The organism is Paraburkholderia sp. BL18I3N2, assembly GCF_003001875.1.
Classification (GTDB): domain Bacteria; phylum Pseudomonadota; class Gammaproteobacteria; order Burkholderiales; family Burkholderiaceae; genus Paraburkholderia; species Paraburkholderia phytofirmans.
This window is the reverse complement of sequence record NZ_PVNC01000001.1, coordinates 513,978-741,673: the sequence shown is the minus strand read 5'-3', so window position 1 is coordinate 741,673 and position 227,696 is coordinate 513,978. Positions and strand designations below refer to the sequence as shown.

Annotated in this window: 213 protein-coding genes and 4 pseudogenes (2 of these 217 cut by a window edge); 103 read left to right on the top strand and 114 right to left on the bottom strand. The window is 62.0% G+C overall.

Features of this window, described 5'->3' with window-relative positions:
* On the bottom strand, positions 1-1,468 hold the 5' portion of the coding sequence (locus B0G75_RS03400; RefSeq protein ID WP_106300612.1) for a 6-hydroxynicotinate reductase. Its footprint begins 137 nt before the window's first position; 1,468 of the gene's 1,605 nt are visible here — the first part of the coding sequence; its start codon is at positions 1,466-1,468; the stop codon falls past the left edge of the window.
* A 385-nt stretch (positions 1,469-1,853) separates the two neighbouring features.
* Between B0G75_RS03400 and B0G75_RS03395 the strand changes: the two genes are divergently transcribed.
* Complete coding sequence (locus tag B0G75_RS03395) at positions 1,854-2,552, top strand: TetR family transcriptional regulator (protein WP_106300610.1); 699 nt, start codon at positions 1,854-1,856, stop codon at positions 2,550-2,552.
* A 50-nt stretch (positions 2,553-2,602) separates the two neighbouring features.
* On the opposite strand, the gene wecB is transcribed toward B0G75_RS03395, so the two are convergent.
* The 10 genes from wecB to B0G75_RS03345 all read right to left on the bottom strand — a co-directional run bounded on the left by wecB (position 2,603) and on the right by B0G75_RS03345 (position 14,577).
* The gene (wecB, locus tag B0G75_RS03390; RefSeq protein ID WP_106300608.1) at positions 2,603-3,706 is read right to left on the bottom strand and encodes a non-hydrolyzing UDP-N-acetylglucosamine 2-epimerase; all 1,104 of its coding nucleotides are present in this window, start codon (positions 3,704-3,706) and stop codon (positions 2,603-2,605) included.
* Positions 3,707-3,772: 66 nt separating this feature from the next.
* Positions 3,773-4,960, bottom strand: a complete 1,188-nt coding sequence (locus B0G75_RS03385) for a class I SAM-dependent methyltransferase (RefSeq protein ID WP_106300606.1) — start codon at positions 4,958-4,960, stop codon at positions 3,773-3,775.
* A 64-nt stretch (positions 4,961-5,024) separates the two neighbouring features.
* Positions 5,025-7,718 carry a glycosyltransferase gene (locus B0G75_RS03380; protein ID WP_258194211.1) on the bottom strand — a complete coding sequence of 898 codons (2,694 nt, stop codon included), beginning with the start codon at positions 7,716-7,718 and terminating at the stop codon, positions 5,025-5,027.
* A gap of 66 nt (positions 7,719-7,784) precedes the next feature.
* A complete protein-coding gene (locus tag B0G75_RS03375) occupies positions 7,785-9,143 on the bottom strand; it encodes an ABC transporter ATP-binding protein (RefSeq protein ID WP_258194210.1) in 1,359 nt (452 codons plus the stop codon).
* A gap of 12 nt (positions 9,144-9,155) precedes the next feature.
* Entirely contained in the window at positions 9,156-10,004 is an 849-nt protein-coding gene (locus B0G75_RS03370) for an ABC transporter permease (protein WP_106300600.1), read from the bottom strand.
* 522 nt (positions 10,005-10,526) lie between these two features.
* Positions 10,527-10,922 carry a 4-carboxymuconolactone decarboxylase gene (gene pcaC / locus B0G75_RS03365; RefSeq protein ID WP_012426209.1) on the bottom strand — a complete coding sequence of 132 codons (396 nt, stop codon included), beginning with the start codon at positions 10,920-10,922 and terminating at the stop codon, positions 10,527-10,529.
* The gene (pcaD, locus tag B0G75_RS03360; RefSeq protein WP_106300598.1) at positions 10,919-11,710 is read right to left on the bottom strand and encodes a 3-oxoadipate enol-lactonase; all 792 of its coding nucleotides are present in this window, start codon (positions 11,708-11,710) and stop codon (positions 10,919-10,921) included. Before pcaD ends, pcaC begins: the two co-directional genes overlap by 4 nt.
* A gap of 5 nt (positions 11,711-11,715) precedes the next feature.
* Entirely contained in the window at positions 11,716-13,095 is a 1,380-nt protein-coding gene (locus tag B0G75_RS03355) for a 3-carboxy-cis,cis-muconate cycloisomerase (protein WP_106300596.1), read from the bottom strand.
* Between the two features lie 101 nt (positions 13,096-13,196).
* Positions 13,197-13,856: a 3-oxoacid CoA-transferase subunit B gene (locus B0G75_RS03350; RefSeq protein WP_106300594.1), complete on the bottom strand. Its 660-nt coding sequence runs from the start codon at positions 13,854-13,856 to the stop codon at positions 13,197-13,199.
* 13 nt (positions 13,857-13,869) lie between these two features.
* Entirely contained in the window at positions 13,870-14,577 is a 708-nt protein-coding gene (locus B0G75_RS03345; protein WP_106300592.1) for a 3-oxoacid CoA-transferase subunit A, read from the bottom strand.
* Positions 14,578-14,959: 382 nt separating this feature from the next.
* Here B0G75_RS03345 and B0G75_RS03340 point away from each other — a divergent pair, with 382 nt between their 5' ends.
* Positions 14,960-15,889 (top strand): LysR family transcriptional regulator, encoded by a 930-nt coding sequence (locus tag B0G75_RS03340; protein WP_106300590.1) that lies wholly within the window; start codon positions 14,960-14,962, stop codon positions 15,887-15,889.
* Between the two features lie 123 nt (positions 15,890-16,012).
* Positions 16,013-16,651, top strand: coding sequence for a GTP cyclohydrolase I FolE (folE, locus tag B0G75_RS03335; RefSeq protein ID WP_106300588.1), 639 nt, complete (start codon positions 16,013-16,015; stop codon positions 16,649-16,651).
* 33 nt (positions 16,652-16,684) lie between these two features.
* Here the strand turns inward: folE and B0G75_RS03330 are convergent, their stop codons facing one another.
* Positions 16,685-17,590 carry a DMT family transporter gene (locus tag B0G75_RS03330; RefSeq protein WP_106300586.1) on the bottom strand — a complete coding sequence of 302 codons (906 nt, stop codon included), beginning with the start codon at positions 17,588-17,590 and terminating at the stop codon, positions 16,685-16,687.
* A 295-nt stretch (positions 17,591-17,885) separates the two neighbouring features.
* Here B0G75_RS03330 and B0G75_RS03325 point away from each other — a divergent pair, with 295 nt between their 5' ends.
* Positions 17,886-18,926, top strand: coding sequence for a VTT domain-containing protein (locus B0G75_RS03325; protein WP_106300584.1), 1,041 nt, complete (start codon positions 17,886-17,888; stop codon positions 18,924-18,926).
* Between the two features lie 164 nt (positions 18,927-19,090).
* Here B0G75_RS03325 and B0G75_RS03320 read toward each other — a convergent pair whose 3' ends face one another.
* Positions 19,091-19,972, bottom strand: coding sequence for a CHAD domain-containing protein (locus B0G75_RS03320; RefSeq protein ID WP_106300582.1), 882 nt, complete (start codon positions 19,970-19,972; stop codon positions 19,091-19,093).
* A gap of 267 nt (positions 19,973-20,239) precedes the next feature.
* On the opposite strand from B0G75_RS03320, the gene B0G75_RS03315 reads away from it, so the two are divergent.
* Complete coding sequence (locus B0G75_RS03315) at positions 20,240-20,833, top strand: short chain dehydrogenase (protein ID WP_106300580.1); 594 nt, start codon at positions 20,240-20,242, stop codon at positions 20,831-20,833.
* Between the two features lie 206 nt (positions 20,834-21,039).
* Positions 21,040-22,626, top strand: coding sequence for an inorganic phosphate transporter (locus B0G75_RS03310; RefSeq protein WP_106300578.1), 1,587 nt, complete (start codon positions 21,040-21,042; stop codon positions 22,624-22,626).
* A 109-nt stretch (positions 22,627-22,735) separates the two neighbouring features.
* On the opposite strand, the gene ppk2 is transcribed toward B0G75_RS03310, so the two are convergent.
* Both ppk2 and B0G75_RS03300 read right to left on the bottom strand, forming a co-directional pair.
* Complete coding sequence (gene ppk2, locus B0G75_RS03305) at positions 22,736-23,662, bottom strand: polyphosphate kinase 2 (RefSeq protein ID WP_106300576.1); 927 nt, start codon at positions 23,660-23,662, stop codon at positions 22,736-22,738.
* 156 nt (positions 23,663-23,818) lie between these two features.
* Positions 23,819-24,217, bottom strand: coding sequence for a VOC family protein (locus B0G75_RS03300; protein WP_012426196.1), 399 nt, complete (start codon positions 24,215-24,217; stop codon positions 23,819-23,821).
* A 263-nt stretch (positions 24,218-24,480) separates the two neighbouring features.
* On the opposite strand from B0G75_RS03300, the gene B0G75_RS03295 reads away from it, so the two are divergent.
* On the top strand, positions 24,481-25,524 hold the full coding sequence (locus B0G75_RS03295) for a S1C family serine protease (RefSeq protein ID WP_106300574.1): 1,044 nt from the start codon (positions 24,481-24,483) through the stop codon (positions 25,522-25,524).
* Between the two features lie 127 nt (positions 25,525-25,651).
* Here the strand turns inward: B0G75_RS03295 and ggt are convergent, their stop codons facing one another.
* The 6 genes from ggt to B0G75_RS03265 all read right to left on the bottom strand — a co-directional run bounded on the left by ggt (position 25,652) and on the right by B0G75_RS03265 (position 32,544).
* A complete protein-coding gene (ggt, locus tag B0G75_RS03290; RefSeq protein WP_106300572.1) occupies positions 25,652-27,385 on the bottom strand; it encodes a gamma-glutamyltransferase in 1,734 nt (577 codons plus the stop codon).
* 219 nt (positions 27,386-27,604) lie between these two features.
* A complete protein-coding gene (locus B0G75_RS03285) occupies positions 27,605-29,008 on the bottom strand; it encodes an MFS transporter (protein ID WP_106300570.1) in 1,404 nt (467 codons plus the stop codon).
* A 218-nt stretch (positions 29,009-29,226) separates the two neighbouring features.
* Positions 29,227-29,991, bottom strand: a complete 765-nt coding sequence (locus B0G75_RS03280) for an NTP transferase domain-containing protein (protein WP_106300568.1) — start codon at positions 29,989-29,991, stop codon at positions 29,227-29,229.
* 26 nt (positions 29,992-30,017) lie between these two features.
* On the bottom strand, positions 30,018-31,037 hold the full coding sequence (locus B0G75_RS03275) for a lysylphosphatidylglycerol synthase domain-containing protein (RefSeq protein WP_106300566.1): 1,020 nt from the start codon (positions 31,035-31,037) through the stop codon (positions 30,018-30,020).
* Positions 31,034-31,846, bottom strand: coding sequence for a 2OG-Fe(II) oxygenase (locus tag B0G75_RS03270; protein WP_106300564.1), 813 nt, complete (start codon positions 31,844-31,846; stop codon positions 31,034-31,036). The genes B0G75_RS03275 and B0G75_RS03270 overlap by 4 nt, the downstream gene beginning before the upstream one ends.
* Entirely contained in the window at positions 31,843-32,544 is a 702-nt protein-coding gene (locus B0G75_RS03265) for a CDP-alcohol phosphatidyltransferase family protein (RefSeq protein WP_106300562.1), read from the bottom strand. Before B0G75_RS03265 ends, B0G75_RS03270 begins: the two co-directional genes overlap by 4 nt.
* 238 nt (positions 32,545-32,782) lie before the next feature.
* Here B0G75_RS03265 and B0G75_RS03260 point away from each other — a divergent pair, with 238 nt between their 5' ends.
* On the top strand, positions 32,783-33,217 hold the full coding sequence (locus B0G75_RS03260; RefSeq protein ID WP_106301837.1) for a hypothetical protein: 435 nt from the start codon (positions 32,783-32,785) through the stop codon (positions 33,215-33,217).
* 54 nt (positions 33,218-33,271) lie between these two features.
* Here the strand turns inward: B0G75_RS03260 and B0G75_RS03255 are convergent, their stop codons facing one another.
* Entirely contained in the window at positions 33,272-35,224 is a 1,953-nt protein-coding gene (locus B0G75_RS03255; RefSeq protein WP_106300560.1) for a PhoX family phosphatase, read from the bottom strand.
* Between the two features lie 218 nt (positions 35,225-35,442).
* Entirely contained in the window at positions 35,443-35,979 is a 537-nt protein-coding gene (locus B0G75_RS03250) for a hypothetical protein (protein WP_012426185.1), read from the bottom strand.
* Positions 35,980-36,609: 630 nt separating this feature from the next.
* On the opposite strand from B0G75_RS03250, the gene B0G75_RS03245 reads away from it, so the two are divergent.
* The 3 genes from B0G75_RS03245 to B0G75_RS03235 all read left to right on the top strand — a co-directional run bounded on the left by B0G75_RS03245 (position 36,610) and on the right by B0G75_RS03235 (position 39,083).
* Entirely contained in the window at positions 36,610-37,761 is a 1,152-nt protein-coding gene (locus B0G75_RS03245) for a porin (protein WP_106300558.1), read from the top strand.
* 196 nt (positions 37,762-37,957) lie between these two features.
* On the top strand, positions 37,958-38,428 hold the full coding sequence (locus B0G75_RS03240; RefSeq protein WP_106301834.1) for a hypothetical protein: 471 nt from the start codon (positions 37,958-37,960) through the stop codon (positions 38,426-38,428).
* A gap of 139 nt (positions 38,429-38,567) precedes the next feature.
* Positions 38,568-39,083, top strand: a complete 516-nt coding sequence (locus B0G75_RS03235) for a metal-dependent hydrolase (RefSeq protein ID WP_106300556.1) — start codon at positions 38,568-38,570, stop codon at positions 39,081-39,083.
* 21 nt (positions 39,084-39,104) lie between these two features.
* Here B0G75_RS03235 and B0G75_RS03230 read toward each other — a convergent pair whose 3' ends face one another.
* The 3 genes from B0G75_RS03230 to B0G75_RS03220 form a co-directional block, all read right to left on the bottom strand.
* The gene (locus tag B0G75_RS03230; RefSeq protein ID WP_106301831.1) at positions 39,105-39,926 is read right to left on the bottom strand and encodes an AraC family transcriptional regulator; all 822 of its coding nucleotides are present in this window, start codon (positions 39,924-39,926) and stop codon (positions 39,105-39,107) included.
* A 143-nt stretch (positions 39,927-40,069) separates the two neighbouring features.
* On the bottom strand, positions 40,070-40,996 hold the full coding sequence (epsC, locus tag B0G75_RS03225; protein WP_012426180.1) for a serine O-acetyltransferase EpsC: 927 nt from the start codon (positions 40,994-40,996) through the stop codon (positions 40,070-40,072).
* Positions 40,997-41,124: 128 nt separating this feature from the next.
* On the bottom strand, positions 41,125-41,358 hold the full coding sequence (locus B0G75_RS03220) for a hypothetical protein (RefSeq protein ID WP_012426179.1): 234 nt from the start codon (positions 41,356-41,358) through the stop codon (positions 41,125-41,127).
* Positions 41,359-41,681: 323 nt separating this feature from the next.
* On the opposite strand from B0G75_RS03220, the gene B0G75_RS03215 reads away from it, so the two are divergent.
* Both B0G75_RS03215 and B0G75_RS03210 read left to right on the top strand, forming a co-directional pair.
* A complete protein-coding gene (locus tag B0G75_RS03215) occupies positions 41,682-42,134 on the top strand; it encodes a DUF3005 domain-containing protein (protein WP_106301828.1) in 453 nt (150 codons plus the stop codon).
* 216 nt (positions 42,135-42,350) lie between these two features.
* Complete coding sequence (locus tag B0G75_RS03210; RefSeq protein WP_106300554.1) at positions 42,351-42,956, top strand: short chain dehydrogenase; 606 nt, start codon at positions 42,351-42,353, stop codon at positions 42,954-42,956.
* Between the two features lie 84 nt (positions 42,957-43,040).
* On the opposite strand, the gene araD is transcribed toward B0G75_RS03210, so the two are convergent.
* The 7 genes and pseudogenes from araD to B0G75_RS03175 form a co-directional block, all read right to left on the bottom strand.
* Complete coding sequence (gene araD, locus B0G75_RS03205; protein ID WP_181309146.1) at positions 43,041-44,828, bottom strand: L-arabinonate dehydratase; 1,788 nt, start codon at positions 44,826-44,828, stop codon at positions 43,041-43,043.
* A 30-nt stretch (positions 44,829-44,858) separates the two neighbouring features.
* Positions 44,859-45,797 (bottom strand): ABC transporter permease, encoded by a 939-nt coding sequence (locus B0G75_RS03200; protein WP_106300552.1) that lies wholly within the window; start codon positions 45,795-45,797, stop codon positions 44,859-44,861.
* A complete protein-coding gene (locus B0G75_RS03195) occupies positions 45,797-46,675 on the bottom strand; it encodes an ABC transporter permease (RefSeq protein ID WP_106300550.1) in 879 nt (292 codons plus the stop codon). Before B0G75_RS03195 ends, B0G75_RS03200 begins: the two co-directional genes overlap by 1 nt.
* Entirely contained in the window at positions 46,672-47,751 is a 1,080-nt protein-coding gene (locus B0G75_RS03190) for an ABC transporter ATP-binding protein (RefSeq protein WP_106300548.1), read from the bottom strand. The genes B0G75_RS03195 and B0G75_RS03190 overlap by 4 nt, the downstream gene beginning before the upstream one ends.
* Positions 47,752-47,840: 89 nt before the next feature.
* Entirely contained in the window at positions 47,841-49,010 is a 1,170-nt protein-coding gene (locus tag B0G75_RS03185) for an ABC transporter substrate-binding protein (protein WP_106300546.1), read from the bottom strand.
* Between the two features lie 239 nt (positions 49,011-49,249).
* The gene (locus B0G75_RS03180; RefSeq protein ID WP_106300544.1) at positions 49,250-50,191 is read right to left on the bottom strand and encodes an SMP-30/gluconolactonase/LRE family protein; all 942 of its coding nucleotides are present in this window, start codon (positions 50,189-50,191) and stop codon (positions 49,250-49,252) included.
* An 8-nt stretch (positions 50,192-50,199) separates the two neighbouring features.
* Positions 50,200-50,481: pseudogene (locus tag B0G75_RS03175) on the bottom strand (dihydrodipicolinate synthase family protein); the annotation flags it as partial.
* A gap of 670 nt (positions 50,482-51,151) precedes the next feature.
* Here B0G75_RS03175 and B0G75_RS03170 point away from each other — a divergent pair.
* A complete protein-coding gene (locus tag B0G75_RS03170; RefSeq protein ID WP_106300542.1) occupies positions 51,152-51,856 on the top strand; it encodes a LuxR family transcriptional regulator in 705 nt (234 codons plus the stop codon).
* On the opposite strand, the gene B0G75_RS03165 is transcribed toward B0G75_RS03170, so the two are convergent.
* Entirely contained in the window at positions 51,840-52,157 is a 318-nt protein-coding gene (locus tag B0G75_RS03165; RefSeq protein ID WP_106276804.1) for a hypothetical protein, read from the bottom strand. The two genes, B0G75_RS03170 and B0G75_RS03165, sit on opposite strands and share 17 nt — an antisense overlap.
* Before the next feature lie 153 nt (positions 52,158-52,310).
* Here B0G75_RS03165 and B0G75_RS03160 point away from each other — a divergent pair, with 153 nt between their 5' ends.
* On the top strand, positions 52,311-52,904 hold the full coding sequence (locus tag B0G75_RS03160) for an acyl-homoserine-lactone synthase (RefSeq protein WP_106300540.1): 594 nt from the start codon (positions 52,311-52,313) through the stop codon (positions 52,902-52,904).
* A 173-nt stretch (positions 52,905-53,077) separates the two neighbouring features.
* Here the strand turns inward: B0G75_RS03160 and B0G75_RS03155 are convergent, their stop codons facing one another.
* Positions 53,078-53,767, bottom strand: a complete 690-nt coding sequence (locus B0G75_RS03155) for a FadR/GntR family transcriptional regulator (RefSeq protein ID WP_106300538.1) — start codon at positions 53,765-53,767, stop codon at positions 53,078-53,080.
* Positions 53,768-54,057: 290 nt separating this feature from the next.
* On the opposite strand from B0G75_RS03155, the gene B0G75_RS03150 reads away from it, so the two are divergent.
* The 4 genes from B0G75_RS03150 (at position 54,058) to B0G75_RS03140 (ending at position 57,026) form a co-directional block, all read left to right on the top strand.
* Complete coding sequence (locus B0G75_RS03150; RefSeq protein WP_106300535.1) at positions 54,058-54,528, top strand: universal stress protein; 471 nt, start codon at positions 54,058-54,060, stop codon at positions 54,526-54,528.
* The gene (locus B0G75_RS40465) at positions 54,525-54,698 is read left to right on the top strand and encodes a hypothetical protein (RefSeq protein ID WP_181309145.1); all 174 of its coding nucleotides are present in this window, start codon (positions 54,525-54,527) and stop codon (positions 54,696-54,698) included. The genes B0G75_RS03150 and B0G75_RS40465 overlap by 4 nt, the downstream gene beginning before the upstream one ends.
* Positions 54,699-54,780: 82 nt before the next feature.
* The gene (gene fnr, locus B0G75_RS03145; RefSeq protein ID WP_146142470.1) at positions 54,781-55,584 is read left to right on the top strand and encodes a fumarate/nitrate reduction transcriptional regulator Fnr; all 804 of its coding nucleotides are present in this window, start codon (positions 54,781-54,783) and stop codon (positions 55,582-55,584) included.
* Positions 55,585-55,715: 131 nt separating this feature from the next.
* Positions 55,716-57,026, top strand: coding sequence for an SUMF1/EgtB/PvdO family nonheme iron enzyme (locus tag B0G75_RS03140; protein ID WP_106300531.1), 1,311 nt, complete (start codon positions 55,716-55,718; stop codon positions 57,024-57,026).
* A gap of 138 nt (positions 57,027-57,164) precedes the next feature.
* On the opposite strand, the gene B0G75_RS03135 is transcribed toward B0G75_RS03140, so the two are convergent.
* From B0G75_RS03135 to B0G75_RS03110, 6 genes are all read right to left on the bottom strand, one after another.
* Positions 57,165-58,028: a 4Fe-4S dicluster domain-containing protein gene (locus B0G75_RS03135; protein WP_106300529.1), complete on the bottom strand. Its 864-nt coding sequence runs from the start codon at positions 58,026-58,028 to the stop codon at positions 57,165-57,167.
* 10 nt (positions 58,029-58,038) lie between these two features.
* Positions 58,039-61,017 carry a molybdopterin-dependent oxidoreductase gene (locus B0G75_RS03130; protein ID WP_106300527.1) on the bottom strand — a complete coding sequence of 993 codons (2,979 nt, stop codon included), beginning with the start codon at positions 61,015-61,017 and terminating at the stop codon, positions 58,039-58,041.
* Between the two features lie 126 nt (positions 61,018-61,143).
* Positions 61,144-61,884 carry an OmpW family protein gene (locus tag B0G75_RS03125; protein ID WP_106300525.1) on the bottom strand — a complete coding sequence of 247 codons (741 nt, stop codon included), beginning with the start codon at positions 61,882-61,884 and terminating at the stop codon, positions 61,144-61,146.
* A 202-nt stretch (positions 61,885-62,086) separates the two neighbouring features.
* Positions 62,087-64,045: an acyl-CoA synthetase gene (locus B0G75_RS03120; RefSeq protein ID WP_106300523.1), complete on the bottom strand. Its 1,959-nt coding sequence runs from the start codon at positions 64,043-64,045 to the stop codon at positions 62,087-62,089.
* Positions 64,042-64,998: a fumarylacetoacetate hydrolase family protein gene (locus B0G75_RS03115; RefSeq protein WP_106300521.1), complete on the bottom strand. Its 957-nt coding sequence runs from the start codon at positions 64,996-64,998 to the stop codon at positions 64,042-64,044. Before B0G75_RS03115 ends, B0G75_RS03120 begins: the two co-directional genes overlap by 4 nt.
* Positions 64,999-65,032: 34 nt before the next feature.
* Entirely contained in the window at positions 65,033-66,103 is a 1,071-nt protein-coding gene (locus B0G75_RS03110; RefSeq protein WP_106301822.1) for a VOC family protein, read from the bottom strand.
* A 349-nt stretch (positions 66,104-66,452) separates the two neighbouring features.
* Here B0G75_RS03110 and B0G75_RS03105 point away from each other — a divergent pair, with 349 nt between their 5' ends.
* Complete coding sequence (locus B0G75_RS03105; RefSeq protein WP_106300519.1) at positions 66,453-67,223, top strand: TetR/AcrR family transcriptional regulator; 771 nt, start codon at positions 66,453-66,455, stop codon at positions 67,221-67,223.
* 20 nt (positions 67,224-67,243) lie between these two features.
* On the opposite strand, the gene B0G75_RS03100 is transcribed toward B0G75_RS03105, so the two are convergent.
* From B0G75_RS03100 to B0G75_RS03075, 6 genes are read right to left on the bottom strand one after another with little or no spacing between them, the layout of a single operon-like run.
* Positions 67,244-67,948, bottom strand: a complete 705-nt coding sequence (locus B0G75_RS03100) for a membrane integrity-associated transporter subunit PqiC (RefSeq protein ID WP_181309144.1) — start codon at positions 67,946-67,948, stop codon at positions 67,244-67,246.
* Positions 67,945-69,540 carry an intermembrane transport protein PqiB gene (locus B0G75_RS03095; RefSeq protein ID WP_106300515.1) on the bottom strand — a complete coding sequence of 532 codons (1,596 nt, stop codon included), beginning with the start codon at positions 69,538-69,540 and terminating at the stop codon, positions 67,945-67,947. The genes B0G75_RS03100 and B0G75_RS03095 overlap by 4 nt, the downstream gene beginning before the upstream one ends.
* Before the next feature lie 25 nt (positions 69,541-69,565).
* Complete coding sequence (locus B0G75_RS03090) at positions 69,566-70,945, bottom strand: paraquat-inducible protein A (protein WP_106300513.1); 1,380 nt, start codon at positions 70,943-70,945, stop codon at positions 69,566-69,568.
* Between the two features lie 11 nt (positions 70,946-70,956).
* Positions 70,957-72,420, bottom strand: a complete 1,464-nt coding sequence (locus B0G75_RS03085) for an efflux transporter outer membrane subunit (protein ID WP_106300511.1) — start codon at positions 72,418-72,420, stop codon at positions 70,957-70,959.
* Between the two features lie 2 nt (positions 72,421-72,422).
* Positions 72,423-75,593 carry an efflux RND transporter permease subunit gene (locus tag B0G75_RS03080; protein ID WP_106300509.1) on the bottom strand — a complete coding sequence of 1,057 codons (3,171 nt, stop codon included), beginning with the start codon at positions 75,591-75,593 and terminating at the stop codon, positions 72,423-72,425.
* On the bottom strand, positions 75,590-76,705 hold the full coding sequence (locus tag B0G75_RS03075; RefSeq protein WP_258194239.1) for an efflux RND transporter periplasmic adaptor subunit: 1,116 nt from the start codon (positions 76,703-76,705) through the stop codon (positions 75,590-75,592). The genes B0G75_RS03080 and B0G75_RS03075 overlap by 4 nt, the downstream gene beginning before the upstream one ends.
* 381 nt (positions 76,706-77,086) lie before the next feature.
* Here B0G75_RS03075 and B0G75_RS03070 point away from each other — a divergent pair, with 381 nt between their 5' ends.
* The gene (locus B0G75_RS03070; protein ID WP_106300505.1) at positions 77,087-77,860 is read left to right on the top strand and encodes a TetR/AcrR family transcriptional regulator; all 774 of its coding nucleotides are present in this window, start codon (positions 77,087-77,089) and stop codon (positions 77,858-77,860) included.
* On the opposite strand, the gene B0G75_RS03065 is transcribed toward B0G75_RS03070, so the two are convergent.
* On the bottom strand, positions 77,861-78,925 hold the full coding sequence (locus B0G75_RS03065) for an AI-2E family transporter (RefSeq protein WP_106300503.1): 1,065 nt from the start codon (positions 78,923-78,925) through the stop codon (positions 77,861-77,863). It lies immediately after the preceding gene.
* Positions 78,926-79,231: 306 nt separating this feature from the next.
* Here B0G75_RS03065 and B0G75_RS03060 point away from each other — a divergent pair, with 306 nt between their 5' ends.
* Both B0G75_RS03060 and B0G75_RS03055 read left to right on the top strand, forming a co-directional pair.
* Positions 79,232-79,414: a hypothetical protein gene (locus B0G75_RS03060; RefSeq protein ID WP_106300501.1), complete on the top strand. Its 183-nt coding sequence runs from the start codon at positions 79,232-79,234 to the stop codon at positions 79,412-79,414.
* Between the two features lie 29 nt (positions 79,415-79,443).
* Positions 79,444-79,891 (top strand): annotated as a pseudogene (locus B0G75_RS03055) (LysR family transcriptional regulator).
* Positions 79,892-79,979: 88 nt separating this feature from the next.
* On the opposite strand, the gene B0G75_RS03050 reads toward B0G75_RS03055, so the two are convergent.
* The 3 genes from B0G75_RS03050 to B0G75_RS03040 form a co-directional block, all read right to left on the bottom strand.
* Entirely contained in the window at positions 79,980-81,332 is a 1,353-nt protein-coding gene (locus B0G75_RS03050; protein WP_106300499.1) for an epoxide hydrolase family protein, read from the bottom strand.
* 108 nt (positions 81,333-81,440) lie between these two features.
* Entirely contained in the window at positions 81,441-82,415 is a 975-nt protein-coding gene (locus B0G75_RS03045) for an NAD(P)H-binding protein (RefSeq protein WP_258194238.1), read from the bottom strand.
* Positions 82,416-82,462: 47 nt separating this feature from the next.
* Positions 82,463-82,774 carry a hypothetical protein gene (locus tag B0G75_RS03040; protein WP_258194208.1) on the bottom strand — a complete coding sequence of 104 codons (312 nt, stop codon included), beginning with the start codon at positions 82,772-82,774 and terminating at the stop codon, positions 82,463-82,465.
* Between the two features lie 403 nt (positions 82,775-83,177).
* On the opposite strand from B0G75_RS03040, the gene B0G75_RS41135 reads away from it, so the two are divergent.
* From B0G75_RS41135 to pqqE, 7 genes are all read left to right on the top strand, one after another.
* On the top strand, positions 83,178-83,579 hold the full coding sequence (locus tag B0G75_RS41135) for an AraC family transcriptional regulator (RefSeq protein ID WP_308705701.1): 402 nt from the start codon (positions 83,178-83,180) through the stop codon (positions 83,577-83,579).
* A 16-nt stretch (positions 83,580-83,595) separates the two neighbouring features.
* A complete protein-coding gene (locus B0G75_RS03030) occupies positions 83,596-85,569 on the top strand; it encodes a sigma-54-dependent Fis family transcriptional regulator (protein ID WP_106300495.1) in 1,974 nt (657 codons plus the stop codon).
* A 274-nt stretch (positions 85,570-85,843) separates the two neighbouring features.
* On the top strand, positions 85,844-85,918 hold the full coding sequence (gene pqqA, locus B0G75_RS03025) for a pyrroloquinoline quinone precursor peptide PqqA (RefSeq protein WP_106301818.1): 75 nt from the start codon (positions 85,844-85,846) through the stop codon (positions 85,916-85,918).
* A gap of 68 nt (positions 85,919-85,986) precedes the next feature.
* Positions 85,987-86,910 (top strand): pyrroloquinoline quinone biosynthesis protein PqqB, encoded by a 924-nt coding sequence (gene pqqB / locus B0G75_RS03020; protein WP_106300493.1) that lies wholly within the window; start codon positions 85,987-85,989, stop codon positions 86,908-86,910.
* A 2-nt stretch (positions 86,911-86,912) separates the two neighbouring features.
* Positions 86,913-87,632, top strand: a complete 720-nt coding sequence (pqqC, locus tag B0G75_RS03015; protein ID WP_106300491.1) for a pyrroloquinoline-quinone synthase PqqC — start codon at positions 86,913-86,915, stop codon at positions 87,630-87,632.
* Positions 87,629-87,910: a pyrroloquinoline quinone biosynthesis peptide chaperone PqqD gene (gene pqqD / locus B0G75_RS03010; protein WP_106300489.1), complete on the top strand. Its 282-nt coding sequence runs from the start codon at positions 87,629-87,631 to the stop codon at positions 87,908-87,910. Before pqqC ends, pqqD begins: the two co-directional genes overlap by 4 nt.
* A 1-nt stretch (position 87,911) precedes the next feature.
* The gene (gene pqqE, locus B0G75_RS03005) at positions 87,912-89,048 is read left to right on the top strand and encodes a pyrroloquinoline quinone biosynthesis protein PqqE (RefSeq protein ID WP_258194207.1); all 1,137 of its coding nucleotides are present in this window, start codon (positions 87,912-87,914) and stop codon (positions 89,046-89,048) included.
* 105 nt (positions 89,049-89,153) lie between these two features.
* On the opposite strand, the gene B0G75_RS03000 is transcribed toward pqqE, so the two are convergent.
* Positions 89,154-90,392, bottom strand: a complete 1,239-nt coding sequence (locus B0G75_RS03000) for a c-type cytochrome (protein WP_106300485.1) — start codon at positions 90,390-90,392, stop codon at positions 89,154-89,156.
* Positions 90,393-90,482: 90 nt separating this feature from the next.
* Positions 90,483-92,210, bottom strand: coding sequence for a methanol/ethanol family PQQ-dependent dehydrogenase (locus tag B0G75_RS02995; protein ID WP_106300483.1), 1,728 nt, complete (start codon positions 92,208-92,210; stop codon positions 90,483-90,485).
* Positions 92,211-92,677: 467 nt separating this feature from the next.
* Between B0G75_RS02995 and adh the strand changes: the two genes are divergently transcribed.
* Entirely contained in the window at positions 92,678-94,198 is a 1,521-nt protein-coding gene (adh, locus tag B0G75_RS02990) for an aldehyde dehydrogenase (protein ID WP_106300481.1), read from the top strand.
* Between the two features lie 226 nt (positions 94,199-94,424).
* Here the strand turns inward: adh and B0G75_RS02985 are convergent, their stop codons facing one another.
* Together B0G75_RS02985 and B0G75_RS02975 are read right to left on the bottom strand one after the other, a co-directional pair.
* The gene (locus tag B0G75_RS02985) at positions 94,425-94,961 is read right to left on the bottom strand and encodes a hemerythrin domain-containing protein (RefSeq protein ID WP_106301815.1); all 537 of its coding nucleotides are present in this window, start codon (positions 94,959-94,961) and stop codon (positions 94,425-94,427) included.
* A 449-nt stretch (positions 94,962-95,410) separates the two neighbouring features.
* Positions 95,411-96,535 (bottom strand): branched-chain amino acid ABC transporter substrate-binding protein, encoded by a 1,125-nt coding sequence (locus tag B0G75_RS02975; protein ID WP_106300477.1) that lies wholly within the window; start codon positions 96,533-96,535, stop codon positions 95,411-95,413.
* Positions 96,536-96,809: 274 nt separating this feature from the next.
* Here B0G75_RS02975 and B0G75_RS02970 point away from each other — a divergent pair, with 274 nt between their 5' ends.
* From B0G75_RS02970 to B0G75_RS02955, 4 genes are all read left to right on the top strand, one after another.
* Entirely contained in the window at positions 96,810-97,901 is a 1,092-nt protein-coding gene (locus tag B0G75_RS02970; protein ID WP_106301812.1) for a GlxA family transcriptional regulator, read from the top strand.
* A gap of 202 nt (positions 97,902-98,103) precedes the next feature.
* Positions 98,104-99,351 (top strand): D-amino acid dehydrogenase, encoded by a 1,248-nt coding sequence (locus B0G75_RS02965; RefSeq protein WP_106300475.1) that lies wholly within the window; start codon positions 98,104-98,106, stop codon positions 99,349-99,351.
* A 59-nt stretch (positions 99,352-99,410) separates the two neighbouring features.
* Entirely contained in the window at positions 99,411-100,403 is a 993-nt protein-coding gene (locus tag B0G75_RS02960) for an asparaginase (RefSeq protein WP_106300473.1), read from the top strand.
* Between the two features lie 48 nt (positions 100,404-100,451).
* A complete protein-coding gene (locus B0G75_RS02955; protein ID WP_106300471.1) occupies positions 100,452-101,366 on the top strand; it encodes an ornithine cyclodeaminase family protein in 915 nt (304 codons plus the stop codon).
* Positions 101,367-101,531: 165 nt separating this feature from the next.
* Here B0G75_RS02955 and B0G75_RS02950 read toward each other — a convergent pair whose 3' ends face one another.
* On the bottom strand, positions 101,532-102,020 hold the full coding sequence (locus B0G75_RS02950; protein ID WP_106300469.1) for an NUDIX domain-containing protein: 489 nt from the start codon (positions 102,018-102,020) through the stop codon (positions 101,532-101,534).
* A 369-nt stretch (positions 102,021-102,389) separates the two neighbouring features.
* On the opposite strand from B0G75_RS02950, the gene phaP reads away from it, so the two are divergent.
* A complete protein-coding gene (gene phaP, locus B0G75_RS02945) occupies positions 102,390-102,884 on the top strand; it encodes a TIGR01841 family phasin (protein ID WP_106300467.1) in 495 nt (164 codons plus the stop codon).
* 172 nt (positions 102,885-103,056) lie between these two features.
* On the top strand, positions 103,057-103,578 hold the full coding sequence (locus B0G75_RS02940; protein WP_106300465.1) for a hypothetical protein: 522 nt from the start codon (positions 103,057-103,059) through the stop codon (positions 103,576-103,578).
* 503 nt (positions 103,579-104,081) lie between these two features.
* Here B0G75_RS02940 and B0G75_RS40065 read toward each other — a convergent pair.
* On the bottom strand, positions 104,082-104,522 hold the full coding sequence (locus tag B0G75_RS40065) for a hypothetical protein (protein WP_146142468.1): 441 nt from the start codon (positions 104,520-104,522) through the stop codon (positions 104,082-104,084).
* A gap of 99 nt (positions 104,523-104,621) precedes the next feature.
* Between B0G75_RS40065 and B0G75_RS02930 the strand changes: the two genes are divergently transcribed.
* Complete coding sequence (locus B0G75_RS02930; protein WP_106300461.1) at positions 104,622-104,948, top strand: H-NS family nucleoid-associated regulatory protein; 327 nt, start codon at positions 104,622-104,624, stop codon at positions 104,946-104,948.
* Between the two features lie 27 nt (positions 104,949-104,975).
* On the opposite strand, the gene B0G75_RS02925 is transcribed toward B0G75_RS02930, so the two are convergent.
* On the bottom strand, positions 104,976-105,488 hold the full coding sequence (locus B0G75_RS02925) for a hypothetical protein (protein WP_106300459.1): 513 nt from the start codon (positions 105,486-105,488) through the stop codon (positions 104,976-104,978).
* 148 nt (positions 105,489-105,636) lie between these two features.
* On the opposite strand from B0G75_RS02925, the gene B0G75_RS02920 reads away from it, so the two are divergent.
* The 3 genes from B0G75_RS02920 to B0G75_RS02910 all read left to right on the top strand — a co-directional run bounded on the left by B0G75_RS02920 (position 105,637) and on the right by B0G75_RS02910 (position 107,279).
* On the top strand, positions 105,637-106,365 hold the full coding sequence (locus B0G75_RS02920) for a haloacid dehalogenase type II (protein ID WP_106300457.1): 729 nt from the start codon (positions 105,637-105,639) through the stop codon (positions 106,363-106,365).
* A gap of 139 nt (positions 106,366-106,504) precedes the next feature.
* On the top strand, positions 106,505-106,735 hold the full coding sequence (locus tag B0G75_RS02915) for a hypothetical protein (RefSeq protein WP_106300455.1): 231 nt from the start codon (positions 106,505-106,507) through the stop codon (positions 106,733-106,735).
* Between the two features lie 70 nt (positions 106,736-106,805).
* A complete protein-coding gene (locus tag B0G75_RS02910; protein ID WP_106300453.1) occupies positions 106,806-107,279 on the top strand; it encodes a PRC-barrel domain-containing protein in 474 nt (157 codons plus the stop codon).
* A 222-nt stretch (positions 107,280-107,501) separates the two neighbouring features.
* Here the strand turns inward: B0G75_RS02910 and B0G75_RS02905 are convergent, their stop codons facing one another.
* The gene (locus B0G75_RS02905) at positions 107,502-108,464 is read right to left on the bottom strand and encodes a D-glycerate dehydrogenase (RefSeq protein WP_106300451.1); all 963 of its coding nucleotides are present in this window, start codon (positions 108,462-108,464) and stop codon (positions 107,502-107,504) included.
* A gap of 314 nt (positions 108,465-108,778) precedes the next feature.
* Here B0G75_RS02905 and B0G75_RS02900 point away from each other — a divergent pair, with 314 nt between their 5' ends.
* The 5 genes from B0G75_RS02900 (at position 108,779) to B0G75_RS02880 (ending at position 113,256) form a co-directional block, all read left to right on the top strand.
* Positions 108,779-109,537 carry an SDR family oxidoreductase gene (locus B0G75_RS02900; protein ID WP_106300449.1) on the top strand — a complete coding sequence of 253 codons (759 nt, stop codon included), beginning with the start codon at positions 108,779-108,781 and terminating at the stop codon, positions 109,535-109,537.
* A 53-nt stretch (positions 109,538-109,590) separates the two neighbouring features.
* Complete coding sequence (locus tag B0G75_RS02895) at positions 109,591-110,907, top strand: MFS transporter (protein ID WP_106300447.1); 1,317 nt, start codon at positions 109,591-109,593, stop codon at positions 110,905-110,907.
* Positions 110,908-110,933: 26 nt separating this feature from the next.
* Positions 110,934-111,323: a VOC family protein gene (locus tag B0G75_RS02890; protein WP_106300445.1), complete on the top strand. Its 390-nt coding sequence runs from the start codon at positions 110,934-110,936 to the stop codon at positions 111,321-111,323.
* A gap of 107 nt (positions 111,324-111,430) precedes the next feature.
* Positions 111,431-112,675 carry a citrate synthase gene (locus B0G75_RS02885; RefSeq protein WP_106301809.1) on the top strand — a complete coding sequence of 415 codons (1,245 nt, stop codon included), beginning with the start codon at positions 111,431-111,433 and terminating at the stop codon, positions 112,673-112,675.
* A 146-nt stretch (positions 112,676-112,821) separates the two neighbouring features.
* Positions 112,822-113,256: a YciI family protein gene (locus B0G75_RS02880; RefSeq protein ID WP_012426109.1), complete on the top strand. Its 435-nt coding sequence runs from the start codon at positions 112,822-112,824 to the stop codon at positions 113,254-113,256.
* 36 nt (positions 113,257-113,292) lie between these two features.
* Here the strand turns inward: B0G75_RS02880 and B0G75_RS02875 are convergent, their stop codons facing one another.
* Positions 113,293-113,580 (bottom strand): DUF1330 domain-containing protein, encoded by a 288-nt coding sequence (locus B0G75_RS02875; protein ID WP_106300443.1) that lies wholly within the window; start codon positions 113,578-113,580, stop codon positions 113,293-113,295.
* A 583-nt stretch (positions 113,581-114,163) separates the two neighbouring features.
* Here B0G75_RS02875 and B0G75_RS02870 point away from each other — a divergent pair.
* From B0G75_RS02870 to B0G75_RS02840, 7 genes are all read left to right on the top strand, one after another.
* Positions 114,164-114,841: a type 1 glutamine amidotransferase domain-containing protein gene (locus tag B0G75_RS02870; RefSeq protein ID WP_106300441.1), complete on the top strand. Its 678-nt coding sequence runs from the start codon at positions 114,164-114,166 to the stop codon at positions 114,839-114,841.
* Positions 114,842-115,257: 416 nt separating this feature from the next.
* Positions 115,258-115,806, top strand: coding sequence for a (2Fe-2S)-binding protein (locus B0G75_RS02865; RefSeq protein WP_106300439.1), 549 nt, complete (start codon positions 115,258-115,260; stop codon positions 115,804-115,806).
* 11 nt (positions 115,807-115,817) lie between these two features.
* The gene (locus B0G75_RS02860) at positions 115,818-116,825 is read left to right on the top strand and encodes a xanthine dehydrogenase family protein subunit M (RefSeq protein WP_106300437.1); all 1,008 of its coding nucleotides are present in this window, start codon (positions 115,818-115,820) and stop codon (positions 116,823-116,825) included.
* A gap of 24 nt (positions 116,826-116,849) precedes the next feature.
* On the top strand, positions 116,850-119,087 hold the full coding sequence (locus B0G75_RS02855; RefSeq protein ID WP_106300435.1) for a xanthine dehydrogenase family protein molybdopterin-binding subunit: 2,238 nt from the start codon (positions 116,850-116,852) through the stop codon (positions 119,085-119,087).
* Between the two features lie 22 nt (positions 119,088-119,109).
* Complete coding sequence (locus B0G75_RS02850; RefSeq protein WP_258194235.1) at positions 119,110-119,727, top strand: lipocalin-like domain-containing protein; 618 nt, start codon at positions 119,110-119,112, stop codon at positions 119,725-119,727.
* A gap of 290 nt (positions 119,728-120,017) precedes the next feature.
* On the top strand, positions 120,018-121,307 hold the full coding sequence (locus B0G75_RS02845) for an MFS transporter (protein WP_258194206.1): 1,290 nt from the start codon (positions 120,018-120,020) through the stop codon (positions 121,305-121,307).
* Positions 121,304-123,064, top strand: coding sequence for a winged helix-turn-helix domain-containing protein (locus B0G75_RS02840; protein ID WP_106301805.1), 1,761 nt, complete (start codon positions 121,304-121,306; stop codon positions 123,062-123,064). Before B0G75_RS02845 ends, B0G75_RS02840 begins: the two co-directional genes overlap by 4 nt.
* A gap of 135 nt (positions 123,065-123,199) precedes the next feature.
* Here B0G75_RS02840 and B0G75_RS02835 read toward each other — a convergent pair whose 3' ends face one another.
* From B0G75_RS02835 to B0G75_RS02815, 4 genes are all read right to left on the bottom strand, one after another.
* A complete protein-coding gene (locus B0G75_RS02835; protein ID WP_106300429.1) occupies positions 123,200-123,445 on the bottom strand; it encodes a hypothetical protein in 246 nt (81 codons plus the stop codon).
* A 161-nt stretch (positions 123,446-123,606) separates the two neighbouring features.
* The gene (locus B0G75_RS02830) at positions 123,607-124,821 is read right to left on the bottom strand and encodes a phytanoyl-CoA dioxygenase family protein (RefSeq protein WP_106300427.1); all 1,215 of its coding nucleotides are present in this window, start codon (positions 124,819-124,821) and stop codon (positions 123,607-123,609) included.
* 298 nt (positions 124,822-125,119) lie between these two features.
* Positions 125,120-126,463, bottom strand: coding sequence for a C4-dicarboxylate transporter DctA (dctA, locus tag B0G75_RS02820; RefSeq protein ID WP_181309172.1), 1,344 nt, complete (start codon positions 126,461-126,463; stop codon positions 125,120-125,122).
* Between the two features lie 196 nt (positions 126,464-126,659).
* Positions 126,660-127,826, bottom strand: coding sequence for a mandelate racemase/muconate lactonizing enzyme family protein (locus B0G75_RS02815; protein ID WP_106300425.1), 1,167 nt, complete (start codon positions 127,824-127,826; stop codon positions 126,660-126,662).
* Between the two features lie 130 nt (positions 127,827-127,956).
* Between B0G75_RS02815 and B0G75_RS02810 the strand changes: the two genes are divergently transcribed.
* The gene (locus tag B0G75_RS02810) at positions 127,957-128,916 is read left to right on the top strand and encodes a LysR family transcriptional regulator (protein ID WP_106300423.1); all 960 of its coding nucleotides are present in this window, start codon (positions 127,957-127,959) and stop codon (positions 128,914-128,916) included.
* A gap of 11 nt (positions 128,917-128,927) precedes the next feature.
* On the opposite strand, the gene B0G75_RS02805 is transcribed toward B0G75_RS02810, so the two are convergent.
* Positions 128,928-130,721 (bottom strand): ABC transporter transmembrane domain-containing protein, encoded by a 1,794-nt coding sequence (locus B0G75_RS02805; RefSeq protein WP_181309143.1) that lies wholly within the window; start codon positions 130,719-130,721, stop codon positions 128,928-128,930.
* Positions 130,722-131,061: 340 nt separating this feature from the next.
* On the opposite strand from B0G75_RS02805, the gene B0G75_RS02800 reads away from it, so the two are divergent.
* Entirely contained in the window at positions 131,062-131,313 is a 252-nt protein-coding gene (locus tag B0G75_RS02800) for a GlsB/YeaQ/YmgE family stress response membrane protein (RefSeq protein WP_106300418.1), read from the top strand.
* 91 nt (positions 131,314-131,404) lie between these two features.
* On the opposite strand, the gene B0G75_RS02795 is transcribed toward B0G75_RS02800, so the two are convergent.
* The 3 genes from B0G75_RS02795 to B0G75_RS02785 all read right to left on the bottom strand — a co-directional run bounded on the left by B0G75_RS02795 (position 131,405) and on the right by B0G75_RS02785 (position 133,092).
* Positions 131,405-131,845, bottom strand: a complete 441-nt coding sequence (locus B0G75_RS02795) for an SET domain-containing protein (protein WP_106300416.1) — start codon at positions 131,843-131,845, stop codon at positions 131,405-131,407.
* 195 nt (positions 131,846-132,040) lie between these two features.
* A complete protein-coding gene (locus B0G75_RS02790) occupies positions 132,041-132,586 on the bottom strand; it encodes an SRPBCC family protein (RefSeq protein ID WP_106300414.1) in 546 nt (181 codons plus the stop codon).
* Between the two features lie 197 nt (positions 132,587-132,783).
* Positions 132,784-133,092, bottom strand: coding sequence for a hypothetical protein (locus B0G75_RS02785; RefSeq protein ID WP_258194205.1), 309 nt, complete (start codon positions 133,090-133,092; stop codon positions 132,784-132,786).
* Between the two features lie 440 nt (positions 133,093-133,532).
* On the opposite strand from B0G75_RS02785, the gene B0G75_RS02780 reads away from it, so the two are divergent.
* The gene (locus B0G75_RS02780; protein ID WP_106301793.1) at positions 133,533-134,102 is read left to right on the top strand and encodes an isochorismatase family cysteine hydrolase; all 570 of its coding nucleotides are present in this window, start codon (positions 133,533-133,535) and stop codon (positions 134,100-134,102) included.
* A 680-nt stretch (positions 134,103-134,782) separates the two neighbouring features.
* A complete protein-coding gene (locus B0G75_RS02770; RefSeq protein WP_106300410.1) occupies positions 134,783-135,748 on the top strand; it encodes a D-2-hydroxyacid dehydrogenase family protein in 966 nt (321 codons plus the stop codon).
* Between the two features lie 33 nt (positions 135,749-135,781).
* Here the strand turns inward: B0G75_RS02770 and B0G75_RS02765 are convergent, their stop codons facing one another.
* Together B0G75_RS02765 and gcvA are read right to left on the bottom strand one after the other, a co-directional pair.
* Positions 135,782-136,126, bottom strand: coding sequence for a hypothetical protein (locus B0G75_RS02765; protein ID WP_258194204.1), 345 nt, complete (start codon positions 136,124-136,126; stop codon positions 135,782-135,784).
* A gap of 180 nt (positions 136,127-136,306) precedes the next feature.
* Complete coding sequence (gene gcvA, locus B0G75_RS02760; RefSeq protein WP_106300406.1) at positions 136,307-137,215, bottom strand: transcriptional regulator GcvA; 909 nt, start codon at positions 137,213-137,215, stop codon at positions 136,307-136,309.
* A 124-nt stretch (positions 137,216-137,339) separates the two neighbouring features.
* On the opposite strand from gcvA, the gene B0G75_RS02755 reads away from it, so the two are divergent.
* The 3 genes from B0G75_RS02755 (at position 137,340) to B0G75_RS02745 (ending at position 140,462) form a co-directional block, all read left to right on the top strand.
* The gene (locus tag B0G75_RS02755) at positions 137,340-138,182 is read left to right on the top strand and encodes a DMT family transporter (protein WP_106300404.1); all 843 of its coding nucleotides are present in this window, start codon (positions 137,340-137,342) and stop codon (positions 138,180-138,182) included.
* 359 nt (positions 138,183-138,541) lie between these two features.
* The gene (locus tag B0G75_RS02750) at positions 138,542-139,198 is read left to right on the top strand and encodes a peroxiredoxin (RefSeq protein WP_106300402.1); all 657 of its coding nucleotides are present in this window, start codon (positions 138,542-138,544) and stop codon (positions 139,196-139,198) included.
* A gap of 193 nt (positions 139,199-139,391) precedes the next feature.
* Positions 139,392-140,462, top strand: a complete 1,071-nt coding sequence (locus tag B0G75_RS02745) for a rhodanese-like domain-containing protein (RefSeq protein WP_106301789.1) — start codon at positions 139,392-139,394, stop codon at positions 140,460-140,462.
* Positions 140,463-140,611: 149 nt separating this feature from the next.
* Here the strand turns inward: B0G75_RS02745 and B0G75_RS02740 are convergent, their stop codons facing one another.
* The 4 genes from B0G75_RS02740 to B0G75_RS02725 all read right to left on the bottom strand — a co-directional run bounded on the left by B0G75_RS02740 (position 140,612) and on the right by B0G75_RS02725 (position 145,598).
* Positions 140,612-141,910: an L-fuconate dehydratase gene (locus B0G75_RS02740; protein WP_106300400.1), complete on the bottom strand. Its 1,299-nt coding sequence runs from the start codon at positions 141,908-141,910 to the stop codon at positions 140,612-140,614.
* Positions 141,911-142,019: 109 nt separating this feature from the next.
* On the bottom strand, positions 142,020-142,958 hold the full coding sequence (locus B0G75_RS02735) for an ABC transporter substrate-binding protein (protein WP_106300398.1): 939 nt from the start codon (positions 142,956-142,958) through the stop codon (positions 142,020-142,022).
* A gap of 85 nt (positions 142,959-143,043) precedes the next feature.
* Positions 143,044-144,069, bottom strand: a complete 1,026-nt coding sequence (locus B0G75_RS02730) for an ABC transporter permease (protein WP_106300396.1) — start codon at positions 144,067-144,069, stop codon at positions 143,044-143,046.
* Positions 144,070-144,086: 17 nt separating this feature from the next.
* On the bottom strand, positions 144,087-145,598 hold the full coding sequence (locus B0G75_RS02725; RefSeq protein WP_106300394.1) for a sugar ABC transporter ATP-binding protein: 1,512 nt from the start codon (positions 145,596-145,598) through the stop codon (positions 144,087-144,089).
* Between B0G75_RS02725 and B0G75_RS40460 the strand changes: the two genes are divergently transcribed.
* A complete protein-coding gene (locus B0G75_RS40460) occupies positions 145,597-145,734 on the top strand; it encodes a hypothetical protein (RefSeq protein ID WP_181309142.1) in 138 nt (45 codons plus the stop codon). The two genes, B0G75_RS02725 and B0G75_RS40460, sit on opposite strands and share 2 nt — an antisense overlap.
* A 184-nt stretch (positions 145,735-145,918) precedes the next feature.
* Here the strand turns inward: B0G75_RS40460 and B0G75_RS02720 are convergent, their stop codons facing one another.
* Positions 145,919-146,125, bottom strand: a complete 207-nt coding sequence (locus B0G75_RS02720) for a hypothetical protein (RefSeq protein WP_012426068.1) — start codon at positions 146,123-146,125, stop codon at positions 145,919-145,921.
* Between the two features lie 234 nt (positions 146,126-146,359).
* Between B0G75_RS02720 and B0G75_RS40455 the strand changes: the two genes are divergently transcribed.
* The 3 genes from B0G75_RS40455 to B0G75_RS02710 all read left to right on the top strand — a co-directional run bounded on the left by B0G75_RS40455 (position 146,360) and on the right by B0G75_RS02710 (position 148,828).
* Complete coding sequence (locus B0G75_RS40455; protein WP_181309141.1) at positions 146,360-146,515, top strand: hypothetical protein; 156 nt, start codon at positions 146,360-146,362, stop codon at positions 146,513-146,515.
* A gap of 133 nt (positions 146,516-146,648) precedes the next feature.
* Entirely contained in the window at positions 146,649-147,383 is a 735-nt protein-coding gene (locus B0G75_RS02715; RefSeq protein ID WP_106300393.1) for a TetR/AcrR family transcriptional regulator, read from the top strand.
* Positions 147,384-147,490: 107 nt separating this feature from the next.
* A complete protein-coding gene (locus B0G75_RS02710; RefSeq protein WP_106300391.1) occupies positions 147,491-148,828 on the top strand; it encodes a HAMP domain-containing sensor histidine kinase in 1,338 nt (445 codons plus the stop codon).
* Between the two features lie 18 nt (positions 148,829-148,846).
* Here B0G75_RS02710 and B0G75_RS02705 read toward each other — a convergent pair whose 3' ends face one another.
* The 9 genes from B0G75_RS02705 to B0G75_RS02665 form a co-directional block, all read right to left on the bottom strand.
* The gene (locus B0G75_RS02705; protein WP_106300389.1) at positions 148,847-149,107 is read right to left on the bottom strand and encodes a hypothetical protein; all 261 of its coding nucleotides are present in this window, start codon (positions 149,105-149,107) and stop codon (positions 148,847-148,849) included.
* 497 nt (positions 149,108-149,604) lie between these two features.
* Positions 149,605-151,239: a M48 family metalloprotease gene (locus tag B0G75_RS02700; RefSeq protein WP_258194203.1), complete on the bottom strand. Its 1,635-nt coding sequence runs from the start codon at positions 151,237-151,239 to the stop codon at positions 149,605-149,607.
* Between the two features lie 74 nt (positions 151,240-151,313).
* Positions 151,314-151,694 carry a hypothetical protein gene (locus B0G75_RS02695; protein WP_106301786.1) on the bottom strand — a complete coding sequence of 127 codons (381 nt, stop codon included), beginning with the start codon at positions 151,692-151,694 and terminating at the stop codon, positions 151,314-151,316.
* A 2-nt stretch (positions 151,695-151,696) separates the two neighbouring features.
* Positions 151,697-153,406 (bottom strand): CHASE2 domain-containing protein, encoded by a 1,710-nt coding sequence (locus B0G75_RS02690; RefSeq protein ID WP_106300385.1) that lies wholly within the window; start codon positions 153,404-153,406, stop codon positions 151,697-151,699.
* Positions 153,407-153,871: 465 nt separating this feature from the next.
* A complete protein-coding gene (locus B0G75_RS02685) occupies positions 153,872-154,975 on the bottom strand; it encodes a nucleoside hydrolase (protein ID WP_106300383.1) in 1,104 nt (367 codons plus the stop codon).
* Between the two features lie 122 nt (positions 154,976-155,097).
* Positions 155,098-156,030 carry a ribokinase gene (rbsK, locus tag B0G75_RS02680; protein ID WP_374956873.1) on the bottom strand — a complete coding sequence of 311 codons (933 nt, stop codon included), beginning with the start codon at positions 156,028-156,030 and terminating at the stop codon, positions 155,098-155,100.
* A gap of 187 nt (positions 156,031-156,217) precedes the next feature.
* Positions 156,218-157,219: an ABC transporter permease gene (locus B0G75_RS02675; RefSeq protein ID WP_106300379.1), complete on the bottom strand. Its 1,002-nt coding sequence runs from the start codon at positions 157,217-157,219 to the stop codon at positions 156,218-156,220.
* A gap of 2 nt (positions 157,220-157,221) precedes the next feature.
* Positions 157,222-158,835: a sugar ABC transporter ATP-binding protein gene (locus B0G75_RS02670; RefSeq protein ID WP_106300377.1), complete on the bottom strand. Its 1,614-nt coding sequence runs from the start codon at positions 158,833-158,835 to the stop codon at positions 157,222-157,224.
* 72 nt (positions 158,836-158,907) lie between these two features.
* On the bottom strand, positions 158,908-159,873 hold the full coding sequence (locus tag B0G75_RS02665) for a sugar ABC transporter substrate-binding protein (protein WP_012426056.1): 966 nt from the start codon (positions 159,871-159,873) through the stop codon (positions 158,908-158,910).
* A 191-nt stretch (positions 159,874-160,064) separates the two neighbouring features.
* Here B0G75_RS02665 and B0G75_RS02660 point away from each other — a divergent pair, with 191 nt between their 5' ends.
* Complete coding sequence (locus B0G75_RS02660; RefSeq protein WP_106278522.1) at positions 160,065-160,937, top strand: LysR family transcriptional regulator; 873 nt, start codon at positions 160,065-160,067, stop codon at positions 160,935-160,937.
* A gap of 21 nt (positions 160,938-160,958) precedes the next feature.
* Here the strand turns inward: B0G75_RS02660 and B0G75_RS02655 are convergent, their stop codons facing one another.
* A complete protein-coding gene (locus tag B0G75_RS02655) occupies positions 160,959-161,876 on the bottom strand; it encodes a nitrilase-related carbon-nitrogen hydrolase (RefSeq protein WP_258194202.1) in 918 nt (305 codons plus the stop codon).
* Between the two features lie 131 nt (positions 161,877-162,007).
* Here B0G75_RS02655 and B0G75_RS02650 point away from each other — a divergent pair, with 131 nt between their 5' ends.
* The 4 genes from B0G75_RS02650 to B0G75_RS02635 all read left to right on the top strand — a co-directional run bounded on the left by B0G75_RS02650 (position 162,008) and on the right by B0G75_RS02635 (position 165,133).
* On the top strand, positions 162,008-162,907 hold the full coding sequence (locus B0G75_RS02650) for a LysR substrate-binding domain-containing protein (RefSeq protein ID WP_106300373.1): 900 nt from the start codon (positions 162,008-162,010) through the stop codon (positions 162,905-162,907).
* 329 nt (positions 162,908-163,236) lie between these two features.
* Positions 163,237-164,061 (top strand): oxaloacetate decarboxylase, encoded by an 825-nt coding sequence (locus B0G75_RS02645; protein WP_106300371.1) that lies wholly within the window; start codon positions 163,237-163,239, stop codon positions 164,059-164,061.
* 171 nt (positions 164,062-164,232) lie between these two features.
* Positions 164,233-164,676 (top strand): hypothetical protein, encoded by a 444-nt coding sequence (locus tag B0G75_RS02640; RefSeq protein ID WP_106300369.1) that lies wholly within the window; start codon positions 164,233-164,235, stop codon positions 164,674-164,676.
* Between the two features lie 73 nt (positions 164,677-164,749).
* Positions 164,750-165,133: a hypothetical protein gene (locus B0G75_RS02635; protein WP_106301783.1), complete on the top strand. Its 384-nt coding sequence runs from the start codon at positions 164,750-164,752 to the stop codon at positions 165,131-165,133.
* Positions 165,134-165,197: 64 nt separating this feature from the next.
* Here the strand turns inward: B0G75_RS02635 and B0G75_RS02630 are convergent, their stop codons facing one another.
* On the bottom strand, positions 165,198-165,356 hold the full coding sequence (locus B0G75_RS02630) for a TolC family protein (RefSeq protein WP_374956869.1): 159 nt from the start codon (positions 165,354-165,356) through the stop codon (positions 165,198-165,200).
* Positions 165,357-165,381: 25 nt separating this feature from the next.
* Between B0G75_RS02630 and B0G75_RS41960 the strand changes: the two genes are divergently transcribed.
* The 4 genes from B0G75_RS41960 (at position 165,382) to B0G75_RS02610 (ending at position 168,348) form a co-directional block, all read left to right on the top strand.
* Positions 165,382-165,669 (top strand): hypothetical protein, encoded by a 288-nt coding sequence (locus tag B0G75_RS41960; RefSeq protein WP_181309140.1) that lies wholly within the window; start codon positions 165,382-165,384, stop codon positions 165,667-165,669.
* A gap of 275 nt (positions 165,670-165,944) precedes the next feature.
* Positions 165,945-167,108: a patatin-like phospholipase family protein gene (locus B0G75_RS02620; RefSeq protein ID WP_106300367.1), complete on the top strand. Its 1,164-nt coding sequence runs from the start codon at positions 165,945-165,947 to the stop codon at positions 167,106-167,108.
* Between the two features lie 231 nt (positions 167,109-167,339).
* Positions 167,340-168,050, top strand: coding sequence for an SDR family NAD(P)-dependent oxidoreductase (locus B0G75_RS02615; protein ID WP_106300365.1), 711 nt, complete (start codon positions 167,340-167,342; stop codon positions 168,048-168,050).
* 61 nt (positions 168,051-168,111) lie between these two features.
* A complete protein-coding gene (locus B0G75_RS02610) occupies positions 168,112-168,348 on the top strand; it encodes a 4-oxalocrotonate tautomerase family protein (RefSeq protein ID WP_106300363.1) in 237 nt (78 codons plus the stop codon).
* 39 nt (positions 168,349-168,387) lie between these two features.
* Here the strand turns inward: B0G75_RS02610 and B0G75_RS02605 are convergent, their stop codons facing one another.
* Positions 168,388-169,488 carry a nitronate monooxygenase family protein gene (locus tag B0G75_RS02605; protein ID WP_106300361.1) on the bottom strand — a complete coding sequence of 367 codons (1,101 nt, stop codon included), beginning with the start codon at positions 169,486-169,488 and terminating at the stop codon, positions 168,388-168,390.
* 167 nt (positions 169,489-169,655) lie between these two features.
* Here B0G75_RS02605 and B0G75_RS02600 point away from each other — a divergent pair, with 167 nt between their 5' ends.
* Entirely contained in the window at positions 169,656-170,567 is a 912-nt protein-coding gene (locus B0G75_RS02600; RefSeq protein ID WP_012426042.1) for a LysR family transcriptional regulator, read from the top strand.
* Positions 170,568-170,606: 39 nt separating this feature from the next.
* On the opposite strand, the gene B0G75_RS02595 is transcribed toward B0G75_RS02600, so the two are convergent.
* Positions 170,607-171,746 (bottom strand): FUSC family protein, encoded by a 1,140-nt coding sequence (locus tag B0G75_RS02595; protein ID WP_106300359.1) that lies wholly within the window; start codon positions 171,744-171,746, stop codon positions 170,607-170,609.
* Between the two features lie 279 nt (positions 171,747-172,025).
* Here B0G75_RS02595 and B0G75_RS02590 point away from each other — a divergent pair, with 279 nt between their 5' ends.
* From B0G75_RS02590 to msrA, 3 genes are all read left to right on the top strand, one after another.
* Complete coding sequence (locus B0G75_RS02590) at positions 172,026-172,451, top strand: Ohr family peroxiredoxin (RefSeq protein ID WP_106300357.1); 426 nt, start codon at positions 172,026-172,028, stop codon at positions 172,449-172,451.
* Positions 172,452-172,536: 85 nt separating this feature from the next.
* Positions 172,537-172,809, top strand: coding sequence for a hypothetical protein (locus B0G75_RS02585; RefSeq protein WP_106300355.1), 273 nt, complete (start codon positions 172,537-172,539; stop codon positions 172,807-172,809).
* Positions 172,810-172,972: 163 nt separating this feature from the next.
* On the top strand, positions 172,973-173,479 hold the full coding sequence (msrA, locus tag B0G75_RS02580) for a peptide-methionine (S)-S-oxide reductase MsrA (protein WP_106301780.1): 507 nt from the start codon (positions 172,973-172,975) through the stop codon (positions 173,477-173,479).
* Positions 173,480-173,633: 154 nt separating this feature from the next.
* On the opposite strand, the gene B0G75_RS02575 is transcribed toward msrA, so the two are convergent.
* Complete coding sequence (locus B0G75_RS02575; protein WP_106300353.1) at positions 173,634-174,095, bottom strand: MarR family winged helix-turn-helix transcriptional regulator; 462 nt, start codon at positions 174,093-174,095, stop codon at positions 173,634-173,636.
* Between the two features lie 230 nt (positions 174,096-174,325).
* Between B0G75_RS02575 and B0G75_RS02570 the strand changes: the two genes are divergently transcribed.
* Positions 174,326-175,552 carry an NAD(P)/FAD-dependent oxidoreductase gene (locus tag B0G75_RS02570; protein WP_106300351.1) on the top strand — a complete coding sequence of 409 codons (1,227 nt, stop codon included), beginning with the start codon at positions 174,326-174,328 and terminating at the stop codon, positions 175,550-175,552.
* A gap of 81 nt (positions 175,553-175,633) precedes the next feature.
* Here the strand turns inward: B0G75_RS02570 and B0G75_RS02565 are convergent, their stop codons facing one another.
* Positions 175,634-176,038, bottom strand: coding sequence for an ester cyclase (locus tag B0G75_RS02565; RefSeq protein WP_106300349.1), 405 nt, complete (start codon positions 176,036-176,038; stop codon positions 175,634-175,636).
* 102 nt (positions 176,039-176,140) lie between these two features.
* Positions 176,141-177,316 carry a glycosyltransferase family 9 protein gene (locus B0G75_RS02560; protein ID WP_106300347.1) on the bottom strand — a complete coding sequence of 392 codons (1,176 nt, stop codon included), beginning with the start codon at positions 177,314-177,316 and terminating at the stop codon, positions 176,141-176,143.
* Positions 177,317-177,556: 240 nt separating this feature from the next.
* Between B0G75_RS02560 and B0G75_RS02555 the strand changes: the two genes are divergently transcribed.
* A complete protein-coding gene (locus tag B0G75_RS02555; protein ID WP_106300345.1) occupies positions 177,557-177,988 on the top strand; it encodes a PRC-barrel domain-containing protein in 432 nt (143 codons plus the stop codon).
* Positions 177,989-178,058: 70 nt separating this feature from the next.
* Here B0G75_RS02555 and B0G75_RS02550 read toward each other — a convergent pair whose 3' ends face one another.
* Positions 178,059-179,048 (bottom strand): substrate-binding domain-containing protein, encoded by a 990-nt coding sequence (locus B0G75_RS02550; protein WP_106300343.1) that lies wholly within the window; start codon positions 179,046-179,048, stop codon positions 178,059-178,061.
* A 79-nt stretch (positions 179,049-179,127) separates the two neighbouring features.
* Positions 179,128-180,465 (bottom strand): leucine-rich repeat-containing protein kinase family protein, encoded by a 1,338-nt coding sequence (locus tag B0G75_RS02545; RefSeq protein WP_106300341.1) that lies wholly within the window; start codon positions 180,463-180,465, stop codon positions 179,128-179,130.
* A gap of 267 nt (positions 180,466-180,732) precedes the next feature.
* On the opposite strand from B0G75_RS02545, the gene B0G75_RS02540 reads away from it, so the two are divergent.
* The gene (locus B0G75_RS02540) at positions 180,733-181,365 is read left to right on the top strand and encodes a methylated-DNA--[protein]-cysteine S-methyltransferase (RefSeq protein ID WP_106301777.1); all 633 of its coding nucleotides are present in this window, start codon (positions 180,733-180,735) and stop codon (positions 181,363-181,365) included.
* 128 nt (positions 181,366-181,493) lie between these two features.
* Positions 181,494-181,799 (top strand): panthothenate synthetase, encoded by a 306-nt coding sequence (locus B0G75_RS02535; RefSeq protein WP_106300339.1) that lies wholly within the window; start codon positions 181,494-181,496, stop codon positions 181,797-181,799.
* A gap of 75 nt (positions 181,800-181,874) precedes the next feature.
* Here the strand turns inward: B0G75_RS02535 and B0G75_RS02530 are convergent, their stop codons facing one another.
* Both B0G75_RS02530 and B0G75_RS02525 read right to left on the bottom strand, forming a co-directional pair.
* Entirely contained in the window at positions 181,875-182,747 is an 873-nt protein-coding gene (locus B0G75_RS02530) for a GNAT family N-acetyltransferase (protein WP_106300337.1), read from the bottom strand.
* Positions 182,729-183,970, bottom strand: a complete 1,242-nt coding sequence (locus tag B0G75_RS02525) for a Zn-dependent hydrolase (RefSeq protein WP_106300335.1) — start codon at positions 183,968-183,970, stop codon at positions 182,729-182,731. The genes B0G75_RS02530 and B0G75_RS02525 overlap by 19 nt, the downstream gene beginning before the upstream one ends.
* Positions 183,971-184,114: 144 nt before the next feature.
* On the opposite strand from B0G75_RS02525, the gene B0G75_RS02520 reads away from it, so the two are divergent.
* Positions 184,115-184,717, top strand: coding sequence for a phosphatase PAP2 family protein (locus B0G75_RS02520; protein WP_106300333.1), 603 nt, complete (start codon positions 184,115-184,117; stop codon positions 184,715-184,717).
* Between the two features lie 127 nt (positions 184,718-184,844).
* On the opposite strand, the gene B0G75_RS02515 is transcribed toward B0G75_RS02520, so the two are convergent.
* Both B0G75_RS02515 and B0G75_RS02510 read right to left on the bottom strand, forming a co-directional pair.
* Positions 184,845-186,431, bottom strand: coding sequence for a S9 family peptidase (locus B0G75_RS02515; protein WP_106300331.1), 1,587 nt, complete (start codon positions 186,429-186,431; stop codon positions 184,845-184,847).
* A gap of 76 nt (positions 186,432-186,507) precedes the next feature.
* Positions 186,508-187,407: a LysR substrate-binding domain-containing protein gene (locus tag B0G75_RS02510; RefSeq protein ID WP_106300329.1), complete on the bottom strand. Its 900-nt coding sequence runs from the start codon at positions 187,405-187,407 to the stop codon at positions 186,508-186,510.
* A gap of 200 nt (positions 187,408-187,607) precedes the next feature.
* Here B0G75_RS02510 and B0G75_RS02505 point away from each other — a divergent pair, with 200 nt between their 5' ends.
* The gene (locus B0G75_RS02505; protein ID WP_106301773.1) at positions 187,608-188,504 is read left to right on the top strand and encodes an alpha/beta fold hydrolase; all 897 of its coding nucleotides are present in this window, start codon (positions 187,608-187,610) and stop codon (positions 188,502-188,504) included.
* 65 nt (positions 188,505-188,569) lie between these two features.
* Positions 188,570-189,316, top strand: coding sequence for an SDR family NAD(P)-dependent oxidoreductase (locus B0G75_RS02500; RefSeq protein ID WP_106300327.1), 747 nt, complete (start codon positions 188,570-188,572; stop codon positions 189,314-189,316).
* Positions 189,317-189,444: 128 nt separating this feature from the next.
* Here the strand turns inward: B0G75_RS02500 and B0G75_RS02495 are convergent, their stop codons facing one another.
* A complete protein-coding gene (locus B0G75_RS02495) occupies positions 189,445-190,152 on the bottom strand; it encodes a dienelactone hydrolase family protein (RefSeq protein WP_106301770.1) in 708 nt (235 codons plus the stop codon).
* Positions 190,153-190,377: 225 nt separating this feature from the next.
* Entirely contained in the window at positions 190,378-191,271 is an 894-nt protein-coding gene (locus tag B0G75_RS02490) for an SDR family oxidoreductase (protein WP_106300325.1), read from the bottom strand.
* Between the two features lie 175 nt (positions 191,272-191,446).
* Here B0G75_RS02490 and B0G75_RS02485 point away from each other — a divergent pair, with 175 nt between their 5' ends.
* Positions 191,447-192,793, top strand: a complete 1,347-nt coding sequence (locus tag B0G75_RS02485; RefSeq protein ID WP_106300323.1) for a sorbosone dehydrogenase family protein — start codon at positions 191,447-191,449, stop codon at positions 192,791-192,793.
* Positions 192,794-192,851: 58 nt separating this feature from the next.
* Here the strand turns inward: B0G75_RS02485 and B0G75_RS02480 are convergent, their stop codons facing one another.
* The 3 genes from B0G75_RS02480 to B0G75_RS02470 form a co-directional block, all read right to left on the bottom strand.
* A complete protein-coding gene (locus B0G75_RS02480) occupies positions 192,852-193,910 on the bottom strand; it encodes a porin (protein WP_106300321.1) in 1,059 nt (352 codons plus the stop codon).
* Positions 193,911-194,146: 236 nt separating this feature from the next.
* Positions 194,147-195,784, bottom strand: coding sequence for a methyl-accepting chemotaxis protein (locus B0G75_RS02475; protein ID WP_106300319.1), 1,638 nt, complete (start codon positions 195,782-195,784; stop codon positions 194,147-194,149).
* Between the two features lie 200 nt (positions 195,785-195,984).
* Entirely contained in the window at positions 195,985-196,752 is a 768-nt protein-coding gene (locus B0G75_RS02470; RefSeq protein ID WP_106300317.1) for a DUF899 domain-containing protein, read from the bottom strand.
* A gap of 107 nt (positions 196,753-196,859) precedes the next feature.
* Between B0G75_RS02470 and B0G75_RS02465 the strand changes: the two genes are divergently transcribed.
* Together B0G75_RS02465 and B0G75_RS02460 are read left to right on the top strand one after the other, a co-directional pair.
* Positions 196,860-198,080, top strand: a complete 1,221-nt coding sequence (locus B0G75_RS02465; RefSeq protein WP_106300315.1) for a helix-turn-helix domain-containing protein — start codon at positions 196,860-196,862, stop codon at positions 198,078-198,080.
* Positions 198,081-198,112: 32 nt separating this feature from the next.
* Positions 198,113-198,745 (top strand): PQQ-binding-like beta-propeller repeat protein, encoded by a 633-nt coding sequence (locus B0G75_RS02460; protein WP_106300313.1) that lies wholly within the window; start codon positions 198,113-198,115, stop codon positions 198,743-198,745.
* Between the two features lie 64 nt (positions 198,746-198,809).
* Here the strand turns inward: B0G75_RS02460 and B0G75_RS02455 are convergent, their stop codons facing one another.
* A complete protein-coding gene (locus tag B0G75_RS02455) occupies positions 198,810-199,694 on the bottom strand; it encodes a LysR family transcriptional regulator (protein WP_106300311.1) in 885 nt (294 codons plus the stop codon).
* Between the two features lie 116 nt (positions 199,695-199,810).
* Between B0G75_RS02455 and B0G75_RS02450 the strand changes: the two genes are divergently transcribed.
* On the top strand, positions 199,811-200,692 hold the full coding sequence (locus B0G75_RS02450; protein WP_106300309.1) for an NmrA/HSCARG family protein: 882 nt from the start codon (positions 199,811-199,813) through the stop codon (positions 200,690-200,692).
* Positions 200,693-200,918: 226 nt separating this feature from the next.
* Positions 200,919-201,596, top strand: a complete 678-nt coding sequence (locus B0G75_RS02445) for a hypothetical protein (RefSeq protein ID WP_106300307.1) — start codon at positions 200,919-200,921, stop codon at positions 201,594-201,596.
* Between the two features lie 2 nt (positions 201,597-201,598).
* On the opposite strand, the gene B0G75_RS40445 is transcribed toward B0G75_RS02445, so the two are convergent.
* Positions 201,599-201,754 carry a hypothetical protein gene (locus B0G75_RS40445; RefSeq protein WP_181309180.1) on the bottom strand — a complete coding sequence of 52 codons (156 nt, stop codon included), beginning with the start codon at positions 201,752-201,754 and terminating at the stop codon, positions 201,599-201,601.
* On the opposite strand from B0G75_RS40445, the pseudogene B0G75_RS02440 reads away from it, so the two are divergent.
* Together B0G75_RS02440 and B0G75_RS02435 are read left to right on the top strand one after the other, a co-directional pair.
* A pseudogene (locus tag B0G75_RS02440) lies at positions 201,704-202,565 on the top strand (intradiol ring-cleavage dioxygenase). The gene B0G75_RS40445 and the pseudogene B0G75_RS02440 overlap by 51 nt on opposite strands.
* A 51-nt stretch (positions 202,566-202,616) precedes the next feature.
* Positions 202,617-203,490: pseudogene (locus B0G75_RS02435) on the top strand (NAD-dependent epimerase/dehydratase family protein).
* Here the strand turns inward: B0G75_RS02435 and B0G75_RS02430 are convergent.
* The gene (locus B0G75_RS02430) at positions 203,464-204,246 is read right to left on the bottom strand and encodes an IclR family transcriptional regulator (RefSeq protein WP_106300305.1); all 783 of its coding nucleotides are present in this window, start codon (positions 204,244-204,246) and stop codon (positions 203,464-203,466) included. The pseudogene B0G75_RS02435 and the gene B0G75_RS02430 sit on opposite strands and share 27 nt — an antisense overlap.
* 238 nt (positions 204,247-204,484) lie before the next feature.
* On the opposite strand from B0G75_RS02430, the gene B0G75_RS02425 reads away from it, so the two are divergent.
* On the top strand, positions 204,485-205,861 hold the full coding sequence (locus tag B0G75_RS02425; protein WP_106300303.1) for an MFS transporter: 1,377 nt from the start codon (positions 204,485-204,487) through the stop codon (positions 205,859-205,861).
* Between the two features lie 61 nt (positions 205,862-205,922).
* The gene (locus B0G75_RS02420; RefSeq protein ID WP_106300301.1) at positions 205,923-206,378 is read left to right on the top strand and encodes a type II 3-dehydroquinate dehydratase; all 456 of its coding nucleotides are present in this window, start codon (positions 205,923-205,925) and stop codon (positions 206,376-206,378) included.
* Positions 206,379-206,657: 279 nt separating this feature from the next.
* Here the strand turns inward: B0G75_RS02420 and B0G75_RS02415 are convergent, their stop codons facing one another.
* On the bottom strand, positions 206,658-206,966 hold the full coding sequence (locus tag B0G75_RS02415) for a DUF4148 domain-containing protein (protein ID WP_106300299.1): 309 nt from the start codon (positions 206,964-206,966) through the stop codon (positions 206,658-206,660).
* Between the two features lie 440 nt (positions 206,967-207,406).
* Between B0G75_RS02415 and B0G75_RS02410 the strand changes: the two genes are divergently transcribed.
* Positions 207,407-208,915 carry an MFS transporter gene (locus B0G75_RS02410; RefSeq protein ID WP_106301767.1) on the top strand — a complete coding sequence of 503 codons (1,509 nt, stop codon included), beginning with the start codon at positions 207,407-207,409 and terminating at the stop codon, positions 208,913-208,915.
* 147 nt (positions 208,916-209,062) lie between these two features.
* On the opposite strand, the gene kdgD is transcribed toward B0G75_RS02410, so the two are convergent.
* From kdgD to B0G75_RS02395, 3 genes are all read right to left on the bottom strand, one after another.
* Positions 209,063-209,980, bottom strand: coding sequence for a 5-dehydro-4-deoxyglucarate dehydratase (gene kdgD, locus B0G75_RS02405; protein WP_106300297.1), 918 nt, complete (start codon positions 209,978-209,980; stop codon positions 209,063-209,065).
* A 78-nt stretch (positions 209,981-210,058) separates the two neighbouring features.
* Positions 210,059-211,408, bottom strand: coding sequence for a glucarate dehydratase (gene gudD, locus B0G75_RS02400; RefSeq protein WP_106300295.1), 1,350 nt, complete (start codon positions 211,406-211,408; stop codon positions 210,059-210,061).
* A 132-nt stretch (positions 211,409-211,540) separates the two neighbouring features.
* Complete coding sequence (locus B0G75_RS02395; RefSeq protein ID WP_106300293.1) at positions 211,541-212,872, bottom strand: MFS transporter; 1,332 nt, start codon at positions 212,870-212,872, stop codon at positions 211,541-211,543.
* Between the two features lie 419 nt (positions 212,873-213,291).
* Here B0G75_RS02395 and B0G75_RS02390 point away from each other — a divergent pair, with 419 nt between their 5' ends.
* The 5 genes from B0G75_RS02390 (at position 213,292) to B0G75_RS02370 (ending at position 217,907) form a co-directional block, all read left to right on the top strand.
* Positions 213,292-214,002 carry a FadR/GntR family transcriptional regulator gene (locus B0G75_RS02390; protein ID WP_012426000.1) on the top strand — a complete coding sequence of 237 codons (711 nt, stop codon included), beginning with the start codon at positions 213,292-213,294 and terminating at the stop codon, positions 214,000-214,002.
* A gap of 257 nt (positions 214,003-214,259) precedes the next feature.
* Positions 214,260-215,006 (top strand): SDR family oxidoreductase, encoded by a 747-nt coding sequence (locus tag B0G75_RS02385; protein ID WP_106300291.1) that lies wholly within the window; start codon positions 214,260-214,262, stop codon positions 215,004-215,006.
* Positions 215,007-215,086: 80 nt separating this feature from the next.
* Complete coding sequence (locus B0G75_RS02380; protein ID WP_106300289.1) at positions 215,087-216,208, top strand: Gfo/Idh/MocA family protein; 1,122 nt, start codon at positions 215,087-215,089, stop codon at positions 216,206-216,208.
* A gap of 78 nt (positions 216,209-216,286) precedes the next feature.
* Positions 216,287-216,871: a TetR/AcrR family transcriptional regulator gene (locus tag B0G75_RS02375; RefSeq protein ID WP_106300287.1), complete on the top strand. Its 585-nt coding sequence runs from the start codon at positions 216,287-216,289 to the stop codon at positions 216,869-216,871.
* Positions 216,872-216,884: 13 nt separating this feature from the next.
* Positions 216,885-217,907 carry a LysR family transcriptional regulator gene (locus tag B0G75_RS02370; protein ID WP_106300285.1) on the top strand — a complete coding sequence of 341 codons (1,023 nt, stop codon included), beginning with the start codon at positions 216,885-216,887 and terminating at the stop codon, positions 217,905-217,907.
* A 127-nt stretch (positions 217,908-218,034) separates the two neighbouring features.
* Here the strand turns inward: B0G75_RS02370 and B0G75_RS02365 are convergent, their stop codons facing one another.
* Both B0G75_RS02365 and B0G75_RS02360 read right to left on the bottom strand, forming a co-directional pair.
* On the bottom strand, positions 218,035-219,144 hold the full coding sequence (locus B0G75_RS02365) for an alkene reductase (protein ID WP_106300283.1): 1,110 nt from the start codon (positions 219,142-219,144) through the stop codon (positions 218,035-218,037).
* A 231-nt stretch (positions 219,145-219,375) separates the two neighbouring features.
* On the bottom strand, positions 219,376-220,644 hold the full coding sequence (locus B0G75_RS02360) for an MFS transporter (protein ID WP_106300281.1): 1,269 nt from the start codon (positions 220,642-220,644) through the stop codon (positions 219,376-219,378).
* Between the two features lie 183 nt (positions 220,645-220,827).
* Between B0G75_RS02360 and B0G75_RS02355 the strand changes: the two genes are divergently transcribed.
* The gene (locus B0G75_RS02355) at positions 220,828-221,745 is read left to right on the top strand and encodes a LysR family transcriptional regulator (protein WP_106300279.1); all 918 of its coding nucleotides are present in this window, start codon (positions 220,828-220,830) and stop codon (positions 221,743-221,745) included.
* A gap of 26 nt (positions 221,746-221,771) precedes the next feature.
* On the opposite strand, the gene B0G75_RS02350 is transcribed toward B0G75_RS02355, so the two are convergent.
* The 3 genes from B0G75_RS02350 to B0G75_RS02340 are packed head-to-tail and all read right to left on the bottom strand — an operon-like array spanning position 221,772 to position 224,780.
* Positions 221,772-222,086: a hypothetical protein gene (locus B0G75_RS02350; protein ID WP_106300277.1), complete on the bottom strand. Its 315-nt coding sequence runs from the start codon at positions 222,084-222,086 to the stop codon at positions 221,772-221,774.
* Position 222,087: 1 nt separating this feature from the next.
* A complete protein-coding gene (locus tag B0G75_RS02345; RefSeq protein ID WP_106300275.1) occupies positions 222,088-223,446 on the bottom strand; it encodes an acyclic terpene utilization AtuA family protein in 1,359 nt (452 codons plus the stop codon).
* A 29-nt stretch (positions 223,447-223,475) separates the two neighbouring features.
* Positions 223,476-224,780: a CitMHS family transporter gene (locus B0G75_RS02340; protein WP_106300273.1), complete on the bottom strand. Its 1,305-nt coding sequence runs from the start codon at positions 224,778-224,780 to the stop codon at positions 223,476-223,478.
* A 99-nt stretch (positions 224,781-224,879) separates the two neighbouring features.
* On the opposite strand from B0G75_RS02340, the gene B0G75_RS02335 reads away from it, so the two are divergent.
* The 3 genes from B0G75_RS02335 to B0G75_RS02325 form a co-directional block, all read left to right on the top strand.
* Positions 224,880-225,773, top strand: coding sequence for a LysR family transcriptional regulator (locus tag B0G75_RS02335; RefSeq protein WP_106300271.1), 894 nt, complete (start codon positions 224,880-224,882; stop codon positions 225,771-225,773).
* A 156-nt stretch (positions 225,774-225,929) separates the two neighbouring features.
* The gene (locus B0G75_RS02330; RefSeq protein WP_106300269.1) at positions 225,930-226,436 is read left to right on the top strand and encodes a DUF2844 domain-containing protein; all 507 of its coding nucleotides are present in this window, start codon (positions 225,930-225,932) and stop codon (positions 226,434-226,436) included.
* 30 nt (positions 226,437-226,466) lie between these two features.
* Positions 226,467-227,696: the 5' portion of a DUF3443 domain-containing protein gene (locus B0G75_RS02325; protein WP_106300266.1), read on the top strand. 123 nt of this gene lie beyond the right edge of the window; the window shows 1,230 of its 1,353 coding nt (coding positions 1-1,230); its start codon is at positions 226,467-226,469; the stop codon falls past the right edge of the window.

Sequence of the window (227,696 nt, the reverse complement as noted above, 5' to 3'; positions counted from 1 at the left end):
GATGACCGCCGAGATCGCGATACGCGTCGTAAGTCATGGTGAATTCGATCGGCGCGACGATCGCCGGCGTCGGCACCGTGCCGAACGAACGGTCCGGCATGCGCGCAACGTCGACCATCACCGTGATCCCGCCGCCCGGCCACACATAAGCCGGCGCGCCGCCGCAGGTCACGTTGACCAGTTTCTGTTTGATCGCCCGCGTGAGCAGCACGGGGTTCTCCGTGGCGCCCGCTCGCAGACTGCCGCCCGCGCCGCCGAGAAACAGCACGGTGGCGAGCGACGGCTCGCAGTTCTCGCCGATCCGCTCGACCGTGCGGCGCACCGTATCCGGCATCGCCGCGATGCGCGGCACGAGGCTCTGATCCAGTTCGTACCACTGCGCGTGTTCGCCGGTGGTCGACACCATCAATAAGCGCATGCCGGGTTTGGCGACGGCGGGATCGAAGCCCTCGACAATCGCCAGCGGGTCCTGAATGTCGGTGCCGCCCCAGCCGGTGCCCGGATTCGCCACCTGGAAGTAGCGGCCCGGCGTCGACTTGCGTCCGCGAATCTTCACGCCTGAGCGCGTCATGCCGAGGCAGCGCCCGGCCTGATGTTCGGTGAGCACGCCGGTAATGTGGTCGTCGACGACCACCACTTCGTCGGCGTGACCGAACCATTGCTTCGCGAAGATGCCGATGGTCGCCGAGCCGCAGCCCACCCGCATACGCTGCTCCTCGACGCCGTCGACGATCGGCGCCGCGCCCGCGCGAATCACGAGACTCGCGCCGCCGTCGATGCTCAACTCCACCGCTTCCTTGTTGCCGAGCGCGAGCATCATGTCGCAGGTCACGCGGCCTTCCTTCTTGCTGCCGCCGGTGAGATGGTGCACGCCGCCGAGGCTCAGCATCTGCGAGCCGTATTCCGCCGTCGTCACATGGCCGACAATTTCGCCGTGGCAGCGCACGTTCGATTGCTCCGGCCCGAGGAAGCGGTCGGTGTCGATCTTCACCTTGAAACTGCAATAGCTGAAAATGCCTTCGGTGACGACCGTAATCATGTCGACATCGTCGAGTTTCGACGCGACGATAAAAGGCGCGGGCTTGTAGTCGGGATAGGTAGAGGAAGCGCCGACGCCGGTCACGAACAACGCCTGCCCGGCAACGGAGTCGTGCACTTCAGATTCAGAAGATGCACCGAATTCGATCGCGGCATTCGCCTCGGACGTTGAAGATGAAGACGCGCGCGACAGGAACACCACCGGGTCGACGCGAATCAGCCGCCCATCCGCGTTCGCATAACGATCGCACGCGCCGGTGCGCCCCTCGGATATCTGACACAGCACCGGGCAGGCATTGCATTCGATCTTGTTCGACGCCATCCGCTCGCTGCGTGGCGCGGCCTTCTCGAGCACGGTCGGTCCCGGCGTCGAGGCGGTTTCGCCGTCGACGCTGTCCGCACCGAAATCGACCTTCGTATGTTCTGTCATGGTGGGGTTCCCATACGACGACATTACAATCGGTCCCGCTCCGGCTGGCGAATAGTGCCTGTTCGCAGGCACTTTCGCGTGATCCGCCGATTTCCATGTTGCGGTCACTCACCGTTCGTGTAGTATCCGCTACACCAAACTCCTTAGAAATCTACTCGATCAATTTAGTCTGTGCAACGTATTTACTGGCGTGCGCGCGATTGGTGCAATGCCACATCGGCGCTTTGTTGCTAGCTTGGTGACGCTTCAATCTACGCCGAAGTGAATGATCGTGCAGTGCATGCCGCAGCAGTCCGTGCGGGCTGTATGATGAAGGCGCGCGCCCGCCTGGCCGGCCGCGGCGCATGCCGTTCAACCTGACGCTAACAAGAGATCCGAGACCGCCATGAGTCCCACCGCCGCCCGCAAGCCGGGCGCTACAGGCATCCGTGCGAAACAGGCGCAGGACACGCGCGCCAAGATTCTGAAAGCGGCCATCAAGGTCTTTGCCAAGCAGGGCTATGCGAGCGGACGCGTGGAAAGTATTTCGAAGGCCGCGCGATCGCACGACCGCATGATCTACTACTACTTCGGCAGCAAGGAACAGCTGTTCGTCGAAGTTCTCGAAACGATCTATACGCAATTCAACGAGGCGGAAAGCAAGCTCGATCTCGATCTGGACGATCCCGTGCACGGACTCGAACAGATGGTCGAATTCGTCTGGCAGTATTACCTCGATCATCCCGAGTTCGTCACGCTGCTCTCCAGCGAGAATCTTCACCAGGGCAAGCACGCGAAGAAATCGCTGAAGCTGAAGGAGATTTCCGGCTACGCGATTTCGGTAGTGCAAAAGTTACTGGACGCGGGTCAGGCACAGCACGTCTTTCGTGCCGACGTCAAAGCGCGCGACGTCTATCTGATGATCGCGTCGCTCGGCTATTTCTATAACGCCAATCAGTACACGTTGGGTGCTTTTCTCGGCGAGCCTTTGATGGACAAGGCGTCGCTCGACCATTGGCGCGAAGTTATCAAGGACACGGTGTTGCGCGCGGTGCGCTCGAGCTTGCCGGTGCAGCCGGATGCAACGGCGCTCACCGTGCCTTGAACGAGGCAAGCCGGAATAGCAAGGTATGAGCGCTCCGTCGCAAGATGACGCTACGCCTGAAAATGATCTCTCAATACGCTTACGATTCGTTCGGACGCGTGGCCGTCACCGTACGGCGACACGCCTCGCGCCATACGCCTGTATTCGGCCGGGTCGTCGAGCAGCCGTTGCGTGTTCGAGACGATGTCGGCGTATTCGGTGCCCACGAGCTTGACGACCTCGTGCGCGACGGCCTCCGGACGCTCTGTCTCGCGCCGCAGCACGAGCACCGGTTTGCCGAGCGCCGGCGCCTCTTCCTGTACGCCACCGGAGTCGGTCAGGATCAGATAGGCGCGCTTCATCGCCGCAACGAACGGCAGGTAATCCAGGGGTTCGCACAACGTGATCCGGGGATGGTTGTCGAGATGGGCATATGCCGTCTCACGCACGTTCGGATTAGGGTGAACAGGATAGAGGACGTGAACGTCGGGATTGTTATCGGCGATCGTCTTGATTACTCGAAGGATGTTCCGAAACGCCTCGCCGAAATTCTCGCGACGGTGCGAGGTCACCAGAATCAGCCGGCTATCGCCCTTGAAAGGCGTTGCGCCGTCGGACCGCGCGGCCACGTCCAGCAACGCGTCGATGACCGTGTTGCCGGTGACGAACACGCTCGCTGCATCGATGCCTTCTGTGAGGAGATTCTGTTTCGCGGTCTCCGTCGGTGCGAAATGCCAGCGCGCCAGCCGGCTCGCGACCACACGATTCATTTCTTCCGGAAACGGATTTGAAAGATCACCCGTTCTCAATCCCGCTTCGACATGTCCGACCGGCACGCGCCGGTAAAACGATGCGAGCGCCGCCGTCAGCACGGTAGTCGTGTCGCCTTGCGCGAGCAGCACGTCGGGCTGTTCGGCGGCAAGCACATCGTCGAGCCTAACCATGAGCCGCGAGGTCAGCATGGGTAGAGACTGATTGGGTTGCATGATATCGAGGTCGATATCGGCTTTAATCTCGAACAGCCGCAACACCTGGTCGAGCATGCCGCGATGCTGCGCCGTTGCCAGCACGCGGCAGTCCGCCCATTCTTCGCGCTGCAGCCGCTTGACGAGCGGCGCCATTTTCACCGCTTCAGGACGCGTTCCGATGGTGACGATAATCTTACGTTTTTTCACGGCGTTTTCCGGTATTGGACTTGATAAAGGATAGGCGGCTATATCCGGTGGCAGCCCTTTGCATGGTCACGCTCTACCGACCAACCGGCAGATCGCGCTTCTGAGCCGCCAGGTCTTCGAGCGCAGCATCGTGTTCAATTGCCTTTCGACGGCGTCCGCATGCGCTCGGGCTTCGGTCAGCAACGCCGCACAATGTTCGCCTTCGATCTCGTATCTTTCGATGCAGGCATGAAGCGAAGCAACCTCCGCAGACAGCGCGCGGCATTCCTGGCTCGCTTCGCCCATTGTCTGGTCGCGTTCGGTGATTGCTCGTGTTAGTTCGCGGACTGTCTGCTCCCGCTCGCTGATTGCTTGCTTCAATTCGTCGAGTGCTTGATCCCGTTCGGCGAGCGTCTCTTGCGAGCGCTTCAGCTCTGCTTTCTCCGTATCGAGTTCCGCGCATACTTGCTGCAGCGTCTTCTCCGTCGATTCGAGTCGCGCGGTCGTTGCGGCGTACTCGCTATGACTTTGAGCAAGCTGCGCCGCGAACTGCTCTCTCTCTGACGCGTGCTGTCGAGCGATGCTTTGACTGCGCTCTAGCGCGAACGCCTCGTAGGTATCGTCGCCAGTAAAAAAGTTGCGCAGATCGGGCTGGGTGTGTCCGAGCGCCGAGAGCCGTGCGTAGACAACCAATATCTGCTTGCCGTTCCAGTAGTTGATATTGATTTTTGCCGCATCGACGACGCGACAGGCCACCGCGGCGAAACCGGGCACCGGAGAGACCGGAATGTTGTCCAGGTCGAACGTGAAGAAATGCTCGGGAATCCGGTCATATTCCTGAAACGGCAGAAGCAGAACCAGAAAACGCTTCGTATGGTCGGCGAGGCGTGCGACGACATCAAACGGGCTGTCGAAATGTTCAAGCGTATTCGACGAAAAAATGACGTCGTAGTCGTCCAGGTTGTCGAGAGACTGAGCTTTGAAACGCCTATGCGGAAAAGAGTTCTTGGCCTTCTCGATCGCCACTTCCGAAATATCGACGCCGGTGATGGAGTTCACGCCGAGCCATTTGCTCAGTTCGTCTACGCCCTGCCCCTCCGCACAACCCCAGTCGCAAATCTTCCATTGCTCACGCAACACCAGGTCCTTGAACCAGTCCGGCATCAGCTTGGCCGCAAGCGTCGCGAAAAATCGCGTTTGCCCATGTCCGCCGGCAGACACCCAGTCCGTCGAGAAACGATGGTCCCAGTATTGCTTCGAGTTGATGTCGGTCATACAAGGCCTGTTGGTCTGCGCATTCCATTGAATGCGCGGGCGTTCGCGATGGGGTCGAAAATGCCTAGTCGACGGTCAGCGTGCTTTCGATGACTTCGCGCCAGCGGTTTTCCCATTCCTTCTTCGCGAACGCGGCCGAGGACTCGAGTCCGTGCGCTGCAAGTCTGGCGAGCCTCATTCGATCGTCGGCCAGTTCTTCGATAGCGGTCGCAAGCTCGATATAGTCCGCACGGATCAGCTTGCCGTTGTAGCCGTCGACGATCAGATTCGGCAATCCGCCGACGTTGGTCGCGATGACCGCGTTATTGGTCGCCAGAGCCTCGATGCAGGACAGTGACGTTCCTTCCGAATACATGGTCGGCACCAGCACGATATGGCTGTCGACGTAGGCTTTGTACATCTCCTCCATGTCGTATTCGGTCCACGCCACCCTCTGCGGATGACGCGCCATGAACGCTTTCACCGCTTCCGCATCCCGATCGATCGCCTGTCCGCACAGGACCAGACGGATGTCCGAGCGCCGCGAAAACAGAAGGTCGAACGCGTTAATGGTCAGATAAAGACCCCGCGCCTCATACAGCCGGCGCGGCAGGAGAACGCACAGCTCCTCCGCTTCGAAGTTCTTCGGATGGCTCCTGAAAGACTCCAGATCGACGTAGTTCGGGACGTACGTCAGCGTGTTGGCGAGCGCCCAGTCATAGGTCCGCACCCAGTTAATAAAGTTCGTATCGACACAAACGCATTGATCGCTGTTGCGCAGCGCGCGGAACAGCGTTTCATAACGTCCCCGGTCAAATGTTGCGAGGTTATTGGACGCTCCGTCCCAATGAATGCCGTGGTTGATCGAGATGACGCGCCTGTTTTTTCCAAGCGAGGCGGCAAGTTCAGTCGGCGACGCAATAATCAGATCGACATCCGCGCAAAATTCGGCGTATTTGCTCGACATCATGTCGAAATCAAAGTTGTCCGCGGCCTTGACGCCGACAACCTTGACGCCTCGAAAATCGCGCTCGAACGGCTCACGGGCGTTCTGCAACAGACGAACCTCGCACCCCATGCCACGGAGCACGACTGCGAGGTCGTAGACATAGCGTTCGGCCCCGCCCTTATAGACAGTTTCACCGTTCCAGTCGTAGAAGTTGACATTGACGATGTCCACCTTCATCGTGCGCCGCACGGAAGGGGCCGTCAGCCTTGTCACGTTCCTGGCGTTGACCTGTCTGAGCAACGGCGCGTGAAGCACCGGCCAGGCATGCGCGCCCGCAACCTCTGCGGACGCCTCCGTGTACGCCGTCGACCAATCTCCGCTCGCCACCGCATCGACGAAGTCGATTCCCGAGGCGACGATAATGGCGTGTTCGTATTCCCTGATGGTGCGGGTCGGCGTGCCGATCACCGGCTTCCCCGCGGCCAGATACTCGAACAGCTTCAGCGGCGAAACGGGGTCGGTTTTCTCGCTGACAACGAACGGCACGACACCGACATCGATCCAGGCGAGATAGTGCTTCAGTTCGGCATACGGCTTCGGGCCGAGGTGAATGAAATTGTCGAACGTCTTCAGACGCGCCATGCGCTCCTGAACCTCGACGCTGTATTGCGGCTCGAAAGCGACGACCGGACCGACGAACAGCAGCACGATATCGTTGAGCCGCACGATTTCGTCGAGCAGATCGAAATCGATCAGCTCGGAGATTGCGCCGTGGTAGCCGACAACCTTCCGGTTCGCCACCATCTCGTACAGCTTCGCCGGCACGTCGCATCGCTCGCGCTCGCCGTGAATGAAATCTTCGGGATAAACGCCGTTTTCCAGCAGCAGCGCATTCGTGACCTTCGCGCGGTTCGCCTCATACAGCCGATTCGACGAGAACAGGCAAACATTCGCGATCTGCAGCAAGACCTCATGGTCGCAACGCATGACGTCGGAATAGTTCGCGAAGATGGTCAGGTCATCCAGAACATCGTAGATCGTCAATGCGGCACGGCAGATTTCGGCGACGTACTTGAAACCCGGCCAGTGGAGATAGAGCGTGACCGGTTCGTCCTGGAAATAGCCGAGGAAATCCTCGACCATGTTGGACACGTACAGGTTTTTTGTCTTGGGCTGGATAACGGGGTAAAGGCCGCCGAACTCCAGCATCACGCAAAGATAACCCGCCTTCGCAAACTCGGCCATGATGTGGTCGGGACGCTGCTTGAGCGAAAGATCGTAGGCAACCGGGCACAGCACCACACCGCGGCGGTCCGGATGCGCCGTAAGCAGGCGGCTGATCTGGTGCCTTCTTTGCTTCGAGGGATCCTTTGCGTAGTTGCCAAAGTATGCCGCCTGGGCGCGCGTGTGGGTTTCGTAGTCTCCGCCGGCTATGGGCAGGACGTCATGCATGGGAACACCGGCAACGGGCGGCGCCTGCGTCTTGCCGCGCGCCGCCAACGCGTAAACCGCGCTCGCAATCCGTCGCATTGGCGCAGTCAACTTCCACGAACTGCTTTCGAAGACTTCGCTAAGAGCGCCCTGCACCCGCTCGCGCTCGCGAACCTCGAGCACAAGCTCGCTCGATACGTCGTTCAGCGAGCGCTTGAGACTATGGATTTCCGACAGCGCGTCCGACAACCGCTTCGCCAGTGTGTACCGGTCTCTGCGCGCGAGCCGCTGCTCCTCTGCAATCTGCTCGTGTTGCGTGATGAGAGCATCCGCGTCGGAGATCGAAGCGCTCCGCTTCGTGACCGATGCGAGGGTTTGTCTCCGCGTTACGTTTGGCATTGCTTCCTGTCCGTCCATGGCCAACCTCTCGAGTCGCCGTTATTCCAATTGCTCTTTCTGATGCCGTCAGCGCCTGAGTAGAGGCGCCTCGTCCATGCGTATTTTTTCTGTGATGTCCGGCAGGAACAGCCCGTACCTATCGCTTTCAACGTAGGAAGAGAAATAGCAGGCGCCCTCGATGTACTCGTAGTACTGCGGCACTGCGGCGGACCGGTCTTCGAGGGCCGCCACGAGCAGATACCGGCCTGTGTTGAGCTGGTTTCTCAGGCGAAACTCGATTTCGAACTCGCTGCCGTCGAACTCGAAGTCGATGCCTTTCTCGTCGTGAGTGGTTCGGACGATCAGGTCCGTGCCTTTTGTATCCTTGATGGAGAAAGCCACACTCAGCGCGCGGCGATCGATGCCTGCAGGAATCCGGATCGCCAGGCGGACGATCATGGGCTCGGATGCCGTGAACACGCTCTGACGCCGACCGGCTGAGTCCAGGACCTGAGACGACACGATTGATCCGATATGTGTGCCCCAATGGTTGATCGGTTCGTCACTGGCAGTTGAGGCAGGGCGCCCCACGTTCTCCGCGGTCTGATCGTTTTGCTTCGCTTGTTCGTCAAGACCGGCCGCGCTGTCTGCCGACTGACTGGACATTCCGATCGCTTCGCTTTCGCCGAGTCCTTCGGACATGAACTGCGTGTATTGCGCGGTAACGGCGAACGCGCCACCCTCCATCCGAACCCGGCCACCATCGAGCCAGACGGCGCGCTCACACAAAGTTCGCACCGAGCCGACGTCATGCGACACGAAAAGAATTGTGACGCCTGCTTCCTTGAGCTCCTTGAGCTTGTTGAAGCATTTGGCCTGGAAACGCGCGTCGCCCACGGCAAGGGCTTCGTCGATGATCAAGACCGCCGGGTCGACGTGAATGGCCACGGCAAACGCGAGACGCACATACATGCCGCTCGAATAAGTTTTGACCGGCTGATCGATGAAATCGCCAATTTCCGCGAACTGCTCGATGCTGGCGAATTTCCGTTCGATCTGGTCAGACGTCATTCCCAGCATGGCGGCGTTCAGATAGACGTTTTCCCGACCGGAAAACTCCAGATTGAAACCCGCTCCCAATTCGAGCAATGCCGCCACGCGACCGCTGATCGCGATGTCACCCTGCGTGGGGCGAAGGGTTCCGCAAATTATCTGCAAAAGCGTGGACTTGCCGGAGCCATTGCGCCCGATGATGCCGACCGTTTCGCCGCGTGTGACCGAGAGCGATACGTCGCGAAGCGCCCAGAATTCCCGCGAATAGCCGGTGCGTTTTGGGAAGACGATATGCTTGAGACGGTCGAGCGGCGTTTCGTAGATGTCGAAACGCTTCGAGGCGCCTGTCACCTGAATCGTGGTTTCAGGCTTGCCGACTTGATTCATTTCCATGAGCACCGGCATTTACAGAACGTCCGCGAATCCTTCGCGTGTCTTCTGGAACCAGGCCAGACAGATCCACGCGAAACCGATGCTGCATGGCAGATAGATCGCTATCCCCACGAAGTCAGGCAACTCGCCCGCAATCATGACCGCTCGTGCCTGCTCGATGATGAACGTCAGCGGATTGGCCAGAATGAGCGCCCTGAAAGCGGGTGTCAAAGTATCGAGCGCGTAGAAAACCGGCGACAGGAACATCAACAGCGATGAAAGCAGCGTGGTGACATACGTCAGGTCACGCACGTAGACACCGGTGGCGGCGAACAGCCAACCCACACCCACCCCGACAAAAGCGAGCGGAATGAAGAGCGCCGGCAAAAAGACGATCGTCCATTGAAGCTTTCCGTATACGCACAGCGCGAAGACAACCCAGACGGCCAAACTCGTCAGGAAGTGAAATGCAGCCGAGGCGACTGTAATCCACGGCAGGATCGCGAGAGGAAAGACAACCTTCGTCACGTAGTTCGCGTTGGCCGTGATAATGGTCGGCGCTCTATTCAGGCACTCGGCGAAGAAATTGAAAAGAATCAGGCCCACGAACAGGATCACCGCGAACTGAAAACTATTGTCCGTTCCTGGCCAGCGCGATTTCAACAGTGTGCCGAAAACAACCGTGTACATAGCGAGCATGATCAACGGCTGAACGATGGACCAGGCCAGTCCCATTACTGACCCGCGATACCGGCTCAATATGTCCCGCCTGGTTAGCGCGACGATAAGCTGGCGTTGCTGCCAGGGCAGTAAAAATAGATCACGAAAATGAGCACGGGGATGAGATTCCTCGCGACCATCGTGCTTATAGGTAAAGCTCATATTGGCAGATCGCCTTGAACGGCGCCGGCTAGTTTAACGGTCAAGGATGAGGCAAACCATGCGGCGTCAAATGAACCTGCCGGGATTCCGCCAGCCGGAGGATGCTCCATTGCTCTTGAAAAATCCTACGGACCAGCCGGACTCACGCGAATGAATATCACTATCTTGAGGTGGTCAAATTCACGTCTAAAACGTGCAAAACGATTAATAGCAGAGAGCTCGCCGGCATTCGTATTGTCAACGAATTGGGCCCACTAAAATCTTAGAAAATGACGATGCGCAAACAAGAAAAGTCAGAAATGTTTGCAGGAAAATTCAATTTCAGTGTGCGAATTTTCTGCAAAAATCGAGAGGAGTGGAATGCGACCAAATCCCGCAGTGCGCGGCGTCCAGGTCGAACGCCGCCGGATATCAGGTATCCGTATCACAACCCATTGCAGGCTGGAGGAAATCGAACATCGTCGATGTTTAGAAGCAGCGTGCATTCGCACGCTGCACGGCACGTCATCCCGATTGCATTGCTTACGGCTGAGCTGCCGCTGCGTCGTCTTCGCGGAACAGTTTGTCCGCAAGGTGGAACGCCGAATTGGCCGCCGGCACGCCGCAATAGATCGCGGTTTGCAGCAGCACTTCCTTGATCTGCTCGCGCGTCACGCCGTTGTTCTTCGCGGCGCGCAGATGCAGTGCGAGCTCCTCGCTGCGATTGAGCGCGACCATCATCGCGATGGTCAGCAGGCTGCGCGTGTGGCGCGGCAAGCCGTCGCGCGTCCAGATTTCGCCCCACGCATAGCGGGTGATGAAATTCTGAAACTCTTCCGTCAACTCATTGCGGTTCGCAAGCGAGCGGTCGACGTGCGCACTGCCCAGCACCGCGCGGCGCACATCGAGGCCGGCTTCATAGCGATCTTCGTCGTTCATTTTTGCTCCGTGAGGAAATCGATCACCGTCTTCGTGAAAGCGTCGGCTTTCTCGATATTGGAAATGTGCGAGGCGTCCAGTTCCACGTAGCGCGCGCCGGGAATCGACTGCGCCAGATCGCGGCCTTGCGCCGGCGTCGCCGCCAGATCGTGCGTGCCGCTGATTACCAGCGCCGGCAGTTTGATGCCGGGCGCTTCGGGGCGCAGGTCGGCCGCGTCGATGGCGTCGCAATTCGACGCGTAGCCTTCCTTGTCGGTATGCACGAACACGTCGCGAATCAGGGCCAGCACCACCGGCTCGCGTTCGACATAGTCGGCCGTGAACCAGCGCAGCAGCACGGCATCGGCGAGCGCGAGCATGCCTTCGGTGCGCGCTCTCGCGGCGCGCGGGATCCACACTTCCGGCGAACCGATGCGCGCCGCCGTATTGCACAGCACGACGCGTTCGAACCGGTTGCCGTGACGCGCTGCCAACGCGACGCCGGTCAGGCCGCCCATCGAAATTCCGCAGAAATTCGCGCGGGCGATCTTCAGCGTATCCATCAGGCCGAGCACGTCGCCGGTCAGCTGTTCGATCGTGTAGGGGCCCTTCGGCGCTTCCGAATGGCCATGCCCGCGCGTGTCGTAGCGCAGCACGCGAAAGTGTTTCGACAGCGCCGCGACTTGCGGCGCCCACATAGACAGATCCGTGCCGAGCGAATTCGACAACACGATCCACGGCGCGTTGCCGTGACGGTCGCCGTCGATTCTATAGTGAAGCTCGGTACCGTTGACTGCGGCGTAAGGCATGCCGGTTACTCCCTGGAATGGTCGCGCTGCGAGCGCGTGGTGTGAAGTGCCAGCGCAGCGTCCACATAAGCGTGCGCCTGGCCGACGTATTGTGCCGGATCGAGCAGTTGCTTCAGGCGCTCGAGCGGAAGATGTGCGGTGACGGCCGGGTCCGCGGCGAGCACGTCGAACAGCGTCTGGCCATCGCGGATCGCGGCTTTCGACGCGCGCTCCACCAGATGATGCGCGTCGAGACGGCCGATGCTGTCGCCGAGCGCGAGCATCACCGCTTCACCGAGAATCAGGCCGTGCGTGACGTCGAGATTGGCGGCAAGGCGCGGCACGTTGACGTTCAGTCCCGCGGCGATCTGTTCGATGTTGGCGAGCGCGCCGCCCGCGAGACGCGCGAGATCCGGCAGCGCGTCCCACTCGGCTTGCCAGCCGCCGAGCGCGCGTTCGTGTTCCTGCACCATGCCGGCGAACACCGTGGCGACCAGTCCCGGCGCACGCGTGGCGGCCGTCAGCACCGCCGCGCAGCCAACCGGATTGCGCTTGTGCGGCATGGTCGACGAGCCGCCCTTGCCGGCCGCGGCCGGCTCAGCGAGTTCGTCGATTTCGGTTTGCATCTGCAGCGAGATGTCGCGCGCGATTTTGCCGAGCGTACCGATCAGCATGCCGAACAGCGCCGCCGTTTCGGCAATGCGATCGCGTTGCGTATGCCACGGCAGCGTCGGCACGGTAAGGCCGAGTTCTTTTGCAAGCGATTGCGTGACTTGCGGCGCGGCATCGCGCAGGCTCGCCAGCGTGCCCGCCGCGCCGCCGAATTGCAGCACCAGCACGCGAGCGCGCAACGCATCGAGCCGCTCGCGATGGCGCAGCAGCGCGTCGAGCCATTGCGCGAATTTCAGGCCGAGCGTGATGGGCAGCGCCTGCTGCAACCAGGTGCGGCCGATCATCGGCGTGGCGCGATGCGTGGCCGCGAGTTTCGCCACGGCGTCGCAGGTTGATTGCAGGCTGCCGTCTAGCAGATCGAAGGTGTCGCGCAGCTGCAGCACCGTCGCGGTGTCGATGATGTCCTGACTCGTGGCGCCCCAATGCACGTATTTCGACGCTTCGGCGTCGGCCGCCTTGACGCGCGCGGTGAGTTGCTTGACGAGCGGAATCGCGAGATTGCCGCCGAGCGCGGCGTCGCGTGCGAGTGCGTCGGCGTCGAGTTGGTCGGCGTGGCAAGCGGCTTCGATCGCGGGCACCGCCGTTTGAGGAATCACTCGATGCGCGGCCGAAGCGCGCGCAAGCGCCGCTTCCACGTCGAGCATCCGTTGCAGCGTGGCGCGCGGCGCCCAGATGTCGTTCATCGGCTGCGTGCCGCAAAGAAGTCCGGTGAGACGGGCGCTGGAGTCGAGCATGGTGACGTCGATGATCGAGGGTATCCGTGTAAGTTTACGCCGCGAGGCGCCGGCATGCGGGCCAGCGTCGCGCGGCGCGTTGCGAGCGCGTTGCGAGCGCGTTATGCCGCGTGCGCCGCCTGCGTGCCGTCGATCAGCGGCACACCGGTCAGCTTGTGCAATGCGTCGAAATCGATGTCCGAGAAAATCTCGCGCACCACGAGGCCCTGATCGGTCACATCGATCATCGCCAGATCCGTATAGATGCGGTCGACGCAACCCACGCCCGTCACCGGGTATGAGCATTCAGCGGCGATCTTGCTCTCGCCCTGCTTGGTCAGGTGCTCCATCATCACATAGACCTGCTTCGCGCCGATCGCCAGATCCATCGCGCCGCCGACGGCCGGGATAGCATCGGGCGCGCCGGTGTGCCAGTTTGCCAGATCGCCCTTGGCCGACACCTGGAAGGCGCCGAGCACGCAGAAATCCAGATGGCCGCCGCGCATCATCGCGAACGAATCCGCGTGGTGGAAGTACGCGCCGCCCGTGAGCAGCGTGACGTGCTGCTTGCCGGCGTTGATCAGTTCGTCGTCTTCCTCGCCTTTGGCGGGCGCCGGGCCCATGCCGAGCAGGCCGTTTTCGCTATGCAGGAAGATTTCCTTGTCGGCGCCAAGGTGGTTGGCCACCAGCGTCGGCACGCCGATGCCGAGGTTCACATACGCGCCTTCGGGGATATCCAGCGCAACGCGCTTGGCCATTTCATCGCGGGTCAGTTTTTTCATGTCGGTCTCCGAATCAGGCGGCAGCGTCGTGAGGATTGGGCATCGGGGCATGTGCCGCTTGCGGCACTTCGATCACGCGCTGCACGAAAATGCCGGGCGTCACGATGTTTTCCGGATCGAGTTCGCCGAGCGGCACGACTTGCGATACCTGCACGATCGCGGTTTTCGCCGCGCTGGCCATAATCGGTCCAAAATTCCGAGCCGTCTTGCGATACGTGAGATTGCCCCAGCGATCGCCCTTGTACGCCTTAATCAGCGCGAAGTCCGCATGCAGCGGCGCTTCCAGCACGTAGTGCCGGCCGTCGATCAGACGGGTTTCCTTGCCTTCGGCGAGCTTGGTGCCGTAGCCGGTCGGCGTGAAGAAGCCGCCAATGCCCGCACCCGCCGCCCGAATGCGCTCCGCCAGATTTCCTTGCGGCACCAGTTCGAGTTCGAGTTCGCCGGCGCGATACAACGCGTCGAACACATACGAATCGCTTTGGCGCGGAAACGAGCAGATGATCTTGCGCACGCGCTTGGCTTTGAGCAGCGCAGCAAGGCCGATGTCGCCGTTACCGGCATTGTTGTTGACGATGGTGAGCTCGCGCGCGCCCTGTTCGATCAGCGCGTCGATCAGCTCCGACGGCATGCCGGCCGTGCCGAAGCCGCCGATCATGACGGTCGCGCCGTCGTTGACATCGGCGACCGCCGATTGAAGTGACTCGAAAATCTTGTTGATCATGTCGAATTTCCTTTGAGGGCGCTGCGTGCCGTCAGACTTGCTGCCATGCGGGCAGGGCTTGAGCGGGACGGTCTCCGGCCAATGCTGGCGGCGGCTCGCCGAGTGCGATGCGGGCTGGCGCCGTTGGTTTGCTCGCTTCAAATTTGTTCGTTACATGAACATGGATTCGTTTAGCGAACGCTGAGGCGATTATCGTAGTCCTTCGTGCACGTTGTCAAGGCAGGGAATTCCCCTTAATCATAGGTTCTCGCTGCATGACATGCCGGTTTGTTGTTCGCCGCTGGCCGGCCAGAGCGGAGAATCGCACTATCCAGACGTTAGATTAATGGGCTAACCTCTATCTACATATCAAATACGCAATCCGCGCCGCAGGTCGTCGAGCATGTCTGAAACAAATCTGGATCTGAACCTGATCCCCTACCTCGTCGCGATGGAAGACACGCGCAACGTCAGTCGCGCGGCGGAGCAGCTCGGCGTCAGCCAGCCACGCGTGAGCACCGCGCTGGGCAAGTTGCGGGAGTACTTCGACGATCCGCTGTTCGTGCGTACGTCCAAAGGCATGGAGCCGACGCCGCGCGCGCTCGCCATCCTGCCCGCCGCGCGCGACGCGCTCCTGCGCATCGAGAAAGGCATGCTCGACGTGCAGGAATTCGACCCGGCCACCAGCACCCATACGTTCTCGATCGCGCTCTCCGACGTCGGCGAGATCGTGTTTCTGCCGCGGCTTCTGCAACTGTTCGCCGAACGCGCGCCATTTGCGAATCTGCGCTCGGTGACGGTCTCGCCGTCACAGGTGGAACGCGGGCTCGAATCGGGCGACGTCGATCTGGCCATCGGCTATTTCCCCGATCTGGCGGGCAATAACTTCTTCCAGCAACGGCTCTTCAGCCATCGCTTCATCTGCCTGATGCGCACGGGCCATCCATTGTCGAAGGCGCCGCTCACGCTGGCTCAGTATGTGGCGTCCGGTCACGCCGTCGTGCGTTCTGAAGGACGCAGTCAGGAAATCCTCGAGCAATATCTGGAGAAGAAACGCATCAAGCGCCGCGCCGTGCTCGAAACGCCTCACTTCATGAGCCTGCCGTTCATCCTCGCGCGCACCGATCTGTTGGCGACCGTGCCGCATGCGATCGGCTTCGCGTACGTATCGGAGCATGCGTCGATCACGCTGGTCGAGCCGCCGCTGCCGTTGCCGCATTTCGATCTGCGCCAGCATTGGCATCGCAAGTTTCATAACGATCCGCGCGGGAGCTGGCTGCGCAGCGTGGTCGCCGAACTGTTCAACGACGCGATGGACGAATGGCCCAAATGAGCGGCGCCCTGACAGCACAAAGGGACATCGACACGGCTCGTTGCAAAACATGGAACAATGACCGCACTCATTGAACCCGCGCGCTCCGTACAGCGTCGACGCGCGATCCCGTAGGAGCGACGGATGACCAGTAGCAAGGCGAAGAAAACCAAACCCATAACCGCAACGGAACGCCCGAGCCGCGAGGAAGCTGAAGCAGCGGTTCGCGTGCTGCTGCGTTGGGCCGGCGACGATCCCGCGCGTGAAGGCCTGATCGATACACCGGCGCGCGTGGTGCGCTCATACGAGGAGTTTTACGCGGGCTATCAGGTCGACCCGCGCGAGATCCTCGCCCGCACCTTCTCCGAAGTGGACGGCTACGACGAAATGATCGTGCTGAAAGACATCCGCTTCGAAAGCTACTGCGAACATCACATGGTGCCGATCATCGGACGCGCGCACGTGGCGTATCTGCCGGGGCATCGCGTGGTCGGCATCTCCAAGCTGGCACGTCTGGTCGATGCGTTCGCCAAACGCCTGCAGATCCAGGAAAAGATGACGGTGCAGATCGCCGACACCTTGAACGAAGTGCTGCAACCCTCGGGCGTCGGCGTGATTCTCGAAGCCGCGCATCAATGCATGTCGACGCGCGGCGTGCACAAGGCCGGCGTGACGATGGTCACCTCGCGCATGCTCGGCACGTTCCGCACGGATCCGTCGACACGTCGCGAGTTTCTGTCGATCGTCGGCAATCCGGGCGTGGTGGCGGTCGCCAATACCTAGACGTAGGTTGAGTGCAAGCGGGGCATGCCTGCCTCATGCCGCGCTCCGCCTCATGCGCAACTGGCCGAACGTGGCCAGCAACACCGCGCCCAGCACGCACGCGACACCGGCGAGTTGCGCCGCGCTGACCGGCTCGCCCAACACCATCGCAGCTAACGCCACCGCGCTCACCGGCACGAGCGCGGTCAACAATCCCGCTTCCGCGCCGCTAATTCGAGCGGCGCCCGCATACCAGAGCACGAAGCCCACTACGGTCGGCACCAGCGCGTAATACAGCACGCCGCCGAGTGCGCTCGCATCGGCCGGCAAGGCCCACGGCTTTTCGAAGCAGGCCGGCACGAGCGCCACCGCGAAACCGATGCCGCACATCAACGCCGACAGCGGCAACGGCGCCACGGCCGTGCGCAGCTTGCGATTGAGCAGAATGAACAACGCCTCGCAGACGATCGCGAGGAACACCAGCGCGTTGCCCACCAGCGAACTCGCCGCGTGCGGCGCGCTGAGTTCACCGGGATGCACGGTGCACACGAGCACGCCCGCCGTCGCCAGCAGGATCGCGCCGACCAACGCGGGCGCGGGGCGCTCGCCGAGCGCCAGCATGGCGACGCCGGCCGACACGGCGGGCAAGGTGCCGGCAATCACGCCGGCATTGGCAGCCGAGGCGAGTTTCATCCCACTGATCAGCAACACGGTGTAGCCGACGCTGCCCGCGCCCGCCTGGGCGATCACGAGCAGCGTATCGCGCCGGTCCAGACGCGGCCAGCGCACGCCTCGCCAGCGCATCGCCAGCACGAAGAGCGGAAAGGCAATCGCGAAGCGCAACGCGGTCGCGCTGAACGGCGGCAGTCCGGCCGCGATCGATTTGCTGACGACCACCGTGCTGCCCACGCCGATCATCGCCAGCGCGCAATACAAATATCCGGCATACCGCGAGTTCATGGTGCTGTCCTGTTGGTTGGATCGAGCACGCAGAGTAAAGGCATGACGAGCGGCGGTCTTGAACGAAATTGCAAAGCCCGAGCAAGTCAATAAGCGAGTCGATGAACCAGGTCAGCCCGCTCACGATGACGCCGTCAATGCTGGCCCGGCGCCGAATCCATCGAGTATCCTGAGCGAACGGAACGCGGCTCGCATGAAAACCAGCCGGCAGGCCGCTCGGGAACACGCTTTGCAACCGCCTGAAGAAAAGCCCTCGAAGCACGGCGACTCAACCGCAAAAACAGGAGCTTCTCAATTGGTAGAATTTCCGTCTTCGGCGGTGTCGAGCTGGGGTGGCGCGGTCGTATTCCTCAACGTCCTGTTGACGCGCCTCGGCGTTCCAATTCCCGCAGTGCCTGTGCTGCTGTTCGCGGGCTCCGCGGTTGCCGCCGGCACGCTGTCGTTCTGGCCTGTCCTCGGCGCCGCCGTGCTCGGCGCGCTGCTGGGCGACGGCGCATGGTTCACGGCTGGCCGCCTGTACGGCCGCAAGCTGATCGCCGCGCTAGGTCGGCTCTCGCCCGCCGTCGATTCCAGAGTGGACAAAGCGCGCACGCTGTTCGAGCGCTTCGGCGTGCCGCTCGTGTCGATCTCGAAGTTCGTCCCCGGACTCGCGCTCATCACCCCGCCGTTGATGGGCACGACCGCCGTCGACGCACGCATCTACGCGGCCTGGGATTTTGCCGGTGCCCTCGCGTGGGCGGCCTTCTGGCTGCTCGGCGGCGCTGCGGCGGAACGGCAACTGCATATGCTGCTCGAATTCGTCAAAGCCCGTGGCGGCACTGTCATCGACATTTTGCTGGCCACCGCGCTCCTCTATCTGGCCTTCCGTCTGCAGCAACGACGCCGCGAACGCCGCCGTTTCAGGGAAGCCGCGGCGGCACGGGCGACCGCCGGCGGCTGGCGCCGCCTCGCGCCGCCGCCCAAGGTGCTCGATGCCCGTCCGCAAGCGCCCTCGCCCGAAGCGCCATGCCGCATTCCCGGCGCGCTCGCCCTCGATCCGCACTCGCCGGAGCAGATCGACGGGGCGCTGCGGGCGCACGACATGGTGATCTACTGCATTTGCCCGGACAGCGCGACCGCGGTCGAAATCACGCAACGCATGCGTTACAACGGCTACACGCGGATTCGCGCGCTACGGGGCGGCCTCGATGCCTGGCAGCGGCGCGGCTTTCCCGTCGAACCCCTTGCTTTAACCGACGAGCCGGGCACCGGCAGCCGCGCGGCGGCATCGCGCGGCGAAGCGCGCGGGGCGATCACGTTGCGGGGCTTCGCGCCGCGCAGCACGCAAGGCACTTGAGGCGCGCTAGTGGGGGGTCGGCCTAGGCAACGCTTACGTCGGCGAATGCTGGATCATTGGACGTTCGGCCCACGTGGCCGAACTGACGCGATTGCGGCCGGCCGCGTTATCCGGATGTTATTCGTGACGTCCGTTCGCGGCTGCGCCACAAGATGCGCGCCGTATTACAGTTTGCGCAGCAGTCCGGCCGCCGAACGCATCCGGCGTTTGCGCTCCTTGCCGAGCCAGTGAAGTGCCGCTTCGGGGTCGCCGGTGCCCGCAAGCAAGGCCGCATTGTCGCGCAGCAACATCTCACTTGCGACCACATCGTTCAGCGTACCGAAACGTTTCTGGATCTGCTTCAAACGTTTGAGGGTGCGTTTGCGGCCGCCGCTCAGGATGGGTCCGAAAAACTCCAACAGATAGCGCAGCTTCTTGCCCGCCTTCCTCACATTGTGAAAGGCAACGTAGTTGGAGCGCTTCGCGCGGCGCGCGCGTTTCATCCGCTTCTTCAACGAACGTTCGGAAGCGGCCACGCGTTGCTCGGCGAATTTCCGCAGCGGCATGCGTTCATGTGCCGTATTCAGTTCTTTGGACGCACTGGACAAAGCTTCGCGCAGAAGATGCTTGACGTCGGCGTTCGAGAGCGTTTCGCGGCTTGTCGTCAAAGCGGCGCCGCGAGCGTCCTGCAGTTTGGGCGCGATTTCGCCGGTGCCGCTGCGTGCGCCGTTATCGTCGCGTGTCAGCAATTCGATCAGGATGTCCCAATCGCGCGTTTTGCCGGCGGCCGTGGCCAGATACTTGTATAGCGCACGTTGCCGAGTGTTCTCGCCTTTTTCGAGCAACGGCTCGAAGGCCCACCACAACGAGCGCAAACGCCGTAGCGAGACGCGCAATTTGTGCAGCGCTTCCGGCGACGGGTCTTCGCGCACCGCGTTCGCGTATTCGATCGCGTGATCGACGAGGGGGGCCGCATACGACGAGAAGGCCTCTTGCGCGGAGTGCGCCTTGACCACCGGTTCACTGTCGGCGGATCGACTTTCGCCCTTCGGATTATCGCGCTTCATGGAAGCCCCTTGAGAACACCCTATGGACAGACTAGCAAAAAAAGCGCCCAACCAAAATCGACGCGTGGTCTTTGTGTCGCTTTGACGGCCCGCACGCATGATCTAACGCAAGCTTTGCCGCCTCACGGCGAGCGTGCTGCTTTTTTCTGCGTTCGGCGACATCGCGTCCATGGAGCGACTATCTTTAACAGACGCGGCAGCACTTAACCGCGCATCGGCGCCGCAATCCGGTTCGGCGCGAAACACGAACAGCTTTCAGGAGCTTGTATGCGAATACTGATTGTCGGCGCAACAGGTCTGATCGGCGGCGAGGTGGTCAAGCTGCTCGCCGCCGAACACGATATCGTCACCGCGAGCCGCAAGGGTTCCGATCTCCACGTCGATCTGTCGAACAAAGCCAGCATCGAATCGATGTACCAGCAAGCCGGCACGCTCGACGCGGTCATCTGCACCGCCGGCGCAGCGAAGTTCGCCCCGCTCGCCTCGCTCTCCGACGACGATTTCTCGTTCAGTCTTGCCAACAAATTGATGGGCCAGGTCAATCTGGTGCGCTGCGGCGCGGCACACGTGTCGCAAGGCGGGTGCTTCACGCTGACGAGCGGCACGCTCGCACAGCAGCCGATGGAAGGCAGCGCGGCAGTCAGCATCGTGAATGCCGGCGTGGAAGCGTTCGCGCGCTCGGCGGCACTCGAACTGCGCGGCAAAGCCCGCGTAAACGTGGTCAGCCCCGGCTGGGTCGCCGAGACGCTCGAGTCGATGGGCCGCGATCCGTCGCAAGGTGTACCGGTTGCCGTGGTCGCGCAGGCCTACAAGCGCAGCCTCGGTGGCAGCGCAAGCGGCGAGGTGATCTCCGCCTCGTGACGGATCGCGTTCGCCAGTCCTTTTCGGACATCTGGGCATCCGTATCCGACAACCTGTAAGCCGTACTCCGAAGCGACGCGCCGCCCGTGGCCGCGCGCGTCCTCGCGCGCCACGACGGCACGCCGCAGCGTCACGCCACTGTCATCATTGCGACACACACGCCCCGCAGGATCGGAAACTCGCGACCAACTTTTGGGGCCCACGTCATGCCGGAACTTTCGTATCCACAGCCAGGTACTGCTGCCGGAAAGGGGCGCAACATCAGCCTCATCATCTTCCTCGCAGTGATCCTGGTGGGCGCGGTGTATTGCGCCGTGCACTTAATGGACGATCTGCAACCCGTTCGCGAAAGCTCGGTTCTGCCTTACCTGCTACTCGGCATTGCATTGTTGATCGCGCTGGGCTTTGAGTTCGTCAACGGCTTTCACGACACCGCCAATGCAGTCGCGACCGTGATCTACACGCATTCGCTCGCACCGAACTTTGCGGTGGTGTGGTCCGGCAGCTGGAATTTTCTCGGCGTGCTGACGTCGAGCGGCGCGGTCGCTTTCGGTGTGCTGCAACTGCTACCCGTCGAACTGATCTTGCAGGTGGGCAGCAGCGCCGGTTTCGCGATGGTCTTCGCCTTGCTGATCGCCGCGATCATCTGGAATCTCGGCACGTGGTGGTTTGGCCTCCCGTCCTCGAGTTCGCACACGCTGATCGGCTCGATCATCGGCGTCGGCCTGATGAACCAGTTGATGCACGGCACCGACGGCACGAGCGGCGTGGACTGGAATCAGGCGCTCGGCGTGGGCAAATCGTTGCTGCTTTCGCCGCTGGTGGGTTTTCTCGCGGCGGGTTTGCTGTTGCTGATCCTGAAAGCCATGGTGCGCATTCCCGCGCTGTATGCCGAACCGAAGGGCAAGGAGCCGCCGCCGTTCTGGATCCGCTGCCTGCTGATCCTGACCTGCACGGGCGTCTCGTTCGCGCACGGCTCGAACGACGGCCAGAAAGGCATGGGCCTCATCATGCTGATCCTGATCGGCACGGTGCCGACGGCCTATGCGCTGAACAAGGCGGTCACGCCGGCGGAAACGCAAACCTTCCTCGCCGTCGCGCATGAAACTTCGGCGACGCTCGCCAAGTACACCCAGGGTGCCACGCGCTCGGCCGATCCGCGCGCCGATGTCGAAGCGTATGTGCGCACGCACCAGTTGACGCCCGCTACCGTGCCGGCCTTGCAGCAACTGACGGACATCATCGCCGGCCAGGTCGGCACGTCGGGCTCGATGGCGGCGGTGCCGCAAGGTATCGTCGATAACGTGCGCAACAACATGTACGTGGCCTCCGAAGCGATTCGCCTGATGGCCAAAAACAAGCAGCCGGCATTCTCGCCGGAGGACGCCAAAACGATCGGCAACTTCAAGACGCAAACCGATCACGCCACCAAATTCATTCCGACGTGGGTCAAGGTCGCGGTGGCGATCGCGCTCGGTCTCGGCACGATGGTGGGCTGGAAACGCATCGTCGTGACGGTCGGCGAGAAGATCGGCAAGCAGCATCTGACATACGGACAGGGTGCATCAGCTGAATTGGTGGCGATGCTCACGATCGGCGCCGCCGACATGTACGGCCTGCCGGTCTCCACGACGCACGTGCTGTCCTCGGGTGTGGCGGGCACGATGGCGGCCAACGGTTCCGGCCTGCAATGGGGCACGGTGCGCAGCCTGATCCTTGCCTGGGTGCTGACGTTGCCGGTTTCGATCGCGCTGGCAGCCGGTTTGTACTGGGTGTTCCGGGCGGTGTTTTAAGCCTGTGCGGCGGCCGGTTCCTCAACCGGTCGCCGCTCTGAAAAAGGCATGAAAAAAGCGCGGAACGAGCCGCGCTTTTTTCATTTCACCACCCCGCACTTCTCGCCGATCAGTACACCTCAGGCACGATCATCGAGGCCGGCACAGGCTGACGGCTGTACTCGTCGTGATAAACGCGCGAAGGCAATTCGATCTGCGAATGCTCGATCTCGTGATACGGCACCTGGCTCAGCAAATGGTGAATGCAGTTCAGGCGCGCGCGCTTCTTGTCGACCGCCTGCACGACCCACCACGGCGCTTCGGGAATGTGCGAGCGCTGCAGCATCACTTCCTTGGCCTGCGTATAGGCTTCCCAGCGACGTCGGCTTTCAAGGTCCATGGGACTCAGTTTCCACTGCTTCAGCGGGTCGTGAATGCGGTTCTGAAAGCGGATCTCCTGCTCTTCGTCGGTAATCGAAAACCAGTACTTGAGAATCTGCACGCCGCTGCGTGCCAGCATCTTTTCGAATTCCGGCACCGACCGGAAAAACTCTTCGTACTCTTCGTCGCTGCAAAAATTCATCACACGCTCGACGCCCGCGCGGTTGTACCAGCTGCGATCGAACAGCACCATTTCGCCGCCGGCCGGCAAATGCGACACGTAGCGCTGAAAATACCATTGCGTGCGTTCGCGGTTATTCGGCGCCGGCAGCGCCGCCACGCGGCACACCCGCGGATTGAGCCGTTGCGTAATGCGTTTGATCGCGCCGCCCTTGCCGGCCGCATCGCGCCCCTCGAAAATCACCACGAGGCGATGGCCGGTCTGCACGATCCAGTCCTGCAGTTTCACGAGTTCACCTTGCAACCGGAACAGCTCGCGGAAGTACATCTTGCGCGCCTCCCGATGCTCAGGCGTGAAGCCCTCCGCGCCGTCGATGATGCGGTCGTCGACCTCCATTTCGAGTTCCTCGTCGTAGGCGTCGATCAGGTCCTCTTCGAAACGGCGCTGCCGCTCTGCCATCAATTCAGCCTCGGGTCTCGGATCCTGCTCTTTCATTGCGGCTCTCCTGGCAACGGAAATGGTTAAGCGCGCGGCGGCAAACGCGACGCGGACGCGTTCGATTATCGAAGCGTCAGGTGTCAGCCGTGTTACCACCGCGGCTGCGCGCCCTGTCGACGCCCATGATAGCGAGTTTCGCCCGGCCGCCCGGCGCTAGCGCAACGGTTTCGCGAAACTGAGTTCGTGGCCGTCCGGATCGGTAATGTGGAAATAGCGCTCGCCCCAAGGCGCATCGGACGGTTCCAGCGACGGTTTTAGCCCTGCCGCCAGCGCTTTGCGATAAAGCGCGTCGACGTCGGAGACATAAATGATCACGCGGCCCCACCAGGCGACCGGCGCGCGCGTATCGACGATCAGGTTCAGATACGAACCGCCGAACGCAAACGAAGTAAAAGCCTCCTGCGGACCGCCGAATTTCATCGGAAAGCCGAGCGCTTCATAAAACAGCACGGCGCGTGGCATGTCGCGGGTGGCAAGCGTGATGGCGCTGATCGATTCGATTTGCGGTTCCGTCGGCCCGCTCGACGAAGGTGATGTGGCGGCTGGGTTCATGGCGGCTCTCTCCTTGGCATGGCGGACGTGTTGTGTGCGCAGCACGGTGCGTGCCGTGGCTGTGGCGCCCGCTCTGGCTTGCTGGCTAGTAGCTTGCCAGCGGCTTGGCTTGGCTGGCTCGCTGGCTCGCTGGCTCGCTGGCTCGCTGGCTCGCTGGCTTCGCAAAGTGTCTCACAGCGCACCCCGCCGCGGCGCGCCTCGCGGCCACTTGAAAACCTTCGCGACGCCCCGCATCTCGCATTCCGTTTATCCGGAGCATCGCCATGGGAAGCCGCCCACGCTTCGTCGATGACCTGTCGCGCGCCGCATCCGACGCCCCCGGGCCCGAGACACTCAATCCTTTTTCCGACGACGCCCTGCTCGACGCCTATTCCCGCACCGTCATCGGCGCGCTGGAACGCGTTCAGCAAGCAGTCGCCTTCATTGCCGTCGAACGGCGCCTGCCCGGCGAGCCGTCCGGCCGCGGCCGCGGTTCGCGCGGCGGCACCGGCTCGGGCTTTCTGTTCACGCCCGACGGCTATCTGCTCACCAATAGTCACGTCGTGCACGGCGCCACCCACATTACCGTGACGCTCGCCGACGGCGCGAAATTCGACGCCGATCTGGTCGGCGACGACCCCGGCAGCGATCTGGCTGTCCTGCGGATCGGCTCGCCGGAGCCGCTGCCGCATGTCGAACTCGGCGAGTCGTCGAAGCTGCGCGTCGGACAGATTGCGATTGCGGTCGGCAATCCGCTCGGCCTCGCGCAAACGGTCACGACCGGTGTGGTGTCGGCGCTCGGCCGCTCGCTGCGTTCGAATTCGGGCCGCATGATCTACGACGTGATCCAGACCGACGCCGCGCTCAATCCCGGCAATTCGGGTGGTCCGCTAATCAATTCGGCGGGCCAGGTGATCGGCGTGAATACCGCGATCATTCCCGGCGCGCAGGCCATCTGCTTTGCCACCGCAATCGACACCGCCAAGTGGGTCATCATGCAGATCTTCGCGCATGGCCGCGTGCGGCGCGCTTATATCGGCGTGGCGGGCACGACCAGGCCGCTGTCGCGCCGCGTGCAGCGTTATTTCGGCTTAAGCTCGGAAAGCGGCGTACATGTCATGGAGATCGTCAAAGGCAGCCCGGCCGCGCTCGGCGGTCTGCGCACCGACGATACGATCATCGCGATCGATACGCAGGCCGTGCAGGACGTGGACAGTTTGCAGCGCACGCTTGACGCATCGCGAATCGATAGACCGGTCAATGTGACGGTGTTGCGCGGCGCACAGCGGCTCGAATTGACGTTGACGCCAGTCGAGCAGGCTAGCTGAGACGCAAGCGGCATGCATTTTCGTGGAGCACAAAAAAGCCTCGCGTTCGGACGAACGCGAGGCTTTCTGTCAGGAAGCAGCGCATCTCATCGCTAGATGCACTGCCCGATGGCCAGCAATAAAACACTTACTGGATCACGCGCGTCACACCCCGGCCACGCGGATCCGCAGCGGCTTCCGGCGTATTGCCATCGATCTTGATCGCCTGGATATCGCCGCTGAAATCCTGTCCCTTCAGCGTGTAGCCCTTGGCTTCGATCTGCTTGGCGAGTTCACCGTCGATCGGCTTGTACGGCTCCCAGAAGATCGTGTTCGGCGGCAACAACTGATGATGGAAACGCATCGCGGCAACAGCCTGCTGCAGCGGCATGTTGTAGTCGTAGACGTTGTTGATCACCTGGAAGATCGACGTGAAGATGCGCGAGCCACCCGGCGTGCCGATTACGAGCGATACTTTGCCGTCCTTCGTCAGGATCGTCGGGCTCATCGAGGAGAGCGGCCGCTTCTTCGGCTCGATCGCGTTCGCGTCGCTGCCCACCACGCCGAACATATTCGCGACACCCGGCTTCGCGGAGAAGTCGTCCATCTCGTCGTTCAGCACGATGCCCGTGCGATCCGCCACCACGCCCGACCCGAAATAGCCGTTGATGGTGTACGTGTTCGAGACGGCATTACCCCACTTGTCGATCACGGAGAAGTGCGTGGTTTCCGCTTTTTCCGGCATCGATGTGCCGAGGCCGGCCTGAATGCTCTTCGTGTCCGACGGCGCATTCGGATTCACTTCGCCGGAGCGCCTGGCGATATACGCGTCGTCGGTCAATTGCGCGACCGGCACCTTATAGAAGTCAGGATCGCCGAGGTACTGCGCGCGGTCGGCGAACACGCGCTTTTCGATTTCCGCGATCAAATGCACGTATTGCGCGGAATTGAGCGCGACGTCCTTGAAGTCGGGCGCAATGTCGGCCTTCATTTTCAGCAGCTGCACGAGACCGATACCGCCCGAGCTAGGAGGCGGCGCCGTGTAGACGCGATAGCCGTTCCAGTCCGCCTGGATCGGTTCACGCCACACTGCCTTGTACTGTTGCAGATCGGCCTTCGTGATCAGACCGTGACCGCGCATGGATGCCGCGATCAGATCGGCCGTCTTGCCCTGATAGAAGTCTTTGGCGCCCTGATCCGAAATGCGCTGCAACACGGCGGCCAGATCCGGTTGCTTGAAGTTGACGCCCTGCTTCAGATTGCCGAAGTAGGTATCGAAGTTGGTTTTTCCGGCGAAGTCTTTCGCGGCGTCGTCGCGGCGTTCCTGCAACTGTTGGCTGACCTCGAAACCATCGCGCGCGTAGTGGATGGCCGGTGCAAGCACCTGCTTCCACTTGAGCTTGCCGAAGCGGCGCTGCGCCTGCCACATGCCGTCGACGGTGCCTGGCACGCCCACTGCGCGGTAACCGAACAGGCTCATGCCTTTGATGACCTCGCCCTTGTCGTCGAGATACATGTTCCTGGTTGCGGCCAGCGGAGCGCGTTCGCGGTAGTCGAGGAAGTATGGCTTGCCGTCGACATAGAGCGTCATGAAACCGCCGCCGCCGATGTTGCCCGCTTCCGGATAGGTCACGGCAAGCGTGAAGGCGATCGCCACGGCTGCGTCGACGGCGTTGCCGCCTTCCTTGAAGATCTGCTCGGCGGCGTCGGCGCTGAATTTGTCAGCGACCGCGATCGCGGAGGCAGTGAGGACAGCCGGTTGAGCTTTCGCGGGCGGCTTCGCAATCGCCGGCGTGGCTTCGAGAAAGCCGGTGGAAACAGAGACGAGCGCGACCAGCGCGAATCCGCTGGCCGACGATTTAACGTTGCGGAACAACTTCATTACGTATCCCCCAAGACGACTTTCATCCGATGATTACAGATGCCTTGGGTTTATAACATGCGACCGATCGCTTGCGAAGCCGCTATATATCGTAGTGTCCATGGTGCGGCACACAAAAAGACCGGTCTGGCGACGCGCAAAAGCACCCGTCAAAAAACCCAAGACAAAAGCGCTCAGCAAGCCATATGCCGAGCCGCTCCATGCCACCGCGCGTTGCGCTTATGCGCTGCCGCGACTGCCGCGCGCAATCTCGTCGCCGGCGCCGTGCGGCAGTCGAGCGGTGATCGGAATCGACATGAACGAGAACAGACCGACCACGAGAAAAGCCGGCCAGAAATCGGAGAACACGATGGCCGAATGACCCTGCACGTTATGCGAAATCTGCAGCACGATACCCGCGATCGTCACACCGAGGCCCAACGAAATCTGCTGGATCACGCTTGCGACGCTCGTCGCGCGACCCACGTCACGGCTCGGAATATCGGCGTATGCCAAGGTATTCAACGACGTGAACTGCAGCGACGGAAAGAAGCCACCGAACAGCACCACACACCAGATCAGCCAATGCGGCGTGCCCGGAAAGAACAAACCGTAGACCGCGATGGCGAGGCCCGCGCAGCCCGCGTTGAACATCAGCACGGTGCGAAAACCAAAGCGCTCCAGAATGCGCGACGCGGCCGCCTTCATGAAGATCGAGCCGAACGCGGACGCACAGGTAATCGACCCCGACTTGAAGGCAGTCATGCCGAGGCCTTCCTGCAAGGCAAGCGGTAACAGAAACGGCACCGCCCCGAGACCGATGCGAAACAGCGAGCCACCCACCACGCTCGCGTGAAAACTCGGAATACGCAGCAGCCGCAAATCGAGCACAGGCAATTCGACGCGCCTCGCGTACAGCACATACAGCGTCAGCAATACCACGCCGATTACGCACATGCCGACCGACACCGTGTTCGACACCAACTCGCCGCCCACTAGCGAAAGCCCGAGCATGAATAGCGACGCCCCGCTCGCGGACAAAAAGAACCCTGTCCAGTCGAGCCGGCCCGGATGCGCTTCGCGCACGTTGGCGATGTGTTTGTTCGCGAGCCAGATGCCCAGCAGGCCAATTGGAATGTTGATGAAAAAGATCAGACGCCAATGCAGATAAGTGGTGATGAAACCACCCAGCGGCGGCCCGACCACCGGCCCGAGCAGAGCCGGCACCGTCAGATAGTTGACCGCGCGAATGAAGTCGGACTTCGGCACCGAACGGAAAATGATGATGCGGCCCACCGGCACCATCATCGCGCCGCCAATGCCCTGCACGAAGCGCGCAACCACGAACGTGCCGAGCGATGTGGAAGCCGCGCACATCAGCGAGCCGGCCATGAACACGCCGATGGCCGTGCGAAACACCGTGCGCGAACCGAAGCGATCAGCAACCCAGCCGCAGATTGGGATGAAGACGCCGAGGCCGATGACATACGCCGTCACGGCAAGCTTGAGGGTGATGGGATCCTGACCGAGATCGCGCGCCAGAACCGGCAGCGACGTCACGATGACCGTGCCGTCCACGTTTTCCATGAACATCGCACACGCGACGATCAGCGGAACAATGAAAGTGCCTAAAGCGAGAGGCATTGGCATGGCGGCGGGTGGCAAGGCCGTCGGTGTAAAGCGTCGATTATGGCATCGCATCGGCAACAGATGTTGTTGCGCGAGGTCTTTTCGTGCCCGATGGTTGAGCGCGCAACCAGGCAGCAGTCGCGGCGAGTGCGCGAGCCGTAAACGAAAAAAGGTTGAGCCGGCATTCAGCCGGCTCAACCTTCAATACGTCAGCGAACGGGCAGACGGATGACTTAGCGCGATGCGCTGACCAGCGGCTGCAACTGCGGCAGAATCTCGGTGCTTGCGCGAGCCACGTCGTTCGGGAAGTCGATCTCGATCCACGGTGCGCCGGTCACGTCGGCGGTATCGAACACCTGGCTACGTTCCAGCAGCAGATCACGTACCGCTTCTTCGTGCGGCAGGTTGGCGCGGCCGCTGTCCACATAGCCGGCCACGATCTGCGCAAAGCGTTGCGCGGTTTCCTGGCGGAAGCGGAAGAACCCGACCGATTCGCCGATGGTGTCGTACTCGAGATTGACGGCGAGCTGCTTGCGCAACTCGACCGGCACGCCGTCTTTCAGACACAGCTTGACGGGTTCGTCGCCGGCTTCGAAATCTCGGTCGATCAACAGGCGGTTGACCGTCTCGCCCGCCACCAAAGCAGCCAGGATGCGCTCGTCGTAGAGCACGTCAGCGTCCATCAACAGCACGTCGCCGCCGCGCGTCAGCGCCTCGGCCACCGTGTGCACCGTCAGCACGCTGCCCAGGTCGTAACGCGTGTTCAACACCGTTTCCACCTGATGCGGCCAGTTGATGCGCTCCAGTTCCGCCTGCACCGATTCCGGCTGAAAGCCGAGCGCCAGCACGACTTCAGTCACGCCGGCGGTTTCGAGCATTTGCAGATGCCGTTCGAGCAGGCTCATGCCGTCGAATTGCAACAGACACTTCGGGAACTGAGCTTCCGGCGGTTGCTGGAGACGCAGGCCGAGGCCCGCAGCGAGAATGATGGCACGCATGCGCGGTCCTTTTAAAAATGCGGAGTTTAATCGACAACCGGCACGCGCCCAAGAGCGCGGCGCCGTTGCCAGCTTCGTTCACTGAAGTGCAAAACCAGCAGACCCGGCAAGCCTAGCAGGATTTCGCGGGCGCGCTTGGCGAGCGACAACGCCAGGGCCGCGTCCGGCGGCAAACCGACCAGCGGCGCGAGCAGCAGATAGCCGCCTTCCTGCACGCCGAGCGAACCGGGAATCATGAAGGCCGCACCCCGAATGGCCTGGCCCAGGCTTTCGAGCAACAACGCGTCGACCCAGTCGACGGGATGTCCGAGAAAGCGCAGCGCGAGCCACACTTCCACCGTGCCGACGATCCAGCCTAGCAGGCTCATCGCGAAGCTCGCCGCCACGCGGCCGCGTTCGCGGTACATCGCCTGCACGGCGGCGTCGACGGCTTCGGCGCGCGTCATCAGCGAAGACCAGTCGCGCTTGCCGAAAACCCGAGAGACCACGCCGAGCAGGCGGCCGAACAGACCGCGCCGTTGCGCGTAATAAAACCCGACGATCATCGCGCCCAGCACGCCGGTCGCGATCAGCGTGGCGGTTTGCAGATCGTGCAGCGCGCCGTGCGCAGCGTAAGCGCCGAACAGCAGCAGGCCGCCCAGCGCGAAGATGATTTGCGCGAGCGCCTGCGCGGTCGTGCTCACCGTGATCGCAGCGGCCGCATCGCGCATGCGCATGCCACGCTGGGACAGTTGCCGCACCATGACCACCGGTCCGCCGATCTGGCCGGCCGGCAACAGGCTATTCACCGACTCGCCGATCCAGCGCGCGAACAGCGCGTCGCGCCACGTCAGATCGTGATGGATGCCGTCACGCCGAGGATGGAACAACACCGAGATCGCGCCGGCATCGAGAAGCACTGGCACGAGGTGAAACGCCGCGACGAGCGCGAGTCCCCAGCCTGCCGTGAGCAGCGTCGAGGCGACCGAGCCGAAACCCTGCCACGCGAGCAGGCCGACAAACAGCGCCGTCCCGATCGACAGCAGAATCAGGGCCGCGCGGCTCATGCGTGGTCCTTCCCGCGGCGGGTCATCTGGCGAAAGACCTGGCGGAAGCCGAAGTACGCAATCGCGTCCTTCATGTTCGAGATGAAGCGACGCCAGGGCCGCATGTTCGGGTCAGTGACGTATTCGAACGTGAGCGACACGCGCATTTCGCTCGCGCCGGCGGGCGTGATGCGATGGCGCAGCTTGTCGCCGTCGAAAAACACCAGACCGCCCGGCGGAATCTGCACCGAGCCCGGTTGATCCGCGACATCCGGATTACGCGTATGGAGCTCGTAGTCGAGGCGGCACGACGATTCGTCGATCACGCCGAGCAGCAGCGTATAACGGCGGCCGTCATAGTACGAAGTGTCGTAGTGCCAGCCGATGTGGTCGCCCGGCCGCGTGTAGTAGTACAGCGCGTACGCATGCGGATCGTCGGCGGGCGAAAGCTGCAGTTTGTCGCCGCTCAGTTGCTCCAGCCAGCCGATCAATTCCTTCGAGCGGTACAGCTCGGCGATGAACGGCGCCAGGCGATCGATCGTATGACGGCTCACGCTGCCGCCCTGCTTGTGGCCCGGAAGATAGTTGCGGTTCACCTCGTCGAGCAGCGAACGCGCGCTGTGAACGAGCTGCGCCGTGACTTCAGGCGCGAGAAAGTCTTCCAGAAAAAGAAACGCGCCCTGCTCCGCGAAGTCCTTGCGCAGACGTGAGTTGTCGAACCCGCGCGTGCGGCTTGCGACCGCGCGGTCGGCATTCGGTGCGGGCGATGCAGCCGGCGAGCGTTCTACCGCATCGCGCGCGATCAAGTCGTGTTCGGCCTGCGTACTCATTCGCTGGCCCACATTTGACGGGTTTCGGACGTGCCGGCGGCAACAGGCGCCGGGCTGGCGGCACGGCGCTTAACGCGCCAGTAGTCGACCATCACCCAGACAGCGAAGAGCGGCGCGCCGATCGAGGCGACCACGACGAAGGGCAGGACGACGCTCGTCAGCGTGACGATCGGCAGCAGATACAAGACGTCTTCCGTTTCGAAACCGCCGACTGACGCCTGCTTCGTGCCCGCCTTGCCGGCCATTTCCTCGATGCGCATGCGCAGGAAGAAAATCAGCGCGATCGCCACGCCGGCCACGGCGCCGAGCACACCCGGCGCGATTTTCAAGCCGCCGATGTGCGTGGCACCAGCTCCCACGCCCATGCCGACGAACAACATGACGGTCACGAGGGCGTCGCTAGCGAGGTCGTAAAAATGACCGATCCGGCTCGACTTTCCGCCGATGCGCGCGAGCTCACCGTCCGTATGGTCGACGAAGTTCGATAGCACGATCAGGAGGGCACCGGCATTAGCCCAGGCGAATTCACCGTGAGCGAGGCAGAGCGCGCCTGCCAGCCCGATCAAGAGGCGCAGCGTGGTCAGATGGTTCGGGGTGACCCACGTGTTCACGAGCGGAGTCACGAGCCGGCGGGCGAGCCGCGCGTCCCATGTTCTGGGCGCCGGAACGTTAATTGGAGTCTGGGGTTGCGAATTCATAACCCGGAAATATATACGGGATCGCAAAAGATTGCTTTCTTCGCGCGAGTTTCTTTGAGCGCTGCCGGTCCCCGATCTGTGCTGGCCGCGAAGCAAGATTTGCCGAATCGCGATAAAGTACAAACCAGTTGCGCCTGTCAAGGGCATGACTTCGATGCGCAACGTCTTTTCGGGTCTCGAGTTCACGCCACCGCCCGTTGCGAACAAACTACATCGATTCAGGTGGCCGTCCACGCTTATGAAACGCTTTCTTTCGTCTGTACTCCTTGCTCTGGTAGCCGCCGCGTTGCCGCTCGCCAGTTACGCCACCGCGCTCGACGCGCCGCTCGCCTGCAATGAAAGCGGCCATCAGTTCGTTGCCGACCTCGCGGAACAACAGTTGATCGACCCGAAGCCCACGCGTGTGGAGAGCAACTCGATCAACGCCTTCTCGCCGACCTCCGGCGCGAATCTGACGGCATACGGCTTTCGGGTGTTTGCGGTGGTCGGCTACGAAAAAGACGACCCGATGTTCCGTGTCGGCGACGGCGAGCCGGTCGCGCGTTCGGCCTACGGCGTCGTGGTGTTCGGTAGCGAGGCCAAAGTGCGGAACGCGATTGCCGGCACCGGCAGCACGGCGATCGTGCACCACGTGGCGCCGCTGATTACGGCGATTTTTTGCAAGCGGAGTTGAGGTAGCGGGTGGCCGCAGGGCCTGTGGGAATGATCACCCGCCCCCGCTTTCGCCTTATAACTTGATCCCCGCCGGCTCCGCCGTCAGATACCCCACCGTCGCCCCGAAGCGGTCCTTGTAGTTCGCCCGCACAAGCGGATCGAGCGTCGATTTGACCTTGTCGTGCAACGGACTTTCCCAATCGCCGACGTGCTGAAAGTTGCTCATCACGTAAGTCCAGCCGTTGATTTCATCGACCGCGTGCAGGCCCGTCGATTCGGCTCCGGCCGGGCACGAGAGCACGCGCGCGAGCGTCTTCGTGTCGACGTTGTACGCCCACAGAAAGTTGTTCACGTGCATGCCGCTGTCCTCGCCGATAAAGAGCGTGCGCAGTTTCTCCGAGAACTTGAGGTTGTCCGGGTTGGCAATGCGCTCGGGATTCGCCGTGTTGCCGAGAGCGTCGGCCGTCGACAGATCCTCGCCGACCAGCGCCGCGGGCGCGGCCATGTCCACCGGCACCCATTCGCTGTCGATCGCGGCGCCGCTGCGGTCGCGCTGGCCGCCCTTCATGCTCAGCGCGTACACCGCGCCGGCGCTGATCGTCTTGTCGACGGCCACGTCGGTGGATGCAGCGTTGCCGCGCACCATCGACTTCTCGATACGCGACATCGCCGAATACAGCACCTTGTCCTTGATATTGACCGTCGTGCCTTCGAGTTTCGTGAAGCCCATGCTGCCGCCGGCCAGCGCCGCATAGCGATGCGTCTCGAGGAACGTTGCCGCCTGCGTCATGCCGGGCTTGACGCGCACCCAGTTGAACGTGCCGTTGTAGTTGATCTTCGTGTAGGTCGGATCGAGCGGGTCTTTGGTCGCGACGTCCATGATGTCGCTGGCGCGCAGCTGATTGGCGAGCGCCTCGATTTCGTCGCTGCTCGCGTGGCCCAGCTTGATCCACGACAGCGTTGCCGCGCCCGCGCCGCTCGCCGACACCTGCGTCCACTTCGCGACGTACAGCGTACCCGCCGACAGATCGGCTTCGCGATCCGCGATGAACATGAACAGGCCGCCGTTGGTCGCGTCGTCGCCCATCAGGACGGTGCGCTTGTCCGGCATCACCTGAATCAGTTCGTGCGAGATGCGGCCGAGGCAGTAGTGTTTTTTGATCGTGCCGGTACCGTCCGGATTCACGGTGACTTCCGGCAGATGCCCGTAATGATACGGGTTCGCGGTGGTTTCATCGCCATACAAGCTGCGGCTGAAGCCCTTGAACTGGCTGTTGCCGGCGATCGTCGTTGCATCCGGTTCGTACTCTTCACTCGACAGATGCGTGTTCCACGGCGAAAGGCTCGCGCCGCAGGTGATCCACAAACCATGGGCCTTCGACGTATCGACGTTCGAATAGCCCGCCAGCGTGAGCTTGCCGGTGGCCGGGTCCTGGTCGAGCGTGAGCACGGCGATCGGCGACGGCAGTTGGCCGTACATCGAAACCAGACTCTGATCGCGCGTGGTGTATTCGAACTGCACGACAGCGAACACCGCGTTGCCTTTGAGGCCCTTCACCGTGGGATTGTCGAGGCGGATCAGCGAACTGCCGTCCGGGCAATCCGAGTAGAACTGACGCTCCTTGCCCGCCACCGATTTATCGACGATCGGCTGATTGTTGATGTCGAAGTAGCCGCCGGCAAGAATCGTCCCGCCCTTCACGTTCGGCACGCTGTCGCCGGTGATGAAGAACGGCTGATACGCCAGCTTGAACGCGCGGCTGCTGCCGTCGCTCAGTTGCACCGTCAAGGTCGAGCCGACCGTGGTCTTCGCCATGGCCGCCGGGTCGGCCAGCGTCGGCGCGGCCATGCTGGCGAACGCCGCGGAGACAAAGTTGGCGACCGGTTTGACTGGCGTCGCCAGCTCGTCGCTGCCTCCGCAAGCGGTCAGCATCGAGGCTGTGGCGAGTCCGCCAAGCGGCAGCATCGGCGCGCCCACGAGAAGTTTCAGGGCCTTGCGGCGGGAAAGGTCGAGCGGCTCTGCCATGTTGTCGTGATCCAGTGTTTGGGTAGCGTGGGTGAATGCACAGCCGGCACGCACTCAGACCCAAACCACGTGGTTCACGCTCGCGCCGCTATGACGCGAGGATTCTATGAAGTGAATATGAAAGTATATTGACAGGCATTAGTAATTTAAGCCGGAGCCTCTGAGAGACAACGCCGGTCGGGCCCCGAGCCTGTCGCAGGCCGCAGCGGCACGGGCTTTTAACCCGGACGACGAAACTCGTTCTCGACCCACGCCGCCGCGCTTGCCTTGCTGAGCTTGAAGTTAGGCGCGACCTGCACTTGCGCGAGTTGCTCGCCAAATGTATCGAGCGCGGTCAGCAATGCATATGGCTCATCTTCGTCGGGAACGATGTCGAGCGTGATGTCGAGTTCGTCGTTGCCGTCCGCGCTCGCCACCCGCACTTCCTTATGCAGTTGCGCGCGCAGTTGCTGCTCATGGCGCCGCAGCACTTCCGACGCCGTCTTCACCAGCGTGTTGAACGCCGACGTGTCCAGCGGCTTCGGATCCTTCTTGTTGCGGCCCATTGTCCACGGACCGACGAGCGCGGGTTCCGCTTCGCCGTCCTTGATCATTGCGACGGCCCAGCCTTCGTCGTCTTCATTCTTGATGACGCGCGCGGTCCAGCCGTCGTCGCGCCACAGACGCGCTTCATGCACGGTTTCGCCCAGTTCGGACGCGCCTTCCGTCGTGAGATCTTCAGCGGTGTCGGACGATGGAAGGGGTAGATCGGTCATTGCAGGTTCACTCACGTTCGCAGGGGCGGAAACACATCTCAAGCGCGCAATTCTACCCGCCCCGCACACAGCGGATACGGCCCTCTGACGAACGGACAAGGCGTGGAAAGCGCATCGACAATCGAAATAATCTATTTCCTCATTTGCGGGAACTTATAAACCGGCTATTAAAAATCGCATAAAAAAACGCGGCCCGAAGGCCGCGTATAAAGATGAAAAAGACACCCTTGGTCAAGGGGGCAAGTCGAATTGTAAAACCGTAATTCATTGAGATAAAACCAATGAATTGAAAGAGTACATTGCGTGAAACAGAATAAATGGGTGAAATATCTCGAAATAACGCCGTCCCTTACCGATCATGGCTTGCGGCGAGTCGTCGCGATCAAGCAACATCATCAGGTTGAAATGACATCCATGAATCCATAGCGGCATGGATTTTTTCTTTGTTTATCCGCACTTAGACAACTCCCCATTCGCCATTACGGAATTGAAAATTCATTGTTGTGCCATCCGCGATTAAAGATACGAATAGCAGGACTACACTGCGCAGCGGATCGTCAGCCCCGCCAGCGCAATTGGCGGTGATCACTGGAATGCGATTCCCCATGCACGTTTCGGAGTTATCCAACCATGAAAAAAACCCTCATCGCAGCAGGCCTCTTTAGCGCGGTTGCCATCAGCGCCCATGCCCAGAGCAGCGTCACCTTGTACGGCACGCTGGACGCCGGCCTCGTCTACTCGAACAACCAGGGCGGCCATAGCAACTGGCAACAAGGCAGCGGCTCGGTGTCGAACACCTACTTCGGCCTGCGCGGCAGTGAAGACCTCGGCGGCGGCCTGCATGCGATCTTCACGTTGGAGAACGGCTTCAACCTGAATAACGGGCAGGACACGGAAAGCAACACGATGTTCAACCGTCAGGCCTTCGTCGGTCTGAAGAGCGATCAGTACGGTGCGCTGACGCTCGGCCGCCAATACGACTCGGTGGTCGACTACCTGGCGCCGCTGTCCGAAGCAGGCGCGGGCTACGGCAACAACCTGGCGGCTCACCCGCTCGACAACGACAATCTCGACAACTCGTTCTCGATCAAGAACGCCGTCAAGTACACGAGCGCGAATTACGCGGGCCTGAAGTTCGGCGGTCTGTATGGCTTCAGCAACTCGGCCGGCGATTTCTCCAACAACCGCGCATGGAGCGTCGGCGCTTCGTACGACAACGGTCCGTTGAGCGTCGCCGCCGCTTACCTGCAACTGAACCAGTCGGGCAGTTCGAACCTGAGCGGCGCGGTGTCGCAAGGCGACGGCACCGCGGCGGTCGCGGCCAATCTGCAACGCACGTACGGCGCGGGCATCAATTACACGTACGGCCCGGCAACGGTCGGCTTCGTCTATACGCATACGCAGCTCGACGGCATCACCGGCGTGGACGTCGGCGGCACGACGCTGCCTGGCGTCGCCGGCACCAACCTGCACCTGGACAACTACGAAGTGAACGGCCGCTATGCGCTGACGCCGGCCCTCAGCCTCGCGGCGTCGTACACGTTCACCGACGGCAAGATGTCCGGCTCGAACGGCTCGGGCGATCCGAAATGGCACACGGTATCGCTGCAAGGCGACTACTCGCTGAGCAAGCGCACCGACGTGTACGTGGAAGGCGTGTATCAGCATGCCTCGGGCGAACTCGGCAACTTCGGTTCGAACGTCGCGGCGATCAACACGCTCGCGCCGTCGTCGACCGGCAATCAGGTGGCAGCGGCAGTTGGCCTGCGCCATCGCTTCTAAGTGTTCAGTTGATACCCGCGAAGCGAATGGTTCGATTCGCTTCGCGGACAACCCGCGCGTGACACGATCGGGTCGCGGGTTCTCGTGGCCTTTACGTTTCGACACAATGCCGACGGCCGCGGATAGTGACTACGCGTGCACCCGGTGGGTATACTGAGCCCGGCTGCCTTCCTTGCCGCAACGTGGCAACGTTGCGATGTCGTTGCGGTTGAACGGCGGCTTCGTCGCGAAGCATGACGCTGCGCTCTATCGCGTTGCGCTTCGCCCGCGCCCCAAGTTCCCGCGTACGACCGGGGACGCCGACGACCGGACCATGAAAAGACTTCTCCTGCTTGCTCCCGCAGCCGCCGCGCTCGCTGCCCTCGCCGGCTGCGGCTCTTCCAGCGGCCCCGCCCGCGACGCGTCCCTGCCGATGATATACGTGTCCTCGCAACACGCCCCCGCCTATATCGCCGATTGCCTCGAAAGCCGTTTGTCACGTGTGCGTACGTCACACGTCGGCAGCGCGACGGAGATCGCCGTCGGCGCCGATTCGAACAACTCGTATTTCGTAACGCTGACGCCGTCGAACGCCGGCTCCGTCATCAAGGTCATGCATCCCGCGAACGCGCCGGACGATCCGCCGGAACCGGAAATGCGCTTCGATATTGCACGCTGCGCGACCTGAGCTTCGGTCACACGCTTGCGATCCGAAAGCTACGCCGGCACGCGAATTTTTTAACTCGCGTGCCGGCTATTTTTTTATCCGCGCATCTGCGAACATAGCCGCCCCTTGTTCCTGAAGCGGCGCTGTGCCGCGAGTTTCGATGGCATCCAGCAAAGCACATCACGCTACCGGTTTTGCGGCCGGCGTCATCGCGGCGGCGATCGTCGCGCGCATCGGTGGCGGCGGTTCGTTTCATGTCGGCGTGTTGTTGAGTTTCATCGCTGGGGTGATTGGGAGCACGGCGCCGGACTGGCTGGAAGTCGCGTGGTGGTCGCGCGCGCGGCGTCTGTGGATCACGCATCGCACGCTGACGCATTGGGGTGTGGGATGGCTCGCGTTGCTCGCGGTGTCGTATCACTGGCTCGGGCATTCGGTCTATGCCGCGCCGGCTTTCGGATTCGCCTGCGGCGGCCTGATACATCTGCTCGCCGATTGGCCGAATCCATTAGGCGTGCCATGGATTGCCGGCCGGCACTCGTTGAACCTTTGGAATAGCGGGCACTGCGATCTGATCGTGGTGGCGGCTTCGTGGGCGGCGGCGTGGTTTATCGGGCAGCATGTCTGGTTGCACGGCGTGCACGGCGCGGCCTTGCTCCAGCATTTGCGGATCGGCTGATGCTGAGACTGAGGCTGAAGCTCAGCGCAGCGCGGCCGCGTAGTTCGCGGGCGTCACGCCGAGCAGGCGCACGAACGCGCGCGTCATGTGACTCTGATCGGCAAAACCCGCTGCGGCAGCCGCATCGGCAAGCGTCGCGCCCCGCGCGATCCATTGTCTCGCGAGCACCACGCGACGCTGCATTCTGTATGCATGCGGCGGCAGTCCAATTTCATGCGCGAAACCGCGCAACAACTGGAAACGACTCATGCCGGAGTCGGCGGCGAGATCGGCCAGCGTGAGCGGAGAAGAAGGGTCGTCGTCGATGCGTGCCTTCGCTCGTGCAATGGGACCCAATGCATCGGCCGACCATGAGCGGGTTGGCCGCGTCGCATGAACGCGCACGACATGCCCGAGCAATTCGAGCAACGCCTCCTCGCGCGCCAGATCGTCCGGTACGGAAGGCGCCTCCACCGCGACGGCGAACAGCCGCTCGAACAAACGCTTCAGCAAAAGATCGTGCGCCACCGGCTGCGTGAGTTCGATCTCGTGCGCCGCCGCGCCGGTCAGCTCACTCGCGGCGGTGACGAGCATCAACGGCTCGAAATACAGCATGCGCCACGCGCGCCCGCGCTCGTCCAACGGACTGCCGTCGTGGACTTCGCCGGGATTGACCATGATCGCATCGTCGGCCCGCGCTTCGACGAGCCCACGTCCGCTCGCCGACCGATGCCCGCCGCTGACGATCACGCCGACGCCGAAGCGGTCGTGCGAATGGCGCGGAAACGCATGCGCCGTTTCAGCCACCGTCGCTTCGACGCCGCCAATCGCGCAGCGAGGCATGTGGACGCGGCCGCGCGGCATGCTCATCGCTCAGCAGCTAAAGGGACGTTCGCGCATTGATACACGCGACGGTTCACAAACCGGGCCGTGCATCACTGCTGCCGGTTGTCGGTACGCTCGCCTTCGCATGAAGACACACGAGCACGCGCGTACGAAGCCGCGTATCACTGCCGCCCCTCGTCGGACCGCTCGCCTTCGCGGATCTTGCCTTGCGACACGCTGCTGCCCGGCGGCACGCTGTGCGTGAGCCACACATTTCCGCCAATCACCGAGCCGCGCCCGATCGTCACGCGCCCGAGAATCGTCGCGCCGGCATAGATCACGACATCGTCCTCGACGATCGGATGACGCGCGTTGCCCTTGACCAACGTGCCGTCCAGATCCGCGGCGAAACTCTTCGCGCCGAGCGTCACGGCCTGATACACGCGCACGCGTTCGCCGATGATCGCCGTCTCGCCGATCACGACCCCCGTGCCGTGGTCGATAAAGAAGCTCGGCCCGATCGTCGCGCCCGGGTGAATGTCGATGCCGGTTGCCGAGTGCGCGATCTCGTTGATGAAACGCGCCAGCAACGGCACACCCAGGCGATGCAGCGCATGCGCGAGACGATGATGCGTCATCGCCCACACGCCCGGATAGCAAAGCAGAATTTCGGTGATATGCTGCGCGGCCGGATCGCCGGTGAAAGCCGCCTGAATGTCGCTGACCAGCAATGCGCGGATGCCCGGCAATTGCGTGCCGAATTCACGCGCGATGTCGAATGCGCGCGCCTGCAGATCGACGTCCGGTGTTTCGCCGAACTCGGGCAAAAAGCGCAGGGCGCGGCGAATCTGTTCCGCCAGCAGCCGTAGCGTGCTTTCAAGCGTATGGCCGACGTAATAATCGACGGTCTCGTCAGTCAGATCGGGCGCACCGTAGTGCGTGGGAAACAGCGCGGCGCGCAGGCCGGCGACGATGTTGACTACCGCTTCGCGCGACGGCAGTTCGCGAATGCCGAGCGGGTGCCGCGTGCGATGCAGTTGCTCACGCGACGCGCGCAAGTCGGCGACGATCTGTTCGAGGCCCCAGTTCTGGGTAGGCACGTTAGGCATAAAAGGACAGCGCCGCGCGGGAGCACGGTTCGAAGTGATTATGTCGAGAGATTACCGCGTTTTGCCGCGGCTCGCGCAGCCCCACTCCACGGCGGAGCTTGGGCGGTATGACATGCCGCCGGAGGCGCTCAGATGGTCACGCTGCTCGCATCGATCCAGCGCACCGCCCAGTCGCGCGCATGGGCAATGGCGGCCGCTTCCTCACGAAAGCGCAAGTCGGTGGGAAAAAAACGGTTGGCGACCAGTTCGCCGTCGCTCGAGCGGGAGATGACTACGTAAGGTTGCCAGGTGCCATCGACCGCGCGCGCGGGCGCGCAATTTAACAAATAGCCGCGATGTGTGAATGCAGCATCGAAGTGCATGTGTCACCCGCCCTGACGGCCCCGTAAAATGTTTTGAGTGGCGCGCAGACGGTGCTACCGGCCATCAAGAAATAGCCGGACCGAATGTCTTCCAATTTAACCGCGCTTCGCTCGTCGGAGTAAGATCATACTCTGTAGAAAATACGCGTCCATTAAAAAAATCGAAAAGAATCGCGGACGCAATCGCCAGCCGAATACCTCACTCGCAACTGCGCGTGCAACTGCGGACAAAGCGCAGCAACAACAGGTGAATCAGGGTTCGTGCGAGGCGGAACGGGTTTTGCTGCATGTCACACCATGTCCTCTTCAAAGGAGAATGCATGATGAACAGCAATATCAACAAACCAGCAGACGCGACGCAACCGGCGGCCAAGAGCGGCGCGCACACTGCGGAATTGCACAACGACCGCACCCACGACAGCACCGTCGACACCGACGGCAAAAACCTCGAAGCCGCACGCATAGCGGGCCACAGCCCCATCTCGCCCGACGAAATCACCACCAGCAATGCAACGCTCACGAATAGCGTGCCCGAGTCGCTCGACGGCATGGCCGGCTTCGACAGCCGGGTGGGCGGCAATCATCTGCTGCTCGCGCTGGAACCGGGCTACACCGTGATCGACAAAGGCATGGTCGCGCCGCAGGGCGCGTATTCGGCGGATCATCAGTACGACGATCCACGGCCGGTCGGCAACCGTCAGGACCGCGGCCGCATTCATTACGCCCTTAATCATTTGCGCCCTACCAGGCTGATCGAATTACATCGGGTGAAATAAACATTCGCGCGATGTTCGCATTTGCATGCGCGTTTGAATTCTCGCGCGAGCCCTAATTAATCCGTCTATTGCGAAGCGCGCACCGTTTGATTCGCGGTGCGCGCTTTCACTTCGATTAGAAACTCACAGTTGCAGGACCTGCACGTCGACGTGGCTATTTCCCTCTGACAAACATCGGCAGAATCGACTGCACGTCAACCTTCAACGGAGCAGTAGATGAAAAAGATCGTCGTGATCGGCGCCACCGGCACGCTGGGCCAAGCGGTGAGCGCGGAACTGAAGGCGCGCCATGAAGTCATCGAAGTGGGCGCGACGCGCGGGCAATACCGCGTCGACAGCACCGACCCGGCGAGCGTCGAGCGGCTCTTTCGAGAGATCGGCAAAGTGGATGGCGTCGTCACCGCGACCGGCAAGGTGCATTTCGGTCCGCTGCCCGAGATGAGCATCGAGCAGTTCTGGGTCGGCCTGCGCGACAAGCTGATGGGCCAGATCAACGTGGTGCTCGCGGGTCAGCAATATGTGAACGACGGCGGCTCGTTCACGTTGACGAGCGGCATCCTCGCTGACGAACCGATTCTGCAAGGCGCGAGCGCGACCACCGTCAATCTGGCACTCGAAGGTTTCGTGCGCGGCGCGGCGATCGAATTGCCGCGCGGCATCCGCATCAACCTGGTGAGCCCGACCGTGCTCACCGAAGCGATGGACGCTTACGCGCCCTACTTCCGCGGCTTCGAGCCGGTGACGGCGCACCGCGCGGCGATGGCTTATCTGCGCAGCGTGGAAGGCGCGCAGACTGGCCGCGTGTATCGCGTCGGCTATTGAAGTGAAGGATTCACGCGATGCGGTTATTGAGCCGCATCGCGCCCTGTTCCCGCGTTGCCGGCGCGCTGCAGTGGCCGCGTCAACTCAGTGAATCTCAGGCTCGCCCGTATCGTCGGCGACGTCCGCATCCGGTGTGGCATGCGCGCCGCCGCGTTGCAGGAAATCGAAATCGCAACCTTGATTCGCCTGCATCACATGCACCTGATGCATCGCGCCGTAGCCGCGCGTGAAACGCGGCGCCGGCCTGACCCACGCAGCTTTACGGCGCGCGAGTTCATCATCCGTCACCAGCAGGTTGAGTTTGCGTCGCGGCACGTCGAGTTCGATCATGTCGCCACTCTCGACCAACGCAAACGGCCCGCCGATGAACGACTCCGGCGCGACATGCAGCACGCACGCGCCGTAACTCGTCCCGCTCATCCGCGCATCCGATATGCGCACCATGTCGCGCACGCCTTTCTGCAGCAATTTCCGCGGGATGGGTAATTGCCCCCATTCAGGCATCCCCGGCGCGCCGACCGGTCCCGCATGCTGAAGCACGATCACACTGTTCTCGTCGATGTCGAGCGCGTCGTCGTCGATGCGCGCGGCCATGTCGTTGTAGTCCTTGAACACCACCGCGCGGCCGGTATGCACGAGCAGATGCGGTTCGGCGGCGCCGGGTTTGATCACAGCGCCGTCGGGCGCGATATTGCCGCGTAGCACCGCGAGCCCGCTGTTGGGCAGCAGCGGCTTGTCACGCCGGCGGATCACGTCGTCGTTGAAAATCTCCGCGCCTTCGAGATTCTCACCGAGCGTGCGGCCGTTGACGGTTTTCTGCGAGCGGTCGATCAGCTCGCCCAATTCGGCGAGCAAGGCGCGCAAACCACCCGCATAGAAAAAGTCCTCCATCAGATACGCGCCGGTCGGACGAACGTTCGCCAACACCGGCGTGTGGCGCGAGATGTCGTCGTAGCGATCGAGCGTCAACTCGATGCCGGCACGCCGCGCAAGCGCGATCATGTGCACGATCGCGTTGGTCGAACCGGACAGCGCGAGGCAGGTGGTCACGGCGTTATCGACGGAACCTGCCGTGAGCAGGTCGGACGGTTTGAGGTCCTCCCACACCATCTCGACGATACGCATGCCGGTTTTCGCCGCCATCTGCGCATGGCGGGAATCCGCTGCGGGAATCGACGCGAAACCGGGCAGCGTAAAGCCGAGCGCTTCGGCCGCGCTCGTCATGGTCGACGCGGTGCCCATGGTCATGCAGTGCCCCGGCGAGCGCGCAATGCCGCCCTCGATGCCTTGCCAGTCGTCCTGCGTGATCGTGCCCGCGCGCAATTCGGCCCAGTATTTCCAGACGTCGGAACCGGAGCCGAGCGTCACGCCGTTCCAGTTCCCGCGCAGCATCGGGCCGGCGGGCAGGAAGATCGCCGGCAAGTCCATCGAGATCGCGCCCATCAGCAAAGCGGGCGTGGTCTTGTCGCAACCGCCCATCAGCACGACGCCGTCGGCGGGATAAGAGCGCAGTGTTTCCTCGGCTTCCATGGCGAGGAAGTTGCGATACAGCATCGTGGTGGGTTTCTGGAACGGCTCGGAGAGCGTCTGCACCGGAAGTTCGACCGGAAAGCCGCCGGCCTGCCAGATACCGCGCTTGACTTCCTCGACACGCTGCTTGAAGTGCGTGTGACAAGCATTGATCTCGCTCCACGTGTTGAGAATCGCAATGACCGGTTTGCCGGCGTATTCCTCGCGGTCATAGCCCATTTGCGCGGTGCGCGAACGGTGGCCAAACGAGCGCAAATCGTTCACGCCGTACCAGCGGTGGCTGCGCAGTTCTGCGGGTTCCTTTCGCTTCGTCAACGTCTGCTCCACGATGTCTTTCGCCATGCCGCAAGCGCGGCTTATGTCCGGGCGTGTTCAGCGCTTCTGTTCCTTCACGCGCGACACGATCTGCGTCGGGCTCACGAATTGCAGTGCGATCAGCACCCAGATCAGGGTGATCGCCATGTAAATCATCGCCATCGCATCGATCGATTGCGGCGCGCGTACGCCGGTTGAAAATACAGCGTAGTACAGCGCGACCACGAGCGTTTGCGTCGCGGGGCCCGCAGTGAAAAAAGTCAGCTCAAACATGCCGATGGTGCGCACCAGCACCAGCAAGCCCGCCGCCAGCATGCCTGGCACGAGCAGCGGCAGCAGCACATAGCGGAAATAGCGAAACGTGTTAGCGCCGAAAATACGCGCCGCCGCTTCGAGATTCGGATCGATCTGCTCGATGAAGGGCGTCATCACGAGAATCACGAACGGCAACGCCGGCACGAGGTTGGCCAGAATCACGCCGCTCAGCGTGCCGGCGAGGCCGACCTTGTACATGACCGTCGCCATGGGAATGCCGTACGTGACGGGCGGCACCATCAGCGGCAACAGGAAGATCAGCATCGCGATGCGCTTGCCGGGAAATTGCACTCGCGCGAGCGCATAAGCCGCGGGCACGCCGAGCAGGACCGACAGCAGCACGACCGCGCCGACCACTTCGACGGTCACCCACAACACGCTCGCCAACTGGAAGTCGCTCCACGCCTGCGCATACCAATGCAGCGTGAAGCCTTGCGGCAGCAAGGTGCCGAACCAGCGCGTCGCGATGGAATTGACCGCGACGGTCGCGATCAGCAGCACCACGTTGACGAGGAAGAACACCATCGCGCCCCACACGAGCACGCGCCAGATGCGGCCGGGCACGCTGGTTCGCTGTCGGGTGTGACCGATGCGCTTTTCCGGCTCGCGCGCGCCGTCGTCGTGATCGCTCGATGTGGACGCAGACCACGAACGCTGCGCCGCGCCATGATCGGTTGTCATCAGCCTTTGCCTCCGGTTGCCGGACCGCTGTAGAAGAAGCGGCGCGCGCCGAGCAACGCGGCAACCACCAGCAACTGCACGAAGCCCATCACCATCGCGATCGCGGACGCAAGCGAATAGTCGTAGCTTTCGAACGCGGCCTCGGCGGCGGCGATCGACATCACGCGCGTCGGCCCGGCGGGCGCGCCGAGCAGCACCGCGGATGGAAACACCGAAAACGCCTGCACGAACGACAGACACGCCGCCATGGTCAGCCCCGGCACCAGCAGCGGCAGATAGATGCGGCGAAACTGCTGCCACGGACTCGCGCCGAGCGTCGCTGCCGCGGCGGCGAGCGTCGGGTCGATGCCGGTCACGTACGAGAGCGTCAACAGAAACGCAAACGGAAAGCCCGACACGATCAGCGAAATCAGCACGCCCCAAAAGTTATGCGTGAGGCGCACTTCGCGCGTATAGAGATGCAGACCCTGCAACGCTTGCGGAAACCAGCCGTTCGGGCCGAAGTACGTGAGCATGCCGTCGGCGATCAACACGGTGCCGAGGGTTACGGGAATCACCAGCAGCGTCGTCACGAACTTCTGATAGCGCGAGTAGCGGCGCAGCGCGAACGCCACCGGCACAGAGACACCGACGTTGATCAGCGTGGCCGGCACCGAGAGCTTGAGCGTGACGAAAATCGTCGGCCACATCGACGTATCGGTGAAGAAGGCCAGATAGTTGGCCCAGAGGCCGCCGCCGTTCATCGGCCGGAACGACAGCACCAGACCGTACGCGAAAGGATAGATGAACAATGCGACGATGAAGAGCAACGCCGGCGCGACGAGCCACGCCTTGGCATCACGCGGCACGAGCGGCGGCGAGAGCGTGGGCGTATTCATGCCGCCTCTGCGTCGTACACGAGCGTGCGCGACGGCGGCACGCGCAGGCTGATGCGCTCGCCTTCTTCGAATTCTCCGCCGACGCGCGCCCAGATATCGCCGAAGGCGGTCTTCACGCGCAGCAACGAATCGCGGCCGCCATATTCGACAGTCGTCACCAACGCATCGAAGGCATTCTCCGCGCCGGGCGCGGCGCGCTCCATATCCTCGGGACGCAGCGCGACGCTCACGCGCTTACTGTTGAAGCCGGCCATCGGCGTGCCGAGCAGACGCACACCGTTCGCGCTCACCATCACGCCTTCGCCTTGCGTGCCTTCGAGTTCGAACTCGGCCACATTGCGATAGCCCATAAAGCGCGCGACATGCAGATTCTGTGGTCGCGTATAGACCTGTTTCGGCGTGGCGACCTGCTGCACCACGCCCTCCCTCATCACGACGATGCGATCGGCCATGGACAGCGCTTCGTCCTGATCGTGCGTCACGTAGAGCGTCGCGCGCTCGAGCTGGCTGTGGATGCGGCGAATCTCCGCGCGCATTTCGATGCGCAGCTTGGTGTCGAGATTCGATAGCGGTTCGTCCATCAGAATCAGCGGCGGCTCGATCACGATCGCGCGCGCAATCGCGACGCGTTGCTGCTGGCCGCCGGAGAGTTGGCCGGGCAGTTTGCGCTCGTGGCCGACGAGTTGCACGAGCTGCAGCGCTTCGCGCACCCGGCGCACGGCTTCGCTCTTGCCGATGCCGCGCATTTTCAAACCGAAGCCGACGTTATCGAGCACGCTCATGTGCGGAAACAGCGCGTAGTTCTGAAACACCATGCCGAAACCGCGCTTCTCCGGCGGCAGTACGTCGATGCGTTTGTCGTCGAGCCAGATGCCACCGCTGCTCAACGGCTGCAATCCGGCGATGCAATTGAGCGCCGTCGACTTGCCGCAACCGGACGGCCCCAGCAATGCGATGAACTCGCCACGCTGGATGGTTAGATCGAGTCCACGCAGTGCCGCGATCGCCTGGCCTTCCGCATTCGTGAAACTGCGGCTCACCGAATCGAGCCGCAACTGCTCAAAATGATGCTTCATGGCGATTTCCTGATACGCGCGATGCGTGCGCCGTCATGGATCACGTGGGGATCGAGACGGCTTGCGTGCGTGCATGGCCGGTGCGGAGGCTACTTGGTCTTTTGCGCGCCGATCTCGGTGTCCCATTTCTTGAAAGCCGCAACCATCGCCGCGGCATTCAGCGGCAATACGTGCGGACGCTCGGCCAGCAGCTTCACGTACTCAGGCCGGCCGTATTTCTTCAGCACGTCCTGGCTGTGCGCAGGCGCTTGCTCAACGCTCACGCCCTTGATCGCCGGACCGGGATAGAAATAACCGTCGTCATAGGTCATGGCCTGCTGCGCCGGCTCGAGCATGAAGTTCATCAGCTTGTAGAGCACGTCGAGTTTTTCCTTCGGCACGCCTTTCGGAATCACCATGTAGTGCGCGTCGTTCACCCACGTCATGTTGTCGAAGGCCTGCACGCGGAATTCGGCCGGCACAATACCGAGCGCGCGCGGATTGATGTCCCAGCCCGTTACGGTCACGGTCATGTCGCGCGTGCCTTCGCCGAGTTCCTTCATTACCGCCGACGTGCCGCCCGGATAGTAAGGAATGCAATCGTTCAGTTGCTTGAGAAAGGCCCACGTCTTGTCCCAGCCGTGAATCGGATCCTGTGGATCCTTGTCGCCGAGCACGTACGGCAGGCCCATCAGGAACGTGCGGCCTGGACCGGAATTCGCCGGCCGTGCATAGATCAGTTTGTCCGGATGCGCCTTGCACCATTGCAGCAATTGTTCAGGCGTCTTCGGCGGGTCGCTGACTTTGGCCGGGTTGTATTCGAGCAGCGGGCCTGCAGGCATATACGCGACTTCGAGCCCGTAGCCTTGCGCGAGATCCTGCATCTTGCGCGGACCCGGCGCGTATTTGTCGAGCACGCCGGGGAACGCCGCCGCGTTCTCGGGCAGCAGCTTCATCCATAAACCCTGTTCGATGCCCGCGGCGAGCGCGTCGGTGCCGGTCAGCACGAGATCGATATCGGAGCGGCCCGCGGCCTGCATCGCCTTGATCTTGCCGGGCAACTGCGGCGCGGGCGCATTCGTGAAGGTGAGATTGGCGACGAGGTTCGGGTACTTCGCCTTGAAAGCCTCGAAGCCCTTTTGCGTGAGTTGAAGGTCGCCGGCCACGTCGACGATATTGAGCGTGACCGGGTCGGCCGCGTGCGCGGCGGATGCGAACGCGGCGCTCGCCGCGAGACATACGGACACCAGCCTGAGCGCCAACCTGTCTGAAACAGTCATTGCGTCTCCTCGCTTCTTGGTATGGAAATCCGCCGGTCGAATGTGCTGCGGGCGGTGTCTTTCTACCAAGGGAACATAGCGAAGCGGGACAGCTGATGTCAAGCAAATACTCGTGGCGGCAACGGGCTCGCGAAAACCACGGTTTTCGGGGTGAATGCTTGCCGCTCAAAGGCTTGCGCGCTGCATCCAAGGGCAAACCCGAAGCTGCGTATGACCTCGGACGACAACTTGTCAGGCAACTAGCCGCCTTGTACGCCTTGAGTATTCACGTAGAGCGAATAAAGTCCGTGGCTCGCCGCCATGAACAGCCGGTTGCGATGCCGCCCGCCGAAGCACACGTTCGCGCAGCGCTCCGGTAACGCAATGTGGCCGAGCGGCTCGCCTTGCGACGAGAAGACGCGCACGCCGTCGAGTTCGTCGGTGCCCATGCCCCAGCCGCACCACAGATTGCCGTGGATGTCGACGCGAAAGCCGTCCGGCGTGCCCGGACCCGCGTCGATCAGCACGCGGTTGTTCGACAGCGCGCCACCGGTGCCCTCTACGTCGAATGCACGGATCTTGCGGCGTGGCTCGCCGCGCGATTCGACGATGTACAACACCGACTCGTCTGGCGAGAACGCCAGACCGTTGGGGCCGAGCACGTCGTCGGCGACGACGGTGACTTCGCCGGATTGGCCGTCGATGCGGTACACGCACGCCGGCAATTCCGACTCCTGGCGCTCGCCCTCATAGAAGCTGTCGATGCCGAAGGTCGGATCGCTGAACCAGATCGAGCCGTCGGATTTCACGACCACGTCGTTCGGCGAATTGAAGCGCTTGCCGCGATAGCGGTCGGCGAGCACGGTGATCGAGCCGTCGTATTCGGTGCGCGTGACGCGGCGCGTCAGATGCTCGCAGCTGACGAGGCGGCCCTGACGGTCGCGCGTATGGCCGTTGGCATTGTTCGACGACTGGCGAAACGTCGACACCGTGCCGGTTGGTTCGTCCCAGCGCAGGATGCGGTCGTTCGGAATGTCGCTCCACAGCAGATAGCGGCCGTCGCCGAACCAGACCGGGCCCTCGGACCAGCGCGCGCCCTGATACAGGCACTCGACCGACGCGGAAGCCAGGATCAACGGTTTGAAGCGCGGGTCGAGCACGCGGATGGAGGGGTCGGGATAGCGTCGAGTGTTTTCGGTCATGCTGGCGTTCAAGGCTCGAGGTAGGGGTTGGCTTGCGCGAATTCATGCTCCAACGCGAGCAGCACCCGCGCGGCGTGCTCGATCTTCGCACGATGCTCGGGCGGCGTCGAACTGAGCAACGGCAAAATCGGCCCCATGTCGGCGATCCTGGAAAACGTCACGGCGTCGTGAAGCACGCGAATCAGCGAGATGTCGTCGCGCAGGGTTTCGAGCGGCAGGAAGGCGTCGTAAAGACGTTGCGCCGTCTCGCGATCACCGGTTCTGACCGCTTGCAGCAAGGCGGTGACCATGCGCGCCTGATCCAACATTTGTCCGTAGTCCGGGCCGATTGCCGGAATCACGCACGTGCCATGACCGAAGAGGCCAACTCGTGGCCGCGGATCGGGGACTCGTTCATGATGGCTCGCCCCATGAGCGGAGCGCTCGCGGCAGCACTGGGGCTGAGAATGTCGTCAAACAACCTGGCACAGAGTCCGGCTTGACGAATTCTTCGCGTGGATCGCAAACGGCGCAAACTACCCGACGTCGCTTTTGTATGACAATAGCGCTTTGGGCGCTGACATTTATCTCACCATCGCCGTGCTGCATGCGAACAGATATATCGGCAATCAGTGCGATTTTGACTGAAATTTTGGCAGCAACCGCTAATTAGAACGCTTTCGCGATAATGTTGCCAATGAATGGCATCAAAACGGCTACTACGAGAAAATTACCCACATAAACGATCGATGAATGTTAATTCGATCAGAAAATCAGTTACAAAGAGCGTTTCATTCGCATTCTCACCGAAACACCGTCGCTGGCATTTTGTTAGAAACCAGTTCTCGCTCTGCGAAATAAATTTTGGTGATAGATTATGAAAGTAAAAACCACCCGACGGAATGCCGTACCGCAATTCACCGCAACGGGATGTCTGCGAGCCTGAGAGAGTAAAAATTGTCGCTACATTTTATCGAGCAGATGGCACCGCTACTGAACGCCGCCGACGAAGCGGAATGGTTCGGTGCAATCGCGGGCCTTGCCGAGACGTGGGGCTTCGACAAGCTTTTGATTGCCATGCTGCCGCGCCCGACCATTCGCCTGGAAGACGCTTACGTGCGCAGCACGTACTCACCCACCTGGCGTCGTACCTATGACGAGCAGGGACTGGTTCACATCGATCCGACCGTTGCGCATTGCGCTACCCGCGCCACGCCGCTGATCTGGTCGCCCGATATTTTCAAGACCGCGCCGCAGCTTTCCATGTACGAGGAAGCTCGCGCGCACGGGTTGCGCTCCGGCATAACATTGCCGATTCACGGGCCGAACCAGGAAGCCGGCATGATGTGCTTCGTCAATGACAACAATCCCAACGACGAATTCTGGCGTCATATCAACGTGGCATTGCCGAACCTGGTGCTATTGCGCGATCTGGTAATCGATACCAGTCAGCGTCATTTGAATACGCACGCTCAGACCTTATTGCCCAAGCTAACGCCGCGGGAACGCGAATGCCTGAAATGGACCGCACGCGGCAAATCCACGTGGGAAATCTCCCACATCCTGAACTGTTCGGAAGCCGTGGTGAACTTCCACATGAAGAACATCAGGACGAAATTCGGCGTGAATTCGCGGCGTGCGGCGGCCGTGATTGCAGCGCAACTCGGGCTTATTGACCCGGGTTGAGCAAGGCAGCGGCGTCGCGGCTGTACAGCACGCGCTCGGCGCGGCCCAGATCGGCGTCGGACACGGTTTTGGTGAAGTACAGACCCAGCAGGATCGAGACCGGCGCCGGGATTTCCGCACCGGACTCGAACCGGCTGCCGCGCGACTGCGTCACGCCGAAGCGCGCCCAGAAACGGCGTTGGCTTTCTTTTTTCTTCTTGCGGTAAGCAATGATCAAAACGCGGTCCACCGCCGTGGAAGGCTCCGCCGGGCGGGTTTGAAGGCCGGTTTGCGGTTGCCAATGATTTTCGAGGAGTTCCATTTTTCGGTCCTGTCGGTTGAGTGCAGTGCTTGTCTCGAATTCTGCGTTACCCGATAAGCATGCACACCTATCCAGGTAGGTAGGTGGCGGAAACATTCAAAATGCATAAGTTTTCTTGCGTATTGGGTACCCCAACACGTTCAGGAGAACGTCATGCAAACAGCAATCCGGATTGGAATGCGTCAGGAATTCGACAACGCGGACATTAACGAGATGTACCGCCTGCGGGCGCGGGTATTTCATGGGCGGCTCGGGTGGGATATTCCGACCATCGCGGGCATGGAGATCGACGGCTATGACGCGCTCGGGCCGCACTACATGCTGATCCAGGCCGACGACGGGCACGTGCGCGGCTGTTGGCGCCTGATGCCGACCGAGGGCCCCAACATGCTGAAGGACACCTTCCCGCAGTTGTTGCACGGCGCCGCGGCGCCGGTAGGGCGGCACATCTGGGAATTGAGCCGGTTCGCGATCGAAACCAGCGGCGAGGAGCAGTCGTTCGGCTTTGCTGACCTGACCATGCAGGCGATTCACGAACTGGTGACGTTCGCCGACCAGATGGGCATCACGCGGTATGTCACCGTGACCACGACGCCGATCGAGCGGCTGCTGCGCAAAACCGGCATCGACATCAGCCGGCTCGGGTCGCCATTGCAGATCGGTGTGGAGCGAGCGGTGGCGCTGGATATCGCGGTGAGTCCGAAGACTCGCACCGCGCTGTTCGGACCGATGGCCGTTGCTGCTTAGCTCTCGCCTGGCCGCCCGCTAGCTGCAGCCCGCTGCTACCGGGCTATTAGTCGGCGGCCGGTTCGCTGCCGCGAAAGCGGCGATTCGCCGCCGCATCAGGCGTCCTTGGAATTGCACTTGCCCGGTAGCACGGCAGCTCGCCGCAGCTTTCCGCGGCGAGAGCTGGCGGCAGGTCAGGAGCCGAACATCCGCTCGAGCGCGTTCTCGAGATGCGCTCGCATGGCGTTCGCCGCGCCTGGCGCATCCTTGCGGCGGATCGCGTCGAGCACGGCCCTGTGCTCCTCCTGCACGAGCCGCTGCCGCGCCACCGTCTTCACCAGCGAAAGATTGCGCGACAGGTTCATGCTGAACAGAATCTGCTCCTCGATGAACGACATGACCGTGATAAAAAAAGGATTCTTCGACGCGCGCGCCACCGCCAGGTGGAACATAAAGTCGTCTTTCGCGCCGATCCCTTGCGTCTCGATGATCCGCTCCAGCTGGTCCCATGCGTGCTGGATGGCCGCGATGTCGTCGGCGTCGGCTTTGAGCGCCGCCTGCTCCGCGGCGCCCGCTTCTGTCACGATGCGAAACTCATAGCAGCGACGGATATCCGACAGCGTTTCGAGCGGCGCGAAACGGCGCACGTCCGGGTCCGGCCGGCGTGCGACCGTCGTGCCCGAGCCGTGCCGGGTCATGATGATGCCGTCCGCCCGCAAGCGCGCCAAGGCTTCGCGGACCGTCGGCCTGGACGTCGCGAAACGCTCGGCCAGCGCATGCTCGGTCGGCAAGCGCTCACCTTCCTTGTACTCGCCTTCGACAATGCGGTTGAGAATGTCGCCGTAGATCTTGTCGGGCAAGCCCGTCGTTTTGCGCTCGTTCATCAGCGGACTGAAGCAGCTTGTCTGAGTAGGTTGTAATTGTAAGGCAAACCTTCCCTTGTCCCGGTCGCGGATATGCGTTGCGAATGGGAGTGAAGTCCCGCCAGCGCTTGCCCACAGGCGCTCGCCGAACCCCACGGCGCCGCCAAAAAATTTGACAATAGTTTGATTTACATCCAGGTCGAGTGCACGTTTTTCAGCGATCATTCAGGCTTACATCAGCGATGATCGTCATTGCGCCCAGCCGGTTGGTAACAGCTGCGGCATCCGGATCCTTCAGACGTGGAGTCGATATGTACACACGCATTCTTGTAGCGGTCGACGGCAGCAACACCTCCCGCCGTGCATTCGAAGCAGCGCTCGCGCTCGCCAAAGCCAGCGGTGCGGTCTTGCAGCCGTTATATGTCGTCGAGAACACACCGATGTATTTCGAAGCGCCCGGTTATGACCCGTCCGTCTTGCGCAATCGTCTCGTCGAAGAGGGCAAGGAACTCGGCGTCGAATTCGCCAAGGCCATGGCCGAGCAAGGCGTGAAAGGCGAGCTGGTGGTGAGCGAGGCGTCCACGATCGACGATGTTTCGGTCGTCGTACTCAAAGCCGCGGCCGACTTCAACGCCGACCTGCTGGTCATGGGCACGCACGGGCGACGCGGTTTTCAGCGCCTGATTCTCGGCAGCGTCGCCGAGCGCTGCGTGCGGCAGGCGAGCCTGCCCGTGCTGCTCATTCCGTCCGCAGCGGGCAAGTCCGGCAACGCGGACCGATGAGCGCCGCGCTGGTGCGCAATGCGCTTGACTGCCTTATCGTCGGCGCGTGCGCTCGTTCTGCAAAAGCGATCTTCTTCTGCCAAGGCATGAGCTGGGTTTGCCTGCTCACCTTCGTAGCAGTTCATAAACAAACTCACGAACGCCGGTGTGACATTGCTCAACTCGCCTGACTGCCCGAACGCGTCCTTTTGACGCGAAGCGGGCAACGCGGTCGATGGGACAATCTGTCAATACCCTCACTGGCTGCAGAACATGCTCACTCCTATTGCTGTTACGCACTCCGTCGGCACTGCCGATTCCGCAGCCTCTGCCGCACGTTCGTCGCCGGTGCGCGGCAGCCGCCGCGCGGCGCCGTCACGGGCAAGCGCGCGTTCCGCCGCTCGCTGTTCGAGTTGCGCGATGCGGCAGCTCTGTATGCCCCAAGGTTTGTCGCCGGACGAACTGATGAAACTAGAAACGCTCATCTGTTCCGCGCGTTCCGTTCAACGCGGCGAAGCGCTGTATCGCAGCGGCGACCGCTTCGACAATATCTACGCCGTGCGCTCCGGTTCAATGAAAACCGTCATGATGCACCGCGACGGCCGCGAACAGGTCACCGGTTTGCGGCTCGCGGGCGAAGCGCTTGGCCTCGACGGCATCAGCGACGACGTGCACGCGTGCAGCGCGCTCGCCCTCGAAGACAGCACGGTCTGCATCGTCCCCTATACCGCGCTCAAGTCGCTGTGCCGCGAAATCAGTTCGATGCAGGAACGTATGCACAAACTGCTGGGCGAGCAGATCGTGCGCGAAGCCGCGCAGATGATGGTGCTCGGTTCGCTCTCGGCGGACGAACGGGTCGCGGCATTTCTGCTCGACGTCTCCGAGCGTAACGCGCGGCGCGGTTATTCGTCGGCGGAATTCAATCTGCGCATGACACGCGAGGACATGGGCAGTTACCTCGGCATGACGCTCGAAACCGTGAGCCGCACCCTGTCAAGATTTCAAAAGCGCGGCCTGATCGACACACAGGGCAAGCACATCCGGATCGTCGATCTGGACGGTCTGCGGCAAGTCTAGGCCCTTGGCGGGAGCACGGCCCGCGCCGCCGCGTCCCCCGCGCACGCTCTTTTTCACGCGCTTTCGTCTTGGCATGGCTCCTGCGAGCGGGTACAGTCTTTAGTCCGTCCCCCGCAAGGAGACCCGGCGAAATGAATCGCGACCCCGCCCCGCATCACCCGCTCGTGCAGCGGCTGATCGAAGCGCGTCAAGTGACCGACGCACTGTTTTCCATCGTCAAACCCGAGTTTCTGTATGAACGGCCGATCCGCGAGCGCCACCGGATCGTGTTTTACATCGGCCATCTGGAAGCTTTCGATCGTAATCTGTTCGATCAACGCCTCTGCGATCTGCCGGCGTTCGATCCAGAGCTCGACCAGCTCTTCGCCTTCGGCATCGATCCCGTCGACGGCGGTTTTCCGACCGATCAACCAGGTGACTGGCCGTCGCTCGACGTCGTGCGCAGTTACGGCTCGCGAGCGCGCGAGCAGATCGACCGCGAGCTCGCTGCGCTAACGCACGCCGCGCAACTCGGCCGCAGCGGTGCGCAAGCCGACGCCTCCGAGCAATTGCTGAACGTGGCGATCGAGCATCGGTTGATGCATGCTGAAACGCTGGCGTACATGCTCCATCAGTTACCGCTTGCGCAGAAAGTCACCGAATTGCGTGAGCCCGTCGTGACGCGCGCGGAACCGCGGGACGCGTTGTCGTCGATGGTCAGCATACCAGCCGGCGCAACTGTGCTCGGCATGCCACGTGACGGCGGACGCTTCGGTTGGGACAACGAGTTCGGCGAAATGCGGGTCGAGGTGCCCGCCTTCGAAATCGACCGCCATATGGTGACGAATGGCGCATTCCGCGAGTTCATCGAGGCAGGCGGCTATCGCGAACCAAAGTGGTGGTCGGAGAAGGATTGGGCGTGGAAGGAGGCCGAGCACATCGAGCATCCCGCGTGCTGGTCGTGGCACGATGCAGGTGGCCAAGGTGGCGCGTGGACGTTGCGCACCATGTTCGACGAAGTGCCGCTGCCGCTCGACTGGCCCGCGTATGTGAGCCACGCCGAAGCCAGTGCGTACGCACGCTGGGCAGGCAAAGCATTACCCACCGAGGCGCAATGGCAACGTGCGGCACACGGCGCGCCGCACGCCGCGTCGGGCAATTTCGATTTTCGCAGCTGGGATCCGCGACCGGTCGATGAGTATCCGGACAACGTCAGCGCATTCGGCGTGGAAGGTCAATTCGGCAATGGCTGGGAGTGGACCTCGACGGTGTTCGACGCGCTGCCCGGATTCGAAGCTTTTCCGTTCTATCTGGGCTATTCGGCCAACTTTTTCGATGGTCAGCACTATGTGATCAAAGGTGGATCGGCGCGCACCGCGCAGTGCATGCTGCGGCCGGCTTTCCGGAATTGGTTTCAGCCGCACTATCAGTATGTGTATGCGGGGTTTCGGTGCGTGAGGTGATTGACGAATAAAGCATAAGGTGATCGGGTTTGCCGTGCTTATGCTTTATTGCAGATATGTGCGTACTTGTGGTTTAGATCAAGAGGATAGCGCCACGCCCTCCTCCATAGATCCTTGATCGAAACGGTTGGCTCATGATCACGCGACTCCCACGTCGATTGACGACTGGGCGAGCCTGATCTCGCCCAGGTAAGCGCTTTCGTCCAGTTCGCAATTGCGCCGGGCGTTACCGGCGTCATGATGGATTTCGACCCGATAGAGGCCACTGCCCTTGGCAAGCCCACCGAAGCGGAAATCGCCAAAGCAGTCCGAAACGGTCTCGCCAACCTTCTCGTCACCGACGTACAACGTGACGACTGCATCCGCGACGCACTCCGTCACGTCTCCCATCTGCACGCTGACGCTTCCTCCAATGAAGCAGGTTTCCCAGCGCTCGAGGCCGCTATACCACACGCGAGGCTTCGTGCCGAGATTCGGCCGCAACACCTTCAGCCCCTCGCGCCGGGCCTTCTCCTCCATCGCTGCGTCATCCAGCTTGACGGTCTCAAAGACGTCGGTGGGACAGGACTGCTGGCAACGCGGCAGGGGCCAACCCTGATCCAGCAGATGCGCATCGAAGATCCAGGTCTGTGGCAACTGAAGCTCTTCGTTCCAGACGATCGCTTTGTACGGGCACGACTTCACGATGTCTTTGCGGCCCCGCGCCTTGTCCGGGTCAATGATGACGATGCCGTCGGCGCGCTTGCGAATCGCATCGCCGCCCACCCGCATGCACGGCGCGTCGTCGCAGTGGTTGCACATGACCGGCAGATACGTGGTCTCGACCATATGAGCCTCGCCCTGGACACGGCGCAGGATGCGCACGGGGCTGTCGGCGTTGGCGGAGGCGGGCGCGGCATAGCCAGGGAAGTCGTTGCCGACGTGCTCGTCCCGCGCGGCGATGACGCAGTTCTGGCAGTTCTCGCAACGCCCGACCTTGATGACCAGATTCCACTTGCTCATTTCATGTTCCTCATGCTGCGCGACCGAGCATGAACGCCTCGGCGCTCCTCCATTTTTCGACCTGCACCAGGCAGGAGTTGGGACTCATACTGCTCGTGCCGGCGGTTTGAGACCGGTCGGGGGTCAGCATATTCATGCAGCCGCCGATCTCGACGCGCTCGCCGTCGATTTCAATCAGCATGAATTCGGCGCTCGCCTCGTACGACTTGACAACGCCCGCGTTGACCAGCGGCGAGACGTCGGCCGCACAGATCACGGCGCCGCGGTCGTTGTACACCTTGACCAGATCGCGATGGGCGATGCCTCGCAGAGCCGCGTCCGCCCCGCTTAGCCTGAGCAGCCAGAAGCGGTGGCCGCCGATCAGCGCGCGATGGTCATCGATGCTGTTCACCGAAGAATTTTTTCCGTCGCAATGGGTATGGAAGCTGTAACGACTGTGCGTGGCAATCAACTGGAGTGGATACCGTTCGGCGAGCTCGGAACGCATCCCCTCCCAGGACGGAATGTAGCGATTGAGCGCCGGCCGTTCGGGATTGTCCGCCGTGTGCCGCTTCAGCAACTCGGGTACGAACTCCAGTTTGCCGCTGGGCGTCTGCAGACCCGAGCCGAATTTTTCGGCGAACTGCGACGGCAACGGGTGGGGTTCCTGCAGATCTTTGCGCCGGCCCTCCGCGAACCAACGCATGTCCACCGGATGGCGCAGTTCGGGCTTCTCGGGCGGCACGACAAAATATCCCTTGCGGCAGAACTGGCGCCACGAAATATGATCCGGCAGATCCGACGAGTCAAAGACCCGCTTGACCCAGTCAAGCTCACTGCAGCCCTCGGTGAACACGGCGCCCAAGCCTAGCCGGGTCAGAATCGCGGTAAAGATGTCGTAGTCGGAGCGGGACTCGCCCAAAGGCTCGATGCACTTGTGCTGCAACGTCATGATGCGATGATTGACCGTGCTGTAGCCATGATGAGCGTAGCCGCCGGAATTCGACCATTCGCCGATGTCCCAGCGCTCCAGAGAAGTGCAGGCAGGCAGGATGATGTCGGCGAACTGAGCCTCGCCTTCCATCCAGATGGACTGGTTGACCACGAACTCGATGCTCGAGTGCCGGTAGGCGTCGGCCCAGCGCCCGGAATTCGTCACCGTACTGAAGGCGGATCCGCCGTAACGGTAAATCATGTGAATCGGCGAATACCCCGGCATCGGATAGGTGAACGGCGCGAACTGGGCCTCCTGCGACATGCCGTCCCACAGGTAGCCCGTAGCATGACCGTTGACGATGGCATCGGGAAGTTGCTGCCGCGGCACCATCTGCTTGACGGGATTCATGGTCAGGATATGCGGCATGCGCTGGTAATTGTTCACCGCGTTGGCAGTCCAGGCCAGATCGCCGGAAATGCCGCCGTCCGCATAGCCGGGGAAATAAAAATGGAGATCGTGAGGCACACCCGCTTCGAGGCAGCCGAAATTCACGCCCGGCTTGCCCCAGCCCTGCATCGCCATCATCATGATCATGCAGCGCGCCCATTGCGCGCCGGTTGCGCCTCGGCCCGCGCCACCGAATCCCGCACCGGTCATCCCCACAGCCAGGTGGACCTTCCGGTTGCCCCAGCGGCGCGCCAGCGCGCGGACGTCCTTGGCCGGCACGCCGGTCTCGCTTTCCTGCCACTCAGGCGTTTTCGCCACGCCGTCGGTCTCGCCGAGAAGGTAGGCTTTCCAGTCGTCAAACCCGGTGGTGCGGGTAGCGACGTAATCCTTGTCGTACAGGTTTTCCACGGCCCACACGTACATGATGGCGGTGGCGAGCGCCGCGTCGGTTTGCGGTCGGACCGGCATCCATCGCCCGCCGAGCAATTGTGCGGTGGGATTGCAGTGCGGGTCGATATGCACGAACTCAATGCCGAGTTCCTTGGCCCAAAGGCGTCGCGGTGTCCCCTCGAATCCCGCATAAGCGCCATTCGTGCTTTCGGGGTCGCAGGACCAGAAGACAATCATCTCCGCTTCCTTCAGGCAATCCTCGACACCGCCGTAGCCGGATGGAACGCCGATCCGCATCGAATTGCCGAAGTGATGCATCGCGCCCCAGTACCACCCTTCCCAACTGTCCGGATTCGCGGCGACCCGAGTGAAGCCGATCAGGTTGGCAAAACGCGTCAGCGAACTGAGGTAATAGCCCACATTGCCCCACTGGTGGTGGGAGGACAGCGGGAACGTAATCGAGCCGGGCCCATGAACGCGCTTCTGCCGGTTGATTTCTTTGGCGACAATGTCCAGCGCCTCCTCCCAACTGATACGTACATAGCCGGACTTGCCGCGGTTTTGCGGATTGCGCTCGCCGTCAGGATCGAAGTCGACTCGCTTCATCGGATGAAGAATGCGTTTGTCCGAATAGACGAGCGATTTGAGGGTCAACGCGTGCGGCGCGACCAATCCACGCCGTGGCGGACTGAAGCGGCGTCCGCGCGCTTCGATTACCCAGCTCGGCGCATCGGTGCTGTCGAGATCGATGGGGGTCACCCGGACGACGCGGTCACCGTCGACGTAGACGAACAGCGGGCCGCCATTTGTGCAAGTGGTGTAGCGGCGCGTGCCGTCGCGCATCCGCGTGCCCATCGGCAAACCGACGGTCTGCATCATGCTCAGTGTTTGCATGACCCAAACCAGCAGTTCGTCCTCGCCTTCGGTCACCACTTTGAAGTTCTTGGCGGCGTGGATAATCTCGCCCTGGTCCGGCTTGGGGGAAAAGAACTTCAGCGCGGTGGCGACATCCTTGAAGGCCATGCGCACGTCGGAGCGCCGGTGATTGCCGGCACGCGACCGAACGTGGCCATTCTTGAACTCGATGACCCGATTAATGCTTGTGTCCATGAGCCCGATCGAGACGACGAGGTCGCGCTGCTTCAGGCGATCACGATAGGCGGGAAACCGGCGTGCCGTCAGCTCAAGGAGCTTGGGCAACGCAAAAAGAATGGTCTTGAGGACCTGTCGTTTCATATTCGATCCAGAAAAACTTTATTGCGCAAGCGGCGGCATGAATACCGGAGCGGCGCGCTTACGCCGACATGTGAGCGCCCTGATTAGCGCGGTCACGTCAGGCCGGGAGTCAAAGGCCGGTACGCGTTAAAACGTATAGGCGACGTTGACAAAGACGCTAAGGGGATCGAGCCGGAGCGTCGATGTGGACACGATCTGCGTTCCAGTAGCTGTCTGTCCGTATAACGTCAGGTTGGTTTTCACCGGCATATAGTTCACAGTGGTTCCGACGGACCAGTGCTTCGTAATCGCGTAATTTGCCCCGACTTCGAATACCGGATTCCACGATGAACTGAGCGTGGCGTGTGCGGAACCGCCTGGACCCACGCTATCGGTGACGAACTGGCTATTGGTTGTCCGAACCTGGCTGAACCACGTATAGTTCACGCCTAATGCGGCGAATGGGCGGAATTTCGACTCGGCTGAGAAAAGGTGGTATCGAAGTTCGATCGCGGGCGGTATCGGTCTCGTCGAACCGAGGTTGCCATACTTCTGCAGTGTGCCGTCGCCGATCAGATTTACCTTCAACGGCAGTCCGAACAACATTGCCACACCAATGCTGTCGGTGACGTAGTACTCGGTGGTTATGCCCACCGTGTTGGTTGAACTGGCATGCGCCCCGCTGCCGGTCAACTGACGATTCACCGCTACGCCGCCGATGCTATCCACGGTCAGCGGTGTTGCATTGCCCTGCGGTGCAATGTGAAGCCATCCTGTCGACAGTGTCACGCTTCCGGCCGACTGCGCATTGGCGTTGCCGATCAAGCCGGCCGCGCAGATGCATGCTGCGATACCGACCGATCTGAAGGTGTGTTTGCAATTCTCCATGTCTCTTCTCCTGTCCCTTTGTCTAAAAACTTTTTATGAATTAGTGGTGTTACCGTTGAAATTTCCCGATTGACGGGTTCTTCTCCCTCTCTGCCGGATACAACAATTGCCTTCTTTACTTTCACCAATTAGGCATTCTAACTTTCCAATACAGCGATTCCATCGAATCGCGGCTCTTGCCACGCGTGCGTCTGATCAAGTTCTAATCCCGTGCGGAGACGGAGATGGAAAATGCGAACGGAAATCGTCCCAGAACGGAAGTCGCCAATACTTGCAACGCCGGGTCTGAAAGTTCGACGTGCAGTGAGACGCCGCGTGAGTTGTTATCAATCAGACTAATGGTCGTATTCTCGACGCCGGCTTCCGCGAGGGCCGCCCCCAGCGCATCCGTCATTTCGCGCCGTTTCAGTGCGGGCTTGAATATCTTGCCGACGCCCGTCAGAGGTATCGCATCCACGATCCGTATGCCCTTTGGCAACGCAGCACGTTCGTTTATCTCGCGGCGCAGGAACTCGGCAAGTTCGGCTTCGGTCGCGGCAGTGTCAGGTTTCAACTGGACATAGGCAACCGGCAATTCCCCGGCATGCATATCCGGGCGCCCTATCGCTGCGGCGATCTGTACCGCTGGATGCCGGTGCAGTGGCTCCTCGATGGCCGCCGGGTCGATGTTGTGCCCCCCGCGGATAATCAGTTCCTTCTTCCGGCCGGTGAGCCAGAAGTAACCGTCGGAATCGCAGCGTCCGAGATCGCCCGTGTTAAGCCAGCGCGTGCCGTCACCGCCTTCCATCCAGATGCCGCTGTTCTGGTCCGCGCGCGTATAGCCAGCGAACACGTTCGGCCCGGAGATAACCAGTTGGCCGACCTCATCCGCAACGCAATCCCGTATATACCGGCCGTTCTCGTCGACCACCACCGCTTTCATTGGCTGACCGGGCAGACGAAGGCCGATCGAACCGGCCCTGCGCTCGCCAAGCGGAGGGTTCACGCTGCTCACGCACGTACCTTCCGTGAGGCCGTAGCCCTCAAGGATTCTCACACTGGTACGCTCCTGGAAGGTGCGGAGCAGTTCCACCGGCATCGGCGCGGCGCCGCACAGTCCATACTCGAGCGAACTGATATCGTGTTCGCCAACCGGAACGTCCAGCAGCGATCCATAGAGTGTCGGGACCCCGCTGAAGAAGTTGATGCGGTAATGCTCGACAATTTCCCAGAAACGATTTACAACGCCGTCGCCCCGATAACCTTGCGGAGTACCAAGCACGACGTGGGCACCACGCGAGAACGCCAGCAGACCGGTCACCAATACGGCGTTGACGTGGAAAAGCGGCAATCCGCAAAAAATCGTCTTCCCCGGCCCAATGCTTTCACCAAGGAATTGACTCGCATTCCATGCATTGGCCACCTCGTTGGCGTGCCGTCGAATCGCAATCTTCGGCAGTCCGGTGGTGCCGCCCGTGCAGAAGAAGGACGATACGTCCTCGGCGCCGATTTCAACCGCGCTGCTGAGCACGTCGCCGTTTTCGCTGGCCATCGCGGTGCTGAAATCGTGAATGCCCACATGCGAAGGAACGGCACTATGAATGCCGCCAGGTCCATGCAATCTCGAGCACTCGTCGCGCTGCAGCGCCCTAGCCGCGGAACGTCTTTCGTGCGGCATCCGGTCGGCCGGATTAACGAGCACAAGATGCTTGAGGGACGACACCTTATGCAGCACCGCTTGCACTTTTTGCCATAGATCAGTGCCTGGAAATGGTGCCAGTGTGACGAGCACACTGGCACCCGAAGCATTGAGCAGTTCGCCGATGGCCTCGCCCTCCAGCAGCGGATTGATCGCGCAGACGATCCCCGCCGCCTCGCCGCCCCAGATCACGAAGTGCGTCTCCGGGAGGTTGGGCAGTACATAGGCGACAACTGAGTCGCGTTGCACGCCGAACCGCGAAAACAGGTTCGCGGTGCGCGTGATGTCGCGCACCAGTTGGCCATAGGTCCAGCATTCGCCGTTGCGGTATTCATCGACCGTCGCAAAGAACGAAAGCGCGGGGGCCGACAGATTGATGGAGGCACCCCGGCAAATCATCGCGTAGGTACTCGACGGCAGGTCCGCTAACTGAGCCTGCGTTTCAATGGCCCGGACATCGTCCATGTTCGCGACGCCTATCATGCTGCCTCGTCAACAACGAGGTTACGCTGTACGCCCAGATTGATGGCGCCGTCGCTGCTCACGATATGCGCCTCCACGATATCCCCCGCCTGCAGGTACTGCGGCCTGTCCTCCTGCATCTTCAGAAAAAGACGCCACTTTTCTGCTTCGGGCAGTTGCGCCGCGGCGCGCTGCTTTTCGGGCGACGGAATGCTCAGCGCACAGCCGGAAGGTGTGCCGGTGGCGAGCAGGTCGCCGGCGTGCAGGTCGTGAACGGCGGAAAGCTCGGTTAGCGTCTCGGCCGGACTATAGACAAGGCCCGCCGTGGAATCGCTCTGGCGGACCGTTCCGTTCACCATGAGCGTCAGCACGAACTCTTTCAGCTTTGGAATATCCTGTTTCTCGAGCAGGCAAAGGTAAGGACCCACCGGGCCGAACGTGCGATAGCTCTTGCCCTTGTAGAACTGCATCTGAGGAATCTGGATGTCTCGCGCGGAGTAGTCGTTGACGATCACGGCGCCGGCGATGTAGTCGTGAAGGTTCTCGTCGGTGACCGTTTCGCGTGAGTTGATGTCGCGTTTGAGGACAAGACCGAGTTCAATTTCGTAATCGAGGAACCGCACCTCTTTCGGCTTAATCACGGGCGAGTCGGCCGGAACGATGCAACTCGTCGCCTTCGTGAAGATCATGTTGAATTTCTTCACATCCGGATCCAGTCCGGACTCGATCATATGCTGGCGGTAATTCGCACCCTGACAGATGAATTGCTGATTGGCTGTCACGGGCGACAACCATTGCACTTCCGATTCGGGAATCGTCGGACCGCTCAGCATGAACAGCCGTTCGACCGGATTGGCCTCGATGAACTCCGCGGTCGTCTTGAACTCACCTGGAATCGGCGTGATCGCGCCGTTGGCGACGACGCCCCATTGGGGACGGCTATGATGGCTGAAATGCACAATGTGAAGTGCCATTGTTAGATCTCCGTATTTTATGGAAGGGATAAGTTCAGGCGAAAATCTTTGCCAGCCTGCGCAGCTTGGCGAACGTCAAGTCGGGGCTGCGGCGTAGATTCTTCACGAGCGCCACGACGCTCGCGGGCGTGAATTTCGGTTTGGTGAAGCTGCGTGGCATTGCCGGCCCCCATTGCGCCATCGCTTCACGACTCACCGCATGCACGCCGGCTGGCGCGTCGGCTGTGAAAAGATCGCCGTCGCAATAGTGTTCGTGCTTGTCGCCCCACGGGTCCTGCCAGTAGTCGAAAATCTGGCTGCCCAGGATATGCCGGCCGATCCCCCACGCGTGCGTCCAGCCTCTGTCGCGCAACACGCGCTGCCCCATGCCGACCGCGTCGGCGTCGACGACTTCGTACGCGCTATGGCTGTAGGTCGGCACGAAACCTTGTGCGAGCGCGAGCGTATGGTGATCGGCCGGCCTGTCGCCCAGATCGAGCCGCATGAACGCGACGACGGGCGAACCATCCGGAAGTACCTGCACGTCGCTTGGAATGAAGCCGAAGTGCTGCGTATACCATGCGCAAGTTTGCTGATAGTCGACGAGTTCGAGCACCACATGTCCAAGCCGGATGATCTCCGGCGCACATTCGGGCGGCCGCTGCGTTCCATTAACGCGCACAGTCGCGTCCACGGAATTGAACGGCAACGGTGGCCGATGGCACAGCGCCGAAGCCGGCGCCTGATCCCATATCGCATCGACGCGGAAACCGGAAGGATCAGTGAGCCGTACGGTATAGCCGCCACCCGGCAACAGCGACCGTTCGACCGCAGATGCGCCAGGCAACCTTGCAAGTGCATCAAGGTCGGCCCTGTTGTCGACCTGCAGTCCGAGCCCAACGAACCGGGATTTCGGTGCCTTCTGGATCACGTAGCAAAAATGCGAAGCACCCGTTCCTCGCAACAGGACAAGCTCTTCAGTGCGTGACGCAGTTCGGAGACCGAAATCATTAAGAAATTTTTCGGCTTTCACAAGATCCGGTCGATCGAAGATCAGGTAGGTCAACGCCGATGCTTTCGTCGTGGGATTGGGGTGACGGGCCGGCTGTACGGTAGTCAGTTTCATGGCAGGACGGAAATCAAACGGTTTGAATGACGTATCCGGCTTCGATAGCCGGCGCGCGCCGATGACATTCGACGTGACGAGCGTCGGATCGCCATTCCGGCTGCCGGACGAATTCACGCTGCCGAACAGGCCTAGCACGGTCGAGCTCATGCGTCGACGGCCGAACCGGGTTGTGCGGGCCGGAAGGCCCGGTGGTGTTGATTGCGCCTGTCTCCACTGTCTCTCCATCTGTCTATTTGCTTATTGGGCGTCAGCACACGCCGTTGTGACATTAAAGTCATCTCTGATAGTTTTGTCAATAGAGACATTCCAATCTATACTGGGACATGAGCAAAGACTGGAACTCTCTATGGCGAACTCTTTAAACCGGCCTGCGCCTATGCGCGCCGGCCGTGCGGCCCCCGTTTCCGCGGCGTCCGATTCCCCGGCCCCCGTTCCCGTGGAGCGTGAGCCGCGCGGAGCGCGCCGCAAGCGCGAGACGCGCGCCCGCCTCCTCGACGCAGCGCTCAGGCTCATGGCGGAAAAGGGCATGGAGGGCGTGGCGATCAACGAAATCACCGAGGCCGCCGACGTTGGCTTCGGTTCGTTCTATAACCACTTCGAGTCGAAAGAAGCCATCTACGCGACGCTCGTCGACAACGTGTTCGAGGAGTTCGGCGACATGCTCGATCGCCTCACCGGCGGCCTGTCCGACCCGGCGGAAGTGATCTCCGTGTCCGTGCGCCACACTCTGATGCGGGCGCGGCGCGATCCCGTGTGGGGACGCTTCCTGATACGCGAAGGTTTTTCGGCGCACATCCTGAGCCGCGGGTTGGGCCAACGGCTATTGCGGGACCTCGGCAATGGCATCGCCGCGAAGCGTTTCGTGGTCGCTGACCCCTTCATCGGCTTTCTTTCGGTGGGCGGCAGCGTGCTTGCGGCAATCGCAGCCGAACTGAATTTCGTCGCGCCCGGCGCGCCGGCGGCAGCGCTGCTCGATGAACTCGGCTTCAGCGGAGAGCACTTTGCCGAGCGCACGGCAGCAACGCTTTTGCAAACACTCGGGCTCAAGCGCGCGGAGGCCGAGAAGATTTCAACGCGAGCATTGCCGCTCATCGCGGCAGAAGTCGAGGCGGAATAAGGCGGACGCGAAACGGACCGTCAGGGGCTTCGGGTGGCCCCGGCCCTCGCTTCATCGTAGGCCACTACCGGGCAGGATGGCGGGCGGCTCACCGCTTGCGGGCTCCCATGCGGTTGCGACCGCCGGGCAAACTCGCGGATGCCCCGCCCAATCTCCGTGGCGATTCGTTGCAAGGCCTGCCGGTGACCATCCGCGATTGCATCGTAGCCAGCCGAGACCGGCTGGCTCGCTATGCTGTGGCAGGTCATCGTCTCCTGAGCATTTGACGGCTGTATGCTCCATACGGCGTCAATCAGCACGTGCGACCCGGGCCACGTCTCAAAGCGTTGCACTTGCACCGAAACGCGGTACAGCGGCACCCCGTCCGTGCGCGCCAGTCCGTGCACGTCAAGCGCGCCCGACTGCCGTGTCGCCGTTGCCAGCAATGCAGTGCGGATTTCATCCGGCAGCGGCGATGCCCAGCGATCGTCCTCCAGCACCTTGACCTGAGTGGCGTTCACGTGAACGACGAGCTGGCTCCTTGCCAGCGCGGAAGGCACGGTAACGGGCCGCATATCGATCAGAACGGCGGGGCTTGCGGTGCGATCCGCCGTGGCCGAACCGCCGCCGGAGGCAAGCGTATAGAACCGGCTCGGCGGTGAACCACACGCCGCCAGAACGGCGAGACTGACGCCCGCGGCCAGCCGAGCGCAAGCGCGCACCCAGAAAGACTGAAGCAAGGTCACGGCCGGTCCCCCTTCTTGCCGAACAGAAGTGCCTGGGGATGGCGTTCCAGATAATCCGCGAGCGCATTGAGAGACTGCAGCGTACGGGTCAATTCCTGCATCGCATCCTGTACATCCGATTGCAACGGCGCCGCCTGCTGAAGCGTCGCCTCAGCGGTGCCGAAGGTCCGCTGCGCTGCCGCCAACGTATCCCGAGCCTGTGGAACGACCTCCGTATCCAGATGACCGAACAGCTTGTTGGCGTTTTCCAGCGCGCCGTTCAGGTTGGCGCCAATCTTGTCGAACGGCACCTGATTCAGTTTCCTGGCAATGTCCGCGATCTGCACCTGCAGTTCGTCGAGCGTGTTCGGCACAGTCGGCAGTTCGATCGGATTCTGATGCACATCCACGGTCGCGCGCGGTGCTTTCGGGAACATGTCCAGCGCGACGTACAACTGACCGGTCAGGAGGTTGCCGGTCCGCAACTGGCCACGCAACCCTTCCATCACGAGGTGCTGAAGCAACTCGTGCCCGCCTGGCGTGTTGGGGGCCGGTAGCGCCTCGCTGCTGCGCCGGCTGAGCCGGTCGGGATAAAGCGCCATCGAGACCTTCATGCTGAAACTCTTGTCCATTTCGCTGTATTCAATACCTATTTCCGTCACCTGACCCAACGCGATTCCGCGCAGGTCCACCGGCGCGCCAACGGACAGTCCGCGCAGCGACTGGTTGAATCGCATCACCACGTTGAGGGGTTGTCCGTCCGGCTCGCGCATCGCGTCCGACTCGTCGGCCGCGAGTCGAAACACCGCCTTGTCAACGGCCTGTTGTCCGGCGTCCTGACCTGGCGGAGACTGAAACGCGAGACCTCCCACAACCACTGTCGCCAGCGACTGCGTGTTGATCTTGAGCCCGCTAGAGTCGAGCCGAAGATCGACACCGCTCGCATGCCACCACCGGGTGTTCGTCCCGACATACTGGTCGAACGGCGCATTGACAAACACGTTCACGATCACGCCCGAGCCGTGCGGGTCGAGTGAAAAGCCGACCACCTGGCCCACCTGCACACGACGGTAAAAGACAGGCGCACCGATATCGACCGACCCCAGCGAATCCCCGCGCAACGCGTATTGATGCCCCGGTTGGCCGCTAGTGACGATGGGAGGATTCTCGAGTCCGACAAACTCCGTCCGGCTTTCTGACTTTTGCCCGATGTCCACACCGATGTACGCGCCGGAAAGCAAAGTACCGAGGCCCGAAATGCCGTTGGCCCCCACGCGCGGCCGAACCACCCAGAAACGCGTGCCTTGCGTCGCGAATTTTTCTGCCTCCCTGGTGAGTTGAATTTTCACCATCACGTGCTGAAGATTCTTTGTTAGCGTAATGGCCTGCACGGAGCCGATGTCGACATCCTTGTACTTGACCTTCGTTTTGCCTGCCTCCATGCCGTCCGCGTTATTGAACGAAACCGTGACTGTCGGCCCTTTTTCGGAAATGGATTGGGCCACTAGCGCAATGCCGATCAACGCCGAGATCAGGGGAACTAACCAGATCAATGAGGGGAGCCAGCGTTTTCGCGGTTTGATGTCAGGAAGGGGGAGATCAGGAAGATGCATCGCTAGAGGATAGTGTTGCTGATTTTCAGTTTATGGATGCGACGGAGCTACGAACTCGTGCGGATTCGACATCCCCCGAACGCGGCTGTGCGCAAGGGACCTTGTCCCAGGTGAGCCGCGGGTCGAACTGATGCGATGCCAGCATGGTGAGGATCACGACCGCCCCGAAAGCGAGCGCGCCCGGACCCGCGGTAACGAGGGCAAAGGAGCCGAAGTGCACCAGGGCAACCGTGAGTGCAACAACGAAGACATCGAGCATCGACCACCGGCCAACGCGCTCGACGATACGAAACAGCCTCGCGCGTTCGAGCGGGCGCCAGTCCGAACCCCGGCGAGCAGTCAAGGTCAGCAGTGCGAGAACCGTGAGTTTGAGCAGCGGCACCATAACGCTCGCCACGAAGATAACCACCGCGAGCGGCCAGTCTCCCGAGCTCCAGAAGTAGCCGACGCCACCGAGAATCGTGTCGTCCTCCGAGCGGCCGAGCGACGAGGCATGCATGATCGGCAAAAGATTCGCCGGAATATAGACGATCGCTGCGGCGACAAGCAGACTCAGCGAACGCGTCACACTGTCCGCGCGGCGCCCGTGCAGCAGCGAGTCACATCGCGAACAGTGCTGATGCGGCTGATGCGCGATTGCCGTCTGAACCAGGCCGCAGGTATGACACGCCAGCAGTCCTGCATGTCTTGCCGTGAGCCAACCCGTGGCTCCTGTTTCCGGCGAGCCGGAGGCGTCACCCGGCTCAAAGCGGCCGTCACTGACGCTTCGCTGGGGAACGTCATTGGGCCGGCACCCCTTCATTTCGTCGCAAACCTCCCACAGCACGGCAGGGTCGAATGCGGCGACGATAGCCAACATCACGGTCAATGCGCCGAATGCAAACAGGCCCGGCCCAGGAATCACCTGCGCGATGCTCACCATTTTCACGATCGTGATGAGCACCCCGAGCATGAATACCTCGATCATTCCCCACGGTCGAACGAATTGAATCAGGCGAACGACCCGATTGAAGCCAGATGGCCGTTTGCCCATCAGAACCGGAACCAGCAGGTAAAGAACGGCGAGCAACTCCGTCAGGGGAAACAGCATCGACGAACAGAACACCATGCATGCGACAACACGCATGTGTTCGTCCCACAGCGATTGCACTGCACCAAACAGCGTGGTCTGCGAGCCGATCCCGTTTGTCTCCAGCCGTAATACCGGGAACGCCTGCGCAATAACGAAAGTAATCAACCCAGCGACGGTCAAAGCACAGATCGCCTCGAGCGACAGACCGCTGCGATGCAATCCTTTGAAACCCGCACCGCACCGCCGGCACTGTGCAACTAGCCCACTGTGGCGCGGCGGTTTGCGGAAAAGCAGATCACACTCGTGGCAGGCAATCAGGTTCCGATGTTCCATGCTGGGACACGTCACTCTTTTGACGTCACGTGCTGCTGGGCGGACGGCAATTCCCCCATCGCCTGGAACAGTGCAGCGGTATCGGTCATGCGCTGGCTTCCGGCGCGCACGGCGCCCAGCTGCGCGGTGAGAAATCGCTGCTCACTGGCATGCTGCGCCGTGGACGGCAACGAACCGAGACGGGCGCGCGACGCAGTTTCGTCGAAGGCCGCACGGGCCGCCTGCGCCGCTCGTTCGGTAGACGCCAGCGACTGCGCGTCGTTATCCAGCGCGGCAAGCGAATCCGCGACATCCTGGAATGCCGACAGAACTGTCGACTTGTAGTGCAGAACCGCGGCATCGTAGTTATCGATCGAGGCCCTGCGTTGCGCGAACAACGCCCCACCATGGAAGATCGGTTGCGACAGGCCCGCCCCGATCGCCCACAGTCCGCCTGCGCCCGAGAGCAGCATCGGCCAGCTAAAGCCACCGCGGCCCATCGAGGCCGTCAGTGACAGGCTCGGAAAGAGTTGCGCGGTCGCGGCGCCGACGTCGGCCGCGGCCGCTTTCACCGCGGCGTCGGCCGCCATAATGTCAGGGCGCGAACGCAAAAGATCCGATGGCACGGCGACCGGCACGTGATCGGGCAAAGACAGGCTGTCGAAGTCGGGGACCACCGGTGCGTCGTCCGGCGTACGCCCCATCAGCACCGCCAGCGCGTGGACGGCTGTGGCGCGCTGCTGCCGCAAGGGCGGCAGACTAGCCGCAATCGACTCCGCGTCGTCTTTGGAATTCAGCGCCTGCACGTGGGAAAGCGATCCGAGCGTGTAGCGTTGCTGGTCCTCATCCGCCGTTTCGTTCGCCACGGCAACGAGCCGTTCGGTGAGCGCGATCTGACGATCGAGCGCCGCCACATTGATAGCCGTGCCGACGATGTTCGCGGCGAGCGCACGCCGGGCCGCTTCGAGTTCATAGCCCTGCACGTTCACGCGGGCGGCAGCCGCCGCGTTGGCGTAGCGCGTCGCGCCGAAAAGGTCGAAGGTGTAGTGCGCCTGAATCTGCCCGGCGAAAAAGTTGTATCGGACCTCGGTCGGACCAATGCCGGGCACGACCGGTGAACGCGCCCGTTCCACCTGGGCGGCGGCGTCGATCGAAGGCAGCGTGGACGAACCGACCTGCGCGCGCAATTCCTCTTGCGCGGCCGAAAGCGTGCGCTGCGTCGCTGCAAGCGTCGGACTGTTGCGCAGACCTTCCTCGACCAGCGCTTCGAGCGCGTCGGACCGGTACAGCCGCCACCATTGCGGCACCGCCGTCGAACCGATATCGAACTGCTGGGCGACGCCATTTGCCACCACCGTCTTCGACGGCTGCGCCTGCGCGCCGTAATGGATGGGCGAAGGCATCGCCGGCGGCTCGCCGCTGGGACCGAACGAGCAGGCCGTCAGCGCGAGCGCCGTAGCCACGGCGAGAACGGACGTCTTATAGACAGGCTTCATGATCAGATCTCCGTATGCTCGACGACAACCGGTTGCATCCCGCGCTCATCTCGCCGGATCCTGAAGCACGCCGCATACAGTGCCGGGAGGAAGAAAATGGTCAGTCCCGTGGCGATCGTGATACCACCCATCAGCGCAGTCGCCATGGGCCCGAAGAACGCTGAACGCAGGAGCGGAATCAGGGCGAGCACGGCGGCGGCGGCCGTCAGCATGATCGGCCTGAAACGCCTCACGGTTGCACCGATAATCGCGTCGAAGCGCCCGTGCCCCGCCGCGATGTCCTGGTCGATCTGATCGACCAGAATCACGGAGTTGCGCATGATGATGCCGAACATGGCAATCACGCCGAGCAACGCGACGAAACCAAAGGGCTTGCCGAACAGCAGCAGCGCAGCCACGACGCCGATCAGCCCGAGCGGCGCCGTCAGCACGACGATAAACGTCCGCAGGAAGCTCTTCAGCTGGATCATGAGCAACGTCAGCACGGCGATGATCATCAGCGGCATCTCGGCGTTGATCGAGGTCTGGCCTTTCGCACTTTCTTCGACCGCTCCGCCTACCTCAATGCGATAACCAACCGGCAGCGTGGCTTTTTGCTGCGCCAGCGCGTGCTCGATATCGCGGGTCACGTCGATACCCTGCGCGTCGCCCCGAATGTCGGCCTGTACCGTGATCGTCGGCTGCCGGTCGCGCTGCCAGATCACGCCGTATTCAAGCGTGTCCTTGATGCGTCCGAGGGAACCCAGCGGGACCGGACCGTTCGGAGTCGGCACCGCGAGGCTGGTGAGCTTCGAGGGATCGACGCGCTCGCCCTTCGGCGCACGCAGATCGACGTTGATCAGCTTGTCTCGCTCACGGAACTGCGTGACCGTGTAGCCCGAGAGCGTCATGGCCAGGAAGTTCGATACATCCTCCGAGGTGACACCAAGCTGGCGCGCCCGGTTCTGATCGACTTCGAACGAAATCGACCGTTCTGCCGGCTCGTCCCAATCGAACTGGACGTTACGCGTGCGCGAATCGGCACGGACCTTGTCAGCTACCTCTTGAGCTATGGAGCGCACGGTCGCGATATCGCTGCCGCTCACCCGGAACTTGATCGGGAAACCCACCGGCGGACCGTTCTCGAGCCGCGCCACACGCGCACGCACGCCGGAGAAATCCTTCTCGAGTTTCGCATCGAGCCAGCGCATCAATTCGTCGCGATCTTCGACACTTTTTGCGGTGACCACGAATTGCGCGAAGTTGGGCTGCTGGAGTTGCTGATCGAGCGGCAAATAAAAGCGCGGCGCGCCGGTGCCCACGAAGTCGACGAAGTGGTCGATCTCGCGCTTGCCGTCGAGCGCCGTTTCGAGACGCTTCGTTTCACGCAGTGTCGCCTCGGACGAAGCGCCTTCCGGCAACCGCAGGTCGACGAGGAGTTCGGGCCGTTCCGAATTCGGAAAAAACTGTTGCGGCACGCGCGTGAACGCTGCCATCGCGATCGCGAAAAGCACCGCGGTGACGCCAAGCACGGCCCAACGACGCTCGATACACCACGATACCCAACCCGAAAGGCGCTGATAGAAGCCCGTGTTGTAAACGTCGTGCTCGTGATGGTGGCCGCCGGCCTGGCCCTTGCGCTCAGGCAGCATGTGAAAACCCAGCAACGGAACCAGCACGACGGCCGCGAACCACGACACGATCAGCGCAATGGCCGACACTTCGAAGATTGAGCGCGTGTATTCCCCCGTGCTCGATTTCGCGAGCGCAATCGGCAGAAAACCGGAAACCGTGACGAGGGTGCCCGTCAGCATCGGAAAGGCCGTGCTCGAATACGCGAAGGCCGCGGCGCGCGTCCGGCTCCAGCCCTGCTCCAGCTTCACGGCCATCGTTTCGACGGCAATGATCGCGTCGTCGACGAGCAGCCCCAGCGCGAGCACGAGTGTGCCAAGCGATACCTGGTCCAGCCCGATATTGAACACATGCATGCACAGCGCCGTCACGGCGAGCACGATCGGAATCGAAATCACGACGACCATGCCGGTGCGCAGGCCGAGCGAAACGAGGCTCACGACCAGCACGATTGCTACCGCTTCAGCGACCGACCTGACGAACTCGTCCACTGAATGCTTGACCGCGTGAGGCATGCTCGAGACGGGAGCCAGCTTGAGTCCCGCCGGCATGGCGGCTTGCAGTTCGGCGGTTTTCGCGTCAAGCGCCTTGCCGAGGCTGACCACGTCGCCGCCCTTTTGCATCGTCACGCCAATGCCGAGCACCGCCTGCCCGCCGACACGCATCTCGGTGACCGGCGGATCGTCGTAGCCACGCGTGATCTTTGCGATGTCGCCGAGCCGGAACGTGCGTTTGTTCACGGTGAGGAGCGTGTCCGCAAGCGCCTGCACGTCCTTGAACGCGCCGCTCGGGCGCACGAACACCCGGTCGTCCGCCGTGGTGATGGTGCCGACCGGCGTCACCGTGTTCTGTGCGTCGATGGCCTGCGCGAGCTGCTGCGGCGTGATGGAGAGCCGGGTCAGTTGCGCATTCGATATTTCGACGAAGATGTGCTGGTCAGGATCGCCGAAGTAGTCGACCTTGGCGACACCGGGCACACGCAGCAGCACCGTGCGCAACTGATCCGCGTAGTCATGCAGTTGCGCGGGTGTATAGCCATCGCCTTCGAGCGCATAAATGTTCGTGTAGACGTCGCCAAACTCGTCGTTGAAGAACGGTCCAACCGTTCCCTTCGGCAATGTCGCGGCGATATCGCCCACTTTCTTGCGCACCTGGTACCAGGTCTCGGGGACTTCCTTGACCGGCGCCGAATCCTTCATGGCGAAGAAAATCATCGACTCGCCGGGCCGCGAGTAGCTCTTAATGTTGTCGACATACGGCGCGGCCTGCAACTGACGGCCGATCCGGTCCGTGATCTGTTCCTGTACCTCGCGGGCGGTCGCGCCCGGCCAGTAGGTTTTGACCACCATGGTGCGGAACGTGAACGGCGGATCTTCCGATTGAGCAAGCTTCGTATAGCCGATCACGCCGAACAGCGTCGCAAGCCCGATCAGAAATATCACGAGCTGCTGATGGCGCAACGCCCACGCGGACAGATTGAAACCGCCTTCGCCAGATGCCTCGGCGTTTGGCGGGATGGCGGGCGCGCTGTCGTGCGCGGCTTCACGGTCGCGGGCGTTCATGACGAAAAGTCCTCCGGATGGAGCGGAGCCACGACCTGCACGTGCTGGTTTGCGCTCACAGCGTGAACGCCTTGCATCACGACACGGTCGCCGTCGTGGAGTCCGCCCACGACAGAAACGGTCCGCTCGCCGTAGCGCACGATGCTGACCGTGCGCAGTTCGAGGGTGTCTCCGCCGGCGCGCACCACCCATACCGCAGGGATTTCGCCCTTGTGGAATAGCGCCGTCACAGGCAGAGCGAACGGCGCCGCCTGGGCCACGTCGCTGGCGGCATCGAACGCCACATTGGCCGTCATGCCGACGCGCACTTCCGCGCTCGGCGCGGCTAGCGTGAGTTTCACGCGCCACGTTCGGCTTTGCGGATCGGCAGCGGGCGACACTTCGCGCACGCTCGCCTCGAAGCTTTTGCCCGGCAGCGCGGACAGGCTCACGCGCGCCGTGCTGCCGACGCTCAACGCGCCAAGCGCCTGTTCGGGTGCGTCGCAGACGATGTCCACGCTGCCCGTCCAGTCGATGTGATAAACCGCCTGATCCGCCTGAATGTTCTGGCCGGTGTCTGCGTCCTCCGATTTGATGACTCCGTCGTGGTCTGCGGTCAACGTGGCGTAGCGCAGGTGATCGGTGGCGAGCGCCATTAGCGCGAGCGCCGAATCGCGCTGCGCAAGCGCGGTAGCGTACGCGTCTTCGGTCTGTTCCATCTGCGCCGGTGCAATCAGGTGTGCCTGGATCTGAGCCTGATCGCGATCGAGCTGCTGCTTTGCATACACGAGACGATGTTCGGCGGCGTCCAGTTGCGCACGTGCATTGACGAGGTTGTTGCGCAGATCGGTAGGGTCGAGCAGCGCTACGACTTGCCCCGCCTTGACGGTGTCGCCCAGATGAACCTTTCGCTCGATAACCTTGCCGCCGACGCGAAACGACAGCGGTGTGGAGTAGCGCGCCTCCACTTGAGCCGGCAATGAGGCAGTCGGCGTGCCTGCGTCGGCATGAACGGCGAGCGCGACAACCGGTTTGGGCTGCGGCGGCGCGACTTCACCGCGGTGGCAGGCCGAGAGCAGAATCGCCCCACAAGCCGCAACGAGCAGACGCCCTGTGAATGGTGGGCGGGCGATGGAAGAAAGGAAGGGACGCGCCAATGTCCGCGCGTTAAGACCGGATAGTTTCACGATGTTTACAAGGCAGGTGATGGTCTAGCAATAAAAAATAGGCGAGGCATAGGAAGACGCGGTGCGTCCGGCGGCATGCGCTTGCTCGATGCGCCAAGGACAATCCCGTGCGCCTTTAACTTAGCATTCCTACTTGCCCCTTCTGATACGAACCGCTTGCAACTGTTCATACTTCTTCATTGCACGCGGGTGGATACCGTCGCTTCACATTTCGTCTACGCAAACGCCGATTCTCTGGCTAAGGTGACATTAGACCCATAGTTGATTAACTTGTCAATAATGACGCGTAAATCTAAAATATGACGATACCAAGAACCTGGAGCCGAGATGCCTGATATCCCGAACGCCCGTACAAACCGGCAACGCGCGCAGACGTTGCGCGGCCCGGCCCATGCGGTTGAAGCGCGCCAACCGCGCGGCGCCCGTCGCAAGCGCGAAACCCGCGCCCGTCTGCTCGACGCCGCACTGAGGCTGATGGCGGAAAGAGGAATTGATTCGGTAGCCATCAATGACATCACCGAGGCCGCCGACGTCGGCTTCGGCTCGTTCTACAACCACTTCGGGTCGAAGGAAGGCATCTTCGCGGCGCTGGTCGAGTGGGTGTTCGAGGAATTCGCCGATACGCTCGATCAGCTCGCCCGCGAGCTTTCCGACCCGGCCGAAATAGTCGCCGTCTCAGTGCGCCACACGCTGATGCGCGCACGCCGTGAACCTGTATGGGGACGGCTTCTGATCCGTGAGGGATTTTCGGTGCATGCGCTCGGCTGGGGGCTCGGTCAACGATTGCTGCGCGATAGCCAAAGAGGCATTTCCGCGAAGCGCTTTGTCGTGCCTGATCAGCTGATGTGCGTGGTGTCGGTCACGGGCATCATCTTCGCGGCGATCGCCGCCGAGTTGCACTTTGCCGTATCCGTTGCGCCGACGGTCCGGCGGCAAAAAGCGTCAGGAGTCGGCGAACAGGATTTTGCGGAACGGGTGACAGCGGTCGTGCTGCAGGTGCTTGGACTCAAGCGCGCAGAGGCAGAAAGAATCGCGCACCTGCCGTTACCCACGAGCAGGCCGGAAACCAGGGTTTGCGGAGCAAAATCGCGCGCCTGCTGATCAATGCATGCCATCCCCGTAAAACGCGCTCGCCAGATAGCGACCGCGGAGTGCGCGCAGGCCCGCAGCCAGAATTGCGCTCGCTGGAAGCGCGAGCAGGACACCAAAGAAACCGAAAAGCTGGTCGAATGCGAGCAAGGCGAAAATCACCGCGAGCGGGTGCAGGCCGATCCGCTCGCCGACGAGGCGCGGCGTGAGAATGAAACTTTCGAGAATCTGGCCGATGCCGTACACGACCACCACCGCGCCAAAGCCATACCAATTGCCGAATTGCAGCAGTGCAGCGAGAAGCGCGAGCGCCAGTCCGGTCGCGAATCCGATGTACGGAATGAACACGGCGAGCCCGGTAAAGAGACCGACGGGCAGCGCGATCTCGAAGCCCGCGATCGTCAAGGCGACTGGATAAAATGTAGCGAGCGCCCCCATTACGAGCAGTTGGCCGCGCAGGTATTGCGACAGCATCTGGTCTATGTCTGTCAGGAACCCTCGCGTTTTGCCCAGCCACGGTCGCGGCACGAAGCTTTCAAGGCGAGCAAATGCCTCATGCCTGTCATAAAGCAGATAGAACAGGACGAGCGGCACCAACACGATGTTGCCCACGACAGTAACCATCATGTTGCCGCTCGTGCGCAGTGACTGCCACGCAGCCACTGCAATGGCCTGTTCGCTCACCTTCAGGTCCGTCGTCAACATCTCGCGGACATGGCTGAAATCGAATGAATAGCTTAGGCCCAGCAAGGCCAGTTTGGGTTGTAACCATGCGTTGAGTGCCGCTGCCAGAGCAGGAATCCGCACAATCAGTTCAGGCCCCTCCTGATGGATGACGGCAAACACGAGCAGAACGAGCAACGCGGCCATCACCCCGAACAGAAGCATCATTACGAGCGCGGCGAGACCGCGCGGCGTGCGGTGGCGCACCAGCCACTCCACTCCCGGTTGAAGGACATATGCGATGAGCCCGCCAAGCAGGAACGGCGTAAGGACCGGGCGCAAGATCCAAAGCAGGACGCCAGCCGTCAAGGCCACCGCGCCCCATAGCAAGGCGTGGCGATGGTGCAAAGTCATAAGTGCAACGTAGGGTAAATAAATCGGGGGCGTCCGCATTGGGATATCGCCTGGGAACGGGGGGCAGGCTCACGCCACTAATGACATTATTATCATATTTGGTTTGTCGGTCAACTATGACATAAAAATGGCTTACGCCGAATCTCGCGGGTCGGCTTCTCCCGGCTGGCAAGTTCCGGATCCGTGACACGCTTAAGTTGACATTTATATCAGTTATGAGTTTAATACCACAAATGCTTGACACCGACCGCCGGCAGCAGCCAAACCGTTCGTGGGACGCCGGTTAAATTTTTTGCAGGATTTCCTATGGCGCAACAATCCAGACCCCAAGGCGTGCAACCGAAACCCCATGCCGTTCACGATATCGTGCAGCATGCATTGCGCAGCGCCGCGACAGCCGCAACAGCCAATGGCGCTATCGACGCGCTCGGCGACGCCCTGCTCGAACTCGAACGCCTGGTTGGAAACAGCAGCCAGCAGACGCACTGAGCCGTTACGGATTCAGACAGGACGTTCCAATGGAATACATCGAAAGCTTGCGTCTGTTTCGCACGATCGTCGAGGTCAAAAACTTTCGGCGCGCGGGGGAAATTCTGGGCTTATCGCCGTCGGCGGTCTCGCGCGCGATCGCTTCTTTGGAGGGCCGACTAAGCTCGCGCCTGTTCCATCGCTCCACCCGCCAGTTTTCGCTAACAGAGGTTGCCGAGCGCTTTTATGACGGGTGTTGCCGCATCCAATCCAGTTTTCAATCGCGATGTTCTACTTGACGGATTGGGTATTGGTGTACTGCCTGCAAGCTTTATTGAGCAGGACATAAAGGCAGGGAGGCTAGTCCGTCTGCTGGAAGAGTTTGAAATCGCGGATACGGCGGCCGAAGTCCGCCTCGCTTACAGCGGGCGAACGCTTCTACCCGCGAAAGTGAGAGCGTTTATCGACCACGCCGCGGAATTCCTCGAAGAGGCGTGAAGTAAAGCGCGTCAGAAAGCCTGAAGCCGGATAGATGGCGAGAGAAAAACCCAGCCTCTCCAACTCATCCGGCGCAAGCTCGCGCCCGCTAAGCGCGCAGCGGTCTCAATCCCGCGCGAACCTCTTGCGCAAAGAGAAGCGGCTGCTCCCACGCCGCGAAGTGCCCACCCTTTTCAGGCCGGTTGTAATAGATGAGATTGTGATACGCCCGCTCCGTCCAGCTACGTGGAGCCTGATAGTTCTCACCGGGAAAGGCACTGATAGCGGCTGGCACGGAGACATCGGCGGCCGCGTAAAAGTTGAAATGCGATTCCCAATAGAAACGCGCTGCGGAAATTCCCGTGTTTGTCAGCCAGTAAAGGGTGATGTCGTCGAGGACGTCGTTCCGGGTCAGCTCGCCCGATGAGTGTCCGTTGATCGTTCGCCCGTATACGGCCGAAGTGAGTGCCGACGCCGGCTGGCCATAGCCGTCCGGGTGATCGAGAAGCCAGCTTGCCAGTGCCACGGGCGAGTCGGACAGGCCGTAGAGCGTTTGAGGGCGCGTACCCTGCTCCAATGCGTAGGCACGCCGCTTCGACAGCGCGCTCAGTTGGTCATAGGCGAGTTTTTCTTCGGCCGAGAGGCCGGCTGGCGCCGGATCGTTGACTTGTAGCGCCTTTGCGATCTCGGGTGGAACGGTCGCGGGGAAGTTGACGTGAATGCCGATCAATTCAGGCGGCGCCTGTTTAGCCATCACATTTGCCAGAATGCCACCCAGGTCGCCACCTTGCGCCGCGAATTTCGCATATCCCAGGCGTTTCATCAGCACTACCCAGGCACGAGCCGTGCGCTCCGGACCCCAGCCGATTTCCCTGGGTTTGCCTGAGAATCCGTAGCCCGGCAACGAGGGAATAACCAGATGGAAAGCGTCCGATGCGCTCGCACCGTAGGCCGTCGGGTTGGTCAGCGGGTCGATGACCTTCAGTTGCTCTATGACCGAACCGGGCCAGCCGTGCGTGACCACGAGCGGCATCGCGTTTTCATGTTTCGAACGCACGTGGATGAAATGGATATCGACGCCGTCGATCTCGGTCACAAAGTTTGGCAGCGCATTTAACTTCGCTTCCACCTTGCGCCAGTCGTAATCGGTCGACCAGTGATGCGCGAGTTCCTGAATCAGCGCGAGCGGCACGCCTTGCGAATCATCGGTGACCGTTTCCCGATCCGGCCATCTCGTCGCCTTAATGCGTCGCCGCAAATCGATCAGTTGCGACTCGGGCACATGGATGCGAAGCGGACGTATGGCCGTTTTGTCGCCACCCGTCGGTTGGGTAACGTCAGTGATGGCCAGTTTCGTGTCCGCAAAGGCAAGCTGACTCAATGAGCCGGCGGCAACAGCGGCCGCTGCCACACTAACAAAGCGACGGCGAGAGGGAGATTGGGGAAGCATGTTGTCTGACATAAGTTTTCCGATTGTCGAAAAAGCGATGTTCTCGATGAGTCGCAGCGTGGTCTCACACGCTATCGATTGCGATCGCGATAGAACTGTGTCCGCAGTAACGAGGAGGCGTTAAGCGGTGTCCTTGCCGCGTGTGAACTCGGCAGCGTGGAGTTGCACGAATTCGCGCATGCCAATCGGGGCCCTGCCGGTGAGCTCGAATAGATCGTCGGTCATGCGGTCGTATCTGCCCTGCGTGTGGAGTTCGGCCATCACGCCGAGGTGATCGACGAGATGCGCCGGTACGCCCGCTTCCCGCAGCGTGTTGGTCCACGCAGATAGCGGCACGTCGCGGTAACGGATCGTCCGGCCCAGTGCGTCGGAAAAGGCACGAGCGTAGTGCTCAAGATCAGCCGACTCGGATCCGGTCAGGTTGTAGATACGGCCGATTTGCGGCGCCGGGTCGTCGAGAACGACGGATACGGCACGCGCCACGTCGACGGCCGAGATCGGCGAGGTGCGGCTAGCGCCTAACGGCAACACCAACTCGTCGCGATCGCGCACACCTGCATCGGCAAGGCGCAGAAAGAAACCTTCGAGAAAAACTGTGGGCCGCATCGTAACAACCGGCAACCCGGACCATGCCAATACCTGCTCGGCGAGCCAGTGCAATTTGTGCTGAGGGCTGTTGGTGCTCTGCGTGATGCTCATTTCCGTCACCGTCATCTGCGACATGTTCACAAGGGCTTCGATCCCATGATGGCGCGCCACGGCGGCGACGTTGACTGCGGCTTCCAGATAGTTCGCCGAGATCGACATGCCAAAATAAACGCGCGCACAGCCCTCGATTGCACGATGCATCGAGGCGAGATCGGTCAAATCGCCCAGCATGACCTCGGCGCCGAGCCGACGTAGATCTTCAGCGCGCTCATCTTCCCGGCGAACCAGAGCGCGTACTTTGTGCCCCTTGGCGAGGAGCATTTCCGTGACTTTGTGCCCGATGCCACCGATCGCGCCGGCGGCTCCGGTAACCAGAATCGGGCGATCCTTTGCAGTCTTAATGTTCATACCTTTTTCCTCTTCGTAAATACTAGACGGTTTACGCATATGCACGCTTAAGGACCGACCACGTCCCGTCGGTGAAGTTATTCAGGTCAGCTTTTCCACGCTCGCTGATGATCGCCTTGCAGGAATTGGATCATCGAAATGAGGGGCCGTAAATTTCTTGTCAGCGTCGTGCGGTCGTGACAATTGCGGCGCCCAAGGTCTGATCGGCTGAGTTGTCCAAATTCAACGATGAGTACAAGCAGATTGAATTGAGACGCGTTGATTCCGAACGGACGTACCGCTTCGTCGTAGATCGCGGTCAAGACCCTGGAAATCTGCCGTGTGCGCGTCAGCAGACAATTCCGCGCGATCTCGCGACTCACGGTACTGCCCGCTTTGTGTTGAACGTCTAACGACATGTTCGGCTCATGTTGCATACGCTATATATTGAAGGTCAAATTTCAGACTGCGAATGATCTGTACGATTCAAGCGCGAGCAATGGGACAACCGCCTTACCGATCGGACTCACTGCTCAATGAGCGTATTTGAACGCGTCGACGTATGCCGCATGTGTCCAGGATAGGTGGCTTTTGTCAGTAGATGTGTCAGAGCAGCGGCTAAATACGTTGCGTTACAAAACGAAACCGCGGCGGTGAACACGACGTATCCGTTGCTATCGGGAGGCTGCACGGATGGAGGCGACGCGTCAGCAGGGCTTCCGGTTTAGCGATCTGGCAGCATCGCTTGCTGTCAGCGAACGCACGCTTAATCGCCGTTTTAAGGAAGCCGTCGGGCTAGCGCCACTCACGTAGCCGCAAAATCTGCGCATCGAAGTCGCGAAACGCTCGCCGGAAACGCGGCCGATTGGGCTCGAGGCGGTGAGCCAACGTGTCGGTTATGGCGATATCAGCACATTTCGGCAATTGTTCAAGCGCAAGACCGGGTTGTCGCCGAGTGCCCGACCTAATCGCACACCCGACATTTCGCCGATGCGGCGGTGCATTTCACCAGCATTGATTCAGATCAAATCATTTATGTGCACCGGGATGAATATGGGTAATCTCGCACCGCCGGAGCGGTCACGGCTGAGCGGTTTGCTCGACCACCGCGCTACGGCGCAACCACCCCGCGAAGATGCTCCGTCAGCGCGCGATTGCCGCCGATCTGGCGTAGGACTTGCTTGCCCCAGTATCCGCACGACCCCAGCAAACGACCGGGGCTGACTCGCAGGAGGAGACAATGCGCGATGAGGTCTGTCACGCTGTAACATCAATGGCGGCTCGTGAGCCTGGCTGGCTTACGCCGTCGATTCAGAAATCTCACGAACGCTCCGAAACCTTTGGCTTGAGCGCCTCGACGCGACCGGACTATGACGTGTTGCCGACCGCGGAACTCGCGCTGAAACTGGAGCAAAGCCGTGTCCTCTGCGCGCATGCCACGCCGGTGATGGAATCGCTGCATGAGCAGATCGTCAACACGCAGAGCATGATCGTGCTGACCGACTCGCAAGGGCTGATCCTTCATTCGATCGGCGACGATGATTTTCTACGGCGCGCAGAGAAAGTCGCCCTGCGCCCTGGCGCGAACTGGGCTGAAGACCGGCAAGGTACAAACGCTATCGGCACGGCGCTCGCCGAGCAATGCCCGACAGTCGTGCATGGTGAGCAGCACTATCTGGCCGCCAATCGCTTTCTGACCTGCTCCAGCGTGCCAATCCTCGATCCGTACGGCGATCTGATCGGCGTGCTCGATGTCACTGGCGACCATCGCAGCTATCACCAGCACACCATGGCGCTAGCGAAAATGTCCGTGCAGATGATCGAAAACCATCTGTTTACCAATACCTTTCGAGAAACGTTGCAAATTGCCTTCCACGGTCGCCCTGAATTTCTCGGCACCTTGATGGAGGGCATCGCCGCATTCACCTGCGATGGCCGCTTCCTGTCCGCCAATCGCAGTGCACAATTCCAGTTTGGCCTGCCGCTGGCCAGCCTGCGCGCGCATACCCTGTCGTCGCTTTTCGGCCTCACCAGCGCGCAACTGATCGATAGCCTGCGAGTCAGCCGGGACCGGTATCTGTCGTTGAACCTGAACAACGGCGCGGTGGTCTGCGCGCACGTCGAGTTCCGGCGCGCCACATACGCCGATGACAGCCGGCCGCCGCAGGAGCGACGCGAGCGACCTACGGCACACCGCGTGGAGCCGCCATCACCGGCCGTGGGGGCGCTGTCGAAACTCAGCTATCTGGACACTGGCGACCCGCAGATCACGGCCGTCATCGCCAAAGTCCGCAAAGTGATCGGCAAGGACATTCCGATCCTGATTACCGGAGAGACGGGGACCGGCAAGGAACTCCTGGCTCAGGCAATCCATAACGACTCTCCGCGACGCTCAGGTGCGTTCGTCGCGGTCAACTGCGCGTCGATCCCGGAAACGCTGATCGAATCGGAGTTGTTCGGTTATGAGGAAGGCGCGTTCACCGGCGCGCGGCGCAAAGGCGCCAGCGGCAAACTGCTGCAGGCCAATGGCGGCACGCTGTTTCTCGACGAAATCGGCGACATGCCCTATCCGTTGCAAGTGCGGCTGCTGCGCGTGTTGCAGGAGCGCCTCGTCAATCCGCTTGGCTCGTCGAAATCGATACCGGTCGATATCGCCATCATTTGCGCGACACACCGCGACCTGCGCGACATGATCGCCCAGAACCGCTTTCGCGAGGACCTGTATTACCGGCTGAACGGCATGGTGGTCAAATTGCCGCCGCTGCGCGAGCGGACGGATCTGTCCGCCGTCATCGACAAGATGCTGCAATGCGCGTCGTCCGAAAGCGCGGACGGACAGCGCCTGAGCGTCGCCCCGGACGTGATGGCATTGTTCGGGCAGTGCGCGTGGCCGGGCAATTTTCGCCAACTCGGCAATCTCCTGCGCACAGCCGCCGTCATGGTCGATGCGGACGGCGAGATCCGCCGCGAGCATTTGCCCGATGACTTCTTCGACGGCTTGCGGACCATTGCCGCAGCGCGTGCAAGTACCGTCGACACGTTGCAGCTCCCAAGCGGACGCCTGGAGGATGTCGCCGCCAGCGTCATCGCCCAGGCCGTCGCGCAGCATGGCGGCAACGTGTCGGCCGCCGCCCGCGCGCTCGGGGTCTCGCGCAACACGATCTATCGCAAGTTACCGGCGCAAGGCGCAGGCGACGTCGAAGACGCGATATGACGCGGTGGTGTCACAAGTGTTCCAATTTGCAACAGCGGTGTACTCGAATTGAACAGCTCGTTGCGGATCTCACCCGCCTCGATAGTTTTATTTTGCGCAGCAAGCACTGCATTCATTCCCAATAACGCATCCATTCGGGATGCAAAACATGTGATGCGCCCGGCAATTCCGGCAAGCCAAAATTTATAAGTCCGGCACAGACTTTGCATTCGATGGATACGACCGCTTACTCAATGCGGTTTCTCAATCACATGACTTGCTCAAGGAGACAACCATGCAATGGACTACCCCCGCTTATTCCGATCTGCGTTTCGGTTTTGAAGTCACGATGTACATCGCCAATCGCTGAAGCAAGCATGAAGCGCCGCACGCCTCTCGCATGAGAGAGCGTGCGTGACGGCGCCCGGAGCATGGCTCATGAAGATCAAGATTCTTGGTTCAGGTGCGGGCGGCGGACTGCCGCAATGGAACTGCAACTGTGCGAACTGCAACCGGGCCCGTTACCAGACTGGCGACGTCTTGCCACGTACCCAGTCTTCGATTGCAGTGAGCGAGAACGGCATAGACTGGATTCTGATCAACGCGTCGCCGGACCTGCTTGCCCAGTTGCGCGCGAATCCGGACCTGCAGCCCGGCCGCTCGATCCGCGATAGCGCCATCGCCGCCGTAGTCCTGATCGATGCCCAGATCGATCACGTCACCGGTCTACTGATGCTGCGCGAACGCACCGCGCCTCTTCCGTTGTATGCGAGCGCTGCGGTTTTCGACGATCTCTCCACCGGGTTGCCTCTCGTTCCGCTGCTCGAACACTACTGCGGTGTCGAGCGTCACGAGATTACGCTCGATCAAACGTTCATGGTCGCCCCTGCGCAAGGCATTCGCTTCACGGCGTTGCCGATTGAGAGCAAGGCGCCGCCCTATTCTCCCCGGCGCGCGCAAGCCGCCCCCGGAGACAACATCGCATTGCTGATCGAAGACCTCGCTAGCGGCGCACGCGTCTTCTATGCGCCAGGTCTCGCGAGTGCACCGGAACCTGTGCTCGACGCGATGCGCTCCGCACAACTCGTTCTGGTTGACGGCACGTTCTGGTCCGCCACGGAAATGATCGACCTTGGGCTGTCCACCCGCCTCGCGGCCGACATGGGCCACCTTGCGCAGTGCGGCCACCGTGGCCTGCCAGGGATGGTTCAACTGCTCGATGCGCTGCCTGATGCGACACGCAAGGTGCTGATTCACATCAACAACACCAATCCGATTCTCGACCCGCACTCCGCCGAACACGCCGTGATACGCGCACGCGGTATTGAAGTGGCACGCGACGGGATGCAATTCCAGGTATAGCCATGAACGCCCCCCTGCCCACCGCCGTTGCTCACGCCGCACCCTGGTCGCCGGCCGAATTCGAAGCCCGCCTGCGCGCGCTCGGCGCTCACTATCATATTCATCATCCGTTCAATCTGCGGATGAATAGTGGCCGATGCTCGCCGCGGCAGATTCGCGGTTGGGTCGCCAACCGCTTCTATTACCAGATCAACATCCCACTCAAAGATGCCGCGATCCTGTCCAATTGTGAGGACCGGCAGACGCGCCGTCTGTGGATCGAACGGCTGCACGATCACGATGGCTACGGCGACAAGCCCGGCGGCATTGAAGCATGGGCACACCTCGCCGACGCGGTCGGCATCGATCGCAACGCGTTATGGTCACTCGAACACGTGCTGCCTGGCGTGCGCTTCGCCGTCGACGCCTACGTGAATTTCGCGCGGCGCTCGCCGTGGCAGGAAGCGGTCTGCTCTTCGCTCACGGAGATGTTCGCGCCACAGATCCATCGCGACAGGCTGGCCGGATGGCCTGACCTGTACCCATGGATCGATGCGCAAGGTCTTCAGTACTTTCGCAGCCGCATTCCACTTGCCCAGCGCGACGTCGAGCACGGACTCGACGTCACGCTCAATCATTTCAAAACACCGGACGCGCAACAGCGCGCCCTCGATATCCTGCGCTTCAAGCTCGACATTCTGTGGTCGATGCTCGATGCGATCGAAAAGGCTTACCCGGTATGAACGCCCCGCTCCCCGACTACCACGCCAGCTTGCGACCACATCTGCGCACGATGTTCCGCCTGCAATGGGAAGACGTTCAGGATGCCTACGTCTTGCTCTATCCAGAAGGCATGGTCAAGCTCAATCCGAGTGCCGGCGAAATTCTCGCGCGCTGTGACGGAACCCGGGAACTGGACGACATCATCGACGAACTGGAAGACCTCTTCAACGCGTCGAACCTTGCCGCCGACGTGTACCGCTTCATCGATCATGCGCGGCAACGCGGCTGGCTGGATTGACATGACCACGACGACCGACACGCCGGGCACGCGCCCGTCCCCGCCACTTTGGCTGCTGGCGGAGCTCACATACCGCTGCCCACTTCACTGCGCGTTCTGCTACAACCCCATCGACTTCGCCAGTCATGGCGCCGAACTCGACACGCAGACCTGGCGCGACGTGATCACACAGGCGCGCCGCTTGGGAGCCGCGCAAATTGGCTTCTCGGGCGGCGAACCTCTGGTGCGTGACGACCTCGAAACGCTGGTCGGGCACGCTCGTGGACTCGGCTTCTACACAAATCTGATTACCTCGGGTGTCGGACTAAACGGGCAGCGCATCGCTGCCCTAAAAGAGGCAGGTCTCGATCATATCCAGCTCTCGTTTCAGGACTCGACGCGTGAGCTGAACGATTTCGTCTCCAGCGCGAAGACCTTCGAACTGAAACAGCGTGTTGCGCGTCTTATCAAGGCGCACGGCTACCCGATGGTGCTCAATTGCGTGCTGCATCGCTATAATCTGCCGCATGTCGGGCAGATTATCGACATGGCGCTGGAGATGGGTGCGGACTACCTCGAACTGGCGAACACGCAGTACTACGGCTGGGCGATGCTCAACCGTGAGCAACTGATGCCGACCGCTGAACAATTGCAGGAAGCCGAGGCCACCGTTAATCAATACAGGGAACGGCTCGGCGATCGATGCCGCATCCTGTTCGTGATCCCCGACTACTTCGAAGCACGCCCGAAGGCCTGTATGAACGGCTGGGGCTCGGTATTTCTCGGCATCGCGCCGGACGGCACCGCACTGCCATGCCACGCGGCACGCTCGTTGCCGGGTTTGGACCTGCCCCGCGTGCAGGACGCTTCGCTGGCGGACATCTGGTCCCACAGCCATGCGTTCAATGCGTTTCGCGGCGAAGGCTGGATGCGCGAACCATGCCGGAGTTGTGACGAGCGCGAGACCGATCACGGAGGCTGCCGCTGTCAGGCGTACCTGTTGACTGGAGACGCCGCAGCCGCCGACCCGGTCTGCGCAAAATCCGCGCATCACGGGCAAATCGAACAGGTCGTGACGCTGGCGCGGCGGCCGGCGCGTGACGCTGAAGCACAACCGCTGATTTTCCGCAGTACGGATAATTCGTTGCGTTTGGGATGATTCCGGATGAGATTGCGGTTTCGCGAAAGCCCGGTGATTCTCCGTATTTCACGGAAATCGCCGGGCTTTTTTATGGCATCGATCAAGGCCGTTATAGCGGTCGAACTATCGCGAAGTGCCCGCGTTGAGCGGAGTCTTCGACGCCTTGGCATTGTCGTCCGTCAGCTTCGTAGTGCCCGCGCTATAGCCGTTCGAATTCAGCAGGAACGCCATGATGTCGGCATATTCCTGCGGTTTCATCTTGCCGGGGCGATCCGCAGGCATATTGTTGGCCATGTATCCGTACACACCGCCGATCGTCAGCTTCGCATTTGCCGCCGGTGCAAAGGCCGGACCGCGTAATGCGGGCGCATTCAAACCTTGCAGATTGGGCCCGTGGCATTTCGCGCACGCACTCGAATACAGAGCTTTACCGTGCGCCACCTGCGCGCGGTCGAAGCCGGGGACATCGGCTGCCGCGCTCGCATCGACCTTGATGAAACGCCTCTTCTGCGAGCCGTGGTCGGCCGCCGACATCAAGCGCCACACCGCATCGTTACGGCCAGGGCCATCACGATAGGCAAACGTGGCCACGGATGATCCGGCCGCCTGTGCTGCCTCCGGGAGCATCCATTTGCGGGTCAAGGCCGCCAGCCGGCCGTCGGAAGCCATCTTCGCCAGCGCGGCGTCGATGCGCGGCTGCAACGCCGCGCCGTTCTTCCCGAACGCGAATACCAGTTGCCAGTCGGCATACGGCGAGACAGTATTCGCAATCCGGAAGTGCTGTTCCGGGTGCGCGATCGCATAAGCAACAACCGCCGGGTACCAGACGATCGCGCGCTGCGCATGACCGCTTGCCACTGCATGGACCGTGAGTGCCGCCGTGTTCTCCAGGTCGAGCGTGACGTTGGGTTGCTGCACGGCGATCAATTGCGCCGGGCTCGCATATGTTGCCGCAACGACTTCCGCGCTGCCGGCCTGCGTAGACGATTCGCGCGTCGTGACGCTGACGTAGCCAGAGTGCAAATAACCGCGCGAGAAGGTCAGCTTACTGCCTGAACCATCGGCGACGGTCGAACGCGGAAAGCCGGCGATCACGTCGCATTTGCGCGCAAGCGCCTTGTTGAGTTCCTTCAGCGAAACGCCGTCGTCGTCACTACTGTCGAATCCTCCGGGGGCAAGCGACAGCGCAATCCCCGCAGTGCGAAGTGCTTCGCGCGCCACCGCCTCGTCCAGCGCCATTGATGGACTGCCAGGAAACGTGCAAACGCGCACGCCCGTACCCGCGCTGGCGAGTCCCGGTGTGAGAGCGCCGGTGGCCAACAGAATACCGGCAAAAGCGAACCAGTTAAGTCGAGTCTTCATGATCTTGCTTCCGGAAAGAGCCTGGCGGCCACGGCTGAACGGCCGCGCCCATTTCGGCCCGGCCAAAGTGTCGCGGCAGCCACGTGAACATCAGCCGTGGTTGAGCGCAAACACGTATAGCGTGCCGCCGCGCGGGACCTTCTCTGCGGCTTTCGCCATCGGCCCACCCCAGATCGGGTTTGCGCCGCCGTAACCGGCGAGAATGGCGACGTACTCCTGACCGTTGACCTCGAACACCGACGGTTGAGCCACGATTCCGCTCGCGAGTTTCGGGCTTTGCCACAGCACCTTGCCGGTCGTCACATCGAACGCATACAGGTGGCCGTCGAGCGAGCCGCTAAAGGCGAGCCCTCCTGCGGTGGTCGCTACGCCGCCGTTCCACGGCAGCTTGCTCCAGTGACTCCAGAGTTTCTTGCCGGTATCGACATCGATCGCCTGCAGTTCGCCATAACCCTTGCTGCCCGGTTCCGGTTTGATTTCGAACCCTTCGCCGAGATACGGCAACCCTTCCATATAGTTCACCGATTTTCCGGACAGCGACATGCACGCATGCAACGCCGGCACGATAGCGATATGTTTGTCCGGGTCGTATGAGACCGACCACCAGTTCTTGCCGCCGAGGAAGCTCGGGCAGGTTTCGATCGTCGTGCCGGCCTTGGGATATTTCGACGCGTCCTGGATCGGCGCGCCCTCTGGCGTATAGCCAGTCACCGAGGTTGCCGTAACGAAAGGTTTCGCGTAGATCAGCTTGCCGGTGCCACGGTCGATCGCGTGGAAGAAGCCATTGCGGTCCGCATGGATGATGGCGTCGTACTCCTTGTTCTCGTACTTGATCGTGGCAAGCACCGGTGTATTGACGCCGTCGTAATCCCACGTGTCATGCTTCGTGTACTGGTAATGCCATTTGAGGTTGCCGGTTTTCGGATCGAGCGCGAGCAGCGAGTCGGAGTACAGGTTGTCGCCCGGCCGTAGATCGGCGAGCCACGGGCCCGGGTTGCCGACGCCCCAGTAAAGCGTTTTCGATGCGGCGTCATACGTACCTGTCAGCCAGGCCGGTGCGCCGCCATGCTCCTGCATGCCGTTCGGCCACGTATCGGCGCCCTTTTCGCCGGCCGCCGGCACCGTAAAGCGCTTCCACAGTACGTTTCCGTCATTGGGATTCAAGGCCGCGATAAAACCACGCGCACCGTATTCGCCGCCTGCGCTACCCACCACAAGCGCGCCGTCGAGCGCGAGCGGCGCCAGCGAGAACGCGTAACCCAGACCCGGCTCGAACATTTGCTTGCGCCAGACAAGCGCACCGGTCTGCGCGTCCAGCGCAACAACGTCGCCGCTCAGCATTGCGACATAGACGTTCTTGCCATACAGCGCCACACCCCGGTTGATCACGTCGCAACACGCAGTCTTGAACGATTCAGAGCCGAGCTTGGGCTCGAACTTCCAGAGTTGCTTGCCGGTTACAGCATCAAAAGCATAGACGTTGTCTTTCGGCGTGGTCACGAACAGGTAGCGGCCATTGACGATCGGCGTGGCCTCGAATCCCTGTTGCAGATCCGCCGGAAACTTGTAGCTCCACACCTGCTTGAGTTTCTTGACGTTGGTTGGGTCGAGTTGCTTGAGCGGTGAATGCGCCTGGCCGTTATAGGTGCGGTAATACGTGAGCCAGCCGGGATCGCTTTGCGCGGCGGTCAAACGCTCATAGGTGACGGCTGGATAGTCGTCCGCAGCTGCGGCCGACGCGAATACCAGACTGACGGCCGCGGCTACGCTCATTGCAAGCGAAGTGGACCGCTTCGCCAAAGCTAAACGTGCTTTCATCCTTGTCTCCTGTTGAATTGTCGACGCGAGGCCATGCGGCGGCGCCATCGTTCAGTGATCGCAGACTGCCTGCGAACCGTTCAAGGCAAATCGCGTGCCATTCGCCGCAGCGCGGCTGCGAGCAACGATGGCTCTCGAAGAGCACGCGGGGCTTCGCAGCGAAGCGGCCGTCATGGCACAGCGCCGGTGTTGCACGCTGGCGCAGTCACCCGGCAATGTGTTGCTAAAAATGACACTTGCCATACCGGTAGATCGAACGACGCACAGGGCCACTCCACGCGTTGACATGTATACGCCGCGGCCAGCGTCTCGTTGCCCGCACGCCTATCGCGATGGAGATGAGGGTCAATGGCACGCTTCTCGCTGAATGCCACGCACGATGAAGAGCGTCAGGACGGCGGACACGCGGAGCCAACGCAGGCTTTCCCCATCGACACCAGCCACACAATCAACCGGAGGAGTCAGGTATGAATCACGCAGATATGCAGTTTCTCGACGTCGAATTTCCGTACGCGCGGCAATACGCCAATTTCATCGGCGGCCAATGGATTGCGCCGGTACGCGGCGAATACTTCGACAACTTGTCACCCATCACCGGTGAACCCTTTACGTCGGTCCCCCGCTCAACAGAAGAAGATATCGAACTCGCCCTCGATGCCGCCCATCGCGCCCGCAAAGCCTGGGCCGATACCTCGCCGGCCGTGCGCGCGACGATCCTGAACCGTATTGCCGACCGCATGGAGCAGAACCTCTCGCGCATTGCGTTCGCCGAATCGATCGACAACGGCAAGCCGATCCGCGAAACGCTCGCCGCTGACATCCCGCTCGCGATCGACCACTTTCGCTATTTCGCCGGTTGCATTCGCGCACAGGAAGGCGCGCTCTCCGAGATCGATGCCGATACCGTGGCTTATCATTTCCACGAGCCGCTTGGTGTGGTCGGGCAGATCATTCCGTGGAATTTTCCGATCTTGATGGCCGTGTGGAAGATCGCACCCGCGCTCGCCGCGGGGAACTGCATCGTGCTCAAGCCTGCTGAGCAAACTCCAGCGTCGATCCTCGTGCTGATGGAGTTGATCCAGGACCTGCTGCCGCCAGGTGTGCTTAACGTGGTCAACGGATTTGGCCTGGAAGCCGGCAAGCCGCTCGCTTCGAGCAAGCGCATCGCGAAGATTGCTTTCACGGGTGAGACATCCACAGGCCGCCTGATCATGCAGTATGCGAGCCAGAACATCATTCCCGTGACGCTCGAACTCGGTGGCAAGAGCCCGAACATTTTCTTCGCCGACGTGATGGATCGCGACGACGGCTACTTCGACAAGGCGCTCGAAGGTTTCGCGATGTTCGCGCTGAATCAGGGTGAAGTCTGCACGTGCCCGTCGCGTGTACTGATCGATGAGAAGATCTATGACCGCTTCATGGAGCGCGCCCTGAAACGCGTCGCCGCAATCAAGCAGGGACATCCGCTCGACACGAAGACAATGATCGGCGCCCAGGCCTCCGAGGAACAGCTCGAAAAAATCCTCTCATATGTCGATCTCGGCAAGCAGGAAGGCGCTGACTGTCTGATCGGCGGCGAACGCAATGCGCTCGGCGGCGAACTGAGCAAAGGCTACTACGTGAAGCCGACGGTGTTCCGTGGCCACAACAAAATGCGTATCTTCCAGGAAGAAATCTTCGGGCCCGTAGTGTCGGTGACGACATTCAAAAACGAAGAAGAAGCGCTCGAAATCGCCAACGATACGCTGTACGGTCTCGGCGCGGGTGTATGGACTCGCGACGGTGCGCGTGCCTATCGCTTCGGCCGGGAAATCCAGGCCGGCCGCGTGTGGACGAATTGCTATCACGCCTATCCGGCGCATGCGGCATTCGGCGGATACAAACAGTCCGGCATCGGCCGCGAGACGCACAAAATGATGCTCGACCACTATCAGCAGACCAAGAATCTGCTCGTGAGCTATAGCGAGCAGCCGCTGGGTTTCTTCTAATCCACTACGTACGGATCTGGAGCGGTGTGAGGCACGTTACGCACGTTACTCGACACCTGCGTCACCAAGCTTGTCTAATGGAAAAAGCACCGCACTCTTTACCTGTGCGTAATCGCGCGATCCGGAATATGTCGAGCAGCGACTTCGCGCATGCTGCGAAGTCGCTGCTCGAGGGTCACGAGTGTTGCTTTAGTTGGCGGACGCGATGGCTATCGCGTTTCTGCATTTAGACGGCGAGTGTCTTGTCGCCAACCAGTTTGCTACCTGCCGCGTCGAGCTTGCTCTGCAGTTCGGCCTTACGCTTCGCCATTTTTTCGCCGAGTGCGCGGAGATCACAAGGGGTCTTGCGCAGTTCCAGAAAGAGTTCCTCTTCTTCTTCCTCGACATGATGACCCACCATCTCGCTCATTACTTTGAAGGTCGCATCGAAGCCCTTGTCGCCGGCCTTCATGGTTTCAAATTTGGCGATCAAGGTCTTGACGAGGAAATGTTCGACATACGCTTCCTCGACGTCTATCGCGTCGCTGTCAGGTAATGCTTCCTGTGCGGCCGGATAGAGCAGTTCCTCTTCGAGCATCGTATGAATGGAAAGCTCTTCGCAGGCACGCTGCGCCAGTGCCGACTTCGCCTCAAGATCGTCGTCGGCCGCTTTCTCGAATGCGGTGAAAAGTTTTTCCACTGCGCGATGCTGGGCCTCGAGAAAAGCCAGTGCGTCGGGCGCGCCCGAGCCCGTTTCCGGTTTGTCCTGTTTGGTGGTTTGCATGTCGATCTCCTCGGCCATAGGGTTGACTGCAACGCGGCTGGTTGCAGCGATTGAGCACCATGTACCGCAACCCGCATGCCTGGACGCTGTCAGGCCTCAGGGCGGCTTGGAAAACGACATTACCAACGACCGGTCAGGCGCCGAGCGAGCGAGGCGCAACGTCTCGAAGGCTATACCCGACGTCGTTGAGCAACTCATCGGAAGTCTTGTCTGATACGAGAAGCGGATCGCGACTGGTCCATTTTCCGTCGCTGCGCGCTCGACATAGGCGCTCAACCGCCGCCGCGCTTCGACAGTGTCGTTGCCACAAAAGTGCAGTGCACGGTCGAGAAGAATCAGATCCGTGGTGTCGTAAAACAGCGGCACATAAAACACGCGCCTGTGCCGCTACACCCACAGCAATCCGAGAATAGCGTTGAAGCAGTAAAAAGAAGACTACGAAAGCACTCCTACTTCTCCACAACGCCCAATAACGCCTGTTTGCCACCGACGTATTTGTACAGCGAGATCACACCATGCCGCAGATCGCCTCTCGAATCGAACTGCGTTTCGCCGAGCACGCCGTGGTAGTCGGTCGCCGGCATCGCGGCGAGAATCTTCGCGGAGTCCGTTGACTGCGCGCGCTTCATCGCTGCAACGATCACGCCGACCGCGTCGTACGCAAACGGAGAATTCAAGACCGGCGCATAGCCGAAACGCTTCTTGTAGCGTTCGACAAACGCCGGACCTTCGGCCATCTTGAGCAGCGGCGCGCCGGCAATCGAGCAGATCACGTTATCGGCGGCGTCGCCCGCGAGCTTCGCGAGGTCGTCGGCACACAAGCCGTCGCCGGCGAGCACTTTGATCGTGATGCCGAGCTGCTTCGCCTGCTTCGCGAACGGACCGCCGGTGCCGTCGAGGCCACCGTACATGATCGCGTCCGGCTTCTCGCCCTTGATCTTCGTGAGAATCGCGCGGAAATCGACGGCCTTGTCTGTGCTCGCGTCGTGCGACAACACCGTGATGCCATTCGCCTTCGCCTGCTTTTCGAACTCGACCGCGAGACCCTGGCCGTAGGCGGTCGAATCGTCGACGATCGCCACCGTCTTCACCTTCAACGTTTTTGCGGCGTAATCGGCGAGGGTTGGTCCCTGTTGTGCGTCGGTGGCGACCACGCGATACGCAGTCTTGAATCCCTGCAATGTATACGCCGGGTTGGTCGCGGACGGCGACACCTGTACGACACCGGCATCGTTATAGATCTTCGACGCAGGGATGGTCGAACCGGATTGCATATGCCCGACTACCGCGACCACTTTGTCGTCCACCAGTTTCTGCGCAACCTGGGTCGCCTGACGCGGATCGCCCGCATCGTCCTGCGCGTCGAACACCAGCGTCACCTTCTGTCCGCCGATCACGAGCCCCTTCTGGTTGATTTCCTCGATCGCCAGGCGCGCGCCGTTTTCCGTGTCCTTGCCCAGATACGAAGCCGGCCCGGTCACGGGCGCGACTTCGCCGATTTTCACCATCTCGTCGGCACGGGCGACGCCCACGACAGCCGCCGCCAATGTACCCAGAATGCCGACAGTCGCCATGCCGCGACCCAAGGCTGTGCTTTTGCTCATGCTTCACCCGAATAATAGTGATGGTTGGGGCACGCGACTGCATGCGGCCGATCTTCCTGCCTTCGTCGGATCCCCCGGGCCTCGCGGCGCGGCGTCGTTCGTCAGCGGTTCCAAATTTATGCAGCCAGAAAGCGGCGGCATTGAACCGATCTGCCGGAAAATAGAAGAATTGCGTCAGGCGCCAATTGCGCGGATTCGCGGCACCTCACCGTATAATCAGCGCGAACCGCCCTCGAGTTTGCGCATGCCGACTGCCCGCTCTTTCCCTCCTGCGTCCCCAGCCACTGAGCCGACGGCTCACGAACTGGTCGAGCAACTGGACGCACTGCCGCGGGCGTTGCAGGCCCACCCGAGCCGCTCCGAAGCCGAGCTGAGCGTGGGCATTCTGTTGTGGCCGCGTTTTCCGATGCTGTCGCTCGCCGGCTTGTGCGACGCACTGCGCCACGCCGCGGATCGTGGCGATCAGAGCCGCCAGTTGCGCTGTCTGTGGACCATCATCGGCGTTCAGGCTGAAGCGGTCGAAGCGAGTTGCGGCATTCCGGTGAGGGTGCAATCGGCGTTTCCCGATGTCACGCAATTCGACTACGTCGTCGTGATCGGCGGATTGCTGCCGTATCTGGATCAGGTCGACCGGCGCTACTGGGACTATCTGCAGCAGGCCGCACAAGCGGGCATTCCGCTGGTCGGCATGTGCACCGGCAGTTTCGTGCTGGCGCGGGCCGGTTTGCTTGAAGACCGCGTTGCCTGCGTCCACAGCTTCCATCTCGACGATTACAGGCGCATGTTTCCATCACTGCGCGTGATTACGCACGCCGACTATCTGATCGACGGCAACCGCATCACCTGCGCGGGCGGCATCTCGGTGGTCGAGCTCGCCGCGCGTCTGATCAGCCTGCACTGCGGACCGGACCGCGCGTCGAAGGTGATTCATCAGATGACCGTCAGCCGTCAGGGCGGCTCGTCGTTCGTCGAGCGCCGCGCCGCGCTGGGTTATCTATCGGTTGAGGACGCGACCGTGCGTCACGCGGTATTGCTCATGGAAGAGAATCTGGAAGCGCCGCTGAACATCGCGGTCATCGCGAAGATGATCGGCACGAGCGTGCGTAACCTCGAACGCGCGTTCATGAGCGAGATGAACGCGTCGCCAAATGAATTTTATCGGCGCATGCGGCTGCGCTACGCGCGCTGGATGCTCGTCAACACGGCGCGCAAGATCACCGACATCGCCTACGAATGCGGCTTCGCGGATTCGGCGCACTTTATCCGGGCATTTCGCGAAGCGTATGGCGTGACACCGGGCAAGCTGCGCGCCTCGCGCAGCGCTGCAACCAGCTGACCGTCCCGTCTCCAACACCATCCTCACGAGCGCTTCATCTCACCAGGCTGGTACCTGTCGCGTTTCTTCTACTTTTCGGCAAATCGGTGCAATTCCTCCGCACCGGCCCCGTCGTACATTCAGGTCATCGGGCAAGCCATGCATCGTGCTGCCCCTAACGCAAAAGATCGCGAAGATCACGCAAGAGAGCGAGTGCAGCGGTATGCGGATATTGATCATCGGCGCGGGCGTCATCGGCCTGTCGAGCGCGTATTACCTGAGCCGCGGGGGCTATGACGTCACGGTAGCGGACCGGCATGCGGAGGTCGCCAGCGAAACCAGTTTCGGCAACGGCGGGCAGCTGTCGTATAGCTACGTCGCGCCCCTCGCCGGCCCCGGCGTCGTGTCGAAACTGCCGCGCTGGCTGACGCAGCGCAATTCGCCGGTACGTTTCCGGCCGAAGCTGAGCGTCGAACAGTGGCGCTGGTGCTTCGAATTCCTGTCCGCGTGCACGCGCGCACGCAGCGAGCTGACCACGCAAAAGCTGCTGTCGCTGTCGTTCCTGAGCCGCACGCTGATGCACGAACTCATCGCCGCCGAACCTTCGCTCGATTTCGACTTCGTGCGCTCCGGCAAGCTCGTGCTGCATCGTGACGCCAACGCCATGCAAAGCGCGGTGGATTTGCTGGCGTTCCAGCGCACGCTCGGTTGTGAACAGCAAGCGCTGAGCGCCGAAGCATGCGTAGAAATCGAGCCGGCGCTTGCGCATGCCCGGTCGTTTCTGGCCGGTGGCATTCATACGCCGAGCGAAGACACGGCCGATTGCCGGCGCTTCTGCAAAGGTATCGAGGCGGTGCTGCGCGAGCGCGGCGTACGCTTTCTGATGAATACGCCAATCGATGCCCTGAAGTCAGGTGCACACGGCGTCGAAGCCATTTGCGATGGCGCACCGCTCGCGGCGGATCGGATCGTCGTCGCCTCGGGCGCGGGCGCGGCGCGATTGCTCAAGCCGCTCGGCATCCGCGTGGCGATCTATCCGATCAAGGGCTACAGCCTGACGTTCGATCTTCAGCCGCACATCGCGGCGCCGCGTGTGAGCATCACCGACTTCGCCCGTAAGGTCGTTTATGCGCGGCTAGGCGAACGGCTGCGGGTCGGGGGCATTGCCGATATCGATGGCTATTCGCTCGATGCGGACCCCGCGCGCTTCGCGACGCTGCGCAAGGAGACGGCCACGCTGTTTCCCGAGGTCGCCCAATCCGCCGCTGCCGGCGAGTGGACCGGTTTGCGTCCGGCAACGCCGCACGGCCTGCCGATTGTCGGACCGACGCGTTATCCGAACCTGTGGCTCAACGTAGGACATGGCGCGCTCGGCTTTACGCTCGCGACGGGTTCAGCCGCGCTGTTGGCGGATGGACTCGCGGGCAGCAACAACCGCGAACTGAGCAGCGCCTTCGTCCTTTCGCATTGACGTTCGAAAGCCGACTCCCTGATGACCGCGTTTCGATTTTCCAACCTGACCAGACCCGCATGACAGCAAAAGCCAATATCGTGGTGATTGGCACAGGCGGTACTATCGCCGGCCAAGGTAAAGCCAGTGTCAATACTTCCACGTACATGTGCTCGGTACTCGGCATCGACGAGATTCTCGGCTCGATTCCGCACGCGGGCGAACTGGCGAATCTGCGCGCGGAACAACTGCTGCAAACCGGCTCCGAGAATTTCAACAACGCGCATCTGCTTGCAATCGGCAAGCGCGTCGCCGAACTGCTGGCACGAAACGATGTTGACGGCGTGGTCATCACGCATGGCACCGATACGATCGAGGAGACCGCGTACTTTCTGCATCTCACTCTCAAGAGCGCAAAGCCGGTGGTGGTGGTCGGCTCGATGCGTCCGCCATCGGCGATGAGTTCCGACGCGGCGCTGAATTTATACGATGCGCTTGCGGTTGCAACGCATCCGTCGTCGCGCGGACTGGGGACGCTGGTCGTTGCCAACAACGAGATCCATACGGCGCGTGATGTGGTCAAGAGCAACAGCTTCAAGCTCGACGCATTCCGCTCGCCATACGGTGCGCTAGGGTATGTGATCGAAGGCGCGCCGCGCTATTACCGTCGGCCCGCGCGCGTCCATACGCTCGACACGCCATGGTCGATCGATACGCTTCGCTCACTGCCAAAAGTCGATATCGTCTATGCGTATGGCGCGCTCGAACCCGGCGCGATCAGCGCAATTGCCGCGAACGCGCGTGGACTGATTTATGTGGGGACCGGCAACGGCAACGTCGCCAGTCATCTGATCGACCCGCTTCGCGATGCCGTCAGGCGGGGTGTGCATGTGGTGCGCGCCTCGCGCACAGGCAGCGGGATCGTGTTGCACAACGGTGCGCAACCCGACGACGAATACGGCTGGCTCACAGTCGACGATCAGATTCCGCAGAAGGCCCGCATCCTTCTGACGTTGGCGCTCACGCAAACCGACGACACCGCCGCGTTGCAGGCCTTCTTCGAGCGCTATTGAAGCGCGCCTGTCTTCTTTCCGACCCACTCTCATCCGATCACGCCAATCATGCAATTCATCACCGACGACCACGTGCGCCGCCTCATCACGATGCGCGACGCAATTGCCGAACTGCGCATCGCGCTCGCGGAACACGGCGCTGGCCGCGCTCCAGTTCAACCGCGCGTCAGAACAAAGGGTGAACATGTATCCGTCAGCATGATGGGCGCGATACTGCCGTCGCGCGGTGTGTGCGGTGCCAAGATCTATTCGACGCATGGCGGCCGTTTCGATTTCGTCGTTCCACTCTTTTCGAGCGACGACGGATGCCTGATATCGATTCTTCACGGCGACGCACTGACCGAATTCCGCACTGCCGCGGTCACGCGTATCGCCAGCGACGCGCTCGCCCGATCCGGCGCACGCGTGCTCGCGGTGTTCGGTACCGGCCGGCAAGCGAGAGCACATATCCGTTCGCTCGCTGACGGGTCCAGCATCGAGCGGGTGCTGATCGTCGGAATCGACCACGTGGCGCAAACGGTTGCAGAAATGCAGGCGCAGTTCCCGGACAAACTGATCGAAGCCAGCCACGCGCAAGCGGCCGCTCGCGCCGCCGATGTGATTGTCACCGCCACGCGTAGCGCGACGCCGCTCTTCGACGGCACGTGGGTGAAGCCGGGCGCATTCATCGCGGCGATCGGTTCAAGCAAACCCGATGCGCGCGAACTCGACGACGCGCTGCTGGCGCGCGCGAAAACGCTCGTCGTCGAGTCGCTGGAACAGGCCCGCAGCGAAGCGGGCGATCTGCTGATGGCCGCACCGGGTGTGGTCGCTTGGGACGACATCGTCGAACTGGGCTCGGTACTCGCCAACCGCCGGTTCGAGCATCGCGCACAAGGCGACGTGACGATCTTCAAGTCGCTCGGCTTCGGCCTCGCCGACGTTGCGTTGGCTGGTTTGATCACGCGTCGGATGAGCAACTGAAGGCAGTGGCACTGCCTTCCAGTTCATGCAGGAAAACGACGAGGCTTTAGCCGCAGACCGAACTTCAATCGATATGCAGATACGGCCCGAACCCGCGCGTGGGGCGGTCTACGAAATCAGGCTCATCACGCATCAAGACCTTCGGCATACAGCGCGCAGGGCCAACTAACGGCGGACATCTTTGTCGAGATACGCCGTGACGGCCTTGGTGAGCGCGATGCCGCGCAACTCCTCCGGCGATGCCAGATGCGCGGCGACAATCTCACGATTATCAAGCCGCAGCTCGGGCATGCAATCGAGGTGCAGTTCAAAGAAATGCACCCGGTCTCTTCGCCCGTCCCAAATGCCGCAGGCGCTACCTGCGGGGAGCAATGTGCCAGTCGACAGGCCGATCTCCTCCTCCATTTCACGCCGCGCTGCTGCATCAGGCGCCTCACCGGGGTGGACACTACCGCCAGGAAAATTCCACTTGGCCCGGTACGATGATTTCACAAGCAACAGCGCCTGACCGACGTAGATTGCGACGAGCGCGCCCTCATGGTGAGGCCGCCGAACGTGCCACCATGCGCGAGCGAACTGGAATCCGAGGCGAAGCGCCATACGCCAGACAGAGTCGATAAGCGTAGCTGGTCGCACTCGCTCAAGACTCGGCATGAGTTTTCTCCTTTCCTTTCGTGGCTGGGGGGTGTTCCGGGACGAGGCGCTAGTGCGGCTTAGGTCATTCAACGTTTGCCACACCACAACCCGGAAACCGTAGTGTAGCCAGCGGCTGCTTCTGCTCGGGAGAGCGATTATCAACAATTCGAAGACGCAAGTCGACTGGCCGTGCTACCTCGTCACAGCGGCGCTGGCCTTGTCGCAAAGAATTCATCGACCTCCCAGCGAAACCGATTGACATCCCGATTATCCCCCGTACAATAGGTTTTGTTGCAGCGCAGCAATTTACGCTGCCCTCTTGGCGCGCGGTTTTGTTTTCACTCAGAGCCCCTCGCACTCTTGCCGCCTTACCCTTACGGAGCAGTGATGAGCACTCTTATTCCCCAACAATTGGTTGCCGCCCAACAGTCCAGCCTCGAGGCGCTTTTCGGTCTGACGAACAAAGCATTTGAAGGTTTCGAACAGCTGGTCGCGTTGAATTTGCAAGTTGGTAAAGCAGTTCTCGCCGAAAACCAGGAAATCGTCGCCAAAGCCCTCTCAGCCGGCAACCCGGGCGCGCTGTTCGCGTTGCAAGCAAGCCTCTCCCAGCCTGTGGCGGATAAAGTAGTTGCATACGGCCGCCAGGTTCAAGAAATCGTGTCTGGCGTTCAGAGCGAAATCACCGCCGCGGCGACAGCACAGGGCCAGCAGTTCCAACGGGACGCACAAGGTTTCGTCGAGAGCCTTCAGAAGAACACACCGGCCGGAAGCGAATCCGCTGTTGCCGCGTGGAACTCGGTTCTCTCGGCAGCGAATGCGACTTATGAATCGGCTAACAAGGCTGCCAAACAGTTCGTGTCGAGCGTATCCGCCGTTCATTAAGACCCTGCGTCTTTCTTAGACTTTTTGCGTCTATCAATGCGAACTTCGGTTCGCATTTCTTTTTCCTGAACCGGATGTATCGAGAGGCGACTAATGCAGTGTAGGGTTGCTTCTGAACAGAACCACGAGACAGCGCACTTCAAGCAAGGACGAAATGACCGGACACTCTGCGATGGACGATCGATTTGATCGACGAGAACTGCTGCTTCACCTGGGCGACATTCTCGCCGCGTTGAACTGTTTAAACGACGCGAACGAACCGGGCGCCACGGTGGCGCAGCTTGTGCAGAAACATGCTTCATTGCAGGACTTCGCGTTCCTTCACGCCCTGCCGCCAACAATGACGGCGACCGAATTCGGCACACGCGTCGCCCGTTCATTTTTCTCGTGGCCAAGCGAGTTGCTCGAGGCGGATCTCAACCGGGACACACTGGCGTCAACCGTTCAGCAGAATCTGTTTGCCGCAAATCCCGACGGCTGGAACGCGTATCTCGGCTACGTCCAGAAGAAAGTAAAGTGGTTCGGCACCGGACTCTCGAATCACGGTAAAGACGCTCTGGCTGAACCGTCGCACGATGTTCCCAATGAGGTGAGTCCGTTCGAGGCACCGGCTAAGCTCGCGCCGGCCGCGGAAGTGAACGCGCGCGGCGAGAAGAGAGGTTGGCCCTGGCCCGAACCGCGGTCGAAGTCCTGACACTCGCCGCTTGTGGCCAGTACCTCTAGATCAAGATTCCCGAGCACTCAAACTCGGCGTGCAAGGCGCTTTCCGCTCGCTCCTGAAGCCAGCGGACGCTTCGCGAACGCCTTCCATATGAGGGCGCGCGCGGACCTAACTAGATGAAAGGGGACCCGGCCAGCCCGACCGAGGGCGCCGTCCCTTTCCCGACGCGAGCAGACAGCACCATAGGCTATCGGCTCGCGCGCCATCTTTTGGTGTTAGCTGCCCCCGAAAAAAACGTTGCATTGCGGGTCCACCCTGCACGGCCTGGCATGTCGCGCGCCGCTTTGCATCCGGGTATCAGGCATGCCGCCGTAGGCCTCCATCCCTGTACTGGGCGAAGAGCCAGCCTGAGTTGCGGCGCTTTGCTGGGGGGCGGGTTGTGCAGCATCGGGCGTGCTTTGCGCAGACGCAAACCCGACCGTGACAAACAACCCGAAAGCAGAAGCAACCATCAATCGTAATTTCATGTCGGCTCCTTAAGCTAGGTTGAGTTTTCCATCCATGTGATTCGTAATTCGCGTGTCGCGCGATTGAAATCCATGCAGGATGTGCGGATGCGAAGCTGTCTTCGAATCCGCGGGCCAATCGCCCGAGGCCAAAGTTTCAGGCAATTGGGAAAAGCGAAGCGCAGTGCGCGAGGCGAAGGTCGATGGACGCGAGATGGCGTGCGAGCAGGCAATGTCAACGGATTTCATGGACCCGTCGGCACGTAATAGTCGCCCCTGCAAATACGTTATAGGGCGCAGAAAGTCGAAACGAAAGCGAATGTTTAAACCCGCTGCCCCCATACGACGCGCATGCGGTTTTTTCGTGGCGGGTCGAGATGGGATCTGCCATCGAGGGTCGCGACGGTTTTGCCACTCTGCCTGCAACAGTGTTTTCAGAAATCGCACATCGACGCCAGCTTTTCTCGACACGATACTTCCCACATCCGAATTGTCTCGTGACGGGACGTGTCGGCAAGGCAAGACGACACGAGACCGCTACGAGGCTCGAACTTCGAAGGGGAAACCGACATGGACGAGCAAAAACGCCTCAGCATGATTGCGTACCTACGCCGCAAGATGACCACGGTCGGCATCAAGGTGGCGGACCTCAAGGCGGCGATCGCCGAAGACCGGGCGCGCCAAAAGTCGGCGCGATATCGCAGTGCTTTCGGCGACACCTGGGACGGCAAGGGCGCTATGCCGCAGTGGTTAAAGCAAGCCACGAGCGCCGGACAATCGCTGGCGCACTTTGCGATCGACAAACCGGCGGTATCGGCTAGCCGTCAACGTCCTGCCATCGACTGGAGTCGAGACCCGTTCGCGGGCACCCGCCTGGCGACAGTTCGGGCGTCCTGAGCTGACAAGGTGTATCGCTCCGGGCGCTCAATGCGAACGCCCGTGGCCGCCACCACCGCCCCAGTAGTGGCCGCCACCCATCCCGTGCCCCGGGTATCCATGGCCACCCCAGCCGCCATGACCGCCCCAACCGCCTGGATATCCGTGCCCCCAGTAGCCATGGCGGCCCCAGTAGCCGTATCGGCCACCGCCGTAACAGCAGCCGCCCCAATAGCCGAAACTCAGCGACACTGAGGGTCCCCACCACGCGGGCGAGCCGTAGTAGGGATACGCGACCGGATAGTACGCAGGCGCAACGAAGACGGGCACGGCTGGGGCGACATAGGTGTTCGTCGGCGCAGTCGCGTCCGACACGGCTGCACCATCTGCCACTGTGCCGGCCGTCGAGAACGAATATTGCTGCGGCGCGGGCGCCGCCGGCACCCCGCCGTATGGCACGTAGCCATAGGGCACGTAGTAGTAGCAACCGGACAAAGCGGCGGACAGGACCACCAACGCAATGGCGCGGCCCGCGCGCGACATTGCGTCCAGCGTTTTCATAACGTGCTCCACGGTCTGATACGGCGCGGCATGCCGCGTCTTTAATACAGTCAGCTTACTCCAGAAAACCGGATGCCTATGCGCCTCGGGTTCATGACATATCCGGTTAGACTTGTTTCTCCGCACCGCGCGAAAAAAGGTCCATCACATGCTGAATAGGCCGGAAATCAAGGCTCTTCTGTTCGATGTCTTCGGGACGGTTGTCGATTGGAGAAGTGGTGTCGCTCGCGACGTCGGTCAATTTCTCAGCCGTCATGCCGTGCCGATTGACTCATTCGAGTTTGCAGACGCGTGGCGACGTCAATATGTGCCCGCAATGGAGGAGATACGGAGCGGGCGGCGGCAGTTTGTCCGTCTTGACATTTTGCACAGGGAAAACCTCGTCAAGGTGCTGGCCGACTATGGTGCCGACAACAGTTCAATTTCCTCGGCAGAACTGGATGAACTGAATCTCGCCTGGCACCGCCTCGACCCTTGGCCCGATTCAGTCGAAGGACTGCTGAGACTCAAGCGCCACTTCATGATTGCCCCGCTCTCGAACGGAAACATCAGGCTGATGATCGATATGGCGAAACGCGCCGCGCTTCCGTGGGACGCGATTCTCGGAGCGGAAGTCGTTCGGGCATACAAGCCGTCGCCACAAGTCTACGTCGACACCGTCGAAATCCTCGGTCTGAACCCCGCGGAGGTTTGCATGGTTGCGGCCCATAACAGCGACCTCGCGGCGGCACGTCAATGTGGCTTGAAGACGGCGTTCGTCGTACGCCCCGTCGAACACGGACCCGGCCAGCAAAGCGACCTGCATGCCGAACAGAGTTGGGATTTTGCAGCAGCGGATATGGACGACCTGGCCACGCAGCTCGGCTGCCCTACGTAGCGACCTGCTTACATCGGCTGGCGTTTTATCGTACAAATGGCTTCCAGCGGCAATCGAATTCTCGTCATCGAACCTTCACATATTGACGGGACAATCGCGCCACTGAGAGAGCGGGGTGTCGCCACCCCAAATAAATCAAATGCAAATCCTGCCGAACACACCGGCCACCAGAATCAGCTTTCATCGCGGGTATGGTCTCCGCGCAAGTACGACGCCGACCGGCGAGGGCTTGCATTCCGCCGACCTCGTTATCGAACAGCCAGGACGGCCGCCGCAAGCATTCGCCTCGCTGGATCTGTTCTACGACCACGAACAGGCAATGCAATACGCGACTGTCTGGGGGCGTATCTGGGTCGACTCAAAGACCTGACACCAACTTGACCCACTCGGGAACACCGCTTGCGCGCTACCGGTTTACCTTTTTTCGAAGGAGGTAAATCATGGGCTCAATCAACCCGCAAGGTGACACCCGCCGCGGAGCGGAAATTGTCGGCGGTGGTATGGGCGAAGGACCGGGACCGGACATCATGGCCGCGGCAACGCTCGACGGGAACAAGGTCATGTCCTCTGATGGCGAACACGTCGGGAAAATTTCGGACATCATGCTGGACGTCAGGAACGGCCGTATTGCCTACGCGGTACTTTCTGAGGGAGGCTTCCTCGGAATGGGTTCCACCCTGCACGCCATCCCATGGAGTGCGTTGACGCTCGACACGGACGAGAAGTGCTTCTTCGTCGACATCACCGCGCAGCGTCTCAAGGACGACCCGGGTTTCGACAAGGACCACTGGCCGACAATGGCAGACGCGAAGTGGGGAGAATCGACGTATAGCTATTACAATCGCCAGCCGTACTGGGCAGCGACCCGTGACGTGGTGGAAGGCGACCCTGCCATCAGACCGAGCGAGCACTAATAACATCCACAGGTAAGCCGTGCCATGCGGACGGCTAGTCTGTCTCCCTGGCGCTTACGCCCACCGTGCTCCATTGCGGCGGGCGTAAGCGCATCAAACAAAGCATGAACTGGCGGCTAACCACGCTTATGAATTTATTTCGAAAGCCGGTCATTGCGGCGCACGGTTGAAACACGCGCCTACCGCGCGCACATTGCAAGCTCCGATTCTGAAATGCGAACGTCAGACCGGGTTCAAGGCAGGCCGTTCATCCAGCACAGCGGCAACGTTGTCCAGCGCCGTAAAACCCATCTGATCGCGGGTCTCCATCGTGGCGCTGGCCATGTGGGGCGTCAGGAACACGTTGTCGAGTCCAGCGAACCGCTTATCGGCATTGGGCTCGTTCCGGTACACGTCCAGACCTGCGCCGAACAGATGTCCCGAGGTCAGCGCTTCGCAGAGCGCGTCTTCGTCCACCAGTGCACCGCGCGCCGCGTTAACAAAAACCGCGCCCGCCGGCAGGAGCGCAAATTCTCTTTTTGTCATTAGCGGGACGCCTCCGCCCGGCACGTGCAGCGTCAGCACCTGGCAGTGCGGCAACATTTCGTCGAGGCTGCTGTAAAACGTCGCGCCATTTTCCAGCGACGCAGCCGCACGGTTGATGTCCGTATAGATCACGCGCATGCCGAAGCCCTGCGCACGCTTCGCGACCGCGCGCCCTATACGCCCGAATCCGACAATGCCGAGTGTCTTGCCATTGACGCGCGTACCCAGCATCTCGGTCATCCCGAATGATTTGCCCCAGCCGTTGCGCATGATCCGTTCGTATTCCGACGCGCGGCGGCAGGCCGCCAGCACGAGCAGAAGGGAGAAATCGGCCGTGCATTCGGTCAACGCATCGGGTGCGTTCGTGACGACGATTCCCCTCTCGCGGGCGGCCGCCACATCCATGTGATCGAAACCCGCGCTCGCGTTCGCAATGATCCTCACCGTCGAGGGCAGCGCGGCAATGTGCTCCGCTTGCAAACCTGATTTCTTCCCGATCAATACGGCCGGCGTTGCGTGCTTTTTGCAAAAATCGACGACCGACCACGCGTCCATATCGGACTCGGTCACGAAGGCATGGAATTCGGCCTCGGCGCGTTTCGCCACGGCTGTGGGCACCTTTCGCGCAATCAACAGCCTGGTGCGGTTATTTTCCGACATGGTTTTTCCTTGGGTAGGCAGACGTCGAGAGACTACGAAACCGCAGACGGGACCGTCAATGTTGATTGGAAGAATCAACTATCGAAAACGATTCACCCCCTTTATTCGTTCCCGGCGCACCATGCCCATTGCGATTCGTTGCATTCCATCTCCGAACCCACGCGCTAACGGCAACGCGCGCATCAGGAAAACCCTGGTGCGCGCCCCATCGGTAAAGCGCCCAGATGTTGATTCAATGAATCAAGATTGCTCGACGGATAGCGCGAATGCAACTCTGCTTCCCGTGTTCAACTGAACTGTCGAGAGGAAGCGAAATGCCTGCATCGAAGAAATTTGCAGCTGTGACCGGCGCCGGCTCCGGCATTGGCCGCGCCGCCGCCGTGGCGCTCGCCAATGCGGGATTCGCCGTGGCGCTGATCGGGCGCAGAGCCGAGCCGCTGCTGGAAACCAAGGAAACCATCGGCATGGCCGGTGGAGAAGCGCATGTATTCCAGGCGGACGTTGCCGATGCGGCATCGGTCGAGCAGGCGTTTTCGCGCATTGCCGAGGCATTCGGCCGGCTCGACGTGCTCTTCAATAACGCGGGCCGCAATGCGGGAGCGGTGCAGCTGGAAGACTACGACGCCGATTTCTGGAACGATGTCGTGGCCACCAATCTGACCGGCGTCTTTCTGTGCGCTCGGTCCGCCTATCGCTTGATGAAAGCGCAGTCTCCTCAAGGCGGACGGATCATCAACAACGGATCGATCTCCGCTCACTCGCCGAGGCCGCACACCATTGCCTATACGGCGACAAAACATGCGGTCACCGGCATCACCCGCTCGATCGCGCTGGACGGACGTGCATTCAACATCGCGTGCGGCCAGATCGATATCGGCAATGCGGCCACACCGCTCACGGAACGCATGAACCGCGGCGTGCTGCAAGCGGACGGACGCATGGCGCCTGAAGCAAGAATGGACGTGACACACGTCGCGAATGCCGTCGTGCATATGGCTAGTCTTCCGCTCGAAGCCAACGTCCTCAACATGACCATCATGGCGAGCGCGATGCCGTTCGTCGGCCGCGGATAAACGCCCCACGCCGACTATAAAAAGAACAACCGGCCAATGTACTGGAGACACCGATGAAAGTCGTAGAGGAACAAACATTGTCGGCGCGAAACCCGGCTTACGCGGATACCACGAAGCGCTCCAAAGTGCGATACGTCGTGCTCTCGATGCTGCTCGCGGCAACCATCCTCAATTACGTGGACAGGTCGGCGCTCGGCATCGTCGCGCCGGGACTCTCAAAAGGCCTCGCGCTGGACAAGATGCAGATGGGCGAGCTGTTTGCTGCATTCGGCCTCGCCTACTCCATCGGGCTGGTGCCCGGCGGCGTACTGACCGACGTTCTAGGCTCGCGCATCGCATATGCGCTGTCCCTCCTCGGCTGGTCGTTCGCCACGCTGACGCAAGGTCTCGCGGCCGGCTATCACATGCTGCTTGGCTCGCGGCTCGCCATCGGCGCGCTGGAGGCGCCGGCTTTCCCTTCGAACGCGCGTGCCGTGACGTTATGGTTTCCCGCCCGCGAGCGTGGCTTCGCGACCAGCGTCTATGTCATGGGGCAATACATCGGCACGCCGTTGTTCACGGGCCTGCTGCTGTGGATTTCCGCCGCGTATGGCTGGCGCATGGTCTTTTACGTCACCGGCGGCGTCGGCATTCTGTTCAGTCTTCTCTGGTACCGGGTTTATCGCGATCCGCATCAGCACGCGAGCGTGAATGCCGCCGAACTTCAATACATCAACGACAGCTCTACGGCTGCGCGTAAGCCCCGCGAGAAGTTCGACTGGCGTATGGCGCTCAAGCTGCTTAGTTACCGGCAGATTCTCGCTATCTGCATCGGCAAGTTCTGCAACAACACGCTGCTAGTCTTCTTCACCACGTGGTTCATGACCTATCTGATCGAAGCGCGTCACATGTCGATGATCAAGGTCGGGATCTTCCAGGCACTTCCTTTTATCGGCGCGACAGCCGGCATTCTCCTCGCGGGCTCCCTCTCGGACTTTTTCATCCGGCGCGGGGTGTCGATTTCCACGGCACGCAAGACGCCGCTCATCGTCGGCACGCTGCTGGGCGCATCGATCGTGCTGGTCAATTTTGTCGAGTCGAACGAGGCGGTGATCGCCATCCTGACTATCGCGTTCTTCGCGCAAGGTGTCGGGTCGATGTCGTGGGCTGCCGTTTCCGAAATCGCGCCACGCCAATACGTGGGACTGACCAGCAGCATCACCAGTCTCGCGGCCAACATTGCGGGCGTGACGACACCGCTCATGATCGGCTATATCACTCACCACACCGGCCACTTCTACTGGGCTCTCAACCTGATGGGCGCGATATGCCTGCTCGGCGCGTTCTCCTACTCCGTGCTGCTGGGGAAGCTTTCCCGCATCGAACTGTGACGCGTTTGACCATCCGGTGAAATCGTATGATTGAATTCAAGTGGGATCATCTGCAACTGTGCTCGGCCGACGCCGAAGCCACCGCCGCATGGTTTGCGCGCTGTCTGAACGCCGAGATCGTGCGTCGCCCGGGGCGAGTGGATTTGCGCATCGGCAGCATCAACCTCTTCATCACGGCGCTGGCGAGCGCGCAGACGGGCCGCGCCGATGGCGAGCGGCAACAGGGCGTCGATCATTTTGGCGTGGTCGTGGATGATCTCGATGCCGCGTTCGAGCATCTGTCGCACTGCGACGCGGAAATCGTCGAGCCGATCAAGCAGGTCCGCCCCGGCGTCAGAGCCTGCTTCGTGCGATCGCCGGGGGACATTCTCGTCGAGATCCTGGAGCGCCGACCCGCCGAGGTGACTTTTACCTGAAAGGACGTCAATATTGACGCTCGATCGGTTGCGCCGGCATGCATGGCGCGATCCGCATCGTAACGGCTCTGCTACCCGTTCCGCTGCATCACCTTGCCTGCCATCCCATGCGAAACTGGATCACGCTGACTGAAGCGGCTCGACAACTCGGCGTGCAAGCGCAGACCATCTATGCGTACGTCAGCCGCGGCAACATCGCGGTCATGCCGGATCCGAATGACCCGCGCAAAAGCCTGTATCGTGCGGAAGACGTGGCCGGCCTGTGCCGCAAAAAACAGGTTGGACGCAAGCGCGAGGCGCTCGCCGCCGGGACCATATTCGGCGCCGAGCCCTGCATCTACAGCGGCATTACCACCTTCTCGAAAGGTCGGCCGTATTACCGGGGACGGGATAGCATCCGGCTGTCGGACACGGCGACGCTCGAAGACGTGGCGGCCATTCTCTGGAATGCGCGCGGGCCCCTCTCTCTCGAAACCGGTGATCTGCCGCTACAGGGCGGCGAGCGCGGCAGGCAATGCGCGTTCACATCGCTGGCGGCGCTCGCGGCCTGCGGGCACTCGACCCTCGGACGCACCGACAGCGCGCTCCATGTCGAGGCCGGCCGGCTCGTCGCGCTAATCGCACAGGCGTTCGGCGCGCGCTGTGATGGGAATGCACAAACGACGCATGAACGGCTCGCACTCGGCTGGGGCCAGGGCCGCGAAGGCGCGGAACTCATCCGCCGCGCCATGGTTCTCGTTGCCGACCACGAGACGACGAGTTCGGCGTTCGCCGCCAGAATTACCGCCTCCACCGGTGCATCCCTGCCGGGATGCCTGCTCACTGGGCTCGCGACGCTCTCCGGCCCGCTGCATGGCGACGCGTCAGGCCGCGTGAGGGCCGTGTTCGACGACGTCGCAAGACTCGGTGCGGAGCATGTTGTCGTCCATCATTTGCAGTCGGCTACGCCCATTCCAGGCTTCGGGCATCACATCTATCCGGACGGCGATGCCCGAGCAGCCGCACTGCTCGAGGTGCTCGATCCGCCTCGAGAACTCACGTCGTTCATCAACAAGGTGGTTGAACTGACCGGCTTCAAGCCGAATATCGACATTGCGCTTGCCGCATTGGCGGCGCAGTTGGCGCTGCCACGCGATGCGTCCTTCGCGCTGTTTGCAACGGCCCGAAGCGTGGGTTTGCTGGCGCATTGCATCGAGCAGCTCCGGGTGGGCAAGGTCATTCGGCCACGGGGCCGCTACACCGGCCGCGCCTTGGAAGACGCCAGCCCCGCGCTGCCCGCGGACGGCGGCGAGAAGGCGCTCGATCCAGCCACGCTCGACAAGAATCGGGTGTTCAAGGTGGTTGAGCGCTGAGAAGCGCATACCGCCCGGTCTCCGCTAAATACAAGAAACCCTCGAAGCGAACTGTCGATTTCGCGCGCACTCGTTCGTCGTGGTGTTGAAGGCACCGAATGTCTTCCCACATAATCTGAGCCTCAACTTTGGACAGGAGAATCCCAATGCGCGTCATGGTCATGGTCAAGGCGACCGCCGAATCCGAAGCAGGTCAAATGCCCGGCACGGAGCTTATCGAGGCGATGGGCCGATATAACGAGGAACTGGTCAAGGCCGGCATCATGCTCGGCGGCGACGGACTTAAACCAAGCTCGAAGGGCGTGCGCGTGAAATTTTCCGGCAAGGATCGAACCGTCGTCGACGGTCCGTTTGCCGAAACCAAGGAACTGATCGCGGGCTACTGGATCTGGCAAGTGCAATCAATGGAAGAAGCGATCGAATGGGTACGCCGCTGTCCGAACCCGATGGCAAGCGACTCGGAAATCGAAATTCGCCCGTTCTTCGAAGCCGCGGATTTTGGCGAGGCGTTTACGCCTGAGCTTCAGGAACACGAAGAGCGGCTTCGGCAGCAGATTGAATCGAAGCAAAGTAAAGACTAAGGAAAGTCTCCGCGCGCCGATCGTTGCCGCCTTTCGTCACACGCCTTCGACGAGAACCGCGCGGTAACGAGCGCCCTTGAACCGGTGCTGTGCGACTTCCTGATACGCCGGGCTGTCGTACCACGCACGAGCGGCTGCTGTTGACGGAAACTGAACGATCACCACACCCTCCGGCGCATCGCCTTCGAGAACCTGCTGAGGTCCGTAGGCAGCGAGAATCGTAACGGGATGCCCCTTGAAGGTCTCGCCCACCTTGCTTTGGTAGATGTCGAGTTCAGCCTGATCCTGCGTGCTTTCCTTGGTGAAGACGATATATGTCGCCATAACGTACGCTCCTGAAATGTGGTGAAGATGCGCACGACGTTCCCCGCGAGCGTATTGGACCGCGATACGCAGCGTCGCCGCATAGTCGAATCTTATTGCATCCATCATTCTAATGCCGCGATAGCTATCCCGCCGTCGTAGCATGAATCGCTTTGACGACCGCATCGGTGAACCGTGTGTTGGCCGCTTCGAGGCCTCCTGAAAACACGGCACGCGACGACATAATCTTTCGCATTGATGCCGGCATGAAAACAGCAGCGCTACCAGCGTTGCACCACGGCGCCGCGGGTCCACCGGCGAAGCACCGCGCATACCATCGCATGATCAGGCGATACCTTGGTGTGATGGCGCGGCTCGGGAACGGGACCAAAATACAAGCGGTCATCACATGCGCCGCAACCGGAGACCGCCGTGACAGCGCTCCCCTTCATCGCGCCTGAGGGCTCCATTCTCCAGGCCCGCGCGGGCCATTTCGCGGCAAGGCGAAGACCACGAACATCTGCTCCGAGGAACGACTTCCACCTCAAGCATTCCCTGCGGCCTAGCCGCGCTTAAGCACTGGCCTCAATGAACGGAGACTGCAATGAAAATCCTGTTGGTTCTGACTTCGCACAACGTGCTCGGCGATACCGGCAAGCCGACCGGCTTCTGGCTCGAAGAATTCACCGCTCCCTATTATGCGTTCACTGATGCCAACGCTGAGGTCACCGTTGCCTCACCCAAAGGCGGCCAACCACCAATCGATCCCAAAAGCGACGATCCAGACAATCAGACCGACACCATGCTGCGTTTCAAGAAAGATCCTGCGACCCAGAAGGTGTTGGCCAACAGCGTCAAGCTCGCCGACGTCAAGGCCGCCGACTACGACACGATCTTCTATGCCGGCGGCCACGGCCCAATGTGGGATCTGACCAACGACAAGAACTCGATCGCCCTGATCGAGGATTTCTACAACGCGGGCAAGCCGGTCGCCGCCGTCTGTCATGGCCCGTGTGTTCTGCTCAAGGCGACGTACGAGGGACAACCTCTCGTCAAGGGAAAACGCGTCACCGGCTTTACCAACGATGAAGAAGAAGCCGTGGGCCTTACCAAGGTCGTGCCTTTCCTCGTCGAGGACGAACTCAAGCGTCTGGGCGGCCATTTTGAAAAGGTGGCGAACTGGGCCGTGCTCACAGTTGTCGACGGACGGCTGATCACCGGCCAGAACCCGGCCTCCTCCGGCCCGACTGCCAGGGAGTTGCTGAAGGTTCTGCAGGCCTAGTTCCAATTGCGCGCGGGCCGCCAAGCCCGCGCATGTGTCGGCGACAGGAGCCTCTGGCGTTTCGAGGCCCTGAATATTCGAAGCTGTACCAGTTCTTTCAAAATGGCCGGACGCTCACACGTCCGGCTTTTTTTCTTCGGCCTTTGCGGTAGATTAATCGCGACATTCGCGATTAGTCGAGCCGATCAGCCGCAATTGATTTTTCAGGCGCGGCGCACCTGGGCATCAGATTTGCTGATGAATCAGATTTGCTGCTGAATGACCTGGCCTGCGTGACGCGTCTTGCGACGCTCGCTACCTGAATGTCCGACACCCGGGCGATTCGTTCGCCAATGGGTCCAAATCCTGCTTCAGCCCGCCACCCGGCCGCTCCCCTTGTCGCCGGATCGTGGCCTCTCTCGCCATGAGGAGAACGCATGATGCAACAGACCGCCTCCAAAACCCCGCACCAGAGCATCGACCCCGACGCAGCCCGGAGTACCCGTCAGCCTTCCGCGAACGCGACGATGCCAGTCGAGCTGACCGTCAACGGCAATCTCTACAAGCTGTCGCTTGATCCGCGCACCACGCTGCTAGATGCGCTGCGCGAGCATCTGCACCTCACCGGCACCAAAAAGGGTTGCGACCACGGCCAATGCGGCGCATGCACAGTGCACGTGAACGGACGGCGCGTGAATGCGTGCCTGTCGCTCGCCGGCACGCACGCCGGCGACGAAATCACCACCATCGAAGGAATCGGTCAGCCTGAAGCGCTGCATCCGATGCAAGCCGCGTTTGTAGAATGCGACGGTTATCAGTGCGGCTACTGCACGTCGGGCCAGATCATGTCCGCGGTCGCGCTGCTCGGTGAAGCGGTCGGGCCGGACGACGCCGAAGTGCGCGAAGCGATGAGCGGCAATCTGTGCCGCTGCGGCGCCTATCAGAACATCGTCGCGGCGATCCAGCGCGTACGCGGCCAGTCCTGAGGAGCGCCATCATGGAAATCTTCCAGTTGTCGCGCGCCAACGGCGTGCGTGACGCGATCGCAGCGGGCTCGACTTCCGCAACGGCCCAGCAAGGTGCACAAGTGCGCTTTCTCGCCGGCGGCACGACCTTGCTCGACCTCATGAAGCTGAACGTCGAGCGGCCGACGCGAGTCATCGACATCAGCCGGCTGCCGCTGGACCGTATCGAAGCGCTGCCCGATGGCGGCGTGAAGATCGGGGCGACGGCACGCAATGCGGACCTCGCATTGCATCCGCTGATCCGCGCACCGTACGCCGTACTGTCGCAGGCTCTGCTCGCCGGAGCCTCGGCCCAATTGCGAAACATGGCGACGACCGGCGGCAATCTGCTGCAACGCACGCGCTGCGTCTACTTTCGCGACACCGCCATGCCATGCAACAAGCGCGAGCCGGGCTCGGGCTGTCCTGCGATCCAGGGATTCAATCGCACGCTGGCTATTCTCGGTGCCAGCGACGCCTGCATCGCCACCAACCCGTCGGACATGAACGTCGCCTTGACCGCGCTTGACGCGACCATTCACGTCGAAGGCACGGACGGCGCGCGCAGTATCGCGATCGATGACTTCTTCGTGTTGCCGGGCGCAACGCCGCAGCGCGAGAACGTGCTCGACGCAGGCGAACTCATCACGCACGTGACACTGCCGCCTCTACCCGCGGGCGCCCGCTCTGTTTATCTGAAACTGCGCGATCGCGCGTCGTACGAGTTCGCGCTGGCGTCGGCCGCCGTGGTCGTGACGCTCGACGGCGGACGCATCGGGCATGTGCGCGTCGCCCTCGGCGGCGTCGGCACGCGGCCTTGGCACGCGCTCGAAGCGGAAGCCGTGCTGCGCGGCGCAACGCCTGATGCCGCGACCTTCCGCAAGGCCGCGGATGCCGCGCTTGCAAATGCGAAGCCGCAAAGCCAGAACGGCTTCAAAGTCGAACTCGCGCGCCGCTGCATCGTCCATGCGCTGACCCAGGCTACGGCCGCGACGCCCTGAACCGTCCATCGAGAGGAACGCACCATGTCTACCTTGCCCGACTCCGTGCTGTCCGTGATCGGACAGCCTCAAGCGCGCGTCGATGGACCGCTGAAGGTCAGCGGCAGCGCCACCTATACCTCCGATGTGGATCTGCCCGATCTGCTGATTGCCGTGCCGGTGTGCAGCACAATCGCAAGCGGCCGGCTCGTGTCGCTCGATATCGCGGACGCCGAGGCGATGCCCGGCGTGTACGCGGTGCTGCATCGAGACAATATCGGCCGCTTCTACCGGCTCTCCGGCAACTCGATGGAGACCGGCTTCGTCGACGAAGCGCGGCCGCCTTTCGAGGACGACATCATCCGCTATTACGGTCAGTACATCGCCGTAGTGATCGCCGATACCTTCGAGGCGGCGAGCGCGGCATCGGCGGCGATCGGGGCTCGCTACGAAGTCACGCCGCACGACGTGCGCGACGAACTCGAGGCCGACGACGAGCCCAAGGTCGAAAGCGAGCGCGGCGACCCGGACCGTGCGTTCGACACTGCGCCGGCGACGCTCGACGCAACCTACGTGACGCCGACGGAAACGCACAACCCGATCGAACTGCATGCGACGATCGCGGACTGGGATGGTGAGAACTACACGTTCTACGAGACCACGCAGGCGATTACAGTCCACCTGGGCACGCTCTCGCAGATGCTCGGCGTGCCGAAGGAAAAGATCCGCGTGATCTCCCGCTATCTCGGATCGGGTTTCGGCGGCAAGCTGTGGATGTGGCCGCACTCGCTGCTCGCGGCGGCGGCGACGCGTCAGACGGGTCGTCCCGTAAAGCTGGTCGTGAGCCGCAAGATGATGTTTCAGAACGTCGGCCATCGCCCCGTCACGCAACAGCGCGTGCGGGTGTCCGCCGAACGCGACGGCAAACTCACGTCATTGCGGCACGACTACGTCAACCACGCCGCGATCGCCGACGACTACCAGGAAAGCTGCGGCGAAGTCACGCCCCTCATCTATAGCACGCCGAATCTGCGCGTGACCTCGGGCGTCGCGCGCCGCAACGTCGGTTCGCCGACGTCGATGCGCGGACCAGGCGCCGTGCCCGGCCTGTACGCAATCGAATCGGCGATGAACGAATTGGCGCATGTGCTGAACCTCGATCCCGTCGAGTTGAGGCTGCGCAATGAACCTCGCGTCGACGAAAGCACGGGTTTGCCGTTCTCTTCACGGCATCTCACCGAATGTTTGCGCACTGGCGCCGAGCGCTTTGGATGGTCGCAGCGCACGCCGGGCGTCGGCTCGATGCAGCGCGACGGCCTGACTTTGGGCTGGGGCGTCGGCGCCTGTGTCTGGCCAGGCTTGCGCTTTTCCGCTGCGGCGGACGTCGATCTTCGAGCAGACGGCAGCGCCCGGGTGGTGTGCGGCACGCAAGACATCGGCACCGGCACGTACACGGTGCTCGCGCAACTGGTCGCCGAAGAAACCGGCATTCCGCTCGAGCGCATCGAGGTCGGTCTCGGCGATTCCGTGTTGCCCCTGGGCCCTGTTTCCGGCGGCAGCGCGGCCACGGCATCGGTGATTCCTGCGGTGCTCGATGCGGTGCGTGCGGCCATCAAGCTGTTGCTGTCGCGCGCGGCGGCCGTCGACGGATCGCCATTCAAAGGCGCAAGTGAAGACGAACTCGCGTTCAGCGCGGGACATGTGCACCGAAAGGGCGAGACGCCTGAGCGCGGCGTGCCGTTCGGCCAGATTCTCGAAGCAGCGAAGATGCGCGCCGCGTCAGGCAGCGGCAGCGCCAAAGGCGGCTTCGACGATCCGCTCAAGAAACGCTTCTCCATCTATTCGTACGGCGCGCACTTCGCTGAAGTCACCTGGCAGCCGGAGATCGCGCGGTTGCGCGTGAACCGCGTCGTCACGGTGATCGATGGAGGACGTATCGTCAATCCGCGCGCCGCGCGCAACCAGATCGAAGGCGCAGTCGTGATGGGCGTCGGCATGGCGCTGTTCGAGCACACCATGTACGACAAACAGACGGGCGCACCGATCAATAGCAACCTGGCCGATTACGTCGTCGCGACGAACGCGGACACTCCCGAACTCGACGTGACCTTTCTCGATCATCCGGACACCGTGTTCAACGAACTCGGCGCTCGCGGGATTGCGGAGATCGGGCTTGCGGGCATCGCGGCGGCGATTACCGATGCTACCCATCATGCCACCGGCGTGCGCGTGCGGAAGCTGCCCATCATGATCGAAGATCTGCTGGCTGCGGAAATGACGTGAGGACAGATGTTCATTGGAAGTCGTGGCCGGGAAAGCTATCCTGTTAGCTTGTCTTCTGACGATCGAAGACGAACCAGGCATTGCACGCCGGGAGTCGAAGGGAATGGTTCCGCCCTCGCGCGTGCTGGAGAACGCCATGACGCCCTTGCACCAAACCCTGAGGGCCGCCGCGCTGGTGGCCCTCGCAATATGTCTCGCTGTCCCAAAGTCTTTTGCTCAGACGGCGCCTGGCGTGGTGGGTTCATGGTCTCTGGTTTCGCTGACCGTATCGAGGAGTGGAAGCGACGTCGACGTGCTCGGTCCGCATCCGTCCGGGCAACTCATCTTCGGCAGCGACGGCCGCTATGTTCTGCTCGGCGTTCGTGCAGACTTGCCGAAGTTCGCATCCGGCAACCGCCTATCGGGTACCTCTGAAGAGAACGAACGCATCGTGCAGGGCAACTTCGCGCACTTTGGCACCTATACCGTCGATCCGGCCGCACAGGTGATCGTTTTCCGCATTCAGAAAAGTACCTTTCCGAACTGGGACGGCGATGTTCAACAGCGTCCGTTCACACTCGATGGCGACCGGCTGACCTACGTCACGCCCGGGAGCTTCGGATACGGTGCGTCAAAAGTGGTGTGGCAGCGAATGAAGTAAGCAGCCGAACGCGAGTTGCGTGAGCTGAACCGCCAGCGCCGAATCCCGAATGCGGCGCACGTCGATCCGTCGATCAAGAACCACAAGGCGAATCTAAAGACCTTTCTTGTAAGCGAATTGTCGTCCATCATATTTAAGGCAGAACGATCATGCACCGTCATCGAAGTCGGATGACACGGTGGTGACTGAACACGTCCCTCCGGCGCGGCGTCCGCTTAAAACGGTAGTTATGCCTGGCGATATCAGGGATTTCCATGCTCGACGATTCGCCCCCAATCCGAAAAGGCTCGATGACAGCGCACCAACGCTGGACCATTCTGGTCGCCAGCACGGGAGGAGCGCTCGAAGTATTCGATTTCGTCATGTTCGGGTTCTTTGCAAGAAGCATCGGCAGCGAGTTCTTTCCGGCGGGAACTGGCACGCAGCCGGAGACGTTGTCGTTCACGGTGCTGGCCATCGGCTACCTTTCCAGACCGGTCGGCGGCATCCTGCTTGGGCGATTCGGCGACACGCACGGCCGGCGCCTCGTCTTCGTATCGTCGGCGATGATCGCCTCCGTTTCGACGCTTCTCATCGGAATACTTCCTTCATACGCGGCATGGGGCGCGGCCGCTCCGGCGCTTCTTCTCGTGCTGCGGCTGATTCAGGGTCTTTGCCTCGGCGGTGAATTGCCAGGCGCAGTCGTCTACGCCGTCGAAACCGCGCGCGGCAGGCCGGGGCTTCTGTGCGGCATCGTGTTCGTCGCGGTCAATCTCGCGCTGCTTCTGGCGACGAGCATGAACCTTGCCATGCAATGGGCGCTCACACCCGGGCAGATCAACGCGTTCGGATGGCGAATCGGCTTCCTGCTAGGTGGAATGGTCGGCCTGTTGAGCTTTGCTTTGCGGCGAACGCTTGCGGAGACCGACGAGTACGCGCAGGCCATTGGCGCGCGCCATCGCGAGCCTCTTGCTATCCTGTTGCGCAACCATTTCGCTCCCCTGATGACCGGCGCCGCCGCGTCTCTTCTGGCGGGCGCGTCGGGTGGCATCTTTATCGGTTTCACGCCGAGTTATCTGCAAAAGCTTCAATACGACACGCAACAGATCGCGAATGCCCAGACCGGCTATCTGATCGCCGTGGCTGTCTGCATTCTCGCGACATCGCACGCTGGCGACTTGTTGCCACGCCGCTACGTATTCAGGTCGGGAACCATCTTGTCCGCGCTTTTCGCGCCCTTCTTCTTCATTGCGGCCGCTCGTCACTACGCGAACCTGACTGCGCTGTTCGTGATGGCCGGTGTCGTCAGTTCGTTCGCCAACGGAACCTTCGCGTGTGCGATTGCAGAGATGTTCCCTATCGATGTCCGCTTCAGCGGCGTTGCCACGGCTATGAATCTCGGCCTGTCCGCTTCGCTGGGACTGACGCCGCTCGCGGCGCATTTCCTCGTTGCCGGTCTGCACTGGATGCCCGCGCCCGCGCTCGTCATGGTGTTGTGCTCGGCGCTTGCCTTCGCGGCTTCATTCGGAATGAAGCGCGAGCGACGGCGCGCCGACGTAGTCGTCATGAGCAGGAACTCGCGATGGCAGGAACGCAGATGAACACGCCAGAATCCGTCCGGATTGCGGATGTCGAGCTGAACATTCAGCGCTACGAATTGCGCCGCGCGGGTGAGAAGGTCAGCCTCGAGCGTCTGCCGATGGAATTGCTGATCCTCATGGCATCCCGCAACGGGCAACTCGTCACCCGCGCGGATATCGTAAGAGCACTGTGGGGCGCGAATGCGTATCGGGAAACGGACAACTGCATCAATACGGCGATCCGGAAAATCCGCGTCGCGCTTCACGACGATCCGGTCAATCCGCAGCACATCGTCACGGTGAAGGGCAAAGGCTATCGGCTGAACAACGTACGGCCCGTACCGGAGGAACCGGTGCCCGCTCCGCAGGAAGCCGCGCGCATACTGGTTCTGCCGTTCGAAAACCAGACGGGCGATTCCGGCCAGAACAGCTTCTGCGATGCACTGGCCGACGAAACTTCCGCCAGCATCGGCATGCTCGATCCGGAGCGCATCCTTGTCATTTCGAGGACGACTGCCGCCCACTGCAGACGGGTCAGTATGAGCATCGCGGAGATCGCGCGCGAGTTCTCGATCGACTATGTCCTGGAAGGCGCGCTCAAACGCGACGGCGTGAGGATTCGCATTCTGGCGCAATTGATCCGTTGCTTCGATCAGGTGCAGATCTGGAGCCGCGCTTATGAGCCGATGACGCGTGGCGCATTGGATATCCAGAAAGAGGTAGGCACCGCGCTCGCCCAGGAGGTATCGCCCGCGCTCGCGGAACAGCAGCGGCACATGCTGACGAGACGTCTGCCGGTCGATCCGACGGCCCACGATGCGTATCTGCGCGGCCGTTACTACTGGACCCGCCGCGTGCACTTCGATGCTGGGTTTGCCGCGCATCACGCGCTGAGCGACGAGGACTTCGTGCGCGCGCGCGGCTACTTCGAGCGCGCGATCGAACGGGACCCGACTTACGCGCTCGGATATGTGGGAATGTCGAACGTTTTAGGTGCCGCGGCGACGCATGGGATCTGTGCACCATCGGAGGGCCATCCGCTAGCGCGGCAGGCGGCACTGCAAGCACTGGAACTGGACGCCAGTCTTCCTGAAGCTCACCAGGCGCTAGCCGGCGTGCACTATTTCTACGACTGGGACTGGCGGCGCGCCGAGGAGGAGTTCCTCGAAGCGCTACGGCTGAACCCGAGCCACGCTGAAACGAGTCGACTGTATGCACGCCTGCTGCTGGTGCTGGGACGAGAAGCGGAAGGCAGAGCACAGTTCGAGCGCGCCGAAAAGGTCGACCCGCTCGGGTTCGAAGGATCACGCGTATTCGGACTCGTACAGGCAGGCAAATACGACGAAGTGATTCGGGAGTGCCTGCACGCCGGGCGCGGCAATCGTTCACCCCTTGTCTATCAGCTGCTGGCGACCGCCTACGAACAGCAGGGTCAGTACGAGGAGGCAGTCGACGCGACCATTGACGCGCTAACACGGTGCGGCGAATTCGCTCGTGCAGAGACTATTCGCACGGTCTGGGAGTCCGGCGGCTATCAGAAAGTCCTTCAATGGTATTTGCAGGATCTGACGGCGAGGCGTCAAAGGCGCTATACGTCGCCGTTTCTGTTTGCCGAAATTTACGCGAGGCTCGACCAGCCGGACGAGATGTTTCATTGGCTCGACCTTGCGCTTGCGGAGCATTCGCCGCGCCTGTGCGAGCTTCGTACCAACGCATGGTTCCATCGTTACCGGTCGATGGGGCGATTCCGCAACGTCGAAAAGCGAATCGGGTACTGAGCCCGGAGCGCAGCGCTATCAATGTTCGGGCCTGTTGCGGTCCGCATGGTGGCCTGACACCGTTACGCGCGATAAGTATATTCACTGGCACTCATCGTGCGTAACGCGCGGTCGCGCAAAGCCGTTGCGCTGCAGTCAATGGTGGCGGAACGTATTGGCCACGAGACGGTTTTGCTCCCCGGATTGCAGGGCGTTGAGGTCCGTATAGGACTGCCGCGCCGGATTCATTGCCGTCCCGGTCTCACCCCTCGATGCGTCGGTGACGCCACCGACATCCTGAACAGACGGTGCGGTTCCCGATGGTACAGGCTTGTCTTGCGCCCACGCTTGCCCCACGAACATGCTGATCGCGCAGAGCGCCACGATTCGAAGCGTTTTCATGTCAATTTCTCCTTCCCAGAAGTGCGTAAACGGTCAGTGCAAGACCGGCCGCAAGGCGATCCCGGACGGTCCCCGCGAGGATGCGGCGTCGCGTGGCTATCGCTTCGTCAATCCTGCGATCAGATCGTCTTTTGCACTATCGACTGAGTCTAAAGAAATCGTTAACTCGTGCCGGATTGCGGGTCGGCGGAGCGTTGTCGCGCAGCGCGCTCGTTCAAGGCGAGCGTGAATCGGGCGGGATCCCAATCGTCGTCGAGTGCGCGATGCATGAGTTCCTGCTGGCTTTCCGGCGCCAACCCGCCGATCGGCGGGTCGCGGTCGAGGTTGGTCGGGAACGGGTAGCCCTCAGCGCAGGATGCGATTGCCGCGGTGATTTCCGTGTCGCTTATCCGTCCCGACGCGCGGCGTTCACGCAGTACTGGATATAACGCCTCGCACATCCCCGTGCGGTCGAGCACTTCCATCGCCCGGCCATAAGCCGATGAGACCTGCAAGAGGTTCGCCATGCGCTGCACGTGCGCAGTGCGATTTGCGCCGGCCGCATGGAACAACGCGGGATTGAAGAACACAACGTCGCCCTTGGAGAGCGGCAGTTGGACGAAATGGTCCTCGAAATACTCTCGAAACTCGGCCCGGCGCCACGCCAGATATCCCTCGTTATATCGCTGCGAATACGGCAGCAGCTTCGTCGGTCCGCTCTCGACAGGCATCTCGCTATGCGCCACCGCGCCCTGCAAGGTGAGAAAGGAGGACATTCGATGTACGTGCGCGGGATAGCGTTCGGCCTTTTCGGCCGTCTGGAAGCCGAGGTGATAATCGCGATGCGCCTGTTGGGCAGCGCCGCCTGGGCGAACCACATTCACCTGTGACGTCATCTGGTAACACGGTCCGAGCCACGCTTCCGACATAATCATCAGCATTGGATTCGAAAAGTATTCCGCGAAGACTTCAGGCGCTCGCAGGCAGAGCTTCTCCTGGGCATTCCAGATCCGGTCATTCGCGCCTGCCTTGGCGAAATGGTCTGCCGCACTCGAGCCTTGCTCGCGTTCACTACGAATAATGGATTCGAAGACGGCCGTTGCATCGTCAACCGGTCCGGTATCGACAAATGCCCGCCGAAGCACGAGTACCCCCGCGCCATCGTGAAGGACTCGAGCCCATTCCGCCTGCAACTGCGCTCTCTGCGATGTATCGTGTGTTATGCCATCGAGTTGTGGACAGTCGTAAATGGGAATCCGCTGCGTAATTTCCGCCGCATAGCGGGTCGGGCCGTGGTCATCATCCTCTAGCAAAGCGACGAATTCGTTTAAAGCGCAATCGCGCTCGCGGTACCAACTCCGCTCGCACTTTTCGATACGATCCTGGCTGCGGTCCATGTCTCTCTCCTCTGTACGTCAAGGATAGCCTCATGTCGATGCACTCGCCAGGCGTGTAATCAGCCCCTCGAAGAAACTGCCTCTGCCCAAGCCCGTTCTGATGTATTGGACAAGGCGTCGAATAGGCACCCTGATGTTCTCCGCTTCTCAACCGCCGCAGAGATACCTGCACCGTAAGCCACATCCGCAAGACGGCAATGTTCGATGTGAAGCTGAACGATCGGATCCGACACGCCCTGCAATGCCCGCGCGGTGTTCTCAAACAATACTGAAGCGATCGGCACGTTGTTTGAGCGGCTCAAAGAGTGTGGGATCGAATCATGGCGTCTTTCGAAGGCTTCCTGTTCGTAGGCACCTCCTCGTCGGTGGACTGTAATGCATCGATGTTCGCGTCGGCACGGTCGAGCATCGCGCGGGCCTTGCTCATATCGAGCGCGCCTTCCCATCGAGCGACCACAATGGTCGCCACCCCGTTGCCGATCAGGTTAGTCACTGCACGAGCTTCGTTGAGAAAGCGATCGACACCTAGCAGCAGAACCAGTCCAGACACCGGGATTTTGTGCATCGAGGCCAGCGTGGCAGCCAGCGCGACGAATCCGGCTCCGGCCACGCCCGCGGACCCCTTGGATGTCAGCAGCAGCACGCCGAGCAGCAGCAACTGGTCCCAGATCGTCAGGTGGATATTCATCGCTTGCGCGACAAACATCGAGGCCATGGTCAAGTAGATCGCCGTACCATCGGCATTGAAGGTATAGCCCGTAGGCAACACCATCCCAACCACGGGCCGTGAACACCCCAGCTTCTCCATCTTGATTAGCATTTGCGGGAGTACCGCTTCAGTCGAAGCGGTACCGAGGGTAATGAAGATTTCGTCCTTGATGTAGCGAAGATACTTCCACAGCGACAGCCCGCTCATGCGCATCACCAGACCCAACACCACGACTACGAAAAAGATCGAGGTCAGGTAAAGGCACAGCATCAATTGGCCGAACGACGCCAGCGTACCGATGCCGTACTTCGCGATGGTGAATGCCATGCCGCCAAAGGCACCGATGGGCGCGACATACATGACGATTCGGACCACGCCGAACATGCCCTGAAGGAACATGTCGAGCATATCGACGAACGGCGCAGTGCGGTGCCCCAGCCTGGCGAGCGCGATGGCAAACAGAAGCGAAAAGAAGATGATCGGCAGGATGTCGCCATTCGCGAACGCTCCAACAACGCTGTTTGGAACGATGCTCATGAAGAACTCGAGCATTCCGTGCTGTTGCGCCGCGTGCGTATAGGTGGAAATCGCTGAACTGTCGATATGCGCGGGGTCGATGTTCATACCGCTGCCCGGCTTGATGACATTCACGATGACAAGGCCAACAGCGAGCGCAATCGTCGATGCAATTTCGAAGTAAACCATCGCCTTGACGCCGACACGACCGGCCTCATGAAGATCAGTCATGCGGGCAATGCCAACGACTACGGAAGCAAAAATGATCGGAGCAAGCAGCATCCGGATCAGTTTGATGAACAGGTCTCCGAGTGGTTTGAGTTGCGAACCGATGTCAGGGTAGAAATGCCCGACGAGGACCCCGGCAACAATGCCAATCAGAACCTGTACATAGAGCCTGGAAAGAGCTTTTCCGATCTTTGAAAACCCGCATGACTGTCTCCTATGCGTGGCATCTTCTAATGAAAAATTCAGGCTCGTACTCTCCACAGCGGGATCTACCGCGTTGGAAAGTACGAACCGATTTCGTCTGCGTTTTTTTGTCTATTTTTAATCAACGCCAAGCCGACGTTTGTCGTCGGCCCGTTTTGCCGCGAGCTAGCCGATTAGCAGCTTATGCGGACAGTTTTTGCATCTGGGAGAAGAGATCGGCTTTGCCTTCGAAACCGATGCCGGGCAGATCAGGCATTGTGATGAAGCCGTTTTCCACCTTGACGCCGTCTGGGAAGCCGCCATACGGTTGGAACAGGTCCGGATAGGATTCGTTGCCACCGAGTCCGAGTCCAGCCGCGATGTTCAACGACATCTGATGGCCGCCGTGCGGTATGCAGCGGCTCGGTGACCAGCCGTGTTGATGCAGCATGTCGAGCGTGCGCAGATATTCGACGAGGCCGTAGCTGAGCGCGCAGTCGAATTGCAACCAGTCGCGATCCGGACGCATGCCGCCGTAACGGATCAGGTTGCGGGCATCCTGCATCGAGAAAAGATCTTCGCCGGTCGCCATCGGCTTGTCGTAATAGTTGCGAAGCGTGACCTGCAATTCGTAATCCAGCGGGTCGCCCGGCTCTTCGTACCAGAACAGGTCGTATTGCGAGAGTGCCTTCGCGTACTGGATCGCCGTATCGAGATCGAAGCGGCCGTTGGCGTCGACAGCGAGTTTTTGTCCGTCGCCCAGCACGCTCAGAATCGAGTCGATGCGGCGCAGATCTTCGTCGAGCGAAGCGCCGCCGATCTTTTTCTTCACGACCGTATAGCCGCGGTCAATATAGCTGCGCATTTCGTCTTTCAGCTTTCCGTGGTCCTGGCCCGGGTAGTAGTAGCCGCCGGCGGCGTACACAAAGATCCTGCGATTGGGCTGACCATTGCCGTAGCGGTCGGCCAGCAACTGGAACAGCGGCTTGCCTTCGATTTTCGCCACCGCGTCCCAGATCGCCATGTCGATGGTGCCGATCGCCACCGAGCGCTCGCCGTGGCCGCCCGGTTTTTCGTTCGTGAACATGGTCGCCCAGATCTTGTGCGGATCGAGGTTGTCGCCGGCGTCGTTGACGAGCGTGAGGGGATCGGCTTCGAGAATGCGCGGAATGAAGCGCTCGCGCATCAGTTTGCCCTGGCCGTAGCGGCCGTTCGAATTAAAGCCGTAACCCACCACCGGCTTGCCGTCCCGGATCACGTCCGTCACAACGGCGACGAGACTCAGCGTCATCTTGCTGAAGTCGATGTAGGCGTTGCGGATGGGGGAACTGATCGGAACGGTCTTCTCGCGGATTTCTACGATTCTCATGACGGGGTCTCCTGAGTTCTGAGCACATATCGCATGCGTCTGGCTGCAATGGAAACTAGCTTATCCGCGAAATGAGGCGTTAGAATTCGCTTTGATTCATTTCATTTTTTACTTTAAGTAAATAACCAAAGTGACCGCTGACCCGGCATCCGATTTCGAGTTTTTCATCCTCCTCGCCAAACTCAAAAGCTTGTCGGGGGCGGCGCGGGCGCTCGATCTCACGCCGCCCGCCGCGACCAAGCGCCTTGGGTTGATGGAACAGAAACTGGGCGCGCGCCTGGTCAACAGAACGACGCGCAGTGTCAGCCTGACGCCGGAGGGCGAGACCTACCTGCGCTACGCGATACAGATCGTCGGGCAAGTCCGGCAGATGGAAGATGAGATATCGGGGGCTCGCTCCGATCCCCATGGACTGCTACGCGTGAATGCGACGCTCGGTTTCGGGCGCACGACCATCGCGCCGCTCGTGTCCGACTTCGCGAAGCGCTTTCCCAATGTGGAGATCCAGTTTGAAGTGACGGACCGGCCCATCGATCTGGTCGAGGAAGCGTTCGACATGGCGATCCGTTTTGGAACGCTTCCCGACAGCCGGCTCAGCGCCCGGCGCATCATGAGTAATCGCCGCTTTCTATGCGCCTCGCCGAAATACCTCGAAAGATTCGGGACACCGGAGCGTATCGAGGATCTGGTCCGACACCGTTGCATCATTCATCGCCAGAACGATGATGCTTATGGCGTGTGGCGGTATATGCAGGGCGACCACACCGAAGCGTTGAAGGTCAAAGGCGCGCTTTCGAGCAACGATGGCGACATCGTGCTGCGCTGGGCGCTCGACGGACACGGAATATTGATTCGTTCCGAATGGGATCTGGCCAAGTACGTTCAGAGCGGCCGGTTAAAACTGGTTTTACCCAATACCGTACTGCCCTCAGCCGACCTGTTCGTCTACTACCCTAGCCAGCGAAACCAGACGGCGCGGGCCCGGGCATTCATCGATTTTCTGATCGATCATTTTCAGGCGCCGTTTATTCCGGTTGAAACTGGCGCTTTGCTTTACGACCAAAAGAAGAAAGCAGGCCGCAAAGCGTGAGCCGCCCGCTGTCATTGCGCGGGCGCCGTCTGCCCCAACCGCTCGCCGAACTGCAACGCCGCAAGCTGAGCATAAAGCGGAGAACTCAAAAGGAGTTCGGCATGACGTCCCTGCGCGACGATCCGCCCCTGCTCCAGCACGATAATACGGTCGGCCTGTTGGACGGTCGCGAGGCGGTGCGCGATGACCAGTGTGGTGCGGTTCTGCGCGGCGTTGTCCAGCGCCTTTTGCACCAGCCGTTCGCTGGCGGCATCGAGCGCACTGGTCGCTTCGTCCAGCAGCAGGATGGGCGGATTCTTCAGGATCGCGCGAGCGATCGCAATGCGCTGGCGCTGTCCGCCGGACAGCCGCACGCCGCGCTCGCCGAGAAAGGTGTCGTAGCCCTGCGGTAGTTCTTCGATAAAGCCGGCCGCAGCCGCCATGTCGGCGGCCCGTTGTACTTGCGCGAGCGTGGCTTCCGGCGCGCCATAGCGGATATTGTCGAGCACGCTCCCGGAAAAAATCACCGATTCCTGCAGCACCACGCCAATTTCCTTGCGCAATTCGACGAGCGGCACGTCACGCGTCGGCACGCCGTTGATCAGAATGCGGCCGGCTTGCGGATCGTAGAAGCGCAACAGCAACTGGAACAGCGTGGTCTTGCCCGCGCCGGACGGACCGACCAGTGCCACATGTTCACCCGGGCGGACCTCGAGCGAGAGTGCGGAAAGCGCCGCGATGCCTGGGCGCGATGGATACGAGAAGCTGACATCTTCGAAGCGGATGCCCTCGCCTCGCGCAGGCAGCGCCACTGTCGTTTCGGCCTGCACCACGGGCGAGCGCGCCGCCAGCAATTGCAGCAAACGTTCGGTGGCGCCGGCAGCGCGCTGCAGATCGCCCCATACCTCCGCAACCGCGCCCACGGCGCCGGCCGTAAACACGGCGTAGAGGATGAACTGGGACAATTGGCCCGCCGTCATCCGACCGGCCAGCACCGCCTGCGCACCGAGCCACAGCACGAACACGATAGCGGTGAACACCAGCACGATCACCACGGCGGTCAACCAGGCGCGCGCGCGAATGCGCGTGAGCGCGGTCTCGAAGGCCGCCTCCACCGCGCCGGCATAGCGCCGCGCCTCGAATGGCTCCTGCGTGTACGACTGCACGGTCGGCATGGCATTGAGCACCTCGCCCGCCAGCGCGCTCGTGTTCGCAATCTTGTCCTGGCTCGCGCGTGAGAGCCGCCGCACGCGGCGGCCGAAGATCACAATAGGTGCGACCACCACGACCAGCGTCGCGATGATGTAGCCGGACAGTACCGGGCTCGTCACCGCCAGCATCGCCACGCCGCCGGTCAACAGGAAGAAGTTGCGCAATCCCAGCGACAGGCTGGTGCCCACCACCGTCTGGATCAAGGTGGTGTCGACGGTGAGCCGTGACAGTACCTCGCCGGTCTGCGTGGTCTCGAAGAATTGCGGGCTCATGCTCAGCACGTGATCGTAGACAGCACGCCGCAAGTCGGCCGTGACCCGCTCGCCCAGCCATGAGACGAGGTAGAAGCGCAGTGCCGTGGCGGTGGCCAGTACCAGCGACACGACAAAAAGCGCGAGGAAATAGCGATCGATGTGCCCCCGGTCGCCCGCGGCAAAACCCCGATCGATCAGGTATTTGAACGCCACCGGCAACACCAGCGTGGCACCCGCCGAGGTCACCAGCGCGAGGAACGCGAGCGCCCAGCGGCCGGCATACGGGCGCAGGAAGGGAAACAGTGCGAAGAGCGGGCCGATACGGCGTGAAGGCGGCGGCGACGTCATAGCGTCTGGCATGAGGATTCCCAAGCGGATCGAATATTCTGTCGATTGTAGGCGGCGGCTAGCAAAGGCAGGCGAACGACCTTGGCGACGGCCGAATTCATCGCGACGGCGGCTTCGTCAATCGACTGGGCGGTAACGAACCTACCGGAGCAACTAAACAGTTGCATGTGGTCGCCTCAAATCGGACAATTTCCGTCAGACCGGCGTGTTGCAGCGATGCTCGAAGCGCGAACCGATGAGCATATGGCGGCCCGACCGCCGCATCTAACGCGTATGCTCCGAAAAGCGTCGCAGTGAAATAGTAGCCAGCAATAAAAGAAAAACGTAGCACTCACACTCTTGGGAGGTCGGCATGCTTTCCTTCATCGGTACACTGATTGTGGGGCTGGTCGTCGGATTGATTGCGCGGGCGGTAAAGCCCGGAGACGACCGCATGGGCCTCCTTATGACCATCGTCCTCGGCATTGCCGGCTCGCTAATTGCGGGTTATGTGGGGCGCGCGCTGGGCTGGTACCAACCAGGCCAGGCGGCGGGCTGGATCGCCTCGATAATTGGCGCGATCGTCCTGCTGGTCATTTACGGACTGGTGCGCCGGCGGAGCTAGCGCGTTTGCGCGACCTTCCGTCTGGAGGACGTGCGGCGCCTGAGATGAATGGAGGCGGACTGACTGTCTGCAACCCCGTCGGCCCGTTGAATCAAGGGACGGCCGCCAGCATCGACTGACGGCAGCCCGCCGCGGCACACCGGCAAGCATATTGGGCTCGAACGTCCTCGTCCGAGGGATCGTCGGTCGTCAGCAGGTATTCGATAAACAGTTCTTCGCCCGCCTCGATCGGCCGGATCGTGTGAATGAAGATGCGGCCATCATCCTCGATGGTCTCGCAGTTCGGCGCGCAAGCGTGGTTCAGCCATCGCGCACTATTGCCGCCACGGCTTCCGTCGATCACGCGTCCGTCCGACAGGCCAAAAAGAAACGTGTGCCCGGCGACACCTTCGCGCCGATGCCGGCGCACGGCTTCCCGCCAGCTCGTCAATTCGCCCCGGTATTCAAGCACGCACTCACCCGCCGCGAGCGGCCGCATCGCGAACACACCCTTTCCGTGGACTGACGACCGCCGTACGATCACGCGCCGCATACTGTTTCCTTGACTGACTGACTGACTGACTGACTGACTGACGCACCAGTATACGAGTGCAAATTTGCGCTTGCATGATTTTGTGCCGGCTATCGCCACTTGCGGCCATCGCGTCGACCGACAGCAGCCACCCGAGTATCGACGAAGCGCGCCGGGCGCGCGGTCTGCATCGGCACATTAAGACGCTGCGCGGATCTATTGCTGCGGCGACGCTTCCAGAAGACCCTTGAGTTGCGAGACCGCCGTATCGGATTCCGATTGAATCCGTCCGCGCAGCACTAACCAGTTGAATAGAGCGAACCACAACGACGGCGCGCGATAAGTGAATTCACGTTCGAAGCGAGTCCCGCTCTCGGTCGATGTCAGCGAATAAGTGACGGTGCCGGCCGGTCTGCCATCAATCGTTCCTTCTATCGACCACTTGCCCGGAGGCTCCCGTGCAGCGACTGTCCACACGACGCGGCCACGCCTTCCCGCTACACGGAATTCCTCCGTTACCTGCTCGCCCAGATCGAGTGGATGGTCAACCGAGCCGCTGACCGCAAGCGATGACGGATGCCAGGCGGGCCAGTGAGCCGGGGTCGTGACATAGTCGAATACGACAGTGGGAGAGCGTTGAATCGACGCGACCGTCACGATGCGTGTGTCGAGCCCGATTCGCTGCGGCAATGGGATAGAGAGCAACGCGATGAAGACGAGCACAGCCAATATCGCCGTGAGGAACCGTTTACGGTTTTTCATAACGCTTGGTACTCTGCGTGCTCCAGACGAAGTTATTTTACTGCGGAGCGTTGGGTCAGGCGGATCGAGTGCGAGCGTTGTCGTCCTGCGTCAGCGGATGACGTGCTGTCCGGCAGCGCGATGATCGAACCTGGCGACTGGGCCCCGACATAACTCCCCGGCCGCGGTTGCACACCAGCGCTCCGCCAACATGCACATCAACCACCGTGATACATCGGATTGATGCTATCGCCCGGGGCACGCCGACCGGATTGCGACTTACCTGATTCGCTACCGCCGACGCCGCTATGGTTCACATCAACCACGCTGCCATGGCCCTCCGCCGCCGCCTTCGCTTGAGTGGTTTGACTGCGATGCACTACTGACGTAGCGACATCGCTTCGATCGGAGGAAGTCTGGTCGTTACCGCCTGCGAACGCGGGAGCTGCTAGCAATGTGATGCTTGCGACTAACAGAGCGGCAATAGATCTCACTTTCATGGCGACTCCCATAAACTTGTCGAACATTCAAAGGCACCCGGATCAGGTCCATTGCGGCGCGCGCGATGCTCAACGTTGGTGGGTCGACGTGTAGGACTCTGCCGCGCGCTAACAAATGGCTCAAACGAACAACGAGTTTCCCGGCATACGGCCAATGCATGCTGATGCCGCGGCGATAGCGTTAAACCGTCCGTCGTTGTGCCCACAGTTATCAATGCACGGGTTGTGCCAATGCTTGTTCGCTCATCTTCCGAGCGAGCGTAACTACCTGAAAATAAACGACCTCGATCTCGACCACGAGAGCTTTCCAGTCCGATCGAGGAGCCGTGACGTCTGGCCATAGGCAACGTATCTTGAGCGGCTGTGTGTGGTCACCCAACATCATGGTCGGTCATGGCGGCCGTGCTAGAGTCGAGCATCTTTCTTTATCGCGTCGCCCTTATGCCGCCACGGCGCAAAACGTGAACATGCAAAGTCCAGCGATCGTTCCTGAACAGACCGCTCTGGTGGTCATGCACTATCAGACGGACATCATGCGGTTATTTCCATCGGTCGCACCCGCTCTGCTCGCCAATACGCGCAAGCTGTGCGACGCCGCGCGAGCCAAAGGAGTCAGCGTTTATTTCGCCAGGATCCACTTTAGTCCAGGCTATCCGGAAGTCAGTCCGGTAAACAGAAATGGCCAGGGAATCAAGCAACTGGGTCTTTTCGTCGACGACGAGATCGCGCCGGAACTCGGCCAGCAGGCCACCGAACCGCTCATCATCGCGCATCGCGCCAGCGTGTTCTTTGGCACCGATCTGCAGGTGCGGCTTTCCGCGCAGGGGATCGATACATTAATCATGGTGGGCATAGCGTCGACTGGCGTCGTGCTGTCGTCCGTTGCATACGCGAGCGATGCGGACTTCCGCTTGTTCACTGTGAAGGATTGCTGCTACGACCCGGATCAGGTCGTGCACGATCATCTATTTTCAACGGCGTTCGATTCGCGCACCACGGTGCTCTCGCTCGCTGATGCCTTGTCGTTGCTTGCCTAGCACGTGCCGGCATTTTTTCGGCTGTCGCTGCGAGGCAGCCGCTCCGCTGCACGGTGTTCGGGTCGAACTTCGACGCTCAAGAAAACAGCGGTAAAGATTCAACTGCCGTTTGACGCTGGCGCCGCGAAGCCGCGGATCGGCTGGTTCGTGCGGGAGCGTATTCGCCGACGGAGCCGAGGCGCTTGTTGAGATCCGACAGTGCCTTGCAGACAGACGTGCGATCGGGCATTGCGACCAATGCCAACTCGAGCCGGTTCAGCAGTTCCGGCAGGCTCGATTCCCCAGTCATCTTCCCTGCGAACTTCCGCTTCCGCATAAGACCGCTCCCTGATTCGACAGACGCTGCGCGCACAGTCCCTCATGCTACCAGGTCGACAGGGACGCGTCCAGGCAGGTTCGGGAGATCGCCCTCCCAAAAGGCGTCATCGTCCGAGGCAACCGAGGCCGAATCGAATAGCGGCCTGCCTAGGTTCGGGAATAGCTTTCCGCGCTGACTTGTCCGTCATTTGCATCTGAACCGATTATGATAGTGACGGACGACATCATATTTATCGCCTGAGGTGGCTCGCGGTCGGCCGTGGCCCGTCTCGCTGAATCACTCTGCAAGCCCGGCAACCAGGTCATGATTTCGGGGCGCGTAGCAACGCCCCCCGAGTCGATCCTGCCTCACAGGAACAACCATGAACGACAAATCCCTCATCAAGGTAGCGGTCCTCGACGACTATCAGAACGTCGCGCTGAGCATGGCAGACTGGTCGCCACTCACGAACCGTGCTGACGTGACAGTGTTCAACGATCACGTCGCCGATATCGGGAACCTCATTCAGCGCCTGCAGCCATTCGACGTCATCTGCGTGATGCGGGAGCGCACACCGTTGCCCCGCGAGGTCATCGAAAGCCTGCCGAATCTGAAGCTGATTGCCTCGACCGGCGCAGGAAATACGTCGATCGATCAGGATGCGGCGGCGGAACGCGGCATCGAAATTCGTCACACCGGCTATTCGTCCACGCCGACGATCGAGATGACGTGGGCGCTGATTCTCGCGATGGCCCGCAATATTCCTCTCGAGAATCAGTCGGTGCGGCAGGGAGGCTGGCAGCTTTCGCTTGGCGATGAACTCGCGGGCAAGACGCTTGGGTTGCTCGGCCTTGGCCGCGTCGGTTCGGCTGTCGGCATCATCGGGCGGGCATTCAGAATGAACGTTATCGCGTGGAGTCAGAACCTCACCGAGGAACGCGCCGCCGAAAAAGGCGTGCAGCGAGTCAGCAAGGACGTGCTGTTCTCAACGGCGGACTTCCTGTCGATCCACGTCCGGCTTAGCGAGCGAACCGCCGGTTTGGTCGGTGCGGCGGAATTCGCACAGATGAAACCCACGAGCCGGCTAATCAATACGTCGAGAGGTCCGATCGTCGACTCCGCCGCACTGCTTACCGCACTCGCAACCGGCCAGATTACCGGCGCCGCGCTGGATGTGTACGACGTCGAACCGCTCGACAACCCGCACCCTCTGCGCGAATTGCCCAACGTGCTCGCGACGCCTCATATCGGCTATGTATCGAAGGAGTTGTATCGCACGTTCTACGGCGATACAGTGCGTAACATCGTTCAATGGCTCGATGAAAGCGAAGGGTCCGCGCGCGGCTAGCGAAGGAAAGGATCTTCGCTAGCTCCGGCCCGATCAGCCCTGTACCGCCGCGGGGTTCAATTCGATATGCAGGACGACGAGCCACCGCTTCGGGCAGTCGTCCGCGATCTGCACGCCCTGCGTGCCTTCGCCGCTCTTCTTCACAAAGCCCTTCTCGCGCGCGAAGCCGAATGCGCGCCGCGCATCGGCCTGCAGCCATAACGTCACCATCCCGCACGTCACACAGCTGAAAATCCAAACCGCTTGATGCGGTGGCGCGGAATCGAGTTGCTGCACGAAATACGTGAAAATAGTCGTCAGCACCTGGTTCGTGACGAAGGCGATGGCCACCACCTTGCACAGCCCCCTGAACATCATCGCGGGTCTCGACGGTGTCATGGAAGTCAGACGCCAAACTCGACGGTCACGCGACTCTTCGTTTGCATGAACTCCATATCGACTCCGGTAGATCGCTTCGTCTCTTCAGCGCAAAGCCAGTCACCCACTATACGAAGTCCGTGGTAAAGAACGCGCAACGATTGCCGGCAATGCCGTAAATATTGTGGAAATGGCCCGCGTCTAAGGGGCCGTCTGCGCTTGTGAGTGCATAGCTTCGCGTTCGAGCCATGCGCGGAACAGCACGACCAGTTCGTCCGCCGACTTTCCATCCGGAACGTAAGTGCAATAGCTCCGCGACGGCAAACGAGGACCGGCGAACGGCGCGGCAAGCCGGCCGGACGCGAGATCGTCCGCGACCAGGGCGGTCGGTCCCATCGCGATGCCTATTCCGTCGATGGCCGCTTGCAACGTCAGAAAGAAGTGATCGAAGGTCAGCGCGGCGGCCGGCCTGAGTGCCGGAATCTCTGCGCTCGCCAGCCAGTCCGGCCACACCCGCGGAAGACTCGACGTATGCAGCAACGTGTGCTGCCGCATATCGTCTGGCGTTCGAAGCGGCAGGCGCCGCAAGAGCGCTGGACTACAAACAGGGATTCGCTCCTCGGACAGGAACGGCCGCATCGAGTAGCCATAGAAGGTGTCCGGACCGCCCCGGACGATCACGTCGTAGGTCTCCTTCAGACTCTCCAACGACTCGTTCGACGTCTGCACATTGACGTCCACGTCGGGATGCGCGGCGCGGAATGTCGCCAGTCTCGGCACCAGCCAGCGCAATGTGAAGGTCGCGGGCGCATTCACGGATAGTGTCCTGGAAAGCGTTTCAGGGAATCCGTATCGGGCCGTGGCCTGCGAGAGCTCCTCGAACAAAGGACCGATTTGCGCCAGATAAGCCTTCGCTGCCGGCGTCAGCGCGACGCGCCGGTTGTGCCGTTCGAATAACGATGCGCCGAGCCACTCTTCGAGCGCACGCACGTGCTGGCTCACCGCACCGTGAGTCACGTGTAATTCAGCGGCGGCTTCCTTGAAGCTGCCGAGACGGCCTGCGGACTCGAAGGCGCGCAAGGCATTGAGCGGCGGCAAGGTCCGTTTCATTCACAATAGTTTATCTAACGCGAAGTCTAAATTTAACTGGTTTGTTGACCGAATACAAGATAGATATTCTTCCTACTGCGCCGCTGATTCCGGCTCCGTCGCACTCTTCCGGCCTTGAACCAGCATGCTCAGTTACACCGGCGGTCTCGTCCTCTTTGCCGCTCTGCTCCACGCGAGCTGGAACGCGATGCTGCACGGCAATCGCGACCGCTTCCTGTCCATGACGTGGATGAGCATCGCCATCGCGGCGGTCGCCACGCTCGTGATCCTGTTCACGCCTCTGCCCGCCAACGCGGCCTGGCCGTACATCGCCGCATCGGGCCTCGTGCATATCGTCTACAACGTCAGCCTCGTGCGAGCCTATCGCCGCGGCGATCTGGCGCAGGCCTATCCGATCGCGCGCGGCTCGTCGCCGCTGCTCGTCACGCTCGGCGCGGCGCTCTTCGCGCATGAAGCGATCGGCCCCTTGCACGCGCTCGGGATCGCGATGATCTCGGGCGGCATCATGGCGCTCGCGCTGCAGGGCGGGCGCGTGTCGCGCGCGGGTGCACTGGCCGCGCTGGCGACCGGTGCGTCGATCGCGCTCTACACCGTGATCGACGGCATCGGTGTGCGCCTGTCCGGTGGCGAGGCGCTCGCTTACACCGCCTGGATGTTCCTGTTCTATTGGCTGATGCCGGTGCTGTTCATCGCGATGCGCGGGCTCGCGGCGTTGTGGACACCGATACGGGCGGCACCCATCGCCGTCGCGTCGTCGCTCGCCGGCGGCCTGGTGTCGATCGCGGCGTATGGCATCGTGATCTGGGCGATGCAGTCGGGCGCGATGGGTACGGTATCCGCGTTGCGCGAGACCAGCGTGGTGTTCGCCGTGCTGATCGGGCGCGTGATTCTGCGGGAAGCGGTAAGCGCAAACCGGTGGCTCGCGTGCGTGATCGTCGCGGCCGGGGCGGTGTGTTTGGGCCTTTGACCAGACAAGATCCCAACCAGCCCAAATCGAAGTGCGAGGTCCCTTTCTTCGGAGTACAAGCAACTTCGCTGCCACGACGGCGGATTCACCCTACAGTCTGCCAACTGCGAAAGTCTTTTTTGTTCTACGCTATAGGTGCGGCCCGCAGCGCGTCCCGATGTCTGTCCCGCATCACGGCTATCCGGGAAAGCCTCAGACTCCGCTGCACTCCGTAGACGATATTCCGGCGCGGTACGGTGCAACCAGCCGGAAGTAATCTCGAGCCAGTCTTATCGCCACTCAACACTCCGGCAGCCCGGCGGACCTCGCTCCGGCCGTGGCACTCGAACCTTGGTGCACCCAATCTATGGAGACTAAAGATGTCTATTCGATTAGGAGAAGACGCTCCCGATTTCACCGCGGAAACCACCGAAGGGACGATCCATTTTCACGAATGGATCGGCGACCATTGGGCGGTCCTGTTTTCGCATCCGAAGGATTTCACTCCCGTTTGCACCACGGAACTCGGATACCTCGCGGGCCTCAAGCCGGAATTCGATAAGCGCAACACGAAAATTATCGGGCTCAGCGTCGATCCGGTCAGCGACCATAAGGAGTGGGTCAAAGATATCGCCGAGACGCAGGGCCACGCAATCAATTACCCGCTGATCGGCGACTCGGACCTGAAGGTCGCGAAGCTCTACGACATGATCCATCCGGAGGCCAGCGGCGGCGGCCCGCGCACCGCGGTCGACAACGCAACTGTGCGCTCGGTGTTTCTCATCGGCCCGGACAAGAAGGTCAAAGCCATGCTTGTCTATCCGATGAGCGCAGGCCGCAATTTCGACGAAGTATTGCGCCTGCTCGATGCGCTGCAACTCAACGCGAAACATACGGTGGCGACACCGGTGAACTGGAAACCGGGTGAAGACGTCATCATTCCGACATCCGTTTCCAACGATGCCGCAACGCAAAAATATCCGCAGGGTTTCAAAACCGTGAAGCCTTATTTGCGGTACGTGGCGCAACCGAAGTAAGGCGCGCGTGAACTTGAGCGGTGCGCGCCGGACGGTGCGAAGTCCGGCGTGCGAAGCGAGTCCGGGTGCATTCGGGCGCCCGGGCCTCTGAACGGGGCAGCGCTCAATCGGACTGCCAGTGGGGCAATCGGCGGCACCGCATGGGCCGCCTTCTTCAAGCGCTCGCAGAAGCGGGCCACGGAGCGAAATCGTGTTGATCTTCCGGCAGCTATTCGATCAGCAATCGTCGACCTACACCTATCTTCTTGCCGATAGCACGACGCGAGAGGCGGTACTGATCGATCCGGTATTCGAACAGGTGCGCCGTGACGCCGCCCTGATCGAAGAACTCGGCTTGCATCTGCTTTATACGATCGACACCCACGTCCATGCCGATCACGTGACCGGTGCATGGATGCTGAATCGCCGCATAGGCAGCCGCATTGCGATCTCGTCTGCGAGCGGCGCCGAAGGCGCGGACCGCTATCTGAGCCACGGCGACAAAGTCGAGTTCGGCACGAGATATCTGACGATACGCGCGACACCGGGCCATACCGATGGATGCATCACGCTCGTACTCGACAACGAGACCATGGCGTTTACCGGCGATTGCCTGTTGATCCGAGGCACGGGCCGCACGGATTTTCAGCGCGGCGACGCGCACACCATGTTTCGCGCGGTGCATGGGCAGATTTTCACGCTGCCCACCGCGTGCCTGCTCTACCCGGCTCACGACTATCGCGGTTTGACGGTCACGAGCGTGGGCGAGGAGCGGCGCTTCAATCCGCGCCTTGGCGGTGAACTGTCTGAAGGGGATTTCACCGGGTACATGACGAACCTGCACCTGCCGCATCCGAAACAGATCGACGTCGCGGTGCCCGCGAACCTGAAATGTGGACTGGCGACGAGCGTCCCCACGCAGATGACCGAGCCCGATTGGGCGCCGCTGACCTGCAGCTTTGCCGGCATCTGGGAAATCAACGCGCAGTGGCTTGAGGAAAATCTGCGTGCGGTCGAAATCGTCGATGTGCGGGAGCCTGAAGAATTCAACGGACCGTTGGGGCGCATTCCCGCAGCCACGCTCATTTCATTGGGCGAACTGGCCGGGCGGACCGCAGAGCTTACGAAGGACCGTCCGATCGTGACGGTTTGCCGGGCCGGTGGACGCTCGGCACAAGCCACGGTCATGCTGCGCCAGGCCGGGTTCGAACGGGTGGCCAACCTTCCCGGCGGCATGCTGCGCTGGCGTGCGGAAGGCCGCGTCGTTGAAAACGGCAGCGCGTAGCGATGTTGTCGATGCATGCCTTCAATGCCGGCGACACGGCAGGCCCATAGCCTACCGCGTCGTTCAGGACTGCCCGGTGACGGGCGAGAAGGGCTGTCTATCGACGTGTCGACGCGTCGACGCATCCTCGCCAATCAGTTCGCAACGCTTCACCCCCTCCACGCCGCTCCCTCCGGATAATCATATTCATCGAGCGACGCCGCATGCATCTCGATGCTGTAACCCGAACGCCGCGGCGGCATATAACGGCCATTGCGGATCACGACCGGATCGACGAAATGCTCATGCAGATGATCCACGTATTCGAGCACCCGGTTCTCCAGCGACGCCGACACGCAGATGTAGTCGAACAGCGAAATATGCTGGACGTACTCGCACAATCCGACACCGCCCGCATGCGGACACACCGGCACGCCGAATTTCGCCGCCATCAGCAGAACGACGATCACCTCGTTCAAACCACCCAGCCGGCAGCTATCGACCTGACAGAAGTCGATGGCCTGCGCCTGCAGCAACTGCTTGAACATCACCCGGTTATGGCAGTGCTCGCCGGTCGCGACGCCGATCGGCCGAAGCCGTTGACGGATGGCCGCGTGGCCGAGAATGTCGTCGGGGCTCGTGGGCTCCTCGATCCACCACGGATCGAATTCCGCGAGGCGCCGCATGTTCGCGACCGCTTCGTCGACATCCCACACCTGGTTCGCGTCCATCATCAGCTTCCGGTCTTCGCCGATTTCTTCGCGAAGAATGCGGGCGCGGCGCATATCCTCGTCGAGATTGCCGCCCACTTTCTGCTTGAAGTGCGTCCAGCCCTGCGCGACACCTTCACGGGCGAGCCGGCGGATTTTATCGTCGTCGTAGCCGAGCCAGCCTGCGGATGTCGTATAGGCCGGATAGCCCTGCGCGCGCATTTCCTTTTCGCGTTCGCCGCGTGTCTTCGCATGACGATGCAACATCGCGATGGCTTCCTGCGGCGTGATCGCGTCGGTCACGTAGCGGAAGTCGAGGCAGCGCACGAGCTCTTCGGGACTCATGTCGACGAGCAACTTCCACACGGGCTTGCCTTCCGCTTTGGCCCACAGATCCCAGGCCGCGTTGACGACAGCCGCCGTCGCCAGATGAATCGCGCCCTTGTCCGGTCCGATCCAGCGCAACTGGCTATCCGATGTCAGCGCGCGCCAGAAAGCGCCCATGTTCGCGGCGATATCCTCGAGCCTTTTACCGACGATCAACGGAGCCAGCGCCTCGACCGCGGCCACGCAGATCTCGTTGCCGCGTCCAATCGTGAAGGTGAGGCCGTGGCCGGTGAGCGCGTCGGGCGAATCGGTTTCGAGCGTGACGTAGGCGGCGGAGTAATCCGGCGCGGCGTTCATCGCATCGGAACCGTCCAATGAGCGCGAGGTGGGAAACCGAATGTCACGGACGGACAACCTGGTGATCGTGGGCATCTGAACTCACTCCTCTGCGACAGCCATCGACTTCGGTCTAATAGCAAAGAGGGCCGTGGCATCGAAAGACGCCGCGACCCTGGCCCTCCACACGCTCAAACGGCGGCGGTCAATCGTAGAGCACGGCTGCGATCTTCGGATCGGTCATGTTGGTCTTGTCGTACCAGTAGAAGCCCGTGTCGACTTTCTTCGGCAGCTTCTCGCCCTTCAGCGCCTTCACCGCGGAGTCGACCACGCACTTGCCGATGCCAACCGGGTTCTGCGTAATCGCACCGGCCATCAAGCCGGAGTTGATATCGTCCTTCTGCTCCTTGCCCGAGTCATAGCCGATCAGTACCAGCTTCTTGCCCGATTCCTTGACACCGATCGCGGCGCCTTCCGCCGAGCCTTCATTCGCTCCGAAGATGCCCTTGAGATTGGGGTTCGCCTGGATCATCGTCTTGGCGATTTCCGCCGACTTCAAATGGTCGCCGCCACCATATTGAACCGAGACGATCTTGATGTTCGGGTGCTTCGATTTCATTTCATTGAGGAAGCCGTCACGGCGATCGATGCCCGTGCGGCTCGTCTGGTCGTGCACGATCACACCGACTTCGCCGGCATTGCCGATTGCCTCGGCCATCTTGTCGGCAGCGAGGGCGGCCGCTGCGAGGTTATCCGTTGCACACGTCGTCAGCGGAATATCGCTGTCCACGCCGGAGTCGAAAGCAATCACGGGTATCTTGCCGGCCTGTGCGCGCTTTAACAGTGGAATGGCCGCCTTGCTATCGAGCGCGGCGATGCCGAGCGCCTGCGGCTTCTTGGCGAGCGCGGCCGAGAGCATGTCGATCTGTTTGTCGACCATGGCTTCGGTTTCCGGCCCCTCGAACGTGATCCTGACGTTGTGCTCCTTGGCCGACTGTTCGGCGCCGGATTTGACGGCCTGCCAGAACTGATGCTGGAAGCCCTTCGAAATGAGTGGAATGTAGGTGTCCGCGTACGTCACGCTCGTCCCGCCAATGAGAGCGCCAACGCCGACCACGACACCGATTAGTTTTCTTTTCAACATGGTGTTTCTCCTCCTAAGATGGGCTGTCAACTTCAGCCGTTGGGGAGCTGATGGCGCTCCATTTCTTATCCTGTCCCGCGTCGCGTCAGCTTTTCTTGCGCCGCAAAATATCGCCGTAGACCGCGAGAATGATGATGAGACCGGTCACGACGATCTGCCATTCCTGCGCGACGGACATGATGCGCAGACCGTTGGTCAGCACACTCATGATGAACGCGCCGATGATCGTGCCGAGAATCGTGCCCGCACCGCCGCTCAGCGATGTCCCGCCGATCACCACGGCCGCGATCGCTTCAAGTTCGTAACCCTGCCCTAAGGCCGGCTGCGCCGAATTCAAACGCGAGGCGATCAGTAGTCCAGCAATCCCGCAAATCGCGCCGCTCAAACCGTAAATGGCGATCTTCCACCGGTCGACATTCACACCGGACAGGCGCACTGCTTCTTCATTACTGCCGAGCGCGAAGGTATAGCGGCCGAGCGCCGTGCGATTGAGCGTGATCGAACTCACCACCGCCAGGAAAAACAGAATCAGGACGGCGTTCGGCACAGGCAAGCTCGGCAGCAGGTCGCCGATCAGCGAATCCTGCGAGATCATGTAGAAGTTTTCGGTGTCGGTGAAATAGATCGGCTTGTCGGCCGAGACAACCAGCGACAGCCCTTTCAGCAGCATCATCATGCCGAGCGTAGCGATGAACGGCGGTATTTTCATTTTCGCCGTCAGCGTTCCCGAAACGGTCCCGCAGATTGCGCCCGTGCCGATCGCGGCAAGAACGCCGGTCCACATAGGCAAATGCCAGTAGGTGAGGAACACGCCGCAAATGACCGCCGTGAAGGTCATCAACGTGCCGACGGACAGATCGATACCGCCGGTAACGATGACGAACGTGCAGGCGATCGCGAGCACGCCGTTGACCGCCGTTGCCTGCAGAATCCCGAGCATGTTGTCCATCTGCATGAACGCGGGAGACGCGAAGCTGAAAAACACCAGCAGCAGGATCAGGCTTCCGAACGCAAGCAGCTTTTGCAAAGCGGTCGGCGTGAAGACGCGGGCTCTCAGGCCCGAGAACGTCTTTTTATTACCCAGCGCCGAAGTATCCGATTGCAATGTCATGAAAGACCTCTCGAAACTCACGCCACGTTTAGGGGTTCGCGCTGCGTCGCCAGTTGCATGATGCGCTCCTGGGTCGCTCCCGTCGCCGGAAGTTCGCCAGTGATGCGTCCCTCGCACATCACGACAATGCGGTCGCTCATGCGCAGGATTTCCGGCAGTTCCGAGGAGATCATTACGATTGCCTTGCCCTGATCCGCAAGCGAGCGCAGAAGCTTGTAGATTTCACCTTTAGCGCCGACGTCGATGCCGCGCGTCGGCTCGTCGAAGAAGAGCACGTCGCAGTCGCGCTCGAGCCACTTCGCAATGACGATCTTCTGCTGATTGCCGCCCGAGAGCAGCCGCACCTCCTGCGTCGCGGAAGGCGTGCGAATGGCGAGCAGACTGATGAAATGGGCGGCGGTCTTGCGTATCTGCGCGCGGCGCAGGAAAAAGTTCAGCGACAGGAATTTGCGCAAGTTCGACATCACGATGTTCGATTCGACGCTCATGCTGGTCGCGAGGCCGAAACGCTTGCGGTCTTCTGAGAGATAGCCGATGCCGCGCGCCACCGCATCGCTCGGATTCCTGATCGTCGATTTCACGCCTTTCACGACGATCTCGCCCGACTCGATCGGATCGGCGCCGAACACCGCGCGGGCGACTTCGGTGCGGCCAGCGCCCATCAAGCCCGCAAAGCCCAATATCTCGCCCTTGCGCAGCGCGAAACTCACGTCTCTGACCAGCGGGCCGGCATTCAGCTTGGTGACTTCGAGCGCGACCTCGCCCTGGTTGGCGATGTGCTGCGAAGGCGCGGCGTCGGTCAAGGTTCGCCCGACCATCATGCCGATGATCGCTTGCACGGTCGTGTCTTTCGCCGCGACCGTCGCCACATATTCCCCGTCGCGCAACACGGTGACGCGGTCGGCAATCTGCTTCAGCTCGTCCATCTTGTGCGAGATGTAGATGATTCCGACGCCCCGGCTCTTCAGATCGCGAATGATGCGGAAAAGCTCGGCGATTTCGGCGTCGTTGAGCGCCGAGGTCGGCTCGTCCATGATCAGCACGCGCGAGTCGTAGGATAGAGCCTTCGCGATCTCGACCATCTGCTGCCGCGCGACAGTCAGCGAGCTGACCACCGCGCGCGGGTCGAGAGTCACATGCATGCGGGCAAAAATGTCGTGCGCTTGTGCGTTGAGCTTGTCTTCGTCGAGGAATAGGCCGAGGCGTCCACGCGGCTCACGGCCGATGAACATGTTCTGCGCGACGGTCAGATGGTTCATCAGCTGGAGTTCCTGATGAATGATGCCGACGCCCACGGCCTGCGCCTCGCGCGGGCTCTGGAAATCGACCGGCTGGCCGTCGTAGAGAATTTCGCCGGTATCCCGTGTGTACACGCCGGCGAGAATTTTCATCAGCGTGGACTTGCCGGCGCCGTTCTCGCCCATCAGCGCGTGGACCTCGCCCGCGATGAGTTCGAATTGGACTTCGTGAAGCGCCCTCACGCCAGGAAAGCGCTTGCTGAGCCGTTTGACGGAAATGAGCGGGGTCATGATGCGGATCGAACGACAAATCCGCGAGCGCCGCCGGCCTCGTTGCGAGGAGCGGATCGAAAAAGCATGGAACGCCGCTTGGCCGGGCGCCGCCGGATATCGCAGTGCAAAGACGGACGGCGCAAAGCGCGGTTGAAATCGCAACGAGAAGCCAGACGCATTGCTGGGCCCTCAAATCGATGTGCCAAGATTTTACGACGCTGGACGTCGCCGGCTCAAGATTAGGCATTCCCTAATATCATGAGGCGAATGCGCGGCGCGCCGGCTTCCCACTATTTGATTTGCCCGCCGATTTCAGGCCGATTCGTCGGCCTTCAATATCAGAACAGTTGGGCGCCGAGTTCGCGCAGGCTGTTCCATTTCACGGTGCTGACAAACGTGCGGCCCGTGGTGTCGAGCGATTCGATCATCGCCCGTTGGCCGCGCGCTTCGGCGACGACGCGCACGATGCGCGCCTGATAGCGGAGTAGCGCGCCAATCGGCGGGCACAGCGCTTCCCGGCTAATCCGCGATCGTTTCTTTTCCATACCCAATCTATAAAGAGGTCCAGCGAGTTGCAGGGCCGCCGACGAGCCACGGCGTCTCTGCGCGTGATGCTACCAGGTTGGCCGGCAATGGTCCAGGCCGTCTAGCGACGCGCGGCCTGTCCTCGCGGTGTCGCGCCAGCAGGCCGCGAAGCTTACGTTAGTCTGAAGCCGTGCTAATTCCTCGCTAATTCAGGCCCGATACGATCATCGTCATGGTAACGAAGGGGACGACCCATGGTCGACGTGCTTGAATGGCTCATAGATATCTCGGTGGCGAGCGCGAATGCGGCGGCCACCGGTTCGATCTTGCTGCTGCTGGTCGGCGTGGCCGGCGAGACGCGTCGGCATGTCGTCAAACGTCGCGATGCCGGTCAGATCTTACCGCTGTAAATATATCTTGCCCGACTGGAACAGCACGGTGATTCGATCAGTGGCATTGCTGCGCTCGCGCGCCTTTGACTTGTCCCTGTCAGCCGGTCAGTATATCTTTTCATTGTAAAAATACTGACCGCGACCGGGAACCATGAAAGAAGCAACGTCACGCCGCAAAACGTCCGCGCCGCCTAAAACCCCAGTCCCAGCTAAAATCTCAGCCGACCACGCATCGCGCGAGAAACCATATCATCACGGCGCGCTGCCCCATGCGCTGCTCGAGGCGGCGGAGGTCGTGCTGCGGCGCGACGGCATTCGCGGCCTGACGTTGCGCGCTATTGCACGTGAAGCCGGCGTCTCGCACACGGCGCCACAGCATCATTTCGGCGACACAGCCGGTGTGTTGAGCGAACTTGCCGCCAGCGGACACCGGCGGCTCGCCGCGACCATGGCGGAGCAGGCGGACGGTGTCGAAGCGGGCGAGGCGCGGCGCAAAGCCATCGCTCGCGGCTACGTGAGCTTCGCGGTGGCCAACCCAGATTTGCTGCACCTCATGTCGCGCAACGAAATGCTCGACGCCGCACGCCCGGCCCTCGTGCAGGCGCGACTAGCCTCGGCGCGCGCACTGGCCGGCGTAGTGAGTGCGCCCACCGACCGCGCGGAGGAAGACAAGTCCTCGTTCGGCCGAATCACTGCGGCTCAGGCCGTTGCCATGACCGCAGCCTGGGCGTACGTTCACGGGCTTGCTTTGCTTCTGATCGACGGACGCCTGACTGCGCTGGCCGCGTCCGCCGACGGTATGCGCAGCGCCGAGGATTTGGTGGCAGCCGCCATCGAGCACGTCCAGATCGTTCCCGCCTACTCCATAGGCAAAGGCCGAAAATGAACGGGCGGGCTCGTATCGAGATGCCGCAACGCCCAACCTGATGTCAATCCCATGATGACACGCAGCCTCTCGCGTTTTGGTCGCTCGCTCCACTCGTAGCCACATACATGCTCAAATCGCTCCGCAACCAACTCGTTATCGCACTCGGTGCCGTGGTGAGCCTGTTCGCCATTCTGCAAGGCGTCAGCTCCTACCAGTTCTGCGTGGCCGGCATGAGCGCGGTGCTGGACCTACGTATGGAACAGGTCGCCTCGCGTTTGCGAGTCGGCTTCGGCGACGGCATCCCGACGGTTCCTGCGCGCGGGTCGCAAGACGCGCGCGATATTTTCATCGTTATCTGGAAAGATGGCGAGACACAGCCGGTGCGCTCCACTGAGCCGTCGCTGCTTCTGCCGCGCAATGCGGCCGCGGGCTTCTCGTCGCCGCTCGTGAATGGCGAACGCTGGCGGATCTATACGGCTCGCGACGGCGCTCAGACCGTGCAGGTCGCGCAGCGCCTGTCCGTACGTCACGAGATCGAGGAGACCGCCGCGACGAAGACGCTATGGCCGATCATCGTGCTGATTCCGCTCGTCTGGGCCGCTGTTATCTTCGTCGTGAGTCGTTCGTTGCGGGAACTGAACCGGCTTGGCAACAAGGTCCGCGATATCGATGTGAACCATCTGCAGGCGCTGCCGCTCACGCGCGTACCCACTGAATTGCTGCCGTTCATCCGCTCGATCAATCTGATGATCGAGCGGCTAGCCCGCTCAATCGAGAGTGAACGAAAATTCATTTCCGATGCCGCGCACGAATTGCGAACGCCGCTCACGGCTCTGCAATTGCAAGCCGATAATCTGCAACGCGACGTCATGCCGAGCAACCAGGAACGATTTCGCGCGCTGCAAGGCGGTATCGCGCGAAGCAGCAATCTGATTTCGCAATTGCTGCGGCTCGCACGCGCGGACGCCCCACCCGTGGGTCAATCGATGACACGGGCAATGGTCAGCGTCGATGTCGCGGCCGCCGTCGTCAATGCCATTTCCGATGTACTGCCGATTGTCATGCAGCGCGGCATCGATATCGGCGCGGACCAAATGGTCAGCGCCAAGGTGCGCGCAATCGAGCTCGACATCGGCACGGTGATCAAGAACCTCGTCAGCAATGCGGTTCGCTATACGCCCGACGGCGGCACAATCGATTTGTCGACCCGCGTGCATGACGGCATGGTCTCTGTCGAAGTGAAAGACACCGGTTCCGGCATCGACGAAACTCTGCTGCCCCGCGTGTTCGACCGGTTCTTTCGCGCCAATACGGACATTGAAGGCAGTGGTCTCGGACTGTCGATCGTGAAGGCGATTGTCACACGGTACGGCGGTACGGTGACGCTACGCAATCGCGATGACGGGCAGTCCGGCATCGTGGCGACGGTCAGTCTTCCGATCGAGCCGGACGGTGCGGGCTGATGAATTTCATATCCGGCTTTAGTGGCGCAAATAAATCGACGTCAGGCCCGCGTCATAGCCCGGACGCAACAACTCGGCGGGACTTGCGTTCGCATGCGCGCCGTTGATGCCGATAGCCGCAGCGGTATGCGTCGCCATCTGCGGTGAATCCGCACCGCCCACTTCATAAGCCACCATCTCAACCTGCCTTTCATCGATCTGTGTGACAGGTTGTGCGAACGCCGCAGTCGGCAAAGCGATCAGGCCGGCGATCAGTGTGGTGCGCAAAAACTTGTTCATGGTCATTCTCCTTCAAAGTTGCAGCTTCATTCTGGGTATGGAATACGGATCGCGCTATTGCGAAGTTGCCGGCGGGGTTATTCGCTAGTCCGTTCCGAATTGAGCGGTGCTTGACGAAGTACCCCCGGGCAGCCACGAATACATATTGCGCGCCCAGAATTAGCGCTGAATGAGGGAATTTGAATTACCCGTTTTGCCCTTCGGCCAGCCCTGTCCTCACTGCGTCGTGCTGCGCAGCGCTTGTTCCCACAGACGCTATCGGGCTCAAGCCAGTGTCTGGAAACTGAAGAGAGCGCCGGCGGTCGAGCGACCGCCGGCGTGTCGCACCGCTCTGGAAAATATTGGCAACCCAGAGTGTTTGCGAGATCTTTTATCGGCGTCGAGCAGGCGCTCAGACGCCGACGAGCAAGTGACAGCTTTGGTCGATGACCAAGCCGGGTGACGTATTTACCTTCCGCATGCGCCGCAACAAATCGGGCGACAGGCCACTCGAGCCATCACTTCGGCAACAGCCCCTTAGCCTGGTCGAGCATTTTGTCGACCGCCTTACTGAACCCGCCGGCCTGATCGTCACTCTTCTTTTGTGCGGGCGCCTGCGAAGCGGCAACGCAGGCAGCGCGCATTTCCGGATGTTCTGTCCAGCACGTGGTAGCCAACTGTTTCGCGCGGTTGATATCGCCATGTTCGCGATACCACGAGACTACGTTAGGCCAAGTCACCGATGTGCGGCCGAAATAATCGAACTGTTGCAACAAGAATGCTTCGCCTTGCTTAGGGTCTTTCTGTCCGATGCGGTTGGCAAGATTGGTCTGAACCGCCCATGAGCGGTCGCGTGAAGCCAGATTGCGCCGCAGCACCTGCGCCTGCGTATCCGGCGGCGCCGACCGTGACAGCGTCATCATATTCGATAACAGAAACACGGGATAAGCGTGGTCCGCCGTCGGGCCTGATGCGATCGTCGTCGCTACTTGCAGCGCTTTTGAGTAGTTGCCTGTGGCTTGCAGATCCTGCATGTCCGAGATGGACTTGTAATGGGCCAGAATAAGCGGCGTAGCGCCGCGTTTGCGGGCGGCGTTCCACGGCTCGGTCCGTGCATCGGGCAGTTTGTCGCCAAGCATCGGGCGCACGAGTGCGGTCAGGTTGTCCTCGCGAGCGGCTGGATCTCCGTGATCGTCATGCAAGCTTTCGAGTTGCGCCGAGATCTGATCGTCGATTACCGCACGGGCATCGAAGAGATGCTCCGCGACGCTCGCCTGCGCGCCCGCACGCGCGGACGTGTACTGCGAGACCGCGTCGCGCAGTTCGCCGATGCTGGTGAGTTGATTCACCGTTTGCGCCGCGCCGCCGCCGACAGCCGGCGCGATCGGCTGAGTACGCGCCTGCGCGGCAGCCTGCTGTCCGGCCTTCTCGCGCCCTGCTTGCAGTTGCTTCTCACGCAGCTTCTGACGTCGCGCTTTGGCATCCTGGTCGTACGCAATGACGCGTTCGAAGAAAGCCTTGAAACCGTCGACGTAGGAATAGCCGCAACGCAGGCTGATCGTCGCGCCGAACCGGTCCGCTTGTTCTTCGACACTGCGTTGCCAGGCTGGGAACAACACCCGTGTGCCGAGCGTCTGCACAACGGCGATATTGTCCACTCCGGTCCACGTGTTTGACGTCGGCGATTTGTTCGTCACTGTCCAGGCGAGCGACACGATGGCAAGCGACGTATCGCCAGCCGTGCGCGCGTCAAAAATCGCGTGATGGTTGAGGTAGATATGGCCGAACTCGTGAGAGAGGATCGCGAAAATCTCGTCCTCCGATTCGGCCGACTGCAACCAGCCGATCGACACGAAGATGTTGCCGCCCGCGCTCGAATTCGCGTTGAGTCCGGTCTCGGAGATGATATGCACTGAGCCCGGATAGTTCGGCGTGCCCGCGGTTTTCTTGATCGTCGCGAGCAGGCCGTTGAGATATGCCTCCATCTCGGGCATGGGAACGAGGCCCCAGCCGTCGGCCCGCGCGTTCATCAGGTCGAGTTTGATGTCGGGCCAGTCGCGCGCGGGTGGTGGCGGAATAGAGCCGACGGTGTCGAGGGTGGGTCCTTTCGGGGAGCCGCCGCCGATGTTCAGATTCGATAGAGCGCCTGGCATTTTGACGTCCGCGCATGCGCCGAGTAGAAGGCTTGCGCATGCGCCGCAGAAGTATCGCCGTCCGGTGTGCATGATTATTGGCACCGGTTGGTGGCGGCGCCCAAAGTCGCGGCCGACTGAACGCCCGCCGACTGACTGCATTGCGCCTGCGCTTTGCGAACGACCTTGACGTCCATCCCGTTCACCCAATAGGGTCGGCCGTTAACCGTCACAGGATAGAACTGATGTTGCGATTGACCCGTGGCGTGAAGAGGCAAACTCGGGGCATCCATTGCACTGTCCTTGTCGCCCGGCGAGTTGTATAGCTTCACCGTCGCGCCAGGCTGCGGTGCATAGAGATAAGGCTGGTCATCGCCCGCGGCAACGCTGCCGAAGCTTGCCGCGATCATCGCGAGCGACGCCGCGGCGAAGAGAGCATGTCTGCGCAGCGGCTTGGTATCTCGAACTTCATTCACGATCAATCCTCCTTACTGTCGGTGATCCAATTGAACAGGTGCTCGCTCCACTCGAGCCATTCGACCGCGATAGTGCAGGCTAGAACATGCGAAATCAGAAGAAATGGGACTAGCATCCAGTTGCCGAGCAGGATCATCAGGACGCCAAATGCCACGAGCACGATAAAACTGGTAACGAACAACGTGATATTGAAAGCAGCGGTCATGCCCTTCGCGGCCCACCAGTGCCAGTGGAGAGGTTTCCTCCAATGCGTGCGCTCGCGATGGAACCTGGCAAACTTCTTCCTGGCCTCTTTCTTGAGAAACACGGTGAAGAAAATCAGGCCGAAGCCAACGGCACCCAAAGCAAAAAGCCTGCCCCACCGATCCGCGGACGTGCGGAAATCAAGCTCCCAGGCTTCGACGTTCTCCAGTTTGTCGCCACGGCTCAAGAGATTGTCCAGGGCGACAGCATGCAGAAACACGCCCGGTATGCGGTCCTGGAGAGGCGAGAGAACGAGGTCGTTCGAATAGGCGAACGACGTGCCGATCATCACGAAATGATTGCTGAATGCTTTATCGAGATCTTCAGGGCTCATCCGCTCAAGCTGGCTTGCGTGGATGGTTCGATAGTGCACGCACAGGGGCCTGCTTGAAGGACGGAAGAGCGCGCGTGCCTCGGCGCGCTTCAGCAGAGTCGACAGGTTGCCGTTCGACGTACAGTACATCTCCTCATCGTCGTCGCCGAGATCGGCTCGCAGGATCCGCGGCATATGGTGACGTGCCTCGCTCTCTTCGTCCGCGGATTCCTGCCAAAGCAGGCCATCCGTTGCTGTATCGAGCGGCCACGTGATCGACATGGATTTGGGCTCGTTGCAGGGCACGTTGAGTTTCTTGTCCTTGTCGTACACATCGCTAAAGATTGCGAAAGCTGCACTCGCCGTGCATTGGCTTTTCGATGGATCTGGATGATCCGGAACGGCCGCACCGGCAGCAACGGGGTGCGTCGTTTGAGTATCGCCCGGTTCCTTACCGGCGTAGACAAGCGGATACGTCCATGCGAGCCGGTCCACCGAATGGGCCGAGAATTCAACGCCAACGCGCCGCAAAGATTTCAACGCGCTATCGCTGTCGAGGGCGGCGTTCGTACCCAATGTGTTGTCTGGCTCCCGGCGTGCAGCCAGAAACACAGGTACTTTGTTCGATGCCAGATCAGTGAGTGCCTGCCTGAAATCGCCAAAATCATCAATGTCGTTGGTGCAATAACAAACGTTGGCTTTCTTGAAACCGCTGAACCCGGTGGCCTTGCTGCCGTCGCAGTCCTTATTCCGTGGTTGCGAAAGAATCACATCGATGAACAGACCTGTCGGCCGATACTCGTTCAGATAGCCCAAGAGCCAACTATAAAAAGGATAACGAGCCGGCCAGCCTTCGCCACGCGCCCTTAGCGCCTCGCGATCGATCGCCAGCACGGTGATCTCGCGCTCATTCCACTGAACCGGATCTTTCGCGGCGGCTTTCCCGCGCTCGACGTCGAACAGATAGCCCGAAAACGGCGCGGCGTAGCGTGCCATGGTCTGAGCACCCATTTCTTCGGTAAAGCGCGTCGGCACCACGAGGGCGAGGGCGAGACCTAACAACACGGACAAAGCTGCCCGGCCGAGCAAATGCAACCACTCGATCCCTTCGACTTTTTCACCTTTCGGACCGCGTTTTTTCTTCTGCGTCGTCATCGCCCGGCCCGAGGTGTCATTGGAACGGATCAACAGAAAGGAGTCTAGAAAATCATTGACCTTCGCGTGAGCTTATTTTTCCCGGGGTAAACACGGGCCAAAACAGCAATCGGAACGTGGCGGAGGCGCTTAACTTATGAGCGCGGTGAGCGCGATACCGATCCGCACAGTTTGATCTGGATGACTAATATTCTGCCATTCAGAATCAACCGCTCTGAAAAGCTCCACTCTGGAAACTTCAGACGATAGTTAGCAATTTGCCGCCATGATCATGTCGATTGATCGTGAACACTACTAGGCGGCACAGCGCTTTTCAGTCCGAACGGATTGATTCATGGAGGGATGTCAGGAGATGGCGGATAACGACTATTTAGTAGCCGCAATCCGCTCTTTATCTGTGAATGAGCCGAAGGCAAATGCAACATACGTGAACACTTGCCGTATGCTTCATACGGCAACACACCATCACGGCAACGTAATCGGCACAGGCCGCGTCAACAAATCCACATAAAGACTAAAAAACCGATTGTTATCAAACTGCGTAACATAAGTGATCTTCTGCGGCGAAGCCCCCGCTGCCGGCTGATCCAGATACACCGTCACATGCCCCTGATCCTCGCCACTCGTCGTATCGATGTCCAGGTAGGCGCTTTTCGTTTGCGTCGCATAAGTCGGATCGAGGAAATACGCGATCGTCAACGTATCAAACAAATCCGTGTTACTAGCGAACGCCCCGGCATTGGCAATCCCATACGCCCTCGTTACCGCAGTCTGCTTGCTCGGATTGTTGACGATCTGGTCATACACGCTTTGAGTCAGCGGCACCGTATTTGTCACGTCGAGCGGAATCACGGCTTGCGGAATCGAAGTCTGCAACACCGTACGTACAGCCAGCGGGTCGAACCACCAGTTAAGCTCGCCCACGGCGTTCGCATTGCCCGGCACCGCCATCGCGCCGCCCATGTAGACGATCCGCTTGATCAGCGGCACGATCTCCGGCGCCTTCATGATCGCCGTGGCAAGGTTGGTGGGCGGCCCTACCTCGAGAATAGTGACCTGGTTCGGATAGCGCTTGATGGTCTGAATCATGAAATCCGCCGCGCCCTGCGCCTGCAGTTTCGTCGACACCGCAAACCCATCCGGCGGCGCGACGAGTTGAGACTGCTGAGTCGGCTCAGGCCGGCTCCACGCGCCGAAGTAGCCGTTCGGATTGGCCGCCTGCTGCGCGCGAATACTCGCTACATCGTATTGCAGCGGATAGTCGGCGCCGCCGTACACACCCACCGCGTTTTGCACACCCATGCGTTCCACGGCTCTGAGCGCATCCGACTCTTCCTGCAGCAACCAGTCGTTGCCGGTGACGACGGTGAGTCCGAGCAGATTGACCTTGCCCTGACCCATCAACTGCGTGGTCATGGCGAAAAGCTGGCCGTCGTCGCCCATCGTGTTGAAGTCTGAGTCGATGATGACCTTCGGCGCATTGGCGAGAGGATCAGTGGTCGATATGCTGCCACCGCACGCAGCAAGCCCCAACGACATCATCAGTATGCCTACGCATTGTGATTTCATGTTTCGTCCATTCGAGAGCGTGATTAACGAGGGAACACCATCGTGAGATGGTGCCGGTAAATCAACGTCGAGCCACCGAAAGTGGCAATACGGACCGCCTCATGTCACAACCGGCATCCGTGTCAGGCCGCGCTATCGACTTCCGCGCGGGTCGGTATCGAAGGCTGGGCGCCCGCCCGGGTCACGGAAATCGACGCCGCGCGTTGCGCGAGGCTGATCGCGCCTTCCAGCGGCTGCCGTGAGGCGAGTTGCGCGGCAAAGACGCCGATAAAAGTGTCGCCGGCCGCAGTCGTATCGACGGCTTGCACCTGCGGCGCGGGGAAATGCATGCCCTCGCCGCCTTCTACCAGCAGATAAGCGCCTTGCGCGCCGAGCGTAACGATCACATTGCGCGCGCCGGCCTGTTGCAACTCCGTCGCCGCGCGCCGCGCGCCGCTTTGCGATTCGACCGGCAGGCCGGCCAGAATGGCAGCCTCGACCTCGTTCGGCACGAGGTAGTCGACCAACGGCAGCCATTCCGCCGGCAACGGCCCGGTGGCCGGTGCCGGGTTCAACACGGTGATCTTGCCGAGGCGGCGAGCGAGCGCGAGTGTCGCGTGGACGGAATCCCATGGCGTTTCCAGTTGGCACACCACGACGTCGCAAGCTTTGATGACTGCTTCGTGGCGCGCCACGCTCTCCGGCGTGAGTTCGCCGTTGCTGCCGGCAACCACGACGATCGTGTTCTGCCCGTCGTCGGACACCGTCACCATGGCGACACCGGTCGGCTGGCCCGGATGAACCTCGATGCCGCTGCAGTCGATCCCTTCCGCTTCCAGATCCTTGACGCGCTGCGCGCCGTTCGCGTCTTTGCCGACGCATCCGACCATGGCCACCTGCGCGCCGATGCGCGCGGCCGCAACCGCCTGGTTCCCGCCCTTGCCGCCGGCAACCTGCGAGAACTCATGTCCGCCGATCGTCTCGCCGGGGCGCGGCAAATGCGGCGCGCGCGCGACGAGATCCGTATTGATGCTTCCCACTACCAGCACGCGGCCCTGCTTCGTTTCTTTTGACACTTTCATTTTCTCCTGTCGACCAGAGTTAGTGCTTTAGCACTTACTCTGGTCCCATGCAAAGCGGTCGACCAGAGTTAGCGCTTTAGCGCTTGCTCTGGTCCCATGCAAAGCGGTCGACCAGAGTCAGTGCTTTAGCACTTACTCCAGTCCCATGCAAAGCTGCCGACCATCCACAAGACGGTCCCAATTATCCAGCGCGACGCCGGCTCCGATAAGTATCCAGCACGACAGCCACGACAATCACAGCTCCCGTAATGATGCGCTTGGTCGGCTCGGTCGCGCCGATCTGCGCGAGACCCGCGGCCAGCACCGAAATGATCAACACACCGAAGAACGTGCTCGTCACCGAACCGCGCCCGCCCATCAAACTCGTTCCGCCGATCACCACCGCCGCGATCACCTGCAATTCGATACCCTGCCCGGCATTCGGGTCCGCGGCCTCGAGCCGCGAAATCTGGAACAGCGAAGCCAGGCCGGCCAGCAAACCCATCATCGCGAACACGGCGATCTTGTAGGGTCGCGGATTGACGCCCGCGAGCCGCACCGCTTCCTCATTCGTGCCGATGCCGACCAGATAGCGGCCGAAAACCGTACGCGTCAACACGAACTGCGCGGCGACCATCACCACAATGGCGATGATGAACGCCGGCGAGATGCCGAACGCGACCGGGTTGGAGAGGAAATCGAAGGCATCGCCGATATAAGCCGTACGCGAGTTGGTCAGCTGATAGGCGAGGCCGCGCGCCGCTTCCAGCACGCCGAGCGACACGATGAACGACGGAATCCGCCACGCCACGGTGATCGCGCCGGTCACGCAGCCGGTCAGCGTCGCGCCCGCCATGCCGAGCAACGCGGCAGGCAGCGCCGGCCAATGCCACTGCAAGGCCGCGACGCTTGTGAGCGCCGCGCCCAGCGCCAGCACCGAGCCGACCGACAGATCGATACCGGCAATGATCAGCACGAACGTCATGCCGATCGACATCACGACGAGATCGGGAATCTGGTTGGCGATCGTGCTGAACGTGTCGTAAGTCAAAAAGTGCGAACTCAGCAGCGAGAACAACACGATCATGCCGAGGAGCGCGCCGAGCAATCCAAGGTAGTTCGACAATCCGAGTCGCGTGCCGAGCGGCTTCGCGGTTTTGGGTGGTTCGTTCTGCAGCGTAGGCAGGCTGGTTTCTACGGTCATGCTCAATACTCCACTAATTTACTTTCGTCGGGCGCCTTCGCGTCGGGTTCGATCGGCTCGTGTAGCATGTCATCGCGCTTCGCGTAGCCCGCGAATGCCGCCGCCAGCAGCGCGTCCTGAGTCCAGTTGCCGCGCTCGAACAGGCCCGTCATGCGTCCCGCCGACATCACCGCGATCCGGTCGCAAATCGCCATCAATTCGCGCAGGTCGCTCGATACCACCACCAGCGCGCGGCCTTCGCGAGCCAGCGCGCCCATCAGGGCATAAATGTCGAACTTCGCGCCCACGTCGATGCCGCGCGTCGGTTCATCGAACAGCAGCACCGTGCAATCGCGCGCGAGCCAGCGGCCGATCACCACCTTCTGTTGATTGCCGCCCGACAACTCGGACACCGGCTGCGACGGCCCGGAACTGCGGATGCGCATTGCGTCGATCTGCTGGTGCGCCAAAGCCGCTTCACGACGGCCGTCCACCACGCCCTTGGTCGACACCGAACGCAAGTGGCCCAGCGAGATGTTGGCGGCGATCGGCTGGGTCAGCAAAAGACCCTCGCCTTTGCGATCCTCCGTAATCAGCGCGATGCCGTGCTTCACGGCGTCCGACGGCGAAGCGATCGTCACGGGCTCGAGCGCGCCGCCTTCCCGCCCGATCGACACAGTGCCCGCGTCCGCGCGGTCCGCGCCATAGATGAGCCGCATCAACTCCGTGCGCCCTGCGCCGATCAGTCCGCTGATGCCGAAAATCTCGCCAGCCTTGACCTCGAAGGACACGTCGCACACCACCGGCTCGCGCGTCATGCCGCTGACCTTGAAGGCCACCTCGCCGATACGCCTCTCGCCGAGATCGATCCGGTCTCCGATATCGCGGCCTACCATCAGGGTCACGAGACGGTCGGTGGTGAGGTTGGCCATCTCGTCGACATGCACGAGCCGGCCGTCACGCAACACGGCAGCGCGCCTCGCGATACGCTTCAACTCTTCCAACCGGTGCGAGATGTACACCAGTGCGACCCCGCGCGCCTTCAACCGCTCGACCTGCTCGAACAGCAGATCGACTTCGCGGGCGGTCAGCATCGCCGTGGGTTCGTCGAGAATCAGCACGCGGCAATCGCCGATCAGATTGCGTGCAATCTCGACCATCTGTTGATGCCCGATGCCGAGCGTGCCGACCAGCGTATCGGGATCGATTGCGTCGAGGCCGACTTGCGCCATGGCGTGCCGCGCGTCCTCGCGCAGTTTGGCGCGGTCGATCCAGCCGAATATGCCGCGCTGCGGCAAACGGTTCAGAAAGAGGTTCTCCGCCACCGAGAGCGTGGGCAGCAGGTTCAACTCCTGCATGACCATGCGCACGCCGAGCGCCTCGGCGTCCGTGCGGCTGGCCGGCCTGTAGGCCGCGCCGGCGAGTTTCATCGAACCGGTAGTCGGCGTGACGAGACCACCGATTATCTTGGACAAGGTGCTCTTGCCCGCGCCGTTTTCGCCGGTCAGCGCCAGCACTTCGCCCGCATGCAATTCCAGCGAAACATCGGCGAGCACGGGCTCGGCATAGGTCTTGCCGATACCGTGCACGCGCAGTACGGGCGCGGCGTCGGCAAGGGATGAGATGGGAGTGGACATCAGATTGATTCAGGCTGGACAGAAATCAGTCGGCGTGGCCCCTTGCGGAGCGGGCCACACCTTGCACCCGTCTTACTTGGTGACCAGATCGACTGGCGTTTCGACAACGCCGGACAATTCAGACTGTTTCTTGTGTTCGGAAAGCGCCTTCAAAGCCGTGTCGATGCCGAACACTGCCTGCTTGGCTGCGTATTGATTGGCGGTGGCGAGCACGCGGCCGTCCTTGAGCATCGGCTTGATTGCGTTGATGTCGTCGTAACCGACGATCTGCACCTTGCCTGCCTTGCCGGCCGCGCGCACGGCCGACACGGCGCCGATCGCCATGTTGTCGTTGCCGCACAGCAAAGCCTTGACGTCCGGATTCGCATTGAGGATCTGGCTCGCGACGGCGTTGCCCTTGTCGATTTCCCACTCGCCCGATTGCAGCGCGACGACCTTCATGCCGCCCGCCGCCATGGCCTGCTTGAAGCCGGCCGTGCGTTGCTGCGCGTTGGTCGTGGTCGTAACACCTTCGATAATGCCGACGTTGTCGCCCGACTTCAGGTGCTTGGCCAGGTAGTCACCGACCTTCTGCGCGCCCTTCGCGTTATCCGGCCCGACGAACGGGATGTTCAGGTCTTTCGACTTGAGGACGTCGTTGTCCAGCTTGTTGTCGATATTGACCACGATGATGCCGGCATCGACCGCCTTCTTCAGGACCGGCACCAGCGCCTTCGAGTCAGCCGGCGCGATCACCAGCGCGTCGACCTTCGAGACGATCATCTGCTCGACGATGCGGATCTGGTTCGCGGTGTCCGTCTCGTCCTTGATGCCGTTGGTGACCAGGTCGAACTTCGCCGGATTCTGCTTCTGATAATCCTTGGCGCCCGTTTCCATGGTCAGGAAGAACTCGTTTGCCAGCGACTTCATGACAAGCGCGACTTTCGGTTTATGGGCGGCCTGGGCGAAGGCTGCCGGCATCGGCAAAATCGACACAGCGAGGAAAGCTGCGCCGGCTGCGATGGCGCGACGGCGCGCCGGAAGGAAATGGCGGATCATTGATGTCTCCGTATCGCTCGTTCGGTCTACTGAGAGCCGTTGAGTCGTGTGATGGGTAGGAACGCCGCACTTGCCGCCACTGGCTGAACCATCAGGGTCGTCCCGTATGCCGGGCAAGCATGGCCAGATCAAATCCTATCTCCGCGAACTGCGTTATGCTATGCCAAATTTCAAAACCTATCGTTTCAAAAATGGAACACGTGGATTGGGACGACCTGCGGATTCTGGTGGCGATCGCCCGCGAGGGCACCATGCGATCGGCCGCCGCGGCATGTGACCTGAGCGCACCGACCCTGTCGCGCCGCCTGACCGAACTCGAGCGGCGGCTCGGCGAGCCTTTGATCGACCGGGTACCGTCGGGCTGTACCGTGACGGCGTTCGGCGCCAAGGTGCTGGCCTGGGCGGAGCAGATGGAGGACCTGGCGCACCAGATCGAACGCGCCGCGGACGTGAACGGCGGCGCACCCGCGCATGGCACGGTGCGGATCAACGCTGTCGAATGGCCGTCGTACATTCTGCTGAAACTGCTCGGCTCCTTTCAGGACCGGCTGCCCGGACTCGCGATCGAAGTGCTGACTTCGCGGCGTCCCTATAGCCTGGCGCGGCGCGAGGCGGACATCGCACTGTGGTCCGAATGCCCGGAAGAGGGCGACCTGTACGTCCGGCGGATCGGCAGGATCCGCTTCGGGCTGTTCGGCTCGCGCGATTACTATCTGCGCCACAAGGCCGCGATCGTGAAGAAAGAGTGGGACAAGCTGTCGTTCGTCGGCTACGACGACCGTCAACCGGACCATCCGGCGACGCAATGGCTGAAGGCGCTGCCCGGCGCTCCGGCGCCGTCGCTGCGCAGCAGCTACGGCATGGGCGTGTTCGACGGCGTGCTGGGCGGCTCGGGGCTTGGCATACTCGCGCAGCTTGCCGGCGACACGACGAGCGATCTCGTCTGCGTGGAGAAGCACATCAAGGCGCTCGATCAGGACGTGTGGATGGTGCTGCATCCGGCCTTGCGCGACAGTGAGCGGATCCGGACCGTGGCGAACCTGATCGCCGAGATCTTCCGCTAACGCCGCCTTGACGAACGAACGCTAGCGTATCGGCCGATTACGGCTAACCTGCGCAAAACTGAGCGCGATCGCGCCTCGTGAAGAGGCGCCGCGTGGCTCGAAATCCGCCGCTCGATGGTCGCCGGACCGGGTCAGTAAGCCATAGAGTTCCGGGCGGCGCGCCGTCAGCCATTGCTGCCCCGCACTTCCATCGATCAGGCCTCTGTCCAGATCGGCGGAAACGAGTGCGTCTCGCGCGCGGCTCGCGGCGAGCACGCGACCACAGGGATCGACGATCATCGCTGCTCCGCTCGACTGTTCTGAGCCGCCGATCTCCACGCCTTCGCTGAAGACGACGAACATGCCGTTGTCACCGGCTCGCGCCGACAGCAAGCGAGGCAGCGATTGCCCTATCGAACCAGCTTGCGTTCGGCGATCGCCAGTCTGGTTCGCGCCGTCGCTGCGATGCGGCGCGATCAGCAGTGTCGCGCCCATGAGCGCCGTCATCCGCATGTTCTCGACCAGATAGTTGTCGCCGCCGATCAGGATGCCCACGCGAACGCCCCACGCCGTATCGAACACGGTGAACCGGTCGCCGCTGCTGATGCGCCGATGCCCGAACGCATGCAGCTTGCGGTGACAATGGCGCATGCCACCCGGCAGGCACACCACGTAGCTGTTGAACAAACGTCCATCGGCTGCACGCTCCAGGAAGCCGACACCAGCGACCACGCCGGAGCGTTCGACCGCATCGGCCACCGCGCGGATCGAAGGTCCGTCGAGCGGCTCAGCAAGCGCATCGAGCTCGGCGCGATGAAGCTTCGCCATGCTTCCGTAGCCGCCGATACAGGTCTCCGGAAACACCACCAGCCCAATATCTTTCTCAGCGGCAAGCGTCAGGCAATCCGCAATGCGCGCGACGTTATGCGCCGCGTCGCCGGGGCGGGAAACGAGCGACATAGCCGCAACGCGAAGCGACGGAACAGTGGAGGCGGACATCTTCACGACCGGATGAATAGAACAACACCATTGGACCGCTCCCCCATCCATAAGTAAAATGAAAAATTCTATGCATTCAATCACTTGCTGGAATGGAACTCAAACTACTGCGCGCGTTTCTGACCGTCGCTGAACTCCGCCACTTCGGGCACGCCGCCGAAGCGCTTTATGTCAGCCAGCCCGCTCTCAGCAAGCAGATCGTGGCATTGGAGGCGAGCCTTGGCGCGCGGCTTTTCGAGCGCGGCCGACACGGCGCGGAACTGACGATCTTCGGCGAAGGATTTCTCGCCGACGCCGAGGCACTGGTCCGCGACGCGGACAATATCCTCGCGCGTGCGCGCGAGGCGAGCAGCGGCACGCGCGGCTATCTGCGCGTCGGCCTCGGACTTTCGACGTTGACCGAAGCGCCGCAACTGATCGCTCAATTCCGCAAGCTCCATCCAAATGTCAGCGTGACACTTAACGATCTGTCTTCCGCGGAGCAATCCCGGCGGCTTCTCGGCGGCAAGCTCGACGTCGGCTTCCTGCGCTTGCCAGCCGACGCCGGCCTGTCCACCTTACCGATACTCGACGAGGCCCTGGCATTGGCGATACCGCAGTACGCGCGCTGGAAACGCGTTCCGTCGAATCTGCAGGAATTGAACGAGCCCGGCTTCATCGCACTGTCACGCGGACGCGGTCCTGGCCTCGCGGCACAAATCGATCACTGGTGCGGTGAACATGGCTTCGTGCCCAAGGTGATCCAGCAAGCCGACGACATTCAATCGGTTCTTGCCGGCGTGGCGGCGGGCGTGGGCGCGGCGTTCCTGCCGTCACGCGCGCAATACCTGCTACGCGACGCCAGAGTGCTGCCGTTGCGCGATGCCGCCGCGCGCTGGCGGGTGGCACTGGCGTGGCAGACCACGCGCGACGATCCCGTGGTAGCGAATTTCGTCACGTTCGTTCGCGCGGCGAAGAAGTCGCTGCGCGCCGGTTCCACTGCGCCGGGCTGATAGACAAACGCGTCGTCGGGCTCGCCTGCCCGGCGGAGCCTTCGCCGACCGTCGAGCGCCCCGCTGTTTCAAGCTGCACGACTGCGTCGAAGGCGCGCTCCCGAGGCCGGCGAGCGGAGAAGCCCGTCCGAACATGCGTATGTCACACACAACAACAACGATTTCGCGGATGATGGAACCCGCCGCAACCAGCTCTATCGGAAGCACTACGTCCATCACGCCGGCGATCCGCGCCCAGCGGACACCGAAACCGACTTCCCGGTCGTGGACCTCGAGGTCGCATAGCCAGCACGGGCGGCTCAGGCTCGTCCGTTTTCAGGAGATACGCCATGTCCCGCACCGTCACCGAGAAGCGCGCCGCGTTCAAAGCCCTGCACACGTCCGGTTGTTTCATCCTGCCCAATCCGTGGGATGCCGGCAGCGCGCGCTATCTGCAAACGCTCGGCTTCCAGGCGCTCGCCACGACCAGTTCCGGCTTTGCGTGGTCCACCGGACACGCCGACAACGGCTTGCCGCGCGACGCAATCCTCACGCATCTGCGCAAGATCGTCGAAGCGACCGACCTGCCCGTGAACGCAGACTTCGAGAACGGCTTCGGCGGCACGCCGAACGAGGTCGCGGAAAGTGTCAGGCTCGCCATCGAAACCGGCGTGGCCGGCCTGTCGATTGAAGACTCCACCGGCGACGCCACCGCGCCGCTTTTCTCCATCGAGGTTGCCGTCGAGCGAATCAGCGCCGCGCGCCGCGCCATCGACGAAAACGGCGGCGATACGCTGCTGGTCGGCCGGGCGGAAAACTTCTTCGCCGGCTCGCCCGATCTCGACGACGCGATCGCGCGACTCAAAGCCTATTCGGAGGCCGGCGCCGACTGTCTGTACGCACCGGGCATTCAGACGCGCGAACAGATCGAGGCGGTGGTCGCCGCCGTGGCGCCGAAGCCCGTCAATCTGCTGGTCGGATCGACGTCGGCGTTCACGCTGCAGGACGTGGCCGCGCTCGGCGTGCGGCGTATCAGCGTCGGCGGCGCGCTGGCCCGCGCGGCGTGGGGCGGTTTCATGCAGGCGGCGCAGTCGCTCGCCCAAGGCCGCTTCGACGGCTTTGCCGGCGCGGTGCCGGGCTCGCAGCTCAACGAGCTCTTTGAGAAGCGCGGGTGATTTGAGGTGTCGTGAAGTGGCCAAGACGAGGGATCGACAGCGCCTCGGACCGAACCGGGGTGCGGCACCGCCATCGTTCGCTGACGCACGTACGCAGTTCGCGTAGCCGTGAGAGACTGATGTCTAGCGTGCGTTCAGCCTGCCGACGCCCGCAGTACGGTCACGTCAACCATGGAATCTCGTCCTTTCAGAGTGCTTGCCGCACTCCTCGTCTCAAGCGCCGGCTTCTGCCCGGCGGTATCGCATGCCTACGCGCTCGATGCACAGTTCGACTGTCAGGCGCGTCCCCACGCGTTCATCACCCAACTCATCGACGACAACTACATCGAGTCCAATCCAATGCGGGTCGACAAGAACTCCGTCAACGCGTTTCGTCCCGTGCACGGCAGCGACATGACCGTCTTCGGCTTTCGCGTCTACGCGGTGCTCGGCTACGAACCGGACGACGGCATGTTCAAGAAAGGCCGCGGCCAGGCACTCGCGGGCCCGTTATACGGCGTCGTGCTGTCCGCGCCGAGCGAGTCGGTCGAAACGCGCGTGCGCGCGGCCGGAAGCACTGCCAAGGTGCACGCGGTCATTCCGTTGCTGCTGACCGCGCTGATCTGCACACGTTGACGGAGCGCGGCCGAGCGTCGTGGTGCTATGCTTTTCGCTCCTCATCGCCTACGTCGCCAAGGTCTTCACGCCGATGCCCTCGTCCGTCCGCAACTCGCTCATCTGGATCTTCGACGCGTTCGAGCGCGATCCGACTTATATCAGCAAGCGGATGTTCGGCAGCGACGCCGCTTATATCGATGGGCTTTTGTGCCTGATTGCCGCGGATCGCGACAAGCCGTGGAATGGCCTGCTGGTGTGCACGTCGCACGAGCGCCACGCTCCGCTCATCGATGAGATGCCGGCTTTGCGGCCGCATCCGGTGCTCGGCAAGTGGCTCTACATCGCGCAAGACGATCCGGCGTTTGAAAGCGTGGCCGAGGAATTGACGGCGCTGGTGCTCGCCCGCGATCCGCGCATAGGCGTCGAGCCGAAGCCGCGTGCACGCGGCAAGAAATCCAAGCTGCCGAAGGCGTAGCGCGTCGCACTGTTCAATGAACGGCTCACCCGCGCGTTGGCGTCTGCGAGCCGGTGTCGACGCTTCAGTCATAGCCTGGCGCCTTGTACAACGCGACGATCTGCGCGAGCTGCTGGTCCTGCAACCGCGACTGCTGAAGCTGCGCATTGAACAGACTGCGCTCGGCGTCGAGCACATCCAGGTAGCTCGTGTAGCCGCCCTTGTACAAATCCCGCGCGAGCAAAGCATATTGCGCGAGCGCCTCGACCTTGTTCGAGCGCCGCCGCTGCCTGCTGCTGGTCGATCGAATCGTCGAGGTCTTTCTGGCTCAGCGCATTCTTCGCGACGAGCGGACACACGCGATTGAGATTCGCCTGCGCGGTGTCGAGACGGGCTTTTTGCTGCGCGTACTCCGCGCGCGCGACGTCGAGACTGGCCCGGAAGGGTTTGCGATCCATCACGATCGGTGTGATGCCAATGAATGCATCAGGACTCGCTCGCCAACCGATGCATACGTGCTTCTTTTTCTTCTAGCGGTATGTCAATACGATGTCTGACACCGTGCAGCAGTGTCAGAAGGGAATGGCCATTTGCCGCGATACGCGTTTAATCTATTTGCTGAGGAAGCGTAGCATCGCTAATCAAAAAAACAACACGCGATCAGCATCGGAGAATCGGACAATAGTCAATTCGCATTTAGACGTTATGTAGCGTCAACGGCCAATTTTCGACATTAAAGAAACGTTGACTAAATTCACCGCTGCGCGTGATGGCGTGAATCCATACCGTGGCAGAATTAGCGGCACCGCAGCATGGGTCCGGGAGACTTGGCATGGGCAACGAAACGCACGTCGAACATCAGACCGGTGGAACCAGCGAGCCGGACGCCGCACCGGACATTCCCGGCCAGATCGTGCTGGTCTTTCAAGGCGGCGGCGCCCTCGGTGCTTACCAGGCGGGCGTGTATCAGGCTCTTCATGACGGCAAAGTCGAGCCTCACTGGGTCATCGGCACCTCGATCGGCGCGATAAATGGCGCGATCATCGCCGGCAATCTGCCTGAGAATCGTATGGCGCGCCTGACCCAGTTCTGGAATGGCGTGGCACGTCAGCGCATCGGAGCGGCAAACTGGCTGCCGGGACTCGCAAACTGGCTGCGCGATCTCGCCACGGTCACTCAAGGCGTGCCGTCTTTTTTCACGCCGCGGTTGCAGTCGTGGGCGGGCCCTCAGGCACGCGTTCGTTCCGATCAGGCAGCCTTCTATTCGACCGAACCGCTGCGCGAAACCTTGGCTTCGCTCGTCGATTTCGACTACCTGAACCAGAAGACGACGCGGCTGACCGTCGGCACGGTCAATGTCCGCAGTGGACGCATGCGCTACTTCACGAATCGCGATGCGTTGCTGGACGTCGAACACGTGATGGCTTCCGCCGCTTTTCCGCCCGGCTTCCCGGCGGTGCAACTGGAAGGCGAATCGTACTGGGACGGCGGCATCTATTCGAATACACCGCTCGAAGCCGTGCTCGACGACCGGCCGCGCCGTGACTCGGTGATTTTCTCGGTGCAGTTGTGGCCTTCGAGCGGTCCGGAACCCGAGTCGATCTTGCAGGTCATGAGCCGGCAACGCGACATTCAGTATTCGAGCCGCGCGGAGAGTCACCTCGCTCGACAGAAGCAGATTCACCGCTTGCGGCACGTGATCCGAGAACTCGGCCAGTATCTGCCCGAAGAGACACGCAATGATCCTGAGGTGCGCGAGCTGCTCGGCTGGGGCTGCGGCACGACGATGCGTGTGCTGGAACTCGACGCACCGGCATTCGATAACGACGACCTGAACCGGGACATCGATTTCTCTTCGGCCGGCATCGAACGGCGCTGGCTTGCGGGTTACGAAGACACGGTCCGCTTGCTGAAGCACGCGCCGTGGCGAGAAACACTGGACCCGATGGAAGGCCTCTCGGTCTTTCGCATGGCCTCGGCGGAAAGCCAGCAATAAATCGCGTCAACGCCGCAAACAACGACTCGCGACCTCGGCCGCTGCGTAGGCCGCTGCGTAGGCCGTGCGCGCCTGCTCACTCACTGAAAAACCGATTTGTACCTGGCACGCAAGACTGTTTGTCCATGGCGGGTGTTCGAGATCGGCGCCGAAGCGCCTAGATTTCATACCCATCGGAGCCACCGGCCCGATCAGCATTTGATCCCAAGTTACTTATCCGGAGATTCAGCCATGAGCACATCACAAAAAGTCGTTGTCGTTACGGGCGCATCGCAAGGCATCGGCGCCGAACTGGTCAACGCGTTTCGCAAGCTCGACTACCGCGTCGTCGCTACCGCACGTTCGGTCAAGCCCTCGGAAGATCCGAACATCCTGACCGTGGCAGGCGATATCGGCGAACCGGCCACCGCGCAGCGCGTGATCCGTGAAGCCATCGCCCGTTTTGGCCGCATCGACACTCTCGTCAACAACGCCGGCATCTTCGTTGCCAAGCCCTTCACCAGCTATACGGCCGAAGACTACGCGAAGGTCACCGCGGTGAACCTCAACGGCTTCTTCTTCATCACGCAGTTGGCCATCGCCGAGATGGAAAAGACCGGCAGCGGCCACGTGGTCAGCATTTCGACGAGTCTCGTCGACCACGCCATCGACGGCGTGCCCTCGGTGCTGGCCTCGTTGACCAAGGGCGGCCTGAATGCGGCCACGAAGTCCCTCGCCATCGAATACGCGAAGAAGGGCATCCGCGCGAACGCCGTCGCGCCAGGCATCATCAAGTCACCGATGCATGCGGAAGAAACCCATGCGGCGCTCGGCGCATTGCATCCTGTCGGGCATATGGGCGAAATGAGCGATATCGTGAACGCAGTCCTGTTCCTGGACTCGGCGCCGTTCGTGACGGGCGAAATCCTGCACGTCGACGGCGGCCAGAGCGCAGGCCACTGATTGCGTTAGGGCGCCGCTGACCGGCGCCCTTCACGTCCAACCAAGGATTACGGAGAACGCCATGCCTATCGTCACAATTCAGGTGACCCGCGAAGGTTCCAAACCCGGCAACGATGCCGTCACGGCCGACGAAAAAGCCAGGCTGATCGCTGGCGTCAGCCAGGTGCTGCTGGACGTGCTGAACAAGCCGCTCGCAGCGACCTTCGTGGTGATCGAAGAAGTGGACATGGAGAACTGGGGCTGGGGCGGCTTGCCCGTCGAGGCCTATCGCAAGCAGCTCGCCCAGAAGCCGGGTTGAGCGTCGCACGGGAGCGCTCAACCCGTTGTGCTGTTAGTTTCAGTTCGCGAACTGCCGCAGTTGCTCGATGCTCTGCTTCAGTTCGCGCTCCAACTGGGCCATCAGTTCCACCGCTGGCAACGACCTTGCCAGCGCGGCGGCCTGGCCTGCCCAATGCGCGCCGTAGCCGAACTCGCCTTTCGCCTTCGCTGCCGCGTTCAGCGCCTTACCGGCATCGTAGGCAATGGGATAGGCGGCCGGCTGGGGCGAACGCGGGTCGGCGCCGAGCGCCGTGAAGCTGTTCGCCATGCTTCTCGCCAGCCGCCCGGAGATCGCCGCCGTAAAAGTCGTGCGGCGCGCCGCCTCGCCAAGCAACGCGCGACGATAACCCTCGTCGATCGACGTTTCCGTGCACGCCACAAAGGCCGTGCCAAGTTGCGCGGCCTGAGCGCCGAGCGCGAGCGCCGCGGCAATGCCCGCGCCGTCCATGATGCCGCCGGCGGCGATCACCGGCAGCCGGCACTCCCTGGCCAGCAAACGTGTCAGGGCGAACGTGCCCAACCGGTCGTCGAATGCATTCGGGTCGAAGACACCGCGATGCCCGCCGGCCTCGATACCTTGCGCCACGATCGCATCCACGCCCGCTGCTTCGACCCGCGCCGCTTCCTGCAGATTTGTCGCACTGGCGAGCAGCTTGATGCCCGCCTGCCTCAGTTCGGCGATGACAGCCGCGGACGGCAAGCCGAAGTGAAAACTGACGATCGCCGGCTTCTCCTCCAGAAAGACCCCCAGCATGGCGGGGTCCGCAAGAAAGCTCGTGTAGATCTCCGACAGCTTCGCCGGCGGCGTTGCCCCATACTTTTCGAAATGCGGCGCAAGCCAGCTCAACCATTGCTGCTCGACCGCCGCGTCCGCTTGGGCAGGCTGATGGCAGAACACGTTGATGTTGAACGGCTTGTCCGTCAGCGCGCGCGTCTCCCTGATCACTTTGCGCGCGCCGTCGGCGTTCATCGCTCCGACGCCCAACGAGCCGAGCCCGCCTGCGTTGCAAACAGCCGCGGCCAGTGCGGGCGTCGAGACACCCGCCATTGGCGCCTGAATGATCGGTTTGTCGATGCCCAGCAAGGGCAGCAAGGCACGCTCACCTGTTTGATTGGTCATGTCGCTTCCTCATCGAGTCTCACTACAATATAGTCCTGATATTCCGTACGAACCCTTGTTCCGCGCCGAACGCGGCCGAGCCGCCGCTGCGTTCACGCGGCGGCCGTTTCGGACGGGCGTTCCACCGCCCGACCAGACCGCGCTATCAGGCACCTCGCCGAGAGACCATGCAGCGTCAATTTGAAGATGTCCTTCTGGGCAGTATCGAACTATTCTGCCTGGCGGCCGAACTGGAGAGTTTCACCGAAGCCGCGAACGCCGCGAGCGTCACACCGGCCGCCGTCAGCCGTACGGTCGCGCGTCTGGAGGAGCGCCTCGGCGTGCGATTGTTTGTGCGGACCACCCGGCAGATCCGATTGACCGATGCGGGACGACGCTACTTCGAACAATGCCGTCTGGCGCTGGCCCAGCTCGCCGAAGCCGAGCGCGAAGCGACCGGACAGCAAACCGCGCCGACCGGCGTGCTGCGCATCAGCATGCCGACGCCGTATGGACACTACCGTGTGCTGCCCCTGCTCGCCGAGTTTCGCCAACGCTATCCGGGCGTGACCGTCGAAACGCATCTCAGCAATCGCAACATCGACTTTGGCGAAGAAGGCTTCGACCTGGCCATTCGCGGCGCGGCGCCCGGCGACTCCGGGCTGATCGCGCGCACGATCGAGGACGCGGAACTGGTGGTAGTCGCTTCGCCGGCTTATCTGCGCGGCGCCGCCAAACTCAAAACGCCCGACGACCTGGTCCATCACGATTGCGTCCAGTACGCGCTGCCGAGCACCGGCCGCAATCTTCCGTGGCTGTTCAAAGTCGAAGACGAGGTTGTCGAGACGATGACGAGCGGCGGTTACACGTCGTCGGGCGACGTGCTTGCCGGGGCAACGCTCGCGCGTCACGGGGCGGGTATTTTTCAGACCTATCGGTTCATCGTCGAGAAAGATATCGCTGCGGGAACGCTCAAGGAATTGCTCATTCCCTATGGCGGTTGTTCGCGGCCGTTCGTGCTGCTTTATCCGCATGCGCGGCATCTCTCGTCGCGCGTGCGCAGTTTCGTCGACTTCCTGATGGAAAAGCTGGGATCGTAGGCTGGCGGATGATCGCGCGGCGCTCGCCACGACGCCCCGTCACACGCGCAGCGGAAAGATGAACTTCGCCGCCAGCAGTCCGACCACTCCGCCGAGGAGCGTCTCCCAGGCGCGCGCGCCAAGAAACGAAATGGAATGCACGCCGCCGATCGCCAGCGTCACGATCAAGGTGAAGGCGAACGCCCCGCAAGCGATGTCGTAGCGCTCGGGCAAGGCCATCGCGTAGATGATCATGGCGGCCGCGACGGCGGCCCAGGCGAGCAGCGGCACGTGTTCGACGAGCGGCAGGCAGGCCAGACCCAGCGGAACACCGACCAGGGTGCCGACGATCCGCCGGCGCACCCGCTCCGCCGTGCCGCTCGCCGAGCCCGCGACCACGTAGGTGCTTGCCGTGATCGCCCAGGCGGACTCCTTGAGTCCGATCGTCTCGTTCAACACGACCACGACCAGCGCGCCGCTCGCCGCCTGCAGGCCCATGATGAGTTCAGCCGAAAGTTTCCAGCGATCCGGCATGTCGACGGGCGAAAGCACCGTCATGGCCGGACGCTCCGCCGGACCGCTGAGCAGACGCGGAACAATGGACGCGAGCATGGCGATCAATCCCGCCACTACGACGGCCGGCATGTCGACAGGCGTCAGGTGAATGTTGTAGGCCAGCAATTGGCCGATGAATATCTGCGAGCCCATTCCCGCGCCCACAATGCCGAAGCGCTTCAGGTAGCCGACGAGAAACGCGCCCGTGACGAGCGTCAGTTCGGGGCCCGCCGCGCCGAGGGTCTGGAGGATTGGAGCGAACGCGATGAACATGGTCGCGCCGAGCACGGCGGCGGCACACAGGAATGCCAGGTCGCGGCTGGATTCGGCCCGGGAGATGCGCGCTTCGGAGACACTGGCCCACAGCGCGAAATTGCCGGCCAGCGAACCGACCAGCGTCGCACCGGGCAAACCGTGCGTGATGTCCTGCAAGGTCCCGAGCGCGGCGGCGATCCCGTACGCGGTGACGAGCCGTAGTCCCTTGATCCGGCGATGCGTGCCGGGATCGAGCTGCTCCAGCCACGTCGCCGCCGACCATAAGGCGCCGCGTCCGCCCTTGCCCGCCGCCTCACCGCGAATGCCGTCGCTCGCCGCGCGACTTTGCGCGTCGGCGTCGATCTTTCTGTCGTCGTCCTCCGAGATCATCTTTCGCTTCACGGCGTAGTGCGCGTCGGATTGAAGTACCTCGTAGTCTAGTCAATCGCAGCGGCGCGGACCGGCCGGAAATCGTCGTCAGCGGCTGTGCCTGTCAGGCAAGCGCGCCCCAGGCCGGCAACCGCGTGCCGCTCCGAACGACATAAATCGTGTGCGATTTAATCTTATACGCTTGACAAGGCAAAACTTCTCCTCCATTATTCGACGCATGCGATTACATCGCATACGATTTAAAGCAACTTCACAGTTCTGACCATCAAGGAATTCATCATGACCAAGATCGAAAAAGTCCTGCTTACCGGCAAAACCCACACGACGTTCAGCGGCCGCGGCGGTCGCGTCGACCTCAATCTGTCGGCGGGCAAAGGCGCCGGCGCGGACATCACGTTCCCGGCTGTAGAGGCGCATCCGACCGCGGAGCAGTTGTTCGCCGGCGCCTGGTCGGCCTGTTACATCTCGGCGATCGGCCTCGTCGCTCAGACGAAGAAAGTGACCCTGCCGTCCGATCTGTCCGTGGATATCGAGGTGGACCTGGGCATGGCCGGCGACGCCTACTTGCTCCAGGCCCGCTTCAACGTCAGCGTGCCGGGCGTGGCGCGCGAAGTCGCCGAGGCCATCGCGCATGAAGCACACCAGATCTGCCCGTATTCGAAAGCCACGCGCGGGAACATCGACGTCGTCGTCAACGTCGCCTGATTTCTCCATCACTGAACCGGCATTTGTGGGCGCGATCGGGTAAGGCTCGCGCCCCTCATCGAACATTTTTTAGCGGAGTTTCACCATGAAAACCAAATTCGTTGCGGCACTGCTCCTCGCACTTTCTGCTTCCACCGCCGCGCCCGCGTTCGCCAGCGGCTATGGTCCGGCTCCCTTCTACCGGCCTTCGGTCGGTGCCCCGGCGTCGCAACGCGGCCGGAGCGCGCAAACCGTCGCCGCGAGCAACGACGACGCAGCCGGCGCGCAAGCGGCGTATGGCGGCGTCGTCTCGGGTCAGTCGGAATCCGCGAGCCGGGTTGCCGTCGCGCTCCGCGACAATCTTTACGCACGTCATTGAGGCGCGCGGCCGGCTGCGGGAAGATCCCGCCCGGCTACGCATGCCAATGGCCGCATGACGGGCTTTGCCCGCCGGTCGGCTAGCCGAGCCGATCTCTGGCATGCTTGCGGAATCGCATCCGATAGACGGCGAGCCAACCACTGACGAAAAGGATTGGATTGACATGACGACGCAAACCGAAACCGCCATCCTGGCCGGCGGCTGCTTCTGGGGCATGCAAGACCTGCTGCGGCGCTACCCCGGCGTGCTGTCCACGCGCGTGGGCTACACCGGCGGCGACGTGCCCAACGCGACTTACCGCAACCACGGCACGCATGCCGAGGCGCTCGAGATCGTGTTCGACCCGAGCCAGATCAGCTATCGCAAGATCCTCGAGTTTTTCTTCCAGATTCACGATCCAACGACGAAGAACCGCCAGGGCAACGACATCGGCATGAGCTACCGCTCGGCCATCTTCTATCTCGACGACGAGCAGAAGCAGGTGGCCGAGAACACCATCGCCGACGTCGAGGCTTCCGATCTCTGGCCCGGCAAGGTGGTGACCGAAGTTGCTCCGGCCGGCCCGTTCTGGGAGGCTGAGCCGGAACACCAGGACTATCTGGAGCGCATTCCCAATGGCTATACGTGCCATTTCGTCCGTCCGAACTGGAAGCTCCCGGAGCGCGGCTAACGGTTGAATTGAGCGCCAACGGTCGAGCATTACCATGGCGTAATAAACGAAGAAGCCCGCAGACATCGTCCGCGGGCTTCTTCGTTTGGCAAGGCAACTGGTGACGCGCTCACGGATCGCGCGATCCGCCGCTCATTCGCCGCTCATTCGCCGCTCATTCCCCGTCCTGCACCGCTTTGACGAGATTGTTGCGCAGCGTCACGATCGCCTTCTGCACTTTCGAGAACTCATCCGGCGCGAGGCCGGTTGCTTCGACGAGGTCCATGTTCAGGCCTTTCTCGCGCAAGCGCCGGCCACTTTTCGTGAGACCCACCCGCACCTGACGCTCATCTTCTGGGTCCCGCTGTCTTTCCACATAACCCGCCGCCTCCAGCTTCTTCAGGATCGGCGTGAGCGTGTTGGACTCGAGGAACAGCTTCTCGCCCAGACTGCTGACAGTCTGGTTGTCCTCCTCCCACAGCGCAATGATCGTGATGTACTGCGTGTAGGTCAGCCCAAGCTCTTCGAGAATCGGCTTGTAGGCCTTGCCGAATGCGAGGTTCGCGGAATAGACCGCAAAGCACAAAAAGTCGGAAAGCTTCACATCCGTGGAAGCGGGTTGGTCGGTCGATTTCATCTTCGTCCTCGTTGGGTAGAGGCTCACGCCTCGCTAACGGTATTATACATCGCATGCGATTAGATCGTAGTCGCTCAAATTGCCGAACATGGCGGAGGAGCACTGACGATCGGCTTCAGCGTCCGCTTCGGCGCGAGTAAGCTACCAGCGCGGACCATCATGCCCCTGAAATCGGCCGCCGCTGCGCCGAACCCTTGAAGGTCCACCCAGGATTCCCATAGGAGAACGTCTTGAAGCGGATCGTGGTGATCGGCGCAGGCTTCGCCGGACTGTGGAGCGCGATAGGCGCGGCGCGCAAACTCGATGAACTGCGCGTGCCCGCCGATCAGGTGGAAGTGGTCGTAATCAACGGCACGCCCTATCACAGTATCCGGGTGCGGAACTACGAACAGAATCTGGACGAGACGCGCGTGCCGCTCGCCGATGTTCTCGGGCCGATCGGTGTGCGGCTCGTCGAAGGCGAAGTATCCGGCATCGATTCGGCAAACGGCCGCATCGCCGTTCGGACCCAAGGGCTGACTCAGACGCTCCCCTACGACCGGCTCGTTATCGCGGCCGGCAGCCAGCTCGTCCACCCCGACATTCCCGGTTTGACCGAGCACGCGTTCGACGTCGATACCTTCTCAGGCGCAACGAAACTCGCGGCGCACTTGCGCGGCTTGCCGTCGCTTGCGAATGCGGCGAGTCCGTTTACAGCCGTCGTGGTCGGGGCCGGCTTGACGGGCATTGAACTGGCGGCCGAACTGCCGGCGCGATTGCGCGGCATCGCGGGCGACGCGCATCGAGACGCCGTGCATGTCGTGCTGGCCGATCGCTCCGCCAAGATCGGCCAGGCGATGGGCGGCGCGCAGCCTGTCATCGAGCGCGCCATGGACGCTCTCGGCGTCGAGATGCTCGCCGGCGTATCCCTGCAGTCAGTGGACGCCGGCGGCGCCGAACTCACGAATGGCACGCGCATCGATGCGGCCACGGTGATCTGGTGCGGCGGTATGCGCGCGAATGCGTTGACCGCGCAAATCCCCGTGACACTCGATCCTTTTGGACGCCTTCCAGTAGATGCCTTCATGCGCGTGGAAAACGTCCCGCATGTATTCGCTGCCGGTGACTGCGCGCGCGCGTTGATCGACGGCGCGCGGCCATCGGTCATGTCATGCCAGCACAGCCGGCCGATGGGACGCTACGCCGGTCACAACGTCGTCTGCGATCTGCTCGGCGGCGAGATGCTGCCGCTTCATATCGACTGGTACACGACCATTCTCGATCTCGGTCCCTGGGGCGCCGTGTACACGGAGGGCTGGGACCGGCATCTCGTGTCCGAAGGCGACGCCGCCAAAGCGACCAAGCAGACCATCAACTGCATACGCATCTATCCGCCGCGCACGCGCCTTCGGGACGACATCCTGCAAGCCGCCGCACCTGTCGTGCAGACACCGCCGCCAACCGCCGCGGCTCATTGAAGCTGCGGAGTTCGCGGGCGACGCCAACGAATACGACCAGTACGGCGGGGACACGCGGTCGCAAAACTAACGGCTCAATGTTCAAGCGCCGCCAGTGGATTCGAGCTGCGCTTCGATGGCCGCCTTATCGATCACCGACCACACCTGCTCGATCTTGCCATTGCGGAATTGATAGAACACGTTCTCCGTGAAGGAAACGCGTTTGCCGTTGACGGCGAGGCCGAGGAACGTGCCCACCGGCGTACAAACGAAGCCAAGCCGGCTGGCTATATAAGGCGGATCCGAAATCAACAACTGGATGTTGAAATAAAGGTCCGGAATTTCACGGAAGTCTTTCTCCAGCATCTCGCGGTAGCCGGATAAGCCGATGCGCTGACCGTTGTAGTGCGCGTCGTCGTCGACGTACCGCCCGAGGTTCGGCCAGTCCTGTTTGTTCAGGCAGCCAATGTAATCTCGGTAGCGTTTGTAGAGGTCAGGCGTGTCCACGGCAATTGCTCCGTCCTTGTACAAGGTCCGTGCTGCGAGGCAGGAAGAATTGAAATTCTACCGCCGTGGATAAACTGCTCGAAAATCGCACGTGGCGCGACCTCAGGCTGCCGCGTCGACCTGCGCCCGCTGCTGCGTGGCAACCGCCTCCAGCACCGCTTGCACGACCCGCTCGACGCTCGGCCAGTTCCGCGCATGTTCGCCCGCGACATACTGCTCAGGGGACACACTGCGATACGGCGGCGGATAACCCCAGATAGCGTCGTGCCTATCGGGTCTGGTGATGCTTCCGCCGATCACGGCAACGGTCGGACGGTGAAACGCGGCCGCGACGTGCATCAGCATGGTTGAGTTCGTCAGCACGACGTTGGCCTCTTCAGTGAGAGCGAACATCACGCGCATCGGCACCTCGCCTGCCAGCGAGCGGACCGGCGCGCCCGAACCCGCCGCGGCGATCGCCTCGGCCGCGCGCGCCTGATCCGCTTTGCTGCCGACGATCACGATATCGCACGCGTCGCCGGCTTGTTCCAGTGTCTGCGCGATCCGCGCGAGCGAAGCGCCTACCTGGCGCGCGTCCCATGCCTTGGTCGGCACGCCCGCCCCGACGCCGACGATCAACCGCACGGTACGGCGCCCCGACACGTTGCCCATATTCCAGATTTGCGACGCGGCGGCACGCTCGTCGCCGGTCAGGAACAATTGCGGGCGCGCTTCCGGCAGCGCCGTCGCGCCGAGCAGTTCGCCCTGCGCGAGCGCGGCGCGGCCGCATTGCCGGGCAGCGAATTCGATGAACGCCTGACAGCCGCTCCAGCCGCCGCGATAGCCGCGCACGCCGATGCGATACCGCACGCCCGTGCGCATCATCAGCAGCGCGCCCATGTAGCTGCCGAGCACGTCGATACCCGCATCGAAGCCGCCGCGCGCGCGCAGTGCGGCGACTTGTGGAGACTCCCACAGAAAACGCAGCACGTTGCCGTGCGAGCGGTCCTCGACCAGCTTGTTGTTCCAGGGCGCGTCGATTTCCACGATCTCGTCGACAAAGGGATTGTTCTCGAGTATCGGACGCCCCCAGCTGCCTACGCCGGCGATCAGGCGCGTCGTCGGAAAACGCTTGCGCAGGGCCTCGAAGAGCGGCGTGGTGGTGAGCAGTTCGCCGAAATCGTTCGGACGCAGCACGAGAATCTCGCGCGGCGTGTCGCGACTCGGATCGAACCGCGGCGGGTAGAAGCGGCCCATCAACCAGACCGGTGTTTCGATCAGCAGACTTTTCCAGCCCATTGCTTCTCCAATGCGGCAGGCGTTGGCCGCCGTCGCCGCGCATCGGTTCGCGCCGGGCACAGGTGCGCCGCAGGCGCTGCCCGGATATCACGCCGATTGTGCATGGTTGCCACAACGCGCTCTGTGGCCGGGCGTACAGAGACACACGATTGACGATTTACGCCGGCGCCCGGGCACGTCACGTGCTTCCGCATACGGGGCTACGAAGCTGACAGCTAAACAGACAACAAGGAGCAGAAAATGAAAGCAAAAACACTGATCTGCGCGACCGCTCTCGCCGCCATCTGCGCCTCACAAAGCGCCTATGCGCAGATTGCCGGACTGCAACCGCTCGGCGGAACGGTCGAGCAAACCAATGCGCTGCTGAAGGGCTGGAGCGTGCGACGCGCGCTTGTCGACGAGCCGGTCTACAACGATCTGAACGACAAGATCGGCAGCATCTATGACGTGATCATTTCGCCGGACCGCAAAGCGACGTATGCGGTCGTGTCGGTAGGCGGCTTCCTCGGCATGGGCAAGCACTACGTGGCGATCCCGGTCGATCACTTCGAGATCCGCGACGGCAATCTTTTCCTCGCCGGCGCGACGAAAGATGCGTTGAAGTCGGTGCCTGAGTTCGAATACAACAAGCTCGAAAAAGCCACCAAGCCGCGCAAGGTCAAGGCGGAATAATCGACGTGACATGCGCTGTTGCGAACGTGAGACCGCTCACGTTCGCAACAGCCTTGCGACGGCCCGCGTTTTAGTGATTCGCAGCCGTGACAAGCTGCAGCGGCGTTTCAATCACACTCGACAATTCGCTCTGCTTCCTCTGTTCGGTCACGGCCTTCAAGGCCACATCGACGCCAAATACGGCTTGCCGCGCGGCGAACTGATTGACCGTGGCGAGCACGCGGCCATCGGCGATCAACGGCTTGATCGCGTCGATATCGTTGTAGCCGGTGACGTACACGCCGCCGGTTCTGCCCGCATCGCGAACCGCGTCGACCGCGCCCATTGCCATATTGTCGTTGCCGCACATCAGCCCGCGGATCTGCGGATGCTCGCTGAGCATCTTCGAAGCGGCGTCGCGGCCCTTCCCATACTCCCAGTCGCCGGCCTGAACCGCGACGATGTTGATCCCCGCGGCGTTCATTGCATCCCGGCAACCGTCCGTGCGTTGCTGTGCATTGCGATCGGCTGAACTGCCTTCGATAATGCCCACCTGATCGCCGGTCTTGAGCCGCTCCGCCAGATAGCTGCCCACCTGCTGCGCGCCCTTGCGATTGTTAGGACCGACGAACGGCACGGAAATGCCGGCCGCGTCCTGAAACGCCTCGTCGAGCGGATTGTCGATCGAAACCACGATGACGCCCGCCTTGATCGCGCGCGCGACGACCGCCGTCAGCGCCTTCGAATCGGTCGGGGCAATGACGATCGCGTTCATCTTTGCCTTGATCATCTCCTCGACCATGCGGATCTGCCCGGTCGTGTCGCTCTCGGTCGCCGTGCCGCGCACCGTCAAATCGAATTGCGAGGCGTAATGCTGCTGGTAGTTCCGTGCGGCGTTCGCCATCGCCACCGTGAACGGGTCGCCAAGCGACTTCAGCACGAGCGCAATCTTGAGCTTGCCACCCGGCGTAACCGCTGCAACGGCCGCGCCGCCGATGCCGGCCGCGGCCAGCGCGCCGGCAAACACCACCCGGCGACGCATCCTCCAGGGCGACATGCTTCGGGGCGTCTTCTGCATCATCGAATCTCTCCTTCTGGGGCGCGCTGACGATTCGCAGTATTGCAGCCGGACGAAAGGCGGCCATGCCACAGGCCGCCGTTCATCGATCGCTCATCAGCGCCAGCAAACACGCGGTGATTTCATCGAACAACGGCCGACTGTCGATCACCTCGCTCAAGCAATTGTCCTTCAACTCCACCAGGAGAGCGCGAATGTTCGCCGACGCCTCCGGCCAGTCGCATCGTTCGAGCAACTCTTCGAGCAGACAACCGTAGGCTCTGACTTCGAGGCGCTGAAGCGCGAGGCCGATGCTCCGATCGCCCAAAGCATAGAACGACGCCGCGCCGAAATCTCCCAACAACGCACGCCCTTGTCCACCGTACAGGATATTGTGCGCGTACAGATCGCCATGCATGATGCCTTGCTCATGCAAATGACACGCCGCCGACGCGATGCCGTACGCGATGCCCAACGCCGAAGCCATATCGAAGCGTGTGTCGGCGCCATAAATATCGCGCGTGCAGGATTCGAGACTCGGCGGACCGGCGAGGTTGGTGAATTGCGGATCGATCAGTTCCATCACGAGACCGTGCGTGCCTGCCGGATGAACCTTCACTTTTCCTGCCACCGGGATCAGGTTCGCATGATCGCCCGCGCGAATGCAGGCTGCCATTTCGCAGTCGGGCAAACCGTCGCTGGTCACCGCGCCCTTGAACAGTTTCACCGCGACAGAGCGGGACTCGCCGTGCCGACCCGCCAACTCCGCGCGATAGATGACACCGGAGGCGCCCTCGCCTAACGGCGCTTCGAGTTTCAAGTCGTGCCACGCTATCGCGGCGCTCGGCGTGTCGATCAGCGCTGCCGCTTCGAGCGCCTCGCTGAACGGATTGCCGGCGTACGCCAGCCAGGACAGTCGCGGCAGCCGCAGCAACCAGTCAGGCAGTCCGTCGAGCTGATTCGCGGCGAGCCGCAGCAATTCGAGCTGCGAGCAGGCGGCCAATTCCTCCGGAAGCGTTCGCAGACGGTTGCCCGCCAGCATCAGCTTTTGCAATTGCGTGCAGCCGCCAATTTCGGCAGGCAACACTTCGATGTCGTTGTCCGTAAGGATCAACCAGCGCAATTGCGGGGGCAACGCTTTGCCGGATACATGCCGGATGCGGTTGGCCTTGAAGCCGACCATGCTCAATTGCGAACACTGTCCCAGCACCTCGGGCAACTCGGTGAACGGGTTGTCGGAGCCGAAGAGAATGCGCAGTTTGCGCAGACGTGGCAGATCGTCGGGCAGCGAGGTGAGCGCGTTGCCCGACAGGTCGAGAACTTCCAGCGTGTCGGCGAGGTCGAAAATCTCGCGTGGAAATTCAGTCAGGCCGCAAGCCAGTTTCAGCCGGCGCGTGCCCGCGAGCTGGCCGGCCCGCAAATGATCAAGTGTCGTCGTCACAGTCGTGGAAGAGAGGTCCGGTTGCCGGTGCGCTTCAAATCGAAGGTATCAATTCTACTGAGTCACGAGCCTCGCGCGAAAACGGTTGAAAAGGGTTGTACAGTGATGCATCGTCCCGTCCAGAACAACGAGCCGCCGACCGACATCGGTCGCGAAAAATTGGACAGCAAGATTCGGAGCGCAATCAGAGAGAGCGAGGCTCACACTGTCGGATATTCGGCGCGCCTCGCGCGCATCTGTGCCTCCAACCAGTCAGGAGCAAGCAAAGTGACATACGCCTACAAGTTGATGGACTCGCCCGTCGGCCAGTTGAAACTCGTTGCAAACGGCGAGCGCCTCGCCGCCATTCTGTGGGAGCACGACAAGCCGAACCGGGTGCGTCTTGGTGAGCTGATCGAAGCGAATGACCGGCCTGTGCTGATCGAGACCGAACGGCAGTTGAACGAGTATTTCGCCGGCACGCGGCATCAGTTCGACCTTCCGTTGACCTTCCAGGGAACGGACTTTCAGAAGCAGGTGTGGGCCGCATTGTTGACCATACCGTTTGGCCAGACACGCAGCTACTCGGAAATCGCGACGCAGATCGGCAACGTCAATGCGGTGCGGGCGGTCGGCGCGGCGAACGGCAAAAATCCGATTTCCATCGTGGCGCCGTGCCACCGGGTGATCGGCGCGTCCGGTGATTTGACAGGGTTTGCGGGGGGACTGGCGAACAAGATGCTGCTGCTTTCGCTAGAGGCCGGACAGAGTTCGTTCGAAGCGGAAGCGGACGGGCAAACGGACATGTTCGCGCTCGAAGAAAGGGTGACGGTCAAGACTCAGGTCAAGTCCGAAGCTCAGACGAAACCCGCGCGCCACGCGCCGAGCCGCGGCACGCAAACGTCACTGTTCGGAAATTGACCGGATGCATGGTCCGCGATGGCAGAGGACTCACTGGGTCGCATTGAACGCTTCGTGATAGATCGCATTACCGTTCGCATAAAGCACCTATCCTTAAGAAGCCCTTTGGGCGTCAACAGGAGGATGACATGCGCATGCTTCTCAACATACGAATCCCGCACGAACCGTTCAACACCATGGTGCGCGAAGGCACCGTCGGGCAAGTGATCGGGAAAATACTGGAAGAGATAAAACCGGAGGCCGTCTACTTCACCGAGCAGAGTGGCGCGCGCGGAGCAGTGGTCGTCGTAGATGTCGACAACGCGTCGTCGATTCCCGCGCTCGCGGAGCCGTGGTTTCTGAAATTCAACGCCGACTGCGAATTGCGCATTGCGATGTTGCCGGAAGACCTGCAGAAAGCCGGACTGGAGAACCTCGGCACGAAATGGAAATAGCGCTTGCCATCGGCGGTTCGCGACGTGGACCGCCGGTGGTTGCACAAACGAACAATTGGCGGCACCGCGCTGTGATCAGCCCAGTTCGAATGAAGTCACGCCGAACACGCGTTCAATAGATATGGCGGGCTGCTCACGCGTATACATCCGCGCGGTTTCGAACACGCTCGTCATGCCATGCCGCTCGGCCAGCGCAATCGCATCCGCGTTGATCTCGGGCACATCGAAGAAAAATACTTCGCCCGCAATACTCGATGTCAGCGCGGAGAACAGACGAGCGGCAATCTCGTTGTTATCGGCGAAGAGTGGGCCGATCTTGTAGCCCGTCAAACAACGCCGCAACACGCCATAGCCCGCCACCGGCCCGTCGTTCAATGCAACTCGCGCCATCGCGCCAGGCTGCGCGAGCCACGCAGCGAGAAAGGGCTCGCGCGCTGCGGGAAAGCATTGTCGATCGTAGTCGTTCAACGATTCGAAGGGCAGCGCCGAAGCATGCATCAAGTCGGCGTAGGGCTCGCCCTGAGCGATGTCTTGCGCGACGCCCTGAAAGCGGATGTTGCGATAGGCCAGCTGAAATCCGGACTTCCTGTAGTTCGCCTGTTGAGCGACCACGCCGTCCAGACCGACATTGCGGTTGCGCAAATAGTCCATACCGTGCTGCCAGACGCGCATGCCGAAACCTCGACCGCGAAACGCCGGTTTCACGATATAGAGACCGATAAAGCCGAAGTTCTCGCCGTACGCGACAGCGGAGAGACACGCCACCGGTTCGCCGCGCCATTCGCCGATGAAAAACCCGCGCGGGTCGGCCGCACGAAAGCACTCGGCATCGTGCAAGCCGGGGTTCCATCCTTCCTGCGCGGCCCATTCGACCGCCAAGGCGACCTCCCCGGCCGACATTGTCCGCACGACGAAATCGCCTGGTTCGCTTACGACCGTTTCGCCCATTGCTCCTCCAGCATCGCCGCCGCGGCCGTGGCCGCGACCTGGCAACCGAGAACGATGTGCGTCTCGGCCGTATCCTCGATGAAGTCGTGACTCACTCCGCCGATGCTCGGCACGAACATCATGCAAGCCGGCATGCAGCGGGCGATGACCTGCGCGTCGTGCGCGGCGCCGCTCGGCATGCGGATCCATTGGCCGGGCGCCACCGCTTCGGCGGCGCGGGCGAGATGGTCTGCGAGCGCCGCGTGCATGGTCACGGGTTGCATCGGTTCGTCGATGGTCGTGAGCTCGACGCTGATCGAGCCGCGCGCGTTGAAGTCCCGTACCAGTTCGGCGAGCCTGTCTTCCATCGCCTGCAAACGCGCAGCGTTCGCGTCGCGGAATTGCAGGTACATCTGCGCTGCGCCAGGCACGACGCTCAGCGAGCCGGGGTCGAGGTCGATGCGGCCCACCGTCCAGACGGTGTCGGCATCCGCGAGTCGCGCGAACGCTTCGTTCATCTGCGGGATAAAGGCGACCAACGCCGCGCCGGCGTCGCGCCGGATCGCCATGGGCGTCGTGCCGGCATGGTTGCGCTGCCCCGTGAAGCGCAGCCGCAATTCACGCAGCCCGACGATCGTGGTGACGACCCCGATGGATTTGCCGGCCGCTTCGAGCCGGCCGCCCTGCTCGATATGCGGTTCGAGATAGGCAACCTGCCGGCCCGGCTCGAAGCGCGCACGCGGCCGCCCGGCCAGACCCGCGGTGGCGAGCACGTCTTCGAGACGCTGGCCTTGCCGATTCGTGGCGTCGCGAATCGTCTCGTCGAGGTTATCGCCCACAAAACTGCGGCTGCCGAGCAGGCCCGAAAAGGTGCCTTCTTCATCGATCCACGATGCGACGTCCACCGCGAGGTGACGCGTCGCCTCGTTTTCCGCGAGCGCGCGTGCGATCTCCAGCCCGTAGATCACGCCCATCGCGCCATCGAGCCAGCCGCCGGTCGGCTGCGTGTCGGTATGCGAACCGATCACGAGCGCGGGCCCGTTTTTGCGCGAGCGTCCGAACACGGTGCCCACGCCGTCGATCACGGCCTCGAGTCCCGCCTCCGTCATGCGTCTGGCCAGCCATTCGCGCGACGCCAGATCCACCGGCGAAAGCGCCAGCCGAACAACGCCTGGGCCGGTGGCACCGAAACTGCGTAGTTGCTTGAGATCGCTCAGCAACCGGTCCGGATCGATCCTCACCACGTTCTCGTCTCCTTCGAATATCGGTTCATGATGTCCTGCTGTATCGACAGATTACATGGCCTAAGCGTTTCCTAAGGTTAGCCCGTTACCATCCTTCGACATCGACGCGCCAGAGCGGCGTCGACCCCATCGAGAAACACACCTATGCAGACACTTGAAGCGTTCAACCAGGCGCTTTTCCTCATGATCGACGCGACGCTATCGACACCGGCTTGGTGCATCGATCTCGCACGTTCGATCGCAGACTACCTCATCTATCTCGTGCCGCTCTGCCTCACCGCAATGTGGCTCTCCGGCGACGAACGTCAGCGCGAAACCGCCCTGCGCGCGTGCTGCGTGACGCTCCTCGCGCTCGGCATCAATCAGCTCATCGGCCTCGCGTGGCCACAACCGCGGCCATTCGTGCTGGGCATCGGCCATACGTTTCTCGATCACACACCGGACCCCTCGTTCCCAAGCGATCACGGAACGATCTTCGCGAGCATCGCGCTGACCTTGCTTCTCGGCGGCGTAAAACGGTACGGCTCGCTCATCGTTTTGTCCGGGCTCGCGGTTGCCTGGGCGCGCATCTTTGTCGGCGTTCACTTTCCGCTCGACATGGCGGGCGCTGTCGTCGTGGCGGCCGTGGCTTTCGTCCTGGTCGCGCCACTGTGGCGGCTCGCCGGCCCGAGCATGACGCGCGGGTTCATCGCGCTGTATCGCAAATTGCTGGCGTGGCCGATCGAACGTGGCTGGCTGTCGCTTTAGCCGACGTTCGACGCGCAAGCGCGAGCTCTCGCGCGTCGTGGCAACCCGCCATCCTATCGCGTCAGCGCCGCGAAAATCGCTCGGCGAGATGTCGTAAGCGCGGCGAAAACGCGCGGGTGGCGTGCGCTTAAAAGTTGGCGAAGAACGCTCGCGCCGCCACCATGCAGAACGACGCGACCAGTTCACCGTGATACGCCCGCAGCACCGCTGAAGCGCCGCCGTCGGTCGCACCGCGGGTCACGGCCTGACTCGCGACCTCTGCCTTCGCACCCGCAAAACCCTGCTTGACGCGCGCATACGGATCGTCGGGCCCGACGACAGGAGAGTCCACATCCAGCACGGACGTGAGCCCCGCAGGCACGTTGGCGTTCTGCCAATACGCCTGCTCTATGCGCGCATTGAAAAAGAACACCGTGGGATCCGACGCGCCGCCGCACATCAGAACGGGCGCACGCGGCAGCCAGTTGCGTAAGTCGTTGCGCTTGAACGCCTGGCGCAAAGGATGCAGCGGATTCGCTGCTGGTTTCATCGCAAGGATCGGGTTGGGAAACGCACCATCGGGATTGGCGGCGGCGTCCTCCAGCAGGGTCAGGCGATAGGCGTTGCGCACGAGGTTGGCATTGCCGAAACCCGCGGCAAAGAGCGGTTTCAGCACCGGCGGCGTCAAGGGCGGCGAACGAGGCGGTGTCATCGAGGTGTACTGCGGTGCGGGCGGCACGCTACTGAAGAGATGCGCGGACGGCAGTTTGCCTGTGCGGAACAGCGTGTCGAGCGGCTGCAGGCTCGGCAGCAGCGCTTCGATAGCTGGCGCATAAGCCGCTTCGTAAAAGTCGCCGGGTTGACGGTAGATATTCCCGTAAGCATGCTGATAACCCGTCACGATCAGCGTCGAGAAGAGCGTGGCGCCCAGGTTGACCTCGCCTTGGATGAGTGCGTCGGCGGTGGCTGCAAGTGCGTACGGCCCCGAGCCCGGCGCCGACGCCGTCACCTTGACGCCGGCCGCCTGCAGCGCCCGATGCGTCGCCATTGCCACGAAGCCGCCTTGCGAATAGCCGGTGACGAACAGCTTGCCGTTTTCGCGCGTGCCTGCTTCGGCTTTTATGTCGGTTAGCGCCGCGCGCGCCGCGCGCAGCGAGTCGATCACATCGGCGGATTGCTGGTCGGCATTGAGATACGGGTGGTAAGGGAGATCGGAGCCGGCATAGCCCGCATAGTTGGTGGCCACCACGATATAGCCTTGCGCCGCATACATGGCCGCTACGCTGATGCCTTCCCCGGCGCCGTCGCCGTTGCCTGGGTCCGTTCGCGTGATATCGGCGAGGTTGTAGTTGCGGTACGCGGTAGTGCCGTGCGCATAGAGCATGAGCGGCAGCGGTCCGCTGCATGTCGCCGAACTTCCCGACGGGATCATCAACGCGCCGCTCGCCTGAGTATGCTCGCCCGCGCCGCCGATGGTCCGGTAGCGAAAGCTCACGATCTCGACGCCGCATGCGGGCGCGCCGGCTATCCGCACGAGTTGCCGGCCGCCCGCACTCGACGCCAGCAATTTCGCAAACTCCGCGGCGCTCAACTTCAACGTAACGCGATGATCGAGAAGCTGGCCGCGGCCATTGCACGCTTCACCGCATTGGGAATCGGCAGGCACACCGGCACACGCGCCAAAAATGCAACATGCCAGCAACCCGGGGGCCGCGTTTCGGATAGCTACCCACATGTGAGGCTCCGTCTTGTTGGTATGACGACGAGTGGCGGCCTTGCAGAGTGACAGGAGTATAGGTAAACCCGCCGGCTCAGCGCGGTCCGCCAATGGCGTGCGCCATCAACTCGTCGGCCCTCGACAGAAACAGCTTCAGCACCGGCGATGTATTCGACCTGCTATAGCCGATCACGAGATCGACGGTCGGCGTCTCGCCTTCCAACGGCCGGCTGACCACCGACCACGGCAGCAGGTTGGTCGCATACTCGGGCATCAGCGCGAGCCCGCGCGTGGAGGCGACCAGCGACATCGCCATGGCCAGGTTGTCGACGCCATGCTCGGGCGCGACCGTGATGCCGTTCTCGTCCAGATAGCGCTGGATCACATCGTGCAGCACGCGCGCCTTGTTCGACGCCATGATGAAAGTCTCGCCGGCGAAGTCCTCCGGACGGATCGCGCTGCGCTCGGTGAGGCGATGGTCGCTCGGCATGAGCACGATCAGCTTCTCGCTACTGACCACCCGATAGTCCAGATCGAAGCCGGGTTCGGCACGCAGAAACGCAAGGTCGAGCTTGCCGCGCGCGAGTGCGTCGGCCAGGTCCGGCGAATAGTGGCTCGACACCGTGACGTCGATGTTCGGCAGTTCATCGCGCAACACCTGCATGGCGCGCGGCAGCCACGTCATTTCCTGGCCGGTGAGAAATCCCAGCGCGAAAACCTGCTTGGACGGCCGCGCCGCTCGGCGCGCGGCTTCGGTGGCGGCGTCGACTTGCGAGAGCGCGAGCCGCGCGTGGTCGAGAAAAGCCTTGCCCGCCGCGGTCAACTCGACGCCGCGCGCGCTGCGGCTGAACAACTCCGCGCCGACCTCGTCTTCCAGATCGCGAATCTGGCGGCTCAGCGACGGCTGCGAAGTGTGCAGACGCCGTTCCGCCGCCACCGTCAGGCTGCCCGTTTCGGCGACGGCCACGAAGTACCGCAGATGTCGGAGTTCCATAAAACCTCTTTGAGTCTCCCGGCCGGTGATGGCATGCCTGACAGGCATGCCCGTCAGCCTACAAAGTCTTTTTCCTCTGCGCAAGCCCCCAGTACATTACCCCTCATGCAGCGCGACTAAAGACCGCCAAACCAGCTACACGGCCTTTTGACAAGCGCCCGCCCTCCATGCCTTTCACCTATATCGCCGAGGACCCGAAAATGAACCAGACAGTTGCTTCGAACGACGCCGCCGCGACCCGTCACACCCATCAGAGCGCGCCGACCCGGTATGTCGACGCGAACGGCATCCGCTTCGCCTATCGCCGTTTCGGCAAAACGGGCGGAGTGCCGCTCGTGTTCAACATCCATTTCACTGGGACGATGGACCACTGGGACCCGGCCGTGACCGATGGCCTCGCACAGGATCGCGAAGTCATTCTGTTCAACAACGCCGGCATTTCGAGCACGTCTGGCGAAGTGCCGGAGTCGATCGAAGAAATGGCCGCCAACGCCGCCGCGTTCATCAAGGCGCTGGGCCTCAAGCAAGTCGACGTGCTGGGCTTCTCGATGGGCGGCCTGATCGCGCAGACGCTGGCGATCGCCGAACCGGCCCTGGTGCGCCGCGTGATCCTGGTCGGCACCGGCCCGCGCGGCGGCGAGGCGATGCAATCGCTGACGCCCGAGGCTCAGGAGATTTTCAGCGCAGCGTATGCGCGACCGGATCATCTGTGGCTGCGCGTGCACTTTTCGCCTTCGGATGCGAGCCAGACCGCCGGCCGCCGCTTCCTGCAGCGCTTCCGCCAGCGTAGTGAAGGACGCGACCCGGAGGCCAACGAGAAGGTCGCGCCGGCCCAGCTCGCCGCGCTCGCCAAATGGGGCGCGCCGCGTGAGAACCCGTTCGACTATCTGAAGGCCCTCAGGCAGCCGACGCTCGTCGTCAACGGCGACCACGACGTGATCATCTATTCGATCAATTCGTGGATTCTTCAGCAGAACCTGCCGAACGCGCAACTGATCATCTACCCCGATGCCAGCCACGGTTCGCTGTACCAGTACCCGGAGCGTTTTGTGGCCCACGTCGCGCAATTCCTCGCCGACAGCGGGTCCACGGTCTGAGCATACGGCCCTGCGTTCGCCAACTTGATTGCCTCGCACTCGAATCAACTCGAAGGAGTTTCACCATGAACGACCTCACAGGAAAAACCGCGCTCGTCACGGGCGCTTCACGCGGCATCGGCCGCGCCAGTGCTCTGGCGCTCGCCAGGGCCGGCGCGCAGGTGCTGGTTCACTACAGCAGCGGCGAAAAAGAGGCAGATGCCGTGGTCGCGGAAATTCGCGCGGCCGGCGGCAATGCGCAGAAAGTCGCCGCGAATCTGCGCGCAGCGGACGGCCCGCATACGCTCGCCAAACAGGTGCGCGCCGTGATCGGCCAGCGGCTGGATATTCTGGTGGCCAACGCGGGGATTTCGAAGGGCGTCAGCATCGAGGACACGACCGTCGAGGACTTCGACGATCTGTTCGCCGTGAACGTGCGCGCGCCCTACTTCCTCGTGCAGCAATTGCTGCCGGTGATGTGCAAGGGCAGCAGCGTGGTGCTGCTGTCGTCGCTCGCGGCGCGCGCCGCGGTCGGCACGCTGTCGGCCTACGCCGCCACCAAGGGCGCGGTCGATACGCTCGTCAAGCATTTCGCCGCCGCGCTCGGTGAACGTGGGATTCGTGTGAATGCGGTCGCGCCGGGTGTGGTCGAAACCGATATGTCGAACTTCACGAAGACCGACACGGGGCGCGCGGCGACGCTGGGTATGCAGGCGCTCAAGCGTGTGGCGCAGCCGGATGATATCGGCGGCGCCGTGGCCTTTCTGGCCTCGGATGCCGCACGGTGGGTTACCGGCGAAACGTTGCATGTCGACGGCGGTTCGAAGCTCTGAATCCGTGAACGCCATTCCGTTTGCGACCGCGCCGGGAAGACTCTCTGGAATGCCGCCGATGCGTGGCGGCACGCGGTGAGTCTTCTTCGGCGCGATTCGATGCGCGCTTCAAACGGCGAGCGAGCCGCTTACTTCCACAAAGTGCGGCCGAAAAACGTCAGCGTGCGATCCCAGGCCAGTTGCGCCCACACCGGATCGAACTGAGTCCTCGGAATACGGCCCGGGCCGACCGCCGTTTCGTTCGCGAACGCATGGTGTGCGAGATAGCGATGAAACTCGACGTCGACATTCGCGTCCTTCAGTTTGCTTTCCAGCGCGTCGACCGTTTCAGACACGAAGAAGTTGTCTTGCGTCGCCCAGTGACCGATCAGCGGTGCCTTGATTTTCGATGCGTCGATATATTCCAGCGGCGGGAAGCCATACCAGACCACGCCGGCGGACACTTCAGGGATATTGCACAGTGCGAGCAAGGTCAGCGCGCCGCCCATGCAAAAACCCGTCACGCCGACATTCGTCGCGTGCTGCTTCAGATACTGGACGGCGCCGCGCACATCCTGCGTGGCGGCGTCGCCGAAATCGAGCCCGTCGAGCAGATGGTGGGCTTCTTCCTCTTCGACCGTCGTTTTGCCTCGGAAGAGATCGGGCACCAGCGCCAGATAGCCGCACTGCGCGAGCCGGTCGGCCACGCCGCGAATCTGATCGTTCACGCCCCACCACTCCTGAATCACGACGATGGCGGGCGCTCCCTCCAATTTCTGCGGCTTGGCAAGATAGCCCTGGATCTGCTGGCCGTCGGGCCGGCTAAAGGTGATCATCGAACCTGCTGTCTGAGTCATCAGTTGCTCCTCGAAGTAGACGAAAGCGCTAGCATAGTCCCGACGTGGCAGGTTCTGCTTGCCCGCTGCCGCGGCAGGCTGGCCGGTCAGAACAGCGCTCTGCGCAGCGAAGGAACCTGTCGCTGCGCGCCACCTTGACATGATCGAGTTGCAACGCGATGAAAAGCCGCTCCGCGTCGTGAATGGAATCCACGGCCATCAAAAGACGGAGCGGCAACGCGCGCTTCAAGTCTGGAAATAGCGCGGCCGGTCGAGGTCGGCGATCAAGCCCGGCTGTCTTGGCTCCCAGTCCAGCAGCTTGCGCGTCTGCTCGCTTGAGGTCGGGGCGTCCAGCCCGGCAAACAGCGCGAACCAGCCGAAATGATCGGCCGCCTCATTGACCGTTTGCGCGACGACCGGCACGTTCAGGCGTCGGCCGATCACAGCGGCGATCTCCTTGAACGGCACGCCTTCCTCGGCAATGGCGTGAAACCTGCTGCCGGCGACGCCGCGTTCGAGCGCGAGCCGGTAAACACGCGCGGCGTCGTGCCGGTGCACCGCGGGCCAGCGGTTGAGGCCATCGCCGATGTATGCCGAGACGCCCTTTTCACGCGCCACGCGGATGAGATGCGGAACGAAGGCATGGTCGCCATCGCCATGCACCGACGGCGGCAGACGAACCACCGACGCGCGCACGCCACGCGCCGCCAGCGACGCAGCCGTTGCCTCCGACACGCGAGGATAGGAGTCCGTGCGTGGCACCGCCGCATCGTCCTCGGTCGCGAGGCGGCCCGACGCCAGCAACGCGACCCCGGACGTCACGAGCAGCGGACGCTCCGAGCCGACGAGCACGGAGCCGAGCGCTTCGATGGCGCGCCGGTCCAACTCGCAGTTCTCCGCGAACCGGGAGAAGTCGTGATTGAAGGCCGTATGGATTACACCGTCCGCAGCGGCCGCTCCGGCTTTGAGGCTGTCGAGATCCTCGAGCGAACCACGCTGGACCTCCGCTCCGGTTTTGGCCAGCGACTCGGCTGCGGCGTCCGAGCGCACGAGGCCGAGCACCGAATATCCGGCGGCAATGAGTTCCGCAACCACAGCGGAGCCGACGAATCCGGTCGCTCCGGTAACAAAGACGCGCATCGTAAGACCCTCCTGTTGAAAACGAAGGTCGACTATCGGCGGGTTTGCTTCGGAGATGAAGTAGTGACGTTTTAGGGGTATACGCACTAACAGCTTGAGCGATTGAGATGTCAGGCAAGCATCTTGCTGCTGTCGCTGAAGATAAGTCGTGCATCTTCAACGTCCGGAGCGCGGGATGCGTCAATTAAACCGCTTTGCCTTATTCATGCTGCTGCCGCTCGCAGCGTGCGCGGCAGGACCGTCGAGTCCCGCCGATACCGGCTTTGGCCCGTCACCGGTATTGCCGGCGCCGGAATCGTCGCTGATGACCACGGTCAATATCGCGCCCGTCCAACCGCCGGCCGCCGGCTTTCTCCCAACCGCGCCAAACGGGTTTGTCGTGACGCAATTCGGCCGCGGGCTGACTCACCCGCGCTGGCTCTACACGCTGCCGAACGGCGACGTGCTCGTGGCGGAAAGCAATGCACCCGAGCAACACGACGAAGGCAGCGGCATATTCGGCTGGGTTAGAAAACAGGTCATGAAACGCGCGGGAGCCGGCACACCGAGTCCCGACCGTATCGTGCTATTGCGCGATACCACCGGCAGCGGCGTCGCCGATCAGCAGACCGTGTTCCTCACTGGCCTGCACTCGCCGTTCGGCATGGCGCTGATCGGCAATCAGCTCTATGTCGCCGATACGGACGCCATTCTGCGATTCGACTACACGCCCGGCGCGACCCGCATCGACACGCCTGGCGTGAAGGTGGCTGATCTGCCGGCTGGGCCGATCAATCATCACTGGACCAAGAACATCCTGGCTGATCGTTCGGGCAAGCATCTCTACGTGACGGTGGGATCGAACAGCAACGCGGGAGAAAACGGCGCCGAGGCCGAAGCGGACCGCGCACGGATTCTCGAATTCGACGTGGCGTCGGGCCAGATGCGCCCCTTCGCGACAGGCTTGCGCAACCCCAACGGACTGTCCTGGCAGCCCGACAGCGGCGCGCTGTGGACAGCGGTCAATGAGCGCGACGACCTGGGCAACAACCTCGTGCCCGATTACATGACGTCCGTGAAAGACGGTGCGTTTTACGGCTTTCCCTACAGCTATTACGGCCAGCATATCGACACGCGCGTCAAACCTCAGCGCCCCGACCTGGTCGCCACGGCCATCGCACCGGACTATGCGCTCGGCAATCACACGGCATCGCTCGGGCTGGTTTTTTACGATCGGACGCTGTTCCCGGCGCATTACCGAGGCGGTGCTTTTGTCGGTCAGCATGGGTCGTGGAATCGAAAACCGTATAGCGGCTACAAGGTGGTGTTCATTCCGTTCGTCAAAGGCCAACCCGAAGGTGCTCCGGAAGATTTCCTGAGCGGTTTTCTGACCGCGGACGGTCACGCGATCGGTCGGCCGGTCGGTGTCGCGGTGGATAAGCGTGGCGCGCTGTTAGTAGCGGACGACGTCGGCAATGCGGTCTGGCGTGTGGCGCCAAGTACCGATACCGGCGCGGCGGTCGGCACGCCGCCGGCGCAATGACAGCGGATCCGCCAACCGCTTATCGGCAGCACAACGGCGATTACTCTAGTCCCGCAAGTTAGAACCGCTCCAGCACGCCAAGCTGCACGCCCTTGACCGGCGCGCCGGGATACGCGACCGGCAGCCCGGTCACGTTGACGCCGCGCAGGGTGAAGCTGGCATCGTCGTGATTGGCCAGATAGGCCCCGCTGAAATAGAACAGCAAACTGCGCGAGAAGTTATATTCGAACGCAACGCTGAACTGGTCAGCGCTCGCACCGGCGCCGGTATAGTCGCGCACATGCGCATAGCCCAGCGACGCGCGAGCACTTGGAGAAAAACTGTACTGCGCCGAGAGCGATCCGCCCGCGCCGTGATAGAGCGGCGTGCCGCCATCGCCGTTGAAGAACGCGAGCCACACACGCACCTTGTCGATCGCGTAGGTCGCGCCACCGAGATTCGCCCGCAGCGCGCCCGCGCCGTGCGTCTGCTGTCGCGCGTAGAGCAGCCTGAGGTTGTCGATCTGATAGGCGGCGGTCACGTAGTATCCGTCGATGCCGTTGCCGTCGTTCTCCGACGGATCGCGCGTGGCCGTCATCACCGTCGCGCTGAAGCCGCCGACGACCGGCGAGAAATACGCGATCGCGTTGCTGGCGTAGGGCGTGATCTTCGACAGGTTGTTCAGTCCGGACGCGATGGTGCCGGCGCCGAACGCATCGAGGTCGCCCTTGAACGGGATATAGATGGGTGAATATTGCCGGCCGAAACGCACCTCGCCCCAAGCGTTGCGCGCGCCGATCCACGCCTGACGGTTGAATAGAACACCGGGAGTCTGAAGCGTGCCGTCGACCGAGCTAAAGCCGTTTTCCAGCGTGAAGATGATATCCGTGCCGTTGCCGAGCGGCTCGCTGCCGCGCAAGCCGACGCGCGAACCACGATAGGCACCCGAGTCCAGACGTGGAGTCCAGCCGGACCCCGGGTCGGTTATTTCGAGGCTGGTGTCCAGCACGCCGTACAGCGTGACGGTGCCCGCGCCGCCATCGGAGGCCGCCACACTCTGCAAGCAAAATAACAGCGCCGCGCCTGCCACGCCCGCGCGCCAGCCCACGCGACGGCTCCAGGCGGCGACCTGCGCCATCGGATCCCACGTTTGTCGCGGCTTTTCGAGTCGAGTTTTCGCGGCGCCGACCAGATGCAGTCCTCCATAGGCACGTCGAACGTGTGTTCCGGAATGAGGACGTCCACCGCCGCATCACGAGTGGAATGTGAACGGGTGTTGAACGGCCCAGCAGCGAACATAACAGACCTGAGCCGGTTTGCAATTTTCAGCGTGGTGAATCAAGAGCGTTCAGCCGCGCATGGGACGCATAACGCTCAAACGACGGCTGCAAATCCGCGCGCTTCTTTCGCTGCCGGCCTATGGACTCGCAACAGCCCGGCCGCCTCGTCTGGGTCATGCTGCTGCAGGTTGAACTGGCTGATCGACACCTGCAGCAGCCTCGCCTGTTCAGTCAGCGTCTGCGCCACCGCCGCGGCCTGCTCGACCAGCGCCGCGTTTTGCTGCGTCACGCTATCCATCTGCGCGACGGCGTCCCCGACCTGATCGATGCCAGCGCTTTGCTCGGCGGCCGCCGCCGCGATATCGCGCATGACGCCCGACACTTTCGCAATGGCCTCGCGCGCGGAGTGAATCGTCGCGCCGGTTTGCCCGACGAACTCGGCGCCGGTCCCGACCTTGTCCACCGCGTGGCTGATCAGCGCGCGGATTTCCTTCGCTGCCGCCGCGCTACGCTGCGCGAGCGTGCGAACCTCGCCGGCGACGACCGCGAAGCCACGCCCCGCATCGCCGGCTCGGGCCGCTTCGACCGCCGCGTTCAGCGCGAGAATATTGGTCTGAAACGCGATGCCTTCGATGACCGAGATGATCTCCACCATCTTGTGCGATTCCGTCGATATCTCCTGCATCGTCGATACCGCTTGCGCCGCCATCTCGCCGCCGCGATTGACGATCTGCTCCGCCCCGGCGGTCAGTTGGCTCGCTGTCTGCGCGTTCTCCGCCGTTTGTCGGACCATCGCCGTCATTTGCTCCATGCTCGCCGCGGTTTCCTCGAGCGATGCCGCCTGATTCTCCGTGCGCGCCGACAGGTCCGTATTGCCGCCGGCAATCTCACGCGCGCCCGTCGCCACTTTGTCGGCCGCGCCTTTGATCTGTTCGATCGTGTGAGCGAGCGCGTCGCGCATAAGGTGCATGGTGTGCAGCAGGCTCGACTCGTCGCCGTGACGGAGATGGATGGGAATGGCGAGGTTGCCTTGGGTGATTTCACCGGCCACTTGCGCGACGTAGACCGGATCGCCGCCGATCGTGCGCCGGATGCTGCGATTGGTCAGCGAGACAAGCGCGGACAGCAGCAACGCGACGCCCGCGAAGATTCCGCCGACAAAATACAGCGACTTCTTGAACGCGGCGTCGATGTCATCCACGTATGCGCCCGTGGCGATGATCCAGTCCCACGGCGCGTAACGCACCACGTAGCCGATCTTGCCGACCGCTGCTGAGGGCGGGTCCTGCGGATGCGGGAAAACATAATCGACGAAGCCGCCGTTCGGCTTCTGCGCGACCGCGGCGAACGTCACGTAGTGGTGGCGGCCGTCGGCATCCGCAGTACCGACGAGATCCTTGCCGTTCAACGCAGGCTTCATCGCATGCATGACCATGCGCGGTGTCGAATCGATGACGAGAAAATAGCCGTCCTCGCCGTAACGTATGCCGCGCAGCCGTTCGAGCGCCTGCCGGCGGGCGTCCGCTTCGCTAAGCGCGCCGCTTTGCGCCAGTGCCGCATATTCGGTCACGATGCTGAGTCCGACATGCGCCACGTTCACGAGATCGTTTTTGCGCTCCTCGATGCGCGTCTGCCGCGACAGCCACGCCGCCGACACCGACACGGCGAGAAGTGCCACGAGACTGACGACCAGCGGCAGCCAGAGCTTCTGTGTGAAACTGAATCGGACCATGCACGCGCCCCACGTCGGTATCGAACGATCGAGTCAGGTCGCGTCATGGCAACAGGTGCCGATATGGCATCGGCGCGCTGTTGCGTGAGTGCGACCACCCGATTCATTTATCGGCAAGCGCGTGCATCTTTTGTGTAGAGACAAACCCTTTGCGGGGAGTGAGCCTGAGCCACCGCAAAGGTGGCCGGCCCGCAGTGGCCTCAGTGCTTCTCGTATTCATCGTGCCGGCGCCACCACACACCCGTTTCGTTACGTCCTTTGGGCGCGCGGTCGAGCCACTGGTACATACCCCAGAGCGCGTCCACACCGCGTCCGTAGGTGGAATATGTGTGGTACATGGCGCCGTCTTCGAGCACGAACGCGCTCATGCCGGGCCTGTCGAGTGAATACGTGGGCGCGTCGGTTCCGCAGGCGGTCGCGAACTCGACCACGGGCGCCGGCGCCGGCGTCGCATCCATTGCATGGCCGCCGCGCTGGTAGTTGTATTCGACGCTTCCATCGCGCTGCTGCTGCTCGGTGAACGAGACGTTGATGTCGAAGTTGAAGTCGCTGCCCGCCGACGAGGCCCACGGAAATGTCCATCCCATGCGCCGCTTGTATGCCTGCAGCTTCGCGAGCGGCGCGCGCGATACCGCCGTCATTGCGACGTCGTGATTCGCCAGATGGACCACGGAACCATTGAACCCGTCCGCGACCGCCGAACACGACGGACAGCCCGCGGCGTAGTCGGGGCCGAACATGAAGTGATAGACGAGCAACTGCGAGCGTCCGCGGAAGAGATCGGCCAGCGAGGCGCTGCCTTCATCCGTCTCGAACCGGTATGCCTTGTCGATTCGTACCCAGGGCAGCGCTTGCCGCTGCCGGGCCAGCTCGTCGCTCTGCCGCGTGAGCGCCTTTTCCGCGTCGAGCAGTTCGAGCCGTGCGGCCAGCCATTCTTCCCGTGTGCCGATGCTGTGTTTCGTCGTCATGCTTGCCTCCTTGCTTCGCTATGCGAAGTGCTGTGGGTGGGTCGTGCTAGATTAGCCCCGGGCTTCGAACGACGGGAGTGACAAGTGTGGCGTGATTCAACTCGAAGATGGACTCGCTAGTCACGGCAGCGGCGCGCGCGCTCGCCGCGGGCGATCCGCTCGGCGCGCTGAATCGCGTCGCCTTGCGCGACGACGCGCCCGCGCTCGCGCTGCGCGGCATCGCCATGGCGCAGCTCGGCGATCTGGTGCGGGCCAAGGCGCTCTTGCGAAGCGCCGCGCGCGCCTTCGGTGCGCGGGAGCCGGTGGCCCGAGCGCGATGTGTCGTCGCCGAGGCCGAGATTGCACTCGCCTCGCGCGATCTCAACTGGCCCACGAAGGCACTGGACGCTGCACGCGCCACCCTGGAAGCGCACGGTGACGGTCTCAACGCCGCACATGCGCGCTATCTCGCGGTGCGGCGCCTGCTGCTGATCGGCCGTCTCGACGAGGCCGAACGCGCGCTCGCCGGGCTCGACCCTACGCCGTTTCCACCGGCTTTGAGAACTGCACACGAACTGATGGTCGCCGGTGTCGCGCTGCGCCGTCTTCAAACCAAAGCGGCACGCGCCGCACTGGAGCGAGCCCGGCGCGCAGCGGGTCTCGCGGGCATCCCTGCTCTGACGGCGGAGGTCGACAACGCGGCGCTCGTTCTGGACGCACCCGCGGCGCGACTGCTCGCGCACGGCGAGGAACGTCCGCTGCTGCTCGACGAGGTGGAAGCGCTGCTGGCATCGAAAGCATTGATCGTGGATGCGTGCCGTCACGTGGTGCGCGACGCGGGAACGGTGATCTCGCTCGCCAGCCGACCGGTGTTGTTCGTGCTCGTCCGCGCGCTGGCCGAAGCATGGCCTGACGACGTATCGCGCGACGTGCTGGTTGCGCGAGCCTTCAGGGCCAAGGCCGCCGATGAATCGCATCGCGCGCGCCTGCGGGTCGAACTCGGGCGGCTGCGTTCGGTGCTTCGCACCGTGGCCGGCGTGAGCGCGACGCGGCGCGGGTTCGCGCTGGTGCCGCGACATGGGCAAGAGGTGGTCGTGCTGGCGCGGCCTGTCGAGGACAAACATGCGCCCGTGCTTGCCTTGCTCGCGGACGGCGAGTCGTGGTCGAGTTCGGCCCTCGCGCTCGCGCTCGGCGCGAGCCAGCGCACCGTGCAGCGGACCCTCGATACGCTCGCGGCGCAAGACAAGGTACAGTCGCTGGGCCGAGGTCGCGCGCGTCGGTGGATGACGCCGCCCATGCCCGGCTTCACGACGACCTTGTTACTCCCCGCTCCGTTGCCGATTGATTAGGATGGCAACACGAAAACCACGAGGGACAAGTCATGAAACGATCAGCCGCCGAAATCATCAACGAGTACGGACCTTTTGAGGGCATAGAACGCGTGCATGGCGTGACGTACGACGGCCAGCACGTCTGGTTCGCAACGGGCGACGCGTTGAACGCGTTCGACCCGGAAAGCGGCAAGCAGGTCCGCTCGCTCGATGTCGCTGCGCACGCCGGTACGGCCTTCGACGGCGAGCATCTGTTCCAGATCGCCGAGGACCGTATCCAGAAGATCGATCCGAAGACCGGCCGCGTGCTCGCCACGATTCCCGCGCCGGGCGGCGGCGCGGACTCGGGACTCGCGTGGGCCGAAGGGACGCTGTGGGTCGGACAGTATCGGGAGCGCAAGATCCATCAAGTCGATCCGCAGACGGGGGCGATTCTGCGCACCATCGAGTCCAATCGCTTCGTGACCGGCGTCACGTGGGTCGACGGTGAACTTTGGCATGGCACGTGGGAAGGCGACGAAAGCGAATTGCGGCGCATCGATCCGCGCACCGGTGAAGTTCAGGAGCGGCTGGAGATGCCCTCCGGGGTCAGCGTGTCGGGACTGGAATCCGATGGCGGCGACCGGTTCTTTTGCGGCGGCGGAAGCAGCGGCAAGGTACGGGCAGTGCGGCGGCCTAAGTGAGATTGTGGGGTGGGCGCCGGTTGCAAAAAGCAAGCCGCAAGCCGCAATCGGCACCTGCATCGGCCTATCGGCGCTCACGTCCCGGCAAGTCCTGCAGCAGATCCATGAACGCCCGCACCTTCGCGCTCAGCAAGCGCCGCGAGTTGTACAGCGCCCAGATCTCGACCGGCGGCCCATCCGCCACACCCCAACAAACGAGCCGTCCCGCCGCCACATCCTGCTCGACCAGTAATTTAGGCAACATCGCCGCGCCCACTCCATCGAGCACCGCGTTGCGCACCATCAGCAGCGATGAGAGCCGCAGCACCGGCATCGGCGCGAGCGATCTCGGACCACTTTCCGCGCGCACGCTCCACATCACATTCGCCGATGCCGCCACGGACACGACCGCGGGCACCGCCAACGCGGCGGCATCGCCAGCGGCCCATGGAGGTATCGACATCGTGGGTGCAGCGACCAGGAGCAGTTCGTCGCCGAGAATGCGCCGGCCCACCAGTTGCTGGTCGGGCGCAGGATTGATGCGGATCACCATGTCGTAGCCGTCCTCCACCGGATCGACAACGCGGTCTTCCGCAACCACTTCGAGCTCGACCTGCGGATAGGCCAACGCAAAACGCGTCGCGATCCGCACCAGCACCACGTGTGCGAACACGACCGGCGCACTGATCCGCAATCGTCCGCGCGGCACGGGCGCGCGCGACGCTACCGCCTCGCCTGCCTCCTGAATCTCCGCCATCAATCCCCGCGTGCGCTCGTGCAGCACGAGACCTTCTTCGGTCAGCCGCAACGTGCGCGAGCCTCGCTCGATTAGCCGCACGCCAAGCGTTTCTTCCAGTTCCGCCACGCGCCGCGACAGCGTGGCCTTGGGCCGGTCGAGCGCCCGGCTGGCCGGGCCGAAGCCGCCGTGCAGCGCAACCGCATTGAAATCGGCCAGTGACGTCAAATCCATGATCGCTCCAAATATGAGACGAGGTGTCTGAATTTTTGCACTTTCGTTACTCAAATGGAACATTTATTGTGTCGCTACGGGCTGACATTCAGCCCACCAACCCCAAGGAGAAAATCATGGCAATCCTCGTAACCGGCAGTACAGGCGTGGTCGGCAAGCAGGTTCTCGAACATCTTCTGGCAGGCGGCGGCGCGCAAGTTCGCGCGCTGACTCGCTCGCCGGAAAAAGCGCAATTCCCGGACGGGGTCACCGCGGTCCAAGGCGACCTGTCCGACGTGGACGGCTTGCGCCGCGCGATGAACGGCGTCAGCACGCTGTTCCTGCTCGCGCCGAACGCCCCGGACGAACTCACCCAAGCGCTGCAGACCCTGAGCGTGGCGCGCGAAGCCGGCGTAAAAGGCGTGGTGTATCTGTCGGTGTTCAAGGGCGCGGAGTATGTCGACGTGCCGCATTTCACCGGCAAGTACACGGTCGAACGCATGATCGAACACTGCGATCTGCCGGCCACCGTGTTGCGTCCCGCGTATTTCATCCAGAACGACGTACGCCAGAAAGAGCCTTTGCTCACGCATGGCGTGTACGGTATGCCGATCGGCGCTAAAGGTATTTCGATGGTCGACGTGCGCGATATCGGCGAGGCTGCCGCGCGCGAACTGCTGCGTCGCGAGCGGTCCGCAACCCGCTTGCCGCGCGAGACGTATGAACTGGTCGGCCCCGATGCGATCACGTCGGAGACCGTGGCGTCGATCTGGGCTGAAGCGCTGGGACGCACCGTGCGCTACGGCGGCGATGACCTCGACGTGCTCGAACAGCGCTTGAAAGCAGCCGCGCCAGGCTGGCTCGTCTACGACATGCGTCTGATGATGAGCCGCTATCAGCAGGACGGCGCGGTCGCATCGCAAGCGCAAATCGATCATCTCGCGACGCTGCTCGGCCGGCAGCCGCGGTCCTATCGGGACTTCGCGGCGGAGATGGCTGCTGCCTGGAAGAACGGTTGAGCGATTAAATCGGGGCGGCGAGGCAATGAGTCGCCCCGTTCAACGCACCACTGCTTTTGAATAAATGGATTGATTGCAGAGTTTCTAAAGTCATCGATTAAACACACGCTAAAGTTTTTCTCTCGCGCTGTCGTTTACACGGCATGCGCCGTGTGCCACATCATTCGCGCCGCATAAACAACGCTAATTCTGGCCCAAGTACAAACCACACTCCTTTCAATTCGTAATGAAAAAGTACATCGCACTCTTTGCCGTTGCCGGCACGCTATTGACTTCAGGCTGCGCGACTGTTTCCTCCATGTCGCCGACCACCTCGACGAGTTCGGTCGACACCACGAAAAACTCGTACGCGTTAATGACGGTGACGCTCAAAAACGCTTATCACACGAGTTATCAGCCGAGTCCTATCGTCGTGCATATGGAGCGCGGGGCGGCCGACTCGCGCGAAGACCGTTTGAATTTCAAATTCGACGACCAGGCCACCACGACGAGCGACACGGGTAATCATTATTTCATTCGCCTTCCTCTGGCGCCGGGCAAATATGTGATGCGCGGCATTACCGGTCAAAGCGGCATATTCCCGTTCCACGGCATGTTCTTTACGCCGCTTCATGAAGTGGTCGACATCAAACCGAATTCGATTGTGTATCTCGGCCATATCGACGCCACGATCGTGGAACGTAAAGACGGTGAATTGCGCGCGGGACCGGTCATTCCGCTGGTCGATCAGGCAGTGGCGGGTTTCAGCGGCGGAACGTGGGATATCAGCGTGAGCGACCAGTTTGACGACGATGTGACGGCATTCAAAAAAGACTTCCCGGCACTGACCAACGCATCGATCGATCGTGAAGTGCTGCCCGCCTGGGATAAAAAGAAAGCCACCGAATGGTGGAATAACCACTGATTTCAAGCTGCAAATCCGAACGGCGCGCGCAGCGCAACTCGCTTGCCTGCGCCCGTTTCCAAACAAGCCGATAATCGCATGACCGACAGGAAGGAGACGCCACGGTCATGCGCAATCTCGACGAAAACACGATCACCGAAGCGGTTCTTGCGCGTCACGCGCACTCACACGATGAGCGGCTGAAAACCATCGTCACGAGCCTCGTGCAGCACCTGCACGCGTTCGCGCGCGAGGTGAATCTGACCGAGAGCGAATGGGAACAGGGCATTCGTTTTCTCACCGACGTCGGCCATATCACCGACGACAAGCGCCAGGAATTCATCCTGCTCTCGGACGCTCGGCTTGTCGATGCTCGTCACCGCGATGGCGAACCGCAAGCCGCCGGGCTGCACGGAAGCGACGGTCTTCGGGCCGTTTTTCGTCGAAGGCGCGCCCGCCTATCGAAACGGCGACGACGTGTCCAACGGCGCACGCGGCGAGCCCTGCTTCGTGTCGGGAACGGTCAAGGGAGCCGACGGCGAAGCTGTAGCCAACGCGCGCATCGAAGTCTGGCAAGCAGACGCGGACGGCTTCTACGATGTGCAACGCGCCGGCGACGGCACGCATCGCGCCAGAGGCGTGCTCCATAGTCTCGCCGACGGGCGCTATCACTTCCGTTCCATCGTCGCCGAGCCTTATCCGATTCCACACGATGGACCGGTCGGGCGTATGCTGGCGGCGCTCGGCCGGCATCCGTGGCGTCCGGCGCATCTGCATTTCATGATCACGGCGCCTGGCTATGAGCGCCTCGTGACCCACGTGTTCCGCGAAGGCGATCAGTACCTCGATTCGGACGCGGTGTTCGGCGTTCGCTCGTCGCTCGTTGCACAGTGGAAGCACCATGAGGCAAGCACGGCACCGGACGGTACGTCCATGACCACGCCGTTCAGCACGCTTGAATTCGATTTTGTGCTGAACCGATCCGTGTGACACGGGTCACTCTCTTATCGCAGCAGCCATCCCCTACCGAGCTTGAATCCTATGGGAAAACGAGCACTCATCATCGGCGCGAGCGGCATTGTCGGCGGCAATCTTGCGGACCAGCTGCTTTCGAATGGCTGGCACGTCGCCGGACTTTCGCGCGGACGCGCGCCGGTGTCGCCGGCGATCGAATCGATTACGGCCGACCTGCAATCGGCCGACTCCGTCAGCGAGGCACTCGCCGGTCGGGCGTTTAGTCATGTGTTCCTCACCGCGTGGTCGCGCCAGGCCACTGAGAAAGAAAACATTCGCGTGAACGGCGCGATGGTGCGCCATGTAATGGACGCCGTAGGTCCATCAGGCACGCTCGAACATGCCGCGCTCGTGACAGGACTGAAGCATGTGCAAGCAGACGGGCCAGCCGTTCATCTTCCCCGGCTCGGCGGCGCAATGGAACAGTCTCACCGACATGACCGACGCGCGGCTGCTCGCACGGCACCTCGAGCGGGCCGCCACCTCCGCGAACGCGCGCAATGAAGACTTCAACGTGGTCAACGGCGACGTGTTCCGCTGGAAATGGATGTGGTCGCAAATCGCCGGCTACTTCGGGATCGAAGCCGTACCCTTCGACGGCGAGACACGTCCGCTCGAAGGCCGCATGCAGGACGCCGGCAAGGCATGGGCCGATATCGCCGCGCGCTTCGATCTGAAGGAAGCCGATATCGGCAAGCTCGCCTCGTGGTGGCACACCGACGCGGACCTGGGCCGCCCGATGGAAGTGCTCACGGATATGACCAAGAGCCGGCAAGCAGGCTTCCTCGATTATCAGAGCACGCCCGACTCGTTCTTCGCGCTGTTCGACCGGTTGAAGGCGGAGCGCATCATTCCCAGCGATACGCGCACGCGGCTAGCGGCCTCGATTGAACAGCGGTGACGCGTGGCTCGCGGCGGCGAGTTCCGAGGCCGCCGCAAGCAGTGTCGAACCGAGGCTGGCCATGCGTTTTTCGTCGAGCCGCACCAGCGGCCCGGCAATACTGATCACCCCCATCGCGGGATAGCCGCGCCGCTGCACGGGCGCGGCCATTGCCGTCATGCCGGGGGCAAAGACTTCGTTGATCGTCGCGTAGCCTCGTTCGCGTGCGGCGTGCACGAACTTCAGCAGTCCGCTGATCGTGGTCGGCGCATTCGGACCGTATTGTTTCGGTTGCCCGAAGCCCTGCCGCGTGACGAGTTCGAGCGCGCGTTCGTCGGTCATGGTCATCATCCATGCGTGGCCCGTGGCGCTGCACGAGAGGATCGTGTCCATGCCCATGTCCGGGTCGTAGCGCAAACCCTTCAACGCGCCCTGCGCCTTGGCGACCCACGTCAGCCGGTCGCCGTCCACGATTGCCAGCCGCACCAGTTCGCCGGATGTTTCGGCGAGCCGGTCGAGCATCGTCTGCGCGATGTCGACGATGCCGGACGTCGCGAGAAAACCGAGCCCCAACCCAACGAGCTTGGTGGTGAGCACGTAATCGCCATGCTCGCGCAACTGCCGCACATAGCCGCATTGCTTCAGATCGACGAGCAGCCGATGGCACGCGCTGCGCGGAATATCGAGCTCGTCCGCGATCATCGCGAGCGGCGTGCCCTCCATCTGCGCGGCGAGAAATTCGAGTACCGCGAGGGTGCGTTCCGTAACGCCTGGCATGCCGGTCTCCATCTTTTCTGAGTTCTTCGCGCAGCCAGTTTTGCACATTATGAGATGAAATTCCACCCTGGAACGGCATCCCACCCAAGGGTGCTAACCTTGGTTTCAAGGCGGCGCGGCGCGCACAGCGAGTTGGACAGCACCCCGAGTTCATCGATCAGACAAGAGAGCGGGAAACGGTTAGCAGCGCTCATCGCTTGCGACCTGCACCCCGTGCGGCGACGGTTAAGGAGACAACATGATTCAGGACACACAACACGGCACGCATGCCGCGATGCGCACGCGAGCGGTGACGGCGGCGGCCGTCGGCACCGCGCTCGAGTGGTTCGACTTCACGCTTTACGGCGCATTGGCCGCCACGGTTTTGCCCAAGCTGTTTTTCCCGTCGATGGATTCGACCTCCGCCCTGCTCGCCTCGCTCGCAACCTTCGGCGTGGGGCTCGCGGCGCGGCCGCTCGGCGCGATCATCTGCGGCCATTTGGGCGACAAGCTCGGGCGACGCAACCTCATGCTCGGCACCGTCACGGTGATGGGCCTCGCCTCGATGCTGATGGGCCTGCTGCCGACCTACGCGAGCATCGGCGTATGGGCGCCGGTCCTGCTGGTGCTGCTGCGAATTCTGCAAGGCTTCGCGCTGGGCGGCGAGTCGACCGGCGCGCAGTTGATGGCAATCGAACACGCCAGCGCCGACCGGCGCGGCAAATACTCCGGGCTGCTGGGCCTGTGTTCGCCGCTGAGTCAGATCATGGCCAACGGCGTATTGCTTCTGCTGTCGTCCATGATGTCGGCGCAGGCATTCGATTCGTACGGTTGGCGCATTCCTTTCATACTGAGCTTCATCCTGGTCGTGGTCGGCGTGTATATCCGCTTGCGAGTCAGCGAGACGCCCGCCTTCGTCGCGCTGCGTAAAACGGAAGTCGTACACGTCGGCAGCCCGCTGCGCGATGCATTGCGCCTGCACTGGAGAACCGTGCTGCGCTGGATGCTGTTCTTCTGCGGACCCGCGGCGATCTTCTACCTGATCGTGGTGTTCTCGCTCAGCTACATCACGAAGACGCTCGCTATCCCGAAGCAAACCGGCTTTCTGTTGCTAATGGGCGCCAATGTCTGCGCGATCGTCGGCGCGCTTGCCGGCGGCATGCTGAGCGACAAAATCGGCCGCAAGAAGGCGCTCGCAATCGGTTCGATCGCAACCTTGCTGATGCTCTTCGTGTACTTCCAGATTCTCGACACCAAGAGCTTTGTGCCGATGCTCGCGGCGATGGGCTTCTTCCTCGGCTTCACGCAGTTTCAAAGCGGCATTCAGCCGGTCGCGTTCGCCGAAGCGTTTCCGACCAATGTGCGCTACTCCGGCTCCGCGCTCGCCTATACCGGCGCGAATCTGGTGGCGGGCGGCCCGATGCCGGTGCTGGCGGTATGGCTTTTCTCCGTGTGCAACGGCTCGCCGTGGGGCGTGGTCGCCGTGTGCGTGGTCTTCAACGTGATTTCGCTCGTGATGATCCTGACGGCACGCGAAACCCTAGGCATCGACATGAACCGCACCGACTCGACGGCGGCCGTCACGGGCGAAGCGGACTTTACGCCGGCGCACGTGAGCAATAGCCATCGCACGTAATACGCGCGGCGCTGCGGCGCCACGCTGAATCATCGAAATTTTGCAAACAGGCGACCGAACAATGACTGAACTCGTATATGTACTGAATGGCTCAAACCTCAACATGCTGGGCAAGCGTGAGCCGCATCTGTACGGGACGACCACGCTCGCGCAGATTCAGCAGCAGGTGGAGGCGCTCGCGGTACGGCTGGAACTCCAATGCGAGTTCCGCCAGACCAACAGCGAGGCCATCATGGTCGACTGGCTGCAGGAAGCGTTCGAACGCGATGCCGCGGTGATCATCAATCCCGCCGGCTTTTCGTTCGCGTCGGTGCCGGTCTTCGACGCGGTCAAACTGATCGAGCGACCGTTGATCGAGCTGCATATCACCAACATCCACAAGCGCGATGAAACGTATCGCCATTCGCTGGTCTCGCGCGCGGCGACTGGTGTGATTTGCGGACTCGGTGCGAACGGGTATCTTGTCGCGCTGCAGGCGATGGCGATGGCGCTCGGGAAAAGTCCGAGCTTCGGGTGAGGGCGCCGAGCAGCAGGCCGGGTGGTGGGTGCCGCGCGACGCATGCGTCCGTTGGCACCTCGTTTCATCGAGGCAGTGTGAACTTGTGAATGTCGCCGGTCGAATCCGATTCGGTGTGGGTCGCCGCGTCAATCCTGCACCGAACAGTTCGTTGAATGGCTCAGGGTCCCATAGGTCCTGGCGACCGGGCGCTCACTTGAACGACCGGTGGCCATACGCGGGCGCCGATACGCGCGGCTCCAGCAAGCCACCCTCTTCACCATCAGGCGATGTTCCACATCATGCGGGCGGCGCATGTTGGCATTCCGCCGCGAACCAACTGTCGACCTGACGCTGTGCCGCTTGCAGGTCCGCCGGGTAGTACGGGTCGAACCACCTGGATGGGTCGTAGCCAGCTTTCCTTAGAGCTGCCAGCTCGCTGCGGCTTCGCTCCGGCGTCGGAGGGGCGTTGTTCTTGAGCGCGGCCAGGTCCTCGCATTGCAATGCGCTCAAGTGCGACGCGCTTTGCTGGCTGCCGCCTGCCGCGCAGCCACCGAGCAATAAAACTAGCGCGGACAGCATCGTCGACATTTTCGGCGGGTTCTTCATCTCACTTCTCCTTCCATTGAATCGACACAGGACAGCGGCGTCAAACGTCCGATAAGCGGGCCGCTGCCCACACGAAACAATCCTCCATTGCCGCGCCGCCGGGAGCCCTGACCGCGCCGCAGCAGTCCTTGGATTTCCCGCTATACCAGCAGTGCAGAGAACTGCGTGCTGTCGAGTCTAGCGAACCGCGCACGAATCCACCGAATACCCATTACCCGCCATGCCTCGCAGCGCGGCATTTTCGCCCGCAAATTGACGCGAACGGTCCGGATGAGGGAAAACCCGTATAATCCCCTCTCAAGAGGTCAGACAACTAGAGGACATCAGTCGTCAAGACCCTGACCTGTGCCGGCCGCGCAGCATCCCCCTTGCAAAGCATTCTCCTCAGATCCGTGAACCCGACCGCCACCGCCCTGCCGTTCCGCAACGCCCTGTTCGCCATGCTCGGCATCGGCCTCGTCAACATGCTGGTCGCACTCGATCAGACGGTCGTCAGCACCGCGCTGCCTTCCATCGTCGCCGAATTGCATGGGTTCGAGTACTACGCGTGGATCGCCAGCGCGTATCTGCTGGCGTCGGTGGTAACGGTGCCGGTGTTCGGGCGGCTCGGCGACTACTTCGGCCGCAAGCGCTTCGTCATCGCCGCGGTCATCACGTTCACGGCGGCGTCGGTGCTCTGCGGCGTCGCGAACGACATGCTGTTTCTCGTCATCGCGCGCGGCCTGCAAGGCGTCGGCGGCGGGATGATGGTCGGGACGGCGTTCGCCTCGATTCCCGATCTGTTTCCCGATCCGCGCGCGCGCGTGCGCTGGCAAGTGGTGATGGCCGCCGCATACGGCATCGGCACGGCGGCGGGACCGTCGCTCGGCGGCTGGATGAGCGAGCACTGGGGCTGGCGTTCGACCTTCCTGATCAATCTGCCGGTGGGCGCGGCGGCGCTCTATTTCATCTGGGCGCATCTGCCGGCCTTCCGGCGTCCGCATGAAGGCGAAGTCAAAATCGACTGGCTCGGCGCGGCGCTGGTCGCGGCCGTGCTCGGCGGTCTGCAGGCTTTTATCGAAGCCGTGCCAAAAAACGGCCTGACCGCCGGCAATCTCACGCTGGCCGCTTGTGTGATCGTGGGCACGATCGCGCTACTGATCTGCGAGAAGCGCGCTACCCACCCGATCATTCCGCTCGACCTGTTCAAGGATCCGCAGCTCGTCACGTTGTTCACGCTCGGCATGCTGTCCGGCTTCGTGATGTTCTCGCTGATCTTCTTCGCACCGCTGTTGCTGCAAGGCGGCTTTGGGTTGTCGCCGCAACAGGCCGGCCTGCTCGCCACGCCCATCGCCGCCTGTATCGCGCTCGGCAGTCTGCTGAATACGCGCATCGTGATTCACATGAAGAAGCCGACGCAAATTTTGTCGATCGGCTTCGCGCTGCTGCTTTTCGCTGCCATCGCGCTGGCGTTCGCGAATCCGGACACGCCGCACGTCTGGATCGAATTGCCGATGGCTGCGGTCGGTATCGGTCTCGGCTTCATCCTCAACAATCTGAATGTGTTTGGCCAGGAGATCGCCGGACGCGAGCGCTTCGGCATCACGACAGCGCTGCTGCAATCCACGCGCATGGTGGGCGGCATGTTGGGCACGAGCATTGTCGCGACCGTGGTGCAGCATCATTACCGCGACGTGGTCACGCGCACGATGAGCGTGCTCGGCGAACCGGCTGCGTCGCAATGGCGGCCTCGCTTCGTCGATCTGCGCATTCTTATCGACGAAGCGTCGCGTCTGAAGCTGATCGCGGATATGAAGCCGTCAGGGCTCAATACGCTCGCGTTGATCGACACGGCGCGCGATGCGCTGGTGCAGTCGATACATATCGGCGTGTGGCTGACGGCGGTCGCGGCGCTGGCGGCCGCGTTGCTGGTGCAGCGGATCTCTCACGTGGTGTTTCGCAAGAGTTGAAGGCGGCGATGGGTCTCGGCGCATGCTGCGTGGAGGCTCAATCGGCCGCCGTCATTGTGTTGAAATCAGAGCGGTCGGTCTACCAACCATTAACACGAACGCCGCACGAAGATCGCGGCGTTGTCTTGGCAGAAATCCAGCGCCCGCTTACTGCGCGCCGAGCTTCCTGATCAGCGCACCGAGTTGCGCCGACTCTTCATCGGTCAAATCGGTCAGCGGTGCGCGGACCGGACCGGCGTCGTGGCCGACCAGCTTCGCGCCCGCCTTCACGATGCTTACCGCGTAACCCGCGCGACGATTCCGGATCGCCAGATACGGCAGGAAGAATTCGTCGAGCAGCCTGCCTTGCGTTGCATGATCATCGGCAGCGACCGCGCGATAAAACTCCATCGCCGTCTTCGGAATGAAGTTGAACACCGCCGATGAATACACCGGCACACCCAGCGCCTTATACGCCGCCGCATAGACTTCCGCGGTCGGCAGGCCGCCGAGATACGAGAAACGGTCGCCAAGGCGACGGCGAATCGTCACCATCGCTTCGATCTCCCCCACGCCATCCTTGAAGCCGATCAGGTTCCGGCAGCGGTCCGCGAGACGTTCGAGCATGTCCGCATTCAGCTTCGAATTGGCGCGGTTGTAGACGATCACGCCAATGTTCGGCACGGACTTGCACACCTGCTCCACGTGCGCCGCGATGCCTTCCTGCGACGCTTCAGTCAAATAATGCGGCATCAGCAACACGCCGCTTGCGCCGAGACGTTCGGCTTCCTGCGCGTATTCGATCGCCACGCGCGTGGGGCCGCCCGCACCCGCGAGAATCGGCACCTTGCCTCGGCAGGTGTCCGTCGCCGTGCGGATCACGTTCGTGTAGTCGGTTTTCGTCAGCGAGAAGAATTCGCCCGTGCCGCCCGCGGCGAACAGCGCGGTCGCGCCGTAAGGCGCGAGCCATTCGAGGCGCGCAGCGTAGGTGTCGGCGCGAAACTCGCCGTGCGCGTCGAAGTCGGTCACGGGAAAGGACAGCAGCCCTTCGGAAACGATGGCTTTGAGTTCTTGAGGTGAAGTCATGGCGTGTATGGCGTTTGAGGCTTCAGGTGCGGTGGGCGCGCGCGATTACTCGCGCAGCCACCCGGGTCATCGATTGTTTCAGCGCACCAGACACGGGCGCTTGTTGTCGAACTTCCAGTTTGGAATCAGATATTGCATGGCCACGCCGTCGTCGCGCGCGCCCAAACCGTGTTGCTGATAAAGCGCGTGCGCCTTCTCGATCTCGTCCATGTCGAGTTCGATACCGAGTCCCGCGGCCTGCGGCACCTTGACCTTGCCGCCGACGATCTGCAGCGGCTCGCGCGTCAGACGCTGGCCGTCCTGCCAGATCCAGTGGGTGTCGATCGCGGTGATCTTGCCGGGCGCGGCGGCCGCCACGTGCGTGAACATCGCGAGCGAAATGTCGAAGTGATTGTTCGAGTGCGAACCCCACGTGAGGCCCCAGTCGTTGCACATCTGCGCGACGCGCACCGAGCCCTGCATGGTCCAGAAGTGCGGATCGGCAAGCGGAATATCCACGGACTGCAACTGGATCGCGTGACCCATCTGGCGCCAGTCGGTGGCGATCATGTTGGTCGCTGTCGGCAAGCCGGTCGCGCGGCGGAATTCGGCCATCACCTCGCGGCCCGAATAACCGTTTTCGGCGCCGCACGGATCTTCCGCGTAGGCGAGCACGTCGCGCTGGTCGCGGCACAGGCGCACCGCTTCCGCCAGCGACCAGGCGCCGTTCGGGTCCAGCGTGACGCGTGCCTTCGGGAAACGCTCGGCGAGTGCGGTGACGGCTTCGATCTCGGCATCGCCGGGCAGCACGCCGCCTTTGAGCTTGAAGTCGTTGAAGCCGTAGCGCGCCTGCGCGGCTTCGGCCAGACGCACGACCGCCGCGGGCGTCATGGCTTCTTCGGTGCGTACGCGCTCCCAATCGTCGCGGCCATCGGCGCCGCTCGCATATTCCAGGTCGGTCTTCTTGCGGTCGCCGATATAGAACAGATAGCCGAGCATTTCCACTTCGTCGCGTTGCTGGCCTTCGCCGAGCAATGCGGCGACGGGCACGCCCAGATGCTGACCGAGCAGATCGAGCAGCGCGGCTTCGAGCGCGGTCACCGCGTGAATCGTGGTGCGCAGATCGAAGGTCTGCAAACCGCGGCCGCCCGCGTCGCGGTCGGCGAATTGCGTGCGCGCCTTGTTCAGGACCGCTTGCAGATTGCCGATCGACTGACCGACGACGAGCGGACGCGCGTCGTCGATGGTCTTGCGGATGCTCTCGCCGCCGGGCACTTCACCGACGCCGGTGTGTCCCGCGCTGTCGCGAAGAATGACGATATTGCGCGTGAAGAACGGGCCATGCGCGCCGCTCAGATTGAGCAACATGCTGTCGCGTCCGGCGACAGGCACGACACGCAGTTCAGTGACGACCGGAGTGGCGTTCAGTTCGGAAGATTTCGTGGACATGATGTTGGATCCGATGAGTTAGTGAGCCGGGCGGCGCAAATCGAGGCGCTGTGCGATCGCGCTCGACACGGACACCGGACGGAAACTGGAAATGAGTTGGCGCATGCTGAGCAGTTCTGTCAGTCAGTGTAGTCAGTGGACTTTATGCCGGAGCGATTCCGGCAGCGCATCGTGATTCACGCGCCGGTTGCGGGTCAGGAAACCGGCGGCCGCCGCGATCAACGAAGCCACGGCGAGGCCGTACAGGCCGCCGGTAATCGACCCAGTGTGCTGCTGCAGATAACCGAACGCAGCCGGCGCGAAGAAGCCGCCGAGATTGCCCACCGAGTTGATCAGCGCGATCACCGCCGCGGCCACGCGTGCGTCGAGATAACCCTGCGGAATCGGCCAGAACAGCGAAGCCGCCGCCTTGAAGCCGATCGCCGAGAAACAGATCGCCACGAACGACAGCACCGGATTACCCGAAGTCGAAGCGAACAACCCGCACGCCGCAATGACGAGCGCCACGGCCAGCCACGCCTGCTGGAAACGCCATTTCGCCGACAACAACGCGAAGCAGTACATCGCGAACATGGCGATGAGCCACGGAATCGCGTTGAGCATGCCGACTTCGAAGTCGGACAGACCGCCCATTTTGCGGATGATCGTGGGCAGCCAGAAGGTGGCTGCGTAGATGGTCAGTTGAATCGCGAAGTACAGGAAGCAGAACAGCAGAATCTGCGGATCCTTCAGCAGTTTCATGGCCGGCAGATGCGCGCCGCCGTGCGCCTCGCGTGCAGCCTGTTCCGCCGCGATCGACGTTTCGAGCACGTGCTGCTCTTCGGCGGTGAGCCACGAGGCATCGCGAATACGCGACTTCAGCAACATCCAGCTCACCGCGCATAACGCGATCGAAAAACCGCCTTCGACGAGAAACATCCATTGCCAGCCGTGCAGACCGAAGCCGCGAATCGACAACAAACTGCCGGTGATCGGACCGGACAACACCGACGCAAGCGCGGAGCCGCCCAGAAAAACCGCCACCGCCTTGCCACGTTCCTTCTGCGGCAGCCACTGCGTGAAGTAAAAGACCACGCCGGGAAAGAAGCCGGCTTCGGCGATGCCGAGCAGAAAGCGCAACACATAGAACGAGGTGTCGTTCCAGACGAACGCCATCGCCGCCGCGACCAGCCCCCACGTGCCCATGATGCGAGTGAGCCATGCGCGCGCGCCGTACTTCTGCATCAACACGTTCGACGGCACCTCGAACAGCGCGTAGCCGATAAAGAACAAACCGCTTCCGAGGCCGTAAGCCGCGGCGCCGATGCCGAGGTCGGTCTGCATGTGCGAGTTGACGAAGCCGATGTTCACGCGGTCGATGTAGTTCGCGATGAACATGATCAGAAACAGCGGCAGCACGTGCCGCTTGACCTTGGAGACCGCTGATTCGAGCGGGTCGGCGGCGGTGGTGAGAGCAGACGTCAAGATTGTCTCCAGTTTCGGCCGCTCAGGCGGCCTGATCGAGCGCAACGCGGCACGTTCTTGCCTATTCACGGCAAGAAACGCGTGATACGTTGTCTGACGACAGTCTACTGTGCTTTAGTGGCTGACTCCAATGCGGTGTTTACCCTGAAATCGGCTCTGTAATCCATATATTCAGGCAACCCAGTCGTAGACAAGATTAAAAACAAGAGTTGAACTAGGATGTCTGATGACGATCAAATCGCCACATCTCTCCTTCAACACACGCAGCCCGAACCGCGTCCCCGCAAACCATCGCGAACGCGCGAATCAAATCGTTCTCATCCGTACAAACGCTATGATGGCTATACCGAGGCGTCACACGCCGCAATTCGCACGCGCAACGTGTGCATTCCCAGCCGAACAGTCAACCAGCCACAGAAATGAGCAGCCTAACTGAGAAGGTGGTGGCCACCCTTTCCGATGAAATCCGCCGCGGCACCCTGAGGCCGGGCGACCGCATTCCCACCGAAGTCGCAATGATGAAGCAGCTCTCGGTGAGCCGCTCTGTGGTGCGCGAGGCGATTTCGCGCCTGCAGGCGGCCAAGGTGGTCGAGACGCGTCACGGCATCGGCACCTTCGTGCTGGAGCCGGCCACCGAAAAATCCATGCAGTTGCCCGCCGCCGATCTCTCCAGCATGCTGGACGTGATGGCGATCATCGAATTCCGTATCGACGTCGAGGCCGCCTCTGCCGCGCTCGCCGCGGCGCGGCGCACCGACCAGAACCTCAAGCAGATCCGCGGCGCGCTGGAGCGTTTCGAGTCTGAACTCGAGCGCGGCAGCACCGACACACTCGCGCATGACATCGAGTTTCATTTGCAGATCGCGCGCGCGAGCGGCAATCGCTATTTCTTCGACGTGCTCAGCCAGCTTGGCCGAGCGGTCAGTCCTCGCACGCGGCTCGGCTCCGCGGAGATCGCGGAACTCGACCATATCGAGCATTTGCGCAACGTGCTCAGCGAGCATCAGATGATCTATCGCGCGATCGAACGCCAAGACCCGGACGACGCGCGCGCCGCCATGCGCATGCACCTGAGCAACAGCCGCGAACGGCTGCGTCGCGCTCACGAGTTGAGCAAAGCAGGCGATTGATTCGCCACCGGGCTGACGGCGGGCCGCCGCCTTCCTTCTGACAAAAAATACACCCGTACTGGTTTGGATACTAACCGGACGGACAGGCACGGCCGCAGCACTGACGGCCTCAGCAGCATTGTTGGCCTCACTCGAATAGTGCATTCAGGTCGAGCCGCTTGATGGGTTTAATACGTTCGTCCATATTCCTCCCATCACATGTTGCTGTCCGACCTCGGCGACAACGCGGACCTTGAATCCACTTTGAGAAACCCATCATGAAACTGACAGGCAACACTATTTTCATCACCGGCGGCGGTTCCGGCATCGGCCGCGGACTCGCTGAAGCGTTCCACAAGCTCGGCAATCAGGTCATCATCGCCGGGCGCCGCAAGGCGAATCTCGAAGAAACGATTGCCGCCAATCCCGGCATGCAATCGGTCGAACTGGACATCACGGATCCGCAAAGCATTGCCTCGGTCTCGCAACAACTGATCGCGCAGTACCCGTCGCTGAACGTGCTGATCAACAACGCCGGCGTCATGCAGATCGACGACCTCAGCAAGCCGGTCGACGACGCGCTGATCGTCTCCACGCTCACCACCAACCTGATGGGCCCGATCCGCCTGACCGGCGCGCTCGTCGAGCATCTGAAGCAACAAGGCGACGCGACCATCATCAACGTGTCGTCGGTACTCGGCTTCGTGCCGATGGCGATCTCCGGCGTCTATTCATCGACCAAGGCCGCAATCCATTCGTACACGCAATCGCTGCGCTACAAGCTGAAGGACACCTCGGTGCGCGTCGTCGAAATTGCGCCGCCGTGGGTGCAGACCGACTTGCTCGACAGCAGGAACGAACCGCGCGCCATGCCGCTTGCACCGTTCATCGAGCAAACCATGCATGAACTCGGCACGGACGCTGACGAAGCCATCGTCGAGATCGCCCGTCCCTTGCGCAACAACCCCGGCCCGAACGAAGCCGCGTTCGTCACGCAGTTCAATGACATGTTCGCCGGCGTGTAATTCATTGTTGTTCGAGCCGGCCGGAAATAGGGTGTCGCGTTTCTGCTGGCTCCGTTGCGCGCCATCGCGCAGGTGTTCCCATGACTGAAAGATCCGCAGTATCCAACGTCGCGCCGATTCGCGTCGGTATCGTCGGCGTAGGCAACTGGGCGCAACACGGCCACGTGCGCGTGCTGAGCCTGCTGCCCCAATACGAACTAACCGCCGTGTTCAGCCAGCGTCGCGAAGCGGCGCAAGGCGTCGCCGAACGTTACGGCTTCAAATACGTGGCCGATTCACTCGATGAGCTGGTCAGGCATCCCGAAGTCGACCTCGTCATCGTGCTGACGACCGCGCCGCAGCACGCCGAAGGCGTGCGCGCCGCGATCGCGGCCGGCAAGGACGTCTACTGCGAATGGCCGCTGACGCCGAGCGTCGCCACCTCGCAGGAATTGATCGATCTCGCGCGCGAGGCCAACGTGCGCCACGTGGTCGGGCTGCAACGTCGGCTCGCGCCGCATAACCGCTACGTGCGCGATCTGCTCGCGCAAGGTTATGTCGGCAAGCTGCGTTCGGTACGCATTCACGTGAGCATGAATTACTTCCAGGCGCTGCGTTCGCAATCGCTGCGCTGGACCGTGCCGCCCGAAAACTTCTCTAGCGTGATCGCAATCTATGCAGGCCATTTCCTCGACATGCTGTTCGAAGCGACGGGTTGGCCGCACGCCATCGCGGCGCTAAGCGTCAATCAGTTCGAGCAGGTGACGATCGCGGAGACCGGCGAAGTCATGCCGACCACCACGCCCGATCAACTCGCGCTCGCCGGTCGCTTGCAGGATGGCGCGGTGCTGTCGGTGCATATCGAGGGCGGCAAGCGCAACGGCTCGGGCGTGCAGATCGACATCACGGGCACGGAAGGCGATTTGCGTATCACCAACCGCTCGGCGTTCGGCAATGTCGGCGACGACTACGTCATCGAAGGCGCGCACGGCAACGACCTGCCGCTCGCGACGCTGCCAGTGCCCACCTCGTACGACCAGTTGCCGCCGTCCGACTTGCCGTCAGCGGTGCTAGAACTCGCCCACTTGTACGCAGCCTTCGCCGACGACGTCCGCACCGGCAGCCACACTGCGCCGACGTTCGAGCACGCGGTGCGTCTGCACAAGCTGCTCGACGCCGCCGTAGAATCGTCGGATAGCGGCCGCCATATCGAACTCGACTGACGCGGCCCATCCAGCGAGCGCCCCGCACTTGTGCATGACACAATGCGGGGCGCCTGTATCGCCAGAGAGCATCCGACCATGCCGAAACCTTCACACAAAGACACGCTGATCGCCGAAGGCATGCGCGTCATCCACGAATTCGGCTTCAACGGCGCGAGCGTGCGGGACATCGTCAAGGCGGCGGGCGTGCCGCATGGCTCGTTCACGAACCATTTCACGTCGAAAGAAGCGTTCGGGCTCGAAGTGATCGAACTGTATTTCGAGCGGGCACAGATCGAGATGCGCGAGACGCTGCTCAACGACGAACTGAAACCGCTGTACCGTCTCGGCAAATACATCGACGTGCATATCCGGCTCATCAGCCAGAACGATTCGCGCAATGGCTGCCTGCTCGGCAACTTCGCCGCCGATTCGAGCGACAGCGAAGCGATCCGCTCGCGGATCAATGCGATCTTCGCCGAAACCGAAAAGTCCGTTCTGTATTGTTTGCGGGCCGCCGTCGCGGCGCGCGAGGTGCGAGCCGACACGAACTGCGAGCAACTCGCCACGTTCATCGTGTCGTCAATGCAAGGCGCGTTTCTGCTCGCCAAAGCGCAGCGCGATCCGGCGCCGGTCGTCAATCTGAAGGAAGTACTGTTTTCCAGCGTTTTGCAGCGGGCCTGACAAGGAGCTTCCCATGACGCAGCCCGATCAGCCGACTCGTCCTGCCGCAACCACGACGCGCGTCGCCGCGCAGACCGTGAACGGCGAAAGCGGCGCTTCGCCCGGCGCAATGGATCGGTTCGGCTCACTCAACGTGTTCGTGCGCGCGGCCGAAACTCGCAGCTTCACTGAGGCTGGACGCCAGTTGGGCATATCGTCGTCGGCGGTGGGCAAGGCGGTCTCGCGGCTCGAAGGACGCCTCGGCGTGCGCCTCTTTCACCGCAGCACGCGCAGCATTGCGCTGACGCCCGAGGGCGCCACCTTTCTGACGCGCTGCCAGCGCATCATCGGAGAAATCGAGGCAGCCGAGAACGAACTGGCGCTCGCCAATGCCGCGCCACGCGGACTGCTGCGCGTCAGCATGCCGATGGTGAGCACGCTAATGATGCCGGTGATCGCCGCTTTCATGAAAACCTACCCGGACATCGTGCTCGATATCGACTTCTCGGACCGCATGGTCGATGTGATCGAAGAAGGTTTCGATGTCGTGACCCGCACCGGCAATGCGATCGACTCCACGCTCGTCACCCGCACGATGGGCACGTACCGGCATGTGATCGTCGGATCGCCCGCCTACTTCGCGCAGCGCGGCGTACCCAGCGAGCCCGAGCAACTGCGCGAGCACGCGTGCTTGCAACATCGTTTCCCGACCACCAACAAACTTCGCCGCTGGCCTTTGATGCGCGACGGCGAGCTGCTGAACATCGACCTTCCGACCACAGCTATCGCCACTGCCGTCGAACCTTTGACGATGCTTGCCGAACAGGATCTGGGCCTCGCCTGCGTGCCCGACTTCACGATACGGGCCCAGCTCGCGCGCGGCTCGCTGGTCGCCGTGCTGCAAACGTACACGGACACGCCCACCGTGTTTCGCGCGCTGTGGCCGTCCGGGCGTCAGATTTCGCCTAAAGCGCGGGTCTTCGTCGATTATCTGAGCGAGCATCTGTTTCCGGTTTCCGCGGCGGCGGCAGCAGCGCATGGCGGCGGCCGCGATTGAACGTGAAGCTTGTCCGCGCTCGGGCGTTTGCAACTCGTAACGCCCCGCAAGAAAAAACCGGCGTATTCAGCAACACACTGAACACGCCAGATTCCACCAGACATCCTAATTCGTACCTTCAGCGAGCTTATGCGCTCACAGCCTCTTCCTCATAAAACGGATAGTCCGTATAGCCCACTTCCGTGCCGCCGAAGAACGTCGGCCGATCGTACGCATTGAGCGGCAGATTGCGGCGCAACCGTTCCGGCAGATCCGGGTTGGCGATAAAGTCACGACCGAATGCGACCAGGTCGGCGTCGCCATCGGCGAGAATCGCTTCCGCCGAATCGCCTTTGAAACCACCCGCGGCGATGATCGTCCCCGCGTAATGCTTGCGGATCGTCTGCGCGGCGACCGGGTCTGGATTGCGGCTTTCATCTTCGACGTTGCCGGCGATACGCGGCTCGATCAGATGCAGATACGCGAGATCGAGCTTGGCCAGTTCGTCCGCGACGTAGCTAAAAAGGCCGACCGGATCGCTATCCGACATATCACCCCACGAGCCGCTCGGTCCGAGACGCACGGCAACCTTGTTGCTGCCCCACACCGAAATCACCGCACGGGTCGCTTCCATCAACAGACGCGCGCGATTTTCGAACGAACCGCCGTAGATATCCGTACGCTTGTTGCTGCCGTCCTGCAGAAACTGGTCGAACAGATAGCCGTTCGCCGCATGCAATTCGACGCCGTCGAAACCCGCCTTCACGCCACGTTCGGCAGCCGTGCGAAAGCTTTCAACGATCGCGGCGATCTCGTCGATCTCCAGCGCGCGGTTCGGCGTGTTTGGAATCCAGCCGGCCTTGGTGTAAGCCACGCCGCCATGCAGCACTTCCGACGGCCCCACCGGACGCCGTCCTTCCGGCTGCAACTCAGCGTTCGACTGACGTCCCGCGTGGTAGAGCTGCAGGAAGATCTTGCCGCCCTTCGCGTGCACGGCGTCGGTGACTTCGAGCCAGCCGGCGATCTGGCTGTCGTCGTAAAGGCCGGGCGCGCCGAGGTAGCCGTTGCCTTCAACAGCGGCAATGGTCGCCTCGCCGATCAACAATGCGCCGGCTGTCGTGCGTTGCGCGTAATACTCGGCCATCAGGCGGCCAGGGCGGGCGCCGTCTTCGGCACGCATGCGTGTCAGCGGTGCGAGCACGACGCGGTGCGCGAATTCATAAGGTCCTACTTTGACGGAGGTAAAGAGCTTGCTCATGATGTTTTCTCTCTCGATGTGATCCGGTGAATGATTGCCGCCGAGCGCTGCGTGCGCCGTCCTGCGTTGAATGACAATCTATAGGCGCGGGGCGTCGAGAAAAACGGGCCACGGCTCCGAAGACTTGGGAGCCGGCAGTCCGCAATGCGCCGAAACCTTGCGCCTGCTGGACTGCGCAGCCGTCACCGATTGTTTCGATGGCGCAGCAACTGTGTTTCAACAGCGCGCCGGTTATTTGTCGAGCACGTCCTTGAGGCTCGCGTGACGTGTGCTGAACGTCATGATCACAAGCAGGCTCAGCACCGCGAGCAAGCCGCCGAAGTGCATCGTCGAGGCGATGCTGAGGTGATCGACCACCGCGCCGCCCGCCAGCGAGCCGAGCGCGATCGAGGTCTGCACGGTGCTCACGAACATCGACGAACCCGCTTCAGGGCGTTCCGGCGAAGTCCATTGCATCCAGATGCTCAGGCTCAGCGGGATCGCGCCGTATGCGATGCCCCACGCCATCACCGCAGCGATCACGCCTACACGCGAGACTTGAAGCATCGGCAAGGCGAACAAAGCGACCGCCATGAGCGCGCCCAACATCAGCAGCGGGACCTTGAGATGGCGCGTGACCAAAGCCGAGATCGCGAAATTCGCCGCGAAGCCGACCACGCCGAAACCGAGCAGCACGGCCGTAATCCACGACGGACCGAACGCCGCATTGCGCTCGAGGAACGGCGCGATATACGTATAGGCCGCGAAATGCGCGCCAAACAGCAGTCCGACCATCAACAGACTGCGGCGCACGTTCGAGCGTGCCAGCATGGCGCGGAAGTCGTCCATCCGCATCGCCGCCTTGGGCGGCAGCGACGGCAGGAACACCGCCTGCGCAGCCAATGCCACGCCCGCGAGCACCGCAGTCGCAAAGAACGACACGCGCCACGAACTCAGATCGGCGATCAACGTGCCGAGCGGTACACCGATCACCGTCGCCAGCGTGATGCCCATGAAAATCGTCGCGCCGGCGCGGGCGGCCTGGTCCTCGCGCACGAGTTGCCCCGACGCGCCGAGCGCGACGGTCCAGAAGCCGCCGAGGCTCGCGCCCAGCAACGCGCGGCCCACCAGCATCATGGCGAAGCTCGGCGCGATTGCGGAGATCGCATTCGATGCAACCAGCAACGCGGCCAGCAGCAACAGGATCAAACGGCGGTTGATGCGGCCGGCGGCGAGCAGCAGCACGGGCGCCGAAACCGCGGCGATAATGCCCGGCGTCGTCACCATCAGGCCTGCTGTGCCGGGCGTGACGCCGAGATCGTGCGCGATCTGCGGCAACAGGCCGACCGGCATGTACTCCGTGGCGACGAAGGCGAACGAGCCGACCGCTACGGATAAGACTGCGGCCCACGACGGTCCGCGCGAGGCGCCCGCCCCTGTTGACATGAGCGGCGCATCGAGCGCGCCGTCGCTGGCGAGTCCCGGTCTCGCGGACGATCCGGCAAGTTGATTGGCATCCATGGATGTTCTCCGATTCAGTTATTGAAATTGAGGGCATTGCGTCTGAACGGAGAGTAAGAGGATCGATGGGGAATGTGGCTCCCCTTCATCGCGACAGACGGGCGACGCGCTATCATCGGAGCGCGACGGCTGGCGCGCAGTCGCTCGTCCACATTGCACACACCTGTTGGGGGGAATCTCGACTTGGCGCTCGGCAACATCAACGACATCGCGACCTTCGTCACCGTGGTCAAGGCCGGCAGCTTTACGTCGGCGGGGCAGCAACTCGGTATTACACGCTCGGCGGTCGGCAAGATCATTGCCCGTCTGGAAACGCGCTTGCAGGTGCGCCTGCTGCACCGAACGCCGCACAGCCTGGGACTCACGGACGACGGCTCCGTGTTTTACGCGCGCTGCACGCAGATTCTCGAAGACCTCGAAGAGACCGAAACGGCCATGGCGGTACGCAGCGCGACGCCGGCAGGCTCATTGCGCATCAGCCTGCCGATCGCCCTCGGTCACCGTCAGGTGTTGCCGATCATCGCGTTGTTTCTGGAACGCTGGCCCGCGGTCAGCGCCGAAGTGAGCTTCACGGACCGCTTCGTCGATCTCGTCGACGAGGGGATCGATGTCGCCATCCGAGTCGGCGAACCGAAACCGGACTCGCGGCTCATCGCGCGCACGGTGGCCACGCAAAAACTGATTACGTGTGCGTCGCCGGTTTATCTCGCGAAGCGTGGTGCGCCCGTCTCGCCGCTCGATCTCGCGCACCACGAGTGCCTGCAATTCGTCAGCGCGGGACGTCCGCAACCTTGGCTTTTCGCGGGCGTCGGGCAACAGGTCGTGGAGACCGGCGGCAGATTGAAGATGGACAGCGCCGAGGCGTTGATCGGCGCGGCGGTGAATGGTGTGGGCATCATCAATCTGCCCAACTATCTGGTTGCGAACGAGATCCGCCAGGGCCACTTGCAACCGCTGCTGCAATCGTTCGCAGCGCAAGCGCTGCCGATTCGCGCGATCTATCCGACGCGCCGGCACCTCACGCCGAAGGTGCGGCTATTTATCGATGAGTTGATCGAAGCGTGGCAGCCGGTGCCACCTTGGGAAGAAGCGGACGCCTGAACGCGGCCGCAAAACGTGTGAGCGCACTACGAAGCAGGTGTCTCGACATCGAGATCCATCAACGCGGAACTCAACGACTTGCCGTGTGCATCGAGTGCGAGCGAACGCGTCACACCGCCGCCGAGCGCTTTGCCGAGCACGAAGTTGAATGCGGCAATCGCGGGCAGTTCATGGCGCACCACGTCACCCTGCACGACGTCACGCAGATGCGCCTTCACGCGTTCCGGCGTCAGCACCGTGCGCAGATGGTCGTAATGCTGCGCGTCGTAACAGATCACCGAGATGTTCAGCGTATTGCCTTTGTCACCGGTGCGCGAATGAGCCAGTTCACGTAATTTCATCTCACGCCTCCACCATCGAAAACGCCGGCGTCACATGCTCGCGCGGCAGCAAAACCGATTGCACCGCGACGACTTCGCGCGCCGACTTCGTGACACCGCCTCCGCCTGCGGGGCCGTTGGTGTAGAGCGTCTCCACCTCGTTGCCGATCTGCACGGCCTGAGCGAGCGAGGTCGTGCGCCCCGCCACTCGCGCGCGCACTTCATACGGCTCGGCGTAACCAACTGCTGCGGTTTCGCCATGCAAAGCGTTCACACCGATCAGATCCAAGCGCAATTCACGCGTCTCCACGCCGGTCAACACGAGCCGCTCCCGCACGATATCCAGCGCGAGCCGCGCGCGCGCCAACGCGCCAGGACCGCCATAGGAAATTTGCCCTTCACCGATATAACCATCGAAATAAGCAACCGACACCTTCAGCGTATCCGTACGCGGCGTGCCTCGCCCGCCGCTCACACGAACGCGATCCGGCGCTTCCTGCGCGACATGCACCTGCGAGAAATCCGCGACCACGTCCGGTTGCAGATAGCGCTGCGGATCGTGAATCTCGTACAGCAGTTGTTCCTTGCAGGTCGCCTCGGTGACACGTCCGCCGGCTTGAGCGAGCTTGGTGATGACCACCGCGCCGTCCTGCCCGACTTCGGCGATGGGAAAACCGAGCCTCGCCAGTTCAGGGACATCCTTGAAACCTGGATCCGCGAAATAGCCGCCGGTAATTTGCCCCGCGCATTCGAGCAGGTGGCCGATCACCGTCGCCTGGCCGAGCGTCTGCCAGTCGTCCATGCGCCAGCCGAATTCGTGAATCAGCGGCGCGACGAACAGCGAAGGATCGGCTACGCGTCCGGTCAACACGATCTGCGCACCGGCCGCGAGCGCATCGACGATCGCGCCCGCGCCGAGATAGGCGTTCGCGGACACGAGTCGATCCTTGTAGTCCGAGACACGCTCTCCAGATTCCACGAAGCAGAAATCGCCCTGGCGCACCACGTCGAGCACATCGTCGCCGGTGACTGCGGCAATTTTCACGTCGCCAAGGCCGAGCGAGCGCGCGATCTCCGCGGTCTTGCGCGCCGCCGCGAGCGGATTCGCGGCACCCATGTTCGAAATGATCCGCACGCCGTTGCGCAGCGCGGCCGGCAATACCGCCTTCATGCGTGTTTCGAGCAGCGGGTCGTAGCCGAGTTCAGGGTCCTTGCTGCGCGCCTGCTGCGCGATCGCAATCGTGCGTTCCGCGAGGCACTCGAACACGAGGTAATCGAGCGCACCGTGTTGCGCCAGTTCGACCGCCGGTTCAATACGGTCCCCTGAATAACCCGCGCCCGCACCGATGCGTACCATACGTTGAGGTTGAGTAGCTGTCATGCTGGTCACATCCGTTCGTTCAGTGATGCTCACAGTGAGAATATCCCCAGCGCGACGCAGGCAATCGTCATGACGATCGACGCGCCGAACAGCAAGGGGAACGTGAATTTCTGGTGATCTGCGAGATCGATGCCACACAGGCCGACCACGAGAAACGTGGCCGGTGTCAGCGGGCTCACCGGAAAGCCGGTGGTCATCTGACCGAGCAAGGCGGCCTGGCCGACATGCACCGCGGGCACGCCGAGTTGGCCGGCCACTTCGGCGATTACAGGCAGCACGCCGAAGTAAAACGAGTCGGGGTCGAACAACATGCTGAGCGGCATCGACAGCAAGCCGAGCGCGACGGGAATATGGCTGGCCATCGCGGGCGGCACGAAACCGACCGCCGCTTGTGCCATCGCCTTCAGCATGCCGCTGCCTTGCATCACGCCGGTGAACACGCCGGCCGCCAGCAGAATGCCGGCCATCATCAAGGCAGCGCGAGCATGCGCGTCGATCCGTTTGCGTTGCATGTCGACGTTCGGATAGTTCACCATCAACGCGATGCAAAGGCCGACCATGAACATGATCGCCGGCGGAATCTTTTCGCCCATCACGACCATCGTGCCGAGCACCACCAATGTCAGCACGATGTTGAACCAGAAGTTCTTAGGCCGTCGCAGCGCCTGTTCTTCGGGAGAAAGTTCGCGTTTGGGCATGGGCACCGAACCGCTCGCAGCGGTGAGACCAAGCCGCTTTTCCTCGCGCCGGCCGAGCCAGAACGCCATGCCGAAGACGAACACGAGGCCGATGGCCTGCACCGGAATCAGCGGATTGAACAGCGCCGAGATCGGCAGATGCAGCGAGGCGGAAGCGCGAATCATCGGCCCCGTCCACGGCAGAAAGTTGATGCCGGCCGCCATCGAAACCGCCGCGGCCAGCACGCGCCTGTCCATCTTCAGACGATCGTAGAGCGGCAGCATGGCAGGAATCGTGACCAGAAAGCAGACGGCGCCGGAGCCGTCCAGATGGATCAGCAGCGCGAGCAGCGTGGTGCCCATCACGATGCGCGTGGGCCGCGTGCCGACCGCGCGCAGAATGCGGTCGATGATCGGATCGAGCGTGCCTGCGTCGGTGATGGTGCCGAAGTAAAGAATCGCGAACACGAACATGCCGACGACCGGCGCGAGATTCTTGAGTCCGTCGATCACGAACTTGCTGGTCTGAAAGCCGAAGCCGCCGATGAGCGACGCCGCAATCGGCACGATGATGAGCGCCACCAGCGGCGACATGCGTTTCGACAGAATCGCGCCGAGCAGCACGACGATGGTTGCGAGCCCCAGTAATGGCAGCATGTGCTTGTCTCCGAGATTGTTTTTTACTGCGATCCAGCGTAAGTTCGAAGCGGCTATAAATCAATTGAAATGATTTGATCGCAGCAATTACAAACAATCATGGATCTGAATCTTCGGGACATTCGCGCGTTTATCGCCGTCGCGCAAACGGGCAGCTTCACGCGCGCGGCAACGCGGCTGCATCTGTCGCAACCGGCGCTGACGGTGCAGATTCGCCGCCTCGAAGAAACGGTCGGCATGCGCCTGTTCGACCGCAACAGCCGCAATGTCGCGCTCACGCCGACCGGCCGTGAACTGCTGCCGCTGCTGCAGAAGTCGCTGCATGACATGGAGCATGTGCTGATCGACGCGCGCGCGCTGGGCGTTGGCGCAAGCGGTACCGTACGGATCGCCTGTTTGCCGACGTTCGCGGCCAGCGTTTTGCCCGAACTCGTGCAGGGCATCAAGAAGGCCGTGCCGCGCGTGAGCTTTCATGTACGCGACGTGGTCGCCAGCATGGTCAACACGTTGGTGCGCAACGAAGAGGTCGACATCGGGCTGACCGGCGGCCAGCTCGACGATGCCGCTTTCGAGGTGCTGCATGCGGGCATCGACCGGCTGGTTGCCGTGTTCCCGAAGCGGCATGCGCTTGCCCGGCGGCGGCGCATTACGTTGGCCGATCTCGCCGCCGCGCCACTCGTGTTGACCGCGCAAGGCACGAGCGTGCGGGCGGTGGTCGATAGTGCTTTCGCGAACGCCCGCTGCACGCCGGAGATCGCGTGCGAGCCGACCTACATGATGACAGCGGTCGCGATGGTGCGCGCCGGACTCGGCGTGACGATCCTGCCAGCGTCGGCCCGCGAAGTCAGGGCGGAGCCCGAGCTGATCGTGCGCGCGGTCGACGACCCCGCGTTCACTCGCCCTATCGCCCTTATCAAGAAGCGCGGCAGAACACTGCCGCCCGTGACGGAAACCTTCGTGGCAATGCTGACCGAGAAGCTCGGCGCCGATTGAATAACGGACGCCCGTTACCTTTCATTTTCAAACAGAGCCCGATTATCGCCATTAATCGTCTGATTTAATCGGACGCGCTCGCGCTAGTATCGGCTGCGTGCGATCTCGGGGGTAAAGCCGCTCGCACGTATTCTCCAAAACTTCGAATACGAAAAAATGATAATGAATCAATTTCGAACGCTCGCGGTGGCCGCAGCGTCGTTCGCTCTGGCCGCACCGGCATATGCCGCATTAGGCGCCGCGCCGACCTATCCGGTCACGGCCAGCAGCACGAGTGCGGGGGCGGCCAGCCAGAATAGCGCGGCAGTGGCGCGCTTCGCCGCCAGCGGCAGTCACGCCTCGGCGGCTTACACCGTCAGCCAGACGACGCTGCCGTCGGGCACCGTGGTGAGCGAGTACATCAGCGCGGGCAATACGGTTTTCGCGTTGAGCTGGCAAGGCCCGACCATGCCGCCGCTGAAAACGCTGCTCGCCACTTACTTCCCGTCGTATGTCCAGGCGCTCACCGACGCTCACGCCACGCAAGGCGGCGGCTACGGACCCGCCGCCGTGCATCAGTCGGCGTTAGTGGTGGAGACCGGTGGCCATATGGGCGCTTTCGTGGGCCGCGCCTATTTACCGCAAGCGCTGCCGCAAGGCGTGAGCGCTGACGATATCAAGTAACCCATTAAGATGATTAGAGAGAGAACAACAGTGCGCAAAATCGCAAGGATTATTGCCGCGGCGCTCGGACTCGGGTTGGCGTTGGGTCTTGCCGGCTGCGGCGGGGGTGGCGGCGGCTCCAGCAGCAGCTCGACGGCTAATGCACCGGCTAATGCACCGGCTGTCGCACCGGCTGCCGCCAGTGCGCCGACGGGCCCCGGCGGCACGACGTCGAACCCCTCGACCGGTGACTCGAGCTCCAACGCGCTCGCCGTCGATGCGTCTGCCGTGCCCACACCCGTCGGTCCCGGCAATACGATGTCGGTGACGGTAAGCGGAACGGGCATTCACAACCAGCCGATGGTCAGCGTCAAGCTCTGCGCCCCCGGCTCCAACGCGAGCACGAGTTGCACGACGATTCCCAATGTGATCGTCGATACGGCATCGTTCGGGTTGCGTCTGGTGCGCTCCGCGATCCCGACCTCCACCTTCAACGCGCTCACCGCCGAAACGGATCAGCCGAGCGGTCTGCCGCTTGCTGAATGCGCATTGTTCGGCAGCGGATATGCATGGGGTTCGGTGCGTCTCGCGGACATCGGGCTGTCGAGCGAGGTTGCCGCTTCGGTGCCGATCCAGGTGATCGGCGATTCGGCGCTGACCATTGCGGCGCCGAGCGAATGCCAGGTGGGCCGGCCGCTCGCCGCCGCGTCCGATCTCGGCGCGAACGGTATTCTCGGCATTGGCGTGAGCCCGGTGGACTGCGGCTCGCAGTGTGCGCTGACGGCACTCTCGCAGTTCTACTACACCAATGCCGGCAACGCGGTCTCGGTGCCAGTCTCCAAGCAGATCAGCAATCCGGTCGCACGGTTCGCGCAAGATAACAACGGTGTGATTCTTGAAATGGCGCAGGTGTCAGATAGCGGCAGCGCGACCGCTCAAGGCACGCTCGTGTTCGGCATCGATACGCAGGCCAATAACGTGCTGAACGGCACCGGCGCGCCGATTCTCCGAACGGATCTGAATGGCGACTTCACGTCGTCATATGGCGGCACCACGTTCACGCAGACGTTCTTCGATTCCGGCTCGACGGTGCTGTTCTTCCCGGACACGACGATCGCTCGCGACGCGTCGTCCGGCTACTACATCCCGACTGCAACCGTGGGCCGTACCTCGACGCTGGCAGGGACCAATCCGACGAGCGTGTCGCTCGGCTTCAATATCGCTAACGCCGCGACGCTGACTTCATCGGGGAATAACGCGTTCAATAATCTCGGGATCTAC

Coding starts and splice junctions, on each gene's coding strand:
- B0G75_RS03275 (WP_106300566.1), bottom strand. CDS start 31,037: ATGAGCCGCGCGGCCCTGATTCTGCTGTCGATCGGGACGGCGCTGTTT.
- B0G75_RS02425 (WP_106300303.1), top strand. CDS start 204,485: ATGATTCAGGACACACAACACGGCACGCATGCCGCGATGCGCACGCGA.
- B0G75_RS02605 (WP_106300361.1), bottom strand. CDS start 169,488: ATGACCAATCAAACAGGTGAGCGTGCCTTGCTGCCCTTGCTGGGCATC.
- B0G75_RS03125 (WP_106300525.1), bottom strand. CDS start 61,884: ATGGAGAATTGCAAACACACCTTCAGATCGGTCGGTATCGCAGCATGC.
- B0G75_RS03040 (WP_258194208.1), bottom strand. CDS start 82,774: ATGTCGTTAGACGTTCAACACAAAGCGGGCAGTACCGTGAGTCGCGAG.
- B0G75_RS03295 (WP_106300574.1), top strand. CDS start 24,481: ATGGGAAGCCGCCCACGCTTCGTCGATGACCTGTCGCGCGCCGCATCC.
- B0G75_RS02855 (WP_106300435.1), top strand. CDS start 116,850: ATGTCTACCTTGCCCGACTCCGTGCTGTCCGTGATCGGACAGCCTCAA.
- B0G75_RS02865 (WP_106300439.1), top strand. CDS start 115,258: ATGATGCAACAGACCGCCTCCAAAACCCCGCACCAGAGCATCGACCCC.
- B0G75_RS02920 (WP_106300457.1), top strand. CDS start 105,637: ATGCTGAATAGGCCGGAAATCAAGGCTCTTCTGTTCGATGTCTTCGGG.
- folE (WP_106300588.1), top strand. CDS start 16,013: ATGACCAGTAGCAAGGCGAAGAAAACCAAACCCATAACCGCAACGGAA.
- B0G75_RS03140 (WP_106300531.1), top strand. CDS start 55,716: ATGAATCGCGACCCCGCCCCGCATCACCCGCTCGTGCAGCGGCTGATC.
- B0G75_RS03245 (WP_106300558.1), top strand. CDS start 36,610: ATGAAAAAAACCCTCATCGCAGCAGGCCTCTTTAGCGCGGTTGCCATC.
- B0G75_RS02475 (WP_106300319.1), bottom strand. CDS start 195,784: ATGGTCCGATTCAGTTTCACACAGAAGCTCTGGCTGCCGCTGGTCGTC.
- B0G75_RS03380 (WP_258194211.1), bottom strand. CDS start 7,718: ATGCCAAACGTAACGCGGAGACAAACCCTCGCATCGGTCACGAAGCGG.
- B0G75_RS02340 (WP_106300273.1), bottom strand. CDS start 224,780: ATGCTGCCATTACTGGGGCTCGCAACCATCGTCGTGCTGCTCGGCGCG.
- B0G75_RS03345 (WP_106300592.1), bottom strand. CDS start 14,577: ATGATCAACAAGATTTTCGAGTCACTTCAATCGGCGGTCGCCGATGTC.
- B0G75_RS03330 (WP_106300586.1), bottom strand. CDS start 17,590: ATGAACTCGCGGTATGCCGGATATTTGTATTGCGCGCTGGCGATGATC.
- B0G75_RS02730 (WP_106300396.1), bottom strand. CDS start 144,069: ATGACATTGCAATCGGATACTTCGGCGCTGGGTAATAAAAAGACGTTC.
- B0G75_RS02885 (WP_106301809.1), top strand. CDS start 111,431: ATGCGAAACTGGATCACGCTGACTGAAGCGGCTCGACAACTCGGCGTG.
- B0G75_RS02620 (WP_106300367.1), top strand. CDS start 165,945: ATGGGCAACGAAACGCACGTCGAACATCAGACCGGTGGAACCAGCGAG.
- B0G75_RS02905 (WP_106300451.1), bottom strand. CDS start 108,464: ATGTCGGAAAATAACCGCACCAGGCTGTTGATTGCGCGAAAGGTGCCC.
- B0G75_RS02380 (WP_106300289.1), top strand. CDS start 215,087: ATGACTGAAAGATCCGCAGTATCCAACGTCGCGCCGATTCGCGTCGGT.
- B0G75_RS02955 (WP_106300471.1), top strand. CDS start 100,452: ATGCAATTCATCACCGACGACCACGTGCGCCGCCTCATCACGATGCGC.
- B0G75_RS02665 (WP_012426056.1), bottom strand. CDS start 159,873: ATGATCCGCCATTTCCTTCCGGCGCGCCGTCGCGCCATCGCAGCCGGC.
- B0G75_RS02485 (WP_106300323.1), top strand. CDS start 191,447: ATGCGTCAATTAAACCGCTTTGCCTTATTCATGCTGCTGCCGCTCGCA.
- B0G75_RS02610 (WP_106300363.1), top strand. CDS start 168,112: ATGCCTATCGTCACAATTCAGGTGACCCGCGAAGGTTCCAAACCCGGC.
- B0G75_RS02995 (WP_106300483.1), bottom strand. CDS start 92,210: ATGAAAGCACGTTTAGCTTTGGCGAAGCGGTCCACTTCGCTTGCAATG.
- B0G75_RS03195 (WP_106300550.1), bottom strand. CDS start 46,675: ATGAATACGCCCACGCTCTCGCCGCCGCTCGTGCCGCGTGATGCCAAG.
- pqqE (WP_258194207.1), top strand. CDS start 87,912: ATGACCACGACGACCGACACGCCGGGCACGCGCCCGTCCCCGCCACTT.
- B0G75_RS02975 (WP_106300477.1), bottom strand. CDS start 96,535: ATGGCGACTGTCGGCATTCTGGGTACATTGGCGGCGGCTGTCGTGGGC.
- adh (WP_106300481.1), top strand. CDS start 92,678: ATGAATCACGCAGATATGCAGTTTCTCGACGTCGAATTTCCGTACGCG.
- B0G75_RS02490 (WP_106300325.1), bottom strand. CDS start 191,271: ATGCGCGTCTTTGTTACCGGAGCGACCGGATTCGTCGGCTCCGCTGTG.
- B0G75_RS02655 (WP_258194202.1), bottom strand. CDS start 161,876: ATGTCGCTCGTTTCCCGCCCCGGCGACGCGGCGCATAACGTCGCGCGC.
- B0G75_RS02890 (WP_106300445.1), top strand. CDS start 110,934: ATGATTGAATTCAAGTGGGATCATCTGCAACTGTGCTCGGCCGACGCC.
- B0G75_RS02370 (WP_106300285.1), top strand. CDS start 216,885: ATGACGCAGCCCGATCAGCCGACTCGTCCTGCCGCAACCACGACGCGC.
- B0G75_RS02870 (WP_106300441.1), top strand. CDS start 114,164: ATGAAAATCCTGTTGGTTCTGACTTCGCACAACGTGCTCGGCGATACC.
- B0G75_RS02600 (WP_012426042.1), top strand. CDS start 169,656: ATGCAGCGTCAATTTGAAGATGTCCTTCTGGGCAGTATCGAACTATTC.
- B0G75_RS02790 (WP_106300414.1), bottom strand. CDS start 132,586: ATGAAAAACCGTAAACGGTTCCTCACGGCGATATTGGCTGTGCTCGTC.
- B0G75_RS02455 (WP_106300311.1), bottom strand. CDS start 199,694: ATGGATTTGACGTCACTGGCCGATTTCAATGCGGTTGCGCTGCACGGC.
- B0G75_RS02830 (WP_106300427.1), bottom strand. CDS start 124,821: ATGGACCGCAGCCAGGATCGTATCGAAAAGTGCGAGCGGAGTTGGTAC.
- B0G75_RS03280 (WP_106300568.1), bottom strand. CDS start 29,991: ATGCGTGCCATCATTCTCGCTGCGGGCCTCGGCCTGCGTCTCCAGCAA.
- B0G75_RS03255 (WP_106300560.1), bottom strand. CDS start 35,224: ATGGCAGAGCCGCTCGACCTTTCCCGCCGCAAGGCCCTGAAACTTCTC.
- B0G75_RS02465 (WP_106300315.1), top strand. CDS start 196,860: ATGGACTCGCTAGTCACGGCAGCGGCGCGCGCGCTCGCCGCGGGCGAT.
- B0G75_RS02965 (WP_106300475.1), top strand. CDS start 98,104: ATGCGGATATTGATCATCGGCGCGGGCGTCATCGGCCTGTCGAGCGCG.
- B0G75_RS03185 (WP_106300546.1), bottom strand. CDS start 49,010: ATGACTGTTTCAGACAGGTTGGCGCTCAGGCTGGTGTCCGTATGTCTC.
- B0G75_RS03105 (WP_106300519.1), top strand. CDS start 66,453: ATGGCGAACTCTTTAAACCGGCCTGCGCCTATGCGCGCCGGCCGTGCG.
- B0G75_RS02650 (WP_106300373.1), top strand. CDS start 162,008: ATGGAACTCAAACTACTGCGCGCGTTTCTGACCGTCGCTGAACTCCGC.
- B0G75_RS02430 (WP_106300305.1), bottom strand. CDS start 204,246: ATGCCAGGCGTTACGGAACGCACCCTCGCGGTACTCGAATTTCTCGCC.
- B0G75_RS02555 (WP_106300345.1), top strand. CDS start 177,557: ATGAAAGCAAAAACACTGATCTGCGCGACCGCTCTCGCCGCCATCTGC.
- B0G75_RS03095 (WP_106300515.1), bottom strand. CDS start 69,540: ATGCATCTTCCTGATCTCCCCCTTCCTGACATCAAACCGCGAAAACGC.
- B0G75_RS02645 (WP_106300371.1), top strand. CDS start 163,237: ATGTCCCGCACCGTCACCGAGAAGCGCGCCGCGTTCAAAGCCCTGCAC.
- B0G75_RS03135 (WP_106300529.1), bottom strand. CDS start 58,028: ATGAGCAAGTGGAATCTGGTCATCAAGGTCGGGCGTTGCGAGAACTGC.
- B0G75_RS02660 (WP_106278522.1), top strand. CDS start 160,065: ATGGAACACGTGGATTGGGACGACCTGCGGATTCTGGTGGCGATCGCC.
- B0G75_RS03310 (WP_106300578.1), top strand. CDS start 21,040: ATGCCGGAACTTTCGTATCCACAGCCAGGTACTGCTGCCGGAAAGGGG.
- kdgD (WP_106300297.1), bottom strand. CDS start 209,980: ATGACTTCACCTCAAGAACTCAAAGCCATCGTTTCCGAAGGGCTGCTG.
- B0G75_RS02345 (WP_106300275.1), bottom strand. CDS start 223,446: ATGACAGCTACTCAACCTCAACGTATGGTACGCATCGGTGCGGGCGCG.
- pcaD (WP_106300598.1), bottom strand. CDS start 11,710: ATGCCTTACGCCGCAGTCAACGGTACCGAGCTTCACTATAGAATCGAC.
- B0G75_RS02970 (WP_106301812.1), top strand. CDS start 96,810: ATGCCGACTGCCCGCTCTTTCCCTCCTGCGTCCCCAGCCACTGAGCCG.
- ggt (WP_106300572.1), bottom strand. CDS start 27,385: ATGAAGTTGTTCCGCAACGTTAAATCGTCGGCCAGCGGATTCGCGCTG.
- B0G75_RS02590 (WP_106300357.1), top strand. CDS start 172,026: ATGACCAAGATCGAAAAAGTCCTGCTTACCGGCAAAACCCACACGACG.
- B0G75_RS03060 (WP_106300501.1), top strand. CDS start 79,232: ATGGCGCAACAATCCAGACCCCAAGGCGTGCAACCGAAACCCCATGCC.
- B0G75_RS03130 (WP_106300527.1), bottom strand. CDS start 61,017: ATGAAACGACAGGTCCTCAAGACCATTCTTTTTGCGTTGCCCAAGCTC.
- B0G75_RS03320 (WP_106300582.1), bottom strand. CDS start 19,972: ATGAAGCGCGATAATCCGAAGGGCGAAAGTCGATCCGCCGACAGTGAA.
- pcaC (WP_012426209.1), bottom strand. CDS start 10,922: ATGAACGACGAAGATCGCTATGAAGCCGGCCTCGATGTGCGCCGCGCG.
- phaP (WP_106300467.1), top strand. CDS start 102,390: ATGAGCACTCTTATTCCCCAACAATTGGTTGCCGCCCAACAGTCCAGC.
- B0G75_RS02725 (WP_106300394.1), bottom strand. CDS start 145,598: ATGACCCCGCTCATTTCCGTCAAACGGCTCAGCAAGCGCTTTCCTGGC.
- B0G75_RS02910 (WP_106300453.1), top strand. CDS start 106,806: ATGGGCTCAATCAACCCGCAAGGTGACACCCGCCGCGGAGCGGAAATT.
- B0G75_RS02335 (WP_106300271.1), top strand. CDS start 224,880: ATGGATCTGAATCTTCGGGACATTCGCGCGTTTATCGCCGTCGCGCAA.
- ppk2 (WP_106300576.1), bottom strand. CDS start 23,662: ATGAAAGAGCAGGATCCGAGACCCGAGGCTGAATTGATGGCAGAGCGG.
- B0G75_RS02420 (WP_106300301.1), top strand. CDS start 205,923: ATGACTGAACTCGTATATGTACTGAATGGCTCAAACCTCAACATGCTG.
- B0G75_RS02515 (WP_106300331.1), bottom strand. CDS start 186,431: ATGTGGGTAGCTATCCGAAACGCGGCCCCCGGGTTGCTGGCATGTTGC.
- B0G75_RS02470 (WP_106300317.1), bottom strand. CDS start 196,752: ATGACGACGAAACACAGCATCGGCACACGGGAAGAATGGCTGGCCGCA.
- B0G75_RS02780 (WP_106301793.1), top strand. CDS start 133,533: ATGCAAAGTCCAGCGATCGTTCCTGAACAGACCGCTCTGGTGGTCATG.
- B0G75_RS03160 (WP_106300540.1), top strand. CDS start 52,311: ATGCAAACAGCAATCCGGATTGGAATGCGTCAGGAATTCGACAACGCG.
- B0G75_RS02415 (WP_106300299.1), bottom strand. CDS start 206,966: ATGAAGAACCCGCCGAAAATGTCGACGATGCTGTCCGCGCTAGTTTTA.
- B0G75_RS03110 (WP_106301822.1), bottom strand. CDS start 66,103: ATGAAACTGACTACCGTACAGCCGGCCCGTCACCCCAATCCCACGACG.
- B0G75_RS02940 (WP_106300465.1), top strand. CDS start 103,057: ATGGACGATCGATTTGATCGACGAGAACTGCTGCTTCACCTGGGCGAC.
- B0G75_RS03215 (WP_106301828.1), top strand. CDS start 41,682: ATGAACAGCAATATCAACAAACCAGCAGACGCGACGCAACCGGCGGCC.
- B0G75_RS02635 (WP_106301783.1), top strand. CDS start 164,750: ATGCCCTCGTCCGTCCGCAACTCGCTCATCTGGATCTTCGACGCGTTC.
- B0G75_RS02450 (WP_106300309.1), top strand. CDS start 199,811: ATGGCAATCCTCGTAACCGGCAGTACAGGCGTGGTCGGCAAGCAGGTT.
- B0G75_RS03065 (WP_106300503.1), bottom strand. CDS start 78,925: ATGACTTTGCACCATCGCCACGCCTTGCTATGGGGCGCGGTGGCCTTG.
- B0G75_RS02505 (WP_106301773.1), top strand. CDS start 187,608: ATGAACCAGACAGTTGCTTCGAACGACGCCGCCGCGACCCGTCACACC.
- B0G75_RS02950 (WP_106300469.1), bottom strand. CDS start 102,020: ATGCCGAGTCTTGAGCGAGTGCGACCAGCTACGCTTATCGACTCTGTC.
- B0G75_RS03210 (WP_106300554.1), top strand. CDS start 42,351: ATGAAAAAGATCGTCGTGATCGGCGCCACCGGCACGCTGGGCCAAGCG.
- B0G75_RS02410 (WP_106301767.1), top strand. CDS start 207,407: ATGCTCGGCATCGGCCTCGTCAACATGCTGGTCGCACTCGATCAGACG.
- B0G75_RS02360 (WP_106300281.1), bottom strand. CDS start 220,644: ATGGATGCCAATCAACTTGCCGGATCGTCCGCGAGACCGGGACTCGCC.
- B0G75_RS02495 (WP_106301770.1), bottom strand. CDS start 190,152: ATGACTCAGACAGCAGGTTCGATGATCACCTTTAGCCGGCCCGACGGC.
- B0G75_RS03120 (WP_106300523.1), bottom strand. CDS start 64,045: ATGATAGGCGTCGCGAACATGGACGATGTCCGGGCCATTGAAACGCAG.
- araD (WP_181309146.1), bottom strand. CDS start 44,828: ATGGCGAAAGACATCGTGGAGCAGACGTTGACGAAGCGAAAGGAACCC.
- B0G75_RS03080 (WP_106300509.1), bottom strand. CDS start 75,593: ATGAACGCCCGCGACCGTGAAGCCGCGCACGACAGCGCGCCCGCCATC.
- B0G75_RS02520 (WP_106300333.1), top strand. CDS start 184,115: ATGCAGACACTTGAAGCGTTCAACCAGGCGCTTTTCCTCATGATCGAC.
- B0G75_RS02670 (WP_106300377.1), bottom strand. CDS start 158,835: ATGTCCACTCCCATCTCATCCCTTGCCGACGCCGCGCCCGTACTGCGC.
- B0G75_RS03395 (WP_106300610.1), top strand. CDS start 1,854: ATGAGTCCCACCGCCGCCCGCAAGCCGGGCGCTACAGGCATCCGTGCG.
- B0G75_RS02390 (WP_012426000.1), top strand. CDS start 213,292: ATGAGCAGCCTAACTGAGAAGGTGGTGGCCACCCTTTCCGATGAAATC.
- B0G75_RS02685 (WP_106300383.1), bottom strand. CDS start 154,975: ATGAAATCACAATGCGTAGGCATACTGATGATGTCGTTGGGGCTTGCT.
- B0G75_RS02765 (WP_258194204.1), bottom strand. CDS start 136,126: ATGACACCGTCGAGACCCGCGATGATGTTCAGGGGGCTGTGCAAGGTG.
- B0G75_RS03000 (WP_106300485.1), bottom strand. CDS start 90,392: ATGAAGACTCGACTTAACTGGTTCGCTTTTGCCGGTATTCTGTTGGCC.
- B0G75_RS03150 (WP_106300535.1), top strand. CDS start 54,058: ATGTACACACGCATTCTTGTAGCGGTCGACGGCAGCAACACCTCCCGC.
- B0G75_RS03090 (WP_106300513.1), bottom strand. CDS start 70,945: ATGGAACATCGGAACCTGATTGCCTGCCACGAGTGTGATCTGCTTTTC.
- B0G75_RS02930 (WP_106300461.1), top strand. CDS start 104,622: ATGGACGAGCAAAAACGCCTCAGCATGATTGCGTACCTACGCCGCAAG.
- B0G75_RS02985 (WP_106301815.1), bottom strand. CDS start 94,961: ATGCAAACCACCAAACAGGACAAACCGGAAACGGGCTCGGGCGCGCCC.
- B0G75_RS02510 (WP_106300329.1), bottom strand. CDS start 187,407: ATGGAACTCCGACATCTGCGGTACTTCGTGGCCGTCGCCGAAACGGGC.
- pqqC (WP_106300491.1), top strand. CDS start 86,913: ATGAACGCCCCCCTGCCCACCGCCGTTGCTCACGCCGCACCCTGGTCG.
- B0G75_RS02895 (WP_106300447.1), top strand. CDS start 109,591: ATGAAAGTCGTAGAGGAACAAACATTGTCGGCGCGAAACCCGGCTTAC.
- fnr (WP_146142470.1), top strand. CDS start 54,781: ATGCTCACTCCTATTGCTGTTACGCACTCCGTCGGCACTGCCGATTCC.
- B0G75_RS03085 (WP_106300511.1), bottom strand. CDS start 72,420: ATGAAGCCTGTCTATAAGACGTCCGTTCTCGCCGTGGCTACGGCGCTC.
- B0G75_RS03350 (WP_106300594.1), bottom strand. CDS start 13,856: ATGAAAAAACTGACCCGCGATGAAATGGCCAAGCGCGTTGCGCTGGAT.
- B0G75_RS02915 (WP_106300455.1), top strand. CDS start 106,505: ATGCAAATCCTGCCGAACACACCGGCCACCAGAATCAGCTTTCATCGC.
- B0G75_RS03370 (WP_106300600.1), bottom strand. CDS start 10,004: ATGAGCTTTACCTATAAGCACGATGGTCGCGAGGAATCTCATCCCCGT.
- B0G75_RS03230 (WP_106301831.1), bottom strand. CDS start 39,926: ATGCCGCGCGGCCGCGTCCACATGCCTCGCTGCGCGATTGGCGGCGTC.
- B0G75_RS02675 (WP_106300379.1), bottom strand. CDS start 157,219: ATGACCGTAGAAACCAGCCTGCCTACGCTGCAGAACGAACCACCCAAA.
- B0G75_RS03200 (WP_106300552.1), bottom strand. CDS start 45,797: ATGACAACCGATCATGGCGCGGCGCAGCGTTCGTGGTCTGCGTCCACA.
- B0G75_RS40455 (WP_181309141.1), top strand. CDS start 146,360: ATGGTCGACGTGCTTGAATGGCTCATAGATATCTCGGTGGCGAGCGCG.
- B0G75_RS02735 (WP_106300398.1), bottom strand. CDS start 142,958: ATGTTGAAAAGAAAACTAATCGGTGTCGTGGTCGGCGTTGGCGCTCTC.
- B0G75_RS02500 (WP_106300327.1), top strand. CDS start 188,570: ATGAACGACCTCACAGGAAAAACCGCGCTCGTCACGGGCGCTTCACGC.
- B0G75_RS03265 (WP_106300562.1), bottom strand. CDS start 32,544: ATGAATTCGCAACCCCAGACTCCAATTAACGTTCCGGCGCCCAGAACA.
- B0G75_RS02550 (WP_106300343.1), bottom strand. CDS start 179,048: ATGATGCAGAAGACGCCCCGAAGCATGTCGCCCTGGAGGATGCGTCGC.
- B0G75_RS02690 (WP_106300385.1), bottom strand. CDS start 153,406: ATGACGACGCAGAAGAAAAAACGCGGTCCGAAAGGTGAAAAAGTCGAA.
- B0G75_RS02960 (WP_106300473.1), top strand. CDS start 99,411: ATGACAGCAAAAGCCAATATCGTGGTGATTGGCACAGGCGGTACTATC.
- B0G75_RS02710 (WP_106300391.1), top strand. CDS start 147,491: ATGCTCAAATCGCTCCGCAACCAACTCGTTATCGCACTCGGTGCCGTG.
- B0G75_RS02560 (WP_106300347.1), bottom strand. CDS start 177,316: ATGGGCTGGAAAAGTCTGCTGATCGAAACACCGGTCTGGTTGATGGGC.
- B0G75_RS02740 (WP_106300400.1), bottom strand. CDS start 141,910: ATGCCCACGATCACCAGGTTGTCCGTCCGTGACATTCGGTTTCCCACC.
- B0G75_RS02640 (WP_106300369.1), top strand. CDS start 164,233: ATGGAATCTCGTCCTTTCAGAGTGCTTGCCGCACTCCTCGTCTCAAGC.
- B0G75_RS02815 (WP_106300425.1), bottom strand. CDS start 127,826: ATGAGAATCGTAGAAATCCGCGAGAAGACCGTTCCGATCAGTTCCCCC.
- B0G75_RS02615 (WP_106300365.1), top strand. CDS start 167,340: ATGAGCACATCACAAAAAGTCGTTGTCGTTACGGGCGCATCGCAAGGC.
- B0G75_RS03220 (WP_012426179.1), bottom strand. CDS start 41,358: ATGCACTTCGATGCTGCATTCACACATCGCGGCTATTTGTTAAATTGC.
- B0G75_RS03240 (WP_106301834.1), top strand. CDS start 37,958: ATGTCGTTGCGGTTGAACGGCGGCTTCGTCGCGAAGCATGACGCTGCG.
- pqqB (WP_106300493.1), top strand. CDS start 85,987: ATGAAGATCAAGATTCTTGGTTCAGGTGCGGGCGGCGGACTGCCGCAA.
- B0G75_RS03340 (WP_106300590.1), top strand. CDS start 14,960: ATGTCTGAAACAAATCTGGATCTGAACCTGATCCCCTACCTCGTCGCG.
- B0G75_RS02840 (WP_106301805.1), top strand. CDS start 121,304: ATGAACACGCCAGAATCCGTCCGGATTGCGGATGTCGAGCTGAACATT.
- B0G75_RS02330 (WP_106300269.1), top strand. CDS start 225,930: ATGATAATGAATCAATTTCGAACGCTCGCGGTGGCCGCAGCGTCGTTC.
- B0G75_RS02755 (WP_106300404.1), top strand. CDS start 137,340: ATGCTCAGTTACACCGGCGGTCTCGTCCTCTTTGCCGCTCTGCTCCAC.
- B0G75_RS03385 (WP_106300606.1), bottom strand. CDS start 4,960: ATGACCGACATCAACTCGAAGCAATACTGGGACCATCGTTTCTCGACG.
- B0G75_RS02900 (WP_106300449.1), top strand. CDS start 108,779: ATGCCTGCATCGAAGAAATTTGCAGCTGTGACCGGCGCCGGCTCCGGC.
- B0G75_RS03250 (WP_012426185.1), bottom strand. CDS start 35,979: ATGACCGATCTACCCCTTCCATCGTCCGACACCGCTGAAGATCTCACG.
- B0G75_RS03155 (WP_106300538.1), bottom strand. CDS start 53,767: ATGAACGAGCGCAAAACGACGGGCTTGCCCGACAAGATCTACGGCGAC.
- B0G75_RS02880 (WP_012426109.1), top strand. CDS start 112,822: ATGCGCGTCATGGTCATGGTCAAGGCGACCGCCGAATCCGAAGCAGGT.
- B0G75_RS02445 (WP_106300307.1), top strand. CDS start 200,919: ATGAAAAAGTACATCGCACTCTTTGCCGTTGCCGGCACGCTATTGACT.
- B0G75_RS02705 (WP_106300389.1), bottom strand. CDS start 149,107: ATGAACAAGTTTTTGCGCACCACACTGATCGCCGGCCTGATCGCTTTG.
- B0G75_RS03045 (WP_258194238.1), bottom strand. CDS start 82,415: ATGCGTAAACCGTCTAGTATTTACGAAGAGGAAAAAGGTATGAACATT.
- gcvA (WP_106300406.1), bottom strand. CDS start 137,215: ATGAAACGGACCTTGCCGCCGCTCAATGCCTTGCGCGCCTTCGAGTCC.
- B0G75_RS03050 (WP_106300499.1), bottom strand. CDS start 81,332: ATGTCAGACAACATGCTTCCCCAATCTCCCTCTCGCCGTCGCTTTGTT.
- B0G75_RS02750 (WP_106300402.1), top strand. CDS start 138,542: ATGTCTATTCGATTAGGAGAAGACGCTCCCGATTTCACCGCGGAAACC.
- B0G75_RS40460 (WP_181309142.1), top strand. CDS start 145,597: ATGATGCGGATCGAACGACAAATCCGCGAGCGCCGCCGGCCTCGTTGC.
- B0G75_RS02480 (WP_106300321.1), bottom strand. CDS start 193,910: ATGGCGCAGGTCGCCGCCTGGAGCCGTCGCGTGGGCTGGCGCGCGGGC.
- B0G75_RS03260 (WP_106301837.1), top strand. CDS start 32,783: ATGAAACGCTTTCTTTCGTCTGTACTCCTTGCTCTGGTAGCCGCCGCG.
- B0G75_RS03070 (WP_106300505.1), top strand. CDS start 77,087: ATGCCTGATATCCCGAACGCCCGTACAAACCGGCAACGCGCGCAGACG.
- B0G75_RS02350 (WP_106300277.1), bottom strand. CDS start 222,086: ATGAAATTACGTGAACTGGCTCATTCGCGCACCGGTGACAAAGGCAAT.
- B0G75_RS02460 (WP_106300313.1), top strand. CDS start 198,113: ATGAAACGATCAGCCGCCGAAATCATCAACGAGTACGGACCTTTTGAG.
- pqqD (WP_106300489.1), top strand. CDS start 87,629: ATGAACGCCCCGCTCCCCGACTACCACGCCAGCTTGCGACCACATCTG.
- B0G75_RS02535 (WP_106300339.1), top strand. CDS start 181,494: ATGCGCATGCTTCTCAACATACGAATCCCGCACGAACCGTTCAACACC.
- B0G75_RS03285 (WP_106300570.1), bottom strand. CDS start 29,008: ATGCCTCTCGCTTTAGGCACTTTCATTGTTCCGCTGATCGTCGCGTGT.
- B0G75_RS03190 (WP_106300548.1), bottom strand. CDS start 47,751: ATGAAGCATCATTTTGAGCAGTTGCGGCTCGATTCGGTGAGCCGCAGT.
- B0G75_RS02530 (WP_106300337.1), bottom strand. CDS start 182,747: ATGGGCGAAACGGTCGTAAGCGAACCAGGCGATTTCGTCGTGCGGACA.
- B0G75_RS03030 (WP_106300495.1), top strand. CDS start 83,596: ATGCGCGATGAGGTCTGTCACGCTGTAACATCAATGGCGGCTCGTGAG.
- B0G75_RS02835 (WP_106300429.1), bottom strand. CDS start 123,445: ATGAAAACGCTTCGAATCGTGGCGCTCTGCGCGATCAGCATGTTCGTG.
- B0G75_RS02845 (WP_258194206.1), top strand. CDS start 120,018: ATGACAGCGCACCAACGCTGGACCATTCTGGTCGCCAGCACGGGAGGA.
- msrA (WP_106301780.1), top strand. CDS start 172,973: ATGACGACGCAAACCGAAACCGCCATCCTGGCCGGCGGCTGCTTCTGG.
- B0G75_RS03300 (WP_012426196.1), bottom strand. CDS start 24,217: ATGAACCCAGCCGCCACATCACCTTCGTCGAGCGGGCCGACGGAACCG.
- B0G75_RS02800 (WP_106300418.1), top strand. CDS start 131,062: ATGCTTTCCTTCATCGGTACACTGATTGTGGGGCTGGTCGTCGGATTG.
- B0G75_RS03170 (WP_106300542.1), top strand. CDS start 51,152: ATGGCACCGCTACTGAACGCCGCCGACGAAGCGGAATGGTTCGGTGCA.
- B0G75_RS03235 (WP_106300556.1), top strand. CDS start 38,568: ATGGCATCCAGCAAAGCACATCACGCTACCGGTTTTGCGGCCGGCGTC.
- B0G75_RS03315 (WP_106300580.1), top strand. CDS start 20,240: ATGCGAATACTGATTGTCGGCGCAACAGGTCTGATCGGCGGCGAGGTG.
- B0G75_RS02365 (WP_106300283.1), bottom strand. CDS start 219,144: ATGAGCAAGCTCTTTACCTCCGTCAAAGTAGGACCTTATGAATTCGCG.
- B0G75_RS03375 (WP_258194210.1), bottom strand. CDS start 9,143: ATGGAAATGAATCAAGTCGGCAAGCCTGAAACCACGATTCAGGTGACA.
- B0G75_RS03180 (WP_106300544.1), bottom strand. CDS start 50,191: ATGACCGAAAACACTCGACGCTATCCCGACCCCTCCATCCGCGTGCTC.
- B0G75_RS03115 (WP_106300521.1), bottom strand. CDS start 64,998: ATGGCACTTCACATTGTGCATTTCAGCCATCATAGCCGTCCCCAATGG.
- B0G75_RS02585 (WP_106300355.1), top strand. CDS start 172,537: ATGAAAACCAAATTCGTTGCGGCACTGCTCCTCGCACTTTCTGCTTCC.
- B0G75_RS02875 (WP_106300443.1), bottom strand. CDS start 113,580: ATGGCGACATATATCGTCTTCACCAAGGAAAGCACGCAGGATCAGGCT.
- B0G75_RS02860 (WP_106300437.1), top strand. CDS start 115,818: ATGGAAATCTTCCAGTTGTCGCGCGCCAACGGCGTGCGTGACGCGATC.
- B0G75_RS03165 (WP_106276804.1), bottom strand. CDS start 52,157: ATGGAACTCCTCGAAAATCATTGGCAACCGCAAACCGGCCTTCAAACC.
- B0G75_RS02805 (WP_181309143.1), bottom strand. CDS start 130,721: ATGCCAGACGCTATGACGTCGCCGCCGCCTTCACGCCGTATCGGCCCG.
- B0G75_RS02385 (WP_106300291.1), top strand. CDS start 214,260: ATGAAACTGACAGGCAACACTATTTTCATCACCGGCGGCGGTTCCGGC.
- gudD (WP_106300295.1), bottom strand. CDS start 211,408: ATGTCCACGAAATCTTCCGAACTGAACGCCACTCCGGTCGTCACTGAA.
- B0G75_RS02795 (WP_106300416.1), bottom strand. CDS start 131,845: ATGCGGCGCGTGATCGTACGGCGGTCGTCAGTCCACGGAAAGGGTGTG.
- B0G75_RS02595 (WP_106300359.1), bottom strand. CDS start 171,746: ATGATCTCGGAGGACGACGACAGAAAGATCGACGCCGACGCGCAAAGT.
- B0G75_RS02925 (WP_106300459.1), bottom strand. CDS start 105,488: ATGAAAACGCTGGACGCAATGTCGCGCGCGGGCCGCGCCATTGCGTTG.
- B0G75_RS03270 (WP_106300564.1), bottom strand. CDS start 31,846: ATGAGTACGCAGGCCGAACACGACTTGATCGCGCGCGATGCGGTAGAA.
- B0G75_RS02720 (WP_012426068.1), bottom strand. CDS start 146,125: ATGGAAAAGAAACGATCGCGGATTAGCCGGGAAGCGCTGTGCCCGCCG.
- B0G75_RS02375 (WP_106300287.1), top strand. CDS start 216,287: ATGCCGAAACCTTCACACAAAGACACGCTGATCGCCGAAGGCATGCGC.
- B0G75_RS40465 (WP_181309145.1), top strand. CDS start 54,525: ATGAGCGCCGCGCTGGTGCGCAATGCGCTTGACTGCCTTATCGTCGGC.
- epsC (WP_012426180.1), bottom strand. CDS start 40,996: ATGCCTAACGTGCCTACCCAGAACTGGGGCCTCGAACAGATCGTCGCC.
- B0G75_RS03355 (WP_106300596.1), bottom strand. CDS start 13,095: ATGCTCGACTCCAGCGCCCGTCTCACCGGACTTCTTTGCGGCACGCAG.
- B0G75_RS02575 (WP_106300353.1), bottom strand. CDS start 174,095: ATGAAATCGACCGACCAACCCGCTTCCACGGATGTGAAGCTTTCCGAC.
- B0G75_RS02785 (WP_258194205.1), bottom strand. CDS start 133,092: ATGTTCGACAAGTTTATGGGAGTCGCCATGAAAGTGAGATCTATTGCC.
- B0G75_RS02700 (WP_258194203.1), bottom strand. CDS start 151,239: ATGCCAGGCGCTCTATCGAATCTGAACATCGGCGGCGGCTCCCCGAAA.
- B0G75_RS02770 (WP_106300410.1), top strand. CDS start 134,783: ATGAACGACAAATCCCTCATCAAGGTAGCGGTCCTCGACGACTATCAG.
- B0G75_RS02715 (WP_106300393.1), top strand. CDS start 146,649: ATGAAAGAAGCAACGTCACGCCGCAAAACGTCCGCGCCGCCTAAAACC.